This window comes from Mesorhizobium sp. WSM4847 (genome assembly GCF_055811335.1).
In genome coordinates, this window is sequence record NZ_JBVVPY010000015.1 from 5,970 (window position 1) to 187,198 (window position 181,229).

Consider the following 181,229-nt stretch of genomic DNA (forward strand, 5'->3'; position numbering starts at 1 on the left):
CCCCCGCCCTCCCTCCCCCTCTCCTAAAACTCGTGGCGGGGCTCCGCGGTCTCCTCCCCCCCCCCCCCCCCGCGGGGGCCCCCCCCCCCCCCCACCCGGCGGGGGGGCGGGGGCCCCCCCCCCCCCCCCCTCGCCAGTTCGCGGATGCCGGGCTCGATGTGCTGCAGCGCGATCGAGGAGATGCCGAGCCGCATGAAGCGCGACGGCTTTTCGGTGCGGTCGAAGAAACGGTCGCCGGGCTCGATGATGACGCTGCGCGAGGCGGCGGCCTCGGCCAGCCCGCGCGAATCGGTGCCGCGCGGCCCTTCGAGCCAGAGCGACGCGCCGCCGGCGGAATCGGTCGAGCGCCACTCCGGCAGGAAGGCGGAAATCGCATGGATCAGACGCTTGCGCCGTTCGTCGAAGGCGCTCGACAGCCGCCGCACCAGCGCCTCGTGATGGCCAAGCGACAGGAACAGCGCGACCGCGCGCTGGTTGTTGGCCGGCGGATGACGCAGCATGAAGCGGCGCAGCGCGCGAAGCTCGGAGATCAGCCCGGCCGAGGCGACGATGTAGCCGAGCCTAAGGCCCGGAGCCAGCGTCTTCGACATCGAGCCGACATAGATGACGCGGCCGGAACGGTCGAGGCTCTTCAGCGCCTGCTGCGGCGCCTCGTCCAGAAGCTGGCTGTCATAGCCGTCCTCGATGATGATCTGGTTGTGGCGATTGGCGCGCGCCAGCAAATCCTGCCGGCGCTCCGCCGACAGCGGCACCATGGTCGGGCAATGGTGGCTGGGCGTCACGAAGACGAAGCCGGAATCGTTGGGAATAGAAGCGGTTACAATGCCGGAATGGTCGACCGGGACCGGTGCGACGTCGGCACCCGCCAGCCGGAAGATCGAGCGTGCGTCGGGATAGCCGGGGTCTTCCATGGCCACCTTGGAGCCCTTGGTCATCAGCAGCGTCGCCAGCATGTAGAGCGCGTTCTGCGCGCCGAGCGTGACGATGATCTCATCGGGATTGGCGAAGATGCCGCGCCGCGGCAACAGCCGCGCCTGGATCTGCTCGATCAAAAGCGGATCGTCGCGGTCGACCATGTCGGACGCCCAATTGCGGATCTCGAGCACGGCCAGCGCCATGCGGTTGCACTCGCGCCACTCGGCTGTCGGGAACAGTGCCGGATCGAACTGGCCATAGACGAAGGGGTAGGACGACTTGATCCAGTTGTCGTGCTTGGCCGGCGGCGGCATGTCACTGGCCGCGATCTGCCGGCGCGCCTTCCAGTCGATCTCATTGGCCTGGTCTGGCGCCTTCTGGTGCGGTTTGGCCGGCGTCGCCAGCACGTCCGGATTGACGAAATGGCCGCGCCGTTCGCGCGCCACCAGGAAACCCTGGTCGACGAGCTGCTGGAATGCCAGCACGACGGTGCCGCGCGCCACGCCGAGTTTCTCGGCCAGGATCCGGCAGGACGGAAGCGGCATCGAAGCGGCGATTTGCCGGTCGAGGATGGCGGCGACGATCGCTTGGCGGATCTGCGCCTGCAGGGTCTGGCCGGATTCCGCCGAAATCCGGAACAGGCCGGACCATATGGCCGTGTCGTTTCGCTGTGGCATGGGGATGTTCCTCGATGGCCAGCCTTTTTCACCTGGCTGGACCAGTCGAATGTACCGGTGGCACAAGCTGTTGCGCCAATCAATTTTTCTGATCACTGGGATTTACGCCAGTGATCCTTCCCAAGGGTGACGCAAAGCGTCATCCCGCTGGTGACGCAGCGCGTAATCCCGCTGGTGACGCAAAGCGTCATCCGGCTGCCTGACGCAGCGCGCCATCCCCCGCGTGCCGCGTTGCGTCATCGCTGCCTGACGCAACGCGTCATCGCGGCGCATTGAAACCAGTCGATTTCGGCTAGATAGTTCGGCGCGACGACACGCGCCGGAAACACCCGGTCTGTTATGTTGGCATTTCAAGGCTCGGAGTGAGGCAGTGGATCAATCGTCCTTTCAAAAACAGCTCGACGCCCTGCGCGATCACCGTGCGGCCAAATCGGGCAGCATGCGCGAGGCTTTCGCCGCCGATCCGCAGCGCTTCGAAAAATTCTCCGCCACCGACGGCGACCTGCTGCTCGACTGGTCGAAATGCGCGGTCGATGCGCAGACGATGGATCTGCTCGAGAAGCTGGCGGCAGCCGCCGATCTCGAAGGCCGGCGCGCTGCGATGTTCTCGGGCAAGAAGATCAACGTCACCGAAGGCCGCGCCGTGCTGCACACCGCGCTGCGCAACCTGAACGGCAAGGGCATCGTGCTCGACGGCCAGGACGTGAAGGCGCAGGTTGTCGCCGTGCTCGATGCGATGGGCGGCTTCGCCGATGCCGTGCGCTCCGGCAAGGCGGCCGGCGCCACCGGCAAGAAGATCACCGACATCGTCAACATCGGCATCGGCGGGTCCGACCTTGGCCCGGCCATGGCGACGCTGGCGCTGGCGCCCTATCACGACGGGCCGCGCACGCATTACGTGTCGAACATCGATGGCGCCCATATCCACGACACGCTGAAGGGCCTCTCCGCCGAAACCACGCTGTTCATCGTTGCTTCCAAGACCTTCACCACCATCGAGACGATGACCAATGCCGAGACGGCGCGCGAATGGGTGCAGAAGGCGCTCGGCAAGGAAGCGGTCGGCAAGCATTTCGCCGCCGTCTCGACGGCGCTCGACCTGGTGGCCAAGTTCGGCATTGCGTCCGACCGCGTCTTCGGCTTCTGGGACTGGGTCGGCGGACGCTATTCGGTGTGGGGCGCGATCGGCCTGCCGGTGATGATCGCCGTCGGCCCGAAGAATTTTCGCGCCTTTCTCGATGGCGCGCATGCGATGGACGAACATTTCCAGACGGCGCCGCTGGCCAGCAACCTGCCGGCGCTGATGGGGCTGATCGGCTGGTGGCATCGGGTGATCTGCCAATACCCCGCCCGCGCCGTCATTCCCTACGACCAGCGCCTGTCCAGGCTGCCGGCCTATCTGCAGCAGCTCGATATGGAATCGAACGGCAAGAGCGTCACCCTCGACGGCGGCGCTGTCCAGACGCCGACCGGCCCGCTGGTCTGGGGCGAGCCCGGCACCAATGGCCAGCACGCCTTCTTCCAGCTGCTGCACCAGGGCACCGATTTCATTCCGGTCGAATTCCTCGCCGCAGCCATCGGCCATGAGCCGGATCTCAATCATCACCACGACCTGTTGCTCGCCAACTGCCTGGCGCAGTCGGAGGCGTTCATGAAGGGTCGCACGCTGGAGGAAGCGCGTGCGCAGATGCTGGCAAAGGGCATGGCGCCCACCGAGGTCGACAGGATCGCCCCGCATCGCGTCTTCTCCGGCAACCGGCCCTCGGTGACGATCCTCTACAGACAACTCGATCCGCATACGTTCGGACGGCTGATCGCGCTCTATGAGCACCGCGTCTTCGTCGAGGGCACGCTCTTCAACATCAATTCCTTCGACCAGTGGGGCGTCGAGTTGGGCAAGGAACTGGCGACCGGGCTGCTGCCTGTCGTGGAAGGCAAGGAGAATGCCGCAAAGCGGGACGCTTCGACTGCCGGACTGGTGGGACACATCCATCGATTGCGCGGATCGGAGTAAGCGGCTTGGCCGAGATCAAGGGAATATTGTTCGACAAGGACGGCACCCTTGTCGACTTCAACGCGACGTGGCTCGGCGTTGCCGATTTCATGGCGATGGATGCGGCGGAGGGCGACCGCTGGAAGGCCGACAGGCTGCTTGCCGCGGCGGGCTACGATTTCGCCACCAAACGCTTCAAGCCCGATTCCATCTTTGCCTCCGGCACCAACATGGATGTCGTCGAGCTTTGGTTTCCGCGACTATCGGATGAAGACCAGATGCTTGCCGTCGCCCGCTTCAACGAGATCACGTCGGTGCAGGGCTCGTCGATGGCGGTGGCGCTGCCGGGCATCGTCGAGACGCTTGGCGTTCTTCACAGGAAATCCTACCGGCTCGGCGTCGCCACCAACGATTCGACCACTGGCGCTGAGAAGACATTGCTCACGCTGGGCGTCGCGCAGCTGTTCGACGCCGCCTATGGTTACGACGCGGTGGCCAATCCGAAACCGGCGCCCGACACGATCCTCGCCTTCTCGGACCTGACCGGCCTGAGGCCTGCCGCGATCGCCGTGGTCGGCGACAATCGCCACGATCTGGAGATGGCGCGGGCCGGCGGCTGCGGTCTGGCGATCGGCGTGCTTTCCGGCACCGGCACGCGGGAATCGCTGTCGCAGATCGCCGACGTCATTCTGGATTCGGTTGCCGATCTGCCCGACTTTCTTTCGGCAAAGGTCAAGGAGACGATCTGAACTCGCCTCCGGGTTGCTCCGGCTCGAACGAGAAGACGCCACTCGGCTTCGTCGCCGTGCCTTGGCCGACATCCGGCACCTGGTATTCGGCCAGAAGGTGAAGCCGCGAGCGGGGCAAGTAGGCGCGGCCCGGGTCGCCGATCAGCACATTGATGCCGGCGGCCAGGCAGCGGTCGAGGAAGGGGATGACCCGGTCGGCGAGATCTTGCCGGTAAAACAAGTCGCCGGCTGCCACGACGTCCACTGGCGGCGGCGGACCAGCGGTGATGTCCTCGCCGACGACCGTGATTTCGACGCCGTTCGCCGCCGCATTGAGACCGAGCGCGGCGACGCCATTGCGGTCGATCTCGGATGCAATCACTTGGCTGGCGCCGGCCCTTGCCGCGGCGATACCGACGAGGCCAGACCCGGCGCCGAGATCGAGCACGCGAAGCCCAGCCACGGTCTCCGGCCGATCGAGGATGTAGCGGGCAAGCACCGCGCCGCCGGCCCAGGCATAGGCCCAGTAAGGAGGCTGCGGCTCGGGGCCATCCTCGTCGGCTTCGTTTGCTTCTTCTTCCGGCTCGGCTGCTCGTCCTTGTGGACGCGTCAGCCGCCACAGTCCGCTCGCTGGATGGGCTGCATAAAGCCGGATTTCGGGAAGCGCGGCAACAGGGGCGATACGCATGTTCGCCTTGATGAACGTTAGCGGATCGGGACGGGAAAGCGTATCCGCCGCGTCATCGACAGTAAGGCTATCGGCCAAAATTGTCCCTATTCCCGCCCAAATTCTTCCTATTCCCGCAACGCCCGCCGCAGGATCTTGCCGACCGGCGTCTTCGGCAGTTCGGTCCGAAACTCGATGTATTTTGGCCGCTTGTAACCGGTCAGGTTCTCGCGGCAATAGACAGTCAGCACCTCTGCGGTCAGCGACGGGTCCTTCTTGACGACGAACAGCTTCGGCACTTCGCCTGAATGCTCGTCCGGCACGCCGATCGCGGCCACTTCGAGCACGCCCGGATGCAGCGCCACCACTTCCTCGAGTTCGTTCGGATAGACGTTGAAGCCGGACACAAGGATCATGTCTTTCTTGCGGTCGACGATCTTGGTGAAGCCGCGCTCGTCCATGAAGCCCATGTCGCCCGACTTGAAGAAACCGTCCTTGGTCATCACCTTGGCGGTCTCGTCCGGCCGGTTCCAGTAACCGGCCATCACCTGCGGTCCGCGGATGCAGATCTCGCCGACTTCGCCGGGCGGCAAATCATTGCCGTCTTCGTCGCGGATGGCGATCTCGGTCGAGGGCAGCGGCAGGCCGATCGTGCCGGTGAAGTTGCCGTCGCTGAATGTGTTGGCGGTGGCCACCGGCGAGGTTTCCGAAAGCCCGTAGCCCTCGGTGACCGGGCAGCCGGTCAACGCCTTCCAGCGTTCGGCGACACCCTTCTGCACCGCCATGCCGCCACCCAGCGTCAGGATCAGCGGCCTGAAGTCGAGCTTGCGGAAATCCTCATTGTTGAGCAGCGCGTTGAACAGCGTGTTGAGGCCTGGAAAGATGTGGATCGGGTATTTGCCGAGTTGCTTGACGAAGCCGGGAATGTCGCGCGGATTGGGAATGAGTATGTTCTGGCCACCCAGTTGCATGCCCATCAGCGCGTTCACCGTCAGCGCGAAGATATGATAGAGCGGCAGCGCGCAGATGAAGTTGAGATGCGCCGGCTTGGGCTTGACCGTGAAGGCGTCCTCGATCCACAGCGCGTTCTGCGCGACGTTGGCCAGCACGTTGCTGTGCAGCAGCACCGCGCCCTTCGAGATGCCGGTGGTGCCGCCGGTATATTGCAGGAAGGCGACGTCGTCGGCAGCGACCTTCGCCGGCTTGAAATTCATGCCGGCGGCTGCCTTCAACGCTGCGTTGAACTTGACATGGCCCGGCAGCGACCAGGCCGGCACCATCTTCTTCACGCGGCGCACGACGAGATTGACGATCGTCCCCTTCAGGCCGCCAAGCATGTCGCCCATCGCCGCGACCACGACATGCTTGACCGCCGTTTTGGCGATCACCGCCTGCAAGGTGCTGGCGAAATTCTCGAGAATGACGATGGCTTGCGCGCCGGAATCCTTGAGCTGATGTTCCAGCTCGCGCGGCGTGTAGAGCGGGTTGACGTTGACCATGACATAGCCAGCGCGCAGCACTGCCATCATCGCAACCGGATATTGCAGCACGTTCGGCATCATCAGCGCCACGCGTGCGCCTTTCGGCAGTCCCGTCGATTGCAGATAGGCGCCGAAGGCGGCCGATTGCCGCTCGACTTCCGCATAGGTGATGGTCTTGCCCATGCAGGTAAAGGCAGGCCGGCTGGCGTACTGCTTGCAGACGTCGGCGAGCAGATCGCCGATGGAGCCGAAGGGCAGAGCGCCGATCTCGGCCGGAACGACTTTCGGATAGCTTTTGAGCCAGGGTTTTTCCGGCAATCCGGCGGCAACCACATTCGGCAGCCTTGTGGCCGGACCTGGGTTTGACGTCGATGCAGCCGCTGTCGGTGCCGCCTTCGCCGCTGGTTTGGCGGCGGCGGGCTTTGCGCCACCCTTCGCGGATACATTGGCCTTGGCGGGCACCGCGGCCGCCTTCGGCTTGGCTTTGGCCGTCGGCGCTTTTAGCTTGTCGGGGCTGGCCGGTTTCGCAGCAGTTTTGGCCTTGGCTGTCGCTGGTGCCGTCGTCCTTGGTGTTTTTGCCACTCGTCCCTCCCTCGATTGTTCTTATTGTCTCTGCCTGCTCGCCGCGTCGCCTCCGAATGACAGAGACGTCCTCCACTGCTGCCGGCATCCAGGAAATCCAGCCTGTCATCTATGTATTGCGACTATCGGCAGCCGTGCAAGTCTGCGCCTGCGGCAAGGTGGGAAGAAATCGTCCGCGGCAACGACCAGCCGAAGGTCGCAGTTCCTCACCAACGCCGGGTTGAAGATCAATAAAAAAATGCAGTCGTTAACATTACCGTGATAGGCGGTAATTGACATTTCTTTCTCCTTTTTGGCGAGTGCGCAGAAATAAATTCTGCTTCCCATGGGGTAGGCAAACGGGGTGTTCCAAAGCCGGAAAAACGGTGCTTATATGCGCGCTTCACGAGCCTGATAGAGGGGCTTGGAAGAACATCAGGGAGTCCTCCATGAAAAAGAAACTGACTTTTGCGGCCGCGTTGCTGGCCGCAAGCGTCCTCGGCGGCATGGCCAATGCGAAACAGCTGGTCTACTGCTCGGAGGCGTCGCCGGCCGGCTTCGACCCGTCGCCGTGGAGCGGTGGCAACGATTTCGACGCGTCGTCGCGCACCATCTATTCGCGCCTGGTCGAGTTCGAACACGGCAAGACCACCATCACGCCTGGCCTCGCCGAGAGCTGGACGGTTTCCGACGACGGTCTCGAATACACATTCAAGCTTCGGCCGGGCGTGAAGTTCCAGACCACCGACTACTTCACGCCGACGCGCGATCTCAACGCCGACGACGTGATCTTCTCCTTCGAGCGCCAGTGGAAGAAGGAAAACCCGTGGTTCGACTATCTGGCAGGCACCGGCTGGGAATATTTTGCCGGCATGGGCTTCCCGGATCTTCTCAAGGAAATCGTCAAGGTCGACGACCTGACGGTGAAGTTCGTGCTGAACAAGCCTGAGGTCGCTTTTCTGCCGGATCTCGGCATGGATTTCGCTTCGATCGTCTCCAAGGAATATGCCGACCAGCTCGACAAGGCTGGCACCAGGCAGCAATTCACCCAGAAGCCGATCGGCACCGGTCCGTTCCAGTTCGTCGACTACCAGGTCGACGCGGTCATCCGCTATGCGGCATGGGACGGCTACTATGGCGGCCGCCAGAAGATCGACGATCTGATCTTTGCCATCACCACCGATCCGGCCGTGCGCGCGCAGAAGCTGAAGGCGGGCGAGTGCGATATCATGTCGTACCCGGCGCCGGCCGACATTGCCGGCCTGAAAGCCGACCCGAACCTCAAGGTCGACGAGCAGGAAGGCCTGAACATCGGCTACATGGCCTACAACACGACGCAGGCGCCCTTCGACAAGGTCGAGGTCCGCAAGGCCCTCAACATGGCCGTCAACAAGCAGGCCATTCTCGATGCCGTCTATCAGGGCGCTGGCCAGGCGGCGATAAACCCGATCCCGCCGACGATGTGGTCCTATAACAAGGAGGTCAAGGACGATCCCTACGATCCCGACGCGGCCAAGAAGATGCTGACTGATGCCGGCGTCACGGATCTGTCGATGAAGATCTGGGCAATGCCGGTCAGCCGCCCGTACAATCCGAATGCCCAACGGGTCGCGGAACTGATCCAGGCCGACTACGCCAAGATCGGCGTGAAGGCCGAGATCGTCAGCTACGAATGGACCGAGTATCGCGAACGCGGCAAGCAGAAGGACCGTGACGGGGCCTTCCAGCTCGGCTGGACCGGCGACAATGGCGACCCGGACAACTTCCTGTTCCTGCTCGGCTGCGATGCCATCGGCCAGTCCAACTATGCGATCTGGTGCAACCAGGAGTTCGAAGCCCTCCTGCAGAAGGGCAAGGCGACCACGGACGTCGCCGAGCGCACCAAGATCTACGAGGAGGCTCAGGTCGTGTTCAAGCGTGAGGCGCCGTGGCTGACCATCGCCCATTCCAAGGTCTTCATGCCGATGAACAAGAAAGTTACGGGCTTCGTCATGGATCCGCTCGGCATCCACCGGTTTGACGGCGTCGACGTCGCCGAATAACTGCTGAGAAATAGAACGGCGACGCTGGACTTAAAGCGCCGCCGTTCTATGAAGCAAGATGCTCCGCTATCTCCTCCACAAGCTCGCCTTGATCATCCCGACCGTGTTCGGCATATCGCTGGCGGCGTTCGCTTTCGTCCGGCTTTTGCCGGGCGACCCGATCACGGCCCTGGCCGGCGAGCGCGGCGTCAGCCCGGAACGCTACGCCGAGCTTGTCGAGCGGTTTGGCTACAACCGGCCCTATGTCGTCCAGTATCTCGAGTATATCGGCAGGGTCCTGACCGGCGACTTCGGCATATCGCTCGCCACCAAGCGGCCGGTGCTCGGTGAATTCCAAGCGCTGTTTCCGGCGACGCTGGAACTGGCGACGATCGCGCTGATCATCGCCGTGCTCATCGGCATTCCCGCCGGCATCTTCGCCGCGGTCAAGCGCGGATCCTGGTTCGACCAGGCGACGATGGGCGTGGCGCTGACCGGCTATTCGATGCCGATCTTCTGGTGGGGACTGCTGCTCATCATCTTCTTCTCCGGCTATCTCGGCTGGACGCCGGTTTCCGGCCGCATCGGCCTTCAATATTTCTTCAAGCCGACGACGGGGTTCATGCTGATCGACAGCCTGATCTCCGGCAAGAGCGGCGCTTTCAGGTCCGCCGCCAGTCATCTTGTCCTGCCGGCGATCGTGCTGGCGACAATCCCGCTCGCCGTCATAGCGCGCCAGACGCGGTCGGCGATGCTGGAGGTGCTGGGCGAAGACTATGTCCGCACCGCCCGCGCCAAGGGCCTGGCGCCGCGTCGCGTCATCGGGCTCCACGCTTTTCGCAATGCGCTGATCCCCGTCGTCACCACCATCGGCCTGCAGGTCGGCACGCTGATGGCGGGCGCCATCCTGACCGAAACGATCTTTTCCTGGCCTGGTATCGGCAAGTGGATGATCGACGCGATCGCCAAGCGCGACTATGTTGTCGTCCAGAGCGGCTTGCTGATCATCGCGCTGATCGTCATGGCGGTGAACCTGATCGTCGACGTGCTCTACGCCGTCATCAACCCACGTATCCGGGTGCAGTGAGATGACCGACCAAACCACGGCAGAAGCCACCGCCGCCTCCATTCCGACCGGCGGCCGGCAACGCGCCTTCACCGAGTTCTGGCATTACTACTCGATGAACACCGGCGCCGTCATCGGCCTGGTCGTGTTCACTGCGCTGGTGCTGGTGGCGATCTTCGCGCCGTTGGTCGCGCCGCATTCGCCTGACGAACAGTTCCGCGATGCGCTGCTGGCGCCGCCGGCCTGGCAGGAGGGCGGCAGATCGACGTTCCTGCTCGGCACCGACGCCGTTGGCCGCGACATGCTTTCGCGGCTGATTTTCGGGGCTCGGTTCTCGCTGTTCATCGGTCTGGTCGTCGTTGTTTTCTCGCTGACCAGCGGTATCGTCCTCGGCGTGCTCGCCGGCTATTTCCGCGGCTGGGTCGATACGCTGATCATGCGCGTCATGGACGTCATCCTGGCCTTCCCGTCGCTGCTGCTTGCCCTGGTTCTGGTGGCGATCCTCGGACCCGGCCTGTTCAACGCCATGCTGGCGATCGCGCTGGTGCTGCAGCCGCATTTCGCGCGGCTCACCCGTGCGGCGGTGATGGCCGAAAAGAACCGCGAATATGTGATCTCCGCCAAGGTGGCCGGTGCCAGCCATCTCAGGCTGATGGTGAAGACGATCCTGCCGAACTGCATGGCGCCGCTGATCGTGCAGGCGACGCTGTCCTTCTCCAACGCCATTCTCGAGGCCGCGGCTCTTGGCTTCCTTGGCGTCGGCGCGCAGCCGCCAACCCCGGAATGGGGCACCATGCTGGCCACGGCGCGCGAGTTCATCCTGCGCGCGCCATGGGTGGTGACCTTCCCCGGCCTTGCCATCCTGATCACGGTGCTTGCGATCAACCTGATCGGCGATGGCCTGCGCGATGCCTTCGACCCCAAGCTGAAGAGGTCGTGACCATGCCTCTTCTCGAGATCAAGAACCTCACCGTGTCGTTTGATACCGCCGCCGGACCATTCATGGCCGTGCAAGGCATCGACCTGTCGATCGAGCCGCGCGAGGTGCTGGCGATCGTCGGCGAATCCGGCTCCGGCAAATCGGTGGCGATGCTCGCGGTGATGGGGCTGTTGCCGAACACGGCGACGGTAAAGGCCGATCGCATGGCCTTCGACGGCATCGACCTGCTTGAGCTCAGCCCGTCCGAGCGCCGCAAGATCGTCGGCAAGGACATCTCGATGATCTTCCAGGAGCCGATCGCCAGCCTCAACCCGTGCTTCACCGCTGGTTTCCAGATCGAGGAGGTGCTGCGCTTCCATTTGGGCATGGACCGCGCCCAGCGCCGGGCCCGTGCCATCGAACTGATGAAGCTGGTCGGCATCGCCGATCCGGAAGAGCGGCTGAACTCATTCCCGCACCAGATGTCGGGCGGCCAGTGCCAGCGCGTCATGATCGCCATCGCCATCGCCTGCAATCCGAAGCTGCTGATCGCCGATGAGCCGACCACCGCGCTCGACGTCACCATCCAGAAGCAGATCCTCGACCTTTTGGTCGGCTTGCAGGCCAAATACGGCATGGGGCTGATCATGATCACCCACAATATGGGCGTCGTGGCCGAGACCGCCGACCGCGTCATCGTCCAGTACAAGGGCCGCAAGATGGAGGAGGCCGACGTTCTGTCGCTGTTCGAGCAGCCGAAGAGCAACTACACGCGGGCGCTGCTGTCGGCGCTGCCGGAAAACGCCGTCGGCGACAGGCTGCCGACCATTTCCGACATGCTGTTCGAACCGGCCCCCTCTGCTCCTGGAAGCGTGACTGCAACGGGAGCCGCGCCATGAGCGTGACGGTTCTCGAAGGCAAGAACATCGTGCGCGACTATCATGTCGGCGGCGGCCTGTTTCGTCCCTCGCGCACGGTGCACGCGGTCAAGGGCGTTTCGTTCAGCGTCGACAAGGGCAAGACGCTGGCCATCGTCGGCGAAAGCGGCTGCGGCAAGTCAACGCTCGCACGTATCATCACCCTGATCGATCCGGCGACGGCGGGCGAGCTCTTCATCGACGGCAACAAGGTCGACATCGCCAGGAATGGGCTGACGAAGGAGATGCGCCGCAAGGTGCAGATCGTCTTCCAGAACCCTTACGGTTCGCTCAATCCGCGCCAGAAGATCGGCGACGTGCTGGGCGAGCCGCTGCTCATCAACACCGACACGCCAGCCGACGAACGGCGCGATCTCGCCATGAAGATGCTGAAGAAGGTCGGCCTCGGACCGGAGCATTACAACCGTTACCCGCACATGTTCTCGGGCGGCCAGCGCCAGCGCATCGCCATTGCCCGCGCGCTGATGCTCAATCCGAGCCTTTTGGTGCTCGACGAACCGGTCTCGGCGCTCGATCTGTCGGTGCAGGCGCAGGTGCTCAACCTGCTCGCCGACCTGCAGGACGAGTTCGAGCTGACCTATGTCTTCATCAGCCACGACCTGTCGGTGGTGCGCTACATCGCCGACGAGGTGATGGTCATGTATTACGGCGAGGCCGTCGAATACGGCTCGCGCGACGAGGTCTTTGCCGACCCCAAGCACAGCTACACCAAAACGCTGTTCGCGGCGACGCCGCGCGCCGACGTTGCCAGCATCAAGGCGAGGCTGGCGAAGAAGAAGGCCGCCTGACGCCGCAATTGCGGGACCCAGCCCATGCTGAGGTTAGGGCGCCGGCCGATCAAAGGCTACAGCGACCGCGATTCCTACGGAATGCAGTGCTTCTCGACGTCACGCGCGGTGAACTCTGCTGCTCGCCGCCATGCTTCGTCGGTATCTCCCCGGTAAGTCAGGTATCGATCGCAGACAGGTTTGTTGTTGCTCAAATCCAGCACTGCAAACTTCACCCAGCCGACCAGCGTGCTCATCTTGTGCACCTGACCGATCAGGAGATATTTCGCGCTGGCTGTTTTTGCCTGTTTCGAGAGATCGACAAGGCCGGGGTCCTTGATGGTGCACTGTTCTGCCTGACAGGGTAACGCGACGAGCTTGATCTTCTCCGAAAGGCCATCCTGCAACGCAACGCCAAATGCCTTCAGTCGCGCTTCGTGTTCGGCGGTCTGGTCCCTGACTTCGCCTGATGTATCCCTGAACTCGAAATCCGCGACGGCGAGGGTCGCTGGCTCGGCGACATCGGCAAAAGCGGCCGGCGCAAGTAGACCAGCGCCCATCAGGATCAGGAAAAATTGTCCACACTCAAAAAGTCGAAATCGAACTTCCGCACTTTGCACCTTGAGCATCTCGTTTCTCCGAGGTTAGGACGATAGCCATCCCAATGACGGTGCCGATTTGTCTCTTCGCGCTGTTGGAAGACGTGGAAGCGGGCGCAGACTACCCGGTTGCGTCGCGACGTCAACTTTCAACCCGTTACTGGGTGGACTCCACCTCCGCGACAACCAGCTTGCCTTTGGCGCGCGAGATTTCGAGTGCCTGGCCGGCCCCTGCCAATGCGCCCGGGACCGAGATCACGAACGCCTGGCCCTCGCTGAGGGTCGCGACGAAGCGCACTGGCAGGTTTTCTTCGCCCGCCGCCATCGTGGTGACCACCCGGTAGCCGTCATCCGCCTCCGTGTAGTAGACGACGCCGTGAAAATTGCCGAGATCGACGGTCCCACCCTGACGGGCCGTGAGTTCGCCGGCAGAAGCGGAACCTGCCACGACGCAAAGCGCCGCAAGTGCTGTGTATCTGAACATCGTGTTTCTCTCCATTTGGAATTGTCGTCTGGGTGGGTGGTCGCCTGCGGCTGCATCCCCAAAAATTATGCGGCGAGCTGATCCTCACGGGCAGCCGCGATCATCACGCTGGCGAGCAACCCGTAGGCCGCCTCCCAAGCCTCGCGGACAGCCGGCGTAAAAGCCGTGCCGAGGCCGGCCGCCAGCGTCTCGATGAGCGCTTGCCCGACGATCGGGTAATGACGCTCCTCGACGCCGTAAGTCACGTGACGCTTGGCGAGCACGCGAACCGTCGGCAGGATGGTGTCGGCACGTTCCAGTCCATGCACGACGAAGCCGAGGCTCGCCATCAGCTTGGCGCCTTGCTTGGTCATGTCTGTCATCGGAAACAGCGCGCGAAGATCCGCGTCGATCGCGAACAGGCGCTCGTAGAACAGCGCGGCGGCGGCCACGCGGATCGGCACGATCTCGCGAAAACTGTCCTGGACAAGTCTGATCTGGTCGGGTGTCATCGGCGACGCTCCTGCGTTCCTGGTCTTGCGGCGATCATCGCCCCAAAGCGTTTCGCATGCATGTCGCCTGCGCCTGGATGTGTTTCAGTTGTGTCTCAATTGGTTTTCAGTTCGCGCTCATTTGTCCTCTTTACCTAGAGGCACGCCGAGAGTGCCAGGCCGAACTCTCGCCGACCTCGACCTGGCCATAGCTGAAAACCTGGGGCGCGGCGCCAGCTTGGAACTGCATCGGCAGTCGGTCATTATATCGGGGAGCCGGCGGCTCCTCCCCTATGCCTCCGTTCGGATGGAGAAATCATGCTGCGGATATTCATTGCTTCGTCTTTTCTTCTCGCCTTCGGTGCGCCCTCGACCACGCTCGCGCAGGACAGCATCGAGAGCGAAACAGGCCGCGTTGCGGTCGAGACCTTTGCCGAAGGGCTCGAGCATCCCTGGGGCGCGACCTACCTGCCCGACGGCGCGTTGCTGGTCACCGAGCGTTCGGGGCGGCTGCGGCTCGTCTCGACCGACGGAGCCGTTTCCGATCCGATCGACGGTGTGCCGGACGTCCTCGCCAGCGGACAAGGCGGTCTGCTGGATGTGGCCCTCGATCCGGACTTTGCCGACAACCGGACGGTTTATCTCTCCTATTCGGAGGAACGCGGCGGCGGCGCGGCCACCTCGGTCGGCCGTGGGCGCCTGGACGAGAACGGCAGCGCGCTTTCGAACTTCGAAGTGATCTTCCGCCAGGAACCAGCCGTATCCAGCCGGCTGCACTACGGCTCCCGCCTGGTATTCGCGCCGGATGGCAAGCTCTTCGTCACGCTCGGTGAGCGCGGCAAGATGCGAGAGGCGCAGGATCCGAACAATCATCTCGGCACGATCGTCCGCATCAACCCCGATGGTTCCGTGCCTGACGACAATCCCTTCGTCGGCAAGGACGGCACCGACGAGATCTGGTCCTACGGCCATCGCAATGTGCAAAGTGCTGCGCTCCATCCCGAAACCGGCGTGCTCTGGACGGCGGAAATGGGACCGCTCGGCGGCGATGAGCTGAACATTCCGCAAGCGGGCAGGAATCACGGCTGGCCCGAGGTCAGCTGGGGCCGGCACTATTCTGGCGAACGCATCCCCGAGCCGTCGACGCGGCCGGAGTTTGCCGACTCCATCCATAGCTGGACGCCCGTCATCTCGCCTTCTGGCATGACCTTCTATACCGGCGACATGTTTGCCGATTGGAGAGGCGACCTCTTGATTGGCGGACTGTCGGCGGAAGGCATCGTTCGTGTCAGGATCGACGGAAAGCAGGTCGCCGGCGAGGAAGTCCTCGCTCTCGGCAGGCGTATCCGGGACGTGGTGCAGGCTCCCGACGGCGGGGTCATGGCGCTAACCGACGAACCAGCGGGAAAGATATTGCGACTGACGCCGGCAGCGTCGCAGTGATGCCGCGCGGTGGTGCTGGGAAAGGGCCGAACATCATCGCTGCCACACTTTTCGGCACACTTCCAACTCATTCGAAACGTTGCGTCTCGATACAGCAGAAAGCGTAATGATATCAGTTGATTAGTGGTGCCGCTTAGGTGACTCGAACACCTGACCCCATCATTACGAATGATGTGCTCTACCAACTGAGCTAAAGCGGCCCGGGAAGCCAAGGCCTCCAAGATGCGCTGGGTGATAGACGCAACCCGCCACAAATTCAAGATGGGACTTGGCAATTCGTGTCGGCTCATCCCGGGCCTATAAGCGACCGCCGCACCCGTCGGCCATGCGACGTCGCGTTGGCGCTGCATCGGGAAACCGGCGAAAAATGTTGATTCCTTTACCGAAAACCGCCGAAATCGGCATTGGACGCATCGCCAAGGCAGAATGCGGCCGCTGGCCCGTTGATTGATCGGTCGCCTGCGGCTAACGATCATGACAATGTGACCGTACGTGCAGAGGGGTCCCCGTTGGACGCGATCGAAAAAGCGATCCGGAATGCCTTCGAGAAAGGCAATGCCGAAGACCGCGCGTTTCGCGAGCGGGTCTACCGATCGGCCTTCGCCGCACTTGACCGTGCCCTGCAGGCCAACCCGAACGTGACGGTGGAAGTCGCCATCAAGCGCCGCAAGGCGGTGCAGGCCAAGATAACCGAAATCGAATCCGAATTCCTGCCGGCGGTTCCCGCTGTCGGCCGGCCGACCGATGACGACGCTGCTGCACCGGCTGTGGAGCAGCCGGCTGGCAGCGAAGCCGATGCCGATGCCGAACCCGAGGCCAATGCCGAACCGGATGCCGGCGCCGACGCTGAACCGGCGCCGCCGCCTGAGGTCATTGTTGACGGTCCGGCGGAGTCTCCTGCATCGGTCGCGCCTCCTGCTTCCGACGCACCCCCAGCTTCCGATGCGCCGCGCTCGCGTGTCTTGCCGGTCGTTCCCGACATCATGCCCGAAGCGGCTTTTCCCGATGCGCCGGAGATCGACTTGTCGTCCCCCCAATCGGCCGGAGACGGCGACGCAGAGGTGATGCCCGACCGCGACGACAGGCGGGTGAGAGGTCCCCGCCTGCCTCTCACCGCGATTTTCCTCGGCGTGACGCTGCTCGCAGCCGCCGGCATCGGCCTCTATTTCGCTGCCCAGACCGGCGTCTTCAAGTCGGCGGCCGAACTCGACACCGCCCCGCCGCAAACGCCACCGACGGTGGAAGACGATGATTTCACGCCGCCAGGCGACACCGCCCCGCCGCTGAACGCCGGCGAGGCGGATGAGGCGCGCGACTGGATCAATGTGTTTTCACCCAGCGACCCGACGCTTGTCAGCGCGCCTTCGGACGCCAAGGCCGAAGTCATGCAGGACGACAGCGGTTCTTTCCTGCGCATCCGGTCGGGCGCCTCCGGTTCGGCGATCAGCTTCGACGTCGAGCAAGGGGTCTTGGACAAACTCGCCGGCAAGCACGCCACGTTCGACATCATCGCCCGCTCCGAGGAGGGCCAGGAGACGCAGATCTCCGTCGACTGCAATTTCGGCGAACTCGGCGACTGCGGCCGCAAGCGCTACGCGGTCGGCCACGAGCGCAACGAATACCTCTTCGATGTGCGGTTTCCCGACAAGCGTCCGGGCGCTGCCGGCACCATCGCCATCAATTCCGACTTCGACAAGCAGGGCAAGTCGGTCGACATCTACGAGATCCGCGTCGCGATTGTTCCTTGAGCCTCAACGCATCGGCCCGAAAATCGGAATCGATTTTCGGAAAGCACGATGCGTAGATTATAACTGTTAGAGCGTACTTTGTGCGTCCAATTGGACGCACGTCGCTCTAACTATCGAGCAGCGCCTGCAGCGTCTCGATGCGGTCGGCTTCGGCCGCCGGCTTGTCCCAGCGCAGCCGTGAAATGCGCGGAAAGCGCATGGCGACACCGGATTTGTGCCGTGTCGAGCGGTTAAGCCCTTCGAACGCCACCTCCAGCACCAGGCCTTGTCTGCGGTCGGCCCGCACCGAGCGGACCGGGCCGAAGCGCTCGATCGTGTTGTCGCGGACATATTTGTCGATCTGCCTCAGTTCCTCGTCGGTGAAACCGAAATAGGCTTTCCCCACCGGCACCAGTTCCTCCGATCCTTCCGGGCCGGACCAGACGCCAAACGTGTAGTCGGAATAGAAACTCGAACGCTTGCCGTGGCCGCGCTGGGCATACATCAGCACGGCGTCGATTGTGTGCGGATCGCGCTTCCATTTGAACCATGGACCTTTCGGCCGGCCGGTGAGATAGGGCGAATCCCAGCGCTTCAGCATCACGCCTTCGATCACCGGATGCAGCGGCTTGCGGCGCAATTCCTCCAGCGCCTGCCAGTCGGAGAATTCGACAAGCGGCGAGAGATCGAAGCGGCTCGGATCGAGCGTCTGCACGAAGCCTTCGAGGTGGCCGCGCCGCTCGCGGAAAGGGTGCATGCGCAAGTCCTCGTCGCCGATCTGAAGCATGTCGTAGCAGCGCATGAAGGCCGGGTATTGCTGCTGGATCTTCGGTGTCACGCTCTTGCGGTTCAGCCGCTGCTGCAGGTCCGAGAACGTGCCGGTCGCCTGCCGGGGATCGCCGACCAGAAGCTCGCCGTCGAGGGTGGCGGAGAAATCCATCGCCTCTGCGAGGTCAGGAAAAGCCCCGGAGACATCGTCGCCGGTGCGCGAGTAGAGCCGGCGAACACCGCCTTCCGATACCGCCTGGACGCGGATGCCGTCCCATTTCCACTCGGCGGCATAGTCGGCCGGATCGAGCTTTTCGAGGTCGCCGTCGCCGATCGGGTTGGACAGCATCACCGGCCGGAACAGCGCCAGGGCTGTCTTTTTGGGTTTTTCCGCCTTGCCCTCCAGCCAGGCGAACAGCTCGGCATAGGGCGGCGTCAGCCCATGCCAGAGTTCTTCAATCTCGGCGACGTCGACCTTGCCGAGATCGGCCAGCGCCTGCTTGGCCAATCGCGCCGAAACGCCGATGCGCAGGCCGCCGGTGACCAGCTTGATGATGGCGAAGCGCGCCGAGATGCTGGCGCTGTCGAGCAGCCGGGCCAGCACCTTCGGCCCGTCGGAACGGCTCGCCGCCTGCAATTTCGCGACGACCTCGGCGAGCGTCGGCTCATGGTTGGCGATATCCGCCGGCGATTGCGGCCAGACCAGCGACACCGTCTCCGCCAGGTCGCCGACATAGTCGTAGGAATAGCCGAACAGCACCGGGTCCATGCGCTCCATGACCAGCGCGCGCAGCATCGCCGGCTTGACCGCCGCGATGGTCAGGTCGCCGGTGATGGCAGCCAGCGCCAGACCGCGATCCGCATCCTCGACGCTGCGGAAATAATCGCTCAACAGCTTCAGCTTGCCGTTGCGCGACGGCGTCAGCACGAGGCGGTCGAGGAGTTCGGCGAAGCGGTTCATAATGCGGGCCGCGCCAATGGGCCAGCCTTGCGTTCTGTCGCGCCGCCGTGAAGCGCTACATCGGCCGTGACCACCATCAATCGCCCTCATCCTCATAGCCGACGAGATGCAGCGGCCTGGCAGCGATGCCTTCGAGTTCGCACCAGCGCACCAGGGCTTCCTCGCGGCCATGCGTCACCCAGATTTCCTCCGCGCCGGTTTCCCTTATCGTGGCGGTCAGTTCGTCCCAGTCGGCATGGTCGGAAACGATCAGCGGCAGCTCGACGCCGCCCTGCTTGGCGCGCTGGCGGATGCGCATCCAGCCGGAGGCAAAGCACGAGATCGGATCGGGAAAGCGCCGCGCCCAGCGGTCGGCGAACGCCGATGGCGGGCCGACGACGATGGCGCCGGTGAAATCCTCCTTGCCACTGCTTTCGACGGTCGCCGGCTCCAGCGCCCCGAGCTCGATGCCCTGGCTCTGATAGTAGTCGCTGAGCTTGGCCAGCGCGCCGTGGATATAGATCGGCCTGTCGTAGCCGGCGTCGCGCAGCAAGCGCATGACGCGCTGCGCCTTGCCGAGCGCATAGGCGCCGACCAGATGCGCGCGTTCGGGAAACTGCGCCGTCGATTTCAGCAGGCGGGCGATCTCTTCGGTATCGGTCGGATGACGGAACACCGGCAGGCCGAAAGTCGCCTCGGTGATGAACACGTCGCACTTGACCGGTTCGAACGGCTCGCAAGTCGCGTCCCTCTGGCGCTTGTAGTCGCCCGAAGCGACGATGCATGAGCCCTGATGCACGACCTCGATCTGCGCCGAGCCCAGTACATGGCCGGCCGGATGGAAGGTTACGGTGACGCCGTTCAGCGCAATCGCCTCGCCAAGTGCTGCCGCTTGCGTCGTCCCGGCAAAACCCTCGCCGTAGCGCAGCCGCATGATGTCCAGCGTCTGTTGTGTAGCCAGCACCGAGCGGTGGCCGGAACGGGCATGGTCGGAATGGCCGTGTGTGATCAGCGCCCGGCTGACCGGCCGCACCGGATCGATGAAGAAATCGCCGGGCGGGCAATAAAGGCCCTCGGGCCGAGGGTGAAGCAGGTCGCTGGCGCGCATGGCTCCAAGATAGTTGCTAATTCCGGCGCGGGAAGCCTGTTGCAAGTGACTGCTGACTCGGCATACAGGCAACTGTCGGCGGGATCTCCATCACGAAATCGCATCAGGCCTTGTCCGGCGACCCTTTTCGTTCACCTGCGCCACACGTGGCGGCGGCTGCGAAAAAGTCCGATTCGCATGCCCGAAAGGGCAGGACACCGACAAGGAGGACGTTGCATGCGCTGGAACTTGGTGGTCTTGGCATCTTGCCTGGCAATAGCCGGTTGCGTCGGCACCTCGATCGCCGAGCGACAGGACGCGAATGTCCAGTCCTCGCTGCAATATGACAGCGTGCCTTGCGATCAATTGGTGGCGCAACGAAACCGGCTGGCGCAGCAATACCGCCTTCCGCAGGATGCCAAGCCGTCCTTCTCCGATCCCGGGGTGGGCCTCGGCCCGTTCACGCCGGATGCCCGTTCCAAGGCCCAGCGCGACGTCGAACAGGCAAGTGGCCGGATCGACGCCATGAACCGGTCGATCGCCCGCCGCGAATGTGGCAAGCCGGGTTAATACCCCGCGTTGCGATCGACGACGTTCTCGAGCTTCTCGCCGCGCTCGAAGGCGGCCATCTGGCGCAGCATGATCGGCACCAGATGCACGGGATCGGAGGTCGCCGCCGCATGCGGCGTCACGAAGACCTTTGGGTGGCTCCATAGCCGGCTGGTCTTCGGCAGCGGCTCGACCTCGAACACGTCGAGGCTTGCTTCCTTGAGTGTGCCGTCCTCCAGCGCACGCAGAATGTCGGCGTCCTTCTGCAACTTGCCGCGCCCGGCATTGATCAGCACCGAGCCGCCTAGGCCGTTGCGTTTCCTCAACTCCTTCAGCACGCCATAGTTGATGATGCCATGCGTCTGCGCAGTGAGTGGCAAAAGCACCACCAGAATGTCGGTGGCGTTGAGGAAGGGGATCAATCCGGCCTCACCCGCATAGGTTGCAACGCCGTCCATCGGCCGCTCGCTGCGCGACCAGCCATTGACCGCAAAGCCGAGCGACAAAAGCACCGACGCTGCCGCACGGCCAAGCGTGCCGAGCCCCATGATGCCGACGGAGATGTCGCCGGCCGGCCGCTGCGGCGGCTCGTGCCAGATCTTCTTTTGCTGCTGCGACCGGTAGAGCATGCCCTGGCGATGGTGATCGAGCACCCGCCAGACGACATATTCAGTCATGTAGTGGGTCAAATTGTCGGCCACGACCTTGACGATCGGCACGTCGGGCAAGGTGGGATCGGCGAAGATGTGGTCGACGCCGGCGCCGATCGAAAAGACAACGCGCAGATTGGGCAGGGACGACAGAAGGTTCGGCCGCTGCTTCCAAACCACCGCATAGGTGATTGAAGGATCGCTGGCGCCTTCCGGCTCGAGCGCCACCTCGCGTTCGGTCGATAAGAGTTCGCGCCAACGGCCTGGATGAATACCGGTGAGGGCAAGCAGGACGCGGCCTTTTTCCATGGCGGGTTCGTTTTCCTTTATGCGGGTACAGGCTACTCGCTGACGATGCCGACCGGCGCCGTTTCGATCCTGAATGCGGCCGAGATCAGCGCCTTGGTATAGTCGGTCTGCGGCCGTTCGAAAATCTGTTCGGACGGGCCGGCTTCGACGATCCTGCCATTGCGCATGACGATGACGTCGTTGGCAAGCGCACGGATGACCTTCAGATCGTGGCTGATGAACAGATAGGCGAGGTCGTGCTTCGCCTGCAGGCTGCGCAGGAGGTCGACCACCTGCGCCTGGACGCTCATGTCGAGCGCCGAGGTCGGCTCGTCCAGCATGACGAAGCGCGGGTTGAGCACCATGGCGCGGGCGATGGCGATACGCTGGCGCTGGCCGCCGGAAAACTCGTGCGGATAGCGATTGCGCGTGGCGGGATCGAGCCCGACTTCCCCGAGCACATCGACAATGCGCTTGTCGCGCTCATCGGGCGACAGTTTTGGCTCGTGGATCTTCAGCCCTTCCTCGATGATCTCGGAGACCGACATGCGCGGGCTCAACGACCCGAACGGATCCTGGAAGACGATCTGCAGTTCGCGCCGCAGCGGCCGCATGGCGTTGAATGACAGCTCGTTGATGTCGCGCCCGTTGAACTGGATGGTCCCGGTCGACGAGATCATCCTGGCCAGCGCCAGGCCGAGCGTCGTCTTGCCCGAGCCGGATTCGCCGACGACGCCGAGCGTCTGGCCGGCGCGCACAGTGACGTCGATGCCGTCGACCGCCTTCACATTGTCGACGGTGCGCCGGAAAAAGCCTTTCTTGATCGGAAACCAGACTTTTATGTCCTGGCCGGTCATCACTGGCCTGGCGGCCGCGTTGGCGGCCGGCGGCTTGCCCTTGGGTTCGGCCGCCAAAAGGTGCCGCGTATAGCTGTGCTGCGGGCTGGCGAAGATTTCTTTCGTCGGCCCGGTCTCGACGATCTTGCCCTTGGTCATCACACAGACCCGGTCGGCGATCTTTCTGACGATGCCGAGATCATGGGTGATGAACAGCATCGACATGCCTTTGCGGCTCTTCAACTCCGCCAGCAGTTCGAGGATCTGCGCCTGCACGGTGACGTCGAGCGCTGTCGTCGGCTCGTCGGCGATCAGCAGTTCCGGCTCGTTGGCCAGCGCCATGGCGATCATGACGCGCTGGCGCTGGCCGCCGGAAAGCTGGTGCGGATAAGCGTCGAGCCGCTTCTCCGGCTCGCGGATGCCGACCTCGTTGAGCAGCTCCAGCGTGCGCGCCTTGGCCTGGCGGTCGCCTAGCCCCTGGTGCAGCGTCAACACCTCGACGATCTGCTGCTCGATCGTGTGCAGCGGGTTGAGCGAGGTCATCGGCTCCTGGAAGATCATGGTGATCTTGTTGCCGCGCACACGGCGCAATGCCTTCTCGTCGGCAGCGAGCAGGTCGGCGCCCTGGAACAGGATCTTTCCCGACGGATGGCTGGCGGCGGGATAGGGCAGCAGCTTCAGCACCGACAGCGCCGAGACCGACTTGCCGGAGCCGGATTCGCCGACCAGCGCCACCGTCTCGCCCTTGGCGATGTCGAAGGAGATGTGGTCGACGGCCATCGACTGACGGCCTTCCTGCGCGAAGGCGACACTGAGGTCGCGCACCGAAAGGAGAGGGGCTTCGCTCATCTGAACGTCTTGCGCGGATCGAAGGCGTCGCGGGTCGCTTCGCCGACGAAGACCAGCAGCGACAGCATCAGCGAGATGACGACGAAGCCGGAAATGCCCAGCCATGGCGCGTTGAGGTTGCGCTGCGCCTGCTTGAGGAGCTCGCCCAGCGAGGCCGAGCCGGGCGGCAGGCCGAAGCCAAGGTAGTCGAGCGAGGTCAGCGTCGAGATCGAGCCGCTGAGCAGGAAGGGCAGGAAGGTCAGCGTCGCCACCATGGCGTTGGGCAACAGATGCCGGAACATGATCGTACCGTTGGGTACGCCCAGCGCGCGCGCGGCGTTGACATATTCGAAGTTGCGGGCGCGCAGGAACTCGGCCCGCACTACGCCGACCAGCGCCACCCAGGAGAACAGCAGCATCAGCCCGAGCAGGATGAAGAAGCCGGGCGGCAGGATGGCGGCGACGATGAGGAGCAGATAAAGCACCGGGATCGCCGACCAGATTTCTATGAAACGCTGGAACAGAAGGTCGGTCCAGCCGCCGAAATAACCCTGCAATGCGCCGGCCGTCACGCCGATCACCGCCGAGCCGGCGGTGAGGATAAGGCCGAACAGCACCGAGACCCTGAATCCGTAGACGACGCGCGCCAGCACGTCGCGGGCCTGATCGTCGGTTCCCAGCCAGTTCCAGTTGCCGATGACGCAATTGGGGTCGGCGGCACCTTGCGGATACTGGTTGCAACGTGTCTGGACGTCGTAGAGCCAGGACGGCTTGGTCGGCGCCGCCTCCGGGATGGCGTTGTTGACGGTCCGGTAGGAGTAGCGGACCGGTGGCCAGATCATCCAGCCATGGGCATTGATCTCGTCCTGGATGACCGGGTCGCGGTAGTCGGTGACCGCATAAAAGCCGCCGAACTTCTCCTCGGGATAAGCGACCACGACCGGAAACAGGATTTCGCCCTTGTAGGAGACGAGGACCGGCTTGTCGTTGGCGATCCATTCGGAAAACAGCGACAGCACGAAAAGCACGAGAAATATCCACAACGACCAGTAGCCGCGCCGGTTGGCCTTGAAATTCTGCAGCCGCCGCTGGTTGAGCGGCGACAGCCAGGGCCGTGCGATCCGCTCCGGCGCCGTTTCGGCTGCGGCCCCGGCCATCAGACGTCCCTCCGCTCGAAGTCGATGCGCGGGTCGACCCAGGTATAGATCAGGTCGGACAGCAGCCCGACGATCAGGCCAAGCAGCGAGAAGATGTAGAGATTGGCGAACACCACCGGATAGTCGCGCTCGACCACCGACCTGAAACCGAGCAGGCCGAGGCCATCGAGCGAAAAGATGTTCTCGATCAGCAGCGAGCCGGTGAAGAAGGCCGAGATGAAGGCGCCGGGAAAGCCGGCGACCACGATCAGCATGGCGTTGCGGAAGACGTGGCCGTAGAGAACCCGCCGTTCCGACAGGCCCTTGGCGCGCGCGGTCACCACATACTGCTTGCGGATTTCCTCGAGGAACGAATTCTTGGTCAGCAGCGTCGTGGTGGCGAAGGCCGACAGCACCAGCGCCGTCAGCGGCAAGGTCATGTGCCAGAGATAGTCGACGATCCGCGCCGGCCAGGACAACTGGTCCCAATTGTCGGAGGTGATGCCGCGCAGCGGGAACCAGTCGTAGAACGATCCGCCGGCAAACAGCACCATCAGCAAGATGCCAAACAGGAAGCCCGGAATGGCGTAGCCGACAATGACGACGCCGCTGGTCCATACGTCGAATGCCGAGCCGTCCTTGACTGCCTTGCGGATGCCGAGCGGGATCGAGATCAGGTAGGACAGCAGCGTGATCCACAACCCGATCGAGATCGACACCGGCATCTTCTCCAGGATCAGATCGATCACTGAAATGTCGCGGAAATAGCTGTCGCCGAAATCGAACCGGAAATAGTTCCACAGCATCATGCCGAAGCGCTCGAGCGGCGGCTTGTCGAAGCCGAACTGCTTTTCCAGCTTGGCGATGAATTCGGGGTCGAGCCCTTGCGCGCCGCGATATCTCGAACCGGCATCGCCGGCCACGTCGAAATTGCTGGCGCCGGCGTCACCGCCGCCGCCGCCAAGGCGATCGCTGCCGCCCTGGTTGGTCAGCCTGGCGATGACCTGCTCCACCGGCCCGCCCGGCGCGAACTGGATGACGGCGAACGACACCGCCATGATGCCGAACAAGGTCGGGATCATCAGCAGGATGCGGCGCAGGATATAGGCGCCCATCAGAAATGGTCCTCCGTGAGGGAGAGCACCGCTTCAGGCCAATTGTCGACGCCAGCGCCGCCCCTCATTGTCCTACCGGACATTTCTCCCCGTATAGTGACGGGGAGAAAGGGGCTGGCCGCAATCTCGGCGCTTTTACTGCCACGCTTGTGATTGGCGAAACCATCGATGAAAGCGCCCCTCTCCCCGTCGCTATACGGGGAGAGGATGCCGGCAGGCAGGTGAGGGGCGGCGCCGGCGCCCGCAAAAAATTCACCCTTTGCCAATCTTTGCCGCCTTGTCCTTGTCGAACCACCACAGCGCCTCGACCGGAAAGCCGAAATCGGGCTTCTGCTCGGGAAAGCCGAACATGTCCCAATAGGCGACTCGGTGATTCGCGAGATAATATGTTGGAATCCAGTCTAGCCGCGCGCGCAAGACCCGATCGAGCGCTTTGAGCCCGGTGATCAGTTCGACCCGGCTCTGCGCCTTGCCGGCTGCCTCGATCAGTGCATCGATGGCCTTGCTTTCCGTGCCGGGATAATTTCGCATCCCCGGCGTTTTCGCCATCCGCGAGTCGTAGAGTATCTCCAGGCCGTCGGCAGTCGGCGTCGCCCCGATCGACCAGGCGAGCAGGGTGAAATCGAAATCGAAATTGCTCTGCCGCTGTTCATATTGCGTCGAATCGACCTGCCGGATCGAAGCGTCGACGCCGATCGTTTTCATGTTCTCGGCCCACGGCGACAAAAGCCGAACGATGCCGTCGTCCTCGGCCAGCATTTCCACCCGCAGTGGCTCGCTCTTTTCATTGACAACGAAATTGCCCGCCCGCTTCCAGCCGGCTTCGGCAAGCAGTCTCGAAGCCGCGCGCAGCAGCTTGCGGTCGTGGCCCGAACCGTCGGAGACAGGCTGCATCACCGCTTCGCCGAAGGTTTCCGGCGGCAACTCGGCTCGGAACGGCTCCAGCAGGGCCAATTCCTCGGGCGAGGGCAGGCCCTCGGCCTTGTAATCCGACCGCTCGAAATTCGATTGCGAGCGCTCGTAGGCGCCGTAAAACAGAACCCGCTTGGTCCATTCGAAATCGAAGCAATTGGCGATCGCGCGTCTGACGCGCACATCGCGGAATTGAGCACGACGCTGGTTCAGCGCGACAGCCTGCATGGATGGCGTTTTCTCGCCGGGAAATTCGCGTTTGACGACCCGGCCGTCCTTCAGTGCCGGAAAGTCGTAACCGGTTGCCCATACCCGCGAGGTAAATTCTTCGCGAAAATGCGTGTCCCCCTTCTTCAGGGCTTCAAACGCTGCCTGGCGATTGATGTAAAAATCGATGCGGATGCGGTCGAAATTATAGACGCCGCGGTTCACGGCCAGATCCCTGCCCCAATAGTCGGCGACGCGCTCATATTCGACGGTCTGTCCGGCCGCCACGCGCCCTATTTTGTAAGGTCCGGAGCCGAGCGGCGGTGTCATCGTCGAGGCATCGAAATCATTGACCGTATAAAAGGCTTTGGACACGATCGGCATGGCGACGATCGCAAGGATATTCTGCGCGGATTGTTTGCCGTTGAAGGTGAGGTCCACGGTAACCGGATCGGCCGCAACCGCTTCCGTCATATGCCGCAACGCCTGGGAGAGGTTCGGATGGCCCTTGTCCTTGTAAAGCTTCAATGCGAAGGCGACGTCCTCCGCGGTCATTGGCGAGCCGTCGTGGAAGCGTGCTTGCGGTCGTAGGCTGAAGCGGAAGCCATTGCGGTCCGGCGACAAGGTAACCGACTCGGCAAGCCGGCCATAGACCGCATCCGGCTCATCGAGTGCGCTAGCCATCAGCGAATCGAAACAGAGTTCGGTGCGCGGCGGCGATTCCCCTCTCAACACCAGGGAATTCAGCGTGTTGAACGTCAGGAAGCTCTGATTGAAAGTGGAGTTCGGCGGTGCGAAATTCATCTGGCCGCCCTTGGGCGCGTCCGGATTGACATAGTCGAAATGCGTGAAACCTGGGGAATATTTGAGGTCGCCGAAGGCCGACAGACCATGCAGCTTGACCCCCGTCGGGATGGCGGCGAAGGCGCGGCCGGGCAACAGCGCTGCCGTCGTGGCCGCGACGCCCAAGGCCAGAAAGTCGCGGCGGGCCAGCGAGACGCGGCGGGGGAGCGCCGCCATCAATTGCCACTCTTGTATTTTGCCGCCAGCGCGTTTTCCTTGTCCGCATCGATCCACCAGGAATTCTGGTCGACGCCGCTATAGGCCGGCTGCTTTTCCGGGATGCCGAACTTGTTCCAGTACGCTATCCAGACCGCCGACCGATGGTGTTGCGGCACGACATAGTAATTCCACAGCAGCACCCGGTCGAGCGCATGGGTGGCAGCAACCAGATCGTCACGGTCGGTCGCGAAGATGACGCGGTCGACCAGCGCATCGACGACCGGATTCTTGATGCCGGCGTAGTTGCGCGATCCAGGCGTGTCTGCGGACTTGGAACTCCAGAAGTCACGCTGCTCGTTGCCAGGCGAATCCGACTGCCCCAACTGCGATATGGTGACGTCGAAATCGAAATTGTTGAGGCGGTTGATGTATTGGGTCTGGTCGATCAGCCGCAGCGTGGCGTCGACGCCGATCTTGCGCAGATTGGCGATATAGGGACTGGAAAGGACCTGGTCGGTATCGTTCCAGCCGAGGATTTCGAACTTGAACGGCTCGCCTGTCTTGGCATTGACCATCTTGCCGCCCTTGATCACCCAGCCCGCCTTGGCGAAGAGATCGACCGCAGTCTTGAGATACTTGCGTTCCGCCTGCGGCGAATCGTAGACCGGCAGCTTGAATTCCTGGGTGAAGACTTCGGGCGGCAGCTTGTCGCGATATTGCTCAAGGATTTCCAACTCCTTGCCTTGCGGCAGGCCGCTCGATGCCAGTTCGGTGCCTTGGAAGTAACTGCTGGTACGGGTGTTGGAACCGAAGAACAACGTACGATTCATGGCCTCGAAGTCGAGCGGGTAAGTCAGCGCGGCGCGCACCAGACGATCCCCAAACAGCGGACGCCTCGTGTTGAGCATGAAGGCCTGCATCGGTTCGGGTGAGGCGGTCTTGAATTCCTGCTTGATAACATCGCCGGCCTGGACCGCCGGGAAATTATAGGCGGTGTTCCAGCGCCTCGAACTGTTTTCCGACCTGATGTCATGCAGTCCGCCCTTGGTGAAGGCCTGCCAGGCGGCATTGTCGTCGAGAAAGTAGCTGAAACGCTGCCTGTCGAAATTTTCTCGGCCGATCTTCACCGGCAGCTTGGCAGCCCAGTAGTCCGGAACCCTCTGCCAGATGATTTCAGAGCCCGGCTTGAAGCTGGCGATCTTGTAGGCGGCCGACCCCAGCGGCGGCTCCTGCGTCGGCCTGGTGATGTCGCGCTTCTTGCCGGTGGCGTCGGTACCTTCCCACCAGTGCTTTGGCAGCACGACGAGATCGCCGAGAATCTTGGGCAGTTCCCGGTTGCCCTTCTGGTCGAAATGGAATTCCACCTCGCGGCCGGAAACCGCGACCGCATCGGTGACATTCTCGAAATAGCGGCTGTACATCGGGCTGTTGGCCTTCAGCACCTGAAACGACCAGATTACATCGTCGGTGGTGATCGGCTTGCCGTCATGCCATTTGGCCCGCGGATCAAGTCGGTAGGTCGCCGACGAATAGTCGTCGGGATGTTTGTAGGCGTCGGCGATCAGCGGATGGCTGACGCTGCCTTCGTCAGTCGCCTGCTCCATCAGCGTGTCGTAGAGCAATCCGCCGCCGAACGGGGCGAAGCCAGCCGCGGCGGAACCCTGGACGATATAGGGATTGAAGCTGTCGAACGTGCCAAGCACCACCGAATTCAGCGAGCCGCTCTTCGGCGCGTTCGGATTGACGTAATCATAGTGCTGGAAGTTGTCGCCATATTTGGAGTCGCCGATCAGCGACGAGGTGGTGCGCCATTCATCCGCCAAGGCTGCCTGCGGGCCGCCGGCAAAAGCCGCCACAACCAGCATCGATCTGAGAAACGTTCGGCCAACCGTCATGCCTTCTCCTCTGTGCGATAGCTGTTAGCGGACAATCTAGTTCATTTGACGCTCATGAAAACCGCGACAGGCCGGCTTTGTCGCCGCACATGCGCTTTTCCAATTGAAAAAGCCGGGCTGAACCCGGCTTTTCTAAGAGTTTGTCCATGACAATTGCGTTATTGCGCTGGAGCCGGTGCGGGAGCAGCAGGGGCCGGAGCTGGTGCGGCCGGTGCCGCACCCTCTGCCGGCTTGGCCGGCGCCGCGCCTTCGGCGGGCGCGGCTGCATTCTCGGCCGAAGCGCCGGGTGTCGGCAGCGGCTTCGGATTGTCCGACAGCGTGCGCAGATAGGCGATGACGTTGGCGCGGTCCTCGTCCTTCGGCAGGCCGGCGAAGCCCATCGCCGTGCCCTTCACCAGCTTCTTCGGCGAAAGCAGAAAGTTATTGAGGTGGTCGTACGTCCATTTTTCCGCGCCGCCCTTGGAAAACTCTTTCATGCCGGCCGAATAGGCGAAGCCCGCATGCTCGGCGATGGGACGGTCGACGATATCCCAGAGATCAGGGCCGACCTTGTTCGGTCCACCTTTTTCGCCGGTGTGGCAGGCCTGGCACTTCTTGAACACGGACGCACCCGCCTCGACATTGGCGTTGGCCAGGAGGTCGGCGATCGGCTTGGCTTCGGCGGGGGCTGCCGGGCCGCCCTCGGCAGGCTCCTCGGTCGCCTCGATGGCGTAGCCGGGTTTTTCCGGTGCTGGGGAGGCGAACAGCGCGTCGGATATGATGCCGACCGAGAAGACGACGAACACGGTTCCGAGCAGGCCGCCGATCAGCTTGTTGATTTCGAAAGAGTCCATACGCCCCAGGCTCCCTTTTCCGGCGGACCGATCCGTCCACTCCGTCCGTCGGTAATCGTGAACCACCCCGCGAGGCAGTCAAATCGGGCGGAAACTAGGTCTTTTGCTCTGGCGTTGCAACACCTATAAGGGCGCTTCCAGTGAGACCTTTTGCCACTTTTCCCTTCCTCTTTTTCGGATGCTTCATCACCCGATGTCCACGCTGATCCTCATCCCGGCCCGCATGGCCTCAACCCGCCTGCCGGGCAAGCCGCTGGCCGACATCGCCGGCGTTCCGATGATCGTCCATGTCGCCCGCCGCGCCGCCGAGGCCGGGCTCGGCCGGGTGGTGGTCGCTACCGATACTGACAGCGTGGCGGACGCGGTGCGGACGCACGGTTTCGAGGCGGTGATGACGCGCGTCGGCCACGAATCGGGCTCCGACCGCATCTTCGAGGCGCTGGCCACGCTGGATCCCGGGCGCAAGGTCGAAACGATCGTCAATGTGCAGGGCGACCTGCCGACAATCGATCCCGACATCATCAATGCCGCACTGAGGCCTTTCGAGGATGCGACGGTCGACATCGCCACTCTTGGCATCGAGATCGTCCGCGACGAGGAAAAGACCAATCCGAATGTCGTCAAGATCGTCGGCTCGCCGCTGTCGGAGACACGGTTGCGGGCCCTCTATTTCACCCGCGCCACCGCACCCTGGGGCGAGGGGCCGCTCTATCATCACATCGGCCTCTATGCCTATCGCCGCTCGGCGCTCGAGCGCTTCGTCGCGCTGAAGCCGTCGCCGCTGGAACGGCGCGAGAAGCTCGAGCAATTGCGGGCGCTGGAGGCCGGCATGCGCATCGACGCCGAGATCGTGCAGTCGGCGCCGTTCGGCGTCGACACGCCGGACGATCTCGAACGCGCCAGAACCGTCCTTTCAACCTGAGACATCTGGACACCTGAGACATTTGGCATGCCTGAGAAAACCAACAGAATAGCCTTCCAGGGCGAGCCGGGCGCCAATTCCGACACCGCCTGCCGCAACATGTTCCCTGATATGGAGCCGTTGCCGTGTCCGACCTTCGAGGATGCTTTCAACGCGGTCGAGACCGGCAAGGCCGACCTCGCCATGATCCCGATCGAAAATACGATTGCCGGGCGCGTCGCCGACATCCATCATCTCCTGCCGGAATCGAAGCTGCACATCGTCGGCGAATATTTCCTGCCGATCCATTTCCAGCTGATGGTTCTGCCGGGCGTCAGGCGCGACGAGATCAAGACCGTGCACAGCCACATCCACGCGCTCGGCCAGTGCCGCAAATATATCCGCAAGAACGGCTGGAAGCCGGTGGTCGCCGGCGACACGGCGGGCGCAGCCAAGCTGGTCGCCGAGCTGAAGGACCGCACCATGGCCGCGCTGGCGCCGGCTCTGGCCTCGACGCTCTATGGGCTCGACATCATCGAGCAGAATGTCGAGGACACCGACAGCAACGTCACCCGCTTCGTCGTGCTGACCAGGAACAGGCAGTGGGCAGAACGTCCCTCGGCCGAGGCCAGGATGATGACGACGTTCATCTTCCGCGTCCGCAACGTGCCGGCCGCGCTCTACAAGGCGATGGGCGGCTTCGCCACCAACGGCATCAACATGACCAAGCTGGAGAGCTACCAGCTCGGCGCATTCACCGCGACCCTGTTCTACGCCGATATCGAGGGTCATCCCGACGATCCGCTGGTAAAACTGGCGCTCGACGAGCTTGCCTTCTTCTCGCGCGAAATGCGGATTCTGGGCGTCTACCCGGCCAGCCAGTCGCGTGAGCAGTGGAAGGTGGCGGACTAGCTCAGCGCCTTGCCAGGTGACGAGCATCGGGCGACATTGCTGCGATGTGGCTTCTGAAACTGACGCTCGCGGTCGCTGGATTGTATGCGGTGATTGTTGCGGTCGTGTATGTGCTCCAGTCCTGGCTGATCTTTCCGGCCGGCCTTGCGGCTTTCGGACCCGATCTGCCGGCTGGGGCCCGCCATGTCGAACTGGCGACAGAGGATGGCGAGCGCGTCGTTCTGGTCCGCCTGCCGGCAAGGCAGGCGCCGGCCGAGCCACGCCCGCTGCTGCTGGGGTTCGCCGGCAACGCCTGGAACGCCGACGCACTTGCCCTCATGCTGCACCAGTTATTTCCCGAACATGAGGTCGCTGCGCTGCACTACCGCGGCTATGCGCCGAGCAGCGGCAGCCCGTCGGCCGCCGCCCTGTTCGAGGACGCCCGACGCGCCCTTGACCAGCTGGCCAGCGATGCCAAAGCCGGCATCCTCGCGATCGGCCTTAGCATCGGCGCTGCGGTTGCGGCCGATCTGGCGACGTCCCGGCCGTTGCGCGGCATCGTCATGGTGACCCCCTTCGATTCGCTGAGAGAACTCGCCGCTCACCACTATCCCTGGCTGCCGGTGCGCCTCTTGCTGCGGCACCGCATGGAGGCAGCGGAATCTCTGCGCGACCTCGATGTGCCCACGGCCGTCATCACCGCCGAGAACGACACCATCGTACCTGCGGCGCGTTCGGCGCCCCTGCGCGAGGCTGCCCGCGACCTGCGCAGCCACATCGCCATAGCGGCTGGCCACAACGACCTCTATGACCATCCCGACTTCGCCGGAGCGCTACGCGCCTCCGTTGCGGCGGTCATGAGCGATTGAAAAACAATTCGCAGATGTCGGAATTCCGGCGCGACATTCGTCCTTTGCTTGCCGCAATCGAAGAAGGGAGACGACGAGATGAAGGCCTGCCAATGAGCCCCACCATCACCGCCTTTGAACGGTCGCCCGATCGCGGCAGGGGACTGGCGCGCGACATGCGTGTTCGCTGGGCGCTCGAAGAAGTCGGCCAGCCTTACAAGGTTCGTCTCGTTTCGTTCAAAGCGATGAAGGAACCCGCGCATCTCGCGCTTCATCCTTTCGGGCAGATTCCGACCTTTGAAGAAGGCGATCTCGCGCTGTTCGAGTCGGGGGCGATCGTGTTCCATATCGCCGAGCGCCATGCGGGCCTGCTGCCAGACGAGGCGAATGCCAGGGCGCGCGCAATCTCATGGATGTTTGCCGCGCTAAACACCGTGGAGCCGCCGATCCTTGAACGCCAAACCGCCGTGCTCCTGGAGCGCGACGAGACCTGGCACGAACAGCGCCTGCCTATGGTCGAAGATCGCATCCGTGACCGGCTGGGCGAGCTTTCCGGTCGTCTTGGCGATGCCGACTGGCTCGATGGCGCGTTCAGCGCCGGGGACCTGATGATGGTGCACGTGCTGCTAAGGTTGAGCGGGTCGGGTATACTGGACGAATATCCGAACCTCTCCGCCTATGTCGCCCGCGGCGAAGCCCGGCCCGCCTACAAGCGTGCTTTCGCCGCTCAACTGGCGGTTTTCACCGGCAAGTCACCAACTTGACTCAGCGGCGCGTAGTCGATCTCCAAAAACGCCGCGACTTCCGGGATCCAGCGGTCGCGGACGAAGGCGACGTGGTCGGGATGGTCGTTGTAGCCGGAATAGGCAGCCTGATCGGCGAACTCCATCGAGAAGCCGAAGCGATAATCGTTCTTCGGGCTGACCTGCCGCAACTGCTCGAATTTCTCGACGCCCGGTATCGCCGCCAGTATTTTGGCGTCTGCCAGAAATTTTGCCTCCTCGGCCGAGTTCTCCTTGTGCTTCAGCCTGAACACCACTGTATGACGGATCATTTTTGCTTCCCCTGCAGGCTATACGCTGTCGGCCCAGGCGCGGATGAGGTTGTAGGCGATCGCCCCCTTCGGCGGCGTGACCAGGCCGACCGGATGCTCGCGGGCCAGCATCGACAGCACCTCGTCGCGAAAGAACCAGCGGCAGTCTTCCAACTCGTTGAGGTCGGCCTGGATGTCGTCGTTGAGCGGCTCGCCGAAGCAGCCGATCATCAGCGAATAGGGAAACGGCCAGGGCTGGCTGGCGTGATAGACGACGCGGCCAAGCCGGATACCGGCTTCCTCCAGCGTTTCACGGCGCACCGCCGCCTCGATCGTCTCGCCCGGCTCGATGAAGCCGGCAAGCGCCGAATACATGCCGGGCGCGAAATGCCGGCCGCGGCCGAGCAGGCATTTTTCACGCGTCGCCGTCAGCATGATCGCCACCGGGTCGGTTCGCGGAAAATGCTCGGTGGCGCAGGCCGGGCAAAGCCGCTTGTAGCCGCCGGCCCGCATCGCGGCTTCAGCGCCGCATTTGCTGCAGAAGCGGTGGCTGGCATGCCAGGCGAGCAGCGCTGCTCCTTGCGCCATCGCGCCGGCCGCCGCCTCGTCGATCAGCCCCTGCATGTAGACCGAGCGATAGTCGATAGCCTTGGTCGTATCGGGCAGCTGTTCGGGGTCGATGCGGGCCGGTACGGCGAGCACCGGGCCGCTGTCGGAAAAACCGAGCAGGACGCCACGGTCGAGCGACGCCTCGAGCGGCCGGCTTTCCTCGGCGCCGAACCAGGGGTCGAAGCCGCCACCAATGAGCTTCAGGTAGAGCCGCCCGCCATGCATCAGCAAAAGCCTGGCTGAAGGATCGGCGAGCGCCTTTTCGACGGAATCGTCGGCGCGGTTTTCCGATTGCCGGTCGATCATGTTGCCGGCAAAGCCGACGAACTGGCTCGGCTCGCGCAAGGGCGCGTCAAACAGGCGGAAGCTCATCGAGACTCAACTTCAGGATGGACACGGGATAGGCTTATAGCGCCGCCTTTATCTTCTGCGCAAACCGGCGGAGGTCCGAGCGCTCGTAGGGCTCGCGCATACCGTGCCCCCACACCGGGCCCGGCCAGCCGGGATCGCCTTCCGAGCGCGCGATGACATGAACATGTAACTGGCGGACGATGTTGCCAAGTGCACCGCTGTTTATCTTGGTGCAGCCGGTCACGCTTTTCAGCGCCTGCGCCACCATATTGGTCTCGAAGGTCAGCATCGCCTGGTCGAGCGGCGTCAAATCATGGATTTCCTCCGCGCCCGGCCGCTGCGGCACCAGAAGCAGCCACGGCCAGCGGCGGTCGTTCATCACGCGCAACTCGCACAGGCCGAGCCACATCAACTGCTCGCTGTCGGCCTCCAGACGAGCATCCAGCGTGAATCCGGCCTCGAGGCCCGGCGACATCGGCGTTTCCTTCACTTTTGTAGTATTTTTTTACTCCATGGACGCTAGAGCGGCGGCCGTTAGCCCGCAAGAGGGCGGCAAGCGAATCAAGGCCTATCGTGGCGATGATGGTCCGGCGAAGGACTCAGGGTATGGCCTGCCAAGACTTTGGGCTGGAATGAAGTCACCATCTCGCCCCCTCTGGTCTGCCGGCCATGGCTTTCGTTCATCTGTTCTTGCTTTGTGCCGGCCGCTATGCCAGTAGTTTCAACATGGTGCTTATTCGCGCCAGCGATCCGCCTCCGAGGCGGTTTTTTTATTTTCTGGTTTCGCCGCCTGTCACTGCGCCCTTGCATTTCATCGCCGGATTGCCGATATGGAAAGCGGGAGGTTGGTGGTGGACGGTCCACTCGCCAACCGGGTCAGGTCCGGAAGGAAGCAGCCCTAACGAGCCCGGAACGGGTCATTGTTCCAGCCTCCCACCTCTTCGCCTTTCTCGCGCGACATTGACGGCGCCAAGCCCTGCGGGCGAAACTATGCGCAGGAATCGGCCGCCTTGAGCCGCGGCCCTTGGAGCTTTACGGGCGAATGAGCGAAGCCGGAAATTCGGGAACGGAAAAGGCCGCCGCCTATCGCGTTCTGGCGCGCAAATACCGTCCTGCCAATTTCTCCGAACTGATCGGCCAGGAGCCGATGGTCCGCACCCTCACCAACGCTTTCGCCACCGGCCGCATCGCCCAGGCCTGGATGCTGACCGGCGTGCGCGGTGTCGGCAAGACGACGACGGCGCGCATACTCGCGCGGGCCCTGAACTACAAAACATCGACCGTCGACCAGCCTTCGGTCGATCTTGCCGTGCCGGGCGAGCATTGCCAGGCGATCATGGAAGGCCGCCATGTCGACGTCATCGAGATGGACGCCGCCTCGCACACCGGCATCGACGACATCAGGGACATCATCGAGCGCGTGCGTTACGCGCCGGTGTCGGCGCGCTACAAGGTCTACATCATCGACGAAGTGCACATGCTCTCGACGCAGGCCTTCAACGGCCTGCTGAAGACGCTGGAAGAGCCGCCGCCGCACGTCAAATTCATCTTCGCCACCACCGAAATCAGAAAAGTTCCGATCACCGTTCTGTCGCGCTGCCAGCGCTTCGATCTCAGGCGTATCGATGCCGGCACGTTGGTCGCGCACCTCTCCTCGATCGCCGGAAAAGAAGGCATCGCGGTCGATGACGACGCGCTGGCGATGATCGCCCGTGCGGCCGAGGGCTCGGCGCGCGATTCGCTGTCCATTCTCGACCAGGCGATCGCCCATGGCAGCGGCGCGGTCAGCGCCGAAGCGGTGCGCGCCATGCTCGGGCTGGCCGACCGCGCCCGCATCGTCGACCTGTTCGAACATGTGATGAAGGGCGATGTGGCGGCCGCACTGGCCGAATTCCGCAACCAGTACGACACCGGCGCCGATCCGGCCGCTGTGCTGACCGACCTGGCCGAGTTCAACCATCTCGTCACCCGGCTGCGCTTTGTGCCGACAGCCCTCGAGGACGCCTCGCTGTCAGAGGACGAGCGACGGCGCGGCGCCGATTTCGCCAAGGCGCTGTCGGTCAGGGTGCTGTCGCGGACCTGGCAGATGCTGTTGAAAGGCATTCCCGAGGTGCAGTCCTCCAACCGGCCGGTCAGCGCCGCCGAAATGGTGCTGATCCGGCTGGCGCATGCCGCCGACCTGCCGACGCTGGACGAGGCGCTGAAATCGCTGGAGAGCGCAGCGTCGGTGCCGAATGGCGCGCCACGCTCGAATGGTGCGCCCGCAAGCTCTGGCCCAGCAAATCCCGGTAATGGTGGCGCCAGCGCCGTGGCGCAGGCGCGGATGCCGACGGCCAATGGCGGCGCCCAGACGATGCGGCTGGTCGAACCCGAGCCGATGCCTGCGCCTTTCGTTCCGGCGCCGGAGCCGGTTGCCGATGCGCCGCCAGTGCCGGTTAAATCGCTGGCCGACATCGTCGCCCTTGCCGACGCCCAGCGCGACATCGCTTTCAAGGTGCTGGTCAAGCGCTGCGTGCGCCTGGTGCGCATCGAGCCGGGCCGTATCGACGTCAGCCTGACCGATGACGCGCCGAAGATGCTGCTCAATGATCTGACCGCCAAATTGCGCGCCTGGACCGGCCGCAACTGGCTGGTGTCGCTGTCGAAGGAGGCGGGCGGCCAGACGCTGGCCGAGATGGAATCGACCAAACGCGAAAACGCCCTCCTCGATGCCAAGAGCGACCCGACCGTCGCCGCCATCCTGGCGCGGTTTCCCGGCGCCAAGATCATCGACGTGCGTATTCCCGACGCACCGGAAGCCGATGCGGCGGAGGCAGAGGTTCCGATCGAGCCGGCCACCGACGAAGACGAAACCTGAGCATGATTCCGAAGGGTGGGAGCCGGTTTTCGGAGAAGATCGTGCTTAAACAAGAAACAAGTCAATCGTAGAGGACAACGCGATGAAAGATCTTCTCGGCCTGATGGGCAAGGCGAAAGAAATGCAGGCCAAGTTCCAGGCCATGCAGGACGAGATCGCCACGCTGGAAGCCACCGGACAGGCCGGCGGCGGCTTGGTCAGCGTGACGCTGACCGGCAAATTCGAGATGAAGGCGCTGAAAATCGACCCATCGCTGTTCAAGGAGGACGAGGTCGAGATTCTGGAGGATCTGCTCCTCGCCGCCCACAATGACGCCAGGGCCAAGGTCGAGCAGATGATGCAGGAAAAGACCCAGGCGCTGACCGCCGGACTGCCGATACCGCCGGGAATGAAGCTGCCGTTCTAAGGTGCTGTATGCCGGTCGAGCGAGCCCATGGCTTTGGCCCGGCCGGCCACGCTGCGAAGGCTGCGACGCTCGAAGGTCATGCCGTTACAATGGCCGAAGAGCGCAGCGGTCAACGCCCGCCTGACGGCCAGCTGTGTCCATTAGGCAACTCCGCTCACTTAATAACGCTTTAGCCATCTTTTTGCCCGAAAGTGTCTCATTCTTGCCGCAACCAGGGGTGGGCTGGCGACAGAATGAGGGGATATCTTTGATCGTGACCCGATGGAAGACGCCGTTGCTACTCGGCGTCATCACCTCTCCACTGTTTTTGGCCGCCTGCAGTCAGACCACGCACGGTCTGTCCGTGGCCAGCCTGACCGATACCGTCAGATCCCGGCCCTACAATCACACGGCGAAGGACAAGGAGTGCCTCCAGCGCGCGATGTTCTTCGAATCCAACCGGTCGAGCCGCGACGGCATGATTGCTGTCGGCACGGTGGTGATGAACCGGCTGCGCTCCGGCAAGCACGGCAACACCATCTGCCAGGTGGTCGGCGAGCGTGGCCAGTTCGCGCCGGGCGTGATGACACGGCCGATGAATTCGAAGGCGATGCCCGATGTCGAGGAAGCCGCCGAGGCGGTGCTCAGGGGCGAGCGCAAGGCCAAGCTGAAGAACTCGATGTTCTTTCACACCGCCGGCCTGCGTTTCCCCTACAAGAACATGCACTACACCATGGTCGCCGGCGGCAACGCCTTCTACGAAAAGCGCGGCCGGAACTGGAAACCGCTGCCGGACGAGCCCACAGTCGCCGTGGCGCAGGCGACGCCGCGGCGGTCGCGCGCCGCACCGGTGACGCTCATGGCCTCTGCGGCGCCGGCCGCCAAGTTAACGCCGACCAAGGCAACCTATGTGACGGCGGTCGCATCGCAACCGGCAAAGGTTGTTCCAGGGAACGCAACGCCGGAGAAGGTGACCTTTGTGGCGATGCAGGAGCCGGACGCCGCCCGTTTCGGCGGCACCGCCGGTGCGCAACCACCTACGTCATTTTCGGCGGCGCCGGCCGAGCCGACGATGTCGTTTGAATCGACACCCGAGAACACCGATGCCATCGGTGCGATGATCGCCGGCCAGGGCAGGCCGATGGAAACCTACTGAGCTATCGATAGTCGACGTCGGCGCCGCCCCTCATCTGCCTGCCGGCATCTTCTCCCCGAATAGGGACGGGGAGAAGGGGCTGGCCGCAACCTTGGCACCTTCCTGCGACGCTTCAGGTTGGCGAAATCTTTTGCAAAGGCGTCCTTTCTCCCCGTCGCTATACGGGGAGAAATGCCCGGTCCACCCTCCGCAGCTGCTGCGGAGGACGGGCAGGGCAATGAGGGGCAGCGCAAACCTCAGCGATTGTTCGCAACAGCCGCGCCGCAGGAGTGTTCCAAAACCCATTGAAAAATCCTAAACCGATGCGATGTCGAAACGAATCGCCGGTCCCGAGATCGAACGCCTGATCCAGCTCCTGGCCAAGGTGCCGGGGCTTGGGCCGCGTTCGGCCAGGCGGGCAGCGCTTCACCTCATCAAGAAGAAGGAGCAGTTGCTGTCGCCGCTCGCCGCCGCCATGAACGAGGCGGTCGACAAGGTGCGCATCTGCTCGACCTGCGGCAACGTCGATACATCCGACCCCTGCATAATCTGCACTGATCCGCGCCGCGACGCCGGCACGCTCATCGTCGTCGAGGACGTGGCCGACCTGTGGGCGCTGGAGCGGGCGGCGGCCATGAATGTCCGCTATCACGTGCTCGGCGGCTCGCTGTCGCCGCTCGACGGCATCGGCCCCGAGCAGCTCAACATTCGCTCGCTGGTTGACCGCGTCGCCGGTGGCGAGGTCAAGGAAGTGATCCTTGCCGTCAACGCCACCGTCGAGGGCCAGACCACCGCGCATTATCTCACCGACCAATTGTCCGGCTTCGATATCAAGGTGACGCGGCTGGCGCATGGCGTCCCGGTCGGCGGCGAACTCGACTATCTCGACGAAGGCACGCTGGCCGCGGCACTGCGCTCGCGGACGGCGTTTTGAGGCTGTTGGGGGGAGGTATTCTTGAGATGATTGCGTTCTGTGGCGCCCCCCTCTGTCCTGCCGGACATCTCCCCCACTTGGGGGGAGATTGGCTGTCATCCCGGCTTTCGCAAACCTCCAGCGTTGGAGGAAAAGCGCCGTGGTCAAAGCTGCCAATCTCCCCCCAAGTGGGGGAGATGTCCGGCAGGACAGAGGGGGGCGCCACAGAACGCGGACTTCGCGGACTGGCGATTTTTTTGGTCGCGCTAACCGGACTTTTGATTTCCACCCCCGCCTACGCCACAAAAATCGACACCCAGTTCCGCGCCTGGCTCGACAACGACCTCTGGCCTGAAGCCAACGCCAATGGCATCTCCAGAAAAACCTTCGACGCCGCCTTCGACGGCATCAAACCGAACCTCAAACTGCCCGACCTGGTGATGCCGGGCAAAAAGGCGACGACGCCGAAAAAGCAGCATCAGGCGGAGTTCGGTTCGCCCGGCGCCTATTTCGCCGAAAAGACGGTTCGCGCCGTGACCGCTGGTGGCCGCACGCGCAAGGCGGCCAATGCCAGGACGATCGCCGCGATCGAGAAGCGCTACGGCGTGCCGGGCGAGGTGCTGCTGGCGATCTGGGGCCGCGAGAGCGGCTTTGGCGCGGCGAAGATGCCCTACGACGCTTTCGAAGTGCTGGGGACCAAGGCGTTCATGGCGACCAGGAGGGACTTCTTCCGCACCGAGCTTATGGCAGCGCTCGAGATCGTCGAGCGCGGGCTGGCCCCGGTCGGCGCGATGAAATCGTCATGGGCCGGCGCACTCGGCCAGCCGCAGTTCATGCCGAGTTCGTTCCTCAAACATGCCGTCGACTTCGATGGCGACGGTCGGGTCGACATTTGGAACTCGGTGCCGGACACGCTGGCCTCGATCGCCAACTACCTCGTCCATTATGGCTGGGTGAAGGGCCGCGGCTGGGGTTTTGAGGTGACGGTGCCGGAAGCGGTCTCCTGTTCGCTCGAAGGCCCGGACCAGGGCAAGCGGATTTCCGAGTGGGCTGATCTGGGCATCAAGCGCATCGCGGCAAGACCGGTCCCGGCGCGCGAATTGAAGGCCGAAGGCTTTCTTCTGATGCCGGCCGGGCGCAGCGGTCCAGCCTTCATCGTCACGCCCAATTTCTACGTGCTGAAGCAATACAACACCAGCGATCTCTACGCCCTGTTCATCGGCCACGGCGCTGACCGCATCGCCAATGGCGACAGCAATTTTTCGGGGCGCTGGGGTGCGGTCGGCGGGCTCCACAGGTCCGACATCGCCACCTTGCAGCGGGCGCTGGAGGCCGAGGGCTACGACGTCGGCAGCGCCGACGGCCTGCCCGGTTTCAAGACGCGCCGGTCGATCGGCAAATGGCAGACCAGGAACGGTCGCGCCGCCACCTGTTTTCCCGACGCCGACCTGGTCACCGCGTTGAAATAGGGCGACTGCGGGTGTCGCTTCCGGCGGTGGTGGCTGCCTGATCTGGCCCAACAAACAGCTTCGCAAATGCTCGTTGCCGCGCCTGAAGCCGCCGGATATGGTGAGGCCGAACTGGATAAAAATCACCAGGACGACCGGTTCAGGGTCACCGTTCGATTAGACGCCGCGCGTCCGTTGGACGCGCAAAGGACGCTCTAAGACTTTGAACTACACATCGTTCTTGCCGAAAATCGATTCCGATTTTCGGGCCGATGTGTCAAGTGAATGCCAAACCCTGAGCCGGGAACTCAGGTCAACAAAAACAGGGAACAGTTAAAAATGATGATGGAAAAGTTTGCTCTACGCTCCCGCTTCCTGCTCGCCGGCGCAGCCATGTCCGCGCTGCTTCTGGCCGGTGCGCCTGCCCTTGCGGTCACGCCGGCCGACACGCTGGTCGAGGGTTTCGCCATCGACGACATCATCTCGATGGATCCGGGCGAGGCGTTCGAGCTGTCGACCGCCGAGGTCACCGGCAACACCTACGACCTGCTTGTCCGCCTCGACTTGAGCGACACCTCCAAGGTCAAGGGCGATCTCGCCGAAAGCTGGACTGTCTCCGACGACGGATTGACCTACACTTTCAAGCTCAAGCCCGGCCTGAAATTTGCCTCGGGCAATCCGATCACCGCGGCTGATGTCGCCTATTCGTTCGAGCGCGCCATCAAGCTCGACAAGAGCCCGGCCTTCATCATCGGCCAGTTCGGCATCAATGGCGACAACGTCACCGAGAAGGCCAAGGCCGTCGATGATACGACGTTCCAGTTCACCGTCGACAAGGCCTATGCGCCGAGCTTCGTCCTGAACTGCCTGTCGGCAACGGTCGCGTCGGTCGTCGACGCCAAGCTGGTCAAGGAACATGCTGCCGCGGTGACGCCCAGCGCCGACTACAAATACGACAACGACTTCGGCAACGCCTGGCTGAAGACCGGCTATGCCGGCTCCGGCGCCTTCAAGCTGCGCGAATGGCGGGCCAACGAGGTCGTCGTCATGGAGCGCAACGACAATTACCACGGCGAAAAGGCCAAGCTCGCCCGCGTCATCTATCGCAACATGAAGGAAAGCTCGGGCCAGCGCCTGGCGCTGGAGGCCGGCGACATCGACGTTGCCCGCAATCTCGAGCCGAACGACCTCGACGCCATCGCCAAGAACGCCGATCTCACCACCACCAGCGCGCCGAAGGGCACGGTCTTCTACATCAGCCTCAATCAGAAGAACCCGAACCTCGCCAAGCCGGAGGTTCGCCAGGCCTTCAAATATCTCGTCGACTATGATGCCTTGAGCTCGACCATCCTCAAGGGCATCGGCGAGATCCACCAGACCTTCCTGCCAAAAGGCGTGCTTGGCGAGCTGGACGAAAATCCGTTCAAATTCGACCTCGCCAAGGCCAAGGAACTGCTCGCCAAGGCCGGCTTGGCCGACGGCTTCAGTGTCACCATGGACGTACGCAACACCCAGCCGGTGACCGGCATGGCGGAATCGTTCCAGCAGACGCTCGGCCAAGCCGGCGTCAAGCTGGAGATCATTCCCGGCGACGGCAAGCAGACGCTGACCAAATACCGCGCCCGCAATCACGACATCTATATCGGCCAGTGGGGCCAGGATTATTTCGATCCGAACTCCAACGCCCAGACTTTCGCCAGCAACCCCGACAATTCGGATGAAGGCAAGACCAAGACGCTGGCCTGGCGCAACGCCTGGGATATTCCGGACTTGACCAAGCAGACCGAATCGGCCCTGCTCGAGAAGGATCCGGCCAAACGCGCCGCAATGTATCAGGATCTGCAGAGGAAGATTCTCGAAACCAGCCCTTTCATCATCGTTCACCAGCAGCTGGAAGTGGCCGGCCTGCGCAAGAACCTCAAGGGTTTTGCGCTCGGCCCGAGCTTCGACACCAATTTCGTCAGCCAGATCACCAAGGAATGATGCCGGCGGACGCGCCGCATGAGTACTGTTGAAAGCGAAGCGACGGCAGGGCGCGGCAGCGCCCGCGCTGTCGCTGTCGCCTCGTCGATCGCCCGTTTCCTGGTCATCGCGATAACCACCTATCTCGGTCTTCTCGCGGTGACCTTCTTCATCGGCCGGGTGATCCCGATCGACCCGGTGCTGGCGGTGCTCGGCGACCGGGCGCCGGCCAATGTCGTCGAGCGCACCCGCCGCGAGATGGGGCTCGACCTGCCCCTGATCGAACAGTTCTACATCTATGTGAAGAATGCCCTGAACGGCAATTTCGGCACCTCGGTGCTGACCACCAATCCGGTGATGACCGACATCCGCCGCGCCTTTCCGGCGACGATCGAGCTGGCGACGCTGGGAACGCTGATCGGTGCTTTGCTTGGTGTGCCGCTCGGCGTGCTGGCCGCGGTCCGGCGCGGCAGCATCATCGACCAGATCGTGCGGATCATCGGCTTGGTCGGCTACTCCGTGCCGATCTTCTGGCTGGGACTGCTGGCGCTCGTGCTGTTCTACGCCAGGCTGCAATGGGTGGCTTTTCCCGGCCGCCTCGATATCGTCTACGAATACACCTTCACCCCGATCACCGGCTTTTATCTCCTGGATGCGCTGTGGCAGCGACAGTGGGATGTGTTTCGCGATGCCTTCCGCCACATCATCCTGCCGGCCTCGCTGCTTGGCTATTTCTCGCTCGCCTACATCAGCCGGATGACGCGATCGTTCATGCTGAACGAGCTTGCCCAGGAATATGTCGTCGCGGCGCGCGCCAAGGGCCTGTCGGAAACACGCATCATCTGGGGCCACGCGCTGCGCAACGCCGCGGTGCCGATGGTCACGGTGATCGCGCTTTCCTATGCCGGCCTGCTCGAAGGCTCGGTGCTGACCGAGACCGTTTTTTCATGGCCGGGCATCGGCCTCTACATCACTAATTCCCTGCAGAACGCCGACATGAACGCGGTGCTCGGCGGCACCATCATCATCGGCTCGGTGTTCATCGGCATCAATCTCCTGTCCGACCTGCTCTACCGGGTGCTTGATCCGAGGACCAAAGTGAGATGAGCGCTGAAGCGATACAAAGCCGTCGCGACTGGCTGCTCAGCGAGCGGCCGGCGTCGCGCATGCAGGCCAGGCTCGGCCGCGCCTATGTCGCGTGGCGGCGCTTTTCAGCCAACCGGCTGGCGTTTCTCGGCCTGCTCATCATCATCGCTTTGCTGGTGGTCGCCGCCTTTGCCGATGTGCTGGCGCCCTATTCGCCGACATTCGGCGACCTCAAGGGCTCGCGGCTGCTGGCGCCAAGTGCCGAGCACTGGTTCGGCACCGACGACCTCGGCCGCGACATCCTTTCGCGCGTCATCTTCGGCTCGCGTTGGACGCTTTACGTCGTCATTCTCGTCGCAGTCATCGCCGCTCCTATCGGCCTGCTGGTCGGCACCGTCGCCGGTTATGCCGGCGGCTGGATCGATGCGATCCTGATGCGTATCACCGACATCTTTCTCGCCTTTCCGAAGCTGATCCTGGCGCTGGCCTTCGTCGCCGCACTCGGCCCCGGCATCGAGAATGCGGTGCTCGCTATCGCCGTCACCTCATGGCCGCCCTACGCCCGTATCGCGCGTGCCGAAACGCTCACCGTGCGCAATTCGGATTACATCAAGGCGGTGCAATTGATGGGCGCCTCGCCGTTCCGCATCGTGCTGCGCCACATCATGCCGCTCTGCATCTCCTCGCTGATCGTCAGGGTGACGCTCGACATGGCCGGCATCATCCTGACCGCCGCCGGTCTCGGCTTCCTCGGCCTCGGCGCGCAACCGCCGCTGCCGGAATGGGGCGCGATGATCGCGTCGGGCCGCCGCTTCGTGCTCGACCAATGGTGGGTGGCCGGTGCACCGGGCTTTGCCATCCTCTTCGTCAGCCTCGGCTTCAACCTGCTCGGCGACGGCCTGCGCGACGCGCTCGACCCGCGCAGTGGTGACCAATGAGCACGCTTCTCGAGGTTGACGATCTGCGCGTCACCTTCCCGACGCGCACCGGCCGGATCGAGGCGGTGCGCGGCGTCTCCTTCTCGCTCGGCCGCGAACGGCTCGGCATCGTCGGCGAGAGCGGTTCCGGCAAGTCGCAGACCGGCCGCGCCATCATGGGCCTGACCCCGCCGCAGGCCGAGGTCACGGCCAGGAAACTTGCCTTCGACGGCACCGACCTGCTCGCGGCCTCGCCCCGCGACCGCCGGGCGCTGCGCGGCAAGCGCATCGCCATGATCCTCCAGGATCCAAAATACTCGCTCGACCCGGTGATGAGCATCGGCCGCCAGATTGTCGAGACGCTGCGCACGCATGAGAAGGTCGGCAAGGCGGAGGCCCGCGACCGGGCGCTCGCCATGCTGGAGGCGGTGCAGATCCGCGATCCCGCCCGTGTCTTCGACTTGCATCCGCACGAGGTGTCGGGCGGCATGGGCCAGCGCGCCATGATCGCCATGATGCTGATCGCCGGGCCGGAGATGATGATCGCCGACGAGCCGACCTCGGCGCTCGACGTCACCGTTCAGCTCGACGTGCTCGGCATCCTCGACAGGCTGGTCAGCGAGCGCGGCATGGGCCTGATCTTCATCTCGCACGATCTGCGCCTGGTCTCGTCCTTCTGCGACCGGGTGATCGTCATGTATGCCGGCAAGGTGGTCGAGCAGCTCAAGGCGTCGGAGCTCGGCCGCGCCCAGCATCCCTATACGCGCGGCCTGCTCAACTGCATGCCCAAGATCGGCGCCGACCGCCACCCGCTGCCGGTGCTCGACCGCAAGCCGGAGTGGGCGGCATGACGGCAGCACTTTCTGTCGACAGGCTGGAGGTGGTCTTCGACCGCTTTCGCGCGCTGAAGGGTATCAGCCTCGAGGTGCAATCCGGCGAATCCTTCGGCCTGGTCGGCGAATCCGGCTCCGGCAAATCGACGCTGCTGCGGGCGATCGCCGGCCTCGCGCCGGCCGCTTCGGGCAGCATCACCGTCAACGGAAAAAAACTCGGCAAGCGCCGCGACAAGGCCTTCTATCGCGAGGTGCAGATGGTCTTCCAGGACCCCTACGGCTCGCTGCATCCGCGCCAGACCGTCGACCGCCTGCTGCAGGAGCCGCTCGCCATCCACGGCTTTGCCGATGGCGAGAAGCGCATCCAGCGGGCGCTCGACGAGGTCGGGCTCGGCACCGGCTTCCGCTTCCGCTATTCGCATCAATTGTCGGGTGGCCAGCGCCAGCGGGTGGCGATTGCGCGGGCGCTCATCCTCGAACCGGCGATCCTGCTGCTCGACGAGCCGACCTCGGCGCTCGACGCTTCCGTGCAGGCGGAGGTGCTCAACCTGTTGGAAGACATCCGGCGGCGGCGCAAGCTGACCTTCCTGATGGTCAGCCACGACCTCGCCATCATCACCCATATGTGCGAGCGGCTGATGGTGATGCAGCACGGCGAGGCGGTCGAGCATCTCACCGCTGATGACCTCGTCGAGCGCCGCGTCAGCAAGGATTATACGCGCAATTTGCTCAGGGCGAGCGACGGGTTTGTGCGGACTGCGTGAGTCAAATCAGCTGTCCGCGAAGGAATGCGACCTTAGCGGCGGCAGGCCCAATCGCCTGGCGGCGGTGCCAACTTGAGGAAAACGTGAAATAAGGTCAGAACAGGTCTTAGCATATACCAAACGAGAACGGGCGCCGGCCCGGTGAGGGAACATCATGAAGAACTCAGCCATCTCCGAACGCAAGAACCAGTCGATCTCGCGCGGCGTCGGCATGACCACGCAGATTTATGCCGACCGCGCCGAGAACTCGGAAATCTGGGATGTCGAGGGCCGTCGCTACATCGATTTCTCGTCCGGCATCGCCGTCGTCAACACCGGCCACCGCCATCCCAAGGTGATCGAGGCGGTCAAGGCGCAGCTCGACCGCTTCACCCATACCTGCCACCAGGTGGTGCCCTATGAGAGCTATGTCAGGCTGGCCGAACGGCTGAACGGCTTGCTGCCGGGCAAATTCGACAAGAAGACGATTTTCGTCACCACCGGTGCCGAAGCGGTGGAGAACGCCATCAAGATCGCCCGCAACGCAACCGGCCGTCCGGCGGTCATTGCCTTTGCCGGCGGCTTCCATGGCCGCACCTTCATGGGCATGGCGCTGACCGGCAAGGTTGTTCCCTACAAGGTCGGCTTCGGCGCCATGCCGGCCGATGTTTTCCACGCGCCGTTCCCGGTGGCGCTGCATGGGATCACGGTCGCCGATTCGCTCGCCGCGCTCGACCGGCTGTTCAAGGCCGATGTCGATCCGGCCCGCGTCGCCGCCATCATCGTCGAGCCGGTGCAGGGCGAGGGCGGATTTTACGAGGCGCCGCGCGACTTCATGACCGCGCTGCGCAAGATCTGCGACCAGCACGGCATGCTGTTGATCGCCGACGAGGTGCAGACCGGTTTTGCCCGCACCGGAAAGATGTTCGCCATGGATCATCACGAGGTGGCGCCCGACATCACCACCATGGCCAAGAGCCTTGCCGGCGGCTTCCCGCTGTCGGCGGTCACCGGCCGCGCCGAGATTATGGATGCGCCCAGCCCCGGCGGGCTCGGCGGCACCTATGGCGGCAGCCCGATCGGCGTTGCCGCGGCGCATGCCGTGCTCGACGTGATCGAAGAGGAAAAGCTCTGCGACCGCGCCAACACGCTGGGCAACCGGCTGAAGCAGCGGCTGCAATCGATCCGCGACGACACGCCGGAGATCGTCGATATCAGAGGCCCGGGCTTCATGAACGCTGTCGAGTTCAACGATGTGAAGAAGGGCCTGCCGTCGGCCGAGATCGCCAATGCGGTCCGGCTGAAGGCGCTCGACAAGGGCCTGATCCTGCTCACCTGCGGCGTCTACGGCAACGTCATCCGCTTCCTCGCGCCAATCACCATCCAGGACGGCGTCATGAACGAAGCGCTCGACATCCTGGAAAGCTCGATCCGCGAGGTCCGCGCCGCCTGAGCGGATCTTTCTTCCCTTGTTGTGGGAGAAGGGAAGGATCAGCGCAGAAAACCGCCGTTCGCCGGCATCAACACATCCTTATTCGGCGGCGCGGACGGGCTCTACCTGCTGGAAAGCGGCGAGCGCCGCCTTCAATCCGTCCGGTCCCGTCGCAACCGTCTGCGGCGTCGGCGAAAAGCCGGCGCCGAGCATCTTGCGGCCAAGCATGTGGTCGCCAGGCCGGTTGACCGATTCGATGCCGAGCAGACGATTCCCAGCATAGTGGTAGATGGAGAACCGGTTCTCGTTGACGTCGCCCAGCACGACATGGCTGTCGCCGCCCGAAATCAGGCCGACCATCTGCAGCTTGATGTCACCGATATCGGACCAGAACCACGGCACCGCCGCAAAGGCGTCCGCATGGCCGACAACGGTGCGTGCTGCAAGACGCGCCTGGTCGGTCGCATTCTGCACCGATTCCAGCCGCACATCGCCACCGGTGAGCCAGTGCCGGTAGGAGGCGGCATCGCCGATGGCGAGGATTTCGGGCACCGACGTGCGCATCTGCTGGTCGACGCGGATGCCGTTGGCGATAGTGATGCCGGCGGCTTGCGCCAGTTCGACATTCGGCACGACGCCGATGCCGATGATGACCATCTGCGCCGGCAGCCGCTCGCCGGATGCGGTGATTGCCGCCGAGACATGGCCGTTCTCGCCTTCGAGCCGTGCAATCGTGGTGCCGGTGAGAATGCGCACGCCGGTCGCTTCCAGCCGCTGCCGCACGTGGCGCGCGATGATCGGCGCCACCGCCCGGCCGAGCAGCCGGTCGACCGCCTCGACCACGATGACCTTGCGGCCGGCCGCTGTGAGCGTCGCGGCGATCTCCAGCCCGATGAAGCCGCCGCCGAGGATGACGGCATCCTCGCTCTGCGCGCTCAATTCGCGGATCAGGCGCGCGTCGGCGAGCGAGCGCAGCGACACCACGCCCGAAAAATCCGAACCCGGCAGCGACAGCATGCGCGGCCGCGAACCGGTCGCCAGGATCAGCCGGTCGAACGGCAGTGTGCCGCCATCCGATAGCTCCAGCCTGCGGCCCCCGGCATCGATGCGATCGATGCGGACGCCCGGCCGGTAGTCGATCGCGCTGCCGGTATAAAAAGCCTCGCCGCGCAGCGGCTGCGGTTTGGCCTCCTGATCCTTGATGAAGGTCTTCGACAGCGGCGGCTTGTGGTAGGGCAGTTCGTCCTCATCGCTGATGAGGATCACGGGTTCGTCGTAGCCGTCCTCGCGCAGGCTGGCGGCCGCTTGCACGCCCGCATGACCCGCACCGACAATGACCACACCGTTTTTCATCGCAGCCCCAATTCCTCATCTCTCCTAGGCGTTATCCAAGTCTAGGACGTCTCGCCAAGTGGCGATTGTCTGACGCCGCCGCAAGACCACCCTTGCGGGTCGCACCCGGAATGGCGGTCTGTCAATCGTTCGTTCGACGGCGGCGCGGCAAATACGGCTAAAGTTGATACTTGCAGTTTAGAATAATTCTAAACTGTTGTTTCAATTGGCTTTTCTCTCTGAAATTGGTTGACTTCCGGCACCTTCATCGCTTTATGGAAGCGTGCGCGTCAAGCGCATCCCTTTGATGTCTGGGCCTTGAACCCTTTCGATTGGAGGCATTTCGATGTCTTTCTTCGGCAAACCGCGCTATGCCGCGGCCTGTATCTCGCTCAATGGCATGGACCTGCCTTGGCGCCGATTGCCTGCCGACGCGCCTTTGGCGCAGGCATTTTCACTGAATTCCCGAGGGAGATGACAATCATGAGAGCGATGATCACGGCGCGATATGGCAGCAGGCTTGCAGCGATAGGCGCCACGGTGGCCTTGACGGCGGCGATATTCGTGCTGCCGGCCAAGGCGGAAACCGATGCCAAGGCGGTCATCAAGACCTATTCCGATATTGCGCTCGCCAAATATGAGGATTCGCTGACCACGGCGCAGGCGCTCGGCAAGGCCGTCGACGCGCTGCTCGCCAAGCCTTCGGTGGAAACGCTCACCGCCGCCCGCGAGGCCTGGAAAGCGTCGCGCGTTCCCTATCAGCAGACCGAAGTCTATCGCTTCGGCAACGCCATCGTCGACGACTGGGAAGGCAAGGTGAACGCCTGGCCGCTGGACGAAGGCCTGATCGATTATGTCGCCGAGAACTACGGCACCGAGTCGGACGCGAATGCGCTGTATACCGCCAATGTGATCGCCAACAAGTCGATCGAGATCGACGGCAAGAAGATCGACGCCACCAATCTTACTCCCGAGTTCCTCTCCGGCACGCTGCAGGAAGCCGGCGGCATTGAGGCCAATGTGGCGACCGGTTATCACGCCATCGAATTCCTGCTGTGGGGCCAGGACCTGCACGGCACCGGCCCGGGCGCCGGCGAACGGCCCTATACCGACTACGACCTCGCCAACTGCACCGGCGGCAATTGCGATCGTCGCGCGCAGTACCTGAAGTCGGCGAGCGAGCTTCTGGTTTCCGATCTGCAGGACATGGTCAACGACTGGAAGGAAGGCGGCGCAGCCCGCAAGAACCTTGTCGATGGCGAGCCGAAAGCCGGCATCTCGACCATCCTCACCGGCATGGGCTCGCTGTCCTACGGCGAACTCGCCGGCGAGCGCATGAAGCTCGGCCTGCTGCTGCACGACCCGGAAGAGGAGCATGACTGCTTCTCCGACAACACCTACGATTCCCATTTCTACGATGCCGTCGGCATTCGCGCCGCCTATAAGGGCAACTACACCCGCCTCGACGGCACCGTCGTCGAAGGACCGTCGGTATCCGACATGGTCAAGGAGGCCGATCCGGCGGTCGACAAGGAACTGTCGGACAAGCTTGATGTCACCGTCGCCAAGATGGAAGCGATCAAGGCGCGGGCGCTTGGCGGCGAGGCCTATGACCAGCAGATCGGCGAAGGCAGTACGCAAGGCAACGCCACCGTGCAGGCGGCGATCGACGCGCTGGTCGATCAGACCAAGTCGATCGAACGCGCCGTCGGCACCCTGAAACTCAATGCCATCGCCTTCGAGGGCTCGGACAGCCTCGATGCGCCGGACAAGGTGTTTCAGTAAGGCGTCGATGCCCGGAGCCCGAACCGAAGGTCCGCGTCGCGAAAAGTGGAAGTCGGTCTCGGCTTCAGGCTCCACTCAAGAAAATAAGCCACATGGCGCCGAGCACGCGCCGTCAGCCACACAGAGCAAATAATGCTGATCTGCCATTGCAACATCATCACCGAGAAGGAGATTGAGCAGACGATCGTCGGGCTGCTGGATCAGGATCCCTGGCAGCTTATCGTGCCGGCGAAGATCTATCATGCCATGCAGAAGCGTGGTCGCTGTTGCGGCTGCTTCCCAAATGTGGTCGAAACGATCATTCGGGTAACCGAAAATTACCACACCCGCTCGGAGGCGAGCGGCGTGGATGTCGTTTCACACCTGGATCGCGTCAGAGGCCTGCGCGTCCTATACGGGAGCAGAACCCATGAAAGGCGAACAACAGATCATAGAGCGGCTTAACGAAGCTCTGTTTCTGGAACTTGGAGCAGTCAATCAGTACTGGGTGCATTTCCGGCTGCTGGAGGACTGGGGATACGCCAAGCTGGCAAAGAAGGAACGCGCGGAATCGATCGAGGAGATGCACCATGCCGACCGGCTCGTGGCCCGCATCATCTTCCTTGAAGGCCATCCGAACCTGCAGTCGGTAGCGCCGCTGCGCATCGGACAGAATGTCAAGGAAGTGCTCGAATCGGATCTTGCCGGCGAGTATGACGCGCGCACTGCCTACAAACGGTCGCGCGAGATTTGTGACGAAGCGGGTGACTATGTGACGATGAAGCTGTTCGAGGATTTGTTGTCCGACGAGGAAGGTCACATCGACTTCCTCGAGACGCAACTCGACCTGCTCGCCTCGATCGGCGAGGAAAAATACGGCCAGCTCAACGCCGCATCGGCCGACGAGGCGGATTAGGGACATGCGGGAATGCGGCGCCGCTTAGACTACTTGCGCCGCTTGCGGCGGGCCGAGGATTGCGGCCTGCCGTCCCAGCACAACCCGCGATACGGCTGGCTTCGCCGGCTTTCGCCTGCCGTAGTGGTCGCGCTGACCGCCTCGGCGCTGGCCGGCGCGCCCGAACCGGCGGGTCTCGCCACCAGCCGTTCCGATCTGACGCCGAAGGATCTGGCGCGCGTCATTGCCATCGCCAGGCCGACCAGGGATTTCTCCAAGCCCGAGCAGTTCGAGCCGATGCAGGGCGGCGCCGGCACGTCGCGGAAAGGCGCCAACAAGGACGCTTTCTCGCAATCTTCCGCCAATATCACTTTCGAGGAACAAGGCACCTTCAAGCTCGGCAATGCTCTTTTCCGCAAGAACTGGGTGTCGTCGCCCTCGTCGACGCAGGCATCGGACGGGCTTGGTCCGCTGTTCAACGAGCGGGCGTGCCAGAATTGCCATCTGAAGGACGGTCGCGGTCATCCGCCGCAAGCCGACAGCGGCACCACCTCGATGTTCCTGCGGCTGGCGCGGCAGGCGAGCACCGAGGAGGAGAAAGCAGCGCTGGCCGCCGGCAAGGTGCTCAACTTCCCTGATCCGGTCTACGGCTCGCAATTGCAGGAACTGGCCGTTCCGGGCCTTCGCGGCGAAGGCAGGATGCGTGTCCTCTATCAAGAGCAAAAAGTCACCCTGCCTGACGGCACCGTGGTTTGGCTGCGCAAGCCGAGCTATTCGGTCGATGATCTTGCCAACGGGCCGCTCGATCCGCACACCACGCTTTCGCCGCGCTTGACGCCGCCGATGATCGGCCTCGGGCTGGTCGAGCAAATCGCGCCGGCCGACATTCTCGCCAGTGCCGATCCGGACGATCGCAACAGTGACGGCATCTCCGGCAAGCCCAACATCGTGCGCGACGGCCACAGCGGCGAGCCGACGCTCGGCCGCTTTGGCTGGAAGGCGCAGACCCCTTCGATCCGCCAGCAAGCGGCGGACGCATTTGCCGGCGACATCGGCATTTCGACGCCGGAAGTGCCGAACCACTGGGGCGATTGCACCGCGGCCGAAAAGAACTGCCTTGCCATGGCCAACGGCGTCCAGAAGCGCCTCGGCCCGGTCGAGGCGCCGCCGCCGGTCATGGACCTGGTCACCTTCTATTCGCAAAACCTCGCCGTGCCGGCGCGGCGCGATCTCGACAAGCCCGATGTGCTGGCCGGCAAGAAGCTGTTCTACGACATGGGCTGCATTTCCTGCCATACGCCGAAATTCGTCACCCGCCGCGGCACGCCCAACAAGGCACAGGCCTTCCAGCTGATCTGGCCCTATTCCGATTTTCTGCTGCACGACTTGGGGCCGGGCCTCGCCGACGGGCAAGCGGTGGGCGATGCCAGCGGGAGCGAATGGCGCACGCCGCCGCTGTGGGGCATCGGTCTTACCCAGACCGTCAACGGCAACACCTTCTTCCTGCACGACGGGCGGGCGCGCACCCTGACCGAGGCGATCCTGTGGCATGGCGGCGAGGGGCAGAAGGCGCGCGACCGCTTTGCCGCCGCCGCCGCGCCCGATCGCGGCGCACTGATCAAATTCCTGGAGTCTTTGTGATGTCGAAGCGTCTGGCGTTTGTCCTGGTTCTCCCGCTGGTCCTCGCCGGCGCATTGCCGGCGTCCGCAGCGGTGAAGGCTTCCGACGTGATCCAGCGAGCGATCGACGGCTTTGTCCGCCCGGCCTATGCACGCCTGCAAGACCATGCCGACAGCCTGAGCAAGGCAGTGCGCACGCTGTGCGACGCGCCTTCGCAGCACCATCTCGATGCGGCGCGCGCCGAATTCTCCGGCACCGTGGATGCCTGGTCGGTCGTCGAGATCATCCGCATCGGACCGATCACGCAGAACAACCGGCTGGAACGCATGCTGTTTTGGCCGGACCGCAAGAGCATCGGCCTGAGGCAGGTGCAGGCGGCGTTGGCCAGTAAAGACCGGACCGCCGCCGATCCGGCCCATCTGGCGACAAAGAGCGTCGCCATGCAAGGGCTCGGCGCGCTGGAATTCGTGCTTTACGGCGATGGCGCCGAGCGGCTCGCCGGCAAGGACGATCCCTATCGCTGCGCTTACGGCGCGGCCGTCGCCGGCAACATCGAAACGATTGCCGCCGAGGTCAGCGACGCCTGGAACAAGCCCGACGGCTTTGCAGCACTTTGGGCCAATCCGGGGCCGCAAAACGCACTCTACCGCGACGGCACGGAAGCGGTGACCGAATTGGTCGGCGTCTTCATTAACGAACTGGAGATCGTCCGTGACGTGCGCCTGAAAGGTTTTCTGGGCAGTAGCCCGCAGGCCGACAAGCCGAAACAGGCGATCTACTGGCGTTCACAAAACACCGCGCGTTCGCTGACCGGAAATCTTTCGGGCATGGACGCTCTGTTCCAGGCTTCGCAGCTTGGCGACGCGCTGTCGCCCGATGCGCGCTGGATGGCGGAATCGATCCACATCCAGCTCGTCAACGGCGCCGCCGACGCCACCGCCATCAGAGGCCCGATCGACAAGGCGCTTGCCGATCCGGCGCTGCGCCAGAAGCTCGACCACTTCTCGCTTGTGACATCCAGCCTGTCGACCCTCATCGGCACCAGGCTAACCGCCGAATTCGGCCTGACCGCCGGGTTCTCGTCGCTCGACGGAGACTGATTCTGAAAACGTCGCTGATCGACCGCCGCGACTTCCTGAGGGCTGCCGGGGCAGGCTTTGTTGCCGCGATGGCGCCGTCGGCATGGGCGAAGACGCTTGCCGCCGACGCCGTCTTCGCCACCGCTTTCGTCAAGCGCGACGGCAGCTATGGCGCGGCGATCCTGTCCGAGGCCGGCAAGGTGCTGCATGCCATCGACCTGCCCGCCCGCGGTCACGACGTCACCTTCGATCCGCTGTCGAAACGCTCGGTGGTCTTTGCCAGGCAGCCCGGCACTTTCGCGGTTGTGTTCGACCATACCGGCCGCGACGAGCCGCTGACCATTGCCAGCATCAGTGGCCGGCATTTCTTCGGCCACGGCGTGTTTTCGACCGACGGTGCGCTGCTCTACGCCACCGAGAACGATTTCGACAATGCCGCCGGCGTGGTCGGCGTCTATGACACGCGTGCGAAATTCAAGCGCGTTGGCGAGTTCCCGACCTATGGCATGGGTCCGCACGAGCTGCTGCTGCTCGGCGATGGCAGGACGATTGCCGTCGCCAATGGCGGCATCGAGACGCATCCCGATTATGGCCGCGCCGAGCTCAACATCGCGACGATGAAGCCATCTTATGTGCTGGTCGACCGCCTTACCGGCGACCTTGTCGAAAAGCACGAATTGCCGCCGGCGCTGCACCAGCTTTCGATCCGGCATATGGATACCGACAAATCCGGCGCGGTCTGGTTCGGCTGCCAGTACAGGGGGCCGGGCGGCGATCGTCCGTTGCTGGTCGGCCGCGCCGCGCGCGGCAAGGCTCTGCAACTGCTCGACATGCCGCAGGACGTGCTGTCCGGCTTCAGGAATTACATCGGCTCGGTCGCCGCCAACCCTGCTGCCGGTACCGTCGCGGTGTCCTCGCCGGAAGGCAACTCGCTTGCCATCATCGATGCGGCCAGCGGCCGGATCGTCGCCACCAGCGCACTGGCCGAGGTCTGCGGCGTAGCGCCCGACGGGGCGAGCTTCATGGCTACGACCGGCACGGGGCAGATAGCCCAAGCCGGCGGCGCGACAGGGTCCGAGCCGGACTATGTCTGGGACAATCACATGCTGCGCATCGACCAGGCCGCATAGTGCGGCACTGGTTCATTGACGGTTGTGGTCGCCGAGAGTTACCTCTTTTTGGGCGAGGTCGAAGCGAAGCCGCCAAACGATTTATGCATTATCCCCTTGCAGGGACGAGCCATGGCAGGCACAGGGAAATTGTCTTTCGAACCCCCTGCGCCCCAAGCGGGCGCTGCCAACCGGCCGTCTCATGAAGTTGCTTGCCATCGATTGTGCCGCCAATCTCTGCGCCGCCTGTGTCTACGACGCGGCGGCCGGGAAGGAACTCGGCCGCTCGGTGCTCGATCTCGGCAAGGGCCATGCCGAACATCTGATGGCTGTGATCGAAGAGGCGTTGACGACCGGCGGCACCGACTATGCCGGTCTTGGCGCCATCGCTGTCTCCACCGGCCCGGGCTCCTTCACCGGCCTGCGCGTCGGCGTCTCGGCGGCGCGGGGCCTGGCGCTGGCGCTGAAAATCCCGGCAATCGGGGTGACGACGCTGGAAGCGCTGGCGGCGCAGGCGAAAGAGACATTTCCCGGCCGCGCGGTGCTGGCCGCGCTCGACGCCGGCCGCGAGGAGATCCATGCAGCGCTTTACGACGAAGCATCCGTTTTGATTTATGGTCCCGCGGTGGCCACGCTTTCGCAAGCCGCCGCCATGGCGGTTGACGGGTTTCCGGTTCTGGCCGGCACCGCGGCCACGCAAATTGCTGCATCGGCCGGGCGCGCCTTCGACGTCGGCCCGACAAGCGCCACTACGGATATCGCAATCTATGCCCGGCTGGCCGCTACCAAGAGTGAAGGCGAAAAGCCGAAACCGCTTTATCTGCGCGGAGCTGACGCCAAGCCGCAGGCCGGGTTTATCCTGTCCAGGAAGAAAGCCGGGAAGAAAAACTGATGCGCATTCCTTTCCTCCAGCCGCGCCGCAGGGACTTTGCGCTCGAGCCGCTGACGGTCGCCGACAGTGCGGCCCTGTCGGTGCTGCATCGCGAGGATTTCGTCCGGCCGTGGAGTGATGACGAATTCGCCGTGCTGATCGAGCAGGACACGGTGTTCGGCTATGCCGCGCGCGAGACCGGCCAGGGTGCCAAGCCGCCGGTCGGTTTCGTGCTGGCGCGCCTGGCGGCCGGCGAAGGCGAGGTCCTGACTGTCGCGGTGGCGCGCTCCCATCGCCGCCAGGGCCTTGGCTGGCAACTGATGGATGCGGTGCTGCGCGAACTGCATGCGCAACGCGCCGAGGCGCTTTTCCTCGAGGTCGACGAGACCAACGTCGCCGCGATCGCGCTCTATCGGCGGCTGGGATTCCGCGAGGTCGGCAAACGTGCCAACTACTACAGATCGCCCGAGCACGGCCCGACCGGAGCGCTTGTCATGCGCCGCGATCTTCGCTAGCGCATCGGCCCGCAAATCGGAACCGATTCTCGGAAAGCACGATGCGCAGGTTGAGATGCGCAGATTAAAAAGCGCTAGAGCGTGCTTGGACGTCCAGTTTGACGCGTCGCTCTAGCCAGAACTCGGGACAGGGCCAAGAGCGAATGATCGGAAAAATCAGGATTTTCCTGGCGCTGGGCCTCGTTGTCGCAGGCTCGTTGATCCTCGTGCCGTTGCAGATCCTGTCGATGAAGACCGGCCTGTGGCGCGAGACGTTCATCCTGAAGATCTGGCACCGGCTCATCATCCGGGCGCTCGGCATGCGCATCCACGTCAAGGGGACCTTGTCCAATCAGCGCCCGTTACTGGTTGCGTCGAACCACGTTTCATGGACCGACATCATGGTGCTGGGGTCGATGGCCGACGTGACGTTCATCGCCAGGGCCGACATGGCCGGCTGGCCGTTGATCGGCATGTTGTCGAAGCTGCAGCGCACCGTTTTCATCGAGCGCGAGCGCAAACGTTCGTCGGGCGACCAGGCGAGCGAGATCGCCAGCCGCATGGCCAAGGGCGACGCCATGGTGCTGTTTGCCGAAGGTTCGACCAGCGACGGCAACATGATCTTGCCGTTCAAGAGCACGCTGTTCGGCGCCGCCTCGATGGCGATTTCGGAAGGGGCGGCCGAAACGGTCTTCATCCAGCCGGTGGCGATCGTCTATACGCGCCTGCACGGCGTGCCGCTCGGCCGCAGGCACCGGCCGATTGCCGCCTGGATCGGCGACGAGGATTTGATGCCGCATCTCAAGGTGCTGATGGCGGAGGGCGGGCTCGATGTCGAAGTGCATTTCGGCGAGCCGGTCGCCTTCTCCAAGGGCTCCAGGCGCAAGGAAACGGCCAGGCTGATGGAAAGTCAGGTGCGTGATATGGTGCAGGCGGCGCTCGCCGATCCGCGCCCGAGCCGGTAAGCCGGAAAAGCTCCAGCGCTTTGCGCGTCCAAAGGAGGCGCGGCGCTGTAAGGCAGAATCGTCTGTTTTTTGTCGGGGAAAGGCGTTAGAAGCCGCCAGATGGAATTGAACACGATCGAACGGGACGACATCGATACTGCGACCGAAACTGCGGTCGCGCCGCCTGCCGCGAGCCGGAAGGTCTTCGTCAAGACCTATGGCTGCCAGATGAACGTCTACGATTCGCAGCGCATGACCGACGCGCTGGCCGCCGACGGCTATACTGCGACGGATGCGATCGGCGAGGCCGATCTGGTGCTGCTCAACACCTGCCATATCCGCGAGAAAGCCGCCGAAAAGGTCTATTCCGAACTCGGCCGCATTCGTGAGATGAAGGCCGAACGGGCTCGGGCCGGCCGCGAGATGCTGGTCGGCGTCGCCGGCTGCGTGGCGCAGGCCGAGGGCTCCGAGATCATCCGCCGCTCGCCTTCTGTCGATCTGGTCATCGGCCCGCAGACCTATCATCGGCTGCCCGACGTGCTGGCTCGGGTGCGCGGCGGCGAAAAGATCGTCGAGACGGACTACGCCATCGAAGACAAGTTCGAGCATCTGCCGCAGCCGAAGCGCGCCGAGATCATCAGGCGCGGCGTCACCGCGTTCCTGACGGTGCAGGAAGGCTGCGACAAGTTCTGCACCTTCTGCGTGGTGCCCTATACCAGAGGCTCGGAAGTGTCGCGGCCGGTGGCGCAGATCGTCGCCGAGGCCGAGCGGCTGGCGCAAGCCGGCGTGCGCGAGGTGACGCTGCTTGGACAGAACGTCAATGCCTGGCACGGCGAAGGCGAAGCCAAAGGGGGCAAGACCGAGGAATGGGGTCTTGGCCGCCTGCTGTTCCGGCTGGCCGAGATTCCCGGGCTGGCGCGGTTGCGCTACACCACCAGCCACCCGCGCGACATGGACGACGAATTGATCGCCGCTCACCGTGACTTGCCGGCGCTGATGCCCTATCTGCATTTGCCTGTGCAATCCGGCTCCGACCGCATCCTCAAGGCGATGAACCGCAGGCATACGGCAAAAGATTATTTGACGCTGCTCGACCGGATCCGCGCCGCACGGAGCGATATCGCGCTTTCGGGCGACTTCATTGTCGGCTTTCCCGGCGAGACGGATGCGGATTTCGAGGCGACGATGGACCTTGTCCACCAGGTGAACTATGCCTCGGCCTTCTCGTTCAAATATTCGCCGCGCCCCGGCACGCCGGGCGCGGAAATGGCCGATCATGTGCCGGAAGCGGTCAAGGACGAGCGCCTGCAGCGACTGCAGGCGCTGTTGCTGACCCAGCAGCAGGAGTTCGGCGCCAGCCTGGTCGGCAGCACCATCGACACGCTGATCGAGAAGCCGGGCCGCCAGGCTGGCCAGAAGGTCGGCCGCTCACCGTGGCTGCAGCCGGTTATTGTTGATGAAAAGTCCGGCGAAATCGGTGAGATTATCCAGGTACGAATCACGAAGACGGGTTACAACAGCCTGTTCGCCGAATTGGCCTGAAGGTCTCGGCAGATGAGGAGAGACGGTTGAGCGCTGCGGAAGTGAAGAACCTGCCCCAGAACCTACCATCGGGGGCTTCGGATATGGCGCACATCGTTCTGACTTTCGACAACAACAAGCTTGCCAGCGCCCTTTATGGCCAGTTCGACGAGAATCTGGCCAGGCTCGAGCAGAAGCTTGGCGTCGATATCCGCTCGCGCGGCAACCAGTTGACCATCAAGGGCTCCGCCTCGGCCGCCGAGCAGGCGCGCCGCGCCCTGGATAATCTCTACGGCATTCTCCAGAAAGGCGCTGACATCGGCCAGTCGGACGTCGACGGCGCCGTGCGCATGGCGATCGCCGCCGACGACCAGCTGACGCTGCCGACGCTGGAGCGCAAGGGCAAGGTGTCAGCCGCCCAGATATCGACGCGCAAGAAGACGATCTATGCCCGCTCGCTCAACCAGGACGCCTATATGCGCGCGCTGGAGCGGTCCGAGCTCGTCTTCGGCATCGGCCCGGCTGGCACTGGAAAAACCTTCCTGGCGGTGGCGCATGCGGCGATGCTGCTCGAACGTGGCATGGTCGAGCGCATCGTGCTGTCGCGGCCTGCCGTCGAGGCCGGCGAGCGGCTCGGCTTCCTGCCCGGCGACATGAAGGAGAAGGTCGATCCCTATCTGCGGCCGCTCTATGACGCGCTTTACGAGATGATGCCGGCCGACAAGGTGGAGCGGGCGATTGCCGCCGAGGTGATCGAGATCGCGCCGCTGGCCTTCATGCGCGGCCGCACGCTGGCGCACTCCGCCGTCATCCTCGACGAGGCGCAGAACACCACGCCGATGCAGATGAAGATGTTCCTGACCCGTCTCGGCGAGAATTCGCGCATGATCGTCACCGGCGATCCGACCCAGATCGACCTGCCGCAAAACACCAAATCCGGTCTGGTCGAGGCGCTCAGGATCCTCGACGGCGTCACCGGCATGGTGACGGTGCGCTTCAACGAAGGCGACGTCGTCAGGCATCCGCTGGTCGCCGAGATCGTCAAGGCCTACGACCGCGACGGCAAGCTGGCCCGGGGCCTGGGCGCCGAAGGCTGAAGATGCAGCCTTATGGCTGAGGACAAAAAATCTGTAGGCGGGGATCTTCCGGTCCCCGTCGACATCGATATAGCAGTCGAAGCGGGCGACTGGCCCGATGAGGCCGCGCTGACGCGGCTGGTCGATCGCGCCGTTGCCGCCGCGTTTGCCGAAACCGGCGCGGCCGGCCGTTCCGAGCTCAGCATCGTTTTTTCTGACGATGCCCACATCCGCAGTCTCAATGCGGGATGGCGCGGCAAGGACAAACCGACCAACGTCCTGTCTTTCCCGGCTTTTCCGCTCGCCAAGGGCCGTCCGCTGCCGCCCATGCTCGGCGACATTGTGCTGGCCGCCGAGACGGTCGCGCGGGAAGCCGCACTGGAAGACAAGCCTGTCGACAACCATATCACCCATCTCGTCATCCATGGCCTGCTGCATTTGCTGGGCTACGATCACGAGACCGACGCCGAGGCCGAAGAAATGGAAGCCGTCGAACGCGCAGCACTTGCAAGGCTTGCCATTCCCGATCCCTACGCGTAACTAAAAAGATCAAATGACCGGACGACGATGAACGACAAACCAGAGACTGCCGCCCACCCAGACGCCGGCAGTGCGACCAAGCCATCCGAACAGACGGAAGAGGACTCTAGTCCGAGTACCACGACCGGCAGCTTCGCCAGCGAGCCATCGCCTGCCGGTCCTTCCCTGTTCGATCGCGTGCTCGGCCTGTTCAGGCAGCGCAACGGCACCAGCCTGCGCGAGGAGATCGCCGACGCGCTTGCCGAAACGGCGAGCGATGCCGGCGCCTTTTCGCCCGGCGAACGGGCCATGCTCAACAACATTCTGCGCCTGCGCGAGGTTCGCGTCGAGGATGTCATGGTGCCGCGCGCCGACATCGAGGCGGTCGAGATCACGACGAACCTGGGCGATCTTCTGGGACTGTTCGAGCAGTCCGGCCATTCCCGCATGCCGGTCTATTCGGAGACGCTCGACGACCCGCGTGGCATGGTCCACATCCGCGACGTGCTCGCTCACATCACCAAGCTGGCCCGCGTCAGAAAGAGCAGGACGACCAGGAAAGCCGCCCCTGCCACGCTTCTCGATCTCGCCAAGGTCGATCTCACGCGCACCATCGGCGACCTGACCCTGATCCGCCCGGTGCTTTTCGTGCCGCCGTCGATGCTCGCCTCCGACCTGATGGGGCGCATGCAGGCGATGCGCACCCAGATGGCGCTGGTCATCGACGAATATGGCGGCACCGATGGTCTGGTCTCGCTCGAGGATATCGTCGAGATGGTGGTCGGCGACATCGAGGACGAGCACGACGAGGACGAGCCGATGATCACCCAGACCGGCGAGGGCGTGTTCGTCGTCGACGGCAAGGCCGAGATCGACGATGTCGCCAAGATGATCGGCGAGGATTTTGCCGCCGGCGAGCATGGCGAATATGTCGACACGATCGGCGGCATGATCTTCAACACGCTTGGCCGGGTCCCTGCACGCGGCGAAGTGGTGCAGGCCATCCCCGGCTTCGAATTCCATGTGCTCGACGCCGATCCACGCCGCGTCAAGCGTGTGCGCATCGTGGAGACCCAGAAAAGCGAGCGCCGGCGGCGCGCCGTCCGCGCCGAGCAGGCTTGAAAGACGCCGCTCGCCCGATGATGGTCGACGATCCGTTCAAGCGCTCAACCTTGGGCTCCAGCATATTCTACAGGAATCCGCGCGCCGCCTTGATCTGGCTTGAAAAGGCTTTCGGCTTCGAGCCGAGCATGGTGGTCAGCGACGCTGATGACAGGCTCGTCCATTCCGAGATGCGGTTCGGTGACGGCTATATGATCGTCGATTCCGAATGGGCCGACCATGTAGCCAGTCCCGCGTCGGTCGCCGGCAAGAACACGCAGTCGGTTTATGTGCGCCTCAAGGACGGCCTACGGCGGGAGCCGAGATCGTCCAGGAGCCGGCTGACCAGTTTTACGGTGAACGGCAGTACAGGGCGTGCGATCCTGAAGGTCACGTCTGGACATTTTCCCAGACCGTACGCGTTGTTCCATGCGAGGAGGCTGAACGGCTGGGCGATCTGCAGATTGAAGGCTGGCACCGACTAGAATCCTCGGGCTGAATGTCAGCAATGGGTGGGAAGCGGTCTCGAACTACATGGTTTGCGAACCAATTCGGACGCTGTCCTGAGTACTAGGAGAATGTCTGATGTCGTGGAAACTCGATGAGACCGTGGAAACATCCGCGGGCGCTGTGGCAGCGGGTCAATTTGGTAGTGGACCCGCGCTTGTGCTGGCTCACGGCTGGCCGTGGTCTTCGTTCTCATGGCATCGGATTATTCCAGATCTTGCAAGGCGGTATCGTGTCCACTGGTACGATATGCCCGGATACGGGCGATCCGACAAACGCGCGGAGCAGCGCACCTCACTCGATGTGCAAGGAGAAGTATTCGCCGAGATGCTCGCGCATTGGGACCTTGAGCAGCCCACCGTTGTTGCCCATGATTTCGGCGGAGCGACGACGCTACGGGCGCATTTGCTGCATGGCTGCGACTTCGAGCGGTATGTCCTGATGAATGTCGTCGCCATGCGCCCTTGGGGATCGGAGTTCTTCGATCATGTCGGTCGCCATGTGGATGCCTTTCTGGGCCTGCCGCCGCATATCCACAGAGCGCTCGTGGAAGCATATATCAAGGGGGCGATCGTAAATGACATCGCGCCCGGAGATTTCGAGAAACTTGTCGAGCCGTGGCTTGTCGAGGAGGGACGAGGAAGCTTCTATCGGCAATTCGCGCAAGCCGACGAAAAATATACCGCCGAAGTCGAGCCGGCGTTCGGTGATATCAGGTGTCCGGTAAAGATAATTTGGGGCAAGGACGATCCATGGATCCCGCTGGAGCGAGGCAAAGCGCTTCATACGCTGATCCCGCAGGCATCGTTCGAAACATTACCTGGCGTCGGTCACTTGCCTCAGCTCGAAGCCCCCGATCTCGTGCTGGAGCGGCTGAACGCATTTCTATCACGCGCATTATAGTGATACACCGGCACGTGCGGTCTGCGCGACAATTCACATGCGACACTTATCTTGCCGGCGTCAGTCGCCCCACCTATCCAGCAGACCTAATCCGGCAGTCTGGCTGAAGCATGGCCGTTTGGAGCGTGGACTGCGGCCTGATAAATCTTCTGCCGTGATTCGCACGACTCGGAAGCATCGATGAAGCGCCTGGCCGGCCGGATAATTCTGCTGTGGGGCTGGCGCCGCGCGCTTGTGGCGTTTCTTGCCGGTGCGCTGGCGGTTCTTGCCCAGGCGCCTTATGATTTCTTCGCCGTCTGTTTCGTTTCGTTTCCGCTGCTGGTCTGGCTCCTCGACGGCGCAACCGGCGAAGCCTCCGATGGCTGGTTCCGGCATTTGCGGCCGGCCTTCGCCGTCGGCTGGTGGTTCGGCTTCGGCTATTTTCTCGCCGGATTGTGGTGGATCGGCTCAGCACTCCTAGTCGAGGCCGACAGTTTCGCCTGGGCGCTTCCCTTCGCAGTGGTCGGAATTCCGCTGGCGCTCGCCTTTTTCTATGGCTTCGCGACAGCGGTTGCCCGGCTGCTGTGGAGCAACGACATCGGCCGCATCGCCGCCCTTGCCTTCGGCTTCGGCTTGGCGGAATGGCTGCGCGACTTTCTGTTCACCGGCTTTCCCTGGAATGCCGTCGGCTACGCGGCGATGCCGGTGCCCTTGCTTATGCAGAGCGTGTCGGTGACCGGCATGGTCGGCATCAACGCGCTGGCGGTCTTCGTCTTTGCCTTGCCGGCCCTGCTTGCGGCGCGCCGGCATATCCGCCTTGGGGGTGCACTGGCTGCCGTTCTCGTCGCGGCCCATGTCGGCTTCGGCTATGTCAGGCTTGCTGCCAAGGTCGAACCCGCAACCCGCGCAATCGACGTCCGCATCGTGCAGCCGGCCGTCGACCTCAGCGAAAAGTGGGACCCTTCAGTGCCCGACCGGATTTTCGCTACACTGATGGGGCTTTCGGCCAAGGCGCCAGAGACTGGTCATGCCAAGCCGCAATTGATCCTGTGGCCGGAAACCTCCGTGCCGTTTTTTTTCGCCGAACGTCCCGATGCGCTGACCGCGCTGGGAGAGATGCTTGGCGACGGCCAGACGCTGATCGCCGGCGTCGTCCGGGAGGAAGGCGGGTCGGCGGATGATGCCGACAGGCGGTACTACAATTCGGTGGTGGCGATCGACGACAAGGGTCAAATCGCCGATGCAGTCGACAAGGTTCATCTGGTGCCCTTTGGCGAATATCTCCCTTTTGCCGACCTGCTTGGCCGCTTGGGGCTCAAACAACTCGTCGCCGGGCCGACAACCTACGCGGCGGGCAATGAGCGGCACCCGATCGCGTTGCCCGGCGGCATCCGCGTGCTTCCGTTCATTTGCTACGAAGTCATCTTTCCCGATCTGGTGGCGGTTGACGCAACGTCAGCTGAGCTTATTGTGAATGTCACGAACGACGCGTGGTTCGGTGACACGCCGGGTCCGTACCAGCATTTCAGGCAGGCGCAGATTCGTGCGGTGGAGAACGGGGTGCCATTGTTGCGTGCAGCCAATAACGGCATTTCCGCTGTCGTCGATCCGCGCGGACACATCCTCGACGCGCTGGCGATCGACGCCCGCGGAGCCATCGATGTCCACGTGCCGATTTCCAATCGAGCCATCGTTTCTTCCAGCCAAAGACGCATTAATGGACTGATGATCATGTTGCTGTTCGCTCTCGCCGCTTTCACAATGAATGTAAGGCAACGGCTACGGGCGAATTGACAGTCGACACATTAGAAACTCATACTGTAACCGCCTGAAATTTCTCGAAGTCAGCACGTCGGTTCTGTTGGGGCACTGGCCGCCGGCTTCGTTTTGGGCAGAAAAAACACAAAAAGCCGGAAAAATTCGGCGAGGAAAAAATGGCAGAAGAAAACAAGAAGAAGCCGAATCCTATCGACATCCATGTCGGAAGTCGCATCAGGCTTCGTCGCAATATGTTGGGAATGAGCCAGGAAAAGCTGGGCGAGAACCTCGGTATAACGTTTCAGCAGATACAGAAATACGAAAAGGGTACCAATCGCGTTGGCGCCAGCCGTTTGCAGGCAATCGCCTCGATACTGGGTGTGCCTGTCGCTTTCTTTTTCGAGGACGCGCCGGGCCAGGAGGCCGTGGGCAACCGCGGATTTGCCGAGGATGCATCAATGGCTTCTGCCGTCGAATTCTGCGGCAGTCCTGAAGGTCTTCAACTCAACCGGGCCTTCGTCAAGATCACCGACGTGAAGATACGCCGCAAGGTTATCGAGCTTGTGAAGGCCCTTTCCTCCGACGCAGTCGATTGATTACGCAGATTGGTCTGGGTCGATTGATTGGGTAGCGGTTGAAAAGTCGAAGATAGCGAAGTCGTCATTGCGGGCAGGCAATTTCTTGCGATCTCGCGCATCGTGGAATTTACATCCCGCAGGCGTGCAGGAGGGCGGATCGATTTTGCTCGACAGCCATGCTCAAAGTCTTTCTCCATCAACGTGTTGAAGCTAAAGCACGTGCTGGAGCCAAGCAGGCTGGCGGCCGCCTGCCGGCGGTCAAAGTGGTACAAGATAATGGTGCCCACCGCTTGACGAGCGCTGCTCGACACAGCTAACACGTGGCGCGCCAATCGGCAGCGTGCCGATGATTTTTCAAGAGGGGACACCCGTGACGCGGCAAAACTATCTATTCACCTCGGAATCCGTTGCCGAGGGTCATCCCGACAAGGTCTGCGACCGTATCTCCGACGAGATCGTCGATCTGGTCTATCGCGAGGCCAGAAAGACCGGCATGGACCCCTGGAAGGTCCGCGTCGCCTGCGAAACGCTGGCAACCACGAATCGCGTCGTCATCGCCGGCGAGGTGCGCGTCCCCGAGACCCTGCTCAAGAAGGACAAGGCCGGCAACATCCTGATGGATGCCGCCGGTCATCCGCTCGTCAATCCGGCCAAGTTCAAGTCGGCCGCCCGCAAGGCGATCCGCGAAATCGGCTATGAACAGGCCGGTTTCCACTGGAAGACGGCAAAGATCGAGGTTCTGCTGCATGGCCAGTCGCCGGATATCGGCCAGGGCGTCGACAATGCCTCCGACCGGCAAGGCGAGGAAGGGGCCGGCGACCAGGGCATCATGTTCGGCTATGCCTGCCGCGAGACCCCGGATCTGATGCCGGCGCCGATCTACTACAGCCACAAGATCCTCGAACTGCTGGCCGCCGCGCGCCATGAAGGCAACGGCGATGCCGGCCGGCTCGGGCCGGACGCCAAGAGCCAGGTCACCGTCCGCTATATCGACGGCAAGGCGGCGGAAGTGACGCAAATCGTGTTGTCCACCCAGCACCTCGACGCCAGCTGGGATTCGAAGAAGGTCCGCAACGTCGTCGAACCCTATATTCGCGAGGCGCTGGGCGACCTGAAGATCGCCGACAGCTGCAACTGGTACATCAACCCGACAGGCAAGTTCGTCATCGGCGGGCCCGACGGCGACGCCGGCCTGACCGGGCGCAAGATCATCGTCGACACTTACGGCGGTGCTGCGCCTCATGGCGGCGGGGCTTTTTCCGGCAAGGACACCACCAAGGTCGATCGTTCCGCGGCCTATGCGGCCCGCTACCTCGCCAAGAACGTGGTGGCGGCGAAGCTCGCCGATCGCTGCACCATCCAGCTTTCCTACGCCATAGGCGTGGCCCAGCCGCTGTCGGTCTATGTCGACCTGCACGGCACCGGCAGGGTCGATGAGGCAAAGCTCGAGCAGGCGCTGCGCACCGTGATGGATCTGTCGCCGTCCGGCATCCGCCGCCATCTCGATCTCAACAAGCCGATTTATGCCAAGACGTCGTCTTATGGTCATTTCGGCCGCAAGGCCGGCCGCGACGGGTCCTTCTCCTGGGAAAAGACCGACCTCGCCAAGGCTCTCAAGGACGCACTCGCCGAAGCGCCTGCCGAAGCAGTCGCGGCCTAGCCGCGGCGTCCATAGATCCGGAAGACATGGATCCGAAAGACCGGCCAAGCCGTGCGACCGAAGCATTTTTCGGTCGCCGGCGCGGCAAGGCCATCCGTCCGCAGCAGGCAGCGGCACTGGAAAGCGGTTTCAGCACCTACCGGCTTGATCTGACGGCCGGACCGCCGGCCGACTTGCACAGCCTGTTCGAAGCCGATGTCCGCGCCATTCATCTCGAAATTGGTTTTGGTGGCGGCGAGCACCTGCTGCATCGGGCGACGGCGGCTCCTGAGACCGGTTTTGTCGGCGTCGAGCCTTTCGTCAACGGCATGGCCAAGATGATGATGGCGGTCAGGGAACGGCCGCTTGCCAATCTTCGGGTCTATGACGACGACGCCACGCGCCTGCTCGACTGGCTCCCGCAAGCCTCGCTCGGCGGCATCGACCTTCTCTATCCCGATCCCTGGCCGAAGAAGAAACACTGGAAGCGCCGCTTCGTCAGTCCGGTCAATCTCGACCGTTTCGCGCGCGTGCTGAAGTCAGGCGGAACATTCCGCTTTGCGTCCGATATCGATAGCTATGTGAACTGGACGCTGCTGCACTGCCGGGCACATGAAGCGTTTGCGTGGCAGGCTGAAGAGGCAGCCGACTGGCAGCGGCCTTATAAGGGTTGGCCGGGTACACGCTACGAGGCGAAGGCCGTTCGCGAAGGCCGGCGGCCAGCCTACCTCACCTTCGTCCGAAGATAGTCCTATTCAAAGCGCGCCTAGGCGCGCTTTGACGTCGATGAGGACCAGAGATGTCCTCGTCCATGCGTCGCCGGACTTAGACTTAGAAGCGGCCGATCTTGTTGAAGGCGGCCGGATCCATGCCGAGATTGCGCAGATCGCGTGCGCGCGGCTTGCGGCCGGCTTCGACGGCGTGCGAAGCGGCGACGGCGCTGCCGAAGACGGTGAAGAAATCGCCGATGGCCGAGAAAACCTTGCGGTTGGTCATGATTATGCCCTTTCGCCTGCTGCAATGCGTGATTGATTTTGTGCAACGCAGCATAGATAGGCGCGTACTGCCTGATATCACAGGGACGTTGGCGCATGGCCGCCATGCGCCCTGTGCAACGCTGCCGCCCCCAACAGTTTCGTCCACCCTGCATGCGGACAATTCATCTGCTTACCGACACGGACTGCATGCGGACTTGAAACGACGGCTGCGATCGTCTATATCAGGCTCAAATTCTTGGTCGGTATGGCGAAGAGTGGGTCCACCCGGTCCCGCTCTTTTTTGTTACCTTCCGGCCGCCGACGAAGCGACAGGAATAGAATGACGGCAACGGTACCCGACAGCGACGACCGCATCATCCGCGAAAGCGGCATCGATGCGCGCATCGCGCTGATCGTGCAGCCGGTTCTGCGTGCCATTGGCTTCCGCCTTGTCAGGGTGCATCTGACGGGCCAGAACGGACTGACGCTGCAGATCATGGCCGAACGCGAGGACGGCACCATGACCGTCGAGGATTGCGAAGAGGTCAGCCGGGCGGTGTCGCCGGCGCTCGATGTCGATGATCCGATCGAAAAGGCGTATCATCTCGAAGTGTCGTCGCCGGGGATCGACCGGCCGCTGGTCCGAAAGTCGGATTTCGCGACCTGGACGGGTCATCTGGTGAAGATGGAAACCTCGGTCCTCGTCGCCGACCGCAAGCGCTTCAAGGGCAAGATCGCCGAGAGCGACGCGGACGGCGTGCTGATCGAGCGCGACAAGGCGGCCTATGGCGAACAGCCGACGGTGCGTGTGCCCTACGATTCGATTGCCGAAGCACGGCTGATCCTGACCGACGACCTTATCCGCGACGCACTGTCGAAGGACAACAGGGCGCGCAAGGAAGCCAAGAAGCGCCGCGGCGAGCCCGAAGACGCGCCAGAGAGCGTAGAAGCGGGCGTAGAAGATGAAACCGAACAGGAAATGTGATTGGGCTGCCGGGCGCAAAGGCTCGGCAACAAGCTCGGGAGAAAAAAGATGGTTGTAAGCGCAAACAGGCTCGAACTGCTGCAGATCGCCGATGCGGTCGCGCGTGAGAAGTCGATCGACAAGTCGATCGTCATCGCCGCCATGGCCGATGCGATCCAGAAGGCGGCGCGCTCGCGCTATGGCCAGGAAACCAACATCCGTGCCGACATCAATCCGAATACCGGCGAGATGAAGCTGCAGCGGCTGATGGAAGTGGTGGAGAAGGTCGACGACTATGCGACGCAGATCGCCATATCCTCGGCGCGTGAGCGCAATCCCGACGCCCAGCTCGGCGACTTCATTGCCGAACAGCTGCCGCCGATGGATTTCGGCCGCATCGCCGCCCAGTCGGCCAAGCAGGTCATCGTGCAGAAGGTGCGCGAGGCCGAGCGTGACCGCCAGTACGACGAGTACAAGGACCGTATCGGCGAGATCGTCAACGGTACTGTCAAACGCGTCGAATACGGCAACGTCATCGTCGATCTCGGCCGCGGTGAGGCGATAATCCGTCGCGACGAGCTGATCCCGCGCGAAAATTACAAATATGGCGATCGCGTCCGCGCCTATGTCTATGACGTGCGCCGCGAGCAGCGCGGTCCGCAGATATTCCTGTCGCGCACCCATCCGCAGTTCATGGCGAAGCTGTTCACCATGGAAGTGCCGGAAATCTACGACGGCATTATCGAGATCAAGTCGGTCGCCCGCGATCCGGGTTCGCGCGCCAAGATCGCCGTCATCTCGCGTGACAGTTCCATCGATCCGGTCGGCGCCTGTGTCGGCATGCGCGGCAGCCGCGTTCAGGCGGTGGTCGGCGAATTGCAGGGCGAGAAGATCGACATCATTCCGTGGTCGCCTTCGGCCGCTTCCTTCATCGTCAACGCGCTGCAGCCGGCGGAAGTCGCCAAGGTCGTGCTCGACGAGGACGCCGAACGCATCGAGGTCGTGGTGCCGGACGACCAGCTGTCGCTGGCCATCGGCCGCCGCGGCCAGAACGTCCGGCTCGCCTCGCAGCTCACCGGCTGGGATATCGACATCCTGACCGAGCAGGAAGAGAGCGAGCGACGCCAGAAGGAGTTCGTCGAACGCTCGGCTCTGTTCATGGATGCGCTCAACGTCGACGAGATGGTCGGCCAGGTGCTCGCCTCCGAAGGCTTCACCAGCGTCGAGGAAGTCGCCTATGTCGATGCCGACGAGATCGCGTCGATCGATGGCTTCGACGAGGACACCGCCTCGGAAATCCAGGCTCGCGCCCGCGAATATCTGGAGAAGATCGAAGCCGAGCATGACGAGAAGCGTAAGGCGCTCGGCGTCAAGGACGAGTTGCGTGAGATTCCAGGCGTGACCACCGCCATGATGGTGACGCTCGGCGAGGATGGCGTGAAGACGATCGAGGATTTCGCCGGCTATGCAGCCGATGATCTGACCGGCTGGAAGGAACGCAAGGACGGCGAGACGAAGGTATTCCCGGGCGTGCTCGCCAATCACGGCGTGTCGCGGGCCGATGCTGAACAGATGGTTCTGGCTGCTCGCCTCAAGGCCGGCTGGATCACCGAAGACGAGCTTGCAGCCGAAGACGTGCCGGCTGACGAAGCCGTTGGTGCGTGAGGTGAAACCGCATCGCACACAAGCCGCCCTTGGACGAGATGAACGATCGCACTTGCATCGTCACGCGCAAACAGGCCGAACCGGATGAACTGATCCGTTTCGTCGTCGGCCCGGATTCGGCCGTCGTTCTGGATATCAAGAAAAACCTGCCCGGACGCGGTTGCTGGGTGACTGCCGACCGCCTACATATCGACAAGGCGGCAGCGAAAAACCTGTTCGCTCGCGCCTTCAAGGCGCAGGTGACCGTGCCGACCGATCTCGGCGACATGGTCGACGGGCTGCTTTCCAGATACGCTCTGGGCATGCTCGGTCTTGCCCGCAAGGCAGGCGCGATCGCGCTCGGCGCCACCAAGGTCGAGAGCGCGGTGCGTGGCGGGCTGGCGCTTTTCGTGTTGCATGCGACCGAGGCGTCAGATGACGGCGTCCGCAAGATCAGCCAGGCGCGACGGGCAACCGTCCACCTCGGTGGCCCCGCCATCCTTGCCTACAAACTTTTCTCCGAGGCCGAGTTGAGCTTGGCATTGGGGGGTACAAATGTGATACATGCTGCCGTTCTCGCGGGAGACGCGGGCAGGGCGGTCCAGAAGCGCATGGTTGCGCTCGACCGGTATCGGGGCGGTTCCCCGGACGATCTGGCAATGCTTGCGGCCGTTGCTGACGAAGATGATGCCGCAGAGGATATGGAATGAGCGATACGAAATCGGGCGACGACAAGACGTTGAGTGTTACGCCGAAGAAGACTTTGACGCTGAAGCGCCCCGGTACGGAACAGGGCACCGTGCGCCAGAGCTTCTCGCATGGCCGCACCAAGGCGGTCGTGGTCGAGACCAAGAAGCGCAAGTTCTCGCTGCCCGGTGACAAGCCGGAGCCGGCTGCTGCCCCTGTGTCCGTCTTCACGCCGAAGCCACCGGTCGCGGCAGCGCCGGTTGTGCAGGAAGCGCCCAAGGCGCCGCCGCCTCCGCCGCCGGTCGAACGTGGCGGCATGGTGCTGAACCAATTGTCGCGCGATGAAATGGAGGCGCGCCGCCGGGCTCTTGAGGGTTCGAAGGTGCGCGACGTCGAGGATCGCCAGCGCGCCATCGACGAGGCCAAGCGCCGCGCCGAGGATGAAGAGCGCCGCCGTCGCGAGCGCGAGGAATCCGCGCGCCGCCAAGCCGAGGAAGAAGCCCGGCTGCAGGCCGAGGCCGAGTCCCGCCGGCGTGCCGAGGAAGAGGCGCGCCGCCGCGCGCCGCTGACCGCCGAACTGGCGACAGTCGACGACGAGGACATCAAGCCGAAGCGGACCGGCGCCGGCGCCCCGGTGCGCCGTCCGGTCACGCCGGAAGTGGCGCGTCCGGCCAAGCCGACCAAGGGCGAGGAAGATCGCCGCCGCGGCAAGCTGACGCTGAATGCCGCACTTTCCGATGAGGATGCGCGTGCGCGTTCGCTGTCGTCGATGCGTCGGCGTCAGGAGAAATTCAAGCGCGCGCTGCATAACGAACCGCGCGAGAAAGTCATGCGCGAAGTGATACTTCCCGAAACCATCACCATCCAGGAACTGGCGCAGCGCATGTCCGAGCGCGCCGTCGATGTGGTCAAGTTCTTCATGAAACAGGGCCAGATCCTGAAGCCGGGCGACGTCATCGACGCCGACACGGCCGAACTGGTCGCTACCGAATTCGGCCACACGGTTCGCCGCGTCGCCGAGTCCGACATCGAGGAAGGCCTCTTCAACATCGCCGATCGTCCCGAGGATCTCGAGCCGCGTCCGCCGGTGGTGACCATCATGGGCCATGTCGATCACGGCAAGACGTCGCTGCTCGATGCCATCCGCAATGCCAATGTTGTGTCCGGCGAGGCCGGCGGCATCACCCAGCATATCGGCGCCTATCAGGTCGAGAAGAACGGTAACAAGATCACCTTCATCGACACGCCTGGCCACGCCGCCTTCACGGCGATGCGCGCCCGTGGCGCTCAGGCGACCGACATCGCCATCCTGGTAGTGGCGGCCGACGACAGCGTGATGCCGCAGACGATCGAATCGATCAGCCATGCCAAGGCGGCCGGCGTTCCGATCATCGTGGCGATCAACAAGATCGACAAGCATGACGCCGACCCGCAGAAGGTGCGCTCGGAACTGCTGCGCCACGAAGTCTTCGTCGAATCGATGGGCGGCGAGGTGCTGGACGTCGAAGTGTCGGCGACCAAGGGCACCAATCTCGACAAGCTGCTCGAAGCGATCCTGCTGCAGGCCGAAATCCTCGACCTGAAGGCCAATCCGGACCGCACCGCCGAGGGCGTCGTCATCGAAGCTCAGCTCGACAAGGGCCGCGGCCCCGTCGCCACGGTGCTGGTCCAGACCGGCACGCTGATGCCTGGCGACATCCTCGTTGCCGGTAACGAATGGGGCCGGGTGCGCGCGCTGGTCAACGACCGTGGCGGGCAGATCAAGGAAGCGCCGCCGGCGATGCCCGTGGAAGTGCTCGGTCTGCAGGGAACGCCGCAGGCCGGCGACCGCTTCGCCGTCGTCAACAACGAGGCCCGCGCCCGCGAGATCACCGAATATCGCCAGCGTCTGGCGCGTGAGAAGGCGGTGGCCAAGCATGCCGGCCAGCGTGGTTCGCTCGAACAGATGATGTCGCAACTGCAGACGAGCGGGCTGAAGGAATTCCCGCTGGTCATCAAGGGCGACGTGCAGGGCTCGATCGAGGCGATCAGCGCAGCGCTGGACAAGCTCGGCACCGACGAGGTGCGTGCGCGCATCGTTCATGCGGGCGCCGGCGGCATCACCGAAAGCGATGTCTCGCTGGCGGAAACCTCGGGCGCCGCAATCATCGGCTTCAACGTTCGCGCCAATGTGCAGGCGCGTGCGGCGGCTGCGGCCGCAGGCATCGAGATCCGCTATTACTCGATCATCTACAACCTCGTGGATGACGTGAAGGCGGCGCTGTCCGGCCTGCTGTCGCCGGAGCGTCGCGAGACCTTCATCGGCAATGCCGAGATCCTCGAGATCTTCGACATCACCAAGGTCGGCAAGATCGCCGGCTGCCGTGTCACCGAAGGCAAGGTCGAGCGCGGTGCGGGCGTTCGCCTGATCCGCGACAACGTCGTCATCCACGAAGGCACGCTGAAGACGCTGAAGCGCTTCAAGGACGAAGTTGCGGAGGTTCCGGGTGGCCAGGAATGCGGCATGGCCTTCCAGAACTACGAAGACATGCGCGTCGGCGACGTCATCGAGTGCTTCCGCGTCGAGATGGTGACCAGGACGCTCTGAGTTCGAGCAACTTGAGTTCGAGCATTTACAGACCGGGCGGTGGTCGAAAGGCTGCCGCCTAAACCATGATCCCGAAAAGTGGTATCCGGGTTCGGAGAAGATCATGGTCAACAAAAAATAGAGCCTGATCCATTCCGATTTCTATCGGGATGGATCAGGCTTTAAAGCATATGAGACATGCGGCGCGGTCCCATCCCGTGCCTCACGATTTCAGGATAGAGAAAAATGCCCCGTTCAACCACGTCAGGTCCATCCCAGCGCATGCTTCGCGTCGGCGAGCAGGTGCGGCATGCGCTGTCGGAAAGCTTGCAACGTGGCGAGATCCTCGATCCGCTGATCGAGAATTCGGTGGTTTCGGTCTCGGAGGTGCGCATGTCGCCCGATCTGAAGATCGCCACCGCTTTCGTCTCGCCGCTTGGCGCCAGTGATGCCGATGCGGTGGTCGAGGCGCTCAACAAGCATGCGAAATTCGTGCGCGGCCGCGTTTCCGGCGCGCTCCGGCAGATGAAGTACATGCCGGAATTCCGCTTCCGGCTCGACACCAGCTACGACAATTTCCAGAAGATCAACGAATTGTTGCACTCGCCCGAAGTGGCGCGCGATCTCGGCCCAGACGCCCAGATCGGCGACCAGAACAAAGACAACGACAAGGACGAAAAATAGTGGCGCGTCGCGGCAAGAAGAAGGGTCGGCCGATCTCCGGCTGGCTGGTGCTGGACAAACCCGTCGGCATGGGTTCGACCGAAGCCGTCTCCAAGATCAAATGGCTGTTCCAGGCGGAAAAGGCCGGCCATGCCGGCACGCTCGACCCGCTCGCTTCCGGCATGCTGCCGATCGCGCTCGGCGAAGCGACCAAGACCGTCCCCTATGTCCAGGATGGCGCCAAGGTCTACCGCTTCACGGTTGCCTGGGGTGAGGAGCGTTCGACCGATGACCTCGAAGGGCCGGTGACGAAAAGCTCCGAGCAGCGTCCGGCTGAAGCCGATGTGCTTTTGCTGATGCCGAAATACACCGGCGTCATCATGCAGACACCGCCGCAATTTTCGGCCATCAAGATCGCAGGCGAGCGCGCCTATGATCTTGCCCGCGACGGCGCGACGGTCGACATTCCGGCGCGGGAAGTCGAGATCGGCCGCCTCGACCTGATCGAGCACAGTGCTGAGAGCACCATTTTCGAGGTCGAATGCGGCAAGGGCACCTATGTCCGCTCGCTGGCCCGCGACATGGGCCGCGATCTCGGCTGTTTCGGTCACATCGCCGAACTGCGCCGGATCGAGGTCGAGCCGTTCACGCAGGAAGACTTCGTCACCATCGCCGAGCTGGAAGCCGCCCGCTTCGGCGAACAGCCCGATGAGGGTTCGGATTCAGCGGACACGGTGCCGGTCGACTTCGACGCCATCGACGCGTTTCTGGTCGACACGTCAGCCGCGCTCGACTGCCTGCCGCAGATCGCGATCAGCGACGACGCGGCAACAAAAATCCGCCTCGGCAACCCGGTCATCATCCGTGGCCGCGACGCGCCGGTGGAAGCCGAGGAAGCCTGCGCCACGGCGCGCGGCAAGCTGGTCGCCATCGGCGCCATCGAGCAAGGCATGTTCAAGCCGAAGCGGGTCTTTGCCGGCTGAGCCCCCTCGTCTAATCTCGATCAGAGGCACATTCGAGGGGCACATGGCAAAGGCCGAGACGATCAGGAAGCGGGCGCCGGTGACAGCACGGCGGCCACCGATCGGCGCATCACCAGGCACACTGATCGCCGACCCTGCGGCGCGGCGCAGCGAACTGCGACTGACACTGATGTCGCCCGACAAATTCGAGACAATCGAAGATGCCAGCATCAACGACCTGAATGCTCATTGCAACGCATGGCCGGTCATCTGGCTCGATTGCACCGGTCTCGCCAACATCCCGCTGATCGAGGAGATCGGCCGGATTTTCAGCCTGCATCCGCTGGCGCTGGAAGACGTCGTCAACACCGGCCAGCGGCCGAAGGTGGACTTCTTCGAGGACCATGCCTTCGTCGTCGTCAGGATGATCGACGACGTCACCGCGCATCGTTACGAGCAGATCGCGGTCTTCTTCGGCAGGAACTTCGTCGTCACCTTCCAGGAGCGCGAAGGCGATCCGTTCGATCCCGTGCGCAAGCGCATCGAAAGCTCGATGCCCAACCGGCTGCGCTCACGCGGCGCCGACTATCTCGCCTATGCGCTGATCGACGCCATCGTCGACAGTTATTTCCCGCCGATCGAGACCGCCGGCGACTTGGTCGACAGCATCGAGGACCAGATGCTGCGCGCGGCGGACAAGCACCAGATGCGGCGGCTTCACGAGTTGCGGCGCGACGCCAACGTGCAGAAGGGGGTGCTTTGGCCGATGCGCGACGCGCTGGCGACGCTGATCCGCAACGACGTGCCCTACGTCAAGCCCGAGACCAAGATCTTCCTGAACGACACGCTCGATCACTCGCTTCGGCTCATCGAACTGGTCGAAACCCAGCGCGACATGCTGACCGGTCTGATCGAGATGCATCTGTCGCTTAGTCAGGCACGCACCAGCGACGTCATCAGCTATCTGACGATCGTCTCGGTGATCTTCATCCCGCTCACCTTTCTCGCTGGCGTGTGGGGCATGAACTTTGATCCCGAAGCCTCTCCATGGAACATGCCGGAGCTGAAGGCCCAATACGGCTATCCGGCAGCGCTGGTGTTCATGGCCGTTGTCGCGCTCGGGCTTGTCGCCTTCTTCAGATGGAAGAAGTGGCTTTAGCCGAGGCGAAATCTTCGTTTGTGCAGCAAAAAGCCGGCTTGTGAATTGGGCTGGTGTTTTTGCCTGAATTGCCCTATATGCGCCGCAGCATCGTGCAATGCCACGTTGCTTGTACCGGCCCCTGCTGGACGACATCCCGGCCGAGGGCGTCCCGTTTCCTCAAACAGATAAGGAAAAACACGATGTCGATTACTGCCGAGCGCAAGAAGGAATTGATGGGTGAATTCGCAACCGCCAAGGGCGATACCGGGTCTCCGGAAGTCCAGGTGGCCATCCTTTCCGAGCGCATCAAGAACCTGACCGACCATTTCAAGGACCACAAGAAGGATAACCATTCCCGCCGTGGTCTGCTCGCTCTCGTCTCCCAGCGCCGCAGCCTGCTTGATTATCTCAAGCGCAAGGACGACGCGCGCTATCAGACGCTGATCGAGAAGCTCGGTCTGCGCCGTTGACGAATTGACCGGCGGGTTCTTTCGAGAGCCCGCCGGTCGCGCATTGGAGCAGTCCATTGCTCCAATGAAGGAAGTAGAGCGCCGCGCTTCGATTTGGACGCGCACATGGGACGCTCTGAAACTTTGAATTTGCGCAAGGCATTTCCGAGAGCCGCGGTTTTCGGGTCATGCGCAAGGCCAGTCGGATCGATTGGCCAGACCCGGTTTCGATATAGCACAGGGCCATTCGAAACCGCCCATGGACGGTCATGGGGCAGGATTGCAGGACGCTCGCGCGGCACCCGCGCCGGATTTACCCGAGCTTCCCGTTGTCTTGCCCGTGGCTGCCCGAGAAACGAAGCCAAGGGAAAGGGGCACTCGCGCACGGTGAAATGGCGCGGCCCTTTCCGCATATGAAGGACAAGACATGTTCAATCACCACAAAGTGGAAATCGAATGGGGCGGCCGTCCGCTCATCCTCGAAACCGGCAAGATTGCGCGCCAGGCTGACGGCGCGGTGCTCGCCACCTACGGCGAAACCAAGGTTCTCGCCACCGTCGTTTCGATGAAGGAACCAAAACCGGGCCTCGATTTCTTCCCGCTGACCGTCAACTACCAGGAAAAGACCTATGCCGCCGGCAAGATCCCGGGCGGCTATTTCAAGCGCGAAGGCCGTCCGAGCGAAAAGGAAACGCTGGTTTCCCGTCTCATCGACCGTCCGATCCGCCCACTCTTCGCTGACGGTTACAAGAACGACACGCAGATCGTTGTCACCGTCGTCCAGCATGATCTCGAAAACGACCCGGACATCCTGTCGATCGTCGCCACCTCGGCGGCTTTGACGCTGTCCGGCGTCCCTTTCATGGGTCCGATCGGCGGCGCCCGCGTCGGCTACATCAACGGCGAATATGTGCTCAATCCGCATGTCGACGAGATGCAGGAATCCAAGCTTGACCTGATCGTCGCCGGCACCTCCGACGCCGTGCTGATGGTCGAGTCCGAAGCCAAGGAACTCGGCGAGGATCTGATGCTCGGCGCCGTCATGTTCGGCCATCGCGGCTTCCAGCCGGTGATCGACGCCATCATCAAGCTGGCAGAAGTCGCCGCCAAGGATCCGCGTGACTTCACCGCGCCGGATTATTCGGCGCTTGAAGCCGAGATGCTGAAGATCGTCGAAGGCGAGCTTCGCGATGCCTACAAGATCACCGACAAGCAGAAGCGCTATGCCGCCGTCGACGCCGTCAAGGCGAAGGTCAAGGCTGCGTTCGCACCCGCCGAAGGCGAAGAAGCCAAGTATACGTCCGAGCAGATCGGCACCGTGTTCAAGGAGCTCCAGGCCAAGGTCGTGCGCTGGAACATCCTCGACACCGGTTCGCGCATCGACGGCCGCGATCTGAAGACGGTTCGCAAGATCGTCTCCGAAGTCGGCGTCCTGCCGCGCACCCACGGCTCGGCGCTGTTCACCCGCGGCGAGACCCAGGCGCTGGTCGTCGCCACGCTCGGCACCGGCGAGGACGAGCAGTATGTCGATTCGCTGACCGGCATGTACAAGGAGAAGTTCCTCCTTCACTACAACTTCCCTCCCTATTCGGTCGGTGAAACCGGTCGCATGGGTTCGCCCGGCCGCCGCGAAATCGGCCACGGCAAGCTCGCCTGGCGCGCGATCCGCCCGATGCTGCCGACATCGGACCAGTTCCCCTACACGCTGCGCGTCGTCTCGGAGATCACCGAGTCCAACGGCTCGTCGTCGATGGCTACCGTCTGTGGCACCTCGCTGGCGCTGATGGATGCCGGTGTGCCGCTGGCCAAGCCGGTCGCCGGCATCGCCATGGGTTTGATCAAGGAAGGCGAGCGCTTCGCGGTGCTCTCCGACATCCTCGGCGACGAGGATCATCTCGGCGACATGGACTTCAAGGTTGCCGGCACCGCCAACGGCATCACCTCGCTGCAGATGGACATCAAGATCGAGGGCATCACCGAGGAGATCATGAAGATCGCGCTGGATCAGGCCAGGGACGGCCGCCAGCATATCCTCGGCGAAATGGGCCATGCGCTGTCCGGCGCGCGCTCCGAACTCGGCGAATTCGCGCCGCGCATCGAGGTCATGCACATCCCGACCGACAAGATCCGCGACGTGATTGGCTCGGGCGGCAAGGTCATCCGCGAGATCGTCGAAAAGACCGGCGCCAAGATCAACATCGAGGACGACGGCACGGTCAAGATCGCTTCGTCCAACGCCAAGGAGATCGAGGCGGCGAAGAAGTGGATCCACACCATCGTCGCCGAGCCGGAAGTCGGCGAAATCTACGAGGGCACGGTCGTCAAGACCGCCGACTTCGGCGCTTTCGTCAACTTCTTCGGTCCGCGTGACGGCCTCGTCCACATCTCGCAGCTCGCCAATGATCGCGTCGCCAAGACCTCCGACGTCGTCAAGGAAGGCGACAAGGTCTGGGTCAAGCTGATGGGCTTCGATGAGCGCGGCAAGGTCCGCCTGTCGATGAAGGTCGTCGACCAGGCCACCGGCAAGGAAATCGCCCGCGACAAGAAGGCCGACGGCGAAGAAGACGCCGCCTGAGCGATCTGACCGAACAATCGAAACGGGCGCGCCGACAGGTCGCGCCCGCTTTCATTTTCTGGTCAAGCCAGCTGCACTTCGAGATCGAAAAATGTCCGCTGAGCCGCTGAAGACACTGTTCCATCCGTTCGAGGCGGAGGCTGTTTCCTTGCCGCGTAAGGGCGAGCGTGTCCTCTTTCTGGGCGCTGAGCCGGGCTTCCGCCTGCCCGAAGGTTTTGATGCAGCACTGCATCTGGTGCAAGGCTTCCGGCCGCACTATCGCGCGCTGCAGGCGGCCGGTTTCACCGTCACGCCGCGCCTGGAGGGCGAAGGCTTCGATGCGGCATTGGTGCTTGCCGGCCGCCATCGCGGGCAGAACGAATTGCGCATCGCCGAGGCGGTCGAGTGTGTGAGGCCGGGCGGATCGATTATCGTTGCCGGCGCCAAGGACGATGGCATTGCCAGCCTGCGCAAGCGCATCGACGAGCTTGTGCCGCTCGACGGCCATTTGCCGAAACATCACGGCATCGCCTTCTGGTTTCATCAACCTGCCGATGCTGCGCTCGCAACGGCACTTCGCGCAGCCAATCCAGCCCTTCTGGTCGAGGATCGGTTCCGCACCGCACCAGGCATGTTCTCTTTCGACAAGATTGATGCTGGTTCGAGATTGCTGGTCGACAATCTGCCCGGCGACCTGCGTGGCAGCGTTGCCGATTTCTGCGCCGGCTGGGGCTATGTGGCGGCCGAAATCGCCGCCCGCTCACCTGGCATATCGGCGCTCGATCTCTACGAGGCCGAGTTCGATGCGCTGGAGGCGGCGAAATTCAATATCGGCAACACAGCGGAACCCAACTTCTTCTGGATCGATCTTTTGAGCGAGCCGGTCGAGCGGCGCTATGACGCCATCGCCATGAACCCGCCCTTCCATCGCAGCCGGGCGGCCGAGCCCGAGATCGGCGCCGGCATGATCCGCGCCGCGGCAAAGGCGCTGAAGCCGGGCGGTCGGCTGTTCATGGTGGCGAACCGCCAGCTTCCCTACGAGCCGGTGCTGGCGGCCGCCTTCTCCAGCCATGCCGAGATTGCCCGCGACGGCATGTTCAAGGTTTTCGCGGCGCGCCGCTGAAGGCTGGTTCACGGGACCAATGCATGTCGCGCAAAAGTGCGCAGCGGTTTTGCGATAACGACATGCATAAACAAGAACTTAAAGCGCGTCGCATGAACCCATTCAAACGCGACGCGCTTTACTTTAAGGCATCTTCTGCGGCCGAAATTACTCTCGTCCGCTGTCGGTCCGCTTCAGCTCGTCGAGCGCCGGCATCGACACGATGTGGTAGCCGGAATCGACATAGTGGATTTCGCCGGTGACGCCCGACGACAGGTCGGACAGCAGATAGAGCGCGGAACTACCGACTTCGTCGATGGTCACTGTGCGGCGCAGCGGCGAATTGCGCTGCTGGTAGGAAAACATGTGGCGTGCGTCGGAAATCCCGGCGCCGGCCAGTGTCCGCACCGGTCCGGCGGATATGCCGTTCACCCTGATGCCGCGCGGGCCGTAGTCGTTGGCGAGATAGCGGACGCTGGCTTCAAGCCCGGCCTTGGCGACGCCCATGACGTTGTAGTTCGGCATGACGCGGACCGAACCGGCATAGGTCAGTGTGATCATCGAGCCGCCGTCCTTCATCAGCGCGGCCGCATGACGGGCGACCTCGGTGAAGGAATAGCAGGAGATGACCATGGTGCGGACGAAATTGTCGCGGCTGGTGTCGGCGTAAAGGCCTTTCAGCTCGTTCTTGTCGGAAAAGCCGATGGCATGGACGACGAAGTCCAGCCCGCCCCAGGCCTCGCCCAAGGTCTCGAAGGTAGCGGCAACCGATGCGCTGTCCTCGACGTCGCAAGGCACGACCAGGGAGGAGCCGAGCTTGTCGGCGAGCGGCTTGACCCGGCGCCCGAAGGCTTCGCCCTGATAGGTGAAGGCGAGTTCCGCCCCATGTTCGGACAGTTTCCGGGCGATGCCCCAGGCGATCGAATGGTCGTTGGCGACACCCATGACAAGCCCGCGCTTGCCCTTCATCAATCCGTCCATGGTTGGCAGTCCTTATGCGGAATAGCGCTGGAAAATCAGCGTTGCGTTGGTGCCGCCGAAACCGAACGAGTTGGACAGGACGGTGTCGATCCTGGCATCGTCGATGCGCTCTCGCACGATCGGCATGCCCTCGAATTCCGGATCGAGCTGCTCGATGTGGGCGCTCTCGCCGATGAATCCGCCTTGCATCATCAGGATCGAGTAGATCGATTCCTGCACGCCGGCCGCACCCAGCGAGTGGCCGGTCAGCGATTTCGTCGAGGTGATGAACGGCATGTTTTCGCCGAACACCTCGCGGATCGCGCCCATCTCCCTGGAGTCGCCGACCGGCGTAGAGGTGCCGTGCGTGTTGATGTAGTCGACCGGCGAAGAGACGGTCGCCAGCGCCTGCCGCATGCAGCGCACCGCGCCTTCGCCCGAGGGCGCCACCATGTCGAAGCCGTCGGAGGTCGCGCCATAGCCGACGACCTCGGCGTAGATCTTGGCACCGCGCGCCTTGGCGTGCTCGAGTTCTTCCAGCACCAGCACGCCGGCGCCGCCGGCAATGACGAAGCCGTCGCGATCGACGTCATAGGCGCGCGAGGCAGCCGATGCCCGGTCGTTGAACTTGGAGGACATGGCGCCCATCGCGTCGAACAGGTCCGACATCGTCCAGTCGAGATCCTCATGGCCGCCGGCGAAGACCATGTCCTGCTTGCCCCATTGGATCAGTTCGTAGCCATTGCCGATGCAATGCGCCGAGGTCGAGCAGGCCGAAGAGATCGAATAATTGACGCCGTGGATCTTGAACCAGGTGGCGAGCGTCGCCGAAGCGGTCGACGACATCGCCTTCGGCACCGCGAACGGGCCGATGCGCTTGGGGCTGCCGTTCTTGAGCGTGGTTTCAGCGGCCTCGACGATGGTTCTGGTCGATGGTCCGCCCGATCCCATGACGATGCCGGTGCGCTCATTGGTGATGTCGTTCTCGCCAAGTCCAGCGTCCACGATCGCCTGGTCCATGGCGACATGGTTCCAGGCCGCACCTTGCGACAGGAAGCGCATGGCGCGGCGATCGATCAGCGCGGCTGGGTCGAGCGTCGGCGCTCCCCAGACCTGGCAGCGGAAGCCGTGTTCGGCGAAGGAATCCGAGAAGCTGATGCCGGATCTGGCATCATGCAGCGAGGCCTGCACCTCGTTGGCATTGTTGCCGATCGACGACACGATGCCGAGGCCCGAAACTACGACCCGTCTCATTCGCAACTCCTTCCAGCGCGTGAACCCGAAACCTGCCGGACCGAAACCTGCCGGACAAGGATGCGCAAATTAAGTTCTACAGCTTCCTTTGCGCCTCCCGCGGACTCGCCGCGCTGCGCAGGCGCCGGTCAGGCGGCGGCCGATTGCTTGGACAGACCCACCTTGAGATCCGTTGCTGCGTATATGGGTTCGCCATCCGCCTTCAGCCAGCCATCGGCGATACCCAGCACCAGCCGGCCGCGCATCACGCGCTTGAAGTCCACGCCATATTCTACCTTCTTGACCGACGGCGTCACCATGCCTTTGAATTTCACTTCGCCGGTCGACAGCGCCATGCCCTTGCCCGGCTCGCCGAGCCAGCCGAGGTAGAATCCCGTCAATTGCCACATGGCGTCGAGGCCCAGGCATCCCGGCATGATCGGGTTGCCGATGAAGTGGCAGGCGAAAAACCACAGGTCCGGCTTGATGTCGAATTCAGCGCGGATGAAGCCCTTGTCGAAGGCGCCGCCGGTCTCGCTGATTTCGGTGATGCGGTCGAACATCAGCATCGGCGGATAGGGGAGCTGGGCGTTTCCAGGTCCGAACAGCTCGCCGCGGGCGCAGGCAAGCAGTTCCTCGTAATCGTAGCTGGATTTCGAAACCGCCATCAGTCTCCGTCCCCAATAATCGTCCGGGCGGTAGCGCGCCCTTGTCGTTGGTTTCCTAACACAATCTATTTCAGGCCGGAAACCGGCGTTTGCGCTTAACCCGCCCGCCTGCCGGGGTCAATGCGCGCTATTGATCGTATTCGGCCGACAGAATATATGTCGGGGGATGTCCAGGTTCGGTCAATGTTGGTTTTTTGCCGTTCTGGACAGGTTTTGAGGCGAAACTTGAGCTTGGATGGATAGATGGATCTGGGCTGCCGGAAGGAAAATGTCGCTGTGGACAAGCGGGTTCGCGAAGCTGGCCTGAGGCCGACGCGTCAGCGCATTGCGCTGGCCGATCTGCTTTTTGCCAAAGGCGACCGCCATCTGTCGGCCGAGGAACTGCACGAGGAGGCAATCGCCGCCGGCGTGCCGGTATCGCTCGCCACCGTCTACAACGCCCTTCATCAATTCACCCAGGCGGGCCTTCTGCGCATCCTGGCCGTCGAGGGGTCGAAGACCTACTTCGACACCAACACCTCCGATCACCATCATTTCTACATTGAGGGCGAAAACAGGATTTTCGACATCGCCAGCGGTCCGGTCACGGTTTCCAACCTGCCGGAGCCGCCGGAGGGCATGGAGATCGCCAATGTCGATATTGTGGTGAGGCTGCGCCCCAAACGCTCCGATTGATCCGCTCTTTATAAGGCGGCGAGATACCGTTTCGCCTGTATCGGCCTCTAAAGCGCGTCGCGTTTGGCCGGCCTCATGCGACGCGCTTCAGGTTGTTGTTTTTACGCATGTCGTTATCGCAAAACCGCTGCGCACTTTTGCGCGACATGCGTTGGACCATCATCCCGAACCGGCAAGAAGAGGTCAGTCCTTGACCCGTTCGCCCGGATAGGCGCCCCAGACCAGCGACTGGGCGAGCCAGCCGGTGTGGCCACTGAAGGTCATTTCGCACCACTGGCCGTCACAGGACTTGATCGTGCCCATGGCGCCAGGCTCGACGATTGCGACGATGCCGGCATCCTTTTGCGGGTCGTCGAGTAGGTTGATTCGGGCGTCTTTGCCGCGCTGCCAGGGTGCTACGATCGCCGTGCGGCGACCTGAAAGCAGCGACTGGTTGATCCAGCCTTCCGAGCCGTCGGCATCGCGCACCCGACGCCAGGTGTCGAATTCCTGGATGATCTCCATCGGCAGGCCGGGCTTCATATACATCCAGTCGACGGAATAGTTGACGCCTGGTCCGACGCGGGAGTTGACGCGGCCGGCCTTCAGGCTGACGAAGCGCGGCAGCGGCAGGCCGCTCGGCCCGAGCGTGACGCTCTGGGTCGGTGCTGCCGCATTCTGTGCCGCCACATCCGGGGAATAAAGCAGAGCGCCGAGAAATGCTGCGCTGAGGGCCAGGCGGAGCGACGCGAAACCAGACACTTTCGTTCCCTTTCGGCGCCGGCTCATCGGCCCTGGCGCCCCTTTTTCTTTGTCTTCGGCGGAACCTCTTGTTACATGGAGAACTGGCACCGCGACCGGCCTGCAGTTTCGCCTGTCTTGGTTAAAGAGGTCTCAACGAGGTCGGGTTCGAGGAAACAATGGTAGGCAGAAAAAGGCCCCTCGTCGTCATCACGCGCAAGCTGCCCGACCCGGTCGAGACCCGCATGCGTGAGCTGTTCGACGCCCGGCTGAATGTCGAAGACCGGCCGATGACGCAGCCGGAACTGGTCGCGGCGGTCAAGGAAGCCGACGTGCTGGTGCCGACCATAACCGATCAAATCGACGCGGCGCTGATCGCTCAGGCCGGCGACAACCTCAAGCTGATCGCCAATTTCGGCAACGGCGTCGACAAGATCGACGTGTCAGCAGCAGCGAAGAAGGGCATTACCGTCACCAACACGCCGAACGTGCTGACCGAAGATACCGCCGACATGACCATGGCGCTGATGCTGGCGGTGCCGCGGCGGCTGGCGGAAGGCGCCAATGTGCTGACCGGCGACAAGAAATGGGCCGGCTGGTCGCCGACCTGGATGCTCGGCCGGCGTATCTGGGGCAAACGCCTCGGCATTGTCGGCATGGGCCGCATCGGCACCGCCGTCGCCCGGCGGGCCAAGGCGTTTGGCCTGTCGATCCACTACCACAACCGCCATCGCGTGCTTGCCGCGGTCGAGGATGAGCTGGAGGCGACCTATTGGGAAAGCCTCGACCAGATGCTTGCCCGCATGGACATCATTTCGGTCAATTGTCCGTCGACGCCGGCGACCTTCCATCTGCTTTCGGCGCGGCGGCTGGCGCTTCTGCAACCGTCCGCTTACATCGTCAACACGGCGCGCGGCGACATCATCGACGAGGACTCTCTGGTCAAGCTGATCCAGGACGGCAAGATCGCCGGCGCCGGGCTCGACGTCTACGAGCATGAGCCGGCGCTGAACAGCAAATTGCTGAAGCTCGCCGCCAAGGGCAAGGTCGTGCTGTTGCCGCATATGGGGTCGGCGACGCTCGAAGGCCGGATCGACATGGGCGAGAAGGTGATCATCAACATCCGCGCCTTCTTCGATGGCCATCGGCCGCCGGATCGCGTGCTGCCGCTACGGACGTGACCGGCTGCCATATTAAGTTAGTGCAGACTTACGAAATAACCTTGCGCATGGTGATCGAGGTCGGACGGTCATAGCCACTGTGCGCTGTCCGTGCCGTTTCGTGAAAGCCGAGGCGGGCAAAGGCCGCGTGGTTCCCGGTCAGTTCGATCCGCGTCTGAAGCTCGATCGCAGGCTTGCCGCGGTTGCGGGCAAGATCCTCGACAGCTTGCATCAGCCGCCTGGCGATGCCTTGTCCCCGAAAATCCGGTTCGACCGCGAGCTTTCCGACATAGAAATCTCTGGCCCGCTCAAGGACAAAAACGCAGCCGACAATCCTGCCGTCGTTCAGTGCCGCAAAGCCCGTCTCCTGCCGGGCCTTGTCGCGGAGATTTTCGACCGTGAGCCGATGCGCCGAGGATGGCGGATCGATGACGCCGTCCATGGCAGCGAAGGCGCGCATGATCAGCGCCAGCACCTCGTCCCAACGGTCGAAATCGGCCGGAAGCTGCGCGACGGAAACCAGGCTGTCCAAAATCTAGCTACTCTTGTTCTAGCTGCTCTTGTAACGGACCGTGTCGAAGCGGGCTGCCAATGCATCGTAAAGCAGCAGCCGGCCGACCAGCGGTTCGCCGATGCCGGCGATCAGCTTGATCGCCTCCATGGCCTGCAGCGTGCCGACGACGCCGGTCAGCACGCCGAGCACGCCGGCCACGGCGCAGGATGGCACCAAGCCGGCCGGCGGTGGTTCCGGGAAAAGATCGCGATAACTCGGATTCGGCCTGCCGTCGGTGCCGGTCTCGAACGGTTTCAGCACGGTCACCGAGCCGTCGAAGCGGCCGACGGCGGCATGGACCAGCGGCCGCTTTTCCGCGGCGCAGGCGTCGGCCACCGCATAACGGGTTTCGAAATTGTCGGAGCCGTCGACGACGATGTCATATCGGGCGACTAAGGCAGGGGCGTTGTCCGCCGTCAGCCTGAGATTGTGTAGTTCCACGGCGACGTTGGGGTTGATGCGGGCGATCGCCGCCTTGGCACTGTCGGTCTTCGCCATGCCGACAGCGCCGGTGCCGTGGATCACCTGCCTTTGCAGGTTCGACAGCGAGACGCTGTCGTCGTCGACGATGCCGAGCGTGCCGACGCCGGCTGCGGCAAGATATTCAAGCACCGGCGCTCCCAGCCCGCCGGCGCCGACGACCAGGACCCGAGCCCGCTTCAGTCGCTGCTGGCCGGCGCCACCAATCTCGGGCAGCACGATGTGGCGGGCGTAGCGTTCGAGTTCTTCGTCGGTGAGCGCGGTGGTGATCATCGCCGGACCATACAGCGGGAGAAAAACCTTGTCAGGCGGTAATGCACGTTGCCAAAGCCTGCCATCGGCTTGCCCATCGGGGTGCGCAGCGGTTGAATAGTGAATAGTGAATAGTGAATAGTGAATAGTGAATAGTGAATAGTGAATAGTGAATAGTGAATAGCGACCACTCAGTAGTGATTAGTGATTAGTGATTAGTGAAATAATGGCGCTCTCACCACCATTCACCATTCACCATTCACCATTCACCATTCACCATTCACCATTCACCATTCACCCTTCACCCTTCACCCTTCACCATTCACCGAACCGTGCCATGATCGACGGTCAAAAACTGCGCGCGTCCGTCGAGACTGGAAAACAGCGCCGCATCGGTCCCGGTCATGAAAGCCTGGCAATTCAGCTCTTCGAGGATCGAGAACAGCGCGGCGCGTCGGCCCGCGTCGAGATGGGCGGCGATTTCGTCGAGCAGCAGGATCGGCGTCATGCCAGACATCTCGCCGGTCAGCCGGGCGTGCGACAGGACCATGCCGACCAGCAGCGCCTTCTGCTCGCCCGTCGAACAGAGTTCGGCCGGCATCGCCTTGGGCCGGTGCCGCACCACGAGGTCCGACCGGTGCGGGCCGTCGAGCGTGCGCCCGGCGGCGCGGTCGCGATCGCGAGCTTCGGCAAGCGCGCGGCGGAACCGCTCCTCGACATCGACAGCCGCGCTGGTTGTGACCTCGCTTTCCAGCGCGCCGGACAGGCCGATGTCGACTTGCGGAAATGGACCGGAGCTTGGCAGCCTGTCGATCATGGCGGTGAGCAGGCGCACCAGTTCGGCACGCGCCGCGGCAATCGCCACACCGGTTTCGGCCATTTGCGTCTCGATCGCATCGAACCAGGCGCCATCGCGCGAGCCTTCGGCGAGCAGTCGATTGCGGCCGCGCATCGCTTTTTCGTAGTCGAGCGCGCGCTGGCCGTGGCCCGGATCGATCGCCAGCACCTGCCGGTCGAGAAAGCGCCGCCGATCTGCGGCCGGCCCGGTGAACAATGCATCCATCGCCGGTGTCAGCCAGACGACGCGCAACCATTCCAGCATGTCCTCCGCCGAGCGCGCCGCCGCGCCGTTGATCCGCACCCGCCGGCCGCCTTCGGCGGCGTCGCCGCCCGCGATGCCGGTGCCGATCTCGACCGGGCCGACCGGCCCATCGAGCCGGGCATGAATGGCAAAGCCGCCGTCGCCGCCTTCGCGCGCCACGTCGGCATAAGGCGCACGGCGCAGGCCGCGCCCCGGCGTCAACAGGGAAATCGCCTCCAGCAGATTGGTTTTGCCGGCACCATTGTCACCGGAAAAAACCACCGGGCCGGGATCGAGATCGATCGAAAGTGTTGTGTAATTGCGGAAATTGGTAAGCGAAAGCTTACTTATATGAGTCTGCTGATCGCGCTCAGGCTGCTTCGCAACTCCGGTCATGACAGCAAGATGGCCTCGTTCGGGCCTAAAGCGCGCCGCGTTTGACCGGCCTCATGCGACGCGCTTTAGGTTTGTTGTTTTTATCCATGTCGTTATCGCAAAACCGCGGCACACTTTTGCGCGACATGCATCAGACCCGCATCGGCATCAGCACGTAGAGGGTGGTTTCGTCGGCCATGTCGTGGATCAGCGTTGGCGAGCCGGCATCCGCCAGCATGAATTTTGCCTCGGTGCCGGTCAACTGGGCGGCGACGTCGAGCAGATATTTGGCGTTGAAGCCGATTTCGATCGCGTCGGACGAATAATCCGCGGCCAGTTCTTCGGTGGCGCTGCCCGAATCCGGATTGTTGACTGCAAGCGTGACCTGGCCTTCTCCAATCGAAAGCTTCACCGCCCGGCCGCGTTCGGACGAAATGGTCGATACGCGGTCGACGGCGGCGGCGAAACTCTGGCGGTCGATGATCAGCTTCTTGTCGTTGCCGGTCGGGATCACCCGCTGATAGTCCGGGAAGGTGCCGTCGATCAGCTTCGAGGTCAAAACGACGCTGCCGATGGTGAAACGGATCTTGGTGTCGGACAATTCGGTGGTCACCGCGATATCAGGGTCGTCGACGAGCTTTTGCAATTCGCTCACCGTCTTGCGCGGAATGATGATGCCCGGCATGCCTTCCGATCCTGCCGGCGCGTCGATCTCGGCGCGCGCCAGCCGATGGCCGTCGGTCGCTACCGAGCGCAGCTTCAGCTTGCCGTCGGCGTCATGCGTGTGCAGGTAGATGCCGTTCAGGTAGTAGCGCGTCTCTTCGGTGGAGATGGCGAATTGGGTCTTCTCGATCAGGCCCTTGAGCGCGACCGAATCAAGCCGGAAGATATGCGAGAACGATCCGGCCGAAAGCTCCGGGAAATCGGATTGCGGCAGGCACTGCAGGCGGAAGCTCGAGCGGCCCGAGGTCACCGTCATGGCGTTGCCGTCCTCGTCGGTCTTCAGCATGACCTCCGCGCCGTCGGCGAGCTTGCGCACGATGTCGTAGAGCAGGTGCGCCGGGACCGTCGTCGCGCCGCCGCGCTCGACCTTGGCGGGCGTGGCTTCGGTCACCTCCAGGTCGAGGTCGGTCGCCTTCATTTCAAGGGTGGCGCCTTCGGCGCTCAGCAGCACGTTCGACAGGATCGGTATAGTGTTGCGCCGTTCGACCACGCGATGAACGTGGTTGAGCGACTTCAGGAGATTTGACCGTTCCAGGATAACACGCATGACGAAACAGGCTCGCTTGAATGAATGAGCGGGTCTCCGGCAAGCGGCAACCCGCGAAAGGTCTGAACAGGCTCAGAATCTGCACAAACTGACAGGAAAAAACCCGTGAACGCAAGCCCGTGCTGACGGTTCGGGCCGGTTACGCGGGCTTTCTTGGGATAAAACCGGCGAAGCCCGCAAGCCATGCCTGTCGCCCAAAAGCATGCCCTCGGGTCAGGCCCGAGAGTGTGCATGGGCTTTGCGGCAACGACGTGCATAAAGACAGAGATTTCAAGCGCGTTGCAGCCATCCAGACGCGACACGCTTCTGTTTTTTCGGGCCGGTCAGGCCTGGTCGTTGATCAGTCTTCTCAGCAATTCGAGCTCCTGCGCCAGCGTGTTGTCGACGCCTGAAAGATCCTCGATCTTGCGCACGGCGTGCAGCACCGTCGTATGGTCGCGGCCACCGAAACGCCGCCCGATCTCCGGCAAGGAGCGCGGTGTCATCACCTTCGACAGGTACATCGCGACTTGCCGCGGCTTGACGATGGTGCGGGTGCGCCGGTTGGACAGAAGTTCCGTCTTCGACACATTGTAGTGGCGCGCGACGATGCGCTGGATGTCCTCGATGCGCACCCGCTTCGGCTCGCCCGAACGATAGATGTGGCCGAGGATCTCATCGATGCGGTCGATGGTGATCTGCGGTTCGAACGACTGGCGGAACAGAAGCTGGTTGAACGCACCTTCGAGTTCACGCCCGCTGCCGGTCACCGTGCGGGCGACATGGTTGAGGATCTCCTCCGAGATGTCGAGCGATTGATCGTCGGCCTTGGCGGTGGCAAGGCGCAGCTTGAGCATGCCGATCCGCATGGCGAAATCCGGCGCCGACATTTCGAGCGCGACGCCGCCGTTGAGGCGCGAGCGGACGCGGGGCTCCAGTGATTCCAGTTCCGACGGCGGCCGGTCGGCGGCGACCACCACCTGCTTGGCGCTGTCGAGCAGCATGTTGATTAGATGGCAGAATTCATGCTGGATCGACTTGCCTTGCAGGAACTGCATGTCGTCGATGATGAGGAGGTCGATGTCGCGCAACTGTTCCTTCAGCGTCAGCGCGTTGTTGTCGCGGATCGCGGTGGCAAACCGCCACATGAAATATTCGGCCGTGAGATAGACGACGCGCGACTTCGGATTCTGCTTCAGCGATTCCGCCGCGATCGCCTGCAGCAGGTGCGTCTTGCCCAGCCCCACCGTCGCGTGCAGAAACAGCGGATTGAAGCGCACCGCGCTCGACTGCGATTCCGCCACCGCCTTGGCGGCGGCGAAGGCCACCCGGTTCGACGGTCCTTCGATGAAGGAGCCGAACGTGTAGCGCGGGTCAAGCGGCGAACCGAGCACATTGTGCCGGAACTCGGTCTCGGCAGGCATTCCCGGGCGAGGTGCCGGTACCCGCTCCACCCTGCCGGGGGCGGCTGTTCCCGCGGCCAGCGCCGTTTGCGCCTGCCTGGTCATCTTGCGCGCCGGGGCCACTTCGGGCTCGACGCCGTTGCGCCCCGGGCGGGTAGCGGTGCGCACGACGATCTCGATCTTGAGGATTTCAGGATCCTCGTGTTTCCACAGCTCGGCGATGAGGTCGAGGTAGTGGCCGTTGATCCACGAGCGCAGGAAGGCGGTGGGCACCGAGATGCGGACAATGCCCCGGGACGCCTCGGCGACCTTCATGCGCCCGAACCAGCTCGAATAGACTTCGGTTCCCAGACGCGCCTTCAACTGGGCCTTGACCCGGTCGAACTTTTGTTCCGCGTCGATGGAAGCCGACATAGCGTCCCCTCCGGTTAAGGTCCCAGGGAATGGGAGGTCGCCCGTAAGCTCCCTTTCGATGCCGCTCTGCATGATCGAGTTCCTTGTCCTTTTGTACCTTTTTCCGCCGGGAATGCGCCTCCTGCATCCATGTTTCCGGCGACCGTGTCCTCACAGCGACACCATCGCCGCCGCCGGCAGCTGATGTCGCCTCATTGTCGGGGAACCGGCGCCGGCTCCTCGGAGCCAGCCCGCTTTGGTCATGTCAGGGCAATACAATTCCGCCCGGCGAAACGCCGGCGCGTCATTGATCTGCCATGTACAATTACGCCATTCCCCTACCGTATCGAAAAGGCAAACCAAACCCGTACGCGGAGATGATCCGCGTCATGAATTCTGCCACTTTTTTGCTGGCCGATTCAGGCTGGGTTAAGGGCCAACGGCCCGTCCCTCTCGATAGACAGACCTTAGCGAAATCGCTGTGGATAGGGCAAGGCCACGACTAACGGATTTTTAAGGAATGTGGTTAGCGCAAACGGGTTCGGAGCCTGCGTTGCACTGGCTTGTTTTGACAAACCCATTGTGATTCAAACCCTTTTCCGGCGAATGTGAAAAAGGCCGCGTCGCGCGAAATTTTATCAAATAATTTTCTTGACAGGCAATTGTCCCCCATCCCTCGCACCCGATGTGAACAAGCTGTGGATGACCGTCCGCAACCGTTTGAAAAATAAAGGTGATTTTCGCCAGTTGATATTTTCGCCGTGAACGCTTTCAGCGGCTGCGCCTGTCAGCCGGCATGTATATGCCGGCAAAGCAATTCGAACTTCGAAATCGTGCGGGGTGTTGCTTGCGGGCTTTCTTTTTAAGTACTTGCCGGCAAACGAAAAAACCCGGCACGAGCGGCCGGGTCTGAAAAGGACAAGTTTAGTAAAGGTATATCAGCCCGGATATCCGGGTTAGGCCGACAACACCTTGAGGCGCTGGGCCAGGCGCGACACCTTGCGGGATGCCGTATTCTTGTGCACCACGCCCTTGCTCGCGGCGCGCATCAATTCCGGCTCAGCCACCTTGAAAGCAGCCTGCGCGGCCGCCTTGTCGCCCGAGGCGAGCGCCTCTTCGACCTGGCGGATGTAGGTCCGCACGCGCGAGCGGCGGTTCTTGTTGATCGCCGTGCGGCGGGCGATCTTGCGCGTTGCCTTTTTGGCCGAGGAGGTATTGGCCATGATGCCTCTCTTCTGATCTGGTGGGCGCATGCGGGATGCCGCAAGGCGCAAAAAACAAACGGGCAGCCACAGGGCCGCCTCGGTTGGTGCGGCTTATAGTTCAGCTTTTCCGGCGCGTCAACGCTGCTTCGCCTTCTTTTTGGGCCGTTGCTGTCGCTCGCTCCCGGCTGATGTCGTCGCCATCTACCAGTTCGAGAAATTTGGCTACCGGTTCGAGAAATTTGGCTTCCGCTTCTCGACAAAGGCCGCCATGCCTTCCTTCTGGTCATCGAGCGCAAACAGTGAGTGAAACAGCCGGCGCTCGAACCGCAGCCCCTCGGCCAGTGTCGTTTCATAGGCGCGGTTGACGGCCTCTTTCGCCATCATCACCGACGGCAGCGAAAAATCGGCTATCTTGGCCGCCGCCTTCAACGCCTCCTCGAGCAATTCGCCGGCGGGCACGACACGCGACACCAGGCCGCAACGCTCGGCTTCCGCGGCATCCATCATCCGTCCGGTCAGGCACATGTCCATCGCCTTCGACTTGCCGACGAAACGGGTCAGGCGCTGCGATCCGCCCATGCCCGGCATCACGCCGAGCGTGATCTCGGGCTGGCCGAACTTGGCGTTGTCGGCGGCGATGATGAAATCGCACATCATCGCCAGTTCGCAGCCGCCGCCGAGCGCATAGCCGGCCACCGCCGCGATGACAGGCTTGCGCACCCGGGTGAACTCTTCCCAGCCGATAAAGAAATCCTGCACATAGGCGTCGACAAAGGAGATCGCCTGCATTTCCTTGATGTCGGCACCTGCCGCGAAGGCTTTTTCGGAGCCGGTGATGACCATCGCGCCGATGTCGGCATTCGCGCAGAAGCCGTTCACGGCCACGACCACGTCCGCCAGGACCTGCGAGTTCAGCGCATTGAGCGCCTTCGGCCGGTTCAGCGTGATCAGCCCGACCTTGCCGCGGGTTTCGACGATAATCGTTTCATAGGCCATGACTGTATCTCCTCACTCGGTCATCTCCTTGCATCAGGCGTCCAACTCACACGCGGCACCTGGCTTACACCCCCACCTAAGTCACAACTGACAGCTCCGGCAATAGAAGGTGGAACGCCCGCTTTGCACGATGCGCTCTATATGGCCGCCGCAGCCGTGCTTGGGGCAGGCCTCGCCCTCGCGATCATAGACGGCGAACGAATGCTGGAAATAGCCCAGAGACCCGTCGGTCTGCACATAGTCGCGCAGCGACGATCCGCCGGCGGCGATCGCATCGGCGATCACCGCGCGGATTGCTTCGGCCAGGGCGTCGCGCTGCTGTTTGGCCTTCTTTCCAGGCTTTGCGATGGTGCCTGCCTCGCGCAACGGCGACAGGCCGGCGCGCCACAGCGCCTCCGACACATAGATATTGCCGAGCCCGGCGATCAGCCGCTGATCGAGAAGTGCTGCCTTTAGCGGCGACTTCCGGCCTTTCAGCAGCGAGGCGAGCAGTTCGCCGTCCAACGCATTGCCTGTCGGCTCGACGCCAAGCCCCGCCAGCATCGGATGCGTGTCAGGCGCTCCTTCGGAAAACAGCATGAAGCCGAAACGGCGCGGATCGTTGAAGGTCACCCGGGACCGGGCGCCTTGGGGGGAGACGATATGGAAGACGACATGGTCGTGCACTGCTCTCTTCGGGCGCTCATGATAAAACGCGCCCAGCATGTCGCTGCTGTCGGGTAGTTCTCTGCCATCGGAGGTCTCGATGCGGAACGAGCCCGACATGCCGAGATGGCAGATCAGCACCGGACCGCCTTCCAGGTGCATCGTCAGGTATTTGGCCCGGCGGCCGAGCGCCGTAATCGTCTTGCCGGTCAGCCTCTCCAAAAAATTCTCGGGAAATGGAAAGCGCAGGTCGGGCCGGCGCGCCTCGACGCGGGCGATGCGGGCGCCTTCCAGAACCGGCTGCAGGCCCCGCCGCACCGTTTCGACCTCAGGCAACTCAGGCATGGCCGCCTATCGCTGTGTAGAAGGAGGTGCCGTGACGGCCGCGTGCCAACCCAAGATGCTCGGCGACGGTTTCACCGATGTCGGCGAACGTCGCTCTCAGCCCGATGTCGCCGCCAAAGCCCGGTCCGGTGCCGATCACCGGAATGCGTTCGCGCGTATGATCGGTGCCGTGCCAGGTCGGATCGTTGCCATGGTCGGCCGTGAGGATGAGAAGGTCGCCTTCCCTGAGCCGTGCAAGCGCCTCCGGCAGCCGCCGGTCGAAGGCCTCGAGCGCAGCGGCATAGCCGGCAACGTCGCGCCGATGGCCGAACTCGGTGTCGAAATCGACGAAATTGGCGAAGACGAGGTCGCCGTCGCCCGCGTCATCCATCGCGCCGAGCGCCTTGTCGAACATCGCCATGTTGCCGGCGGCCTTGCGCACTTCCGAAATGCCGCGATGGGCGAAGATGTCGCCGATCTTGCCGACCGCGATGACCCGGCTGCCGCGCGCCGTCAGCCGGTCGAGCAGGGTCGGTTCGGGCGGCGGCACCGAATAGTCCCGGCGGTTGTGCGTCCGTTCGAAGCTGGCGGCGGTTTCGCCAATGAAAGGCCGCGCGATCACCCGTCCGATGTTCAGCGGATCGACCAGCCTGCGCACCACCTTGCAGAATTCGTAGAGCCGCTCCAGGCCGAAGTGAACTTCATGCGCGGCGATCTGCAGGACGGAGTCGACCGAAGTGTAGCAGATCGGCTTGCCGGTGCGGACATGTTCCTCGCCGTACCGCTCGATGATCTCTGTGCCCGGAGCATGGCAATTGCCGAGAATGCCCGGCACCTCTCCTTCGCGAATGATCGCTTCGGTCAGGTCGGCTGGAAAGGCGGGAACCGTGTCCGGGAAATAGCCCCAGTCGAAGCGGACCGGCAAGGCGGCGATTTCCCAATGGCCTGACGGCGTGTCCTTGCCGCTCGAAATCTCCTGCGCCGCGCCGTGGAAGGCGGAGGCAAGCAGGCCGCCGCTGTCGAAGCAGAATCCTGTCGCGGTTTTCGCCGCGTGCGCCAGGCCGAGCGAGAGCATGTTGGGCACGAAAAGCGGGCCTTTGCGCAGCCCCTCGCGATCCGCCCGGCCTTCCGCGCAGGCTCGAGCGATGTGTCCGAACGTGTTGGAACCGGTGTCGCCATAGCGCTCGGCGTCGGCCGCGCCGCCGATGCCGAAGGAATCGAGAACAAAAAGGAAGGCGCGCGCCATTGCAGGGGATCATTATTATCGTTTGTCTGTCCGCCCAGACATAGGCGGCCGCGCCGCCATTGGCAATTCGGAACCAGACGGCTGTGTGCACATCCGGGCGCGATGGTAGAATTGTCGCCGGCATCGGCGTGGATCGACGAAAACGAGAGGGAACTCACATGCGACATGCAAGGCATCCGCGGCTATCGTGCGCCTGGTGTCAGGCCGATAGCAATGGCGATCGGGCGCCGTCGTTCAGCAGGTGTCGCAGGTAATCGTCGGGCTCCTGCGGGGCCTGAGATAATAAGTTTCGCCCATCGATATCGAGTTGAAAGCCGAACTGAAGCCAAGCCGCTTTTCACTATCCGCCGACCAGGTGATGATCGGCTCGTATGCCAGATTGCTTTCGACGCGAACAAGAAACGTGCCCTTGACCTCGAGCTGCGGTGCAACCGTGGTGACGGAGTTTTTGGCGGCGCCGGCGCTGAAGGCATCGCCGACCATCTTGCGTGACCAAGCGACCAGCACCCGCGGCGTCGGCTCGTTCGTGACCTCTATTGCGGTGATGGTGATTTCCGGGGTCGATCGGTTGTACGGCTGAAGGGTGGAGTTGCCGATCTGCATGATCGCATCGAGTTCGGCCGGCGTGACGGTCTGCTGCTGGGTGACGAGATCCGCCACCATGCTGCCGATGCGACTGACCTTCTTGTTGGTCTCGATGGCTTGCGAGGCTTCCATGGTCAAGAAGTACATCATAAGCAGGACGGGCACGATGAAGGCAAACTCAACCGCCGCCACACCGCGGCGATCACGGCAGAACCGTATGGCTTTCGGGCAGATCCCAGCGGTCCTCATATGTGCCCCCGCACGCCCCATGGTATCGTCCTTTTCCTCATTCCACCCAGCGGTTTGGGTTTTCAGTCGTCGAACGGCTCGTTCTTCCAGGTCATCGATGCGAAATGCAGCGTGTTGCCGTCTTTCAGATTGGCCATCGACTTGGCCATGAAATCGGTCATGACGGGCCATTTGTAAAAAACCCGCAGCATGTTTATCGATTCAGCCAAGCCCGGGGATACCGTAAAAGTCGAGGGGGTCGTACCGGTCAACGCGATTTCGCCGTCTTGGATATTGAAGCCCGCCTGGGCTGCGGCGGCGAAGCTCGTATACGCGCGCAGATCCACTTCCAATCCCGGGCAGTCCTTGGCGACCATGATCTCCAGCCGGCTGCAGATCATGGTCTTCAGCGTCGCCTCGGTCACGTTGGCCTGCCTTTCCTGGCCAGTCCGCAGCTGGCGCGCGACATCGTCGGTGATATTGGCCATCACCTCTTGCCCGGCAAATGAAATGCAGCTCTCCAGTATGGCAAAGACGAGGAGCGCAAACGGCACCGCAAGCATCGCGAACTCCAGAGCGGTGCTGCCGCGCCGGTCGCCAAGGAAGCGCGCCGAAAAGCTTGATCGTCCTGCTTTGCTCATGTCCGTGCCTGCCGATCCCTTAGGGGGTGTCGGGCAACATTAGCGCAAACCCATTGAAGTGCGGTTTTGATGATCGTTAAATTCGAAGGGGAGGTTTTAACAGGCCGATAACCGAAGCGGCTTTTTCAGCGAGACGAAACGGTCGGGTCGCTTACTGGCCGGCGCTCATCTCGGCTTCCGAGGTCTTCTCCGCCTCGCTTTTATATGAGCTTTCGCAATATGGCGTGCACGACATGGTCTGTATTTCGGCGCGTCGATAGATGCGCACCGAGGACGCGTCCTGTCGCACGACGGTGATCTGCTCGTCGACGATCGGACGGCCCTCCTGATCGAGGACGACGAGATTGGTGACGCCGAAGCCCTTGCCCGTCAGCACGATCGTCGAAGCATCCTGCACCGAGGCGTCGGCGATCGCCGGATTGCCGACGACGATCGTATCGGCAGCGCGCGACAATTTGACGATCTTCGCCTGGTTCATGGTGACCTCGATGCCGGCGCCGGCCTTGGCCATCACGACGAAGGCGGTGGCGGCAAGCAGGGCGGCAATTGGAAAGGACGATCTCGGCCCGGTCATTGAAGCGCTCCACGGCGGCAATTTGCTCAACGGAACATGAACGAGATTGGTGAAGCAAGGGTTAAGCGGAGGGGAGCCGTGATGATGTCGGGCTCGGCCCTTTGATCGCCTGGAGCTGGGATCGCCAGGAGCGGCCCGCCCCTTTCTCAGGTCGCTAAATTGCGCCTTTCGCAGCTTGCCGCGCCTGTCGGGTCCATAGGCGTCACTTAGTCTACGGTTAACCACGCAATGTCATCGAAGCCGGAAAGGAATCGGTAAGGCTGTTTATTAAGCCGATTGAAAGAGCTTCTCGATAGATTGGCAGTATCCGATCAGCCAACAGAGAAGTTGACGGAATTGCTGTAACACCTGGAGTAGGAGCTCTCGAATGTCTAATCTCATTGCACGTTTTGTGAAAGACGAATCCGGCGCGACCGCCATCGAATACGGTCTGATCGCCGCTCTCATCGCGCTCGCCATCATGGTCGGCGCCGGCCAGCTCGGCACCGCGCTGGACGCCAAGTTCAGCGATATTGCCGATACGCTCGAAGGCGCCGGCGTGCCCGCCACCCCCACCCCCACCACCCCAACCCCCTAAGGCAACTAACGGCGCTCAGCTGTTTCCAGATAAGGGCCGCCGCACTGGCGGCCCTTATCTAATCGTATCGGACGATTTGAAATTTCGGCCTCATCAATCGTTAATCGAACATGCCTAGGCTGAAACCAGGTACAGTCTGACCACAGGCGCCACGCCCATGCTTGAAGCCTTGATTTTTGTCGTCTTCCCGTTCTGCATGCTTTTCGCCGCGATCTCCGACATGCTGTCGATGACGATCGCCAATCGCGTGCCGGTGCTGCTTGTGGCGGTCTTCGCCCTGGTCGCGCCGCTGACCGGCATGGACTGGGCAACCTGTGGCTGCCATTTTGCCGCCGGCGGCCTGGTTCTTGCCGTGACCTTCGGGCTGTTCGCGCTCGGCGGCATGGGCGGCGGCGACGCGAAGCTGCTGGCCGCCAGCGCCGTCTGGATGGGGCTGAACATCCATCTCGTCGAATATCTCCTGGTCTCGACCTTCATCGGCGGCCTGCTGACGCTCGCCATCCTCGTCTATCGGAAATCGCCGCTTGCGGCCGTCACAAGCCATAACCGGTTTTTACGCCATCTCGCCGACGAGACATCAGGCGTTCCCTATGGCATTGCGCTTGGCATTGGCGGCCTGCTCACCTTCCCAGCTTCGCCGTTGATGGCGTGGGCGCTCGCAAGCCTGGCGGCCTGATATTCTCGCCGCCTGCTTTTCCCGTTAAACCACCCTTCCACATTCGATTTGGCGTTGGAGCAGGCGGCTTGGCCGCCTTTTTTACTGGCCGGACCGGATGCTCAAATTTATGTAAACCTTAAATTAATCACGATCGTAAGTATTAAATTAACCTTGTTTTGACGATTGCCGCTGCAAGGTCCGGCTTGGCTAGGTTGTTTGCCAAGGCGAGGTTCGGACAGATGCCAGCATCCCGACTGATCATTCTAGGCGTGGCGGTGGCCGCGGCGGGTGGCGCAGGATATGTCGCAAAAAACATGGTGGCGGCGCCGCCGCCTCAAATCGTCGATTCCGGCCCCGAGGCGCCGGCAATCGCGCTGCAGGACGTGCTTGTCCTGTCCGGCGACGTTCCGATGGGCAGTCCGCTCGAGAACAATATCACCTGGCAGTCCTGGCCGGCCAACGGCATCAACGCGAATTTCATCACCCGCGCCGCCGAGCCCGATGCGCTGGAGAAGCTGAAAGGCGGCGTCGCCCGCGTGGCGATGTATGCCGGTGAGCCGCTGCGGCGCTCCAAGCTGATCGGCGAGGGACAGAGCTTCATGTCGTCGATCCTGCCCTCCGGCATGCGGGCCGTCGCCACAGCCGTATCGGCCGACACGTCGGCCGGCGGCTTCATTCTTCCCAACGATTTCGTCGACGTCATCATGACCCGCAGAGCCGATCCGGCGGCCGGCGGCAGCGGCTTTACCACCGAAACCATCCTCAAGAACATTCGCGTCCTGGCGATCGACCAGACCATCCAGGAGGACGAGGAAGGCAAGCGGACCAGGGTCGGCCAGACCGCCACCCTGGAACTGACACCGCAGCAGGCGGAAATCATCACCGTCGCCCAGCAGATGGCGGATCGGCTGACATTGGCGCTGCGGTCGATCACCGACACCCAGGAGAAGAATCTGGGCGAGGCCGACTATCTCGTTTCCGGCAATGGGCGGCGCGGGACAGTGCGCCTGATCAAGTCGGGCGAAGTTTCCGAAGTGGGAGCAAGGCAATGAGGCTGAACGCTGGACTGCCGGTCACACTGGCTGCGGCAATCGGCCTATTCCTGCTTGGATCGAATGGGCATGGCCTCCTCGAGGCGAATGCGGCAGGCGCCGAGGTGTCGGCTTCGACCGCCACCCAGCGCGTCAAGCTCGGTCTCAACAAATCCGTGGTCATCGACCTGCCGAGCGATGCCTATGATATTCTCGTCGCCAACCCGGCGGTCGCCGATGCGGTGACCCGCACCGCCAGGCGCATCTATCTCTTCGGAAAGGCGGTCGGCGACACCAACATCTTCGTCTTCGGCCCCAATGGCGAACAGATCGTCAGCCTGGATCTGGCGGTCGAACGCGACGTCGCCGGGCTGGAAGACTATATCAGGCGCTTCATACCGTCATCGAGCATCACGGTCGAATTGCTGAACGACAACGTCGTCCTGACCGGAACCGTGGACACTCCCCTTGATGCCAAGCGTGCGGTCGATCTGGCGACCATCTTCGTGTCCGGCGGTGAAGCGACCACGGGACAGTATTCGCAGACCGCCTCCGGCGGCTCGGCCGAAGCCGGTGTCGACATCGACAATCCGGATTCCGAGCGTCGCGTCAGCCAGATCGTCAACCTGCTGCAGATCATCGGCGACGACCAGGTGACGCTGAAAGTGACGGTGGCCGAAGTCAGCCGCTCGGTGATGAAGCAGCTCGGCGTCAACCTGATCGGCAGCGGCAGCAGCAATGGCATCAGTTGGAGCGCGATAAGCGACAATTTCACCGGCCTGGGCAAGTCGCTGTCGAACTCTGGCCTCGCCATCGGCACCTCGACGCTGGACGCCTACATCAACGCCATGGAACAGTCAGGCGTCATGAAAACCCTGGCCGAGCCGACGTTGACGGCCGTATCCGGCGAGAAGGCGACCTTCAGAGTCGGCGGCGAGTACAATATGGTGACCGGCGTTTCCCAAGCCGTGTCCGACGATAACCAGACCGGTGTGAAGACGTATTCAATGGAGAAGATCGAATACGGCATTGGCCTGGAATTCCAGCCGGTGGTGCTGTCTCCCGGCCGCATCAGCCTGAAGGTCAGGACTTCGGTTTCCGAGCCGACGACCGAGGGATCGGTATCCTTGTCCGAGGGTGTAACCAGCCCCGGCATGAACGTCCTGTCGCTCCGCAAACGCCTGGCCGACACGACGGTGGAGCTGCCTTCCGGCGGCTCGATGATGATCGCCGGCCTGGTACGGGATGACATCAGGCAAGCCGTCAACGGCCTGCCTGGTCTGACCAAGATTCCGGTGCTCGGCACGCTGTTCCGCAGCCGGGACTTCGTCCGCAACGAGACCGAGCTCGTCATCATCATCACGCCCTATCTGGTGAAGCCGGTGACGCGCAACGCTCTTGCTAAGCCGGATGACAATTTCAACGCTGCCAGCGATGGCGCCGGCATGTTCCTTGGCCGTGTCAATCGCGTCTACGGCACCATGCAGACCGACAAGTCCAACGGCCGTTATCACGGCGTTGTCGGCTTCATCTACAAGTAAGCGGGGAAGCGGGACATGTCTCAGTCAGCGTTGAAGCCAAGGACGATCACCGCAGCGATGCGGTCCGGCCGTTCGCGGATCTGCCGGCCGGTCATTCCGGTCCTGGCGGTTGCGGTCGCCGCATTGCTGGCGGGCTGCGCCAACCGGGACAGCATCACGGTCGGTGCTGTTCCGGACGACTATCGCACCAACCACCCGATCGTCATTGCCGAGAAGAACCAGAAGATCGACCTTCCGGTCGGCGCCGGCGATCGCGGCATGACCGGGTCGCAGCGCGACACGCTTCTCGGCTTCCTGGATGGCTATGACAAGAGCGCCGCTCCGACCCTGACGATTTCGATCCCGAGCGGTTCGGCCAACGAGATCGCCGCGACCGCTGCCGGTCGCGATTTCGCCAGGCTCGCGATTGCCAGCGGCATCAGCCGCAACCGGATCGTCATCACCACCTACCAGTCGGCTTCGGCTGAAGCATCCGCGCCGATCCGCGTCGCCTATGTCTCGGTGAAGGCGCAGACCGACAGATGCGGACGCTGGCCCGAAGACCTGATGCAGACCTCGGAAAACAAGCACTATGCCGATTTCGGCTGCTCGTATCAGAACAATCTTGCCGCCCAGATGGCAAATCCGACCGATCTGCTCGGGCCGCGCAAGCAATCCGATATCGACGCGGAAAATCGCGGCGCGGTAGTCGACGTCTACCGCCAGAGAGGCATTTCGGACGAGTTCCTCGGCAATTCGGAAGTCGACTATTGAGCTCGAGCCGCGCCAGTCACGGGAAGACAAGTCACGGAAAGAAATGACAATGAGCAATCTTGCCTACGACACGGCGATAGATGGCGGCGATACCTCTCAGCAGGACATCGCCGCCATGCAGGCGTTGCGGCCGATCCCACGCATCTCGATCCAGGCATTTTGCGAGACCGACGGCGTTGCCAATCCGGTCGAGCGCGCCGGCGAGGATCGCCGCATGGCGAAGGCCCATCTGAAGGTCCATATGGGCGGCGTCGCCACCGCCATCGAATTCTACCAATCGGCGCCGACACCGAACCTGATCCTGCTGGAATCGCGCAGCGAGCCGAAGCAATTGCTCGAGCAGCTGACGCAGCTCTCCGAATATTGCGATCCGACCTCGAAGGTCGTGGTCATCGGCCACTACAATGATGTCGGGCTCTATCGCGAGCTCATCCGCTCCGGCATTTCCGAATATGTCATCGCGCCGGTATCGATGGCCGATATTGTCAGCGTGATATCGACGATTTTCGTTGATCCGGAAGCCGAGCCGATCGGCCGCTCGATCGCCTTCATCGGTGCCAAGGGTGGCGTCGGCTCCTCGACCATTGCCCATAATGTGGCCTGGGCGATGTCGTCGCTGTTCAAGTCCGAAGTGGTTGTCGCCGATCTCGACCTGGCTTTCGGAACGGCCAACATCAATTTCGATCAGGATCCGGCGCAAGGCATTGCCGAAGCCGTTTTCTCGCCGGAGCGCCTCGACGAGGTCTATCTCGATCGGCTGCTTGCCCAGTGCGCCGAGCATTTGTCGCTGCTTGCAGCGCCTTCAACGCTCGATCGGGTCTACGATTTCGATCCAGACGCTTTCACGCAGCTTATCGACACGGCGCAGCGCAGCGTGCCGCTGCTGGTGCTCGATGTTCCGCACATCTGGACAGGCTGGACCAAGAGCATATTGGTCAAGGCCGACGAGATCGTGATCACGGCGACGCCGGAGCTGGCCAATCTGCGCAACACCAAGAATCTGGCCGACATGTTCAAACGGCTTCGCCCGAACGATCCGCCGCCGAAGCTGATCATCAATCAGGCCGGCGTGCCGAAGCGCCCGGAGATTTCGTCGTCCGACTTCGCCGACTCGCTCGGCCTGTCGCCGATGTCGGTTATTGCTTTCGAGCCGCTGCTGTTCGGAAACGCTGCCAACAACGGGCGCATGCTCGGCGAAATGGATGCCAAAAACCCGGTTGTCGGCACGATCAACGAGATTGCGCATGTGCTGACCGGGCGCAGCGAAATCAAGGCGAGAAAGAAAGCGGGCCTCGGCAATCTCCTTGGCAAGCTCTCGCGCGGCAAGAAGTGATGCTTCCGGAGTGGAACTGGTAATCGATCATGTTTGGTAAAAGAGGCAGCGACGACGGCAGCCGGTCCACCCCGGAATTCCGTCAGCCGGCACCTGCGCCTGCCGCGCCGGCGGCAAACCCTGCGGTTCTTGCCAAGCCCGCACCGCCGCCGCCATCTGGCACACTTGGCGCGTCTGCTGCGCCGCCGCCCGCACGCCGTGCGGTCGAGGCGCCGCCATTGGCCCCTGAGCCGAAAAAGCTCCAGCGCCAGAAGAGCGAAACCTATTACGACACCAAGAGCCAGGTCTTTGCCGCGCTCATCGATACTATCGACCTGTCGCAGCTCGCCAAGCTCGATCCCGAAAGCGCGCGCGAGGAAATCCGCGACATCGTCAACGACATCATCGCGATCAAGAATTTCGCGATGTCGATCGCCGAGCAGGAAGAGCTGCTCGAGGATATCTGCAATGACGTGCTCGGTTACGGGCCGCTGGAGCCGTTGCTCGCCCGCGACGACATCGCCGACATCATGGTCAACGGCTCCAAGGACGTCTATATCGAGGTCAACGGCAAGGTCGAGCAGACCGGTATTCGTTTCCGCGACAACCAGCAGCTCCTCAACATCTGTCAGCGCATCGTCAGCCAGGTTGGCCGCCGCGTCGATGAATCGAGCCCGATCTGCGACGCGCGCCTTCCCGATGGCTCCCGCGTCAACGTCATCGCGCCGCCGCTCGCCATCGACGGCGCCGCGCTCACCATCCGCAAGTTCAAGAAGGACAAGCTGACACTCGACCAGCTGGTCAAGTTCGGCGCCATTTCGCCGCACGGCGCCGAGATTCTCAAGATCATTGGCCGCGTCCGCTGCAACATCGTCATTTCAGGCGGTACCGGTTCGGGCAAGACGACGCTGCTCAATTGCCTGACCAACTATATCGACCGCGATGAGCGCGTCATCACCTGCGAGGACTCGGCCGAGCTGCAACTGCAGCAGCCGCATGTCGTGCGTCTGGAAACCCGCCCGCCCAACCTCGAGGGCGAGGGCGAGGTGACCATGCGCGATCTTGTCAAGAACTGCCTGCGCATGCGGCCCGAGCGCATCATCGTCGGCGAAGTGCGCGGACCTGAAGTGTTCGATCTTCTGCAGGCGATGAACACCGGCCATGACGGCTCGATGGGCACGATCCACTCGAACAGCCCGCGCGAATGCCTGAACCGCATCGAATCGATGATCGCGATGGGCGGTTACACGCTGCCGCAGAAAACCGTGCGTGAAATCGTGGTCGGTTCCGTGGACGTGATCATCCAGGCCGCACGCCTGCGCGACGGATCGCGGCGCATCACCCACATCACCGAGGTGATCGGAATGGAGGGCGACGTCATCATCACGCAGGACATCGTTCTCTACAACATCAAAGGCGAGGACGCGAACGGGAGACTGCTGGGCGAGCATGTTTCAACAGGCATCGGTCGTCCGCATTTCTGGGAGCGCGCCCGCTACTATGGCGAGGAACAGCGCCTCGCCAATGCGCTCGAGGCAATGGAGAAACGCGCTGACTGATTCATTTGGAGGCGAAGGAGCCAGGGCCGATGTTTGGAATTGACGGCACCGTGCTGGCATTCATCGTGCTCGCCGGCCTCAGCGCCGGCGCGGTCGCCTATGCTTTTCTGTTCAACCGGATCAGCACCGAAAAGCAGGTCGGCAGGCGGCTTGAAACGATCAAGACCGCCGAGACGGATGGTGCCGTCGTCAAGGCTTCGCGCGATCGCGTGGCGGAAGCGGCCAAGCGGCGCAAATCGGTTCAGGATTCACTGAAGGACCTCGAACAGAAGCACAAAACCAGCCAGGGCAACGTCAAAAAGCCGCCCCTGAAGGCCCAGATCCGTCAGGCGGGCATGAAGGTCTCGCTCGAGCGCTTCTATCTCTACTCGGCGGTTTGCGGCGTCGTCCTGACGTTTCTTGCCTATTTCGCCGGTGCGCCTTTGTATGTCTTGCCGGGTGCGCTGCTGGTCGGTGGCCTCGGCCTGCCACGCTGGTTCGTTTCGTTTAGCCGCGCCCGCCGGGTCAAGGCGTTCCTCAACGAATTTCCGAACGCGCTCGACATCATCGTGCGTGCGGTCAAATCCGGCCTGCCGCTGAACGACGCCGTCCGCCTGATCGCCAATGAATCCCCCGAACCGGTCAAGACCGAGTTCCGCCGCATCATCGATTCGCAGCAGATGGGCCTGTCGATCCCCGACGCCAGCATGCGCATGGCCGAGACGATGCCGTGCACCGAGGCGAGCTTCTTCGGCATCGTCATCCAGATCCAGTCCCAGGCCGGCGGCAATCTTTCCGAGGCTCTGGGCAATCTTTCGCGGGTGCTTCGCGACCGCAAGAAGATGAAGGCCAAGGTCCAGGCGCTGTCCATGGAAGCGAAGGCGTCCGCGGTGATCATCGGCGCCTTGCCTTTCGTCGTTGCCTGTCTCGTCTACCTGACAAGCCCGAACTACATCATGCCATTGTTCACCACCAGCGTCGGCAATCTGATCCTCGGCTGCTCCGCGGTCTGGATGTCGATCGGCATCCTGGTGATGCGCAAGATGATGAACTTCGACGTTTAGGATTTCGAGCGCATGACCGAGAACGTCGTCAAAACCCTTACCGATCCGGCATTTCTGATTGCCCTGCTGGTCGGCATTGCGGTGTTTGCCACCGTGTTCACGCTGCTGCCTGCCTTTGGCGGAAACCAGCTCAAGGCGCGCATGAAATCGGTGGCGCTGGAGCGCGACGAACTGCGCGCCAAGCAGCGTGCGCGGCTTGCCCTCGATGCCGATCGCCGCCGCAAGGGCCTGCGCGAGCAACAGTCGATCGGCATGCGCAATATTGTCGACCGGCTGGACCTCAGGCGCGCCCTGGCCGATGAAGGCACCTTGCAGAAACTCAAGGTGGCTGGCTTCCGCGGGCAGAATCCGTTGACGCGTTTCCTTTTCTTCCGTTTGATCCTGCCCTTTGTCGGCTTTGCCCTGGCTGCGATCTATCTGTTCGTGCTCGGCGGGTTGCCGGAGCAGCCGCCTCTCATCAAGTTGTTCGTCTGTATCGTCGTCGCCTATGCCGGTTTTTACGCGCCGGTGCTCTATGTCAACAACCGCGCCACCAAGCGCAAGCAGTCGATCCAGATGGCGTGGCCGGACGCGCTCGACCTGATGCTTATCTGCGTCGAATCCGGCATGTCGGTGGAGGCGGCGTTTCATAAGGTCGCCGACGAGATCGGCGCGCAGTCGGTGGCGCTTGCCGAAGAGTTCATCCTGACCAATGCCGAGCTTTCCTACTTGCAGGAGCGCAAGCAGGCCTACGAGAACCTAGCAAGCCGCACCGGCCTGGAATCGGTCAAGTCGGTGTCGCAGGCGCTGGTCCAGGCCGAGCGCTACGGCACGCCGGTGGCGCACGCACTGCGCGTGCTTGCCGGCGAAAGCCGCGACATGCGCATGAACGCCGCCGAGAAGAAGGCCGCGGCCTTGCCGCCGAAGCTCACCGTGCCAATGATCCTGTTCTTCCTGCCGGTGCTGTTCGCCATCATTCTGGGTCCCGCCGGCATCCAGGTCAGCGAGCGCGGCATTTTCGGCGACCAGCCGACATCGAGCAGCCAGTAATGCATTTTTGACAGGCCGGCGCTGCCCCTCATTGCCCTGCCGGGCATTTCTCCCCGTATAGTGACGGGGAGAAAGCCACGCCGTCGACGGTTTCGCCAACGACAAGCGTTGCAGGAAGGGCGCTGAGGGGAAGCCAGCTTCTTTCTCCCCGTTTACGGGGAGAAATGCCCGGCAGGGCAATGAGGGGCAGCGCCGACATCGATATGTATGGCGAGGCGCGGTCAGTTGGTGGCGGGCTTTGTCTTGTCCTGGTCCTTGAGCTGGCTCCAGGCGTTCTGCTGGGCGAGCATCTGGCGAAGGTAAGTCACGTTCGCCTGCGCCTGTTCGGGCGACAGCTCCTGCGAGGCGATCTTCTCGGCCTCGTCGAAGCGGCCCTGCAGGCCAACGACCAGAGCCAGGTTCTGGCGGACGCGGCTGTCGGCATTCGGCTGCTGGGCGGCCGAGCGCATATAGGTTTCGGCCGTGCGCAGATCACCTTCCAGCACATATGACATGCCGAGATTGGAAAGGATCGAAGGTTCGTTCGGCTTGAGGTCAAGCGCCTTGCGGTAATTCTGGCGCGCCCCGTCTCTCTGGCCAAGCTGGTCGAGAATAGCGGCTTCCGCCGATACCAGCTTCCAGTCGGGATATTCCGGTGTCTGCGCGCGGCGCACCGCATCGAGCGCCGGCTCGAACTGCCCGTTGGCGGCAAGTGCCTTGCCATAGGCGGCGAGCACGTCGCGGTCCTTCGGCAGCGCGATCGCCAGTTTGCGCATCACGGCGAGCGACTGGTCGGCGTCGCCGTCCATTTGCAGCGCCGCGGCGTAATTCGTCGCGATCCGCTTGTCGTTGGGGTTCTTGGCGTAGGACTGACCCAGCGCGATCGTCGCCTTGTGCAACTCGCCGGCCGACATGGTTTCCAAGGGTTTGCCGCTGGGGCGTCCGATCGAGCCGGTCGTCAGCTTGCTGGTCCCGCAGCCTGCAACGCTGGCCGCGAGCGCTATTATGAACGCCGTGGTGATCAGCCGCTTGGCCGTGGCGTTGGTCATGCGGTTGGTCGGCATCTGCACCAGGGCCTCCATTCGTCAAACTGGCTTTTACGTGGCCATCTTCCCTCCCGCAGAAATATTCTGTTAACCCTAACGGATCGTTAAAAAGCGCCGACTCGGAAGCCGGAGATCATCGAATGCCAGTCGAACTCATCGAGGGAAAACTGAAGACCACTTTGCCGGTGTATCTGGTGGCGAAGGATCGACTGGATGCGGCAGGGCTTGCCTCCTCCTCGCGCGCCTGGGCCAGGGCCAACGGCTTTTCCGGTCAGGCCGGCCGGACGCTGATCCTGCCCGACGAAAACGGCGCGCTTGCCGGCGCCCTGTTCGGCACGGGCGACGGCGAAGGCGCGCTTGCCATCGGCGCGCTGGCGAGAGCCTTGCCCGCAGGCGACTGGCATTTCGCCTCCACACTGGCCGAGCCGGAAATCGCGGCCATCGCATTGGCGCTCGGCGGCTATGTCTTCACCCGCTATGGCAAAAAGCCTGGCAAGACGCTGCGTTTTTCGCTGCCGCCCGGCGCTGAAGGGGCTTACGTTCGCCGCATCGCCGAGGGCGTTTTCCTGACGCGCGATCTGGTCAACACGCCGACCAGCGACATGGGACCTGACGAGCTGGAGAAGGCAGTTCGGACGCTGGCCGGGACGTACGACGCCGAAGTGTCGGTGACCAGGGGCGACGACCTGCTCAAGAAGAATTTCCCGATGATCCATGCGGTCGGCCGCGCTTCCGTCGGCGCACCGCGGCTGATCGACATGATCTGCGGACCGGAGAACGCCCCGAAGGTGACGCTGGTCGGCAAGGGCGTCTGCTTCGACACCGGTGGTCTCGACATCAAGCCGTCCTCGGGCATGCTTTTGATGAAGAAGGACATGGGTGGCGCTGCCAACGTATTGGGCCTCGCCTCGATGATCATGGCCGCCGGGCTGAAGGTCCGGCTGCGTGTGCTGATCCCGGCGGTCGAAAATTCGATTGCCGGCAACGCCTTCCGGCCCGGCGACGTGTTGGTGAGCCGCAAGGGCATCACCGTCGAGATCGGCAACACCGACGCCGAGGGACGGCTGGTGCTGGCGGACGCCCTGGCACTGGCAGACGACGACGAGCCGCAACTGCTGATCGACATGGCGACCTTGACCGGGGCTGCTCGCGTCGCGCTCGGTCCCGATCTGCCACCGTTCTACACCGGCGATGAAGCGCTGGCCTCCGACCTGGCTGCGGCCTCCGTCGCAGTCGAGGATCCACTGTGGCGCATGCCGCTGTGGAAACCCTATGGCGCAAAGCTGTCGTCGAAGATCGCCGACATCAACAATGTCACGTCAGACAGTTTCGCCGGCTCGATCACCGCGGCGCTTTTCCTGAAGCGCTTCGTCGAGAAGACCGCCGCCTGGGCGCATTTCGACATCTTCGCCTGGAACCCGTCCGATCGTCCGTACGGTCTCGCCGGCGGCGAGGCGCAAGGCATCCGCGCGCTGGAAAGGGTCATCTCAAAACGCTACGCCTGACGCTGCGGTGCAGGACATTCTCGTGACTGAAACGGAACCGAAACAATTTGCCGTCATTGTGGCCGGATGCCGATTTCGATGCGCCCGAGTCAGGCCTTGCGACTGTGGCAGCAGGTGATGCTGTACCAGGTGCGCGACGATGCGCCGGACCTCACCATGCGCCAGACGGCGATCCTGTTCACGATCTATCTCGATCCACCGCCGCATACGGTGCGCGGCCTCGCCGCCCGGCTCAATGTCACCAAGCCGGTGATCACCCGGGCGCTCGACACGATGGGCGCAATGAAGCTGGTTTCGCGCCATCGCGATGAGCTCGACAAGCGCAACGTGCTGGTCAAGCGAACCGTAGAAGGTGCTCTCTTTGTCGAGCGCTTCGGCGATGTTATCATTGCCAGAGCCCAGGAATTGCCGATCTAGAGCAGGATTCCGAACCGCAGGTCAGCGAAGCAAAGCAGCACCGTTTCGGAAGGGATCATGCTCCAACACCAAGCCAGAGCCGAGTTGCCGATTTGACCGCCAGGGATGCCCGCCTTCACGCCTTCCGTTCCGATCTCGCCGATATCAGGCTGAAAGGCGAGGTCGCCGCCGATCGCTTCGTCGCCGGGCGGCCAGCGCGGATCTCAGCCACAGTGGCCGATCTCCGCAAGGCGCCGCGGCCGGATGCCGGCGTCAACACGCAAGCCCTGTTCGGTGACGACGTCCTCGTCTTCGAAGATGCCGAGGGCTGGGCCTGGATCCAGTCGGAGCGCGACGGCTATGTCGGCTATGTCGCCGACACCGTGCTGGGCGGACGGGACCACGCGCCCACCCATGTCGTCACGGTGCCGCGCACCTTCCTCTATCCGGGACCGGATTTGCGGCTTCCGCTGAGCGGGCAACTGTCGATGGGATCGGCGGTGACGGTAACCGGCGCAGCCGAAACGCGCGGCACGCATTATGCGCTGCTGCCGTCCGGCGAGGCTGTCATATCAGGCCATCTCAGGCCTCTGGGTGAGCCGGCTGCCGACTATGTCGCGGTCGCGGAGGCTTTTCTCGGCACGCCCTATCTGTGGGGCGGCGCCTCCGGCTTCGGCATCGATTGCTCCGGCCTCGTGCAACTGGCGATGCACATGGCCGGCAGGCAAGTGCTGCGCGATTCCGACATGCAGGCGGCGACCATCGGCGAGCCGCTCGACCCGGGTCCGGATCTTGCCGGGTTGCGGCGCGGCGACCTGGTGTTCTGGAAAGGCCATGTCGCTGTCATGACCGACCCGGAAACGATGATCCACGCCAACGGCCACACCATGCTGGTCTCGCGTGAAGGGTTAAGGCAAGCCCTCGCCCGCATCGGCTATCTCTATGGCGGTCCGACAGGGTTTAGGCGGCCGTAGCGCAAGCGCTTTTCCTTCTCCCCTTGTTATGACCTTGTTGTGGGGGGAGATCAGCAGTTCCGCCGATAGCGCCTCTTTTTCGAGGTTGGCGATTGGCGAAATCAAAGATGACGGCCGATCTCCCCCCAAGTGGGGGAGATGTCCGGCAGGACAGAGGGGGGCGCCGTAGAGCGCCAACCTCAATACGGACCGAGCACTGACCAAATGCCTCACACGCCACTGCCTCCGCGAAATCGCGCAAATGCCAAATCGATGCGCAAAGCCATGACCGACGCCGAACTGAAGCTTTGGAACGAGCTTCGCGCGCATCGGCTGATGGGGCTTGGCTTCCGCCGAGAATTTCCGATCGCTGGTTACATCGTCGACTTCGCTTGCCCGGACAAGAAGCTCGTCGTCGAAGTCGATGGTTCGCAGCATGCCGAAGCCAATACAGGCGACGAGGCGAGGACAAAGCGTCTGGAACGGGATGGCTGGACCATCCTGCGCTTCTGGAACGACGACGTCATTCGTGACATCGACAATGTCTGCCAGCATATTGTCATCGAGGCGGGGCTCGCCGGTGCGACTTGATACGCCGGCGCGAGGCGCCCACCTCACTTGCGACCGAAGCCGCGCACGATCACCTTTTGTTCCGATTCTGCTTGGCGATTGCGCGGCGCCGCGCTACCTCTGGCGGGTGACAGAGCAGCCGCGCCTCGCCGAACAGAATGCCGCCGTGCGCTTGCCCGAGCCATTCCTCAAATGGTTCGCGCAAAGAGGCTGGTCGCCGCGCGCCCACCAGATAGAATTGCTGGCGACTGCCCAGGCCGGGCAATCGGTTCTGCTGATCGCGCCGACCGGCGCCGGCAAGACGCTGGCCGGATTTCTGCCTTCACTAACCGAGTTGGCCGGGCGGCCAGGGAGAAAGCCAGGGCAGGCGCGTCGCGGCATCCATACGCTGTACATCTCGCCGCTGAAAGCGCTGGCCGTCGACATCGAGCGCAATCTCGGCAAGCCGGTGGAAGAGATCGGCCTATCTCTCACCATCGAGACGCGCACCGGCGACACGCCCGCGCACAAGCGCCAGCGGCAGAAGCTGGCCCCGCCCGACATCCTTCTGACGACGCCCGAGCAACTGGCGCTGCTGATTGCTGCGCCCGACGCCAGGCGCTTCTTCGAGGATCTGCGCTATGTGGTGCTCGACGAACTGCATTCCTTGGTGACGTCGAAGCGCGGGCATCTCCTGTCGCTCGGGCTGGCCCGGCTGCGATCCCTTGTTCCCGGCTTGCAGACGATCGGCCTGTCGGCGACGGTCGCCGAGCCGGACGAATTGCGGTGCTGGCTGGTCAGCCAGAATCCACCGGGTGGCATGGCCGAATTGATCGTCGTCACCGGAGGCGCCAAGCCCGACATCTCCATCCTCGACTCGGAACAGCACGTGCCGTGGGCCGGACATTCGGCCCGCTACGCGACACCGGAGATCTATAGCGAGATCAAGCGACACAAGACGACCCTGCTGTTCGTCAACACGCGCAGCCAGGCCGAACTGCTGTTCCAGGAATTGTGGCGGGTCAATGAGGACACTTTGCCGATCGCGCTGCATCACGGCTCGCTCGATGTCGCCCAGCGCCGGCGCGTCGAAAAAGCCATGGGCGAGAATGCCTTGCGTGCCATCGTCGCCACGTCGACGCTCGACCTCGGCATCGACTGGGGCGATGTCGACCTGGTCGTGCATGTCGGCGCTCCCAAAGGTGCGAGCCGGCTGGCGCAGCGCATCGGCCGCGCCAACCACCGCATGGATGAGCCGTCGAAGGCGATCCTGATTCCGGCCAACCGCTTCGAGGTGCTGGAATGCCGGGCGGCGCTCGACGCCAATTATCTCGGCGCCCAGGACACGCCGCCGCTGGTCAATGGCGGGCTCGACGTGCTGGCGCAGCATGTCCTGGGTTGCGCCTGCGGCGCGCCTTTTCATGCCGATGCGCTGTTCGAGGAGGTGCGAACCGCCGCGCCCTATGCCGAACTCGACCGGCCGACGTTCGATCGTGTCGTCGACTTCGTCGCCACCGGCGGATATGCGCTGAAAAACTACGAGCGCTACGCCCGCATCCGCCTGAACAAGGACGGGTTGTGGCGCGTGTCCAATCCTCGCATCGCCCAGCAGTACCGGCTGAATATCGGCACCATCATCGAGGTGCCGGCGCTCAACGTGCGTTATGTCAAGGCCGGCAGCAAAGGCTCTGCCTCGCGCGGCGGTCGGGTTCTCGGCAAGATCGAGGAGGCGTTCCTCGAAACGCTGACGCATGGCGACACCTTCATGTTCGCCGGCAAGGTGCTGCGCTTCGAGGGCATCCGCGACAATGAGTGCTTCGTGTCGAATGCGCCCGGCAGTGACGCCAAGGTGCCCTATTATGGCGGCGGCAAATTCCCGCTTTCGACTTACCTCGCCGAACAGGTCCGCATCATGCTGGACGACCCGCAGCGCTGGAAGAAGCTGCCGGAACAGGTCGCCGACTGGCTGCGCTTCCAGGCCGACAAATCGGTGCTGCCGAAGCGCGACGACCTGCTGATCGAGACCTTTCCGCGCGGCAACCGCTACTATCTGGTGGCCTACCCGTTCGAGGGCAGGCTGGCGCACCAGACGCTTGGCATGCTGCTCACCCGCCGCCTCGACCGGGCGGGAGCCAGGCCGCTCGGCTTCGTCGCCACCGACTATGCGCTTGCCATCTGGTCGCTGGCCGATATGGGCAGGATGTTCCGGGCGAAGAAACCGTCGCTGGCCGCGCTTTTCGACCAGGACATGCTGGGCGACGATCTCGAAGCCTGGCTGGCCGGCAGCTGGCTGTTGAAGCGCACCTTTCGCAATTGCGCGCTCATTTCCGGACTGATCGAAAAGCGTCATCCGGGCCAGGAGAAGAGCGGCCGCCAGGTCACCGTCTCGACCGACCTCATCTACGACGTCCTGCGCAGCCATGAGCCCGACCACATCCTGCTGCAGGCGACGCGTGCCGACGCGGCCACGGGTCTGCTGGATGTCAGCAGACTTGCCGAGATGCTCTCGCGTATCAAGGGACGAATCGTGCATAAAGACCTCGAGCAGATTTCGCCGCTCGCCGTGCCGATCATGCTCGAGATCGGCAAGATGCCGGTGCATGGCGAGGCCGATGATACGCTGCTGATGGATGCGGCAACGCTGGTCGAGGAGGCCATGGGGACGAAATGACATTCGCACTCGCCATGACGGCGCTCCTGGCGGATGCCGATCCTATCGGCATCGCCGGCGAGCGTGCGATCTGCGATCGGCGCGGCGTGCTTTATTTTCCCGAGCTTCGGCTTCTGACCGTGTCCGACCTGCATCTGGAAAAGGGCTCGTCGCTGGCACGGCGCGGTACATTGATCCCGCCTTATGATACCGGTGCGACGTTACTGCGGTTGCAGGCGGTGATTGCCGATTATCAGCCGGCGATCGTCATCAGCCTCGGCGACAGCTTTCATGACGGCGGCGGCGCCGCGCGCATGCATGCGAGCTTTCGCGAACGGCTGGAAGCGCTGATGGCCGGTCGCGACTGGTTCTGGGTTGCCGGCAATCATGACCCGGATGCGCCGGCCGACCTGCCCGGCGAGACGGTGCGCGAGCTGGCCATTGGCTCTCTCTTATTCCGGCACGAGCCTTCGGCGGTGAGAGTGGAAGGCGAGGTATCAGGTCATCTGCACCCTTGCGCCCGCATCGTGCAGCAGGGCCGCTCGGTGCGACGGCGCTGCTTTGCCGGCGACGGCGGCCGCATGATCATGCCGGCCTTCGGCGCCTATACCGGCTCGCTCAATGTGCTCGACCGCGCCTATGCCGGGCTGTTCCGCCGCGAGACGCTGATGGCCTATGTGCTCGGCACCGAGCGCATTTTTGCGATTTCCCACGCGATGCTGCGGCCGGGCTGAGCTGCTCTACCGGCCGTAGTAGAGGGTGACGGTGTGTTTCGCTTCGGCGAAGAACAGCCAGCGTTCGACCAGCATGCCGGCGAATTGGGCTGATGTGGCGAGTGCCGACAGCACCGCCGCATAGAGCCACGGCAAGGCGAATGCGGCAATCAGCAGCAAGACGGGCAGAGCGAAGGCCAGCACTTGCGTGATCTGGCGCAGCCGCGCCTTGTGCTTGCGGGCGATCCGAAAGCCCATCTCCTTGAGCAGGTAGTTTTCTTCGGTGTGCGGCCATTCCAGCGACCGCACCGTACCGCCGGCAAGTCCGGTCGCGGTGTTGGCGTTGGTCGGGATTTCCAGCCTGTCATTGTAGCGCCAATTTGCCAGCTTCCAGCCCCAGCCGAGCAAGGTCAGCAGCACGCAACCTGTCAGAACGATAGTCGAGCCGAGGGCGAAGCCCTGCAGCAGCGCGTTGAGAAGCACGCTGCCGCTCATTGCCGAAAAGATCAGGTAGCCGGGCAAAGTGAAGCGGCTGTGCCACTGGCCGATCGGCTTCAGCGAGGCATAGATCATGCCGGTGGTGCAGACGGTGGCGACCGCGCCGACCGCAGCCAGCAGCCCGGCGACGGCCACCCAGCCGTTTGTGCGGCCGAGGAACAGCCAGCCGACGGCGAACAATCCCGCCGGCACGAAGGTCGCGACCGAGGCAACGCCTTCGCGCGACAGCCATGAGCTGCGCCATTGCGAGAATGCTCTCCAGGCGCGTTCTGGCCGGCCGAGATGGCCGGCCGACGACAGCAGGCCGGCCGAGATCAGGCCGAGCGCCAGCCCCATGCCGACGAGGCCGAGCCAGAAGTCAGGCGGGACAAATCCTTGTCCGGCCAGCACGCCGAGCAGCGCGAGCAGGCCGTAACCGGCGCCCGTGGCAGTGGTGAAGAAGACGACGGAGAAGGCTGGATGCATGGATGCTGATCAATGCGAAAGCATGCGGTCGACCCAGCCGAGGAAACCGCCTTCAGCCCGCACCGGTTCGAGCCTCGGCGCCGGCACCGATGCAGCGCGCGGCGTGTGGGCTCGCGGCGGCAAATATTTGTTGGTCGGGTGATAGCCGAGTTCGGGCATCAGGTCGACGCCGCCGCGTTCGGCCACCAGTTGCGAGATCGCCGATGCCGGGTCGCCGAGATCGCCAAAGTGCCGCGCGCTGGTTGGACAGGCGGCGACGCAGGCCGGCACGCGGTCTTCTTCCGCCAGATTGTCGTTGTAGATGCGGTCGACGCACAGCGTGCACTTCTTCATCACGCCGACATCGGTATCGAACTCACGCGCGCCATAGGGGCAGGCCCAGCTGCACAATTTGCAGCCGATGCACTTGTCTTCGTCGACCAGCACGATGCCGTCCGAGGCCCGTTTGTAGGAGGCGCCGGTCGGGCAGACGGTGACGCAGGCCGGTGTCTCGCAATGCAGGCAGGAGCGTGGGAAATTGACCGTGCGCCCACCCATCTCCGTCATGTGCTCATAGCTGTGCACGCGGTTGAACCAGACCCCGTCGGCATCGCCGCCATAGGGATCGATGTCGGTCAGCGGCGCCATGTGACCGCCGGTGTTCCATTCCTTGCAGGCGGTAACGCAGGCTTGGCAACCGACGCAGGTGTCGAGGTCGATGACCAGGCCGAGCTTCTTGTCGGTATGGGCGGGAAGGCAGGTCATGATCTGGAAGCCTCTCTTGCCCGGCGGAATTCAGCGCCGAAACTGAGCTTGTCGGGCGAGGGCTCGAAATGCGGTGGCTGCCGGAAGCGCTCGAACTGCGGCTCAGTGAAGCCGGCTTCTTCAGCCGCGCATTTGACGATGCGGACGCGCAGGTCGAACCATGCCGCCTGGCCGGTCACCGGATCGGAATTCGAGTAGCGCTTGCCGTTCGCATCGGCAGAAGTCTGGTCGCCGATGATATGGTTGAGCAGAAAGGCGCGGTTGGATTCGGCCGCATCGTCCTTCAGCCCCCAGCTGCCGCGCCGCTTGCCGATCGCGTTCCAGGTCCACACCGTGTCGGCGTTGACCCCGTCGACCAGCTTGATCTGTCCCTTGACCCTGCCGTTGATGCTCTCGATCCAAACCCAGTCGTCATCGGCAAGCCCGAGGCCGGCGGCGGTTTGGCTGTGCACGAACAGCCGGTTCTGACTGGTGATCTGCCTGAGCCAGGCGTTCTGCGAGCCCCAGGAATGATACATGTGCATCGGCCGCTGCGTCAGCGCATGCAGAGGGTATTTCTCAACGTCGACAACCGCCTCCTCGAAGGGCGTGTACCAGAACGGCAACGGGTCCATATAGGTTTCGATGCGGCTGCGCTCCGCCTCCGGCGGCAGCACCCTGCCATGGCCGCGCGCGGCGAGGCGAAACCGCTGCATCGGCTCGGAATAGAGCTGGAACACGATCGGCTCGGCCTTCGGGATGAAACCCATGGTCTCGGCAAACTCGAGGTAGGATCGGTTGGCCATCTTGTAGTAGCGCTGGTCGTCGGCAAAATCGTGGTGCCAGAAGCCGCCATTGTCGATGTAGCGCTGAAGCTGGTCGGGATTGGCATCGCCCTTGCCGATCAAAATTCCGTCCTTGCCGCGCCAGCCGGCGAGCGGGCCGATGCCTGGCCTGCGCTCATGATTGACGATGTAATCGGCATAGTCGCGGTATTTGGCCGAGCCGTCGTCGGCGACGAAGCCGGGCAGGCCGAGCCGCGCGCCGAGCTCGATCAGCACCGTCTGGAACGCCCGCACGTCGCGGTCCGGCTCGACAACCGGATGACGGATGGCGTCACCCGGTCCATCGGCGTGGCTGATCGGCCGGTCGAGCAGGCTGATGCAGTCATGACGCTCGAGATAGGTGGTGTCGGGAAGCACGAGATCGGCGAACGGCACGGTCTCGGAATAATAGGCGTCGGAATAGATGATGAACGGGATCCTGTACTCGCCTGACGCATCCATGTCGGTCAGCATCGCCATCGTCTCGACGGTATTCATCGACGAGTTCCAGGCCATGTTGGACATGTACATGAACAGCGTATCGATCCTGTAGGGGTCGCCGGCCCAGGCGTTACGGATGACCGTGTGCATGAGCCCGTGTGCTGCCAGCGGCGCATCCCAGGAATAGGCCTTGTCGATACGGATCGGCGTGCCGACGTCATCGACCAGCAGATCGTCCGGGCCGCAGACGAAACCGAGCGGCATGCCTTCGAGCGGCGTCATCGGCCTGACGTCCTTGCCCGCCGGCTTCGGCCCCGGCGGCGCCGACCGCGGATAGGGCGGCTTGAAGCGAAACCCGCCGGGCACGTCCACCGTACCCAGGAGTACTTGGAGCAGGTGGATGGCGCGGCAGGTGTGAAAACCGTTCGAATGGGCCGAGATGCCGCGCATCGCGTGCATCGACACCGGCCGGCCCTTGATCGTCTCGTGTCGGCGGCCGGCCCAGTCGGTCCACGCCACCTGCAGTTCGATCGCCTGCTCGAAGGCGACATGCGCCAGTTCGGCGGCGATGCGGCGGATGATGTCGGCGGCAACGCCGCAGCGTTCGGCGACCGCATCGGGAGAATAACTCTCGTGCAGGTAGCGGTCTGCGATAAGCTGGAAGACCGGTACGCAGCGGCGGCCATCGACCTGGAAGTTGCCGGTCAGCGCCGGCTTTGCGTCGGTATCGGTGGCGCTGACTGAGACTTTGGCCAGCCTGTCCCAGGCCAGCGGATTGCCGCCGCTGTCGCGTGCGAACAGCCCGTCATCGGCTGCACCCGGCTCCTGGATGACGAGGACATGGGCGTTGGTGTAGCGAAGCAAATAATCGAGATCGACGCGGCCGGCCTTCAGCAGTTCATGGATGAGAGCAAACACGAACAGGCCGTCGGTGCCGGGCCGGATGCCGATCCAGTCATCGGCAATGGCGTTGTAGCCGGTGCGGCATGGATTGATCGAGACCACCTTGGCGCCGCGCGCCTTGAGCTTGCCGAGACCGATCTTGATCGGGTTGGAATCATGGTCCTCGGCGACGCCGAACAGCATGAAGTACCTGGTGTTGTCCCAGTCGGGTTCGCCGAACTCCCAGAACGAGCCGCCGATCGTATAGAGCCCGCCGGCCGCCATGTTGACCGAGCAGAAGCCGCCATGGGCGGCGAAATTCGGCGTGCCGAACTGGCTCGCCCACCAGCCGGTCAACGATTGCGACTGGTCGCGCCCGGTGAAGAAGGCGAGTTTCTTTGGGTCGGTGCGGCGGATTTTCGAAAGCCGTTCCGTCGCGATCGAGAAGGCCTCCTCCCACTCGATCTCGCGAAACTCTCCCGAGCCGCGCGGACCGCTGCGCAGCAATGGTTTCTTCAACCTGGCCGGACTGTAGTGCTGCATGATGCCGGCGCTGCCTTTGCCGCACAGCACGCCGCGATTGACCGGATGGTCCTTGTTGCCGTTGATGTAGCGGACCTTGCCGTCCTTGATGTGGACGTCGATACCGCAGCGGCAGGCGCACATGTAGCAGGTGGTCTTGGCGATGCTGTCGGAGACATCAGGCGAGGTATCGACGCCATCACCCTCGCCGGGCGCGCGGGTGTCGGCAAGCGACCGTTGGGACGGTGCGGAATTGGCGCCGCGCAGCGGTCCGTGGTTCATGATTCGGCGCTTTTGCGGTCTGCGAATTTGGCTCTCGTCTTCGGCCCGGGGCCGCGCATATAGTGTTCTTCCGGATGATAACGGTCGCCGGCAAGCCGACGCCGCAGGCCGCGGGTCCAATGGGCAAACAAGGATTTGAACCGCCCGATCACTTTTCTACCCGTTCCAGGTTGGGCCGCGATTTTTTTCCAACTCCGCCGAGAAAATTAGAACAAAGCAATCGATCCGTCTAACAAGTTGCTCTTGTAATTCCAATCGAAATTCTTTCTTAATTCTCCGCATGACCCTGGACCAACTGCGGATATTTGTTGCTGTCGCCGAACGGGGGCACATGACCAAGGCGGCCGAGCTGCTGGGCATTTCCCAGTCGGCCGCCTCGGCCGCCATCCGCTCGCTCGAACAGCAGCATGGCGTCCAGCTGTTCAACCGGGTCGGTCGCAACATCGAACTGGCGCAGACCGGGCGCAGGTTTCTGCCCGAGGCGAAGGCCGTGCTCGAACGGGTGGCTGCCGCCCACGACGTGCTGGAGCACGTCTCGCAGACGATCACCGGCAGCCTTTCCATCGCCGCCAGCCAGACCATCGCCAGCTACTGGCTGCCGCGCCGGCTGGCCTCCTTCCACGAGGCCTATCCCGCCGTCAGGCTGAGCGTGACCATCGGCAACACCAGGCAGGTTGAGACCACCGTACTCGACGGTACGGCTGATTTTGGCCTGGTCGAGGGGCGCACTGAATCGGACATATTGCGGCGCGCCAAGGTGGATGTGGATCGCCTGATGCTGGTCGTGGCGCATTCGCATCCCGAGATCGCCGAAGTCTCGCGCGGGCATCCCGATATCAGGGAACTCCGCTGGATCATCAGGGAAGGCGGATCGGGCACGCGCGAGGTGCTGGAAGATCTTGCCCGCCGCGAAGGGATATCGTTCGCAGAGCTGCGGATATTCCTGGTGCTGCCGAGCAACGAGGCGGTCCGTCAGGCGGTCGAGGCCGGCGCCGGCGCCACCATCATTTCGGAGCTCGTTGTCGAACGCGCGGTCGCCGAGGGCAGCCTGCGAGCCGTGCCGATCGATCTGCCAAAGCGCGATTTCGCCATGATCACGCATCGTGACCGGCAGGCAAGTCTGGCCCAGATGGCGCTCAAGGCGCATCTGGGCGTGAGGGCCGGCGAGACCGTCCGCGGGTAAGCCGGGTCAGCCGAATTTCCGCTGCGCATCGAGCGCCAGCCCAAGCCCGACCGAGCCGAACATATCACCTTCGATGACCGACGCCTGCGGCACCAGGGCCAGTATCTGCTGCCTTGCCAGCGGGATGGCGGTCGATCCGCCGGTCAGGAACACCGCGGTGATGTCGGACGGTTTCACCTGCGCGTCGCGGATCGTCTCACCAACCGTCGCGGCCACCCGTTCGATATCCCTGGCGATCGTGTCGTCGATCCCGGCGCGCGTAATTTCGGTCGCAAACCTCGCTCCCGTCAGCGCGACCATCACCTCGGCGGACGGTTGCTCCGTCAGCTCGATCTTGGCCCTCTCGACCAAAGCGGCCAGCGCGTGCCCGTAACGATGCTCGACGATGTCGATGAGGCGGTCGACCAGGTCGGCGCGTTCCGCCTCGTAGCGGATCTGGCGCAGATGCGTCATCGCGCGGGCGGTGTAGACCAGATTGATGCGCTGCCATGTCGCCAGGTCGATGAAGTAGCTGGCCGGCAAGTTGCGCTTGCCGTCCTTGGTCGGCGAGAGGTAGCCGAGCTGCGGCATCACATGGGCGATGCTCAACAGCCGGTCGAAGTCGGTGCCGCCGATGTGGATGCCTCGGCTGGCCAGAATGTCGTCCTTGCGATCCAGGGAGCGGGCGCGCTGCGGCGAGACCCGCACGATCGAGAAGTCGGACGTGCCGCCGCCCATGTCGACGATCAGCGCCAGCTCTTCGCCCGTCACCGTCTGCTCGTAGTCGAGCGCCGCCGCGATCGGCTCGAACTGGAAGGCGATATGCTTGAAGCCCTGGGTGCGGGCCGCGTTTTCGAGTTCACCTTCGGCCTTGGCATCGGCCTCGGCATCGTCGTCGACGAACTGCACGGGACGACCGAGCACCACGCTTTCAACCGTATCGTCCGCATCCTCTTCCAGCCTTTTCCTGAGATGGCCGACGAACAGGCCGATGATCTCGGTGAAGGCGATCGATCGGGTTTTGATGCGCGTCTTTTCATGGACCAGCGTACCGCCGAGTACGCTCTTCAGCGAGCGCATCAGGCGACCCTCGATGCTGTCGGTATAGTTGGCGATGGCGCGGCGCCCAAAGTAGGTGCGGTTGTCCTCGAAATTGAAGAACACCGCGCTGGGCAGGGTCACCTCGCCGTCTTCCAGCGCCACCAGTTGCGGCTGCCCGTCCCTGATCACGCCGACGGTGGAATTCGAAGTGCCGAAGTCGATACCGCCGAATGCTGGTCGCATCGCAAAGTCCTGTATTTTTGATTTGGGGAGCGACAGCCGGTGTTCGGCCGGGCCGGGGTCGCGGTCTAACCCACGAGCGTAAAAAGGGGAACCGCCTTTTGAAGAGAGTTTAATCCTTCCGGAAGACGAGCCTTCCGAGCCAGCCTGTCAGCATGGCCAACGACACTGCGAAGACGCCATACAGGAAAGAATAATCGTGGGCGACGCGGAAGATCGACTGTTCGAAACCGGATTTGCGGATTTCGAGCTGGGCGGAGCTTTCCTTGATGAACAGGCCGCTCTTGAACAGGAACGCGCGTGCCTTGTGGGTGCCGACCGGAACATTGGGGGCGAGCCTGACGGTGGCGCGGAACAGGTTCTGCGACAGGAACTGCACGCCGCCCACATTCACGCTGTAGAGGCCGGTCGCCGTCTTGCGCTCGCGCAGCGCCGCGGTGAACTCCTCGATGGTCGCCGGACTGTCGCCAGCGTCGGCCGGCTGCATATAGATGTTGGCGGCGCCGAGCGACAGTTGCTTGTAGCTGTTGGGGTCGGTGACGTCCTGCAGCGGCCGCGTCGTCGCCACCGAATAGGACACCGGCACATTCTTGAAGGTCTCGGACTCCAGATTGATCCAGATGCCGAGCACCCGGTCCTTGCGGCGCACGACGACCTTCCGGGCCGGACCCTCAAGCACGACCACGATGTCGTAGCGCCCCTGGCGCGCGACACGCGGGTCGGCATTTTCCAATGAGCCGAAGATGGTGAGGTCGGCGCCGGAAAAGCCGGCGGTGATTGAGACATGGTCGGTGGACAGGCCGATCTGGATGTTTTCGGTAACCGGCGTCTGCGCTCTTGCCGGTGACGAGGCGGCGAACAGCGACAGCGAGGCAACGGCCAGGAACGTCCTAAAACCCGCCATCAGGTCGGATCCGCGCCGGACAGCGAATAGAGGCTGGGCGGGGTCACGAACAGATCGATGGCGAGCCGGATGGCAACCGCCAGGACCAGCAGTGCGAGCAGCGCCCTGAGCTGCTCGCCGCGCAGCCTTTGGCCGGCCTTGGCGCCGTATTGCGCGCCGGCGACGCCGCCCGCCATCAACAAGAAGGCGAGCATGACGTCGACCGTCTGGTTGGTGGTGGCATGGACCAGCGTGGTGTAGGCCGAGGTGAAGATGATCTGGAACAGCGAGGTGCCGACGACGACGTTGGTCGGCACTTTCAAGAGATAGATCAGCGCCGGCACCATGATGAAGCCGCCGCCGACGCCCATGATCGACGACAGGAAACCGATGCCGGCGCCGAGGCCGAGCACCGGGATGACGCTGACGAACAGCTTCGAGGCCCTGAACCGCATTTTCAGCGGCAAGCGGTGGATCCAGTTGTGCTGGCCGGATTTCTTCAGCACCGGTGCCGCGCCGCTGCGCGTGGCGCGCAGCGCATTGACGCTCTCGACCAGCATCAGCCCGCCGACGGTGCCGAGCAGCACGACATAGAGCAGCGAGATGAACAGGTCGAGCTGGCCGAGCCGGCGCAAGAAGCCAAAGACGAAGATGCCGCCGGTCGAGCCGACGATGCCGCCGGCCAAAAGCACACCGCCGAGCTTGAAGTCGAGCGTGCCGCGCTTCACGTGCGACAATGCGCCGGAGAAGGAGGAGGCGATGACCTGGTTGGCGCCGGTGGCGACTGCGATCGCCGGCGGTATGTTGTAGAAGATCAGCAGCGGCGTGATCAGGAAGCCGCCGCCCACTCCGAACATGCCCGAGAGGAAACCCACCGCCGCGCCCATGGCCAGCAGCACGAAGATGTTGACGGAAATTTCCGCGATCGGGAGATAGATGCCCACCCGTCAGTCTCGATCAGTTTGCCCGTCGGCGAATGCAACCGTGGCGGGCATTCGCGCCAAAAGCCTGTCCGTTCTTGCGCCGGCCGGGCGGCGAAGTCAAACCTCGCCACGTCGCCGAAACAAAAAACAACTCAATCAGTTAACAGGCAAATGTGTGGCAAAGGCGTCGCGGAAACGACGCATCTGACGTTATTTGCGCGCAAGCAGCACCTTGACCAGCTTTTCGTCGACCGTGCCGGTAGGCTTCAGCTCGTTGTCGGTCTGGAAAGCCATGATGGCATCCTTGGTTTTCTGGCCCATCACGCCGTCGTCATTGCCGGCCTCGTAGCCGTTCTTGTTGAGAATACGCTGGATGTTCTGAACGACCTTCTTCATGTCGACGCTGGCGGTCGTCTGCGGCGTGCCATCCTGCCACGATTCGGGAATATCGGCCGAATTTGCCGCAGGATCGAGCGGCTTTGCCTTCCACAGCTCCGTGGCGGCGCGTGCGCGTTCGAGCTGCTCGGGCCTGAGCGCCTTGGCGATCTCGTCGCGCTTTGCCGCCGCATCCTTGTCGCCGGTCTTGGCGACGAGCGCGAACCATTTGTAGGACTCTTCGAGATTCTGCTTCATGCCGACGCCCTTCGCCGCCAGGATGCCGAGATTGAACTGGCTGTCCTTGACGCCGAGATCGGCGGCGGCCTGGAACCAGTGCGCGGCCGATTCATTGTCGGTCACGCCGTCCGCCGCCATGGCGAAGAGCACGGCGAGGTTGTGCATGGCGCTGGCGTTGCCCTGCGCGGCGGCGAGCTGGTACCAGGTCTTCGCCTTCTTGACGTCGCGCGCGACGCCGGTGCCCTTCTCGTAAAAGTTGCCGATGCGGTATTCCGCCGGTGCGAAGCCGAGCTCGGCTGATTTCTCGTACCATTTGGCGGCCGCTGCCATGTCTTGCTTGACGCCGCGCGATTCGGCGTAGCGCGAGCCGATCTCGAACAGTGCCTTGGCGTCGCCGCCGGCCGCTGCGTCACGCAAGGCAGCCGGGCCGGCATCGGCTGGAATGTCGATCTTGGCAGTGGCCGCCGCCGTCGAAGCAACCGCTGACGTGACCGTGCCGGTCATGTCCTGGGTCGCGGGCGTGGTGTCCGGCGCGGTGGCCATTGGTTCGGCGTCCGCAGCCGTCGGGCCCGCAGGTGCCGACGCTGTCACGTTCGCCGCCGCCGGATCGGGCGACGTCGTTGAAGCCATTGGCGCAGGAACAGGCTCGGCCGCGGACCCTGAGTCGATCGGCGTTTCGGCATCCGCCGATCTTCCGCCATATGACGGCGTGACGATGGCGGCCTGCGCCGGCATGTCGTCCTCGGCTACCGATTCGGATGGCTCTGCCTGCCGGACAGCGTGGTCTGGTGCGCTATCCCCTGCAGTTTCTGTGTCCGTCTTCGGCTCGTTGACGGTACCGATCGATGCGCTTTCCGCTGGCTGCGCGGCCGCCATCGGCGCCGTATCGCTGCTGGCAATATCGATCGGGTCGGAGACAAAGGCCTTGCCTAATTGCAGGCCGGCGAGCGCCAGCATGACCGCGGCGGCTGCCATCAGAATCGGCTTGCGTCGCGCCTTGAGCAAGTCGCCGATCCTGAGCGCCTTTACCGGCCCCCTCATCGTCGATTGCCGCTTGAGAGCGTCGGCCTCGGCAGCGGCCGCTTGCGCCGCGCGCCTGGCTGCGGCGATGAAGTCGGATTTCGATGCGTCGGCATTGCCGGCCCTGCCGGGGGGGCCGCGTTCGTCGCGCACGCGCTTCATGATGGCGTTGAGGTCAGGTGGGCCGGAGCCGGGCTCCAGCGGCCGGTTGGCAACCTTCGGGTCCAGCGGCTCGTCGAGATCGGCAACCGGTATCTCAACATCAGGCGCGGAGCCGGCAAGCGGTGGAACAATCGTCTCCTTCTTGGCCTTGAAGGCGCGCGCCAGTCCGCCGAGCATCGACTTCCGGCCGCCGGTCGGCTGGCTTTTTTCCGACGTGTCCGAGCCAAGCGCCGCCATGGCCGCGGCCGCGGCGGCTTCGGCCGGCGTGCGCGTGCTCGGTTCGCTATGGGAACCTGGTTCATCGCTGATCATGGCAGAGACATGGCTGTCGAGGTCGGCCATGTCTTCCGTCAGCGGCAGTGGCTGGTCGATGTCCATGGACGGCGCGTCACGTACGGCCATCTTTGACGATCGCACGCCGCGCCAACTGTCCGGCTCTGCCGGTTGCGTATTCAGAAGTTCGCTCACAGCGTCGGTCGGCTCGCCGGTTTCCAGCGAGCCCAGCCGGTCGACGATCTTGAGCAGCGTGTCGTGGATGGCTTCGAAGGTCCTCGAATTGCGCTCGTCGGAACGGCGCGTCAGTGCTTCGAGCGTCTTCAGATCCTGGGCGAGGCCAGAGACGGCCGCCGTGTTGGCACTGGAGCCCGCCAACGAACGGACGGCGCTCTCGGCTGCCTCGCGCGCCGCGCTGAGGATGGAATCGCGGGTGCCAGCCAGCGACTTCTCGATTTCGTTGAGACGAGGGCTGATATCCTCCAATTCCGGCAGTGGCGCGCCGGGTTTCGAAAGGTGCGCCGAAAGGCCCGCGACCTGCGCTTCCAGGCTGCGGATCAGGGCCGGGTCGATACCGGCGACTTGTGCCGCCGATGAATCCAGCCGGATTGAAATGTCTTCGAGCCGGCTTTCCAGGCCACGGATCGCGGCTTCACCTGCGTGATCGGGAACGCGCGTCTCCAAGCGCTTGGCCAGCGCGCTGAAGCGGGCGTCGAGGGCGTCCATGATGCCGGCCCCGTCGATCTGCGGCATGCGCTGGTCCAGCCTGTCGCCAACTTCGTCCAGCCGGCGCTCGAGATCGCGAAACAGCATGTTGCCTTGTTCGATCGCGTCGCCCTGGCGACGCTCCATCATGCCGGACAGCACGTCGAAACGCTGTTCCAGCCCCTGGAAGATATAGTCGGCGTCCGGCATGGTAGGCGCCCGGTCGATCTTGTCGGCAATAAGCGCGATCTGCTTGTCGAGACGCTCCATCGCCTGCTCAGGCAAATTGGCCCGGCTGGCAAGATCGTCGACCCGGCTCGACAGCATGTTGAGGCGGTCGATGACCTCGCCACTGGGGTGGACTTGCGTCACTTCCTCGATCTGTTCGGCAAGCGAGGCGATCCGCTTCTCGATACGCTCGAATGCTTCGGGGTCGAATGAATTGGCCTGCGCGGCGACGGTCGAGGCGACGATGGCGCGGGAAATCTCGTCCAGCCGCTCGTCGATCATTGCGAATGTGCTGCTGCCGAGGCTGTCCTGCTGGCGGGCGAAATGCTCGACGGCGCCGGCAAGCGTGCGGACCTTCTCTTCGAGCGAACGCAGCGACAGCGATTCCGGCAGATTGTTGACGGCATTGCTGATCTGTTCGAGCCGTTCGGTCAGCATCGAAAGACCGGGTGCGTCCGACCGCTGTCGCTGATCGGCATCGACACGATCCTCGAACGCGGTCCAGCGGCGGTCGAACTCGTCCCAGCGGCGGCCGACCGCCTGCACACTCTCCTCGCGCGCCAATGTGTCGAGCGCGGCCTTGACCTGCTCCAGATCGAGCCGGAGCATGTTGACGCTTCTGTCGTCGCTCTTTTCGGCCAGGGACTGGATGGCGCCGGAAAGCCGCTCGAACTCGACGCCGAGTTCGGCGCTGCCTTTGCCTCCCGTCGATTGGCCACCCGGCTCGGTGCTTGCCTGGAAAGCCCGCTCGATGTCGTTGCGCAGCGCTTCGAATTCGCGCTGCAGGCCGGCGGTCATCTGGTGGCGCAGTTCCTCGCGCAGGCCGCGCAATTCGCCGGCGATCTTGCCGACCACGGCGACGCCGTCCTCCTGGCCGCGCACGCGGTCGATGTCGCGGGCGATCGCCTGGTAATTCTGGTCGAAGGCAGCCGGCGCCGGGCTTTTCGGCGGCTGCTCGGGGCGCGGATCCTCATAGGGCCGGGCGCTGGCATAGCGCGGCTCCGCGCTCAGCCGGCGCGGATCGGGACGTTCGCTCAAGTCCTCGCGCGTCCGCTCCAGCCGCTGCTCCAGCGTTTCCAGGGAACGGTTGAGCTGTTCAAGCGTGGTGTATGGCCTGCGCTGCCGGCCGGTGTTGAGTGTATCGAGATAGGACCGCTTGCTGTTCATCGATGCGCCCGTTCAGTTTCACTGCTGGCTTTATGACCAGTTCCCAAAGTCCTGCCGGAAACGAAGACGGCCGCGGCTTTGCTGCGGTGGGCTCCGAAACCGTGAAAAATTCGCTACAGGATAACCACGGGTGACCGACATGCGCACAATTCGCCCAACGTGGTAAACAACGCGTTAACCAAGCTTAAGAAGTTGCAACGATGTTGACGAGCGCCTGAAGCGCCGCCGGGCCATGCGGTGGCGGATGCGGCAAAAAGGTCCTCCCGCACGACGCCCTTGCTTCGTGAGGCGGCTATCGGTATAGAATTGACGTAAACGTAAGGGTGCAGATTGTGCCGTTTGCGATTTTGTTTGTTGAAACCACGAGTGGAAGCACGCCCCCGCTTCGACTCAGGCGACGCACGGTCCAGGGCCGCGGCGCCACCAGATGGGGAAAGCCAGTGACCATGAAACTTGTTTCGCCCGGCGAAGCCGCGGCCAATACCAATGACATGTCCGATAAAGCCGGCGAGGATCTTGTCCGCATCGGCGAGATGGCCAAGAAATACGGAGTAACGCTGCGTACGCTGCGTTTCTACGAGGACAAGGGCCTTCTCAATCCGCAGCGCGACGGCTCGACCCGTCTCTACACGCGCCGCGACAAGGCGCGGCTGAAGCTGATCCTGCTCGGCCGCAAGGTCGGGTTCTCGCTGCGCGACGTCAAGCAAATGATGGACCTCTACGACCCCAGCGGTTCCAACACCAAGCAGTTGCGACTGACGCTCGACAAGTCGGAGAAGCAGCTTGCCCGCCTGCAGAAGCAGCGGGCTCTGATCGACGATGCCATCAACGAGTTGAGCAACTCGATGGCGGCGGTGCGTCAGATGCTGAGCGAACGCTCGGCGCCGCAGGCCAGCGTCGCCGGGTAATTCTTCGCCCGTTTCCGGTGAACCTTCTGGGAGAGAGCCGCGTGGGCCTTGGCTGCGCGGCTCTTCCCTTTGTCTTGCGGCTGCGACGGGACGAATATCTTTCAATGTTCGGACTGGCTACGGCCAGCGCCGTTACGCTATGAGCGAGCGGCGGGGATTAATTTGTCGCATCAAAAAATTGACGTTTACGCAAACGTCAACTTTTGCTATTCCGACCTGAACGTTGGTCCGCATGCCCGTCTGACTTCACATTGGGGATTCGGGGCCAAGGCCGCATGGTGGAGGAAATGCATGCCGATCTACAGGGCGCCGGTCCAGGACACGCTGTTTGTGCTGAAAGAAGTGCTGGGCTACCAGCGCTATTCCAATCTTCCCGGATTTTCCGACGCGACGCCGGACGTCGTCGAGGCCATCCTCGCCGAGGGCGCCAAGCTCGCTGAAAATGTCATGCAGCCGCTGAACCGCGTCGGCGACATGGAAGGCTGCGAGCGCCATGGCGACGGTTCGGTGACGACGCCGAAGGGCTTCAAGGAGGCCTTCGACCAATACCGCGAGGGCGGCTGGTTGGGGCTGGCCGCACCCGTCGAATTTGGCGGCCAGGGTCTGCCTTACGCGGTGCATACCGCTGTTTCCGAATATATGATTTCGGCCAACATGTCGCTGATGATGTACCCCGGCCTGACGCAGGGCGCAATCGCCGCGATCATTACCCATGGCACCGACGAGCAGAAGGCGCTCTGGTTGCCGAAGCTGGTCGAAGGCGTCTGGACCGGCACCATGAACCTGACCGAGCCGCATTGCGGCACCGATCTCGGCCTGCTACGCACCAGGGCGGTTCCCAATGGCGACGGCACCTACAGGATCTCAGGCCAGAAGATCTTCATATCGGCCGGTGAGCACGACCTGGCGGACAACATCGTCCACCTGGTGCTGGCCCGCATCGACGGCGCGCCGGAAGGCGTGAAGGGCATTTCGCTGTTCATCGTGCCGAAACTCAAGCTCGATGCATCAGGCAATCCTGGCGAGAAGAACACCGTCTCCTGCGGCTCGATCGAGGAGAAGATGGGCATCCATGGCAATTCGACCTGCGTCATGAATTATGACGAGGCACAAGGCACGCTGCTTGGCGAGACGAATGGCGGGCTGAAAGCCATGTTCACGATGATGAACGAAGCGAGGCTCGGCGTCGGCCTGCAGGGGCTCTCTCTGTCGGAGGTCGCCTACCAGAACGCTGTGTCCTATGCCAAGGATCGCCTGCAGGGACGCTCGCTGTCTGGGCCGAAGGCGCCGGACAAGAAGGCCGACCCGATCATCGTCCACCCCGATATCCGCCGCAGCCTGATGACCATGAAGGCCTTCAACGAGGCCGGTCGCGCACTGGCACTGTGGACGGCGATCAAGTCCGATATCGCCCACCGTGCCAGTGACGACAGGGACCGCCAGGCCGCCGACGACTACACCGGGCTGATGACGCCGGTGGTCAAGGGCGTGCTCACCGACAAAGGTTTCGACCACGCAGTGATGGCGCAGCAAGTGTTCGGCGGGCACGGCTATATCGAAGAGCACGGCATGAGCCAGTTCGTGCGCGATGCCCGCATCGCCATGATCTACGAGGGTGCCAACGGCATCCAGGCGCTCGACCTCGTCGGCCGCAAGCTGGCCTTGAATGGCGGCCGTGCCGTGCAGGCCTTCTTCAAGGAGGTCGGCGAGTTCTGCGAGGAGAACCGCACTGACGAGAAGATGGCGCCCTTTACCAAGGCGCTGAAGAAGGGCCTCAACGATCTGCAGGCGGCGACGATGTGGCTGATGCAGAACGGCATGGCCAAGCCCGATAACGCCGGTGCCGCCTCGACCGACTACATGCATCTCTTCGGCCTGGTGGCGCTGGGCTATATGTGGGCGCAGATGGCCAAGGCGGCCGGGGCGAAATTGGCGAACGGCGCCAATGGTTCTTCGGCGTTCTACGATAGCAAGCTGGTGACGGCGCGCTTCTTCATGGAGCGGATCATGCCGGAAACGTCGGCGCACCTCGCCCGCATCTCCAGCGGCGCCGATACATTGATGGCACTGCCGGCGGAAGCGTTCTAAGCTCGATTTTCCCTCCCCCTCGAGGGCAGGGTGGCCCGAAGGGCCGAGAGGGGTCCTGCGTGCAGTGCGCCGACCTGGTTGGCGCCTTGGGAGGAGAATGATCGCGTTGCCTCAAATCCATGTCAGTTTCGAACAGCAGTAAGATAAGATCGAGCACTTCATCGGCGACCCCACCCGGCCCTTCGGGCCACCCTCCCCTCGAGGGGAGGGGGGACGTCGGCGCAAGGGAGAAACAGCATGACCAACCCCGCCGAAATTCTTGGCCTTCCCAAACCAGCCTGGGCGGCGGACGAGGTCGGCATGCTCTACGACATGGCGCACCGCTTCATGTCGGAAGAGATCGCGCCACGCTATGACGAGTTCGAGAAGAACGAGATGGTCGACCGTGAGTGCTGGCTGAAGGCGGGCGCGGCCGGTCTGCTCTGTGCCTCGATGCCGGAGGAATATGGCGGTTCGGGCGGGACGTTCGCGCATGAGAGCGCCATCATCGAGGCGATCGGCCATGTCGGCGTCGACGGTTTCGGCATCGGCCTGCACAATTCGATCGTCGCCCCTTACATCCTCCACTACGGCTCGGAGGAGCAGAAGAAGAAGTGGCTGCCGAAACTGGCGACCGGCGAGCTGATCGGCGCCATCGCCATGACCGAGCCCGGCGCCGGCTCCGACCTGCAAGGCGTCAAAACGCGCGCCGAGAAGGACGGCAACCAGTACAAGGTCAACGGCTCAAAAACCTTCATCACCAACGGCCAGCTCGCCAATTTCATCATAATTGTCACCAAGACCGACCCGGAGAAGGGCGCCAAGGGCACTTCGCTGATCGTCGTCGAGACCGACGAGGTGGAAGGGTTCGAGCGCGGCCGCAACCTCGACAAGATCGGGCTCAAGGCCAACGACACGTCGGAACTGTTCTTCAACGATATGCGCGTGCCGACCTCCAATCTGCTCGGCCACGAGGAAGGCCAGGGCTTCGTCCAGTTGATGCAGCAATTGCCGCAGGAGCGGCTGCAGATCGGCACCGGCGCCATCGCCATGGTCGAACGGGCGCTGGCGTTGACCATCGGCTACGTCAAGGAGCGCAAGGCCTTCGGCAAGGCGATAATCGATTTCCAGAACACCCAGTTCAAGCTGGCCGAACTGAAGACCGAGGCGACCATAGGCCGGGTCTTCTACAATGACTGCGTCGCCCGCCATATCAATGGAGGCCTCGACCCGGTGACAGCCTCGATGGCCAAATACTGGCTGTCAGACCTGCAGGGAAAAGTCGTCGATGAATGCCTTCAATTGCATGGCGGCTATGGCTACATGAATGAGTATCCGATCGCCCGCATGTTCCGCGACGCGCGCGTCCAGCGCATCTACGGCGGCACCAACGAGATCATGAAATTGCTGATCGGGCGCTCTCTCTGAGAGACTTTCAGCAAACCAAGGAGCAGGAAAATGGCCGAAGCTTATGTCTATGACGCCGTGCGCACGCCGCGCGGCAGGGGCAAGAAGGATGGCTCGCTGCACGAGGTGCCGGCGGTGCGGCTCGGCGCCAAGGTGCTCGAGGCGATCCGTGACCGCAATGGGCTGGACACCGGCGCCGTCGACGACATCATCTTCGGCTGCGTCGATCCGGTCGGCGAGGCGGGCTCTGTCATTCCGCGCGCCGCCGCCTTCGAGGCCGGTTACGACACGAAAGCGCCCGGCATGCAGATCTCGCGTTTCTGCGCCTCTGGCCTGGATGCCATCAATTTCGGCGCCGCCAAGATCGCGCAAGGCGCCGACGAGATCGTCATCGCCGGCGGCGTCGAATCGATGTCGCGCGTCGGCATGGGCGCATCCGGCGGCGCCTGGTTCATGGACCCCTCGGTCGGCCTGCCGGGCTGGTTTGTGCCGCAAGGCATCTCGGCCGATCTGATCGCCACGAAGTACGGCTTTTCGCGCGACGACGTCGACGCCTATGCGGTCGAAAGCCAGAAGCGCGCCGCCAAAGCCTGGGGCGAAGGCCGCTTCAAGAATTCGGTGATCTCGATCAAGGACCAGAACGGCCTGACCATCCTCGACCACGATGAGCACATGCGGCCTTCGACCGATATGCAATCGCTGGCGGCCCTCAACCCGTCTTTCGTCATGCCCGGCGAAATGGGCGGCTTCGATGCCGTCGCGGTGCAGAAGCATCCCGAGGTGGAGGAGGTCAATCACGTCCACCACGCCGGCAATTCGTCCGGCATCGTCGACGGCGCGGCGGCCGTTCTGCTCGGCTCGAAGAAGGCTGGAAAGTCGCTCGACCTGAAGCCGCGCGCTCGCATCCGTGCATTCGCCAATATCGGTTCGGAGCCGGTGCTGATGCTGACCGGTCCGGTCGACGTGACCGAGAAGCTGCTGAAGCGTGCCAGGATGAAGCTGTCGGACATTGATCTGTTCGAGCTCAACGAGGCGTTCGCCTCGGTGGTGCTGCGCTACATGCAGGCTTTCGACATTTCGCACGACAGGATCAACGTCAATGGCGGCGCCATCGCAATGGGCCATCCGCTCGGCGCAACCGGTGCGATGATTTTCGGAACGGTGCTGGACGAACTGGAGCGCCGGGACCTGAACACCGCGCTGGTGACGCTCTGCATCGGCGCCGGCATGGGCACCGCAACGATCATCGAACGCGTCTGACGGGAGAGAGACCGATGAGCTACACCAACTTCACCCTCGACATCGACGCCGATGGCATCGCGCTGGTCACCTGGGACATGCCCGACCGCTCGATGAACGTCTTCACCGAAGAGGCGATGCTGGAGCTGAACGCCATCGTCGACAAGGTGGCGAGCGACGCGTCGATAAAGGGGGCGGTGATCACCTCCGGCAAGGACACGTTCTCCGGCGGTGCCGACATCACCATGCTGCAGAAGATGCTGTCGAAGTTCGCAGCCGATAAAGCCAAGGACCTGGACAAGGCGACCAAGGCATTGTTCGACAATGCCGGCTACATGACCGGCTTGTTCCGCAAGCTGGAGACCTCAGGCAAGCCGTGGGTATCGGCGATCAACGGCACCTGCATGGGCGGTGCGTTCGAGCTGTCGCTCGCTTGCCATGGCCGTGTCGCGGCCGATTCCGACAAGGTCAAGATGGCGCTCCCCGAAGTGAAGATCGGCATCTTCCCGGGTGCCGGCGGCACTCAGCGCGTGCCGCGGCTGACCGACCAGCAGCAGGCGCTGCAGATGCTGACTTCCGGCCAGACGCTGTCGCCGCAGAAGGCCAGGTCGATGGGCCTGATCCATGAGATTGCCGAACCGACGAAGTTGGTCGAAACCGCCAAAGCCATGATCAAAAATGGCTTGAAGCCAGTGGCGCCGTGGGACGAGAAGGGCTTCAAGCTGCCCGGCGGCCCGGTCTATTCGGTGGCCGGCGCCAATCTGTGGCCACCTGCAATCGCCATCCTGCGTCGCGAGACCTATGGCAACTATCCGGCCGCCGCGGCCATCCTGAAATGCGTCTATGAAGGCTTGCTGGTGCCGTTCGACACCGGCTTGCGCATCGAGCAGCGTTATTTCACCGAAATCATGCAGACCAGAGAAGCGGCGGCGATGATCCGCTCGCTGTTCGTGTCGCTGCAGGAACTGAACAAGGGCGCGCGTCGTCCGGCCGGCGTGCCGGAAACCAAGTTCAAGAAGATCGGCGTGCTCGGCGCCGGTTTCATGGGCGCCGGCATCGCCTATGTCACGGCCAAGGCCGGCATTCCGGTGGTGCTGCTCGACCGCGACATGGACGCTGCCGCCAAGGGCAAGGCGCATTCGGACAGCCTGATCTCGGATCAGGTCAGGAAGGGCCGCGCCAAGCCGGAGGATAAGGACAGGTTGCTGTCGCTGATCACGCCGACGGCGGACTATGCCGACCTCACAGGCTGCGACCTGGTGGTCGAAGCGGTATTCGAGGATTCGGGCGTCAAGAAGGACGCCACCGAAAAGGCGGAGGCCGTGCTGAAGGCGTCGGCGATCTTCGCGTCGAACACGTCCACCATCCCGATCACGTCGCTGGCGAAGAATTCGGCGCGGCCGAAGAATTTCATCGGCATCCATTTCTTCTCGCCGGTCGACAAGATGATGCTGGTCGAAATCATTCTGGGCAAGAAGACGGGCGACAAGGCGCTGGCCACCGCGATCGACTTCGTCCGCGCCATCAAGAAGACGCCGATCGTCGTCAACGACACGCGCGGCTTCTACGTCAACCGTTGCGTGCTGCGCTACATGTCGGAAGCCTACAAGATGCTCATCGAGGGCGTTCCGGCGCCGATGATCGAGAATGCGGCGAAGGCCGCCGGCATGCCGGTCGGCCCCTTGGCGCTGACGGATGAAACGGCGATCGACCTCGCGCAGAAGATCATGAAGCAGACCATGCGCGATCTCGGCGACAAGGCGGTCGACCCGAAGCAGATGACGCTGATCAACACGCTGGTCGACACGCATGGCCGCTTCGGCCGCAAGAACGGCAAGGGTTTCTACGACTATCCGCAAAAGCCTGCCAAGAAGAAGCTGTGGCCGGGCCTGAAGGATCTCTATCGGCAGTTGCCGCCTGAAAAGGTCGACTATGAGGAACTGAAGCAGCGGCTCCTGGTCATCATCGCGTTGGAGGCGGCCCGGGTGATGGAGGAGGGCATCGTCACCGATCCGCGCGAGGCCGATGTCGGCTCGATTCTCGCCTTCGGCTTCGCGCCCTTTACCGGCGGCGTGCTGTCCTACATCGACGGCATCGGCGCAAAAAAATTCGTCAAGATCGCCAAGGGTCTTCAGAAGAAGTACGGCGCCGAGTTCAAAGCGCCGAAGCTCCTGCTCGACATGGCAGAGAAGGGTGAGACTTTCTACGAACGCTTCGATCCCTATGCCAGGAGCGAGGCCAAGAAGGCGGCGTGACGCCGCCTTCGGTGGTGGACAAAATCACGGCCACCGGTTAGAACGGAGAAGGTATTTTTTCCTGTTCGGAAGGAGAGCAAAAGTGCTCTCGCATGACCGCGTATGGGCCGCCATCGATGCTCTCGCCGAGCGCTATTCGCTCTCGGCCTCGGGGCTGGCGAAACGCGCGGGCCTCGATTCGACCGCCTTCAACAAGTCGAAGCGGCTGTCCTCGGATGGGCGGCCGCGCTGGCCGTCGACCGAGTCGCTGGCCAAGATCATCGAGGCGACCGGCGCCTCGCTCGACGAATTCACCGGACTGGTCGAAGGCCGGGGCAAGACCGTTCCCGGATCTCTGCCGGCACAGACGTCTTCGGTGCCGCTGCTCGGCTTCGCCCAGGCCGGCGCCGGCGGCTTTTTCGACGATGCCGGCTTTCCCGTGGGCCAGGGCTGGGACCTGATCGAGCTTCCGGCACGGGCGACCGAAACCTCCTATGCGCTGCAGGTCCAGGGCGATTCCATGCTGCCGCTCTACCGCAACGGTGACGTGCTGATCGTCGAGCCGGGCGCCGCCACCCGCAAGGGCGATCGCGTCGTCGTCAAGACCTATGCCGGCGAGGTAATGGCCAAGGTGCTGGACCGTCAGACGGCGAAGTCGATCATGCTGGTCTCGCTCAATCCCGATCACCCGGATCGCGACATCCCGATGCGCGATGTCGAATGGGTGGCGCGGATTGTCTGGGCAAGCCAGTAGGGGCCGCCGGTGCGTCCGCTTCATGCCGCCGCCGCGGTGTTGACGATCCTGGCAATGGGGGCTGCGATTGCCGCAGGTGGCCGCGCCGTGCTGCAGGACGAAAATGGGCGCGTCGCGGCTCGGGCGCAGGCCGGCATCGCGGCGCAATCCCGAGCGCCTGCTGCATCAGCAAATCCGCGACCCAAGGCGGCGAGCCCAGAGGCGCATTCCAGGGCCATCGATCCCGAAGTCGTCGCGCCGCCGCAGCTTCAGCCCCAAGAGCTTGAACGGGTCGAGCCGCGCGCGCCGCTGAGTGAGTTGGCGCTCGCCGGACCGCCCAAGCCGCCCAAAACGAAAATGCCCGACGACTGGAACGGGACAAAACTGTTCCAGCCGGTTGCATCGGCCGCCGGTGTGATCGAGGCCAAGGGCTACTCCGTCGCGATTTCCGGCGTCGACATCGTCAGGCAGGACGAAACTTGCACCGACGGCGGCAAGTCGTGGACGTGTGGCACCCGGGCGCGAACGGCGTTCCGTGCCTTCCTGCGCGGTCGGGCGGTGGTCTGCACGGTGCCACCCGAGGGCGGCCGCGACCCGATCACCGCCGATTGCCGCGTCGGCAACCGGGATGTCGGCCAGTGGTTGATCGAAAACGGCTGGGCGCGCGCCGCCAAGGGTGGCCCTTATGTCGAGACCGGCGAGAAGGCCCGTATGGCGAGGAAGGGCATTTTCGGGCCGGCGCCCAGTCTCTCCGGCCTGCCTCCGGCGCCAGCCCCTTTTGCGGCCACAGCCCAGCCGACGCAGCCGATTCTCGATCCGTCGGCGACGGCTACGCCGACATCCGAGACGACTGCTACGCCGCCAACTGACCGGCCAGCGCCTTCTGAATGAGCGCGCGGGTTTCTGCGATGCCGTAGAGCGCGGCGAAGGAACCGAAGCGCGGGCCGCGCTCTTGTCCGATCAAAATCTGGTAGATCATCTGGAAGAAGGCGACGGAGACGCCCGGCCCGCCTTCCGGGCTTTGCTTCGAATGGTCCTGATAGCGTTCGATCTTGCGCGCGACGTTGAGCGCGGCATTCTGGATCGCCTCGCCATCGGCATCTGGCGGCAATGCGGCGAGCGCTTCGGACAGTTTCGTCAGCGCCTCGCGCTCGACCGGGTCGGCGGCCCGGTACACCTTGGCCGGCTTCACGAAATCGTCGAAATAGCGGATCGCATGTTCGGCCAGCCGGTCGAGCTCGGGATGGGTCTTCGGCGTCACGCCTGACGTGTGGCGCAAAATGAACCCCCACAGCACGTCCTTGTTCTGGGCGTTCGAGGCACTGACCAGATTGAGCAGCAGCGCGAACGACACCGGCAGGTCGACGACAGGCGGGTTACCGTCATGCATGTGCCAGACGGGATTTCCCAGCCGCTCCTTCCACTCCTGCCGGCGATAGGCGGACAGAAAGGCGTAATACTCGTCCACCGCCTTCGGAATGACGTCGAAATAGAGCTTCTTGGCCTGCCGCGGCCGCTGGTACATATAGAGCTCGAGGCTTTCTGTCGGCGCGTAGGTCAGCCACTCGTCTATTGTCAGTCCGTTGCCCTTCGACTTCGAAATCTTCTGGCCGTTCTCGTCCAGGAACAGCTCATAGACGAAATGCTCGGGCGCGCGCCCGCCCAGGATATTGCAGATACGGTCGTAGATCACCGCATTCGTCTGGTGGTCTTTGCCGAACATTTCGAAATCGACGCCGAGCGCCGCCCAGCGCATGCCGAAATCCGGCTTCCACTGCAGCTTCACCCTGCCGCCGGTTATAGGCAGCGTGGTTTCGGTGCCGTCATCGTCGAAGGTGATAGTGCCGGCCTTGACGTCGACATGCTTCATGGGGACGTAAAGCACGCGGCCGCTTTTGGGGGAAATCGGCAAGAACGGACTGTAGGTCGCCTGACGCTCCTCTCCGAGCGTCGGCAGCATCACGTCCATAATCTTATCGAAACGTTCGGCAGCGCGCAGCAGAACGTCGTCGAAACGGCCAGCCCTGTAGTATTCCGTCGCGCTGGCGAACTCGTAGTCGAAGCCGAACGTGTCCAGGAAACGGCAAAGCATTGCGTTGTTGTGGTCTGCGAAGCTCGCATAGTCGCCGCCGAAAGGATTGGGGACGGACGAGAGCGGCTTGTGCAGGTGCGGCTCGAGTGCGGCGCGATCGGGGACGTTGTCCGGAATCTTGCGCATGCCGTCCATGTCGTCGGAAAAGCACAAGATCTTGGTATTGACCGTGTCCCGGGTGAGGACGCGGAAGGCGTGGCGCACCATCGAAGTGCGTGCGACTTCGCCGAAAGTACCGATGTGCGGCAGCCCCGACGGACCGTAGCCGGTCTCAAACAGGACGGTCTCGGGAAAGTCAGTGTCTTTGTAGCGCTCGACGATCTTCCTGGCTTCGTCGAACGGCCACGCCTTGCTTTCAGCCGCTGCCGCAAGCACCTCGGGATTGAGATCGATGATGTTTGATCCCGCCATGTCACCGTTTCCAAATTATTCGCCGGCATCGCCGCAAAAAGGGATGATTTTTTCAACCGGTCTCTAGGCGTGCCTGCCGTGGGCGTCAACGATCGCGGCTCTTTTTCCTTGCGACGTCGGTGCCTCGTTCCTAACTTCGGAGCCCGTTTGAGGAGTTTTAAATGCCGTTGCCGCCGCAAGAAGCCCTGATCTATCTTATGGTCATCACCTCCGCGTCCGATCGCGACATGACAAATGTCGAATTGGCGCGGATTGGCGACGTCGTCCGCTCATGGCCGGTGTTCGAGGACTTCGACCACGACCGGCTGGTCGGCGTCGCCCAGGACTGCCAGAAGTTGCTGCACGAAAAGGACGGCTTGGAAGGCGTTTTGGCGCGCGTCGCTGAAGCACTGCCCGATCGCCTGCTTGACACCGCCTATGCCGCGGCCTTCGAGGTTGCGGCCGTCGACCTCGAAATGCGCTTGGAGGAGGTGAGGGTGCTGCAGCTTATCCGTCGCCAGCTCGATCTCGACACGCTCACCGTCGCCGCCATCGCCCGTGCTGCCAAGGCTCGCCTGCGCACGCTGACTTGATCCAGACGCCAACGGGTCAGAAGAAGCTGACCGGGCCGGATCAGAAAAAACTGACCGGGCCGGATCAGAAAAAACTGACCGGGAAATAGCGCAGATAGAATTCGGCAAAGATACCCTTCACTGAAATCTCCTGCAGTGCGTAGTCGAACGCTGCGGCCAGCGCTGGATCGTTGGCCCTGGTGGCGATGGCCATACCCGACCCCAGATATTCGGGCGACAGATAAGGACCGCCGGCAAAGCGGCAGCAGGCTGCGGCATTCGAACTGCCCAGCCAGAAGGCGAAGCGCATGCCGTCGCCGAAGCCGGCGTCGACCTTGCCGTCCTTGAGACCATCGTAGAGCTCTTCCAGTTGCGCGAAGGGAACGACCTGAACGGTGCCGAAATAATCGCGCAGCATCCGCTCATGCGCGGAGCCTGCGACCACGCCGACGCGCTTGCCGCGCAGTCTGTCGAAGATAGGTTCCGTGAGCGCCTTTGCCTTCGGCATGATGAAGCGCGCCGGAAACTGCAGGTAGGACCGCGAGAAGGCATATTTTGACCGCGACTCCGGCGTGGCGGCAATGCCGGCAATGATCGCTTCGCCTTCACCCTTCTGCAGTGCCCCTTCGAGCTCGGCCCAAGGCAGCGCCTGGATCTGGCATTTTTCGGCGATGCCGAGCTCGGCGCAGATCGCGCGCGCCAGATCGACGTGGAAGCCGGACAAGCGGCCCGCCCCGTCGAGGAAGTTGAACGGCGGGAAATCGGTGGTGGTCAGGAATCTCAGACGTGGCAGCGCGGACAGGTCAGGCTTCGGCAGCCGCTCCTTGGCATCCCACAGCACCGGCACTTGCGGCTCCGCGGCGCGTGCAGCGGTGAGCCACGCTGCCCCCGTCATTGCCAGCATCAAGACGATGGTCATCCACCGAATCGTCACGATCGAGCTCCGCCCTGTCCTGTCCAATGTGGCTTTTGGTACGAAAATGCCACAGGCACAACGGTTTTTGATTTCATCACGCCGATTTAGGGCTATGCTTCAGCGAGCTTGCAAACATGTTTGGCGGTCGGCTGGAGGGTAGCCGCAAGCCGCTGCAAACTGAGGGGAGCAGGTTTGTAATCCGGGGTCGAGGGCAAAGTGCGGGTCAAGCACTGGGCCGTTGATCTCAACGCGGGAAGGCAACATGGGGTAGATGTTGCAATGGGCCACTTCGATCGCACACTGGAATTCATAGATCAGCTGCAGCACGCCGATACGGCGGCCGCGGTCTGCGAAAAGCTGCTTGGCATAACCTCGGAGTTCGGCCTGACGGCGCTGATGGCCGGAACGGTTCCGCAGCCGGGCACGCCAAGAGGCCAGCAAAAGGACCATGTGCTGCTTTGCGAGTGGCCGGGAGAATGGCTGGAGCGCTATGTGGCGCGCAACTATGTCGACCATGACCCCGTCGTCAGCCACATGAAGCAGCTGCAGGCGCCGTTCCAGTGGCGGGAAGCGTCCCAGAGCATCCGCATCGACAAGAGCAGCGGCGAAGTGATGGGCGACGCCGGCGAATTCAAGCTGCGCGACGGATTGGCCTTCCCGCTGATCACGCTCGATGGCCAGATCGTCATGGTGTCGCTGGGTGGCGAGGCCGTCGAATTGTCGGGCGCCGATTTTGGGCTGGTGTCGCTGGTGGCGACCTATGCGATTGGCCGCGCCATGCAGATCCACACGATGGCGGCCAAGACCCTCGACCACCACGTCGAACTGACGCCGCGTGAGCGCGAATGCATGCAATGGGCCGCCGTCGGCAAGTCCGAATGGGAGATTTCACAGATTCTCGGCATTTCGGAACACACATCAGAGAAACACCTTCTTAACGCCAAAAGCAAACTCGGTGCCGTCAACCGGGTGCAGGCGGTCGCGGAAGCGATAAGGCGCGGCTATATTAGCTAGCTCGGCCGTGCCGGCCTAGAAATTCTTGCCTACGTGATCGCGTAATTTCCTCGGGACAGCCCGGCCGTATCTTCCTATTGAACCTAGGAGACGGCAGATGCTTTTTTCCCTTACAACACAGGAACTTATGGAACGTCCCGACCTTTGGGAGGCCGTTCATCGCTTACGCTACAAGATTTTCGTCGAGGAGATGGGGTGGACCGATCTGCAGCGCCCCGACGGCCTTGAGATCGATCAGTTCGATCATGACGAGGCGGTGCACCAACTCGTCATCCGCAATGGCGAGCTCGCCGGTTATCAGCGGATGTTGCCGACAACGCGTGCGCATCTTCTGACCGAGGTGCTGGCGGACCTCTTTGAGGGGACGCCGCCATCCGGGCCGAACGTGTGGGAACTGACCCGCTATGCGGTCGCGCCGGGCTTTCGTGACGGCAAGCGCGGCGTCTCCACGGTCGGCACCGAGCTCATTGCCGGCTTCGTCGAGTGGGGGCTGAAGCGGAATGTCAACCAGGTGATCATCGAGTTCGAGCCGATGTGGGTTCTGCGGGCGCTGCAGTTGCACTTCCTGGCGAAGCCGCTTGGCTACCAGCGCACCTATGGCAACCAGCAGGTCGTCGCCACACTGCTCACCTTCAACGAGCACACGCTTGAGGTGGTGCGGTCGCGTCGCAGTCATTTCGCGCCGGTCCTGGCCAGGGGATATCCCGACAGGCTCGGAATGAGGCAGGCCTCGTGAGAATTGGAGACAGCCATGAACATCCACCCGCAAACAGAGTTCCGCAATCATTCGTTGATCGTCACGGTGTCGTCGGATGACGGCCGGCCGGTGCTGGACGGGCGAGCCTATGAAAGCCTGGCCAGGATCTTCCACGAAGCTGCAATCGACGATGATGTGCGCGTCGTGGTGCTGCGCGGCCTCGCCGGCTGCTTCTGCCTCGGCGGCGATTTCTCCGAGTTCCTCGACGCCACCAAGCATCAACGGTTGATCGCTGCCGTCACCGACATGTTCCGCACGTTGGCGACGTTCCCCAAACCGGTCCTTGCCTGTGTCGACGGCGACGCCGTCGGTGTCGGCTGCACCATCCTGTTCCATTGCGACATGGTGATCGCATCTGACGAAAGCACGTTCCGGGTGCCGTTCGTCGATTTCGGCCTCGTGCCGGACGCGGCGACCAGCATCCTGGCGCCGCAGAAACTCGGTTATGCCGGCGCTTTCCGCTTCTTCTGCCTGGGCGACACGCTCAGTGCCGCGGACGCCAGGATGCTGGGCCTGGTCACGGAGATCGTGGTCGGCGACGTCGAGGAAGCCGCACTTGGCAGAGCCAGGCAACTCGCCAAGAAGCCGGTTGCCGCACTGCTGCAGACGCGCGACCTGCTCAAGGGCGACACAGGCGCACTCTGCGATCGCATCGACCAGGAGATTTCGCTGTTTCAGCAGGCTTTGCAGGACGATACCACACTGCGGCGGCTGCAGCGGATTGCCCGGCTGGCGGCATGAGACGTCATTCGGCAGAATGACAAAAATATCCGGAATCGTGCCGCGCGTCCTTGGGGGCGCGCGGCAGCGCTTCAGGCCTGTCTTCCCAGGAACGAAGGCCCTTCCCCGATGATTTTCTTGTCTTCCTTGCCGATGGCGTCGAGATCGCGGCCGTCATAGGGAAGCGACAACAGGATGCGCCGGATGATGGCAAGTCGCGCGCGCCGTTTGTCGTTGGCCTGGATGATGATCCAGGGCGCGAATTCCTTATGCGTGCGTTCGAACATGAGATCGCGCGCCTTGGTGTAATCGTCCCATTTGGCGATGCCGGCAATATCGATCGGCGAGAATTTCCAGTTCTTCAAAGGACTCCAGCGGCGATCGTGAAACCGCTCAAGCTGTGTTTCCCGACCGATGTTCAGCCAGAATTTGAAGAAATGGATGCCCTCGTTGCAGATCATCCGTTCAAAATACGGCGTCTCGTCCAGGAATCTCTGATGCTGCTCCGGCGTGCAGAAGCCCATGACCGGCTCGACGCCGGCTCGATTGTACCAGGAGCGGTCGAAGGTGACGAACTCGCCGGATGTCGGAAAGTGCGCGACATAGCGCTGGAAATACCATTGCCCGATTTCGGTTGGGCTAGGCTTGGTCAGCGCCACGTTGCGCGCTGTCCTGGGGTTCATGTACTGGCGCAGCGCGAAGATTGTGCCGCCCTTGCCGGCGGCATCGCGTCCTTCGAACAGCGACATCACCCGCTTGCCCGTCGATTGCAGCCATGCCTGCGCCTTGACCAACTCGATCTGCAGCCGCTCGAGCGTCTCGTCATACTCGTCGCTTTTCATTTTCTTGTCGTAGGGGTAGCCGCCGGCGGTCAGCTTGTTGTCCTCGATCCAGTCCGGAAGCTTGGGATCCTCGATGTCGAACTCGAACTCCTTGCCGTTGATCCGGATCTTTTGCGGACCCGGAACAGGCGCGGCGGCATCTTCCTTGGGGTTTTTCATCGAGACCAACCTTTCCAGCTTCCGGACTCATGCTATTGGGAGCCTTACTGCATCGGCCCGAAAATCGGAATCGATTTTCGAAAGGAACGATGCAGCAGATTAGTGATAGCGCCGGTCAGCGGGAAGTTTCCAACCTGCCGGTCGGGGTGGGGACGAAGGCATAGTGCGCGCGAATGGCTGACAGTGGCTGACAATGGCTGATATGGGCGGCGCAGAACAGCGAACCACGGCGCAAGCCGTCGTCACCCGGTTGTGGAACAGCCGCTGGCTGCTTGCGACCGGCATCGTCGCGATCTTGACGGTCTATGGTTTCGCAGACATGTCCTTCCATGTTGTGCTGCTGGCATGTGCTGTGCTGCTGCTCGCCGCCGCGATGCTGCCGGCCGGCGTAGCGCGCCAATCCGCGGAGGATGCCGCGGCGATCGAGGCAGGCGGGCTGCAACAGCTGTCGGGAGAATATCTGGCGGCTGCCGTTGCCGATCCGCTGATCATCTTCGATCGCGCTGCGACGATTGTCCATGCCAACGCCGCCGCCTTCGCCGCCTTCGGCGGCATTGCACCGGGCATGTCGCTGTCGCTGAAATTCCGCGCGCCCGAGATGCAGGCCCTGCTGGACAGTATCCTGTCAGGCGCCGCTTCGGACGTCGTCGAATATACCGAAAAGCTGCCGGTCGAACGGGCCTATCGCGTAAGTGCATCTTCGGTCGGCCACGGCACCGACCTCTATGTGCTGGTCTTCAAGGACCAGAGCGAGGCGCGCCGCATCGACCGGATGCGGGCCGACTTCATCGCCAATGCCAGCCATGAGCTGCGAACTCCGCTCGCCTCGATCTCCGGTTTCATCGAGACGCTGCGCGGCCCGGCCCGCAACGACCCGGCGGCGCGCGAGCAGTTCCTGCAGATCATGCACAACCAGACCGGCCGCATGGCGCGCCTGATCGACGACCTGCTGTCACTTTCGCGGCTGGAGATGAAACCCTATCTGCAGCCGGGAACCGAGGTCGATCTCCGCCAGACCCTCGACAGCGTCATCGATTCGCTGGGTCCGCTTGCGCGGGAAAACGGCGTTGCCATCGAGCGGGATTTCGCGAAAGGACCACTCAATGTGGCGGGGGATCGCGATGAACTTTTCCAGGTTTTCGAAAATCTGCTGGAAAACGCCTGCAAATATGGACAGTCGGGTGGACGTGTCGTGGTGACGATTGCCCACAGCGATGACGGTCCCGAACCCGGCATCGACGTCACCATCCGGGACTTTGGCCCCGGCATTCCCGAGGAGCACATCCCGCGCATCACCGAACGTTTCTACCGCGTCGATGTCGAAAACAGCCGGACCCAGAAGGGCACCGGCCTTGGCCTGTCCATCGTCAAGCATATCCTGACGCGCCACAACGCCAGGCTGTCGATCAAGTCGGAGGGCGGCAACGGCGCAGCTTTCACGGTGCATTTGCCGGTGCACTGACACCTCACTATCTAAGCACGCGCCGGCCCGAGTACCGGAAGACTTTAGGACCGCCGGATGCGTGGATATAGGACTTTAGAGCCTACTCTGTGGCCTAGTGGACGCACGTCGCTCTAACGCTTTCTTTTTTCTGTCATCCGGCTAGCGTATCAGCGGGGATTCGAGGAACGACTCGGACCAGAAGACCCGGGAAGGCATCTCCATGCAGTCCGTGCACATCGTCAGCGCCTATGACGAGGAGCTGAAATATCTGTCGAAGCGCATTGCCGCGATGGGCGGGCATGCCGAACGCATGGTCGAACAGGCGATTGCGGCCCTGGTCAACGCCGACCCTGGCCTTGCCCAGAAGGTCATCCGCGACGATGCCGTTCTGGACCAGGGGCAGCGCGAGATCGACGAAAAGGCGATCATCATCATCGCCAAGCGCCAGCCGATGGCGACGGATTTGCGCGAGATCGTCGGCGCGATCCGCATCTCGGCGGATCTCGAGCGGGTCGGCGACCTCGGCAAGAATGTCGCCAAGCGCGTGGTTGCCGTCATAGAAGGGCGCCAGCCGACCAGCCTGTTCCGCGGCATCGCGGCCTTAGCCGACCTGGCGTTGACGCAGCTCAAGGAAGTGCTCGACGTCTACGCGTCGCGCTCGGTGGAAAAGATCGGCTTCGTGCGTGACCGCGACGATCAGATCGACGCCGTGTACACCTCGCTGTTTCGCGAGTTGCTGACCTACATGATGGAAGATCCGCGCAACATCACGCCCTGCACGCACCTGCTGTTCTGCGCCAAGAACATCGAGCGGATCGGCGACCACGCCACCAATATCGCCGAGACGATCTACTACATCGTCACCGGCGACCAGATGCCGGCCGAGCGGCCGAAGGGCGACAAGACAGACAAGATTGTGCTTCCCGCAACGCTACCGGCGAAGTGAGCGGCTGCCTCTCGAACCCATTGCTGATTTAGGCTAAGCTTTACCGAACGTTCCTGATCCTGACCCGAGGCCATGCCTCCAGGAGGTAGCGATGGAAACCGTTCGGAACCTGACGCCGGCCCCGCCGACATCGGCCATCGTCGCTTCCAGCGTCTATACCGCCGGCCGGCGTGTCGCCGACATTCCGATCGAGGAAGCCGGCGAATGGGCCAAGAAGCCAGGTCATGTCGTCTGGATCGGCCTGCTGGAGCCGGACCGCGACCTGTTGCTTCGTGTCCAGGCACAATTCCACCTGCACGATCTGGCGATCGAGGACGCCGAGCATCCGCATCAGCGGCCGAAGATCGAGCAATATGGCGATGCGTTGTTCATCGTTGCCCGCACGGCTCAACTGATCGACAGGCGCGTCACCTTCGGCGAGACGCATCTGTTCGTCGGCGCCGGCTACATCGTCAGCGTCAGGCACGGTCCGTCGACTTCTTATGCCGCCGTTCGCCAGCATTGGGAAAGCTGCCCGCATTCGCTAGCCAAAGGCGAGGATTTCGTCCTCTATGCCATTCTCGATTTCATCGTCGACAACTACATGCCGGTGCTCGAGCAGATCGAGGACGAGGTCGAGGCGATCGAGGACAGGGTTCTGCTGAAGCCGATGACCGGCTCCGACATAGAGCGGCTCTACATGCTGCGCCGCGATCTCTTGCGCCTGCGCAACGCCGCGCTGCCGCTGGTGGAAGTCTGCCGCCGGTTGACCAGCGCCGACCTGCCGCAGATCCATGCGGCCATGCACCCGCTGTTCCGCGACGTCACCGACCACATCCGCACCGTCCAGGAGAAGATCGACAGCTTGCGGGAGGTGCTCGCATTTGCCTTCGAGGCGAGCCTCCTGGTTGGCCAGAGCCAGGAAACGGCGATCACCAAGAAGCTCGCCTCATGGGCTGCAATCCTGGCGGTGCCGACGGCGCTCGCAGGCATCTACGGCATGAACTTCAACGACATGCCGGAACTTAGGATGGAATATGGCTACCCGGTCGTTCTGGGAGCGATTATTTTGGTCTGCTCGGTTCTCTACTGGCGCTTCCGCAAGAGCGGCTGGCTGTGAGGAGTAGGGCAGTAGGGCAGTAGGGCAGTAGGGCAGTAGGGAAAGATGGCGCCTCACGAGCGCAGCCTTTTGCAGTTCACCCCATACTGCCGTACTGCCTTACTGCCTTACTCCCCTATTTCCCTACCTACTGCGCCGCCGCTCCGAAGCGGGCTGAAACGCAACGCGGGCGTGATACTTGCAATAGGGTCCGGTTTCGGCCGCGTCGTTGCCGCAGAAATGGAACTCCTCCGAAAGCGGATCGCCATTCGGCCATTTGCATGTCCGCTCGGTCAATTCGACGAGCTGCAGATGCCGCGAGATCGGCACGACGACGTTCTCGACCGGACGGACATAATGACGCGTCACCGGTACGGCGTCGAATTGCGCCTGCAGCGCGGTCGCGCCGATCGACGTGGTGATATGCCGCGCAGTGCTCGCGGCCCGCGACACCGATTTCTGCACGCTCGATCCCTGCACGCTCTTCTTCTGGCGTGCCGGCGTGGCAGTCGCGCGTCCGCGGCCCGACAGTTTCAGCCGATGCACCTTGCCGATGACGGCATTGCGGCTGACACCCCCAAGCTGTGCGGCGATCTGGCTGGCGCTCAGCCCCTCCGACCACAATTTTCTAAGAAGTTCGACCCGCTCGTCAGTCCAATTCATGTGACCGCGCTCCTGCTGAAATGTGCGGCGATCGGAATCCTTCCACGATCCGGCTTCCGCCGGGCAGACACCACATATATCGGGTGATTAGGTCCGCCGCACGAAATCTAGTTATTTCTCGACCTATAATTACCTTATGCGCTGACTCGGTGACAAGAGTCCGAGGGCCAACACGAATCGGTTTTTTCGGTTTTCCCCAACTTGCCCGGTCGCTGATGAGCCGGCGTCTCGCTGGAAAGCTTGCCGCGCGTCCTTGCGCGACGTTTTCGTTGACTTCATGGCCGAAAAACACGATAAGCCGCACAGGCCGCCGCTTTGGCGGCTTTTTGATTTTCCGGTTCCGGAGACGCATATAATGAGCGGTTCGGCGCTTTTCGAGACCTTTACCCGCGCGCCCCTGGCCTTCGACCATGGGGAAGGCACCTGGCTGGTCACCGACAAGGGCGAGCGATATCTCGATTTTGGCGGCGGCGTTGCCGTGAATTCGCTGGGCCACAGCCATCCGCATCTGGTCTCGGCACTCACCGAGCAGGCGGCCAAGCTCTGGCATGTCTCCAACCTCTACGAGATTCCGGGGCAGAGCCGTCTGGGCGAGCGGCTGGCCGACGCAACCTTCGCCGATAAGGTGTTCTTCACCAATTCCGGCGCCGAGGCGCTGGAATGCGCCATCAAGACGGCGCGGCGCTACCATTTCGTCAAGGGCCATCCCGAGCGCTTTCGCATCGTCACCTTCGAAGGCGCTTTTCATGGCCGCACGCTGGCGACCATCGCCGCCGGCGGCCAGTACAAATACCTGGAAGGTTTCGGCCCCAAGGTCGAAGGTTTCGACCAGGTCGGTTTCGACGACATCGAGGCCGTCGAAAAGGCGATCACATCAGAGACCGCCGCGATCCTGATCGAGCCGGTGCAGGGCGAGGGCGGTATTCGCCCGGTGCCGACACAGTCGCTGAAGCGGTTGAGGCAGCTCTGCGAACAGCATGATCTGCTGCTGATCTTCGACGAGGTCCAGTGCGGCATCGGCCGCACTGGAAAACTGTTCGCGCATGAATGGGCTGGCGTCACGCCCGACATCATGGCCGTCGCCAAGGGCATCGGCGGCGGCTTCCCGGTGGGCGCCTGCCTTGCCACCGACGAGGCCGCCGTCGGCATGACCGCCGGCGTGCACGGCACCACTTTCGGCGGCAATCCGCTGGCGATGGCGGTCGGCAACGCCGTGCTCGACGTCGTGCTGGAAGACGGTTTTCTGGAGGATGTGCAGCGCAAGGCGTTGCTGCTGAAGCAGGGGCTGGCGGGCGTCGCCGACGAATTTCCCGATGTCATCGAAGACATCAGAGGCAGCGGCCTGATGCTCGGCCTGAAATGCGCCGCGCCCAACACCAAGGTGAACATGGCATTGCGCGACCAGCATCTGCTGGCGGTTCCTGCCGGCGACAACGTTCTTCGCCTGCTGCCGCCGCTCACCGTCACCGACGCCGAGATCCATGAGGCGCTCGACCGCATCCGCGCCGGCGCCCGGGGCCTGTCGGACGCCATCGCCGCGGCTGCGGCGAAATAACAGTCGGAAGACCCACATGAGCCTTCGCCATTTCACTGATCTTTCCGCCGTTTCCGAGGGCGATCTGCGCCTTATGCTGGACGATGCCGTCGTGCGAAAGGCAAGGCTCAAGGCTGGCGAGCGGACAAAACCGCTTGAAGGCAAGGTGCTGGCGATGATCTTCGACAAGCCGTCGACGCGCACGCGCGTGTCCTTCGACGTCGGCATGCGTCAGCTCGGCGGCGAGACCATCATGCTGACCGGCGCCGAGATGCAACTCGGCCGCTCCGAAACCATCGCCGACACGGCCAAGGTGCTGTCGCGCTATGTCGACGCGATCATGATTCGCACCACATCGCATGACCGGCTGCTGGAACTGACCGAGAACGCCACCGTCCCCGTCATCAACGGGCTGACCGACGATACCCATCCCTGCCAGCTGATGGCCGACATCATGACCTTCGAGGAGCATCGCGGCCCGGTCGCCGGCAAGACCATCGCCTGGACCGGCGACGGCAACAACGTGCTGCATTCACTGCTGGAGGCCTCGGCGCGGTTCCGCTTCAACCTCAACGTCGCCGTGCCGGAAGGCAGCGAGCCGGCGCAGAAGCATGTCGACTGGTCGAGGGCGCATGGCGGCAAGTTGAACTTCACCCGCTCGCCCGAGGAGGCCGTCCAGGAGGCCGACTGTGTCGTTACCGATTGCTGGGTGTCGATGGGCCAGGAGCACCGTGCTCGCGGCCACAATGTCTTCTCACCCTATCAGGTCAATGCGGCACTGATGGCGAAGGCAAAGTCCGACGCCTTGTTCATGCACTGCCTGCCGGCGCATCGCGGCGAGGAGGTCACCGACGAAGTCATCGACGGCCCGCATTCGGTGGTGTTCGACGAGGCCGAGAACCGGCTCCACGCGCAGAAGGCGGTTTTGGCCTGGTGCCTCGGCGCTTGATCCGGGCTGCTGTGATCCGGGCCGCCGTTATCCCGGCCGCCTTGATCCGGGAGTGCGTGATGCCTATCTCAGGCGCATCACGCAAATCGAGCGCGTTTCGACGCATGCGCCCCGGAGGGCGGCATCGCCGCGCCCCGGAGCTTTGTCATGTTGGAAACCCGTCAATTGGCTGAACATCAACCCAAACTCGGCGAATTCGGCTACGCCGGCGACGATCATGTCGTGCCTTTCGAGGTCGGCCCGCTCGACGTGCGCGGCCGTACCGTCCAGCTCGGGCCGATGCTCGACGCGATCCTCGGTCGGCATGACTATCCCGAGCCGGTCGCCCGCCTGCTGGCGGAAGCTTGCGTGCTGACGGTGCTGCTCGGCACTTCGCTCAAATTCGAAGGCAAGTTCATCCTGCAGACCCGCACCGACGGGCCGGTCGACATGCTGGTGGCGGATTTTTCCACGCCGCATGCGCTGCGCGCCTATGCCCGCTTCGACGCCGACCGGCTGGAGGCACTGACGTCTGCCGGCGAGACCTCGCAGCGGACGCTGCTTGGCAGCGGTGTCCTGGCGCTGACCATCGACCAGGGCGCCCACACGCAGCGCTATCAGGGCATCGTCCAGCTCGACGGCGAGACGCTCGAGGAGGCCGCGCGCACCTATTTCCGGCAGTCGGAGCAGATCCCGACCGATCTCAGGCTTTCGGTGGCCAAGCTGTTGACGCCCGGCATCGGCGGTGCCCGCGAGCAATGGCGCGCCGGCGGCATCCTGGCGCAGTTCCTGCCGCAATCGCCCGAACGCATGCGCGTGCCCGACCTTCCGGGTGGCGACGGCGATCCGCGCGAGGAGATCCATGATCCGGCCGACAATTCCTGGCAGGAACTGCTCGCGTTGCTTGGCACCATCGAGCCGACGGAACTGATCGACCCGACGATCGGCGCCGAGCGGTTGCTTTACCGGCTGTTCCACGAGCACGGCGTGCGCGTCTTCGGCGGCGTGCCGGTAGCCGACCAGTGCTCATGCTCCAGGGAGAAGATCCGCGGCATTCTCGGAGGCTTCTCCGCCGACGAGATCAGGGACAGCACGGAGGATGGCGGCATTCACGTCGCCTGCGAATTCTGCTCGAAGCAATATGACTTCGACCCGGCGGAATTTGCTGCGGCTCAATAGCCGGCGTCAGTGCTGCCTCGGTGCCTTCGCAGAGCTTGGTTTCTCGCCCCTCGCAATGGGCGAGAAGCCCAACTGAGCCTCAGTTGACGGTGCGCCGCGTGCCCGGCAGGTCGAGCGAAAAGGCGGGGATGGCGACGTCGAACGTTTCGCCCCGCTTGTTGCGCATCGTGTAGTGGCCGACCATGATGCCGGATGGCGTCGAGAGTGGGCAGCCAGACGTATACTGATAACTGTCGCCTGGATTGAGTTCAGGTTGGTCGCCGACAACGCCGGCGCCGCGCACCTCCTCGACTCGGCCGGTGCCGTCGGTGATCTGCCAGTAGCGCGACAGAAGCTGCACGAATTCATCCGACTGGTTGTCGATGGTCACCTGGTAGCCCCAGACATAGCGGTTCTCCGAAGGGTCGGAGCGATCTTCCAGATAGAACGGCCTGACCTGCACTTCAATGTCGCGCGTGACGGCGCTGTACATAAATCACTCCACACTATGCAGACGGAACATTCGACCCTCTCCGCAGTTCGGTCAACGGGGTGCGTCGCCTCGGTGTCTGCCATCGTTGCCCGAATTTGTTAAGCGCAGGTGCCGAACAACAATGTCATTTAAGTGACACGTGACAATGATGGTGTGCAGGGCCGGGGATGGTGTGCAGGGCCGGGCGACTCAGCATTCTGTCGAACTGTTGAAAACGGCTTCATGCGGCCGGTTTTTTCTGGAGCGACCAGATATTGATGGAATTGACAGTCACAGCCGCCTTGCTTTCCATAGTTCTGCTTGTTGTCAATCTCGCCAGCATCCTGCTCGCTTCGTTGAAGCTGAAGCGGCCTGGCAGGATCACGCCGCCAGCCGCCAAGGCGCCGCCGGTGTCGATCGTCGTGCCGTCGCGCGGCGTCGAGCCGTTTACCGAGGAGACGCTCGAGCGCGCCTTCTCGCTCGACTGGCCGCACTATGAGCTCATCTTCTGCGTCGCCCATGCCGACGACCCGGTGGTCGGGCGGATCACCGATGCGATCGCCCGCTTTCCGGCCGTGCCGGCCCGGCTGCTCGTCGGCGACGACCGCATCAGCGGCAATCCGAAACTCAACAATTGCGTGAAGGGCTGGGAGGCCGCGCGCCACCACTGGGTCGTCCTTGCCGATTCCAACGTCCTGATGCCGAGGGACTATGTCCAGCATCTGATGACGGCATGGCGGCAGGACACCGGCCTCGTCTGCTCGACGCCGATCGGCTCGCGGCCGGACGGGATCTGGGCGGAGGTCGAATGCGCTTTCCTCAATACGCTGCAGGCGCGCTGGCAATATACCGGCGAGGCGCTCGGCCTCGGTTTTGCCCAGGGCAAGAGCATGCTGTGGAACAAGCCATTGCTCGACGCCAATGGCGGCATCCGTGCGCTTGCTGCGGAGATTGCCGAGGATGCCGCTGCGACCAAGCTTGTCAACGGGCTCGGACTGCGCGTCAATCTCGTTGCCTCGCCCTTCGAGCAGCCGCTCGGCTTGCGCACATTTGGCGAAATCTGGTCGCGCCAGGCCCGCTGGGCACGCCTGCGTCGCGTCACATTCCCACTGTTCTTCGCGCCCGAGATCCTGATCGGAGCGGCGCCGCCGCTGGTGCTGGCGCTGGTTGCGGCAGCAGGCGCCGGTTTCAGCCTGCCGGCTACCGCCGTCGCCGTGCTGATAGTCGCCTATCTGCCGGAATGCGCTCTCGCCTCGGCCAAGGGCTGGCACCTGTCGCTGCGCATGATCCCGGCGATGGTTGCGCGGGACGTGATGCTTCCCGCCATCTGGGTGCGCGGCTGGCTCAGCGGTGCTGTCGACTGGCGCGGCAACACGATGACCATCCAAACCAGCGCCGTTGCGGAATTGGAAGAGTCGCCGTCGGGCGCCTGACCGCGCCGCTTTGCAGATCAGAGCGCAGCAGTTCGGCGCGTATCCCTATCTGGCGGCTAAGGCCTGCTCGATGTCTTCGAGCAGGTCGTCAGTGTCCTCCAGTCCGACGGACAGCCTGAGCGTGCCTGGCCCGATGCCAAGTTCGGCCCGCGCCTCGTCGCTCAGATTCTTGTGTGTCGTCGTCGCCGGATGGGTGATCAGGCTCTTGGCGTCACCGAGATTGTTGGAGATCAGCACGACATCGAGCGCGTTCTGGAAGGCGAAGGCCGCCTGCTTGCCCCCCTTGACGTCGAGGCAGATCAGCGTCGAGCCGCCCGACATCTGCTTCTTGACGATCGCCGCCTGCGGGTGATCGGCGCGGCCGGGATAGATGACGCGGACAATTTCCGATCGCTCGGCGAGGAAGTCAGCGATCCGGCCGGCACTTTCTGTCTGCTGGCGAACGCGCAGCGGCAGCGTCTCCAGCCCCTTCAGCAGCGTCCAGGCATTGAAGGGTGAGAGGCTGGGACCGGTGTGGCGGAAGTAGTCGTGCAAATTCTCGTCGATCCACTTCTTGTCCGACAGGATGATGCCGCCGAGGCAGCGTCCCTGGCCGTCGATGTGCTTGGTCGCCGAATAGACGACGATATGGGCGCCGAGCTGCAACGGCTTCTGCTGCAAGGGCGTGGCAAAGACGTTGTCGACGATCAGCCGCGCGCCGATCGAATCGGCAAGCGAGGCTACGGCTGCGATGTCGACGACCTCCAGCGTTGGATTGGTCGGGCTTTCAAGGAAGAACAACTTGGTGTTGGGCCTGACCGCCTTTTCCCAATTGGCGATGTCGGTGCCGTCGACCAGCGTCGCCTCGATGCCGTATTTCGGCGCCAGCGTCTCGACCACCCAGCGGCAGGAGCCGAACAGCGCGCGCGCTGCCACGATGTGGTCGCCCGCCCGGGCACTGCACAGCAACGCCGCCGTCACCGCCGCCATGCCGGACGCGGTGGCGCGGGCATCTTCGGCACCTTCCAGCGCACACATGCGCTTCTCGAACATGTCGACCGTCGGATTGGCATAGCGCGAATAGATGAAGCCCGGTTCCTCGCCCTTGAAGCGGGCTTCTGCCGCCTGCGCCGTATCGTAGACATAGCCTTGCGTGAGATACATCGCCTCGGAGGTTTCGCCGAAGCCGGAACGCAGCGTTCCTGCATGCACGAGGGCGGTCTGAGGCTTCCAGTTGCGCGTTTTGCTCGTCATCACCTTGTTCCAAACACAAAAAATGGTCCAAACACAAAAAAACCGGCCGCGAAAGTCGCAACCGGTCGTACGGCCTTTCGGCCCGACGGTCCTTTAGCGACTTGTTTAACGTGGCTGCAAGCCGACCGGCCAAATCACCACGGGATAACGATCCTTTAGACCTGCACCGCGCTTGCGTCAATTGCCGGCATGATTAAGAGGTTTGTACCAGCGGGTTCCACGGCAAGAACCTGCGACAAGATGAGACCACGCCCGGCCTTCGAGCGGAGCCAGACTTTGCGGCAGACAGGCATTCTTCCGGATCAGGATATTTCCGCGCTGTACCAGTCGGGCGCGCTGAAGTCGCCGCGCGCGCTCGACGCCGACCAGGTCCAGCCGGCCAGCCTCGACCTCAGGCTTGGCGACAAGGCCTGGCGTGTGCGCGCCTCCTTCCTGCCCGGCCCCAACCACAGGGTTGCTGAAAAACTCGACCGCCTGAAGCTGCACGAAATCAATCTCACCGATGGTGCGGTGCTGGAGACGGGCTGCGTCTATATCGTGCCGCTGCTCGAGAGCCTGGCGCTTCCGGCAAACATTTCCGCCTCGGCCAACCCAAAAAGCTCGACCGGGCGGCTCGACATCTTCACCCGGGTGATGACCGATCGCGGCCACGAGTTCGACAAGATCGCTGCCGGCTACAACGGCCCGCTCTATCTCGAAGTCAGCCCGCGCACCTTTCCGATCGTCGTCCGCGCCGGCTCGCGGCTGTCGCAGATCCGGTTCCGCACCGGCAATGCGCTTTTGTCGGAAAGCGAGCTGCACGAATTGCACCGTGCCGAGACGCTCGTCGCCACCGAGCCGCCGAACATTTCCGGCGGCGGCATCGCACTGTCGATCGACCTCGATGGTGACAAGGACGGGCTGGTCGGCTACCGCGGCAAGCACCACACCGGCCTGGTCGATGTCGACAAGCGCGCTGCGCAGGATGTCGTCGATTTCTGGGAGCCGCTCTACAAGAGCGGCGCCGGCGAACTGGTGCTCGATCCGGACGAATTTTATATCCTCGTCAGCCAGGAAGCGGTGCATGTGCCGCCGCTCTATGCCGCCGAGATGACGCCCTTCGATCCGCTGGTCGGCGAATTCCGCGTCCACTATGCCGGTTTCTTCGATCCGGGTTTCGGCCATTCGGCCTCGGGCGGCACCGGCAGCCGGGCCGTGCTCGAAGTGCGCAGCCACGAAGTGCCGTTCATCCTCGATCACGGCCAGATCGTCGGACGGCTGGTCTACGAGCACATGCTGAAGCGGCCGCAGGCGCTCTACGGCACAGATCTCGGCTCGAACTATCAGGCGCAGGGCCTGAAACTGTCCAAGCATTTTCGCGCCGCGCGCTGATCGCCCGCTATGATCAGACCCTGCTTGCCTGACCTTACGGGTCGTGCTTGGCTGTCTTAGCCGTCAATACAGTTGGAACAAGGGGAACAAAAATGCAGATTTCAAGATGGATCGCATCGGCAGCAACAGCCGTCATGCTGGCGATGTCAGTCGGGTCGCTGTCGGCGCAAGCACAGGAAAAGTTGAAGATCGCCACTGAAGGCGCCTATCCGCCGTTCAACACCATCACCGCGGATGGCAAGCTCGTCGGCTTCGACATCGACATCACCAATGCGCTTTGCGCTCAGATGAAGGTCGAATGCGAACTTGTCACGCAGGACTGGGACGGCATGATCCCGGCGCTCCAGGCCAAAAAGTTCGACGCCATCATCGCGTCCATGAGCATTACCGAGGAGCGCAAGAAGCAGGTCTCCTTCACCAACAAATACTATACGACGCCGCTTTCGCTGGTGGCCTTGAAGGACAGCGATATTGCCTCGACCGAACCGGCGGCACTCGCCGGCAAGACAGTCGGCGCCCAGGCTTCGACCACCCAGGCCGACTATGCCCAGGATGTCTATGGCAAGGCCGGCGCCGAGGCGAAGCTCTATCCAACCCAGGAGGAGGCGGTCGCCGATCTGATGAACGGCCGTCTCGATGCCGTCCTTTCAGACAAATTCGTGCTGATGGACTGGATGAAGAAGTCGAGCGACGACTGCTGCAAGATGGTCGGCGACGTCAAGGGCACGGAGACCGAAGCCGGTATCGCCGTGCGCCAGGAAGACAATGCGCTGCGCGAAAAGCTCAACGCCGCGATCGACGCGATCGTCGCAGACGGCACCTACAAGAAGATCCAGGCCAAATATTTCGACTTCGATATTTATTGAGAGGTCGAAGCTGCCAATCTCCCCCCTTGAGGGGGAGATGGCCGGCAGGCCAGAGGGGGTCGGTCCGGCCGGGCCCGGCTCTCTTTATCGCAGACGCAGGGGGCTGGCGCTCTACGCGAGACGACCCCCTCTGTCGCCTTCGGCGACATCTCCCCCTCAAGGGGGGAGATCACGCCGTCACAGCGCCTTCACCGCCACCTTCACTGGCTGCTCGATTTCCAGTGGGTTGCGCAGCGGCAGGCCGAAATCCTTGGCCTCGATCTCGAAGACATCGCCGGCCTCGGTTCTGACGCCGTCGGCGAAGGACAGTGTCGCGGTGCCGAACATGTGCACATGCACGTCGCCCGGCTGGCGGAAGGCCGAATATTTGAAGTGGTGATGTTCGAGATTGGCGATGGTGTGCGACATGTTCGCCTCGCCCGACAGGAACGGTTTTTCCCACAGCAGCTGGCCGTCGCGGAGGATGCGCGAGGAACCCCTGACGTCGGACGGCAGCTCGCCGATCAGGATCTCCGGTCCGAACGAAGCGTTGCGCAGCTTGGAATGCGCGAGGAAAAGATAGTTCACGCGCTCGGTGACGTGATCGGAAAACTCGTTTGACAGCGTGAAGCCGACGCGGAACGGGACGCCGTCGTCGCCGATGACATAGATGCCGGCGACTTCCGGCTCCTCGCCGGCATCCTCGGCGAAGGCGGGCGACAGAAGTGCCGCACCGGGCGCCACTGCCATGGTGCCGTTGCCCTTGTAGAACCATTCCGGCTGCACGCCGGTCTGGCCCTTGGCCGGCTTGCCGCCCTCCAGCCCCATGCGGAACATCTTCATGGAATCGGTGAGCTGCTCCTCGCCGTCGCTGCTGAGCTTCTTGTGCATGGAATCGCGGGTCGCGGCGGAGCCGAGATGTGTCAGCCCGGTGCCGGTGAGGTGGAGATGCGCCGGGTCGGGATGGTTGATCGGCGACAACAGCCGCCCCTTCTTGTAGGCGGCATCGAGGTCGACCGCTTCACCAAAACCTTTGCGCTCGATGAGGGCGACAAGCCCGGTGCCGGTGCGCGCGGCCTCCATCGCCAGCGAATAGACGCTGCGGGCGCCGTTGATGATTCTGGTCTTGCCGCCGTTGCGGGCGACGACGCGGATGGTCTCCGCCTCGTCGAGGATCTGGGAAATCAGCATGACGTACCCTCTCTCAATTGCCTTGGCCGGCCTGCCGGTCTGGCAAGCTTTTCCTGGCGCAGCTCGGACGGTGTCCGCGCCACGGGTGAAATTCTTCGTCCGGATTGCGCTCGCGGGCCCGGTCCCCTAGGGGGACTTCCTTGCGTCGCCCGGCAGCGCCGCGATGTGACCCGTGCCTCCTAAAAGCGCGCCGCGTTTGAAAACGGGCCCGCTTTGATCCTTGCTTTCATGCGTGCCGTTGTCCCAACACGCTGCACACGTTTGGCGACATGCATGAGTTCCCTCATGCCTTGTTCTTGTTGTAGACGTCGAAGACCACGGCGCCGAGCAGCACCAGGCCTTTGACCACCTGCTGCCAATCGACATTGACGCCCATGATCGACATGCCGTTGTTCATGACGCCCATGATGAAACCGCCGACCACCGCGCCAACAACCTGACCGACGCCGCCCATCGCCGAAGCGCCGCCGATGAACACGGCGGCGATGACGTCGAGCTCGCTGCCGAGGCCGGCCGCCGGCACCGCCTGGCCAAGGCGCGCCGCAATAATCAGCCCGCCGAGCGCCGAGAGCACGCCCATATTGATGAACACCATCAGGGTCAGCCGCTCGGTCTTGATACCCGATAGCTGCGCCGCCTTGGCATTGCCGCCCATTGCGTAGATGCGGCGGCCGACCGTCATGCGTTTGGTGACGAAGACGAACAGCGCGATCAGCACGCCCATCACCACGAGAACGATTGGCAGACCCCTGTAGGTGGCGAATTGGTAGACCAGGAACAGCGCCAGGGCGCTGGTCACCAGGGTCTTGACGACGAACAGCGAGAAGGGCTCGGCTTCGTAGCCATGCCGCTCGCGGCTGCGCCGTGCCCTGAGCCCGAAATAAGCATAGGCGACCACGGCGACGATGCCGAGCACGATCGTCGTCATGTGCAGCGTCAGGCCGCTGCCGACGATTGTCTTGCCGGCGGCGTTCACCACCGGCGGTATCAGCGTCAATGAGCCGATCACGTCGGGAATGAAGCCGGAACTGAGCGCCTTGAAGCCGACCGGAAGCGGCCCCACGGAAGACCCCCCACCCAGCAGCGCCTGGCAGATGCCGCGGAAGATCAGCATCCCCGCCAGCGTGACGATGAAGCTCGGTATTCGGTGATAGGCAATCCAGTAGCCTTGTGCCGCGCCGATTGCACCCCCGACGATCAGGCAGATGATCGACACCACCAGCGGATTGCTGAAAGGGCCGAGAGGCCAGATGACCATCATCATCGCCGCCAGCGCGCCGATGAAACCGGCGACGGAGCCGACGCTGAGATCGATATGGCCGGAGACGATCACCAGAAGCATGCCCAGCGCCATCACGATGATGAAGCTGTTCTGCTGCACCAGGTTGCTCAAGTTCACCGGCTTGAACAGCGTTCCGGACGTCGTGTACTGGAAGAACACCATGATGGCGATAAGCGCCAGGATCAGGCCGTATTCGCGCAGGTTGGTGACCAGCGCCGAGACAGCGATGCGCGGCCCTTGCTGCACATCTTCGGCGACGCCGCTTTTCGGGACGGGACCGCTTTCGGTGCTCATGATGCTTTTCCTTCTCCGCGAACGATGGCGCGCATGATCTTTTCCTGGCTGGCATCACTCGCCGCCATTTCGCCGACGATACGTCCTTCGTTCATGACATAGATACGGTCGGTGATGCCGAGCAGTTCGGGCATCTCGGACGAGATGACGATGATCGCCTTACCCTCCGAGGCGAGCCGCGCGATGATCGTGTAGATTTCATACTTGGCGCCAACGTCGATGCCGCGCGTCGGCTCGTCGAGGATCAGCACCTCCGGATTGGCGAACAGCCATTTCGACAGCACCACCTTCTGTTGATTGCCGCCCGATAGATTGCCGGTCATCTGATAAACGCTGGACGAGCGGATGTTGGTCTTGGCCTTGTAGTCGTTGGCGACGGCGAGCTCGCGCATGTCGTCGATCACGCTGTGTCGCGACACGCCGGGAAGATTGGCCAGCGTGATGTTGTGCTTGATATGATCGATCAGATTGAGACCGTAGGTCTTGCGGTCTTCGGTGACGTAAGCAATGCCGTGTTCGACTGCCTTGCTGACAGAGGAGACATCGATGGGCTTGCCCTTAAGCAGCACCTCGCCGGTGATGCCGCGGCCGTAGGAGCGGCCGAACAGGCTCATCGCGAATTCGGTGCGTCCGGCGCCCATCAGCCCGGCGATGCCCACCACCTCGCCCTTGCGGACGTCGATATCGATACCCTTGATCACTTGCCGCTCGGCATGGATCGGATGATAGACCGACCAGTTCTTCACCTGGAGCACGACCTCACCGATGTCAGGCTCGCGCGACGGATAGCGGTCGTCCAGCGAGCGGCCGACCATCGAGGTGATGATGCGGTCTTCCGAGATGTCCTTCTTCGCCAGCGTCTCGATCGTCCGCCCGTCGCGGATGATCGTGACCTTGTCGGCGACGCGGTTGATTTCGTTGAGCTTGTGCGAGATCAGGATCGAGGTGATGCCCTGCCGCTTGAATTCGAGCAGCAGGTCGAGCAGCGCCTGGCTGTCCTTTTCGGACAGGCTCGCCGTCGGCTCGTCAAGGATCAGCAACTGCACTTCCTTGCTGAGCGCCTTGGCGATCTCGACCAGTTGCTGCTTGCCGACGCCGATATTGGTAATCAGCGTCTTGGGGTCTTCCTTGAGGCCCACCTTCTTGAGCAGAGCGCTGGTGCGCGTCTCGTTGGCGTTCCAGTCGATGATGCCGTAGCTGGCGTGTTCGTTGCCGAGGAAGATGTTTTCGGCGATCGACAGCATCGGCACCAGCGCGAGTTCCTGGTGGATGATGACGATGCCGCGGCGCTCGCTGTCGTGGATGCCTTTGAAATGGCACTCATCGCCGCGATAGACGATTTCGCCATCATAGGTGCCGGCTGGATAGACGCCCGACAGCACCTTCATCAGTGTCGACTTGCCGGCGCCGTTCTCGCCGACAACGGCGTGGATCTCGCCTTCCTCGACGCTGAGGTTGACATTCGAAAGCGCCTTGACGCCGGGAAACGTCTTGGTGATGTCACGCATCTCCAAAATCGTCTGGGCCATCGGGAATACCACTCCTGCGAGGTCCGGAAACATACCGGGGTCGTTCACTGACGAAGCGGGGCCCTGCGTTGCGCAGGACCCCGGGTTTTACGTCTGCGGTTACTTCAGCTCTTCGGCCTTGATGTAGCCGGAATCGACCACCAGGGCCTGGTAGTTCGACTTGTCGACATCATGCGGCGTCAGCAGGATCGAGGGGACGACCTTGACGTCGTTGTTGTAGGTCTTGGTGTCGAGGCCTTCCGGCTTGCCGCCCGAGAGCACCTTGTCGACGAGCTCGACCGTCGCCTTGGCGAGTTCGCGGGTGTCCTTGAACACGGTCGAGTACTGCTCGCCGGCGATGATCGCCTTGACCGAAGCGGTTTCGGCATCCTGGCCGGTGACGATTGGCCATGGCTGATCGGCCGTGCCGTAACCAACGGCGCGCAGCGAGGCGATGATGCCGCGCGACAGACCGTCATATGGCGAGAGCACGCCATCGACGCGGCTGCCATCCGAGTAGTTGGCGGAGAGCAGATTGTCCATGCGGGCCTGGGCGGTAGCTGCCAGCCAGCGGAGCGTGCCGACCTTGTCCATGCCCATCTGGCCGGACTTCACGACGAGGGTCTTGTCGTCGATCAGCGGCTGCAGAACGGACATGGCGCCGTCGTAGAAGAAGAAGGCGTTGTTGTCGTCAGGCGAGCCGCCGAACAGTTCGACGTTGAACGGACCCTTGTTCTCGGGATAGCCGAGGCCCTTGAGCAGCGATTTCGCCTGGATGACGCCGACGCCGAAATTGTCGAACGTGGTGTAGTAGTCGACATTCGGGGTTTTCTTGATCAGCCGGTCATAGGCGACGACGACGACGCCGGCGTCAGCCGCCTTCTGCAGCGCGTCCGACAAGGTGGTGCCGTCGATCGAGGCGATGATCAGTGCCTTTGGGCCCTTGGTGATTTCGTTTTCGAGCTGGCTGAGCTGATTGGGGATATCGTCCTGCGCATATTGCAGGTCGACAGTGTAGCCCAGAGCCTCGAGCTGGGACTTGACGGCGTCGCCGTCGTTGATCCAGCGCTGCGAGGTCTTGGTCGGCATCAGCACGCCGATGAGGCCTTCGCCTGCCTGCGCCGGGACCGTCATGGCCGCGATGCTAAGGGCCGCGACGGCGGCCAGTGTCTTGATGATCTTCACATTAACTCTCCGTGGTTGATGGACGCGCACCCTGGGTTTCGTGGGCCGCGCGATCGTGCAGGAGCGCCAAAACGCGCCGCTGCCGCCATATCGATCTCCGGTATCCTCCCAATCGGCCCTGAGACTCTGGTTCCGGTCGATGCGATCTTTCTCGCTGGCGACGGTCAGGTTTCAGGACGCGCAAAGGTGTGGCGCTTTGCCATAACTGTCAAATGCGATCTTTGGTAGTTGCTATACCCAAACTGGTATACTGAAAGTGGCCAAAAGAACTGAAAGTGGCCAAAAGATCGGGCCGGGATTGCCGGCCGGTCACCAGCGAGGAGCAAACCGACATCATGGCGGCGTTACGGGATTTTGGCGGACTTTCAGAGGGTTATGGGGAACGTCCCGGCAGGAGTGAGACCTTGCTGCGCAGCGGCCTCAGTCTGCGCCACATGCGCATGATCGCAGCCCTCGACGACCATGGCCGGGTCAGCGCGGCAGCCCAGGTCATGAACATCTCCCAGCCCGCCGCCTCGCGCATGATCGCCGAGATGGAGGCGGTGCTCGACGTCAAGCTGTGCGAGAGGCTGCCGCGCGGCATCACCCTGACGCCCTATGGCAAGGCGTTGGCGAGGCGCGCGCGTTCGATCCTGCTCGAGATGCGTGAAGTCGACCGCGAGATATCCGAGCTCAAGGCGGGCAAGGGCGGCTCGGTGTTCCTGGGCGCGGTGACGGCCCCTGCAATCGAGCTCGCCGTGCCGGCGATCCGCGAGATCCGGCGCATCTATCCTCGTATCGAGATCACCATGCAGGTCGAGACCTCCAATGTGCTGGCGCGCGAACTGATCGCCACACGTCACGATTTCATCATCGCGCGCATCCCCGAGGACCTCAATCCGCGGCTGTTCGAGGCCCGCGTCATCGGCGTCGAAAAAGCCTGCCTCATCGTGCGCCGCGGCCACCCGCTGGCTAAGGGCAAGGCGGTGCGGCTGGAGGAGACCGCCGCCTATGACTGGGTTTTCCAGTCGGGCGGCTCGCCGCTGCGCCAGGCGATGGAGAGCAATTTCTTGAACCGCAACATCGCGCTGCCGGACCGCATCCTCAACACCAGCTCGCTGCTGCTCACCCTGGTCATGGTCGCGCAGTCGGACGCCATCGCGCCGGTGTCGATCCAAGTGGCGAAATTCATCCAGAACCCCGAGGGGCTGGCCGGCGCCATCGACGTCGTCCAGACCGAATTCGACATCGAGGTCAGGCCTTACAGCCTGATCACCGTAAAAAATCGCGTGCTGTCGCCGGCGGCCAAGATGCTGCACGACTTCATTTTGAGAGAGGTCGGCTGACGGCGTTTAATCAAGCAATCCATTGCCTGGCTATCGCAGCTACGGCTCTTCGGCCATGTCGCTTCAAATCAGAATATCGCTCGAGCGAAGGAACCACGCCGGGCTGTGCCGCGTCATAGAAGCGGGCTCCTGTTGCAGGGCCCAGGAAGGCTATCGATGATCAGGCTTCTCCTCGTCTTCGCCGTGATGCTTGCCTTCGCATGCGGCGGGGCGCGTTCGGCCAAGCTGGACTTAGCGACCGTCAATCAGGCCCAATTCACCGCCGGCGAACCGAAGGATGTCGATCCGACGCTGCTCAAGGCGCAGATTCTATTGGATCGCGCCCGCTTCTCGCCGGGGCTGATCGACGGTCGCCTCTCAGAGAACTTCGCCAAGGCAGTCGGCGCCTTTCAGCAGGCGAACGGACTCCGATCCGATGGCAAGCTCACTGCGGAGACCTGGAGCAAGCTCACGGCGACCTCCGCCGACCCGGTTCTGGTCACCTATGAGGTGACGCGCAAGGACGTGCGCGGACCTTTCACCAGGCGTATTCCGGCTCGCATGGAGAGGATGGCCCGCCTGCGGCGGCTCGCCTATCGCAACGCGGTGGAGAAGCTGGCGGAGCGCTTCCATGTCAGCGAAAAGTTGCTCAGGATGCTCAATCCGGGCGTCGGCTTCAGGAGGCCCGGCAAGACCTTGATCGTGCCTGATGTTGGCCGCGGCGATCCTCCCGCGGGCGTAGCCCGCATCGAGGTCGACAAGGACGCTCGCCTGGTGCGCGTGCTCGACCTTTCCGGCAAATGGCTCGCAGTCTACCCCGCCTCGATCGGCAGCGATGAAAATCCGGCGCCAAGCGGCACGGCGGAGGTCAAGCGCGTGGTGCGCAATCCGACCTATCACTACGATCCGGATTTTGCCTTCAAGGGAGTCAAGACCAAGCGTCCCTTCACCATCGCTGCCGGGCCGAACAATCCCGTGGGATCGGTGTGGATTGATCTCTCCATCGAAAGCTACGGCATCCACGGCTCGCCCGAACCTGGCAAGATCGGCACGACCTTCTCGCATGGCTGCATCCGATTGACCAATTGGGATGTCGAAGATCTCGGCTCCATCGTGCAGCCGGGCACGAAGGTCGAGTTCAAGGACGAGACCGCCCGCGCCGTCGACGAGCTTGCCCCGTAGCAAAGCGGACTGGCCCGCCACCTGCTCTCGCAAGGCCCGGGCGCGCGCCGGAGACGATGCCGGATGACGTCCTATGGACCTGACCTTCAGGCTGGTGGCGACGCTATGTGGTGGTAGAAGACCCGTCCGACGACCCCTGCAAACGATCGCGAATGGCTTCCTCAGTTCTGTTTGCGGTCGATTCAACAACTTTGCCGACCTTGCCTGCTAGGGTGCCGGCATCTCCACCCGAGCTTTGCCGGTCGGCCTCTTCCTTGACCGTTTCGTAGGCCTCGGAAGGCTCATGGTCGGACTGCATAATGACGCGCCACGCCTAGCTCTCATTAAGGTCAAAGCTCACCGGAAGGTTGTAGTCTATTGCACGATTGGCAATCATGTTCGCCAGGTCGGAATCTGAGACCGAACATGCCGGTACGATCTGTTTGAGCGCCTTAACGGCGAGTCCCGTCGATATGAAACTATGGCGCCGCCTCCGACTATTTACATACTGTTCGATGAGATTTTCGAGCTCACGCATGTGCAATCCTTCTTTGACGTCAACTGTGCCAATTGAATCCAGCCGTAATCGATCCGGAGCGAGGGCTCATTCACATTGTTTATTTGACGAGAAATCTTGATGCCGCATCAGTGCGCCGACGCGTCTTGGCCGAGGGCGGTCACCGTGGCTCATGGAAGAGATTTAGGTAAGTCGTATCAAAGTCGGCCAGTAAGGCCAATCGCTGGAAATCAAGGATAACAATCCTCCGGTCTTTCCAGATAACCAGGTCCTTCGCTCGAAGCTCCTGCAGTGTCCGATTCACGTGAACTACAGATAGACCAAGCACGTCCCCCATTTCCGCTTGCGTCAGTGGAATAGCGAACTTCTGGTCAGAGGCCAATCCGACTATCTCTAATCGGACATACAACTCGCAAATTATATGTGCGAGATGCTGTTTGGCGGAGCGACGCCCGAGGCAGGTTATCCAAGTCCTTTGGATCGAGGCGTCGATAGTCGTCGAAAGCCAGAGCATCCGGGTGAGATGTGGACTTCCACCCATTGCTGTAAGCAGGTCTTTGTGTCGAATGAAAACTACATCGCACGAACCCAGCGCGCTCACGCTGTGATCCATCACTTTTAGCAGTAAACTATGCAGATCGACAAAGTCTCCCGGCACGTGAATTGCCGTTATTTGACGCTTTCCTTCCCGAATAGCCTGGTTTCGAACTGCGAACCCATTCGCGACAAGGCAGCTTTCGGTGGGGCGGGATCCCTCCCTGACGATCTCCTCATCGGGTCCGAAAGTTACCGGCCGAACCGGAAGAGCCTCAATGAGCGCGATCTCGTCTGGCGGCAGGGTGTCGCGGCGGTCGAGCATGTGAACCAGGAGGTCTTTGCCGAACATCGCGGTGCCTTTTGAGCAGATCAGGCATCGAGTTCCAGCGGCTCGTGCCAATTGACATGCCGCAGGTCCCGAGCATCTACGACTTGGCCGCCTGTCGGACACAGATAGAAATGATCGCTCCCATGTTCGACTTCTTGGCTATGTCTCTTGCCGATCATGGGCGGCCCTGGTTGTGAAAGGTTCGGTCGTCGTTCGAGATCCGTTCTTGTGTGGTCACGGCGTTTCCGAGCTTCCGAGCCTCCCGATACAGGGTCTCGCGATCATTGCCGTGCTTGCCAAAAAGCTCGCGGATCTGCGGTATTGAGAGGCCGAACTTGGTAGCGAAATAGCGGAATTCATAGTCTTGGTCGCGCGCGACGCGGTTTCCGTCGCCAGAACCTCTATTGCTCTTGTCGTCGGCCATTTGGGTTCCTCCCTGGCTGGCCTTCAGATCAAGCGCAAACGCGGATCAGCGTCTTTTGTTGCCGCCTCTTATTAGAATCACGTTATGTTCTATCCGGCTGATGTTTGCCGCTCACCTGATCATGTGGTCCTGTGAGGTGCGGCGCCGGCCGGCCCGACTGGGCAAGCTGGAGCGGGTAGCGGGAATCGAACCCGCGCGTTCAGCTTGGGAAGCTGACAAGCTACCATTACATCATACCCGCGCAGCAGCCTCGTTACCACGCAAGCCGGCATTCGGGCAATCGTTATGCGTATACTCGTGTGCACTCGTGCCTTGCCAGCGGGCCGACTGTTACTCCGTCGTGGCAACGGCATCGTCTGTGGCAAAGGCCGGCCAGTATTTCGAAATTGCCAGAGTGGCCCCGATGGTAGAAAAATGGCCATAGTCGAAATAGAGGAACTGGCCTGCGTCGGCGTAGGAGCAGCGTCCGGCGCTACAGAGGAAATTCAGCGGATCGATAAAGGTGGCGCCTTTGGTAAATGCGCGCACACGGTTGTTGATGTCGGGATCCATGGCCATTGGCCAGGACGTATCATCGAGATTTTCGCGCTTTGCGAAGAACGCGATTTTCCGAACATCGGTTATGAACTGCGGGGACTGGCCGATGACAAACACACGCACACCCAGACCACGAACGGTATCGATCGTTTGCTGGAGACCGTCGAAACTTCTGGCCTCATAATCGGTCCACCGACCGCTGAGCACGACCGTCTTGATGCCAGCGTCCTGGATAATCTTCAGGGCTTGCTGATTGAACCGCATGCAATCCGGGCGTCCATAGGAGAAGTAGGAGAGAATCGGGGGACAGCCCGCGTAGGTGTATTCCACGATATTGGCCCGGAGTTGATTTATGTTGGCGTCCAGGCCTGGAACATAGTGGGCGGCGAACGAGTCACCCCACAACAAAACGGTTGTAGGGAAGCCGCGTGTGCGCGTGCAATCCTCGATATTCCAGTTTTCGATCCGGCTGAAGCCCTCGTTGAAACAGGTGCCATTGCCCCAGTCCCCGACAGGAATCCGCTGTTGGACATAGTCTGGAAAGCGTTGCGGAAAGCCGTTGCCGAGCGCCCCCGCCGCCCCGCCAAGGCAAAGAACAGCGATTGCGCCCGCTGAAAAGGCGAAGATGGGCGCCGGGGCGGTGAAGCTCCTTTTCTGCCGAAACGGCTGCTCGACGTACTTCCAGGAAAACGCAGCCAGCGCGAGGCTTGCTACCGTCAACGCAACGGTCATCGACGGGTCGAATTCTTCTAGTGAGAGATAGTGCGCGAACGCATTGATCGGCCAGTGAACAAGATACAGCGAATAGGAGATGAGGCCGATCCAGACCAGCGGCCGGACTTCTAGTATGCGGCTGGCGATCGTCGAGGGGCTGTTTTGGCCAACATAGATAAGCAGGACCGTTCCGACGCAGGGATACAAGGCGTTGTAGCCCGGGAACGGATCGCTCTCCGAGATCGCAAAGAACCCGATGGCGAGAAGGCCAAATCCGGCCAACCCGAGCAGTTCCATAAGAAACCGGCTGCTCAGGGGCGGGGGGCGTTTCAGCATGAGCACGGCGCCCAGCATGAGTTCCCAGATCCGTGTCGGCAGCAGGTAGAATCCCGCGTTTGGCGCCAGCCACGTCGCCATGAACGCCAGCACGAAACTGCCGAGGATGATCGGCAGGAGTATCGTCAGCCAGCGTTTGGCAAAAAAGCGGTAGATCAGGAACATCAGGATCGGGGCAAAGATATAGTACTGCTCCTCGACCGAAAGCGACCAGGTGTGCAACAGCGGTCGGAGCTCGGCATCGATCGAGAAGTAATTTGACGTTTTCCAGAAATATATGTTCGACCAGAAAGTCGAAGCCGCTATGAGGCTGAGACTGAATTCATGCAGATCCGACGGCAGAAGAATGACCAGGGCCGCAACGCAGGTGAGAAGCGTGACAAAGATCAGCGCCGGCAGGATGCGCCGGGCGCGGCGCCAGTAGAAGCTGACGATCGAAAACTGGCCGCGTTCAAGGTCGTCCAGAAGGCTTCCGGTGATCAGATAGCCAGATATGACGAAGAAGATATCAACGCCGGTAAAGCCGCCTGGAATTGCCGAGATGCCGAAATGGAAGAGTACGACCGGCAGTACCGCAACGGCCCGAAGACCATCGATATCGCGCCTGTACTTCATTCAAGAAGCCCTGTGTTCGCAAGTCACGGTGAGGCAGCGCAGTCCGTCCATCACCGGGCGATGAGTCTGGCAGTTCGATATCAACTGGTTACCCTCTGTCACCCAATTTTGCTGCACTGCAACATAAGTGTCAAGAGCCCAATTCGGCAAAGCGCCGACCGCAGCAACTGAGCGATCGCCTTGATGGCGGGCGGCCAAGTGCGTATTTCTTAAGTTGTGCCCGAATCCGGGCAACCGAATCTGGAGACACGCCTTGTCTGCACTGACGCGCTTTCTCGGCGACACGCCGCTCCGGGTGCTCCTGAAGCTGCTGGTGCTGTCGTTCCTCGTCGGCCTTGTCATGAACGCTTTCGGCTGGTCGCCGATGGATGTGCTCTACGGCATCCGCAATTTCTTCGTCGATCTCTGGAACCTGGGCTTCCGCGCTATTGACCGTTTCCTCGGCTACATCCTGCTGGGCGCGGCGATCGTCATTCCAGCCTTCATCCTGCTCAGGATCGCCAACTACCGGAAATAGAGCAGACGCCGAACCGAAGGTCAGCGTGCGTCAGGCGAAGCCTGAGGCCGTTTCGAACAGGATGGCATGGCGCGCGGCCAGAGCCGCCACGTCAGTCGAATAGCCGCCGCCGATAACGCCGCAGACCGGGATGCCGAGCGCGCGGAAATGACGGATCACCATGTCGTCGCGCGCACGCAGCCCGTCGTTCGACAGCGACAACCTGCCGAGCCGGTCCTCGGAATGAACGTCGACCCCGGCATTGTAGAAAACGATGTCCCAGCGCGCCCTGGCGGTGAGTTCCGGCAGGATGCCGCCCAACCTTTCGAGATAGGCCGCATCGCCGATGCCGTCGGGCAGGGCGATATCGAGGTCGGAAGCGATCTTGCGCGTCGGATAGTTACGATCGCCATGCATGGAAAAGGTGAAAACGCGCCGTTCAGCGCCCAAAATGTCGGCCGTGCCGTCACCCTGATGCACGTCGAGATCGACGATCAGGATATTGCCGGCGACGGCTTCGGCAAGCAGCACCAGTGAAGCCACCGCAACATCGTTGAAGGTGCAGAAGCCGGCGCCTTGCGCGCGCCGCGCATGATGGCTGCCGCCGGCGGTATTGCAAGCGATGCCGTTCAGCAACGCCAGGCGCGCCGCCAGCACGGTGCCACCCGTTGCGAGCTGCGCCCTGAGCGAGACGCGCGGGCCTACCGGAAAGCCGATCTCGCGCTCGATTTTTTCTGGCACTTCGCAGGCCAGCACCTGGTCGACATAGCCGGCGGCATGGGCAAGCTTCAGCCATGATGCCGGGGCCGGCTCGGGCATGTTGAGCGCGGCGGGGCCGGCCAGTCCGCGCGCGCCCAAGGCTTCCATCAGCAGCTTGTATTTGCTCATCGGGAAGCGATGATTGACGGCAAAACCGGCGTCGTAGTCGGGATGATGAACGATCTGCAGGGGCATGAGCGGCAGGTGCTTTTTAGAGCGACTTCGGGTCAGAGCGGCTTGGATGCCCATTGATCGAGGCTGGTATCGCGCAACTCGTGCAGTGATTTGAGCCTTTGCATGTCCGCGAACCGGGCCATACCGGCAAGAATGCGGCCCGGCAGTGCCGGCCCGGCATAGATCATGCCGGTGTAGAGTTGGACGAGATCGGCGCCGGCGCGGATCTTTTCAAGTGCCGTCTCCGCGGAATCGACGCCGCCGACGCCGATGATGGCGGGGTCCGGGCCAAGCAGTTTGCGCATCTTTGCCAGCACGATCGTCGAGCGCTCGAATAGCGGTTTTCCCGAAAGCCCGCCGGTCTCGCCGGCAAGATCGGCGCTGCGCAGCCGCGGCCGCGCGATGGTGGTGTTGGAGACGATGACGCCGTCTATTGCTTTCTCGGTGACCTCGTCGGCGATATCCTCCAGTTCGGCCTCGACCAGGTCCGGCGCGATCTTCAGAAAGATGGCCGGCTGCGCGGCCGCTGCCGCACGTGCGGCCATGACGCGCGACAGCAGCTCGCCAAGCTGTTCACGCGCCTGCATGTTGCGCAGGCCCGGCGTATTCGGCGAGGAGATGTTGACCGTCAGATAGCTGGCGTAGGGCGCAAACCTGGCAACGCCGCGTTCATAGTCACCGACGCGGTCTGTGCTGTCCTTGTTGGCGCCGATATTGACGCCGACGATGCCGGCGCGGCCCTTGCGGGCGGCAAGCCGTTGTTCGGCGGCCGCGTGACCCTCGTTGTTGAAGCCCAGCCGGTTGATCACCGCTTCGTCGGATGTCAGCCGGAAAATGCGCGGCTTCGGGTTGCCGGCCTGCGGCAGCGGCGTGATCGTGCCGACCTCGGCAAAGCCGAAGCCGAGGCCAAGCAGCGCATCGGGAACCTCGGCGTTCTTGTCGTAGCCGGCGGCCATGCCGAGCGGATTGGGGAAATCGATGCCGCAGACGCTGACTTTCAGCCTGTCGTCGCGCACGGGTCTCCCGCCTATCGGCAGCCCGCATTTCAGCGTCGCGATCGACAGGCCGTGGGCGGCTTCCGGATCGAATGCGAACAGGAACCTCTGGCCGAGCCGGTCGAGCACGCTCATTCGGCCTCCAGCGTCGGGAATTGGTGCAGGCCATCGGTGCCGAGCGGCAATGGTTGCACCCAGACGACGGCGTTGAGGTCGAGCGGGCCGTAAAGATGCGGGAACAGCGCACCACCGCGCGAGACCTCGTATTTCAGCGCATCACCCAGTCTGGCGTCATCGACGGCGACCAGCAGCAGCCCGGTCTGGCCGGCAAAGTGTTTTGCCGCGGTTTCCTTGGCCTGGCCGGCGGTGGAAAAATGAATGAAGCCGTCGGCGACATCGATCGGCGCGCCGGTGAAGCGGCGATTTCTTTCGGCCTCGCGCCACAGCGGTTCAGGCACTATCTTGTAGATAAGCTGAGACATGGTTGCGCTATAGTCCGAACCAATCGTACGGGGAAGAGGCAAGCAGGTTCCGGAAAAGTGTCACACGGTTTTCCGACGGAACCTGCGTCAAGGTAAAGGCCAGGGTTCTTCCCCATTTCCGGCGCAAACATGCGATAAGATTGCGCTTACTGGCCTATGGAGGACAAACAATATGCGTCCGCAGCACGTCTTGATCCCTGCAGCCCTCGTCTCGCTCGTCGCGGCATCAGCCTTTTCCGAGGAAGCCGACCGCTACCGGTTGGAAAAGTCGGCCACCGGCTATGTCCGCATGGACACGCAGACCGGTGCGATGTCGATCTGCGAGGAGCGTTCCGGCCAGCTCGTCTGCAAGATGGCGGCCGATGAACGCGCCGCCTTCCAGGACGAGATCGACCGGCTGCAAAGTTCGGTGAAGGCGCTCGACCAGCGCGTCGTCAAGCTCGAGAACTCGCTTGCCGCCCGCTTTGAGTCGACATTGCCCAGCGAGGAGGATTTCAACAAGACGATGAGCTACATGGAGCGCTTCCTGCGCGGCTTCATGGGCATCGTCAAGGACATGGAAAAGGACAGCGGCGAGGATGGCCTCAAGCCCAATTCGCAAAAAACCTGAGCACCGTTCACCGGGGAAGCCCGGCGCACCGGCTTGCCGCTTGAAAACGGCTGATATCGCCGCATAATCGTTCGACTGATCCCGCAAGAAGCAGACAATCATCAATGGGATTCGGGGAGGGCCATGTGCCGTCAGGCTATACTTTCGTCATCGCTGACGATCATCCGCTTTTTCGCGGTGCGCTGAGAGAGGCGCTTGCCGGCATCGGCGACGTCGCCGGCATTCACGAGGCCGGCGATTTCGAAAGCGCCAAGGCGCTGGTCGTGGCCAATGAGGACGTCGATCTGGTGCTGCTCGACCTGTCGATGCCAGGCGCTAGCGGCCTTTCCGGTCTGATCTCGCTGCGCGGCATCCATCCGACGGTACCGCTGGTGGTGGTGTCGGCACATGACGACCCGGTGACCATCCGGCGCGCGCTCGACCTCGGCGCTTCGGGTTTCATCTCCAAATCGGCCAGCATGGAGGAGATCCGCAGCGCTGTGCAGTCGGTGCTTGCCGGCGACATCGCTGCGCCCACCGGCATCGATCTCGGCGTCGAGCGCGATCCCGAGATATCCGATCTGATCAAGCGGCTGCAGACGCTGACGCCGCAGCAGACGCGCGTGCTCGGCATGCTGGCGGAAGGTCTGCTCAACAAGCAGATCGCCTACGAGCTCGGTGTCTCCGAAGCGACGATCAAGGCGCATGTCTCGGCCATTCTGCAGAAGCTTGGCGTCGACAGCCGCACCCAGGCGGTGATCCTGCTGTCCAAGATCGGCAGCGACCCGCTGGCGGCGGCCGGCTGACCCTCCGGCTTTACTCGGCTGCCGACGCCAGCGGTCTGACCCTCGCCATCATCGAGCGCAGCACCGCTGGTTTGAGCGGCTTGTTGATCACCGGCACGTCGAGCCTGCCGGCGCTGGCGCGCACCTCGCTCGAGCGGTCGGCGGTGACCAGCACCGCCGGCATGTCATGGCCATGGATAGCGCGCAGTTTGGCGATCGCGTCAAGGCCGGTCTCGCCGTCGAGATGATAGTCGGCAAGCACGATGTCGGGTCGACGCATGCCGGCCCCCTCGAGGTCCCCCGAGCCGGCAAACGTGTCGACGCTGCAGCCCCAGCCTTCGAGCAGCAGCCGCATGCCGTCGAGGATGCGGGCGTCGTTGTCGATGCAGAGCACGCGGAGCCCGGCAAGCGAAGCAGCCGTGCGGACCGGCGCCTTGGCCTCGATCTCGCGCCGCGGCTCCTGCACTGCCGCGACCGGCAGGACGACGGAAAAGCGTGTGCCCTTGCTCGGGCTTGAAAATATCTGGAGTTCGAGGCGCAAGACGCGAGCGATGCGGTCGACGATCGAAAGGCCGAGCCCCAGGCCTTCGGCTTCGCGGGCGCCCTCATCGAGCCGGGTGAATTCGTGAAAGACCGTGTTCAGCTTGTCGGCGGCAATGCCGATGCCGGTGTCGATCACCTGTATCTCGGCCAGTTCGCCGCGCCGCCGCACGCCGACCAGGATGCGGCCATGGCGGGTGTATTTGATGGCATTGGATACGAGGTTCTGGATCAGGCGGCGCAACAGATTGCGGTCAGTCGTCACGCTGAGCGACGATGGCATGATCGTCAGGCTGAGTTTCTTCTCGGCGGCAAGCGGCTGAAAGTCGTTGCCGATCTGGCGCAGCAGTCCGTCCAGGCTGAAGGCCGTGTCGTCCGGTTTCATCGCGCCGGCGTCGAGACGGGAAATGTCGAGGACTGCGCCGAGAATGGTCTCGACCGATTCCAGCGAGGATTCGATGTTGATCGCGGCCTTGCCCGCAGGTCCCTTGCCGGCCTTTTCGATCAGCGACGAGCAATAGAGACGAGCAGCGTTCAGCGGTTGCAGGATGTCATGGCCGGCGGCAGCGAGGAAGCGGGTCTTGCCGAGATTGGCCTCCTCCGCCAGCATCTGCGCCTGTGCCAGCTCCTCGTTGACGCGGGTCAGTTCGACGGTGCGGTTCTTGACGCGCTGTTCGAGCGTTTCATTGGCGCGCTTCAGCGCCAGGTCCTGCTCGACGCGCCCGGAAATGTCGGCATAGGTGGCAACGATGCCGCCATCCGGCATCGGGTTGGAGCGCAATTCCAGGATGCGGCCGCTGGTCTTCAGCTCCATCTGCCAGGGGCTGACGAAGCTGGTGAGGCGGTTGAGCATCACCACCCGCTGGTCGGCCGGAATGTCGCCGCGCTCGGCAAGGTGGCGCAGGATGCGGTCGAGCGAGACGCCGACCTGGCCCATCTCGTCGGGCAGGTCGAACAGCGCCCGATATTGGCGGTTCCAGCAGATCAGCCGGAAATCCCTGTCGAAGACGGTGATGCCCTGTTCCATCTGGTCGAGCGCGATCTGCAGCAGGTCGCGGTTGTGCTGCAGCGCTTCGGTGGCGTCGTCGAGCAGGCGAAAGGCGTCCTTCGCCTCTCGATCATTGCGGCGCAGCAGCAGCGACAGGATGAGCCGCGCCGAAGAGGAGCCGACGGCACTTGCCAGAAGCTGCTCGGAGAAACGGATGACGTCCATGCTGGCCTGCTCGTTGCCGTGCAGCGAAGCGCCGTTGCTCTTTTCGAACGACTGAAACGACCGTTCAGTGCGTTCGACGCCGAGATAGCGCGCGATGGTGTCCTTGAGGTCGTTGACGGTGACGGTGGTGCGGAAGCGGCGCAGGCTCGGCATCGGGCTCGCCTCGCGCGGCACGAAAATCGACGCCTGGATGCGCTCCAGCGGCACCGACGCGCGCGACAGCGAGCCTAGCACGAAGAACAGCGTGTTGACCGACAGGCTCCACAGGACACCGTGGTTCAGCGGCTCGGCGACGGTGCCGAACAGCGCTTGCGGCCGCAACGCTTCGAAACCGAACAGGCCGTGGACGACGATGCCGGTATCGGACGCGGCGAGCGAAGGAAGCAGCAGCGTATAGCTCCAGACGACGATGCCGGCGACCATGCCGAGCGCCGCCCCCCTGCCGTTGGCGCCGCGCCAGATCAGCCCGCCGATCAAGGCCGGCGCGAACTGCGCGATCGCGGCGAACGACATCAGGCCGATCGAGGAGAGCCGCGCGCTGTTGGTGCTCTCGCGATAATAGAGGAAGGCGACGAACAGCATGATGAAGATCGCCGCCCGTCGCACGTTGAGGATGAGCGCTGACCAGTCCTCGTTCTCGGATGTCGTGGTCTTGAGCAGGCGACGCACAAACAGTGGAATGACGAGGTCGTTGGAGATCATGATCGACAGCGCGACGCTTTCGACGATCACCATCGCGGTCGCCGCCGACAGGCCGCCGATGAACGCCGCCATAGCCAACACATCGTGACCGCTGAGCAGCGGCAGCGACAGGACATAGAGGTCGCTGCTGGTCCTGGTGCCGACCAGCGCCAGGCCGGCGAGCGCGATCGGCAGCACGAAAAGGTTGATCGCCACCAGATAGAGCGGAAACACCCATGTCGCGGTGCGCAGTTCGGCCTCGCTGCGGTTCTCGACGATGGTGACATAGAACTGGCGCGGCAGCATGATGATGGCGAAACCGCTCAAACACGTCAGCACCAGCCAGGTTGCGAGCGAGGTGCTGTAGCTCATCGCTTGCTGAACTTGCGAATTCTCGGCGAGCTTGTCGACCATATCGCCCGGGCCGCCGAAGATCAGGAAGGTCACCATCAGGCCGATCGCCAGGAAGGCGGCGAGCTTGACCACAGTTTCGACCGCTACCGCCAGCACCAGCCCGTCCTGGTGTTCGGTGGCGTCGGCGTGGCGCGTGCCGAACAGCACCGCAAATAGCGCAAGCAGCATGGCGACGACCAGCGAGATGTCGCTGACGAATGGATCGAACGAAGGCGGCGAGCCGGTATAATGCTCGACCATCAGGCTGACCGAGCCGGAAATCGCCTTCAACTGCAGTGCCATGTAAGGCACCGCGCCGATCGTCGCGATCAGCGTGGCGATCGCTGCCACGGCAAAACTCTTGCCGTAGCGGGCGCCGAGGAAGTCGGCGATCGAAGTGATCTTCTCTGTCTTGGCCAGCCTGACGATGCGCCGAAGCAGCGGAAAGCCGAACACGAACACCAGCACCGGGCCGATATAGATGCCGAGGAATTCGAGGCCGCGCTCGGAGGAAAGGCCGACCGAACCGAAGAAGGTCCAGGAGGTGCAGTAGATCGCCAGGCTGAGCGCATAGATGAAGGGCCGGGCTCGGTCAGGCCCGGATGTCGTCGAGCGTTGGTCGCCGAGGCTGGCGATGACGAACAGCAACGTCACATAGGCGATCGCGATGATGACGATGAACCAGCCCTGCACGGCCCCAAAATCCTCCCTTGCCGGTTTTTGCATCCGGCCTGCTGAGACGCAATCACAGCTTGGCGATCAAGTCCATCGCGGCTTTCGGCGCAGGATGGCTGCGGCTTCGGGAAATTTTGGCCGGAACCGGTCTTTTGCCGATGCTGCAACCGTAGGTTTTTGCTATTGTGCCAGTGGGGGGAACGAAGCGGGGCCGAACGAAGCGGGCAGAGGAGGCGGCCTGGCCCGTCAGGACAAGGAGGGTCGGATGCTGAAAGAATTCCAGGAATTCATTTCCAGGGGCAATGTCATGGACCTGGCCGTCGGCGTCATCATCGGCGCCGCCTTCGGCAAGATCGTCGATTCCCTAGTCAACGACATCATCATGCCGATAATCGGGGCGATTTTCGGCGGACTCGACTTCAACAATTATTTCCTGCCCTTGTCCTCAGCGGTCAACGCCACATCGCTGGCGGAAGCCAAGAGGCAGGGCGCAGTCTTCGCCTATGGCAGTTTCATCACCGTGGCGCTGAACTTCATCATCCTCGCCTTCATCATCTTCCTGATGATCAAAGCGGTGAACGATCTGCGCAGGCGGCTGGAGCGTGAGAAGCCCGTTGCGCCTGCTGCCGCTCCGCCGGCCGATGTCGCGCTGCTCACCGAAATTCGCGATCTCCTCGCCAGGAAATAGCGCAGGGGCAAGATCTCTGGACCAAAACCCCGGTCGATTTCGGCCGGGGTTTTCTATTTTCGCCTGTCGCAAAACACGCTAGCTGTCCGGAAGGCGAAAAACGGATCCATCCATGACCCTGATCGAGAATTTGCGCGCCGAGGCCCGGGCCGCGCCCGAAAGCGGCATTGTCGCCGTCATGAACCGCGGCCGCGACCGCGACGGCATGATCCCGCTCTGGGCCGGCGAGGGCGACCTGCCGACGCCCGCCTTCATCACCGATGCCGCTGCCCGGGCGCTGGCCGGCGGCGAAACCTTTTATACCTGGCAGAAAGGCATCCCCGAACTGCGGCAGGCGCTCGCCCGCTATTACATCAGGCATTTCGGCAAGAGCTTCGCCGAGCAAGAATTCATCGTCACCGGCTCTGGCATGCATGCCATCCAGCTGGCGCTCGACGCTGTCGCCGGCAATGGCGACGAGGTCGTCTATCTGTCGCCGGCCTGGCCGAACTTCGCCGCAGCCGCCGGCGTGGCGGGCGCCGTCCCGGTCGCGGTCACGCTCGACCAGTCCGGCAATGGCTGGTCCTGTGACATCGGCAAGATCGAGGCGGCGATCACGCCAAGGGCAAAGGCGCTGTTTGTCAACACACCGTCCAACCCGACCGGTTGGACCGCCGACAGGAAGACGCTGCAGGCGATCCTCGACCTTGCCCGCGAACGGGGGCTGTGGATCATCGCCGACGAGATCTATTCGCTGTTCCACTACGGCGACAGCCGCGCGCCGTCCTTCATCGACATCATGGCCGACGAGGATCGCATCCTGTTCGTCAACAGTTTTTCCAAGAACTGGTCGATGACCGGCTGGCGGGTCGGCTGGATCAAGGTCCATCCCTGCCTGCAGCAGGTGTTCGAGAACCTGGTCCAGTATTCGACCTCCGGCGTTGCCCAGTTCATGCAGCGCGGCGCCGTCGTCGCGCTCGACGAAGGCGACGCCTTCATCGTCGAGCAGGTGGAGCGGGCGAGGGCGGCGCGTGACCTGGTCTGCGGCATCCTGGCTGCGACCGGCAGGGCACGCTTTACCGTGCCGCAGGGCGCGTTCTATCTGTTCTTCGCAGTCGACGGCATCACCGATTCACGCGCCGCCGCCTTCGACATCGTCGACCGCGCCAATGTCGGCCTGGCGCCCGGAACCGCATTCGGTCCCGGCGGCGAAGCCTTCCTCAGGCTATGCTTCCACCGCCGCCTCGACCAGCTCGAGGAGGCCGCGCACCGGCTGGCGAAGTGGATGAAAAGTGTGTGAGGTTGAGGTCCGCGCCAAGCCGGACAGCTGCGAACCGTTGCACTCCTTGGCCAACGTAACGGCATGGATCCTAGGTGTTTAGTCCCGGCATTTGATGGGTGGGATCGAATCGGAACCGTTCAGGCTCTTTTGCCCAGATTTTGCAGATGAAC

Annotated in this window: 159 protein-coding genes, 2 tRNA genes, 1 other RNA gene, 2 pseudogenes and 1 riboswitch; of the genes and pseudogenes, 100 read left to right on the top strand and 64 right to left on the bottom strand. The window is 62.9% G+C overall.

Annotation, left to right across the window (positions count from 1 at the left end):
- Positions 1–110: 110 nt before the first annotated feature.
- A pseudogene (pdxR, locus tag AC0L28_RS21370) lies at positions 111–1,592 on the bottom strand (MocR-like pyridoxine biosynthesis transcription factor PdxR); the annotation flags it as partial.
- Between the two features lie 370 nt (positions 1,593–1,962).
- Between pdxR and pgi the strand changes: the two are divergent.
- Positions 1,963–3,606, top strand: coding sequence for a glucose-6-phosphate isomerase (gene pgi / locus AC0L28_RS21375; protein WP_023802892.1), 1,644 nt, complete (start codon positions 1,963–1,965; stop codon positions 3,604–3,606).
- A gap of 5 nt (positions 3,607–3,611) precedes the next feature.
- Entirely contained in the window at positions 3,612–4,334 is a 723-nt protein-coding gene (locus tag AC0L28_RS21380) for an HAD family hydrolase (RefSeq protein WP_023802893.1), read from the top strand.
- Here the strand turns inward: AC0L28_RS21380 and AC0L28_RS21385 are convergent.
- Both AC0L28_RS21385 and AC0L28_RS21390 read right to left on the bottom strand, forming a co-directional pair.
- A complete protein-coding gene (locus tag AC0L28_RS21385; protein WP_473480047.1) occupies positions 4,318–5,079 on the bottom strand; it encodes a class I SAM-dependent methyltransferase in 762 nt (253 codons plus the stop codon). The genes AC0L28_RS21380 and AC0L28_RS21385 overlap by 17 nt on opposite strands.
- Before the next feature lie 29 nt (positions 5,080–5,108).
- Positions 5,109–7,043, bottom strand: a complete 1,935-nt coding sequence (locus AC0L28_RS21390) for a long-chain fatty acid--CoA ligase (protein ID WP_128168287.1) — start codon at positions 7,041–7,043, stop codon at positions 5,109–5,111.
- A 428-nt stretch (positions 7,044–7,471) separates the two neighbouring features.
- Between AC0L28_RS21390 and AC0L28_RS21395 the strand changes: the two genes are divergently transcribed.
- The 5 genes from AC0L28_RS21395 to AC0L28_RS21415 are packed head-to-tail and all read left to right on the top strand — an operon-like array spanning position 7,472 to position 12,754.
- A complete protein-coding gene (locus AC0L28_RS21395; RefSeq protein WP_023802896.1) occupies positions 7,472–9,064 on the top strand; it encodes an ABC transporter substrate-binding protein in 1,593 nt (530 codons plus the stop codon).
- A gap of 58 nt (positions 9,065–9,122) precedes the next feature.
- On the top strand, positions 9,123–10,130 hold the full coding sequence (locus AC0L28_RS21400) for an ABC transporter permease subunit (protein ID WP_023802897.1): 1,008 nt from the start codon (positions 9,123–9,125) through the stop codon (positions 10,128–10,130).
- A 1-nt stretch (position 10,131) separates the two neighbouring features.
- Positions 10,132–11,049, top strand: a complete 918-nt coding sequence (locus tag AC0L28_RS21405) for an ABC transporter permease subunit (protein WP_023802898.1) — start codon at positions 10,132–10,134, stop codon at positions 11,047–11,049.
- 2 nt (positions 11,050–11,051) lie between these two features.
- Positions 11,052–11,927: an ABC transporter ATP-binding protein gene (locus AC0L28_RS21410; protein ID WP_473480166.1), complete on the top strand. Its 876-nt coding sequence runs from the start codon at positions 11,052–11,054 to the stop codon at positions 11,925–11,927.
- Positions 11,924–12,754, top strand: a complete 831-nt coding sequence (locus AC0L28_RS21415; RefSeq protein WP_128168286.1) for a dipeptide ABC transporter ATP-binding protein — start codon at positions 11,924–11,926, stop codon at positions 12,752–12,754. Before AC0L28_RS21410 ends, AC0L28_RS21415 begins: the two co-directional genes overlap by 4 nt.
- A gap of 74 nt (positions 12,755–12,828) precedes the next feature.
- Here the strand turns inward: AC0L28_RS21415 and AC0L28_RS21420 are convergent, their stop codons facing one another.
- From AC0L28_RS21420 to AC0L28_RS21430, 3 genes are all read right to left on the bottom strand, one after another.
- Entirely contained in the window at positions 12,829–13,362 is a 534-nt protein-coding gene (locus AC0L28_RS21420) for a DUF2380 domain-containing protein (protein WP_128168285.1), read from the bottom strand.
- Between the two features lie 127 nt (positions 13,363–13,489).
- Entirely contained in the window at positions 13,490–13,816 is a 327-nt protein-coding gene (locus AC0L28_RS21425; protein WP_027151640.1) for a hypothetical protein, read from the bottom strand.
- A 65-nt stretch (positions 13,817–13,881) separates the two neighbouring features.
- Positions 13,882–14,307, bottom strand: coding sequence for a globin family protein (locus AC0L28_RS21430; protein ID WP_287226842.1), 426 nt, complete (start codon positions 14,305–14,307; stop codon positions 13,882–13,884).
- A gap of 297 nt (positions 14,308–14,604) precedes the next feature.
- Between AC0L28_RS21430 and AC0L28_RS21435 the strand changes: the two genes are divergently transcribed.
- Positions 14,605–15,729, top strand: coding sequence for a PQQ-dependent sugar dehydrogenase (locus AC0L28_RS21435; protein WP_128168283.1), 1,125 nt, complete (start codon positions 14,605–14,607; stop codon positions 15,727–15,729).
- A gap of 124 nt (positions 15,730–15,853) precedes the next feature.
- Here the strand turns inward: AC0L28_RS21435 and AC0L28_RS21440 are convergent.
- Positions 15,854–15,929: transfer RNA gene (locus AC0L28_RS21440), tRNA-Thr, on the bottom strand.
- 309 nt (positions 15,930–16,238) lie between these two features.
- On the opposite strand from AC0L28_RS21440, the gene AC0L28_RS21445 reads away from it, so the two are divergent.
- Complete coding sequence (locus AC0L28_RS21445) at positions 16,239–17,477, top strand: hypothetical protein (protein WP_473480051.1); 1,239 nt, start codon at positions 16,239–16,241, stop codon at positions 17,475–17,477.
- A gap of 106 nt (positions 17,478–17,583) precedes the next feature.
- On the opposite strand, the gene AC0L28_RS21450 is transcribed toward AC0L28_RS21445, so the two are convergent.
- Together AC0L28_RS21450 and AC0L28_RS21455 are read right to left on the bottom strand one after the other, a co-directional pair.
- Complete coding sequence (locus tag AC0L28_RS21450) at positions 17,584–19,185, bottom strand: cisplatin damage response ATP-dependent DNA ligase (protein ID WP_473480053.1); 1,602 nt, start codon at positions 19,183–19,185, stop codon at positions 17,584–17,586.
- A gap of 76 nt (positions 19,186–19,261) precedes the next feature.
- A complete protein-coding gene (locus AC0L28_RS21455) occupies positions 19,262–20,272 on the bottom strand; it encodes a ligase-associated DNA damage response exonuclease (RefSeq protein WP_023802067.1) in 1,011 nt (336 codons plus the stop codon).
- Positions 20,273–20,488: 216 nt separating this feature from the next.
- Between AC0L28_RS21455 and AC0L28_RS21460 the strand changes: the two genes are divergently transcribed.
- A complete protein-coding gene (locus tag AC0L28_RS21460; RefSeq protein WP_023802068.1) occupies positions 20,489–20,821 on the top strand; it encodes a hypothetical protein in 333 nt (110 codons plus the stop codon).
- Here the strand turns inward: AC0L28_RS21460 and AC0L28_RS21465 are convergent.
- From AC0L28_RS21465 to AC0L28_RS21495, 7 genes are all read right to left on the bottom strand, one after another.
- Complete coding sequence (locus AC0L28_RS21465; protein WP_023802069.1) at positions 20,818–21,759, bottom strand: 2-hydroxyacid dehydrogenase; 942 nt, start codon at positions 21,757–21,759, stop codon at positions 20,818–20,820. The two genes, AC0L28_RS21460 and AC0L28_RS21465, sit on opposite strands and share 4 nt — an antisense overlap.
- Before the next feature lie 32 nt (positions 21,760–21,791).
- The gene (locus AC0L28_RS21470; protein WP_287184151.1) at positions 21,792–23,423 is read right to left on the bottom strand and encodes an ABC transporter ATP-binding protein; all 1,632 of its coding nucleotides are present in this window, start codon (positions 23,421–23,423) and stop codon (positions 21,792–21,794) included.
- The gene (locus tag AC0L28_RS21475; RefSeq protein WP_473480056.1) at positions 23,420–24,559 is read right to left on the bottom strand and encodes an ABC transporter permease; all 1,140 of its coding nucleotides are present in this window, start codon (positions 24,557–24,559) and stop codon (positions 23,420–23,422) included. The genes AC0L28_RS21470 and AC0L28_RS21475 overlap by 4 nt, the downstream gene beginning before the upstream one ends.
- Positions 24,559–25,653, bottom strand: coding sequence for a microcin C ABC transporter permease YejB (locus AC0L28_RS21480; protein ID WP_027151652.1), 1,095 nt, complete (start codon positions 25,651–25,653; stop codon positions 24,559–24,561). The genes AC0L28_RS21475 and AC0L28_RS21480 overlap by 1 nt, the downstream gene beginning before the upstream one ends.
- Positions 25,654–25,905: 252 nt before the next feature.
- The gene (locus AC0L28_RS21485; protein ID WP_473480058.1) at positions 25,906–27,792 is read right to left on the bottom strand and encodes an extracellular solute-binding protein; all 1,887 of its coding nucleotides are present in this window, start codon (positions 27,790–27,792) and stop codon (positions 25,906–25,908) included.
- Positions 27,792–29,669: an extracellular solute-binding protein gene (locus AC0L28_RS21490; protein ID WP_473480060.1), complete on the bottom strand. Its 1,878-nt coding sequence runs from the start codon at positions 29,667–29,669 to the stop codon at positions 27,792–27,794. Before AC0L28_RS21490 ends, AC0L28_RS21485 begins: the two co-directional genes overlap by 1 nt.
- A 158-nt stretch (positions 29,670–29,827) precedes the next feature.
- On the bottom strand, positions 29,828–30,502 hold the full coding sequence (locus tag AC0L28_RS21495) for a c-type cytochrome (RefSeq protein WP_287226851.1): 675 nt from the start codon (positions 30,500–30,502) through the stop codon (positions 29,828–29,830).
- A gap of 193 nt (positions 30,503–30,695) precedes the next feature.
- Between AC0L28_RS21495 and AC0L28_RS21500 the strand changes: the two genes are divergently transcribed.
- From AC0L28_RS21500 to AC0L28_RS21515, 4 genes are all read left to right on the top strand, one after another.
- Positions 30,696–31,424, top strand: a complete 729-nt coding sequence (locus tag AC0L28_RS21500; protein ID WP_027151656.1) for a 3-deoxy-manno-octulosonate cytidylyltransferase — start codon at positions 30,696–30,698, stop codon at positions 31,422–31,424.
- A gap of 27 nt (positions 31,425–31,451) precedes the next feature.
- Complete coding sequence (locus tag AC0L28_RS21505; RefSeq protein WP_473480063.1) at positions 31,452–32,315, top strand: prephenate dehydratase; 864 nt, start codon at positions 31,452–31,454, stop codon at positions 32,313–32,315.
- A gap of 44 nt (positions 32,316–32,359) precedes the next feature.
- Complete coding sequence (locus AC0L28_RS21510) at positions 32,360–33,163, top strand: alpha/beta hydrolase (RefSeq protein ID WP_473480064.1); 804 nt, start codon at positions 32,360–32,362, stop codon at positions 33,161–33,163.
- 92 nt (positions 33,164–33,255) lie between these two features.
- Positions 33,256–33,906 (top strand): glutathione S-transferase family protein, encoded by a 651-nt coding sequence (locus AC0L28_RS21515; protein WP_287345369.1) that lies wholly within the window; start codon positions 33,256–33,258, stop codon positions 33,904–33,906.
- Here the strand turns inward: AC0L28_RS21515 and AC0L28_RS21520 are convergent.
- From AC0L28_RS21520 to AC0L28_RS21530, 3 genes are read right to left on the bottom strand one after another with little or no spacing between them, the layout of a single operon-like run.
- The gene (locus AC0L28_RS21520; protein WP_287345325.1) at positions 33,870–34,196 is read right to left on the bottom strand and encodes a Dabb family protein; all 327 of its coding nucleotides are present in this window, start codon (positions 34,194–34,196) and stop codon (positions 33,870–33,872) included. The genes AC0L28_RS21515 and AC0L28_RS21520 overlap by 37 nt on opposite strands.
- An 18-nt stretch (positions 34,197–34,214) precedes the next feature.
- A complete protein-coding gene (gene nudC / locus AC0L28_RS21525) occupies positions 34,215–35,156 on the bottom strand; it encodes an NAD(+) diphosphatase (protein WP_473480066.1) in 942 nt (313 codons plus the stop codon).
- Between the two features lie 34 nt (positions 35,157–35,190).
- Positions 35,191–35,610 (bottom strand): HIT domain-containing protein, encoded by a 420-nt coding sequence (locus AC0L28_RS21530; RefSeq protein WP_023802081.1) that lies wholly within the window; start codon positions 35,608–35,610, stop codon positions 35,191–35,193.
- Positions 35,611–35,975: 365 nt separating this feature from the next.
- Between AC0L28_RS21530 and ffs the strand changes: the two genes are divergently transcribed.
- The 12 genes from ffs to AC0L28_RS21590 all read left to right on the top strand — a co-directional run bounded on the left by ffs (position 35,976) and on the right by AC0L28_RS21590 (position 48,867).
- An RNA gene (ffs, locus tag AC0L28_RS21535) (signal recognition particle sRNA small type) lies at positions 35,976–36,072 on the top strand.
- 105 nt (positions 36,073–36,177) lie between these two features.
- Positions 36,178–37,992: a DNA polymerase III subunit gamma/tau gene (locus tag AC0L28_RS21540; protein WP_473480068.1), complete on the top strand. Its 1,815-nt coding sequence runs from the start codon at positions 36,178–36,180 to the stop codon at positions 37,990–37,992.
- Positions 37,993–38,074: 82 nt separating this feature from the next.
- Positions 38,075–38,398 (top strand): YbaB/EbfC family nucleoid-associated protein, encoded by a 324-nt coding sequence (locus AC0L28_RS21545; RefSeq protein WP_065005911.1) that lies wholly within the window; start codon positions 38,075–38,077, stop codon positions 38,396–38,398.
- Positions 38,399–38,645: 247 nt separating this feature from the next.
- Positions 38,646–39,533: a cell wall hydrolase gene (locus tag AC0L28_RS21550; RefSeq protein WP_473480070.1), complete on the top strand. Its 888-nt coding sequence runs from the start codon at positions 38,646–38,648 to the stop codon at positions 39,531–39,533.
- A 307-nt stretch (positions 39,534–39,840) separates the two neighbouring features.
- On the top strand, positions 39,841–40,446 hold the full coding sequence (gene recR / locus AC0L28_RS21555; protein WP_287258240.1) for a recombination mediator RecR: 606 nt from the start codon (positions 39,841–39,843) through the stop codon (positions 40,444–40,446).
- A 176-nt stretch (positions 40,447–40,622) separates the two neighbouring features.
- On the top strand, positions 40,623–41,894 hold the full coding sequence (locus AC0L28_RS21560) for a lytic murein transglycosylase (RefSeq protein ID WP_287258241.1): 1,272 nt from the start codon (positions 40,623–40,625) through the stop codon (positions 41,892–41,894).
- A 318-nt stretch (positions 41,895–42,212) separates the two neighbouring features.
- Positions 42,213–43,856 carry an ABC transporter substrate-binding protein gene (locus AC0L28_RS21565; RefSeq protein WP_473480073.1) on the top strand — a complete coding sequence of 548 codons (1,644 nt, stop codon included), beginning with the start codon at positions 42,213–42,215 and terminating at the stop codon, positions 43,854–43,856.
- Positions 43,857–43,874: 18 nt separating this feature from the next.
- Positions 43,875–44,942: an ABC transporter permease gene (locus AC0L28_RS21570; protein WP_287258244.1), complete on the top strand. Its 1,068-nt coding sequence runs from the start codon at positions 43,875–43,877 to the stop codon at positions 44,940–44,942.
- A complete protein-coding gene (nikC, locus tag AC0L28_RS21575) occupies positions 44,939–45,859 on the top strand; it encodes a nickel transporter permease (RefSeq protein ID WP_287258245.1) in 921 nt (306 codons plus the stop codon). Before AC0L28_RS21570 ends, nikC begins: the two co-directional genes overlap by 4 nt.
- Positions 45,856–46,689: an ABC transporter ATP-binding protein gene (locus AC0L28_RS21580; protein ID WP_287226871.1), complete on the top strand. Its 834-nt coding sequence runs from the start codon at positions 45,856–45,858 to the stop codon at positions 46,687–46,689. Before nikC ends, AC0L28_RS21580 begins: the two co-directional genes overlap by 4 nt.
- Positions 46,686–47,435, top strand: coding sequence for an ABC transporter ATP-binding protein (locus AC0L28_RS21585; protein ID WP_287258246.1), 750 nt, complete (start codon positions 46,686–46,688; stop codon positions 47,433–47,435). The genes AC0L28_RS21580 and AC0L28_RS21585 overlap by 4 nt, the downstream gene beginning before the upstream one ends.
- A gap of 154 nt (positions 47,436–47,589) precedes the next feature.
- The gene (locus AC0L28_RS21590) at positions 47,590–48,867 is read left to right on the top strand and encodes a 4-aminobutyrate--2-oxoglutarate transaminase (protein ID WP_128247975.1); all 1,278 of its coding nucleotides are present in this window, start codon (positions 47,590–47,592) and stop codon (positions 48,865–48,867) included.
- Positions 48,868–48,945: 78 nt separating this feature from the next.
- On the opposite strand, the gene AC0L28_RS21595 is transcribed toward AC0L28_RS21590, so the two are convergent.
- Complete coding sequence (locus AC0L28_RS21595) at positions 48,946–50,199, bottom strand: NAD(P)/FAD-dependent oxidoreductase (protein ID WP_287258248.1); 1,254 nt, start codon at positions 50,197–50,199, stop codon at positions 48,946–48,948.
- A gap of 471 nt (positions 50,200–50,670) precedes the next feature.
- On the opposite strand from AC0L28_RS21595, the gene AC0L28_RS21600 reads away from it, so the two are divergent.
- The 19 genes and pseudogenes from AC0L28_RS21600 (at position 50,671) to trmB (ending at position 69,284) form a co-directional block, all read left to right on the top strand.
- Positions 50,671–51,963: an imelysin family protein gene (locus tag AC0L28_RS21600; RefSeq protein WP_287258306.1), complete on the top strand. Its 1,293-nt coding sequence runs from the start codon at positions 50,671–50,673 to the stop codon at positions 51,961–51,963.
- 132 nt (positions 51,964–52,095) lie between these two features.
- A complete protein-coding gene (locus AC0L28_RS21605) occupies positions 52,096–52,407 on the top strand; it encodes a (2Fe-2S)-binding protein (protein WP_287258250.1) in 312 nt (103 codons plus the stop codon).
- Positions 52,373–52,858: a bacterioferritin gene (gene bfr / locus AC0L28_RS21610; RefSeq protein ID WP_023802097.1), complete on the top strand. Its 486-nt coding sequence runs from the start codon at positions 52,373–52,375 to the stop codon at positions 52,856–52,858. The genes AC0L28_RS21605 and bfr overlap by 35 nt, the downstream gene beginning before the upstream one ends.
- A 12-nt stretch (positions 52,859–52,870) precedes the next feature.
- Positions 52,871–54,478, top strand: coding sequence for a di-heme oxidoreductase family protein (locus AC0L28_RS21615; protein ID WP_473480077.1), 1,608 nt, complete (start codon positions 52,871–52,873; stop codon positions 54,476–54,478).
- Positions 54,478–55,557 carry an imelysin family protein gene (locus tag AC0L28_RS21620; protein WP_287258254.1) on the top strand — a complete coding sequence of 360 codons (1,080 nt, stop codon included), beginning with the start codon at positions 54,478–54,480 and terminating at the stop codon, positions 55,555–55,557. Before AC0L28_RS21615 ends, AC0L28_RS21620 begins: the two co-directional genes overlap by 1 nt.
- A 2-nt stretch (positions 55,558–55,559) precedes the next feature.
- Entirely contained in the window at positions 55,560–56,666 is a 1,107-nt protein-coding gene (locus AC0L28_RS21625; RefSeq protein WP_287258308.1) for a DUF1513 domain-containing protein, read from the top strand.
- 181 nt (positions 56,667–56,847) lie between these two features.
- Positions 56,848–57,537 (top strand): tRNA (adenosine(37)-N6)-threonylcarbamoyltransferase complex dimerization subunit type 1 TsaB, encoded by a 690-nt coding sequence (gene tsaB / locus AC0L28_RS21630; protein ID WP_023802101.1) that lies wholly within the window; start codon positions 56,848–56,850, stop codon positions 57,535–57,537.
- A complete protein-coding gene (locus AC0L28_RS21635; RefSeq protein WP_287258255.1) occupies positions 57,537–58,031 on the top strand; it encodes a GNAT family N-acetyltransferase in 495 nt (164 codons plus the stop codon). The genes tsaB and AC0L28_RS21635 overlap by 1 nt, the downstream gene beginning before the upstream one ends.
- Before the next feature lie 143 nt (positions 58,032–58,174).
- Positions 58,175–58,975 (top strand): lyso-ornithine lipid O-acyltransferase, encoded by an 801-nt coding sequence (olsA, locus tag AC0L28_RS21640; RefSeq protein ID WP_023802103.1) that lies wholly within the window; start codon positions 58,175–58,177, stop codon positions 58,973–58,975.
- Between the two features lie 99 nt (positions 58,976–59,074).
- Positions 59,075–60,496: a tRNA (N6-isopentenyl adenosine(37)-C2)-methylthiotransferase MiaB gene (miaB, locus tag AC0L28_RS21645; RefSeq protein WP_287258257.1), complete on the top strand. Its 1,422-nt coding sequence runs from the start codon at positions 59,075–59,077 to the stop codon at positions 60,494–60,496.
- A gap of 83 nt (positions 60,497–60,579) precedes the next feature.
- Positions 60,580–61,572, top strand: coding sequence for a PhoH family protein (locus AC0L28_RS21650; protein WP_287305617.1), 993 nt, complete (start codon positions 60,580–60,582; stop codon positions 61,570–61,572).
- A gap of 12 nt (positions 61,573–61,584) precedes the next feature.
- Positions 61,585–62,091, top strand: coding sequence for an rRNA maturation RNase YbeY (gene ybeY / locus AC0L28_RS21655; protein WP_091600007.1), 507 nt, complete (start codon positions 61,585–61,587; stop codon positions 62,089–62,091).
- 27 nt (positions 62,092–62,118) lie between these two features.
- Positions 62,119–63,192 carry a hemolysin family protein gene (locus AC0L28_RS21660; RefSeq protein WP_023802107.1) on the top strand — a complete coding sequence of 358 codons (1,074 nt, stop codon included), beginning with the start codon at positions 62,119–62,121 and terminating at the stop codon, positions 63,190–63,192.
- A 17-nt stretch (positions 63,193–63,209) separates the two neighbouring features.
- A pseudogene (locus tag AC0L28_RS21665) lies at positions 63,210–63,670 on the top strand (VOC family protein).
- A gap of 86 nt (positions 63,671–63,756) precedes the next feature.
- On the top strand, positions 63,757–64,581 hold the full coding sequence (locus AC0L28_RS21670; RefSeq protein ID WP_287258259.1) for an alpha/beta fold hydrolase: 825 nt from the start codon (positions 63,757–63,759) through the stop codon (positions 64,579–64,581).
- A 180-nt stretch (positions 64,582–64,761) separates the two neighbouring features.
- Complete coding sequence (gene lnt / locus AC0L28_RS21675; RefSeq protein WP_287258261.1) at positions 64,762–66,354, top strand: apolipoprotein N-acyltransferase; 1,593 nt, start codon at positions 64,762–64,764, stop codon at positions 66,352–66,354.
- A 140-nt stretch (positions 66,355–66,494) separates the two neighbouring features.
- On the top strand, positions 66,495–66,914 hold the full coding sequence (locus AC0L28_RS21680) for a helix-turn-helix domain-containing protein (protein ID WP_023802110.1): 420 nt from the start codon (positions 66,495–66,497) through the stop codon (positions 66,912–66,914).
- Positions 66,915–67,242: 328 nt separating this feature from the next.
- Positions 67,243–68,556 carry a methionine adenosyltransferase gene (metK, locus tag AC0L28_RS21685; RefSeq protein ID WP_210163894.1) on the top strand — a complete coding sequence of 438 codons (1,314 nt, stop codon included), beginning with the start codon at positions 67,243–67,245 and terminating at the stop codon, positions 68,554–68,556.
- Positions 68,557–68,582: 26 nt separating this feature from the next.
- Positions 68,583–69,284: a tRNA (guanosine(46)-N7)-methyltransferase TrmB gene (gene trmB, locus AC0L28_RS21690; protein WP_128185407.1), complete on the top strand. Its 702-nt coding sequence runs from the start codon at positions 68,583–68,585 to the stop codon at positions 69,282–69,284.
- Positions 69,285–69,366: 82 nt separating this feature from the next.
- Here trmB and AC0L28_RS21695 read toward each other — a convergent pair whose 3' ends face one another.
- The gene (locus AC0L28_RS21695; RefSeq protein ID WP_095517012.1) at positions 69,367–69,531 is read right to left on the bottom strand and encodes a hypothetical protein; all 165 of its coding nucleotides are present in this window, start codon (positions 69,529–69,531) and stop codon (positions 69,367–69,369) included.
- A gap of 321 nt (positions 69,532–69,852) precedes the next feature.
- On the opposite strand from AC0L28_RS21695, the gene rimP reads away from it, so the two are divergent.
- From rimP to AC0L28_RS21745, 10 genes are all read left to right on the top strand, one after another.
- Positions 69,853–70,497, top strand: coding sequence for a ribosome maturation factor RimP (gene rimP / locus AC0L28_RS21700; RefSeq protein ID WP_128174033.1), 645 nt, complete (start codon positions 69,853–69,855; stop codon positions 70,495–70,497).
- Positions 70,498–70,545: 48 nt separating this feature from the next.
- Entirely contained in the window at positions 70,546–72,141 is a 1,596-nt protein-coding gene (nusA, locus tag AC0L28_RS21705; RefSeq protein WP_023802116.1) for a transcription termination factor NusA, read from the top strand.
- Between the two features lie 38 nt (positions 72,142–72,179).
- Positions 72,180–72,830, top strand: a complete 651-nt coding sequence (locus tag AC0L28_RS21710; protein WP_473480083.1) for an RNA-binding protein — start codon at positions 72,180–72,182, stop codon at positions 72,828–72,830.
- On the top strand, positions 72,827–75,394 hold the full coding sequence (infB, locus tag AC0L28_RS21715; protein ID WP_023802118.1) for a translation initiation factor IF-2: 2,568 nt from the start codon (positions 72,827–72,829) through the stop codon (positions 75,392–75,394). Before AC0L28_RS21710 ends, infB begins: the two co-directional genes overlap by 4 nt.
- Before the next feature lie 225 nt (positions 75,395–75,619).
- Positions 75,620–76,057: a 30S ribosome-binding factor RbfA gene (rbfA, locus tag AC0L28_RS21720; RefSeq protein ID WP_287258262.1), complete on the top strand. Its 438-nt coding sequence runs from the start codon at positions 75,620–75,622 to the stop codon at positions 76,055–76,057.
- A complete protein-coding gene (gene truB, locus AC0L28_RS21725; RefSeq protein WP_473480085.1) occupies positions 76,057–77,019 on the top strand; it encodes a tRNA pseudouridine(55) synthase TruB in 963 nt (320 codons plus the stop codon). Before rbfA ends, truB begins: the two co-directional genes overlap by 1 nt.
- A 43-nt stretch (positions 77,020–77,062) precedes the next feature.
- Positions 77,063–78,157 carry a magnesium/cobalt transporter CorA gene (corA, locus tag AC0L28_RS21730; protein ID WP_473480087.1) on the top strand — a complete coding sequence of 365 codons (1,095 nt, stop codon included), beginning with the start codon at positions 77,063–77,065 and terminating at the stop codon, positions 78,155–78,157.
- 77 nt (positions 78,158–78,234) lie between these two features.
- Positions 78,235–78,609 (top strand): 30S ribosomal protein S15, encoded by a 375-nt coding sequence (gene rpsO, locus AC0L28_RS21735; RefSeq protein WP_274609416.1) that lies wholly within the window; start codon positions 78,235–78,237, stop codon positions 78,607–78,609.
- 406 nt (positions 78,610–79,015) lie between these two features.
- On the top strand, positions 79,016–81,163 hold the full coding sequence (gene pnp / locus AC0L28_RS21740) for a polyribonucleotide nucleotidyltransferase (RefSeq protein WP_473480089.1): 2,148 nt from the start codon (positions 79,016–79,018) through the stop codon (positions 81,161–81,163).
- Between the two features lie 91 nt (positions 81,164–81,254).
- Complete coding sequence (locus tag AC0L28_RS21745; protein ID WP_473480091.1) at positions 81,255–82,265, top strand: class I SAM-dependent methyltransferase; 1,011 nt, start codon at positions 81,255–81,257, stop codon at positions 82,263–82,265.
- A gap of 147 nt (positions 82,266–82,412) precedes the next feature.
- Here the strand turns inward: AC0L28_RS21745 and fabI are convergent, their stop codons facing one another.
- The 3 genes from fabI to fabA form a co-directional block, all read right to left on the bottom strand.
- Complete coding sequence (gene fabI / locus AC0L28_RS21750; protein ID WP_473480093.1) at positions 82,413–83,225, bottom strand: enoyl-ACP reductase FabI; 813 nt, start codon at positions 83,223–83,225, stop codon at positions 82,413–82,415.
- A gap of 12 nt (positions 83,226–83,237) precedes the next feature.
- A complete protein-coding gene (gene fabB / locus AC0L28_RS21755; RefSeq protein WP_128185389.1) occupies positions 83,238–84,458 on the bottom strand; it encodes a beta-ketoacyl-ACP synthase I in 1,221 nt (406 codons plus the stop codon).
- Positions 84,459–84,586: 128 nt separating this feature from the next.
- Positions 84,587–85,105, bottom strand: a complete 519-nt coding sequence (fabA, locus tag AC0L28_RS21760; protein WP_023802127.1) for a 3-hydroxyacyl-[acyl-carrier-protein] dehydratase FabA — start codon at positions 85,103–85,105, stop codon at positions 84,587–84,589.
- Positions 85,106–85,348: 243 nt separating this feature from the next.
- On the opposite strand from fabA, the gene irrA reads away from it, so the two are divergent.
- Positions 85,349–85,780 carry an iron response transcriptional regulator IrrA gene (irrA, locus tag AC0L28_RS21765; protein WP_027151698.1) on the top strand — a complete coding sequence of 144 codons (432 nt, stop codon included), beginning with the start codon at positions 85,349–85,351 and terminating at the stop codon, positions 85,778–85,780.
- A gap of 183 nt (positions 85,781–85,963) precedes the next feature.
- Here irrA and AC0L28_RS21770 read toward each other — a convergent pair whose 3' ends face one another.
- Positions 85,964–86,521 carry an SH3 domain-containing protein gene (locus AC0L28_RS21770; RefSeq protein ID WP_027151699.1) on the bottom strand — a complete coding sequence of 186 codons (558 nt, stop codon included), beginning with the start codon at positions 86,519–86,521 and terminating at the stop codon, positions 85,964–85,966.
- Positions 86,522–86,679: 158 nt separating this feature from the next.
- Between AC0L28_RS21770 and AC0L28_RS21775 the strand changes: the two genes are divergently transcribed.
- Positions 86,680–87,681, top strand: coding sequence for a 2-hydroxyacid dehydrogenase (locus tag AC0L28_RS21775; RefSeq protein ID WP_023802130.1), 1,002 nt, complete (start codon positions 86,680–86,682; stop codon positions 87,679–87,681).
- Between the two features lie 28 nt (positions 87,682–87,709).
- Here AC0L28_RS21775 and AC0L28_RS21780 read toward each other — a convergent pair whose 3' ends face one another.
- From AC0L28_RS21780 to AC0L28_RS21835, 12 genes are all read right to left on the bottom strand, one after another.
- The gene (locus AC0L28_RS21780; protein ID WP_023802131.1) at positions 87,710–88,192 is read right to left on the bottom strand and encodes a GNAT family N-acetyltransferase; all 483 of its coding nucleotides are present in this window, start codon (positions 88,190–88,192) and stop codon (positions 87,710–87,712) included.
- An 18-nt stretch (positions 88,193–88,210) separates the two neighbouring features.
- Positions 88,211–88,966 carry a molybdopterin-synthase adenylyltransferase MoeB gene (locus AC0L28_RS21785; RefSeq protein ID WP_473480097.1) on the bottom strand — a complete coding sequence of 252 codons (756 nt, stop codon included), beginning with the start codon at positions 88,964–88,966 and terminating at the stop codon, positions 88,211–88,213.
- A gap of 301 nt (positions 88,967–89,267) precedes the next feature.
- The gene (recF, locus tag AC0L28_RS21790) at positions 89,268–90,422 is read right to left on the bottom strand and encodes a DNA replication/repair protein RecF (RefSeq protein ID WP_473480099.1); all 1,155 of its coding nucleotides are present in this window, start codon (positions 90,420–90,422) and stop codon (positions 89,268–89,270) included.
- Between the two features lie 130 nt (positions 90,423–90,552).
- Positions 90,553–91,671: a DNA polymerase III subunit beta gene (dnaN, locus tag AC0L28_RS21795; RefSeq protein ID WP_023802134.1), complete on the bottom strand. Its 1,119-nt coding sequence runs from the start codon at positions 91,669–91,671 to the stop codon at positions 90,553–90,555.
- A 323-nt stretch (positions 91,672–91,994) separates the two neighbouring features.
- Positions 91,995–93,467, bottom strand: a complete 1,473-nt coding sequence (gene dnaA / locus AC0L28_RS21800; RefSeq protein WP_023802135.1) for a chromosomal replication initiator protein DnaA — start codon at positions 93,465–93,467, stop codon at positions 91,995–91,997.
- A 935-nt stretch (positions 93,468–94,402) separates the two neighbouring features.
- Positions 94,403–94,669, bottom strand: a complete 267-nt coding sequence (rpsT, locus tag AC0L28_RS21805; protein WP_023802137.1) for a 30S ribosomal protein S20 — start codon at positions 94,667–94,669, stop codon at positions 94,403–94,405.
- 204 nt (positions 94,670–94,873) lie between these two features.
- The gene (locus tag AC0L28_RS21810; protein WP_473480102.1) at positions 94,874–95,647 is read right to left on the bottom strand and encodes an enoyl-CoA hydratase; all 774 of its coding nucleotides are present in this window, start codon (positions 95,645–95,647) and stop codon (positions 94,874–94,876) included.
- Between the two features lie 81 nt (positions 95,648–95,728).
- Entirely contained in the window at positions 95,729–96,637 is a 909-nt protein-coding gene (mutM, locus tag AC0L28_RS21815; protein ID WP_473480104.1) for a bifunctional DNA-formamidopyrimidine glycosylase/DNA-(apurinic or apyrimidinic site) lyase, read from the bottom strand.
- The gene (locus AC0L28_RS21820; protein WP_473480106.1) at positions 96,630–97,862 is read right to left on the bottom strand and encodes a phosphopentomutase; all 1,233 of its coding nucleotides are present in this window, start codon (positions 97,860–97,862) and stop codon (positions 96,630–96,632) included. The genes mutM and AC0L28_RS21820 overlap by 8 nt, the downstream gene beginning before the upstream one ends.
- 234 nt (positions 97,863–98,096) lie before the next feature.
- A complete protein-coding gene (locus AC0L28_RS21825; protein ID WP_473480169.1) occupies positions 98,097–98,717 on the bottom strand; it encodes a TadE/TadG family type IV pilus assembly protein in 621 nt (206 codons plus the stop codon).
- Positions 98,718–98,758: 41 nt separating this feature from the next.
- On the bottom strand, positions 98,759–99,316 hold the full coding sequence (locus AC0L28_RS21830) for a TadE/TadG family type IV pilus assembly protein (RefSeq protein WP_473480108.1): 558 nt from the start codon (positions 99,314–99,316) through the stop codon (positions 98,759–98,761).
- 151 nt (positions 99,317–99,467) lie between these two features.
- The gene (locus tag AC0L28_RS21835; RefSeq protein ID WP_473480110.1) at positions 99,468–99,890 is read right to left on the bottom strand and encodes a pilus assembly protein N-terminal domain-containing protein; all 423 of its coding nucleotides are present in this window, start codon (positions 99,888–99,890) and stop codon (positions 99,468–99,470) included.
- Between the two features lie 367 nt (positions 99,891–100,257).
- On the opposite strand from AC0L28_RS21835, the gene AC0L28_RS21840 reads away from it, so the two are divergent.
- The 9 genes from AC0L28_RS21840 to AC0L28_RS21880 all read left to right on the top strand — a co-directional run bounded on the left by AC0L28_RS21840 (position 100,258) and on the right by AC0L28_RS21880 (position 109,393).
- Complete coding sequence (locus AC0L28_RS21840; RefSeq protein WP_473480112.1) at positions 100,258–100,467, top strand: Flp family type IVb pilin; 210 nt, start codon at positions 100,258–100,260, stop codon at positions 100,465–100,467.
- A gap of 157 nt (positions 100,468–100,624) precedes the next feature.
- Positions 100,625–101,143, top strand: a complete 519-nt coding sequence (locus tag AC0L28_RS21845) for an A24 family peptidase (protein WP_473480115.1) — start codon at positions 100,625–100,627, stop codon at positions 101,141–101,143.
- A gap of 221 nt (positions 101,144–101,364) precedes the next feature.
- On the top strand, positions 101,365–102,177 hold the full coding sequence (gene cpaB, locus AC0L28_RS21850) for a Flp pilus assembly protein CpaB (RefSeq protein ID WP_473480117.1): 813 nt from the start codon (positions 101,365–101,367) through the stop codon (positions 102,175–102,177).
- The gene (locus AC0L28_RS21855) at positions 102,174–103,697 is read left to right on the top strand and encodes a type II and III secretion system protein family protein (protein WP_473480119.1); all 1,524 of its coding nucleotides are present in this window, start codon (positions 102,174–102,176) and stop codon (positions 103,695–103,697) included. Before cpaB ends, AC0L28_RS21855 begins: the two co-directional genes overlap by 4 nt.
- Positions 103,698–103,712: 15 nt before the next feature.
- Positions 103,713–104,450 carry a CpaD family pilus assembly protein gene (locus AC0L28_RS21860; protein ID WP_473480121.1) on the top strand — a complete coding sequence of 246 codons (738 nt, stop codon included), beginning with the start codon at positions 103,713–103,715 and terminating at the stop codon, positions 104,448–104,450.
- 49 nt (positions 104,451–104,499) lie between these two features.
- Complete coding sequence (locus tag AC0L28_RS21865; RefSeq protein WP_473480123.1) at positions 104,500–105,783, top strand: CpaE/TadZ family protein; 1,284 nt, start codon at positions 104,500–104,502, stop codon at positions 105,781–105,783.
- Between the two features lie 29 nt (positions 105,784–105,812).
- Positions 105,813–107,321, top strand: coding sequence for a CpaF family protein (locus AC0L28_RS21870; RefSeq protein ID WP_128247580.1), 1,509 nt, complete (start codon positions 105,813–105,815; stop codon positions 107,319–107,321).
- 29 nt (positions 107,322–107,350) lie between these two features.
- Positions 107,351–108,364 (top strand): type II secretion system F family protein, encoded by a 1,014-nt coding sequence (locus tag AC0L28_RS21875; protein ID WP_473480126.1) that lies wholly within the window; start codon positions 107,351–107,353, stop codon positions 108,362–108,364.
- 12 nt (positions 108,365–108,376) lie between these two features.
- A complete protein-coding gene (locus tag AC0L28_RS21880) occupies positions 108,377–109,393 on the top strand; it encodes a type II secretion system F family protein (protein WP_027151714.1) in 1,017 nt (338 codons plus the stop codon).
- A gap of 221 nt (positions 109,394–109,614) precedes the next feature.
- On the opposite strand, the gene AC0L28_RS21885 is transcribed toward AC0L28_RS21880, so the two are convergent.
- Positions 109,615–110,436, bottom strand: a complete 822-nt coding sequence (locus AC0L28_RS21885; protein WP_287055856.1) for a tetratricopeptide repeat protein — start codon at positions 110,434–110,436, stop codon at positions 109,615–109,617.
- 122 nt (positions 110,437–110,558) lie between these two features.
- Here AC0L28_RS21885 and AC0L28_RS21890 point away from each other — a divergent pair, with 122 nt between their 5' ends.
- The 6 genes from AC0L28_RS21890 to pdeM all read left to right on the top strand — a co-directional run bounded on the left by AC0L28_RS21890 (position 110,559) and on the right by pdeM (position 117,205).
- The gene (locus AC0L28_RS21890; protein ID WP_473480128.1) at positions 110,559–111,923 is read left to right on the top strand and encodes a leucyl aminopeptidase family protein; all 1,365 of its coding nucleotides are present in this window, start codon (positions 110,559–110,561) and stop codon (positions 111,921–111,923) included.
- Between the two features lie 66 nt (positions 111,924–111,989).
- Positions 111,990–112,340 carry a MarR family transcriptional regulator gene (locus tag AC0L28_RS21895; RefSeq protein ID WP_473480130.1) on the top strand — a complete coding sequence of 117 codons (351 nt, stop codon included), beginning with the start codon at positions 111,990–111,992 and terminating at the stop codon, positions 112,338–112,340.
- Positions 112,341–112,432: 92 nt separating this feature from the next.
- Positions 112,433–113,293 carry a C40 family peptidase gene (locus tag AC0L28_RS21900; protein ID WP_287064852.1) on the top strand — a complete coding sequence of 287 codons (861 nt, stop codon included), beginning with the start codon at positions 112,433–112,435 and terminating at the stop codon, positions 113,291–113,293.
- Between the two features lie 204 nt (positions 113,294–113,497).
- A complete protein-coding gene (locus AC0L28_RS21905) occupies positions 113,498–113,863 on the top strand; it encodes an endonuclease domain-containing protein (protein WP_287347515.1) in 366 nt (121 codons plus the stop codon).
- 106 nt (positions 113,864–113,969) lie between these two features.
- Positions 113,970–116,492: a ligase-associated DNA damage response DEXH box helicase gene (locus AC0L28_RS21910; RefSeq protein ID WP_473480133.1), complete on the top strand. Its 2,523-nt coding sequence runs from the start codon at positions 113,970–113,972 to the stop codon at positions 116,490–116,492.
- Positions 116,489–117,205, top strand: coding sequence for a ligase-associated DNA damage response endonuclease PdeM (gene pdeM / locus AC0L28_RS21915; protein WP_473480135.1), 717 nt, complete (start codon positions 116,489–116,491; stop codon positions 117,203–117,205). Before AC0L28_RS21910 ends, pdeM begins: the two co-directional genes overlap by 4 nt.
- A 6-nt stretch (positions 117,206–117,211) precedes the next feature.
- Here pdeM and AC0L28_RS21920 read toward each other — a convergent pair whose 3' ends face one another.
- The 3 genes from AC0L28_RS21920 to AC0L28_RS21930 are packed head-to-tail and all read right to left on the bottom strand — an operon-like array spanning position 117,212 to position 121,821.
- The gene (locus AC0L28_RS21920) at positions 117,212–118,147 is read right to left on the bottom strand and encodes a dimethyl sulfoxide reductase anchor subunit family protein (protein WP_473480137.1); all 936 of its coding nucleotides are present in this window, start codon (positions 118,145–118,147) and stop codon (positions 117,212–117,214) included.
- 9 nt (positions 118,148–118,156) lie between these two features.
- A complete protein-coding gene (locus tag AC0L28_RS21925) occupies positions 118,157–118,891 on the bottom strand; it encodes a 4Fe-4S dicluster domain-containing protein (RefSeq protein ID WP_027155154.1) in 735 nt (244 codons plus the stop codon).
- Positions 118,888–121,821 (bottom strand): molybdopterin oxidoreductase family protein, encoded by a 2,934-nt coding sequence (locus AC0L28_RS21930; protein WP_473480139.1) that lies wholly within the window; start codon positions 121,819–121,821, stop codon positions 118,888–118,890. The genes AC0L28_RS21925 and AC0L28_RS21930 overlap by 4 nt, the downstream gene beginning before the upstream one ends.
- A 280-nt stretch (positions 121,822–122,101) precedes the next feature.
- Between AC0L28_RS21930 and AC0L28_RS21935 the strand changes: the two genes are divergently transcribed.
- On the top strand, positions 122,102–123,004 hold the full coding sequence (locus tag AC0L28_RS21935) for a LysR substrate-binding domain-containing protein (protein ID WP_473480141.1): 903 nt from the start codon (positions 122,102–122,104) through the stop codon (positions 123,002–123,004).
- A 6-nt stretch (positions 123,005–123,010) separates the two neighbouring features.
- Here the strand turns inward: AC0L28_RS21935 and AC0L28_RS21940 are convergent, their stop codons facing one another.
- From AC0L28_RS21940 to AC0L28_RS21955, 4 genes are all read right to left on the bottom strand, one after another.
- Positions 123,011–124,267, bottom strand: a complete 1,257-nt coding sequence (locus AC0L28_RS21940; RefSeq protein WP_473480143.1) for an Hsp70 family protein — start codon at positions 124,265–124,267, stop codon at positions 123,011–123,013.
- Positions 124,268–124,376: 109 nt separating this feature from the next.
- Positions 124,377–125,168: a TIGR02186 family protein gene (locus AC0L28_RS21945; RefSeq protein ID WP_236379107.1), complete on the bottom strand. Its 792-nt coding sequence runs from the start codon at positions 125,166–125,168 to the stop codon at positions 124,377–124,379.
- Positions 125,168–126,091, bottom strand: a complete 924-nt coding sequence (locus AC0L28_RS21950; protein ID WP_023802164.1) for a sulfite exporter TauE/SafE family protein — start codon at positions 126,089–126,091, stop codon at positions 125,168–125,170. Before AC0L28_RS21950 ends, AC0L28_RS21945 begins: the two co-directional genes overlap by 1 nt.
- A gap of 189 nt (positions 126,092–126,280) precedes the next feature.
- Positions 126,281–130,240: a peptidoglycan-binding protein gene (locus AC0L28_RS21955; RefSeq protein WP_473480145.1), complete on the bottom strand. Its 3,960-nt coding sequence runs from the start codon at positions 130,238–130,240 to the stop codon at positions 126,281–126,283.
- A gap of 446 nt (positions 130,241–130,686) precedes the next feature.
- Between AC0L28_RS21955 and AC0L28_RS21960 the strand changes: the two genes are divergently transcribed.
- The 7 genes from AC0L28_RS21960 to AC0L28_RS21990 all read left to right on the top strand — a co-directional run bounded on the left by AC0L28_RS21960 (position 130,687) and on the right by AC0L28_RS21990 (position 139,719).
- Positions 130,687–131,148, top strand: coding sequence for a MerR family transcriptional regulator (locus tag AC0L28_RS21960; RefSeq protein ID WP_023802166.1), 462 nt, complete (start codon positions 130,687–130,689; stop codon positions 131,146–131,148).
- Between the two features lie 291 nt (positions 131,149–131,439).
- On the top strand, positions 131,440–133,236 hold the full coding sequence (locus AC0L28_RS21965) for an acyl-CoA dehydrogenase (RefSeq protein ID WP_023802167.1): 1,797 nt from the start codon (positions 131,440–131,442) through the stop codon (positions 133,234–133,236).
- 237 nt (positions 133,237–133,473) lie between these two features.
- The gene (locus AC0L28_RS21970; protein WP_128170884.1) at positions 133,474–134,643 is read left to right on the top strand and encodes an acyl-CoA dehydrogenase family protein; all 1,170 of its coding nucleotides are present in this window, start codon (positions 133,474–133,476) and stop codon (positions 134,641–134,643) included.
- Positions 134,644–134,673: 30 nt separating this feature from the next.
- Positions 134,674–135,882: an acetyl-CoA C-acetyltransferase gene (locus AC0L28_RS21975; protein WP_023802169.1), complete on the top strand. Its 1,209-nt coding sequence runs from the start codon at positions 134,674–134,676 to the stop codon at positions 135,880–135,882.
- Positions 135,883–135,896: 14 nt separating this feature from the next.
- A complete protein-coding gene (locus AC0L28_RS21980; protein ID WP_128177072.1) occupies positions 135,897–138,116 on the top strand; it encodes a 3-hydroxyacyl-CoA dehydrogenase NAD-binding domain-containing protein in 2,220 nt (739 codons plus the stop codon).
- 82 nt (positions 138,117–138,198) lie between these two features.
- On the top strand, positions 138,199–138,849 hold the full coding sequence (locus AC0L28_RS21985; protein ID WP_128170882.1) for a S24 family peptidase: 651 nt from the start codon (positions 138,199–138,201) through the stop codon (positions 138,847–138,849).
- Positions 138,850–138,858: 9 nt separating this feature from the next.
- Entirely contained in the window at positions 138,859–139,719 is an 861-nt protein-coding gene (locus AC0L28_RS21990; RefSeq protein ID WP_128170881.1) for a thermonuclease family protein, read from the top strand.
- On the opposite strand, the gene AC0L28_RS21995 is transcribed toward AC0L28_RS21990, so the two are convergent.
- Positions 139,682–141,331 (bottom strand): lysine--tRNA ligase, encoded by a 1,650-nt coding sequence (locus AC0L28_RS21995; protein WP_473480149.1) that lies wholly within the window; start codon positions 141,329–141,331, stop codon positions 139,682–139,684. The two genes, AC0L28_RS21990 and AC0L28_RS21995, sit on opposite strands and share 38 nt — an antisense overlap.
- Before the next feature lie 161 nt (positions 141,332–141,492).
- Here AC0L28_RS21995 and AC0L28_RS22000 point away from each other — a divergent pair, with 161 nt between their 5' ends.
- Complete coding sequence (locus tag AC0L28_RS22000; RefSeq protein ID WP_023802174.1) at positions 141,493–141,903, top strand: tellurite resistance TerB family protein; 411 nt, start codon at positions 141,493–141,495, stop codon at positions 141,901–141,903.
- A gap of 64 nt (positions 141,904–141,967) precedes the next feature.
- On the opposite strand, the gene AC0L28_RS22005 is transcribed toward AC0L28_RS22000, so the two are convergent.
- Positions 141,968–142,786, bottom strand: a complete 819-nt coding sequence (locus AC0L28_RS22005) for a transporter substrate-binding domain-containing protein (RefSeq protein ID WP_287180594.1) — start codon at positions 142,784–142,786, stop codon at positions 141,968–141,970.
- Positions 142,787–143,077: 291 nt separating this feature from the next.
- On the opposite strand from AC0L28_RS22005, the gene AC0L28_RS22010 reads away from it, so the two are divergent.
- The 3 genes from AC0L28_RS22010 to AC0L28_RS22020 all read left to right on the top strand — a co-directional run bounded on the left by AC0L28_RS22010 (position 143,078) and on the right by AC0L28_RS22020 (position 145,310).
- Positions 143,078–143,812: a helix-turn-helix transcriptional regulator gene (locus AC0L28_RS22010; RefSeq protein ID WP_023802176.1), complete on the top strand. Its 735-nt coding sequence runs from the start codon at positions 143,078–143,080 to the stop codon at positions 143,810–143,812.
- A gap of 97 nt (positions 143,813–143,909) precedes the next feature.
- Positions 143,910–144,548 carry an acyl-homoserine-lactone synthase gene (locus tag AC0L28_RS22015; protein WP_027155170.1) on the top strand — a complete coding sequence of 213 codons (639 nt, stop codon included), beginning with the start codon at positions 143,910–143,912 and terminating at the stop codon, positions 144,546–144,548.
- Between the two features lie 15 nt (positions 144,549–144,563).
- Positions 144,564–145,310, top strand: coding sequence for an enoyl-CoA hydratase-related protein (locus AC0L28_RS22020; protein WP_084646899.1), 747 nt, complete (start codon positions 144,564–144,566; stop codon positions 145,308–145,310).
- 71 nt (positions 145,311–145,381) lie between these two features.
- On the opposite strand, the gene ppk2 is transcribed toward AC0L28_RS22020, so the two are convergent.
- The gene (ppk2, locus tag AC0L28_RS22025; protein WP_023802179.1) at positions 145,382–146,290 is read right to left on the bottom strand and encodes a polyphosphate kinase 2; all 909 of its coding nucleotides are present in this window, start codon (positions 146,288–146,290) and stop codon (positions 145,382–145,384) included.
- Positions 146,291–146,483: 193 nt separating this feature from the next.
- On the opposite strand from ppk2, the gene AC0L28_RS22030 reads away from it, so the two are divergent.
- From AC0L28_RS22030 to AC0L28_RS22040, 3 genes are all read left to right on the top strand, one after another.
- Positions 146,484–147,752 (top strand): sensor histidine kinase, encoded by a 1,269-nt coding sequence (locus tag AC0L28_RS22030; protein ID WP_128170878.1) that lies wholly within the window; start codon positions 146,484–146,486, stop codon positions 147,750–147,752.
- Positions 147,753–147,954: 202 nt separating this feature from the next.
- Positions 147,955–148,680 (top strand): phosphate signaling complex protein PhoU, encoded by a 726-nt coding sequence (gene phoU, locus AC0L28_RS22035; protein ID WP_128170877.1) that lies wholly within the window; start codon positions 147,955–147,957, stop codon positions 148,678–148,680.
- A 91-nt stretch (positions 148,681–148,771) separates the two neighbouring features.
- On the top strand, positions 148,772–149,779 hold the full coding sequence (locus AC0L28_RS22040; protein WP_023802182.1) for a magnesium and cobalt transport protein CorA: 1,008 nt from the start codon (positions 148,772–148,774) through the stop codon (positions 149,777–149,779).
- Between the two features lie 123 nt (positions 149,780–149,902).
- Here the strand turns inward: AC0L28_RS22040 and AC0L28_RS22045 are convergent, their stop codons facing one another.
- Entirely contained in the window at positions 149,903–150,421 is a 519-nt protein-coding gene (locus AC0L28_RS22045) for a GcrA family cell cycle regulator (protein WP_023802183.1), read from the bottom strand.
- Positions 150,422–150,776: 355 nt separating this feature from the next.
- On the opposite strand from AC0L28_RS22045, the gene AC0L28_RS22050 reads away from it, so the two are divergent.
- The 3 genes from AC0L28_RS22050 (at position 150,777) to AC0L28_RS22060 (ending at position 154,062) form a co-directional block, all read left to right on the top strand.
- Positions 150,777–151,976: an aspartate aminotransferase family protein gene (locus AC0L28_RS22050; RefSeq protein ID WP_023802184.1), complete on the top strand. Its 1,200-nt coding sequence runs from the start codon at positions 150,777–150,779 to the stop codon at positions 151,974–151,976.
- A gap of 16 nt (positions 151,977–151,992) precedes the next feature.
- Positions 151,993–152,904: an ornithine carbamoyltransferase gene (gene argF / locus AC0L28_RS22055; RefSeq protein WP_023802185.1), complete on the top strand. Its 912-nt coding sequence runs from the start codon at positions 151,993–151,995 to the stop codon at positions 152,902–152,904.
- A 147-nt stretch (positions 152,905–153,051) separates the two neighbouring features.
- Positions 153,052–154,062 (top strand): Hsp33 family molecular chaperone, encoded by a 1,011-nt coding sequence (locus AC0L28_RS22060; RefSeq protein WP_023802186.1) that lies wholly within the window; start codon positions 153,052–153,054, stop codon positions 154,060–154,062.
- Positions 154,063–154,141: 79 nt separating this feature from the next.
- Here the strand turns inward: AC0L28_RS22060 and apaG are convergent, their stop codons facing one another.
- Positions 154,142–154,534, bottom strand: a complete 393-nt coding sequence (gene apaG / locus AC0L28_RS22065) for a Co2+/Mg2+ efflux protein ApaG (protein ID WP_023802187.1) — start codon at positions 154,532–154,534, stop codon at positions 154,142–154,144.
- 257 nt (positions 154,535–154,791) lie between these two features.
- Here apaG and AC0L28_RS22070 point away from each other — a divergent pair, with 257 nt between their 5' ends.
- The gene (locus tag AC0L28_RS22070; protein ID WP_128169191.1) at positions 154,792–155,946 is read left to right on the top strand and encodes a ceramide glucosyltransferase; all 1,155 of its coding nucleotides are present in this window, start codon (positions 154,792–154,794) and stop codon (positions 155,944–155,946) included.
- Between the two features lie 45 nt (positions 155,947–155,991).
- Here the strand turns inward: AC0L28_RS22070 and AC0L28_RS22075 are convergent, their stop codons facing one another.
- A complete protein-coding gene (locus AC0L28_RS22075) occupies positions 155,992–157,179 on the bottom strand; it encodes an O-succinylhomoserine sulfhydrylase (protein WP_128169183.1) in 1,188 nt (395 codons plus the stop codon).
- Positions 157,180–157,252: 73 nt separating this feature from the next.
- A riboswitch (SAM riboswitch) is annotated at positions 157,253–157,330 on the bottom strand.
- Between the two features lie 89 nt (positions 157,331–157,419).
- Between AC0L28_RS22075 and AC0L28_RS22080 the strand changes: the two genes are divergently transcribed.
- Together AC0L28_RS22080 and AC0L28_RS22085 are read left to right on the top strand one after the other, a co-directional pair.
- Positions 157,420–158,550 (top strand): 2'-deoxycytidine 5'-triphosphate deaminase, encoded by a 1,131-nt coding sequence (locus tag AC0L28_RS22080; RefSeq protein ID WP_287230931.1) that lies wholly within the window; start codon positions 157,420–157,422, stop codon positions 158,548–158,550.
- Between the two features lie 92 nt (positions 158,551–158,642).
- Positions 158,643–159,416 (top strand): ABC transporter substrate-binding protein, encoded by a 774-nt coding sequence (locus AC0L28_RS22085; protein ID WP_023802191.1) that lies wholly within the window; start codon positions 158,643–158,645, stop codon positions 159,414–159,416.
- A gap of 177 nt (positions 159,417–159,593) precedes the next feature.
- On the opposite strand, the gene araD1 is transcribed toward AC0L28_RS22085, so the two are convergent.
- From araD1 to chvE, 4 genes are all read right to left on the bottom strand, one after another.
- Positions 159,594–160,586: an AraD1 family protein gene (gene araD1 / locus AC0L28_RS22090; RefSeq protein WP_023802192.1), complete on the bottom strand. Its 993-nt coding sequence runs from the start codon at positions 160,584–160,586 to the stop codon at positions 159,594–159,596.
- 283 nt (positions 160,587–160,869) lie between these two features.
- Positions 160,870–162,162 carry a multiple monosaccharide ABC transporter permease gene (gene mmsB, locus AC0L28_RS22095; protein ID WP_128169181.1) on the bottom strand — a complete coding sequence of 431 codons (1,293 nt, stop codon included), beginning with the start codon at positions 162,160–162,162 and terminating at the stop codon, positions 160,870–160,872.
- Positions 162,159–163,691 (bottom strand): multiple monosaccharide ABC transporter ATP-binding protein, encoded by a 1,533-nt coding sequence (gene mmsA / locus AC0L28_RS22100; protein WP_128169180.1) that lies wholly within the window; start codon positions 163,689–163,691, stop codon positions 162,159–162,161. The genes mmsB and mmsA overlap by 4 nt, the downstream gene beginning before the upstream one ends.
- 99 nt (positions 163,692–163,790) lie before the next feature.
- Positions 163,791–164,855, bottom strand: a complete 1,065-nt coding sequence (gene chvE / locus AC0L28_RS22105) for a multiple monosaccharide ABC transporter substrate-binding protein (RefSeq protein WP_202364657.1) — start codon at positions 164,853–164,855, stop codon at positions 163,791–163,793.
- 335 nt (positions 164,856–165,190) lie between these two features.
- Here chvE and AC0L28_RS22110 point away from each other — a divergent pair, with 335 nt between their 5' ends.
- Both AC0L28_RS22110 and AC0L28_RS22115 read left to right on the top strand, forming a co-directional pair.
- On the top strand, positions 165,191–166,180 hold the full coding sequence (locus AC0L28_RS22110; protein ID WP_128169190.1) for a LysR family transcriptional regulator: 990 nt from the start codon (positions 165,191–165,193) through the stop codon (positions 166,178–166,180).
- Positions 166,181–166,336: 156 nt separating this feature from the next.
- Positions 166,337–167,341: a L,D-transpeptidase family protein gene (locus AC0L28_RS22115; protein WP_128169178.1), complete on the top strand. Its 1,005-nt coding sequence runs from the start codon at positions 166,337–166,339 to the stop codon at positions 167,339–167,341.
- A gap of 103 nt (positions 167,342–167,444) precedes the next feature.
- Here AC0L28_RS22115 and AC0L28_RS22120 read toward each other — a convergent pair whose 3' ends face one another.
- The 5 genes from AC0L28_RS22120 to AC0L28_RS22140 form a co-directional block, all read right to left on the bottom strand.
- The gene (locus tag AC0L28_RS22120; RefSeq protein ID WP_128169177.1) at positions 167,445–167,639 is read right to left on the bottom strand and encodes a hypothetical protein; all 195 of its coding nucleotides are present in this window, start codon (positions 167,637–167,639) and stop codon (positions 167,445–167,447) included.
- A gap of 358 nt (positions 167,640–167,997) precedes the next feature.
- On the bottom strand, positions 167,998–168,723 hold the full coding sequence (locus AC0L28_RS22125; RefSeq protein ID WP_287345642.1) for a Crp/Fnr family transcriptional regulator: 726 nt from the start codon (positions 168,721–168,723) through the stop codon (positions 167,998–168,000).
- Positions 168,724–168,877: 154 nt separating this feature from the next.
- Positions 168,878–169,126: a DUF3606 domain-containing protein gene (locus tag AC0L28_RS22130; RefSeq protein ID WP_023802203.1), complete on the bottom strand. Its 249-nt coding sequence runs from the start codon at positions 169,124–169,126 to the stop codon at positions 168,878–168,880.
- A gap of 167 nt (positions 169,127–169,293) precedes the next feature.
- Positions 169,294–169,367 (bottom strand) — tRNA-Gly (locus AC0L28_RS22135).
- Positions 169,368–169,456: 89 nt separating this feature from the next.
- Positions 169,457–171,328, bottom strand: a complete 1,872-nt coding sequence (locus tag AC0L28_RS22140; RefSeq protein ID WP_473480157.1) for an acyltransferase family protein — start codon at positions 171,326–171,328, stop codon at positions 169,457–169,459.
- Between the two features lie 253 nt (positions 171,329–171,581).
- Between AC0L28_RS22140 and AC0L28_RS22145 the strand changes: the two genes are divergently transcribed.
- On the top strand, positions 171,582–171,845 hold the full coding sequence (locus tag AC0L28_RS22145) for a DUF6460 domain-containing protein (RefSeq protein WP_023803306.1): 264 nt from the start codon (positions 171,582–171,584) through the stop codon (positions 171,843–171,845).
- Between the two features lie 30 nt (positions 171,846–171,875).
- On the opposite strand, the gene AC0L28_RS22150 is transcribed toward AC0L28_RS22145, so the two are convergent.
- The 3 genes from AC0L28_RS22150 to AC0L28_RS22160 are packed head-to-tail and all read right to left on the bottom strand — an operon-like array spanning position 171,876 to position 174,234.
- Positions 171,876–172,778 carry a histone deacetylase family protein gene (locus AC0L28_RS22150; RefSeq protein WP_473480159.1) on the bottom strand — a complete coding sequence of 301 codons (903 nt, stop codon included), beginning with the start codon at positions 172,776–172,778 and terminating at the stop codon, positions 171,876–171,878.
- 32 nt (positions 172,779–172,810) lie between these two features.
- Positions 172,811–173,887 carry a quinone-dependent dihydroorotate dehydrogenase gene (locus AC0L28_RS22155; protein WP_473480161.1) on the bottom strand — a complete coding sequence of 359 codons (1,077 nt, stop codon included), beginning with the start codon at positions 173,885–173,887 and terminating at the stop codon, positions 172,811–172,813.
- Positions 173,884–174,234: a DUF952 domain-containing protein gene (locus AC0L28_RS22160; RefSeq protein ID WP_128178048.1), complete on the bottom strand. Its 351-nt coding sequence runs from the start codon at positions 174,232–174,234 to the stop codon at positions 173,884–173,886. The genes AC0L28_RS22155 and AC0L28_RS22160 overlap by 4 nt, the downstream gene beginning before the upstream one ends.
- 172 nt (positions 174,235–174,406) lie before the next feature.
- Between AC0L28_RS22160 and AC0L28_RS22165 the strand changes: the two genes are divergently transcribed.
- Entirely contained in the window at positions 174,407–174,844 is a 438-nt protein-coding gene (locus tag AC0L28_RS22165; protein ID WP_023803302.1) for a hypothetical protein, read from the top strand.
- A gap of 125 nt (positions 174,845–174,969) precedes the next feature.
- A complete protein-coding gene (locus AC0L28_RS22170; protein ID WP_023803301.1) occupies positions 174,970–175,629 on the top strand; it encodes a response regulator transcription factor in 660 nt (219 codons plus the stop codon).
- 10 nt (positions 175,630–175,639) lie between these two features.
- On the opposite strand, the gene AC0L28_RS22175 is transcribed toward AC0L28_RS22170, so the two are convergent.
- Positions 175,640–179,128 carry a hybrid sensor histidine kinase/response regulator gene (locus AC0L28_RS22175; protein ID WP_023803300.1) on the bottom strand — a complete coding sequence of 1,163 codons (3,489 nt, stop codon included), beginning with the start codon at positions 179,126–179,128 and terminating at the stop codon, positions 175,640–175,642.
- A 247-nt stretch (positions 179,129–179,375) separates the two neighbouring features.
- Between AC0L28_RS22175 and mscL the strand changes: the two genes are divergently transcribed.
- Together mscL and AC0L28_RS22185 are read left to right on the top strand one after the other, a co-directional pair.
- The gene (gene mscL / locus AC0L28_RS22180; protein ID WP_023803298.1) at positions 179,376–179,798 is read left to right on the top strand and encodes a large conductance mechanosensitive channel protein MscL; all 423 of its coding nucleotides are present in this window, start codon (positions 179,376–179,378) and stop codon (positions 179,796–179,798) included.
- A 112-nt stretch (positions 179,799–179,910) separates the two neighbouring features.
- Positions 179,911–181,077 (top strand): pyridoxal phosphate-dependent aminotransferase, encoded by a 1,167-nt coding sequence (locus AC0L28_RS22185; RefSeq protein ID WP_473480164.1) that lies wholly within the window; start codon positions 179,911–179,913, stop codon positions 181,075–181,077.
- The last annotated feature ends 152 nt before the right edge of the window (positions 181,078–181,229 follow it).

What these genes read in the sequence shown, in the direction of transcription:
- AC0L28_RS21395 (WP_023802896.1), top strand. Translation starts at nt 7,472, where the DNA reads ATGAAAAAGAAACTGACTTTTGCGGCCGCGTTGCTGGCCGCAAGCGTC.
- AC0L28_RS21400 (WP_023802897.1), top strand. Translation starts at nt 9,123, where the DNA reads ATGCTCCGCTATCTCCTCCACAAGCTCGCCTTGATCATCCCGACCGTG.
- AC0L28_RS21405 (WP_023802898.1), top strand. Translation starts at nt 10,132, where the DNA reads ATGACCGACCAAACCACGGCAGAAGCCACCGCCGCCTCCATTCCGACC.
- AC0L28_RS21410 (WP_473480166.1), top strand. Translation starts at nt 11,052, where the DNA reads ATGCCTCTTCTCGAGATCAAGAACCTCACCGTGTCGTTTGATACCGCC.
- AC0L28_RS21415 (WP_128168286.1), top strand. Translation starts at nt 11,924, where the DNA reads ATGAGCGTGACGGTTCTCGAAGGCAAGAACATCGTGCGCGACTATCAT.
- AC0L28_RS21420 (WP_128168285.1), bottom strand. Translation starts at nt 13,362, where the DNA reads ATGCTCAAGGTGCAAAGTGCGGAAGTTCGATTTCGACTTTTTGAGTGT.
- AC0L28_RS21425 (WP_027151640.1), bottom strand. Translation starts at nt 13,816, where the DNA reads ATGTTCAGATACACAGCACTTGCGGCGCTTTGCGTCGTGGCAGGTTCC.
- AC0L28_RS21430 (WP_287226842.1), bottom strand. Translation starts at nt 14,307, where the DNA reads ATGACACCCGACCAGATCAGACTTGTCCAGGACAGTTTTCGCGAGATC.
- AC0L28_RS21435 (WP_128168283.1), top strand. Translation starts at nt 14,605, where the DNA reads ATGCTGCGGATATTCATTGCTTCGTCTTTTCTTCTCGCCTTCGGTGCG.
- AC0L28_RS21450 (WP_473480053.1), bottom strand. Translation starts at nt 19,185, where the DNA reads ATGAACCGCTTCGCCGAACTCCTCGACCGCCTCGTGCTGACGCCGTCG.
- AC0L28_RS21455 (WP_023802067.1), bottom strand. Translation starts at nt 20,272, where the DNA reads ATGCGCGCCAGCGACCTGCTTCACCCTCGGCCCGAGGGCCTTTATTGC.
- AC0L28_RS21460 (WP_023802068.1), top strand. Translation starts at nt 20,489, where the DNA reads ATGCGCTGGAACTTGGTGGTCTTGGCATCTTGCCTGGCAATAGCCGGT.
- AC0L28_RS21465 (WP_023802069.1), bottom strand. Translation starts at nt 21,759, where the DNA reads ATGGAAAAAGGCCGCGTCCTGCTTGCCCTCACCGGTATTCATCCAGGC.
- AC0L28_RS21470 (WP_287184151.1), bottom strand. Translation starts at nt 23,423, where the DNA reads ATGAGCGAAGCCCCTCTCCTTTCGGTGCGCGACCTCAGTGTCGCCTTC.
- AC0L28_RS21475 (WP_473480056.1), bottom strand. Translation starts at nt 24,559, where the DNA reads ATGGCCGGGGCCGCAGCCGAAACGGCGCCGGAGCGGATCGCACGGCCC.
- AC0L28_RS21480 (WP_027151652.1), bottom strand. Translation starts at nt 25,653, where the DNA reads ATGGGCGCCTATATCCTGCGCCGCATCCTGCTGATGATCCCGACCTTG.
- AC0L28_RS21485 (WP_473480058.1), bottom strand. Translation starts at nt 27,792, where the DNA reads ATGGCGGCGCTCCCCCGCCGCGTCTCGCTGGCCCGCCGCGACTTTCTG.
- AC0L28_RS21490 (WP_473480060.1), bottom strand. Translation starts at nt 29,669, where the DNA reads ATGACGGTTGGCCGAACGTTTCTCAGATCGATGCTGGTTGTGGCGGCT.
- AC0L28_RS21495 (WP_287226851.1), bottom strand. Translation starts at nt 30,502, where the DNA reads ATGGACTCTTTCGAAATCAACAAGCTGATCGGCGGCCTGCTCGGAACC.
- AC0L28_RS21500 (WP_027151656.1), top strand. Translation starts at nt 30,696, where the DNA reads ATGTCCACGCTGATCCTCATCCCGGCCCGCATGGCCTCAACCCGCCTG.
- AC0L28_RS21505 (WP_473480063.1), top strand. Translation starts at nt 31,452, where the DNA reads ATGCCTGAGAAAACCAACAGAATAGCCTTCCAGGGCGAGCCGGGCGCC.
- AC0L28_RS21510 (WP_473480064.1), top strand. Translation starts at nt 32,360, where the DNA reads ATGTGGCTTCTGAAACTGACGCTCGCGGTCGCTGGATTGTATGCGGTG.
- AC0L28_RS21515 (WP_287345369.1), top strand. Translation starts at nt 33,256, where the DNA reads ATGAGCCCCACCATCACCGCCTTTGAACGGTCGCCCGATCGCGGCAGG.
- AC0L28_RS21520 (WP_287345325.1), bottom strand. Translation starts at nt 34,196, where the DNA reads ATGATCCGTCATACAGTGGTGTTCAGGCTGAAGCACAAGGAGAACTCG.
- nudC (WP_473480066.1), bottom strand. Translation starts at nt 35,156, where the DNA reads ATGAGCTTCCGCCTGTTTGACGCGCCCTTGCGCGAGCCGAGCCAGTTC.
- AC0L28_RS21530 (WP_023802081.1), bottom strand. Translation starts at nt 35,610, where the DNA reads ATGTCGCCGGGCCTCGAGGCCGGATTCACGCTGGATGCTCGTCTGGAG.
- AC0L28_RS21540 (WP_473480068.1), top strand. Translation starts at nt 36,178, where the DNA reads ATGAGCGAAGCCGGAAATTCGGGAACGGAAAAGGCCGCCGCCTATCGC.
- AC0L28_RS21545 (WP_065005911.1), top strand. Translation starts at nt 38,075, where the DNA reads ATGAAAGATCTTCTCGGCCTGATGGGCAAGGCGAAAGAAATGCAGGCC.
- recR (WP_287258240.1), top strand. Translation starts at nt 39,841, where the DNA reads ATGTCGAAACGAATCGCCGGTCCCGAGATCGAACGCCTGATCCAGCTC.
- AC0L28_RS21560 (WP_287258241.1), top strand. Translation starts at nt 40,623, where the DNA reads ATGTCCGGCAGGACAGAGGGGGGCGCCACAGAACGCGGACTTCGCGGA.
- AC0L28_RS21565 (WP_473480073.1), top strand. Translation starts at nt 42,213, where the DNA reads ATGATGATGGAAAAGTTTGCTCTACGCTCCCGCTTCCTGCTCGCCGGC.
- AC0L28_RS21570 (WP_287258244.1), top strand. Translation starts at nt 43,875, where the DNA reads ATGAGTACTGTTGAAAGCGAAGCGACGGCAGGGCGCGGCAGCGCCCGC.
- nikC (WP_287258245.1), top strand. Translation starts at nt 44,939, where the DNA reads ATGAGCGCTGAAGCGATACAAAGCCGTCGCGACTGGCTGCTCAGCGAG.
- AC0L28_RS21580 (WP_287226871.1), top strand. Translation starts at nt 45,856, where the DNA reads ATGAGCACGCTTCTCGAGGTTGACGATCTGCGCGTCACCTTCCCGACG.
- AC0L28_RS21585 (WP_287258246.1), top strand. Translation starts at nt 46,686, where the DNA reads ATGACGGCAGCACTTTCTGTCGACAGGCTGGAGGTGGTCTTCGACCGC.
- AC0L28_RS21590 (WP_128247975.1), top strand. Translation starts at nt 47,590, where the DNA reads ATGAAGAACTCAGCCATCTCCGAACGCAAGAACCAGTCGATCTCGCGC.
- AC0L28_RS21595 (WP_287258248.1), bottom strand. Translation starts at nt 50,199, where the DNA reads ATGAAAAACGGTGTGGTCATTGTCGGTGCGGGTCATGCGGGCGTGCAA.
- AC0L28_RS21600 (WP_287258306.1), top strand. Translation starts at nt 50,671, where the DNA reads ATGATCACGGCGCGATATGGCAGCAGGCTTGCAGCGATAGGCGCCACG.
- AC0L28_RS21605 (WP_287258250.1), top strand. Translation starts at nt 52,096, where the DNA reads ATGCTGATCTGCCATTGCAACATCATCACCGAGAAGGAGATTGAGCAG.
- bfr (WP_023802097.1), top strand. Translation starts at nt 52,373, where the DNA reads ATGAAAGGCGAACAACAGATCATAGAGCGGCTTAACGAAGCTCTGTTT.
- AC0L28_RS21615 (WP_473480077.1), top strand. Translation starts at nt 52,871, where the DNA reads ATGCGGCGCCGCTTAGACTACTTGCGCCGCTTGCGGCGGGCCGAGGAT.
- AC0L28_RS21620 (WP_287258254.1), top strand. Translation starts at nt 54,478, where the DNA reads ATGTCGAAGCGTCTGGCGTTTGTCCTGGTTCTCCCGCTGGTCCTCGCC.
- tsaB (WP_023802101.1), top strand. Translation starts at nt 56,848, where the DNA reads ATGAAGTTGCTTGCCATCGATTGTGCCGCCAATCTCTGCGCCGCCTGT.
- AC0L28_RS21635 (WP_287258255.1), top strand. Translation starts at nt 57,537, where the DNA reads ATGCGCATTCCTTTCCTCCAGCCGCGCCGCAGGGACTTTGCGCTCGAG.
- olsA (WP_023802103.1), top strand. Translation starts at nt 58,175, where the DNA reads ATGATCGGAAAAATCAGGATTTTCCTGGCGCTGGGCCTCGTTGTCGCA.
- miaB (WP_287258257.1), top strand. Translation starts at nt 59,075, where the DNA reads ATGGAATTGAACACGATCGAACGGGACGACATCGATACTGCGACCGAA.
- AC0L28_RS21650 (WP_287305617.1), top strand. Translation starts at nt 60,580, where the DNA reads ATGGCGCACATCGTTCTGACTTTCGACAACAACAAGCTTGCCAGCGCC.
- ybeY (WP_091600007.1), top strand. Translation starts at nt 61,585, where the DNA reads ATGGCTGAGGACAAAAAATCTGTAGGCGGGGATCTTCCGGTCCCCGTC.
- AC0L28_RS21660 (WP_023802107.1), top strand. Translation starts at nt 62,119, where the DNA reads ATGAACGACAAACCAGAGACTGCCGCCCACCCAGACGCCGGCAGTGCG.
- AC0L28_RS21670 (WP_287258259.1), top strand. Translation starts at nt 63,757, where the DNA reads ATGTCGTGGAAACTCGATGAGACCGTGGAAACATCCGCGGGCGCTGTG.
- lnt (WP_287258261.1), top strand. Translation starts at nt 64,762, where the DNA reads ATGAAGCGCCTGGCCGGCCGGATAATTCTGCTGTGGGGCTGGCGCCGC.
- AC0L28_RS21680 (WP_023802110.1), top strand. Translation starts at nt 66,495, where the DNA reads ATGGCAGAAGAAAACAAGAAGAAGCCGAATCCTATCGACATCCATGTC.
- metK (WP_210163894.1), top strand. Translation starts at nt 67,243, where the DNA reads ATGATTTTTCAAGAGGGGACACCCGTGACGCGGCAAAACTATCTATTC.
- trmB (WP_128185407.1), top strand. Translation starts at nt 68,583, where the DNA reads ATGGATCCGAAAGACCGGCCAAGCCGTGCGACCGAAGCATTTTTCGGT.
- AC0L28_RS21695 (WP_095517012.1), bottom strand. Translation starts at nt 69,531, where the DNA reads ATGACCAACCGCAAGGTTTTCTCGGCCATCGGCGATTTCTTCACCGTC.
- rimP (WP_128174033.1), top strand. Translation starts at nt 69,853, where the DNA reads ATGACGGCAACGGTACCCGACAGCGACGACCGCATCATCCGCGAAAGC.
- nusA (WP_023802116.1), top strand. Translation starts at nt 70,546, where the DNA reads ATGGTTGTAAGCGCAAACAGGCTCGAACTGCTGCAGATCGCCGATGCG.
- AC0L28_RS21710 (WP_473480083.1), top strand. Translation starts at nt 72,180, where the DNA reads ATGAACGATCGCACTTGCATCGTCACGCGCAAACAGGCCGAACCGGAT.
- infB (WP_023802118.1), top strand. Translation starts at nt 72,827, where the DNA reads ATGAGCGATACGAAATCGGGCGACGACAAGACGTTGAGTGTTACGCCG.
- rbfA (WP_287258262.1), top strand. Translation starts at nt 75,620, where the DNA reads ATGCCCCGTTCAACCACGTCAGGTCCATCCCAGCGCATGCTTCGCGTC.
- corA (WP_473480087.1), top strand. Translation starts at nt 77,063, where the DNA reads ATGGCAAAGGCCGAGACGATCAGGAAGCGGGCGCCGGTGACAGCACGG.
- rpsO (WP_274609416.1), top strand. Translation starts at nt 78,235, where the DNA reads ATGCGCCGCAGCATCGTGCAATGCCACGTTGCTTGTACCGGCCCCTGC.
- pnp (WP_473480089.1), top strand. Translation starts at nt 79,016, where the DNA reads ATGTTCAATCACCACAAAGTGGAAATCGAATGGGGCGGCCGTCCGCTC.
- AC0L28_RS21745 (WP_473480091.1), top strand. Translation starts at nt 81,255, where the DNA reads ATGTCCGCTGAGCCGCTGAAGACACTGTTCCATCCGTTCGAGGCGGAG.
- fabI (WP_473480093.1), bottom strand. Translation starts at nt 83,225, where the DNA reads ATGGACGGATTGATGAAGGGCAAGCGCGGGCTTGTCATGGGTGTCGCC.
- fabB (WP_128185389.1), bottom strand. Translation starts at nt 84,458, where the DNA reads ATGAGACGGGTCGTAGTTTCGGGCCTCGGCATCGTGTCGTCGATCGGC.
- fabA (WP_023802127.1), bottom strand. Translation starts at nt 85,105, where the DNA reads ATGGCGGTTTCGAAATCCAGCTACGATTACGAGGAACTGCTTGCCTGC.
- irrA (WP_027151698.1), top strand. Translation starts at nt 85,349, where the DNA reads ATGGATCTGGGCTGCCGGAAGGAAAATGTCGCTGTGGACAAGCGGGTT.
- AC0L28_RS21775 (WP_023802130.1), top strand. Translation starts at nt 86,680, where the DNA reads ATGGTAGGCAGAAAAAGGCCCCTCGTCGTCATCACGCGCAAGCTGCCC.
- AC0L28_RS21785 (WP_473480097.1), bottom strand. Translation starts at nt 88,966, where the DNA reads ATGATCACCACCGCGCTCACCGACGAAGAACTCGAACGCTACGCCCGC.
- recF (WP_473480099.1), bottom strand. Translation starts at nt 90,422, where the DNA reads ATGACCGGAGTTGCGAAGCAGCCTGAGCGCGATCAGCAGACTCATATA.
- dnaN (WP_023802134.1), bottom strand. Translation starts at nt 91,671, where the DNA reads ATGCGTGTTATCCTGGAACGGTCAAATCTCCTGAAGTCGCTCAACCAC.
- dnaA (WP_023802135.1), bottom strand. Translation starts at nt 93,467, where the DNA reads ATGTCGGCTTCCATCGACGCGGAACAAAAGTTCGACCGGGTCAAGGCC.
- rpsT (WP_023802137.1), bottom strand. Translation starts at nt 94,669, where the DNA reads ATGGCCAATACCTCCTCGGCCAAAAAGGCAACGCGCAAGATCGCCCGC.
- AC0L28_RS21810 (WP_473480102.1), bottom strand. Translation starts at nt 95,647, where the DNA reads ATGGCCTATGAAACGATTATCGTCGAAACCCGCGGCAAGGTCGGGCTG.
- mutM (WP_473480104.1), bottom strand. Translation starts at nt 96,637, where the DNA reads ATGCCTGAGTTGCCTGAGGTCGAAACGGTGCGGCGGGGCCTGCAGCCG.
- AC0L28_RS21820 (WP_473480106.1), bottom strand. Translation starts at nt 97,862, where the DNA reads ATGGCGCGCGCCTTCCTTTTTGTTCTCGATTCCTTCGGCATCGGCGGC.
- AC0L28_RS21825 (WP_473480169.1), bottom strand. Translation starts at nt 98,717, where the DNA reads ATGGGGCGTGCGGGGGCACATATGAGGACCGCTGGGATCTGCCCGAAA.
- AC0L28_RS21830 (WP_473480108.1), bottom strand. Translation starts at nt 99,316, where the DNA reads ATGAGCAAAGCAGGACGATCAAGCTTTTCGGCGCGCTTCCTTGGCGAC.
- AC0L28_RS21835 (WP_473480110.1), bottom strand. Translation starts at nt 99,890, where the DNA reads ATGACCGGGCCGAGATCGTCCTTTCCAATTGCCGCCCTGCTTGCCGCC.
- AC0L28_RS21840 (WP_473480112.1), top strand. Translation starts at nt 100,258, where the DNA reads ATGTCTAATCTCATTGCACGTTTTGTGAAAGACGAATCCGGCGCGACC.
- AC0L28_RS21845 (WP_473480115.1), top strand. Translation starts at nt 100,625, where the DNA reads ATGCTTGAAGCCTTGATTTTTGTCGTCTTCCCGTTCTGCATGCTTTTC.
- cpaB (WP_473480117.1), top strand. Translation starts at nt 101,365, where the DNA reads ATGCCAGCATCCCGACTGATCATTCTAGGCGTGGCGGTGGCCGCGGCG.
- AC0L28_RS21855 (WP_473480119.1), top strand. Translation starts at nt 102,174, where the DNA reads ATGAGGCTGAACGCTGGACTGCCGGTCACACTGGCTGCGGCAATCGGC.
- AC0L28_RS21860 (WP_473480121.1), top strand. Translation starts at nt 103,713, where the DNA reads ATGTCTCAGTCAGCGTTGAAGCCAAGGACGATCACCGCAGCGATGCGG.
- AC0L28_RS21865 (WP_473480123.1), top strand. Translation starts at nt 104,500, where the DNA reads ATGAGCAATCTTGCCTACGACACGGCGATAGATGGCGGCGATACCTCT.
- AC0L28_RS21870 (WP_128247580.1), top strand. Translation starts at nt 105,813, where the DNA reads ATGTTTGGTAAAAGAGGCAGCGACGACGGCAGCCGGTCCACCCCGGAA.
- AC0L28_RS21875 (WP_473480126.1), top strand. Translation starts at nt 107,351, where the DNA reads ATGTTTGGAATTGACGGCACCGTGCTGGCATTCATCGTGCTCGCCGGC.
- AC0L28_RS21880 (WP_027151714.1), top strand. Translation starts at nt 108,377, where the DNA reads ATGACCGAGAACGTCGTCAAAACCCTTACCGATCCGGCATTTCTGATT.
- AC0L28_RS21885 (WP_287055856.1), bottom strand. Translation starts at nt 110,436, where the DNA reads ATGCCGACCAACCGCATGACCAACGCCACGGCCAAGCGGCTGATCACC.
- AC0L28_RS21890 (WP_473480128.1), top strand. Translation starts at nt 110,559, where the DNA reads ATGCCAGTCGAACTCATCGAGGGAAAACTGAAGACCACTTTGCCGGTG.
- AC0L28_RS21895 (WP_473480130.1), top strand. Translation starts at nt 111,990, where the DNA reads ATGCCGATTTCGATGCGCCCGAGTCAGGCCTTGCGACTGTGGCAGCAG.
- AC0L28_RS21905 (WP_287347515.1), top strand. Translation starts at nt 113,498, where the DNA reads ATGCCTCACACGCCACTGCCTCCGCGAAATCGCGCAAATGCCAAATCG.
- pdeM (WP_473480135.1), top strand. Translation starts at nt 116,489, where the DNA reads ATGACATTCGCACTCGCCATGACGGCGCTCCTGGCGGATGCCGATCCT.
- AC0L28_RS21920 (WP_473480137.1), bottom strand. Translation starts at nt 118,147, where the DNA reads ATGCATCCAGCCTTCTCCGTCGTCTTCTTCACCACTGCCACGGGCGCC.
- AC0L28_RS21925 (WP_027155154.1), bottom strand. Translation starts at nt 118,891, where the DNA reads ATGACCTGCCTTCCCGCCCATACCGACAAGAAGCTCGGCCTGGTCATC.
- AC0L28_RS21930 (WP_473480139.1), bottom strand. Translation starts at nt 121,821, where the DNA reads ATGAACCACGGACCGCTGCGCGGCGCCAATTCCGCACCGTCCCAACGG.
- AC0L28_RS21935 (WP_473480141.1), top strand. Translation starts at nt 122,102, where the DNA reads ATGACCCTGGACCAACTGCGGATATTTGTTGCTGTCGCCGAACGGGGG.
- AC0L28_RS21940 (WP_473480143.1), bottom strand. Translation starts at nt 124,267, where the DNA reads ATGCGACCAGCATTCGGCGGTATCGACTTCGGCACTTCGAATTCCACC.
- AC0L28_RS21945 (WP_236379107.1), bottom strand. Translation starts at nt 125,168, where the DNA reads ATGGCGGGTTTTAGGACGTTCCTGGCCGTTGCCTCGCTGTCGCTGTTC.
- AC0L28_RS21955 (WP_473480145.1), bottom strand. Translation starts at nt 130,240, where the DNA reads ATGAACAGCAAGCGGTCCTATCTCGATACACTCAACACCGGCCGGCAG.
- AC0L28_RS21960 (WP_023802166.1), top strand. Translation starts at nt 130,687, where the DNA reads ATGAAACTTGTTTCGCCCGGCGAAGCCGCGGCCAATACCAATGACATG.
- AC0L28_RS21965 (WP_023802167.1), top strand. Translation starts at nt 131,440, where the DNA reads ATGCCGATCTACAGGGCGCCGGTCCAGGACACGCTGTTTGTGCTGAAA.
- AC0L28_RS21970 (WP_128170884.1), top strand. Translation starts at nt 133,474, where the DNA reads ATGACCAACCCCGCCGAAATTCTTGGCCTTCCCAAACCAGCCTGGGCG.
- AC0L28_RS21975 (WP_023802169.1), top strand. Translation starts at nt 134,674, where the DNA reads ATGGCCGAAGCTTATGTCTATGACGCCGTGCGCACGCCGCGCGGCAGG.
- AC0L28_RS21980 (WP_128177072.1), top strand. Translation starts at nt 135,897, where the DNA reads ATGAGCTACACCAACTTCACCCTCGACATCGACGCCGATGGCATCGCG.
- AC0L28_RS21995 (WP_473480149.1), bottom strand. Translation starts at nt 141,331, where the DNA reads ATGGCGGGATCAAACATCATCGATCTCAATCCCGAGGTGCTTGCGGCA.
- AC0L28_RS22000 (WP_023802174.1), top strand. Translation starts at nt 141,493, where the DNA reads ATGCCGTTGCCGCCGCAAGAAGCCCTGATCTATCTTATGGTCATCACC.
- AC0L28_RS22005 (WP_287180594.1), bottom strand. Translation starts at nt 142,786, where the DNA reads ATGCTGGCAATGACGGGGGCAGCGTGGCTCACCGCTGCACGCGCCGCG.
- AC0L28_RS22010 (WP_023802176.1), top strand. Translation starts at nt 143,078, where the DNA reads ATGGGCCACTTCGATCGCACACTGGAATTCATAGATCAGCTGCAGCAC.
- AC0L28_RS22015 (WP_027155170.1), top strand. Translation starts at nt 143,910, where the DNA reads ATGCTTTTTTCCCTTACAACACAGGAACTTATGGAACGTCCCGACCTT.
- AC0L28_RS22020 (WP_084646899.1), top strand. Translation starts at nt 144,564, where the DNA reads ATGAACATCCACCCGCAAACAGAGTTCCGCAATCATTCGTTGATCGTC.
- ppk2 (WP_023802179.1), bottom strand. Translation starts at nt 146,290, where the DNA reads ATGAAAAACCCCAAGGAAGATGCCGCCGCGCCTGTTCCGGGTCCGCAA.
- AC0L28_RS22030 (WP_128170878.1), top strand. Translation starts at nt 146,484, where the DNA reads ATGGCTGATATGGGCGGCGCAGAACAGCGAACCACGGCGCAAGCCGTC.
- phoU (WP_128170877.1), top strand. Translation starts at nt 147,955, where the DNA reads ATGCAGTCCGTGCACATCGTCAGCGCCTATGACGAGGAGCTGAAATAT.
- AC0L28_RS22040 (WP_023802182.1), top strand. Translation starts at nt 148,772, where the DNA reads ATGGAAACCGTTCGGAACCTGACGCCGGCCCCGCCGACATCGGCCATC.
- AC0L28_RS22045 (WP_023802183.1), bottom strand. Translation starts at nt 150,421, where the DNA reads ATGAATTGGACTGACGAGCGGGTCGAACTTCTTAGAAAATTGTGGTCG.
- AC0L28_RS22050 (WP_023802184.1), top strand. Translation starts at nt 150,777, where the DNA reads ATGAGCGGTTCGGCGCTTTTCGAGACCTTTACCCGCGCGCCCCTGGCC.
- argF (WP_023802185.1), top strand. Translation starts at nt 151,993, where the DNA reads ATGAGCCTTCGCCATTTCACTGATCTTTCCGCCGTTTCCGAGGGCGAT.
- AC0L28_RS22060 (WP_023802186.1), top strand. Translation starts at nt 153,052, where the DNA reads ATGTTGGAAACCCGTCAATTGGCTGAACATCAACCCAAACTCGGCGAA.
- apaG (WP_023802187.1), bottom strand. Translation starts at nt 154,534, where the DNA reads ATGTACAGCGCCGTCACGCGCGACATTGAAGTGCAGGTCAGGCCGTTC.
- AC0L28_RS22070 (WP_128169191.1), top strand. Translation starts at nt 154,792, where the DNA reads ATGGAATTGACAGTCACAGCCGCCTTGCTTTCCATAGTTCTGCTTGTT.
- AC0L28_RS22075 (WP_128169183.1), bottom strand. Translation starts at nt 157,179, where the DNA reads ATGACGAGCAAAACGCGCAACTGGAAGCCTCAGACCGCCCTCGTGCAT.
- AC0L28_RS22080 (WP_287230931.1), top strand. Translation starts at nt 157,420, where the DNA reads ATGAGACCACGCCCGGCCTTCGAGCGGAGCCAGACTTTGCGGCAGACA.
- AC0L28_RS22085 (WP_023802191.1), top strand. Translation starts at nt 158,643, where the DNA reads ATGCAGATTTCAAGATGGATCGCATCGGCAGCAACAGCCGTCATGCTG.
- araD1 (WP_023802192.1), bottom strand. Translation starts at nt 160,586, where the DNA reads ATGCTGATTTCCCAGATCCTCGACGAGGCGGAGACCATCCGCGTCGTC.
- mmsB (WP_128169181.1), bottom strand. Translation starts at nt 162,162, where the DNA reads ATGAGCACCGAAAGCGGTCCCGTCCCGAAAAGCGGCGTCGCCGAAGAT.
- mmsA (WP_128169180.1), bottom strand. Translation starts at nt 163,691, where the DNA reads ATGGCCCAGACGATTTTGGAGATGCGTGACATCACCAAGACGTTTCCC.
- AC0L28_RS22110 (WP_128169190.1), top strand. Translation starts at nt 165,191, where the DNA reads ATGGCGGCGTTACGGGATTTTGGCGGACTTTCAGAGGGTTATGGGGAA.
- AC0L28_RS22115 (WP_128169178.1), top strand. Translation starts at nt 166,337, where the DNA reads ATGATCAGGCTTCTCCTCGTCTTCGCCGTGATGCTTGCCTTCGCATGC.
- AC0L28_RS22120 (WP_128169177.1), bottom strand. Translation starts at nt 167,639, where the DNA reads ATGCAGTCCGACCATGAGCCTTCCGAGGCCTACGAAACGGTCAAGGAA.
- AC0L28_RS22125 (WP_287345642.1), bottom strand. Translation starts at nt 168,723, where the DNA reads ATGTTCGGCAAAGACCTCCTGGTTCACATGCTCGACCGCCGCGACACC.
- AC0L28_RS22130 (WP_023802203.1), bottom strand. Translation starts at nt 169,126, where the DNA reads ATGGCCGACGACAAGAGCAATAGAGGTTCTGGCGACGGAAACCGCGTC.
- AC0L28_RS22140 (WP_473480157.1), bottom strand. Translation starts at nt 171,328, where the DNA reads ATGAAGTACAGGCGCGATATCGATGGTCTTCGGGCCGTTGCGGTACTG.
- AC0L28_RS22150 (WP_473480159.1), bottom strand. Translation starts at nt 172,778, where the DNA reads ATGCCCCTGCAGATCGTTCATCATCCCGACTACGACGCCGGTTTTGCC.
- AC0L28_RS22155 (WP_473480161.1), bottom strand. Translation starts at nt 173,887, where the DNA reads ATGAGCGTGCTCGACCGGCTCGGCCAGAGGTTCCTGTTCGCATTCGAT.
- AC0L28_RS22160 (WP_128178048.1), bottom strand. Translation starts at nt 174,234, where the DNA reads ATGTCTCAGCTTATCTACAAGATAGTGCCTGAACCGCTGTGGCGCGAG.
- AC0L28_RS22165 (WP_023803302.1), top strand. Translation starts at nt 174,407, where the DNA reads ATGCGTCCGCAGCACGTCTTGATCCCTGCAGCCCTCGTCTCGCTCGTC.
- mscL (WP_023803298.1), top strand. Translation starts at nt 179,376, where the DNA reads ATGCTGAAAGAATTCCAGGAATTCATTTCCAGGGGCAATGTCATGGAC.
- AC0L28_RS22185 (WP_473480164.1), top strand. Translation starts at nt 179,911, where the DNA reads ATGACCCTGATCGAGAATTTGCGCGCCGAGGCCCGGGCCGCGCCCGAA.